Here is a 230,686-nt window from a genome sequence, read left to right on the forward strand (position 1 = left end):
TACGGTAGATTACAGCAGTATTGAGGCTGCGTATGAAGGAGGGATATTGATTTTAACTGTGGGCAAGAAAGAGGATGCAATTATCGCTAAGCGTTTAATTGAAGTGAAGTAATAGAGAAGAGTGAAACAGTATATCCGCTTTGAGATGATCAAAAGAACGATAGAAGAAGAATAAAGGAAAATAGTTTTTAGGTTTAGTTTATGTTTTCATCCCTTGGAACGTCAGTGGTGTTCCAAGGGATTTTTTTATAGCAGTATGCTGATATTTTGAATATAGGTTATTCTGTCTCTTCATATTTTTCAGCTCGAGGAATTCTGGCGAGAAAGGGCGCTAATTCTTCTGGTAATTTTGTTAATTTTCGTTTCTTAAGATCTAACCACGCTCCATCGACATGAACTGTGCAGCAGCGTGTTCCGTCAGAACGAAATACTTGATGCATAAATGAAAACCGGCTATTGTTTTTGTTGTATTTCGTCAATTCCACTTTGACTTGTACATATTCGTCCAGATGGATTTCCTTAAAATAAAGGAGTTCTTCTCTAAATAATATGGGGCCAATATGGTATTCCGCAAATTTATCGAGGGAAAACCCCACCTTGTGCAGCATATTACTTCGCGCCTGCGCGCAAATATCAGCGTAAGCAGAATGGCGCATATGTCTATTTGCATCGATCTGCGCCCAAATGATTTGGCCTTCATAAAATATATTTTCCATAATCTCTAGCGATAAGTCTCCTTTTTAATAACAATTTACATATTTTTAAATAAAGCTGTAACATTTTGCATGTTTGCTATACTTATTACCTAAACTAAATTTAATAAAAAAGTCGCCAGGTGAACCCATCGGAAATAGAATTTCTTAGACTGATTGATGAGAATAAAGGAATTCTCGTTAAGGTGAGCCGTATGTATATGGATGATCACGATGGGCGGCAGGACCTTTATCAGGAAATCGTATATCAATTGTGGAAATCCTACGGAACATTTAAGCGGCAGAGTAAATTTTCAACATGGATGTATCGTGTTGCCCTTAATACGGCCATGGTATTTTTAAAAAAGGAAAAGAAGCATCAGATTTACGATGCATTGGACGAACGGCATGACGCTGCCGATGAAGGTTATGACGCTGATAAAGACGAGCAATTAAAAGTTTTCTATCAGGCAGTCCAGGAACTCAATGCAATCGAAAAAGCGCTGATCTTTTTGTTTTTAGAGGGCCAAAGTCATCGGGAAATTGCCGAGAATTTGGGTATATCAGAGGTGAATGCCCGGGTGAAATTGAACCGTACAAAAGAACGAATTCAACAGATCATTAAAAAATATAACTATGAATTTTGATGAGTTAAAGAAGTCTTGGCAGGAACAGCCGACAGATGAAGATTTGCAGAATCCAAATCTGAAGTACTACAAGGAAGTAGGCAATATTATGGGCAAGCTGCGCAAGAACATCAAGCGCGAGTTTATTTCATGGTTGTGTTGTATGTGTTTTCTGTTTTTGGTGCCCATATTGCCCATTTATAAGATCGAAGGTTATGCAGCATTTGCCTATTACTTTTTTATTGTACAGATATCGTTATCGAGTCTTCTATATTACCGAAGGTTTTTTTACTTGGTAAAAAGTACCAAGCAGATCGAACTGTTAGCCTCTAAAGAACATTTGCTCAAAACGTATTACGACTTAAAGTATGCCGTTGAGACGTATCGTATTGCAGCCTATGTAATGATCCCACAGGCATTGTTTCTTTACCTGATCATGATCGCCCAGAACCGAACGAGTGTATGGTTTGATCGATTATATCACTTCAAGGAGACTTTTGCAACGGATCCTAATTTTATTGTTTGGATGATCCTGTCGGCAATTGTTTCTATTGTTTTGGTTGTTGGTGTGACGGAAATTATGATTCGCTGCTATTATAGTCGTTACCTCATTCAGATCAAAGAGAAGCTGGATCAATTGGAGACGGAATAAAGTTTTACTGCTGCCTGTGTTTTTTGGGCATGGATATTTCGTATATTGTTATCGAAAAATCCAAGATGCGTTATGTTTAATCCGACAAAGAAGTTACAGCGTAGTTCCCAGATCTTAAGTATATTGGCCAAATATGGTTTTAAAGACGCAATCGCTCGTTTGCCATGGAAAGGATCTAGAGCTTCGGTAGATCATTCCATTGACGTTGATACCGTTAGTGTATATGCCCGTATACGTATGGCGCTTGAAGAGTTAGGTCCGGCATTTATCAAGCTTGGACAATCTGCTTCGACTCGGGAGGGGCTGCTGCCGAAAGATTTGGTAGATGAACTTAAACGCCTGGAGGATAATGTCCCACCTTTTGAAGTAGACATTAAATCCTATCTCGCAGAAGAACTGGAGCTGGATATTGACGCGTATTTTCAGGAGATTGTGGCCGAACCGTTTGCTGCAGCTTCTATCGCTCAGGTGTACAGAGCAACCTTAATAGATGGAACCCAAACGGTGCTAAAGGTGCGACGCCCGGGTATCGATGAGATGATGCGCAGTGATCTGGCACTCATGCGTGATATTGCCAAAATCCTGACCATGTACAATGATGTACTGGAAAACCTTAATCTATCTTTGATTGTCGAATCTTTTTCCATGACTTTGCAGGAGGAAATGTCTTTGGTGATTGAACGACACAATATTGAGCGGTTCGCTAAAAATTTTAAGGGAAATAAAGGTATAAAGGTGCCGCGGGTTTACCCCGAACTATCGTCCGATCGTGTGCTTTGCATGGAGTATCTGGATGGTTTTAAAGTTACCGATGTGGCAGAGATCAAGCGGCGGGGAATGGACGTTCAATCGCTTGTTAAAAATGGGATCAATTTGTATCTCGAACAGGTTATCATCCATGGTTTCTTCCATGGCGATCCGCATCCAGGAAATATGATGGTAATGCCAGACGGGCGGATTGCCTTTTTGGATTTTGGAAACATGGGTAAATTATTGGGTATAGACCGTAGACTACTGGAAGAGTTTATTCAATCGGCAATATCAGAGGATGCTGTCCGGCTTGCTGACGTGATCGAAGATGTAGCTGTCGTTAGTCATATACCAGACCGGAATCAGTTTGAGCGTTCGCTTTATGAGATTTTCGATATGATCGATAATGTATCACTTGGTGATCTTAGCTTAGATTTATTGTTCAATAAACTATGGAAAATTATAGGCGACAATCGCCTGTATTTTCCGGAGTATATTTATCAGTTGATGCGGGGCATCTCCCTGATGGAGGGGATAGGCCGTCAATTATATCCTGATCTCAACATTATGGAAAGCATTAAGCCCTTTGCGCGGCGCATTATGATGGAAAGGCTCTCTCCGCAGGCCATGTTCAAAAAAGGAAAATATAAAGTGGAGTCCTTTGTTCGTGATGTGGAGAAACTACCAGAAGATATGCGTGCGCTCGTTCGCTTATTCCGGACCGGGAATTTTACCCTCAACCATCGTTTGATCAGCGCCCGATCTTTCAATACGATCCTAAGAAAAGGGGTCAATCGTATCGTCATTGGCATTATGTTTATGTCGCTCAATTTGCTGGGCGGAATGATCATCGTGGCGCGAGTTGAACCGAAATGGTGGGGAATCCCCGTTTTTGCCTGGATATGCTTAGGTTCGGCTTGGGTTTTTGCAGTTTATTTATTTATTGCCATGATTCGGGCAAAGGACAATGATTAGTCGTATCGAATATAGCGTTTTAGCGAAGAGGCATGGTGAGGAATATAGCTAAAGAATAAGATAGGAAATAACAAAATATGGAAATTAATCTAACAGGGAAAAAGGCTTTGATTGGAGCGAGTTCAACGGGTATAGGTGGTGGGATTGCCCGAGTGCTTGCCTCTTGTGGTGTATCGGTGACATTAGCCTCCCGAAATGAGCAAAAGCTACAGGATGCGTGTGAAAGTCTAGACAGGTCTAAAGGGCAGGTACATCAATATTTGCTGGTGAATTACAACGATCACGAAGCCTATAAAAAACAGATAGCACATTATTTTGAGTCGAATAAGGTCGATATTTTAATCAACAATTCGAATGGGCCCCAAGCAGGAACCATAGCACAAAAGCAGCTTTCAGATTATCAGGATGCTTTTGAGCTCTTGTTTCAAAATCACTGCTACACGACCGGATGTGCATTGCCTTATATGCAAGCTAACGGATATGGTCGTATTATTAATGTTTCTTCTTCTACAGTGAAGGAGCCGGTTTCTAACTTGGTATTATCCAATACCATCCGTACCGCATTGGTTAGTTGGAGTAAATCGTTGGCGGAGGATGTTGCCAAAGATGGTGTGACAGTAAACAGCATTTTGACAGGACTATTTGATACTGACCGCATACAGTCGCTAACCAATCTGGATGCACAACGTTTGGGCATATCCTACGATGATGCGCTGCAAATACGCTTAAAACAGGTTCCGGCACAACGCCTGGGTAAACCCGAGGAATATGGCTATCTCGTCGCTTTCCTTTGCTCAACCTACGCAAGCTATCTTACCGGTGCCAATATTCCGCTGGATGGCGGTCTGCTGAAAGGTCTGTAAAAAATGATGGCTATCTGATATCAAATCGGATAGCCACCAAGTTTGTGTGATTTATTATTTTCCAATTAATTTAACACCAATTCAGTGTTTACAATGATATCAACATCCGAAGCAACAGCTTCTACACCCGAAGGTAGTTTATCGTTGTATTTCAAGCCAAAGTCGTGGCGGTTAATTGTTGTTTTAGCAGTGAAGCCTGCACGTGTTTTGCCCCAAGGATCAGTAATGATTCCTCCATTTTGAGTAACCTCGAAAGTCACTTTTTTCGTTACATCACGGATTGTTAGATCCGCTACCATTACATATTTTCCTTTTACTTTTGCATTGTTAAAACTAACAGACTTCAAGGTCATTTTAGGGAATTTTTCCGCAGCAAAGAAATCGTCAGTTTTCAAGTGGTTGTCACGGGCAGCGACACGTGTATCGATACTGTTGACATCAATAGAAAAATTGATTTTGGCATTGTTAAAACTTGTACCTGTTGCAGTTTCAACTGTACCTTCTACTTTTGTAAATTCACCATCAACAAAGCTGATACCTAGGTGTTTTACGTCAAATCTTGCATTTGTGTGCGCTGGGTCTGCAGACCATTTTACTTGTGCTACAGCAACATTAATCATTAATACTGCTACTGCCAAAACTTGGAAAAATCTATTCATCTTGTTTTCTTTTTATTTATATAACTGAAATATGTTCAAATTGTTTGTTTGAACAAACTTCTGCAAAGTTGGTATAAACTTGGAAAGAAAAAATTGATGTAGGTCAAGAATTTCGATTAGGTTTTAAGAGCTGTCTTTTTAGGCGACTAAGAAACTCTTGTGTGACGCCCAGATAGGATGCTAATTGCATATTTGAAATCCTCGGGTAAATTTTGGGATACCTCTTGATAAAATCAAGATATCTCTCCTGAGCCGTAAATCCGATACTCGAAATGATGCGATGTTGGGATGCGACCTGTGCACGCTGTGCCATTATCCGAGAAAGTTTTTCAAAGATTGGATGGTCTTTGTACAGTTTGTCTTTATCTTTTTTTGAGAGGGTAAGTACGACAGCATTTTCTAGCGCCTGAATGTTTTGTAGTGCCGGCTCCTGATAGTTGAAGCTCGCAATATCTCCAATCCACCAATCTTCAATCGCAAATTGTAGTATATGTTCTATCCCGTCGGCAGTGATATAGAATGATTTAAATAGACCGCTCAGCACATATGCTTCATGATGGCAGATTTCACCGGCGCGTAGAAAGTACTCTTTTTTCTTTATTTTTTTGACTTGATAACGCGAAACAATGTCATTCAGCTCGTCCTCTGTGACATCAATGCGTTGTTTTACAAATTCCCTAAATTGTTCCATTTGGCTGTAAAATACAAAATTTTGTAAAGCTAATTTAAGATGCGGTGAGATTCCTATCAATACCTACTTTAGAATAGGAATAAGTTGCACTAGCTTAGCTTCATATTTGATTTAAATTTTTGTTAACATCTACATTTTTATGTAATATTTGTCTTGCGGGCCCCTTAATTTAGCTAATTTCATCATTAATTGGTATATTCTGTAGCAATTGAAATATTTTAATTACTAAACTAGCACTGTGTCGCATGAAGTTTGTCGCTCCCAACACGCTCGAAAATGATAATGTCTTATTGAGGATCATGAACCCATCGGACTTCGATGCGCTATACCAAGTTGCCAAGGATCCGCTGATCTGGGAACAGCATCCCAATAAAGACCGTTGGAAAGAAGATGTTTTCCGCCAATTTTTTGAGGCTGCTTTGGCAAGTAAATCAGCTTATTTAATCTATGACAAAAAGAATAATACATGCATTGGCAGTACACGGTATTATGGGCTTGACCAGGTTGGGAGATCAATTTTTGTTGGATTTACCTTTTATGCGCGCGCTTATTGGGGGGTGGGCATTAATCCTTTGGTAAAAGAGATGATGTTTGACTTTGCTTTCAATTTTGTAGACAGCATTTTAATGCATGTTGGTGCGGAGAATTATCGCTCGCAGAAGGCTGTGGAACGCTTGGGGGCAATCAAAGTCGCGGAGCGGATCGTGAGCTACGTAAATGAACCTGAAAGGAAGAACATTGAATATATGCTGCAGAAATCTTCTTGGCTGCGCGCCAAGAGATAAGGCAATTTTACCCCTTGACGCCGCTTAGTATGCTCCCTATAATGACAGCTAATACGATCAATGTAATGATGATATAAAGCTTGTCCTTTTCGATTACAAATCCAAATAGTGAACCAATTACCCGTACAATAGGGGTGAAAATCAATAAAAGGACACCAAGCTGTATGATTTGGGGAACGTTTCGGCTTAATGCGCCAGTAATGATCCCAGTAATTGTGGTGTTGGCGTTTCCCTCACCGACAAAATCGCTGTAATTCGGTACAGTTTCCTGTCCATGAACGATGAGGTAAAGGATGCCACCCAGGACGAGAATGGAAGAAGCGATGACAACTCCTGTTCGTAAAATTTGTCCGACGAGTAGTGAGATATCTTTGTCTCCCCAATAATGTTTGGAAAATACGTGTTTCATTTTGATGCTTTGTTTTCCTTCTTCCTATTGGTGAAGGATCTTACACTATTAATTATGCTAATTGCAACGTATATTTTTTAAAATTTTTGTTGGAATCCGTTGAAAATCATCTCTAAGGCCACGAAAGTTATGGCGACAGCGAAAATGATCCGTAAAGTCTTTGGATTCATACGTTTTAGGAGCTTAGATCCTGTAATGGCACCACCTAATACGCCTAAAATTACCGGAAATGCGATACCGGGATCCATATAACCTCTCTGCAGATACACGACTGCAGATGCTGCTGCGGTAACACCGATCATAAAGTTACTCGTTGTTGTACTGACTTTAAATGGAATTTTCATCATGCTATCCATTGCAAGTACTTTAAGGGATCCGGAACCGATCCCCAATAAACCGGAGATAACACCCGCCACACCCATTAATGAAAAGCCACCCACAATATTGGTTAGCTTGTAGGGGATTAATTTCCCCTCAACAGGATACGTACTGTTTAGCTTCAGTTTTTCAGCTAACGGGGAACCGCCAGCGTTTGCGTGCTCATTTTTTTTACGCACCGTCATGGCTGCCGAGAAGATCAGTACAAAACCAAAGATTATGGCGATGGTATTCGTCGGCATATAGATGGCGATAACAGCTCCAATGACTGCCCCAATGGTGGTAGCGATTTCTAAAAACATACCTAGCCGGATATTGGTAATGCCTTCCTTGACATAAGCTGTTGCAGCACCAGAAGAAGTGGCTATGGAAGCAAGCAATGCTGCTCCTATGGCATAACGAATATCAACATGAAAGAAGAGTGTTAATAAAGGTATCACAACGACCCCACCCCCTAAGCCTGTCAGCGATCCTAATAACCCTGCTACATAAGCCCCTAAGAGAAGGATGATTGTAAACGTGAGAATAGTCATAAATATATTATTTGTTTTGATCCTTAACACACAAATTGTTTTAAGGAAGGTAATTTGTTGCAAAATTAAGGGCTTTTTATCGCTTTTTAAATTTAAAAGCCGCAAGAGATACAATTGTTACATCGATACTGCCTATGCAATTGGTCTGTGTTGTGGCCTTATCGCTTAGTGCATTGTCGATGGCGCGCATTGATCTGAGTAAATGTATCTAAGCTATAGACAACACTATTCAGCTATTGTTTGCTGTATCTTTTCTTTTCTATTGAAGATATCATAGATGATCGGAAAAATTAGCAAGGTCAATATAGTTGCTGAGATTAATCCGCCGATGATCACGATCGCCAGCGGTTTTTGTGATTCCGAACCGATACCGGTAGATAGTGCAGCTGGTAGGAGTCCTATAGAAGCCATCAATGCTGTCATAACCACGGGTCTTGTTCGCGATTTTACACCTTTATAGATCGATTGGTCATTCGGTAGTCCATCTTTCTTATTTTGATGGAATTCTGAAATCAGGATAACTCCATTCTGGATACATATACCAAATAATGCAATCATACCTACACCTGCCGATATTCCAAAATTCATACCTGTAACGTGTAAAGCTATAATTCCGCCAATCAGTGCAAAAGGAACGTTGGCTAATACGAGCAACGAGTCTTTGATATTACCAAACAGAATGAATAGTAAGAAGAAGATAACGACCAGACTGATCGGAACCACCTGAGCTAAACGGTGTGTAGCACGTTGCTGATTTTCAAATTGCCCAGTCCAGCCAATGGAATACCCTTCAGGCAGCTTTATTTTACCGACTTTTTGTTGTGCTTCTGCAATGGTGCTTCCTAAATCACGGTCACGGATGGAAAATTTGATGCCGATATAGCGTTTGATGTTGTCACGATAGATAAAAGCAGCACCGTTATCTTTTTCAATGGTGGCAATACTTTTCAACGGAATTAATGTGCCATCACCGCAGGGAACCATCAGCTGTGCAATATCTTTTTCTGTTTTCCGGTATTCGGGAGCGTAGCGCAGACGAATGTTGAATTTCCGTTCGCCATCGTACAAGATCGAGGCTGTTTTTCCGCCGAAGGCCATTTCGAGTACCGCCTGTGCATCTGCCGGTAGCACGTTGAAAGCTGCCATGCGGGTCCGATCCAATACCACGCTCACTTCGGGCTGGCCAATATTGAGAATAATACCGGGATCTTTAATTCCCTGTATACCTTTTACTTGTGCATAAACTTCTTTTGCAAGCCGGTCTAAGGTCGTGAGGTCGTCGCCAAAAATCTTAATTCCGTTTTCAGCTTTGAAACCAGCAACTGCCTCAGCAACATTATCCGAAATAGGCTGTGAATAGTTGTAGGTAATGCCTTGATATTGTTTGAGTTTGTGGTCCATTTCATCAATCAGCTGATCCATAGTGATTTTGCGCGTCCATTCTTCTTTGGGTTTTAGCGCTACGGCAAACTGAACAAAACCAAACCCGTTAGGATCTGTACCATCGTTGCTCCGTCCAGTTTGGGAGAGCACACCAGTGACTTCAGGAAAGGTTTCCAACGTACTTTTTAATAGTTTAGTTGTTTTAACCGATTCACGTAAAGAAGTACTCATAGGCATCTCGGCAGTAACCCAAAGGGATCCTTCGTTTAAAGTTGGTAAAAATTCTGTTCCTAAAAATTTTGCTGAAAACAAGACTACCGCCAATAAAGTAATTGCGAGGATCATGCTCAGACGTTTGTTTCTAAACGTGAAACCAAATCCCTTAGCGACGACTCTATTCCAGAATTCCACAAAGGGATTGTGGCGCTCGCGCACATTTTTATTGAGCAGAATATGTGATAAAGCAGGAACGAGCGTTAAGGTGAAAAGCAGCGCTCCCAATAAGGCAAAACCTAGGGTAAAGGCTAGTGGCGCAAACATCTTTCCTTCTACCTTCTGGAAGGAGAAAATAGGAATCAATGAGGTAATGATAATCAGTTTGGAAAAAAAGATGGCTTTTCCCAATCCCGTTCCTGTCTGTTTGATCCAGCCTGCTTTGGCCATCTTGTTGAATTTTTCCATGCCAAGTTTGTGTGCCTTATGGTCCAGCATGACAAATATTCCCTCCACCATAACCACGGCTCCGTCGATAATAATACCGAAGTCTACCGCGCCCAAAGAAAGCAGATTGGCACTCATACCGGCCAATTTAAGGCATAGAAAAGCAAAAAGTAAAGCGAGTGGTATGATAATGGAAACGATAACTGTGGTGCGCCAGTCTGCCATAAAGAGCAGTACCATCAAGGTGACAAGCACAATACCTTCGATCAAGTTATGCATAACGGTATGTGTCGTAAAATCCATGAGGTTGTCACGGTCATAGAAAGTTTGCATCTTGACGTCTTTGGGGAGGATTTTGTTGTTAAGCTCATCTATTTTCGCTTTTACAGCAGTCAATACCTCTCTTGGATTTTCACCTTTTCGCATTACGATGGTTCCTGCTACCACATCATCATCCTTTCCAAAACCGGCTTGACCCACGCGAGGCATCGCGCTTTCTTTCACTTCAGCCACATTCTTGACGAATACAGGATTTCCCTTTTGATTGATTACGGTGATATTTTCGATATCATTGATTGAGTTGACTAGACCAATACCACGTACTACGTAGGATTGACCGCTTTTTTCGATGACATCTCCACCGACATTCAGGTTACTTTTGCTCACGGCGTCAAATACCTGCAAGGGTGTCAGATTAAATTTGTCGAGTTTTATAGGGTCCGTACTGATTTCGTAAACCAAATCTTGTCCGCCAAAAACATTGATATCGGCTACACCGGGGACACCCCGCAGCGCCCGATCAATGACCCATGTCTGTAAAGTAAGAAGGTCGCGTGAATTGCGTTGATCGCTGTGTAATGTATAGCGGAAAATTTCTCCAGTAGGACCGTAAGGGGGCTGTACATCCGGATCGACATCGTCTGGCAAGCTCACGGATCGCAGGAGGTTATTGACTTGGTTGCGGGCAAAAGTATCGTCGACACCATCATCAAAGATGATTTTGACAATGGAGAGGCCAAACATGGTCGTGCTACGTATACTCGTTTTCTTTTGTACCGGGCTCATGCCCAATTCAATCGGTGTAGTCACAAAACGTTCGACTTCCTCTGCACTCCGACCATTCCATTGGGTAATGATGGTTATCTGTGTATTGGTAACATCCGGAAATGCCTCAATGGGCATACTTTTAAAACTGATAAAACCAGAAATAGCCAAGATAGCCACCCAAATAAAGGTAAAAGCTTTATTTTTTATGGAAAAGGCAATGATATTCTTAATGAATTTGTTCATTCGTGTAAATGCTAAGGCAGATTAATTATTCAGTGCTCTATAGATCAAAAGTTTATTGTTTACAACAACTTTCTCTCCTTCCTGTAGTCCCGTAGACATATAGGTTGTTTCTTCGTTTTGCTTTATCGGCAGGATTTCACGAATCTTGATGTCATTTGGAGATTTGTAAACCAATACGAAATATTTGTTTTGATCGAAAATGACTGCGTCCGAAGGAACAGCTAGCGCCTGTGTGTTGGATCGATGTGCTACTTTAATGGTGGCCTTACTATCTGGAATAAGTAGTCCATCTTTATTGTCGAGTACCACACGGGCCTGCATAGAATTGGTCTGTGGGTCGATAATCTTAAAAATTTTGTCGATACTACCTTGAAATTTTTTGTCCGGGTAACTCAGCGTTGACACCACGGCAGGCATGCCCATACTAATCTTTTCAATATCTGTTTCGTTGACATTCAGGATGGCCCATACATCTTTTGTATTGGCCACATCGAAGATGTTGTCGCTTCGGTCACTCCGCAGTTGCATATCCTTGTTGATATTTTTTTGTACGATGTATCCATCGATTGGCGATACCACCGAATATATATTGCCGCGTCGAACATTATAGATCTGACTGACTGCTTCAGAGCGGCGGAGCTGCTCTTTGGCTTTCGTTAACTGTCCTTTTGCTTCCAGCATGTCCTTATCTGTACTCAGTTTACCTGTATACATGTCTTCCGCTACACGGTAGTTTTTTTCGGCAAGCAATACATCTGTTTTGGCATCCGAAAGATCTTTCTGTATGCCTGCAACTTCTGTACTTCTGATTGTGGCCAATACCTGACCTTTGTGTACATAATCGCCCAAGGACGCATTCACGGATACCACATTACCGCCAACGAGAGGGAAGATATCGATGTAATTGTTCTGATCAGCAGATATTTTACCAAAGAAATTGAGTTCTTCGCTCACATTTTCTTTTTTAACCGTTGCAAAACTGGTCGATTTTAGCATCGTCTCACTCATTTCGAAACCTTTGCCAACGGCTGTATTATCCGTTTCTTTATGATTTTTGCAAGAGTAGAGTAGCACTACAGCCACTGTGGCTATGAGAAGTTGTTTATTTGACATGAGTTGAGTTGAATATAGATGTTTGCGCCAGGTAGTTTAATTGTTCGGCATTGAGAATAATTTCCTTTTTCATATCATATAGCTTCAGCATGGATATGCGGTAGCTATCCATAAAATCAGTGAATTCCACGAGGGAGATGTTACCTTTTCTGAAATTGTTAAATACGCCATCATAGACCACTGCAATGTCGTGGAGGTCGTCAGGTGTAATGGTAAAATACTGATTGTATTGGTTTTCCCAGGACAGGTAATTGGAACGGATCTGTGATTCGAGCTGCTGCCGTTGGACTTCAATATTTTTCTTTGCTTCTTCTTCGGCGTATTTTGCTTTGATTACATTTCCTTTATTTTGTTTCCATAGCGGGAGTGGAATTGCTGCCGTTAAGTTAATTTCATTGCGAAAAGCACCTGAATTTTGACTATAGGCAAGCCCAAGATTGATGTCAGGCGTATTTAATGATTGTTGCCATGTTGTAAATAACTGTGCGCTTTCCGAGGTTTTTAATGCAAATTGATAATCAGCATTGTTTTCCAACGCCAATTGGAAGATTTTGTCCAAAGGCATTGTTGGTTTTATGGCAAGTTCCTGATCTGCTTCTTGATCGGTTAGGTTCGGTCGTACGTCTTCCTGACTGGAGATGAGTACACGTAATTGTTGTTGTAAGTTAATGCTATTGTTGATCGCAGTTGTTTTTTCATTATTGAGATCGATAGCCATTGTTTGAAGGCGAACTTGATCTTTTAATGAAATGTTTCCTTTCTTACCTTGTTCTTTGTATGCCGTTAGTAGACTATTTAGATAGTCAAGCTGAATTTTGATATCTGCCAATTTATGCTGTTCAAAGTAAAGGGAATAGAAAGTTGTACGGAGTTGTGCGCGAAGACTGGCCAGCAGTTGACTGAATTGTAGTTTGGCAAGTTCGACATTCGATTTGGCGAATTCTACTTGATTTTTCTTTTTTCCACCGAGATAGATCAATTGGGATATACTGGCTTCTTTAGAAGGACCGACGTGGAATACCTTTTTGTTCTGTGGATCATAGGCGTTAACATTCATTTCCAGCTGTGGCAGCTCCCATATTTTAGCTTGTATGACGTCTGCCTCGGCCTGACTGATGTCATATTGTTGGGCAAGTAGAGAAAGATTGCTCTGTACAAATGCTGCTTCGCATTCTCGAAGCGTCATTTGTTGTCCGGCGATATCGCCTTGCTTTTTTATAAGTGTACTTTCATCCATACGCACATAATCTGTTCGCGGCGGTCTCTGCTGGGCAAATGCTATACCATTGAAAAGCAATAAAAATAAGAGAGGTGTCTTTGTCATTTGTTTCAAAACTGATGAAACAAAATAACTGGTCGAAAATTAAAGACGCCTTAAGAAATGCTTAAAAAAAGCTTAAAAAGGAAGTTTCTATCGATACTGTTTTTACTCGGGAGCTTGTAATTTAAATAGTAACACGAAGGTATGCTTGCCATGCTTTTTATTGGCTTGGTATTCAATTGTCGCATGATGCGATTGCATGATGCGCTGAACAATGCGCAGCCCCAATCCGGATCCTGTTGTCTCAATAGCATTTTCTCCGCGGCTGAATGCATCAAAAATTCGCTTTTGGTCGCTGGTACTCAAGGCGGGCCCCGTATTACTAACAAGCACTTTTAGTTCTTGTGCTGATTCTATCAATGTGACTTTTACCTCCCTGTTGTCTGAATAGAGCGCAGCATTCTTAAATAAATTTACAAAAGCGATTTCAATCAATTGAGCGGAACAAAAAATGCTGAGTTTGGGGTCTTCAGTTCCGCTAATTGAAAAATCCAGTTGAAGGTCGGGGAATACTTTGGCTACTTTTTCATAGGCCATAAATATAATTTCATCGATTCGCTCTTCTTTATACGTCATTTTTAAACGTTCCGAATCAAATTTTGAAAGAAGCATCAGCGAATCTGTGACTTCTGAGAGGTGCAATGTTTCTTTGGATATGTTGCGTAATACCTGCCTCACCTCTTCACTTAACTGGTTCTGATGGTACAGGTTTTCAAGTTGAAAAGACATTCGTGCAAGTGGTGTTCGTAATTCGTGGGAAGCGCTGGAATTAAATTCTTTCTGCGATTCGAAAGCAGTAGAAAGTCGTAATAACATCGTGTTAAATGCTCGGGTTAGTACAGTAATTTCGTCGGTATTTCCTGTGTACTCAACAGGTTTAGTGAGTCTGCTGGCATTAATCTGCGTAATATTGTCTTTTAATTTATCCAGCGGGACCAACAGCCGTTGGATGAGATTATAGCTGAATACCCACACTAAAGCCGCACTCAGGATAAATAGTATCGTGAGGACAAGCGCTAGATGGTCCATTTTTTCATTTCCGGAATAATCCTGTGCTTTTACGATAATATAGTAGGGGGACCCATTAATGCGATAATATTTGGCAAATGTCTCATATTGGTCCTGGTTGTAGAAGATCTGCTTTTCATGATCGAGCCGATTAACAATTGACGCGCTCCAGGTAACGGTTTGGTCCTTGACAGTGCTAAAGACCAATTGTTTATTTTTGTCGAGAATGATAACATCTTCGTAGAATAAACCATCTTCATCGTCGTGAAAGTAATTTTTATAGGACTGTCTATTGAAATAGGGGTTGCTGGCGATGTAATGAGATATATTATCCAATTTATCGATCAGCCGCTGGCGGAATTGATCTTTACGAAAGTCGAAACTAGCATAATAGATAATTAACATTGCTACTCCAAAAAGGACGGAAAATGCGATGCTGAAACTAATGGCTATTTTCTTCTTCAAATTCATTTGTCTGCCGATAGAAAATAGCCAAATCCAGGTCGTGTATGGATAAGTTTATTCGGATGATTCTTATCAATTTTCTTGCGTAAAAAGTTGATGTATACTTCTATTGTATTCTGTGTTGTCTGAAATTGATTCTGCCACACTTCTTCGGAAATATGCTGCTTTGATAACGTTCGGCCCTTTGCCTGTGCTAAGATAAGTAACAGCTGAAATTCCTTTTGAGTGAGATTAATCTCTTCATTGGCACGTAGTACGCGAGCTTCATCTGGATAAATAACCAGATCATCTATGATTAAGGTTTTTGTATCACTGCTGTCACTGTGTTGTTGCCTGCGTAACAGGGAATAGATTCGCATTAAAAGTTCATCTAAAACGAATGGTTTGACCAGGTAATCGTCGGCTGCCCGAAGAAACGCTTCTTTCTTGTCGTCTATATCATCATAAGCTGAAAGGATAATAATTGGCGTAAAAGCATCATGGCGTCTTATTTTTTTACAGATTTCCAAGCCATTGATTTTTGGAACGTTAATATCCAATAGAAAAAAACCATATTTCTTTTGGTGCGTTTTGGCCAAAAATTCAATTCCATCAAAGGCTTGATCGCAGGAAAAGCCTTGGTTTAATAAAAACGATCGAATCTCCTTCGAGAGTACCTTATCGTCTTCGAGTAGCAAAATATCTACCATACGTCCATCTATTGTCTTTCGTAAAAATAAACAAATTTTTGCCATCCTATCAAAAAGATATTTCATGATACCTCCATTTAGTAACATAAGAATTACACGAAGAAATATGAAAGGAAAGGAAATCTAAGTAGATTCAATTCGAAATTATAAATAAGTATTATGGAAAGCAGAAGAGAGTTTCTGAGGAAAACTTTGCTATTTTCGGGAGCAGCAGGTATTGCCAGTTTTATGCCTGGTTCAATCCAAAGAGCCTTTGCGATAGATCCTGAGATGGGAAGTACTTTTTTGGATGCCGAGCATATCGTTATCCTTATGCAGGAAAATCGGTCTTTCGATCATACGCTTGGGACGCTTTCAGGAGTTCGTGGTTTCAATGATCCACGGTCAATCCGCTTACCGAACGGTTTGCCCGTATGGTATCAAACGGATAAGAATGGAAAGATCTATGCACCCTTTCGATTAAATCTAACAGAGAGTAAAGTAACTTGGATGGGTTCTCTTCCGCACAGTAGGGCGAGCCAAGTGGATGCCTTTAACCACGGACGCTACGATCAGTGGCTGTTGTCCAAGCAGTCGGGCAATAAGGAATATGCGACTATGCCGTTAACATTGGGGTATTTTACTCGTGAGGATCTACCTTTTCATTATGCTTTGGCGGATGCATTTACCGTGTGTGATCAGAATTTCTGTTCAGGCATGACAAGCACCACGCCGAACCGTTCCTTTTTTTGGACGGGGAAGATTACAGAAATGAAAGATGGCTTGCAAAAGGCAAATATTAGGAACGACGATTTTGCGTACGGTAAAATGACTTGGGAAACTTTCCCGGAATTGCTTGAGAAGGATGGAATTACCTGGCGTTTTTATCAAAATGAGACAAGTTGTGGCGGAGGATTTGCTGGGAAAGAAAGGGCATGGTTGTCAAATTTCGGATGTAATTTACTAGAGTTCTTTCAGGCTTATCACGTTAAATTTAAGGAAAACTATATCAGAAATCTGGAAAAACAGGTGCATGATTTACCCGTGCAGATTTCGAACTTGGAAGAAAAGTCTGCTGGCTCTGAGGAACAAGCCGAAAAAATCCGTGCTGATATCCGTAAAAAAAGCGAGGTATTGGAGCGAGCTGAGAAGGAACTCAAAGAATATAATCCGGACAATTATAAAGCGTTAGGTGATTTTGCTAAATCATTGAATGAAAGAGCTTTTACGGTAAACAAGGGCGACAATAATTACAGGTCGCTTGATACCTTGCATTTTAAGTGGAAAGGAAAAAAGGGTACGCTGGAAGTTCCGAAAGGGGACGTTCTTTATCAATTCAGGAAGGATGTTGACACCGGTAGATTGCCAGCCGTATCCTGGCTGGCTGGTCCGCAAAATTTTTCGGATCATCCGAGTGCTCCCTGGTACGGAGCTTGGTATGTGTCCGAAGTTTTGGAAATTTTAACGAAAAAACCTGAAATCTGGAAAAAAACAATTTTTATCATTACTTATGATGAAAACGATGGTTATTATGATCACGTAAAGCCATTTGTTGTTCCTGATTTAACTAAAAAAGACACCGGGGCATGCTCTGCTGGTATTGATACGGAGGTGGAAATGGTACGTTTAGAAAATGAGCTGAAGCAGGGGATTGCTAAAAAGCAAGCGCGTGAAGGAGCTGTGGGCTTAGGTTTTCGTGTGCCCATGTATATTGTTTCGCCCTGGTCGCGGGGAGGTAAGGTGTGTTCTCAGGTATTTGATCATACATCTACTTTGCAGTTTTTGGAATACTTCTTCAATAAAAAGCTGAACAAGAATATGCATTTGGAAAACATCAGTGCATGGCGTCGAACGATCTGTGGTAATTTGACTGCAGCCTTTACACCTTTTACACAGCAAAAAGAACAGATCACTTTCCTAGACCGCAATCAGCACATTGAAACGATATACAAGGCACAATTTAAGGATAATCCGCGAGCTTTTGTGGCAGTCAATGATCCTGAACTTGCGAAGAGAAAGGTCTGGATTCCAGAATTTGACCGTATACAGGAGCGTGGGATTCGTAAATCCTTAAATTTGCCTTATGCGCATGAAGCAGTTGGCTATGTGGAAGATGGACAGTTTTGTCTCGTGATGACTGTAGACAACAAGCTGTTTGGAAAAAGAACTGCAGGCACGGCTTTCAATGTGTATAGCCCGCTCGCTTATCGTGATGAACAAGGACAAAGCGAAACCTATCGTAATTGGAATTTTGCGGTGAAGGCCGGTGATCGTTTGACATATCAGTGGGATCTGGGACGATTTGAAGGAGATCGCTATGCTTTTGAATTGCATGGTCCGAATGGGTTTTACCGTAAATTTTCTGGACAGAAAGCAAAGTCACCGATACAGGCAGCGGTGTGTCCTGAATATAAATCTTTGACACAATCGGTTACTGGAAGATTGCAGCTGAAGGTGAAAAATAACGTTGACCACGTGGTAAGTGTAGTTATTGAAAGTCTCCATTATGAACACTATACGACGGTGAAAGAAATAGACGCACAAGAAGAAGTTTTAATAAATCTGAACGTGGAGAAACATGGATATTGGTATGATCTCGCGGTAAGGCTTGAGGGCGACACCAATTTTCTTATCCAGCTTGCTGGACGCCTGGAAACAGGCGCTGAAGGCACAACTGATCCATTATTAGCCTAAATTATTCTTTCTTCTGCTGCTTAGCGCTGTTGCGGACAACTGTATGTTCGGGTCTTGACCATTTGGGTCTTTCTCCAAGATCGTGATAAATTGCCATTTCTTTTGTGACGGTTTGGGGCTGACTTTTTTTCTCAAACGGCTGCTGTGTGACCAGACCTAATGTTTTAAATAGGTCAAGGTCTTCGTTGCTGTCGGGATTGGGCGTGGTGAGTAGTTTATCGCCAGAGAAAATCGAATTGGCTCCTGCGAAAAAGCATAAAGCTTGTCCCTCCTTACTCATATAGTTTCGTCCGGCCGATAGGCGGACCTGGGTTTTGGGCAATAAAATCCGCGCCGTAGCAACCATGCGTACCATCTCCCAGATGGATGCGGTGTCCATTGCCTCCATGGGTGTACCCATGACAGGCACCAACGCATTGATCGGCACCGATTCGGGCTGTGGGATAAGTGAAGCAAGCGTAATCAACATTTTGGCACGATCTGCAATCGTTTCGCCCATTCCAATGATGCCTCCACTACAGACTGTGATATTTGTTTTGCGTACATTTTCGATGGTCTGCAGGCGATCATCGTAACTTCTGGTGGAGATAATTTCCGGATAGTAATCGGCAGATGAATCGAGGTTGTGATTGTAGGCATACAATCCAGCCTCAGACAAACGTTGTGCCTGGTTTTCGGTCAACATTCCGAGTGTACAGCAGACTTCTATATCAAGTTTGTTTAAGGTACGAACCATATCAAGTACACGGTCAAACTCATGACCATCCTTCACATTGCGCCAGGCGGCTCCCATGCAGATCCGAGAACTACCACGAGCTTTGGCAGCCAAGGCTTGCTGTTTGACCTGTTCAACGCTCATCAAGCTTTCTGCCTTTACATGTGTATGATAACGTGCGGCTTGTGGACAGTAAGCGCAGTCTTCAGGACATCCACCTGTTTTTATTGAAATCAATGTGGATACCTGCACTTTATTTGGGTCATGGTATTTTCGATGTGTTGTTGCAGCTTCATATAGAAGCTCCATCAACGGTTTGTTGTATAGGGCGACAACTTCTTCCTGTGTCCATTTTTGTTTTGATTCCATGTTATCCATAAGTTTTGTTATAAAATCGGGTCTATCTCACTAACTAATGTTTCGACATCGTATTTAAAGATGTTTTTTTATCATGGTTACAAAGATTATAGATTAAATTTTAACTTTGATCGTCCGTAATAAACATAATGAGTAGTCCGGTTGGTATAGCTTTTCATTCCATTATTAAGATTGACCGTCGCAAGGATGACGCCGTCTATCTACAGATTGTGTATCAATTTATTAATGCCGTTAAGCGAAATTTCTTGGAGGATGGAGATTTGTTGCCTGGCAGCCGAAAGATTGCAGATGAATTGAAAGTGCACCGAAAGACTATCGTAGCCGCACTGGCTGAATTGCAGGAGCAGGGCTGGGTGAACATTGTACCCAATCGAGGTACTTTTGTGAAAAATCCCGAACGTATTGACGCTTCGACATCGACCATTGGTGCATTTAGGCAGCCACCTAAGTTTGCTCCTTATACTTTCCGAAAGGAGCTGATATTGGATATGCCTAAATTGGAAGCTTCAGCGAAGTACTATTTTACGGATGGCACACCAGATTACAGTATTATTAGTGCTGAGGAACTGGTACGTTTTTACGCATCAATGGTTAAACGCAGAAAAAAAAGTGATGACTTTCCGACCACTACGGAGGGGAATCTGTTTTTTAGGGATCAGTTAAGTTATTATTTGAACTTGACCAGGGGATTTCATCTTTCGCGCAACTTCGTCTTGCCAATTGCCAGCCGTGAGCAAATCTTTTCCATTTTATCCCGGTTATTAATTCGGCGTGACGATGTTGTGCTGGTGGAGAATTTAAGTTATTTTCTTCCCAATATGATACTTAGTCAAGCAGGAGCCAAACTAAAAACCGTTCCGGTGGATGCGGATGGTATGATTGTAGATAGGATCGGCGATCAATTTAAGCCCGGCGAGATCAGATGTGTTTATCTCAACTCCAGATGTCAGTATCCAACGACGGTTAACCTTTCCGAAAAGCGGAAAATTCAACTGTTACAACTGGCCGAGCAGTACGATTTTATCATTATTGAGGATGATGTAGATTTCGAATCGTCGTTTTTTAAAACAAAAGGGGAATCGCTTTTTCGGAAAAATGCAGGCAACCGGGTGATTTATACTGGTGCTTTCGGAAGTTTCTTTGCCCCCGGCTTCCAAATGAATTTTTTGATCGCACCTCAGGATCTGCTAGAGGAGGGTAAAAAATACCTGAACATCTTTGGGAAACCGAATTTTATGATTGAGAAAACATTGGGTGAAATTATTCATCAGGGTGATATCTTTCGTTATCAGCGCAAATTTCAGAAAACAATTGCAGAGCGCAAAGAGTTGTTTGGGGTGTTGTTGCGGCGTTATTTTGAAGATGAGGTTACTTTCACAGTTCCGAAGGCTGGACTGGCTTTTTGGGTACAGTTCAAACCTATTTTTTCATTGACTGTTTTGCAGGAAAAGGCACGAGACAAAGGGTTATTGATCCCGAGCAGTTGTCTATATCAAAATAGGATGGTTAGTGCGTTACGATTGGGTTTTGCTCATTTAGACGAGCAGCGTATGTCGGAAGCAATTTATTTGTTGAGGTCGGCCTATGGGGACTTGATGGACATTAACTCATGAAATTTACAAAACATGTGTGCAGCCAATGATTGCTTTTGTAACACGAAATTCGCGTTGGCTCATTCGGATAGTCATTTTTAGGATGCAAAGAAAAAGCCCAGCAAAGAATGTCTGGGCTTTGAGATTATATAAGGGGAATAATACTTGCTTAAAAAGTGAAGACCTAGTCTTCATCGGTGATAATATCATCACCATCCAATTCGAAACCTTCTCCGAGGAAGGTATGCTCTAGTTCGAATAAATCTGAATCTTTAATCATTTTATTTTTTTTTGATATTCAAATTTATCATTCTTATTTAAGCTTATCATCAATATAAAATGAAGTTTTTGTTAAGGGTTATTATATTTTTTTGAGTACGACATCCAATTTTTCTGCTTGGATAATTCTGCTGAAAAACTCTTTTAAATCAAAGTATTCTTCGGGCATAAACAAGGGTTTATTTAATTGGGTAGCAGATTCGATCACTAAAACATCGGCGGCCGTATTGTTGATTTTGAAGATATATCTTGCGGCGCGTTCTGGAAGAGCCATACTGATGTTTTTTAACTTATCTGCCATGGAGTAGGAATAGCCTTTTGGCAGTTTTATTTCCATATAACTCTCTTCTTGAATTAAGGAACCAAAGTCAATTGGGTAATTTCTCTCTGTTAGATTGAAAGGATTTTTAGACATTTTGGTATCAATATAAGGATTGAATAGAAGCTGATCATTTTGCAAGGTTGCAAAATTTTTAATCTCAATTTCAAACTCCTCAGTTAATGGTTTATCAAGTGATTCCCGGTTAGATACTTTAAAACTGTTGATTTTGATGCGATTATTTTCTTCGTCTATTTTTTCATAAAATTCTTCTTCCGAATTGCTTCCTTGAAGACGCTCTCGCATTTTGGACGCACCATAACCATTCCGTGATGTTATCCATTTTCCTTTTAATTCACCATTTTCAGATAGTTCGCCGTAGAAAAAGTTACTGTAAGTGGACGGAAGATTTGCATCGAGTTTTACCCAGGCGGATTCACCTTCAAGGGGAATCGATCTTCCCTGGTAGTTGACACATTTCATCGGAATATTTCCAAACATTTCATAGGGAGAGGTGGCGTCCAGCAGATAGTAACTTTCACCTATTTTTACTTGTGCAATCACATGGTTGAACTCGGATATTGCGGGTGCATAAAGTCCGGCATATCCATTGTCGCGCGTAGATAAGATCACAGGGGTGGCCTCTAGTTTCGCGTAGCGTAAAGCATTGACAAGTCCGAGGTTGATATCTGCACTATTGCCTGTTCTTTTTTCAATGGCTTCTTTAATGTTTTTTGCATAAATTGAATGTTGATTGTTCCATTTTATTTGTTTTTGAAAATAGGAATACAATCGCGCCGCTTTTTCGAGATCATCTTGTGCGTTTTGTACTATAGGGTCGATAAAATCTTTCAACGCACCTTTTCGCTTAATCTGCCCACCGAAGCTTTCACTTTGTACCAGTTTATCTCTGACATTTTCCCAAGTGAGCGAGAAGTCTTTTGTTGTTCCCATTGGAACACTGTATCGACCGAGTTCGAAGAAAATAATTGATCTAAAGTTTTTGGAAGAAGTCATATAATCTTCGGCATGGAAAGCTGGAATATTTTCCATGGTATAGATGGTTTTACTTCCTAAGATTTCTCCGACTTCAGAATATAGACCTGTATTGTAATTTTCTACTTTTCTGTTACTGACGGCCAGCCCTCCTTTTAGATTGGCTTTATAATGGCAAATTTCGGGAATGCGCGTAACGTATTGACTATAAAGTTTCGGAAGGTCTTCCTGAAATTCCCAAGAATTTAGGTTAAAGATAAATGGAGACTCCGTGCGATAGCGGTATTCAATAATTGTACCTTCTTGAACCTGTGGAATAGCTGCTTTCGTTACTGCATAGTTTTCTGAAGAGTTTTCGTAAAATATATTTGCTTTGGTCATCTCTGTTTCTACAATTTTGTCACCGACAAGATGATAGGATGCCCCCTTGATGTCCATAAGAACTTCCCGTTCATTTCCGCTTTTGTATAATGGAATGCTGAAGTTTGCATAATTGTAGGCTTCTTTATTTAAGATTTTAATGCGTACATGTTTGAAAAACTCCACAATTAGACCTTTATTCTTGTTGTAGTTGACTTCAGCTGAGCCATATTCACGTAAGACAAAGGCATTTGCAGCCGTGTCTATTTTGTCCATATTTATGGCAAAATCTTCCTTTTTTATTTTACCGAATGAAAAATCTTGCGCTTGTACGTATAAATAGCTAAGCACGAGCAGGCCAGTTAAAAAACTTTTCATAAAAAATGACTGTATGGTTAATAATTATAGCGCTAAAGTAGGAAATAATTTTAAATCAAAATCACTTTGTGTATTAATTTGGTGTAAAAATTAATGCTTTGAAAAGTTTAGTCTGCTTTTATGTTTAGGAAATATGCTGTACGTATCTACAGCGTGAATTCTAAGGTTAATGTAACATATCGATAATCTTCTCCTTTCCATTTGGGACCTGAAAGTATAATTTCCTTGGCTTTGGCATCCAGGTAATCGTTTACACTTTGTAGAATACTGATATTTGTTGGAGATCCGCCCTTATCAATATAGAAGCTTATGCGTACGGTGCCTTCATAACGGCTTTTGGCTGTTTTTTTCTTGATATAATTGTTGAATGATCTCCAGCCCCATACCGGTTCAGCACTTTTTGATTTGCGTGAAGACATCGTGGTGACGATAACTTCATCCAGTGAGTTGCTGGAGGGCTGCAATCTGATGGTTGTATTTTTACTGCGACGCATATTCACTGCGACGGTATTGTAACCTAGGGCCACGATGTCGACGAGTGAATCCACCGAGCTTGGTTGGATGGTCGCCTGTCCCTGCGCGTCAGTGTTGGTCGCCAATTTACTATTGGGTTGAATGATGGTAACTCCTGAAAGAGGTAAGCCCGTTTCTTTGTCGCGAACGGTAAGTTGAAGGGGTATACCTCCTTGTTGTACTGACGAAATCCCCGCAGCTTTGCCAGCAAGTGTATTATTGAAAGTCGAGCTTCCCCGCATCATCGTTTGAGAGGACTCTTTTTTCATTGCCATCGGTGTATAGCCAATCACGGTCGCACTGTCTTGTGGTCTTAGTCCAAATACAGGACGATCGCTATTAAGACGTCCTTCCATTTCTTCCAGTGATTTTACACGTAGGGAGGGTTCGCGCGATAAAATCGCGACCTCCTCTTGTGGATGTTGTTCACGAAAACGGGGACTTTTGTTATCTGCTAATTGTGGCGAGCGATCTTGCGGTTCGATATTTGACTTGATGTCATCCGTGCCCGTGGTAGTGTCTTCTTCTATAACCGCTGTTTTTGGCTTATCCTGGGTAACGTTTACGTCGGCAGTACGTTTTGACTCAGATCTATTTTTTTCCTGCTGCCAGAAAAGTACAAGACCTACTCCCAAAACAATTACTGTAGAGGCGGCGATGGCTAGCCTTTTCCAGTCGAATATTTTAATTTTAGCAGCCTTATCCCTTTTTGCACGTTGGCTAATCTGCTGATTGATTGCTGCAATTACGGTTTTATTTTGATCCATCTCTATACCCATCAGCATATCCGCCAACATGGGGTCACGCTGTGCCTCACGTTCAAGAGCGTACATCTCCGTTGGAGATAGTTCACCGTTGACGTATTTCTTTAAGTATGCTATGTCGTAATTACTGTTGCTCATTCCAAGCCTCCATGCAATTTTTTAAATTCCGTTTTCCATTTTGGATATAACTCTTTACTTCGTTCAAGCTATAACCGGTAGATTCACTGATCTCTTTGTAACATTTTTCCTCTAAAAAGAAAAGTCTGACCGACTGTTGCTGTTTTTCTGGCAATTTGCCCAGGCAGTCTTCCATGGCCGTTAACTGTTCTTCTTTTTCATCATATTGTTCATACTGATGCACGTCTCCCGGAAATTTCACAAATTCATCCAAAGAAATCTGAGATTTGTTTTTTTGAGACCTCAAATACATCAGACAATGATTTTTGCTTAATACATAGAGCCATCTTGGAAAATCTTTGATTTCTTGCTTGTTGACTTTATATATTAATTCCTCAAAGATATTCATGACCGCATCTTTGCTCAATTCGGAGTCTAGGAGATACCTTAAGCAAACATAATATACCATTTCGGTATGTCGCTGGTATAGATCGCCCAATACCTGGAGATCCATAGACTCCTGATAGCGCAACAAGAGCTCGTGGTCTTGTGGTGTATCTATTTTTGACGACTTGAATGCGGACATTATATAGTCTAAAAGTATTTTTTTTTTCTGGTTTATGGAAATTTAATATTTCGTGCATCCCTTGGCAAAAAAATAATGTTATGAGAACAATACTATTTGTGATAGGCTTGTTGCTATCCTTCGGTGGATACGCCAAGCAGGGATATGAAGTTAGCGGTAAGGTGGTCGATGCATATACGGGAATTGCTCTTGCCGGGGTGCAGGTAAGCAATGCCGTAACCAAAGAGCAGCGTCTGACTGATGATAAAGGAAATTATCGCATCCAGGTCCAAGATGGTAAAAATACCTTGATTTTTAGTTATATCGGATATGTCGGGCAACGGATCGCGGTCAACCATCGGTCAAAGGTTGATGTGGCTTTGGTGCAGCAGAACAATACACTGGACGAAGTTGTGGTGACCGGATATGAGCGCAAAGTGAAGCGCCAGACGGCACCGATGATGCATTTTAATTCAGCTTTTTCTGGACAAGTGTCAAGTTTGTATATCAGAGGCACGGCATACATGCCTAATCAAAACCAGGAATCTTATCGGAAGGTAAAGGAAAATAAGTTTATCAATCCGCTTAAAGAACCTTTATCAACGTTTGCGGCGGATGTTGATGTCGCCTCTTATAGTAATGTACGTCGTTTTATCAATTCGGGAAGTTTGCCTGATAAAGATGCGGTACGCGTTGAAGAGATGATCAATTATTTTCAGTATAAGGTGGCTGGACCTAACTCTGGTGAGCCTGTAAATATTGTCACTGAATTGACGAAGGCACCCTGGAATACTGCGCATCAACTTATGCGCGTAACGTTAAAAGCGAAAGATATGCCCACGGCAAAGCTTAAACCTTCTAATCTGGTGTTTTTGATTGATGTTTCTGGATCGATGATGGGGCCGGGGCGTCTGCCTTTAGTAAAAGCTTCGATGAAGATGTTGGTTGATCAGCTTCGTGACATAGACCATGTGGCTATTGTGACTTATGCCGGATCGGCAGGGGTAAAATTGGAAAGTACGCCTGGCGACGAAAAGATGAAAATAAAATCGGCTATTGAAGAGCTGGAAGCAGGCGGGAGTACCGCTGGTGCAGCGGGAATTAAGAAGGCTTACGAAATTGCCAAGCAACAATATATCAAAGGTGGAAACAACCGAATTATTTTGGCGAGTGACGGTGATTTCAATGTTGGAGAGCACAGTGACGAATCGATGGAGGAATTGATTGCGAAAGAAAGTAAATCAGCCATTTTCCTTACGGTACTCGGTTATGGCATGGGGAATCTTAAGGACAGTAAGATGGAAATCCTTGCGGACAAAGGTCATGGAAATTACGCTTATATCGATAATATTTCGGAAGCGCGAAAGGCGATGGTGACCGAATTTGGGGGAACGTTGTTTACTGTTGCTAAAGATGTAAAGATTCAGGTCGAATTTAATCCAAGTTATGTGCAAGCCTATCGTTTGGTAGGATACGAAAATCGTATGCTGGAGGCCGAGGATTTCAATAATGATCAAAAGATGGGCGGTGATATGGGCGTAGGCCATGTGGTGACAGCCTTGTATGAAATTGTACCTATCGGTGTTGAGTCGGGAATGGTTGGAACGGTAGATCCCTTAAAATATCAGCAGCATGCAAATCCGGCAACTGGACGGAGAAATGCTGAACTGGCAACAGTTAAATTTCGGTACAAGGAGCCTGAAGGGCAGAAAAGTAAGTTGCAGCAAAAGGTGGTAGGAACAGCCGTAACGGAGTTGAATAATGTGAGTGAAGATTTACGTTTTGCAACAGCGGTAGCGGAACTTGGTTTACTACTTCGTGATTCTGATTTTAAGCAAAAGGCCAATTTTGACCAGCTGATCGTGCGTGCAAAAGCTTCCAAAGGAAAAGACGAGGAAGGTTATCGTGCTGAATTTATCCGTATGGCTGAAAATGCGCGAGACTTATCGAGATCGAAGGAATAAATAGGAAGAGCATATATAAAACTATTTTTTAGCAGTGACAACCGAAAGGCTGCCGCTGAAAATAGTTTAGTTTTGAGGGTCATAGATAAAAAAGTAAATAAAATATATTTTTAAGCCATAAATAAAAGGAACGTATTTTGCTCCTGCGAGTGGTGCTACAGGCTATTCTGCTCAGGTGGTGAATGGGGTGGGTTGTTTTGGTAAATAGAGATCACTTGTAAAGGAATCGGCCTAGCTGTCAATGGTGAGGTAAATATGCGAGAATAAAAAATAATAGATAAATGAAAAATTTCTTCTTGTGCTTTCTTTTGGCAATTGGTATCGTTATACCTACGATAGCCCAAAATGCGGGTTTGAATAAACAGCAGACAATGGCCTATATTAACAAGCTGTATAAAGTTGCTTATCATTATAAGGACACAAAAGTCGATACGGTGACTGTAGACGGGAAAGTGCTGACAGTCTTTCTTTCCAGTGGCCAGCATTTTCGAAGTGATATTGCGAAATCAGATGTACTTGTCATTGCCAGGGTAAAATCAGGTTATCAAATCCGATTCAAGTCGTCGCCAAGCACGGATGAAATTTTATGGGCTATCCAAACTGAAGATGACGCCAAGCGTCTGAAAAATGCGCTGGAGCATCTGATTAAAATTGTAAAAACAGAGAAAAAGACAGATCCTTTCAGTAGTTAAGTACTTTAGAAGCGTTCTGGTCTGAAGAATACTAGAGTGTTCGGCAAGGTATGCGCTTGCCGTTACGGATATAGATTCGTATAAATGCGTGCTGTAGTTTATACTGCTCAGATTGCACAAAAAAGCAGACCCGATGAAAGATCTGCTTCAATTGATATGTATTAGCAGTTGGCTGCTACGTTAAACGAGTATTAAGATCAATAGTGGAATTAAGGCGACCATAGAAAACATCAATGTAGTACGCTTTTGTAGATATAAACTTATAGATAAGATCAATTCACTGTTTTCGCAGCTCTCTATTTTGCCGCCATTAGATAGCGAAGAGGACTTGATTTCTACAACTTCTCCTAGCTCATCTTCAATTTGCCATGCGGTCATCCACCTATTTTTAGGGCTCCATGTGTATTTTTTATTGATCAGGCTAATGGTAGCTTTACTCTTCCAGGAATTGTATTCAATATCACCTATCAGCTCGTTATTTTGATTTCGAATCTCTGTGAATGGATTGAAAAGCCCTTTATTTATGAAGCGATACTTGTCTTTATGGATAGAAACATGCGCATCTAAGTTCCAATCAATAGATTCGAGGCTACCGATCACAGCATCATTGCAATAGAGGATAGACTTTGTTCCGAATAAATTATTTTTCCAGTTATAAATTGATTTCTTTTCCATGATTGTGTATGTTTATATGTTGATTTTAATTTATTAGTAGCCTATCAGCTCATTTTGTTACAGCGTGTAGAAATATTTTTTGCGGAAGTTTTTTGTGGAAGCATTCATAAGGCTTAGTATAGGGGAAGTACACCGAAAAATCCCTATTTTTATCAAAAAAATCATATCGAATTGACACATCACGAAAAGTCGAGCCAGATCAGGAAAGAAATAAATCAGTCCTATCAGCAGCTTAAAGAAATATACCCCATATTAAAACGTCAGAACAGCATTGGGATGTGCATATTTGCAATCGCAATCCTAGCGGTTCTGTTTGTATCGATCGGTTGGTATCGCGCAGTTGTGCCGACATGGTTAATGATAATTAGCAACGCATTTTTTATGGGCGTGTTGCACGAAATTGAGCACGATCTAATTCATTGGCTCTATTTTAAAAAACAGAGAGGTATTCATCATTTTATGCTTTTTAGTGTATGGATTTTAAGGCCATTGACTGTCAATCCTTGGATTCGTAGAACCCTACATCATCATCACCATAAGTTTTCGGGTACGTTGCACGATGTTGAGGAGCGTAGTGTGACAAATGGAGAACGTTGGTCTCTAAAGCGTCTGTTGACAACTCCGGATATTGTATTAGGAGGGCTTTTTCGCCTTCACCGAATGTTTAGCGATATGGATAAGGAAGTCGTAAATGGAAATCTAAAATTAGAAACTTCTTCTAAACTAAAACGAATTATGTTTTTGAGCATTGTTCCGGTGACGATTTTTGCACATGTCGTATTATATTTCTATTTCGCAGACTTGCTAATGGATTGGCTTAATGCATCATTCGAGTTAGATTTGAGTTTTCCACAGTATGTTGATAACATGTTAATAAGTTTTGATGGGTTAATTTATGTTATTCTTTTACCAAACTTATTACGTCAATTTTGCTTACATTTTATTACATCAAATATGCATTACTTTGGTGATGTTGAAGCAGGAAATGTCTTGGAGCAGACACAGGTGCTGACAGTTTGGTGGACTTTTCCGATGCAATTGTTCTGTTTCTTTTTCGGCTGGACCCACAGCATTCATCATTTTGTGGTTAACGAAACCTTTTACGTACGGCATATTGGTCGTAAGGCAGCTCAGGATATCTTACGTCGGTATGGTGTTCGTTTTAATGATTTGGGAACATTTAGAAGGGCAAACCGTTTTCGTGAACTTTCCAAAAAAGAAGTTTAGCGCTTTTCTCTAATTTTTTTTACGGTAGGTTTTAAAATTTCCATGTTGTCGGTAAACAAGGGTTCCCTCTTCGCAATAGTTTGATAAGTAGACGGAAAACTTGTTACTCTCGCTCTTATCAACTCCCAACTGAATCAATACATCAGAAACACGTCTTTCGGTGTTAAAAAAATCGGAATGATAGACCAGATTATCTAATTTTTTGCTCAGTGTAATTCGCTCTCGCGCCTCTGGAGGTAGCGAATATGGCGATTTGAATACAATGTCATGCTGGAAAAAGAGTGCTGGCTGAATTTCGAGACTGCGGCATAGGGTTAAAAAATTTGTGAACGTGAGGTCTTTACCCTTTTCAATACCGTTAAGTGTTCCTGTGGAAATGCCTGTTATATGGGATAGATCGCGCAATGAGTAATATAAATCATTTCGTTTTGCTCTAAAGCTTAACCCAATTTTTTCAAGTAATTGTTTGTCTTCGTCCGTCATATAACGAATTGAATGACAATTTGCGCAAAATATGGTTTATTATTTTGATCAAAAATTTGTATTTGATTTATTTTAATCTTATGTTTGTTATAACGGCCTTTTATAGGAAAGAAGGGATTTAAACGCACCCTACATCACCAACCCTATGTTAGCTAGTGTGGTACATTGTTACCTTATCACTAGGGGATATGAAAAACTAATCCTATAAGTGAAATTATCAATTTACTGGCATCGTTTACTGTGTATACGTTGTGTAGAATTTATTTTATGATAGTTTTCTAGGATTTAATCATGATAGCAGCAGTTGGTCCAGCCAACTGGTTATCTACCGTGCCTGATAAAAAACAATTTCCCAGCTTCAGTTTCAAGGAATCCGTCAAATTCTGTCGAAGCTGTGGAAGTTGTCTATTAGTGGAAGTTGTTTATTATTTTCCACTCATGAAATAATATATGATATAAAATACGATCAATAGGCATACTGCGATAATAAGCGTGCGCTTGATGTTTCTGCCCGCTGGTAAATCATCCTTTTCTTCGACGGCCACTTCGGGTAGTTTCTCCTCCTGCTTGTGGTCGCTATGTTCGGGCGAATTATACTTATTTTCCATAATTAAAAATGTTAATTTACATAACTAGAACAGTGCTGATCGATAAATCGTTGGGGTTGGCTTATAATTTTAATTGAATAATAACTTCTTTATAAGAGGCTATTTTGCATTTAAAATAAATAAAGGCGTTAAAACATTGTGTTTTTTCCAGTATTTACATACATTGCAGGTACATTGAACGCAACACCCTAGTTAATCTCTGAGCACTGCGTTTACAGATGATTGTGTGTTTAATGTAGTCTATAAAAAAATAATTGAGCACTAAATGAAAAGAAGAACTCTTATCGGAACATTGGTAGCTGGATGTATGATGTTGGCGATTACTCCAACATTTGCGCAACAAAAAGCTGCAAAAAAGGAAATCGGTCTACAGCTATATTCTGTACGTGAAGAAATCGGGAAGAACCCAAATTTCGACCAGATTCTGCAAAAAATCGCTGCATTAGGCTATACAGGAGTGGAAGCTGCGGGATACAAGGATGGCAAATTATATAATTTGAGTCCACAGGAGTTCAAAGCAAAAGTGGAAAAGGCGGGAATGAAGGTAATTTCATCACATGCAACGAAGACTTTGTCAGAAAAGGAGCTATCCTCTGGAGACTTTACGGAATCTTTAAAATGGTGGGATGAGTGTATCGCTACGCACAAAGCTGCGGGAATGAAATACATTGTTACGCCTTGGATGGAGGTTCCTAAAACACTTAAAGATCTGGAAACACAGTGTCGTTATCTGGATGCGGTGGGCGCCAAATGCCGCCAGCAGGGAATCGTATACGGATATCACAACCACTCACATGAATTCAAAAAAGTGGAAGATAAAGTGATGTATGATTATATGATCGAGCACACAAATCCTGAGAATGTTTTTTTCGAAATGGACGTATATTGGGCAGTAATGGGACAGGCTAGTCCTGTGGATTATTTCAATAAATATGCGGGTAGATTTAAAGCATTACATATCAAAGATCACCGTGAAATTGGTCAGAGCGGTATGGTAGGGTTTGATGCGATTTTTAACAATTCAAAAGCGGCGGGATTACAATATATCTTTGTTGAGTTGGAAGAAACTCGTAATGATATTTACACTGGTCTACAGCAAAGTATTGATTATTTGAAAAAAGCCCCTTTTGTTAAAGCAAGCTATTTAAAATAAGGAGTGTCGGGAGAAAAGTGACGCTGTTTCGACAATGATCCGTTTGATAGATTTATTATTTTTCGGTAACTTGAGGATAATAAAAAAGGATTTTTTTTCATTTAAAATTGGATGATATGAAGCGGATTATTGTTGCTACAGATTATGCGGAGGAGGCAGAGCATGCCTTAAAATTTATTATGGAAGTATTTGCTGGAAAAGAGTATGAACTCGTTTTATTTTCCCTTCAAAATCCTTCAATTCATGCGATGAACGCTCGGCTTTCTCCCGATTCTATGTTTAAAATAGTTGAACATCAAAGCAAGATTCTACAACATAAGGCTGATGCTATTACTGCTGAGAGCGGTGTTGTGGCTATTCCATATCTAGCTGCAGGTCTATTTTACGATCAAATGACCAAATGTATCGAAGAGACAGGGGCCGATTTGTTAGTGATGGGTATGGCTAAACGTTCTTTTGATCAGGATATGCTTGGTAATACGACAACTGCAGCTATTAGTAAATTAAAAATACCGATCCTTTCTATTCCGCTTGGCGCAAAATTTACGGGTCTTCAGCATATTCTTTTTGCCTGTGATGTCGTTCGTGGTGTGCAAAAAGAAATTTTAGAAAAAGTGAAGGATTTTGCGAGTGATTTTGGGGCAGTATTGGAGGTACTCAATATTCGTAAGACCGTTGAGCGGCTAAATGAAGAAAAAGGAAGAGAAACACGGGAGGCCATCAACGATGTGATGGGAATTGTAAGTTATTACTACAAAAATGTAACCTCCAATGAGGTTGTAAAAGCCATTCGTGACGAAGTTAAAGAAAGCAATACAGATCTGCTGATTATGATTCCCTATAAGTATGGTTTTTGGAGTTCATTGACCCATCGAAGTAAGACTCGTATGATGGCATCGGGGTTGGATATTCCATTGCTGACGATTTCGATTTAATCTTTTAACACCATTGGCCCTGCAGAACTAGGTTCAGAGGGCCTAATTTTAGTTTGGTATATTATAGAATTGGTAATATTTTGTCCCATATCTGCTGGTAAAATCTATTATCTCGAATAATTCCCTTATCCAGATCATAATAATTTGGTGATTCATAACTACCTCCCCTACGACGTTCTATTAGAAATATATTGAGGACTATCTTTGAACTGCCCCCTTTTAACGGGGTTATCAAAAAATTTGTAATTATTTTTTCACCTTCTTTATTGCTAAGCAGCTTCTTGTTTTCAAAGTAAGCACTGGTCTGAACGAATCCAGAGGATCGATCCAATTGTGAAATAAAATACCCGCCATCTTGAAGTGCTTGTATGATTTTGGTATACGTCGAGTCGCTTGCGATTGTGACAGTTTTTGTCCGTTCAGGATTTTGGGCCAACAGAGAGCTGGAAAGGAAGAATAGTTGAGCGATCGCCAGCAGAGAGATTTGGATTAAGCGTTTCATATGACAGGATTATAAATCTTATGTTGTTTAAGCTTTAAGTTAACCATTTATTTTAAGTAATGGCTTGTAATTGTAGGACATTGTCTATTTAATCCTTATTCCCAGGATCTTTAGGCTTCGCTCTTCCTGATCGAGCGTTGCAATATTGGGTAAATTAGCCCATTCCTCGAATCCCATTTTCTCAAACAACGCTATGCTGGCAAGATTGTGCGCGAAGATAAATCCCAGCAAGGTGTGTACGCCGAAATCCGGTGCTTTGTCCATGCAATATTGTAGAATCTGTTTACCCAATCCTCGGCCTCGCTGTTGTTCATTCAAATAGATACTGATTTCTACTGTGGCATCATAAGCCGGACGACCATAGAACGATTGGAAACTGACCCAGCCAAGGAGTTGATTATTTTCATCTTCCACCATCCATAAAGGTCTTTTCAAAGCGCTGTGTTCGTCAAACCATTTTTGTCTACTCGCAACAGATACAGGTTCGGTATCTGCTGTGACCATACGAGAGGCAATTGTTGAATTGTATATCTCTACGATGTAAGGTAAATCTTGTTGTTCGGCGTTGCGAAATTTTAATTGATTCATGGATTTTATTGTTTAATTGCTGTTCGCTGTTGTTTTTTGCTCTAATGTCCAAGCTAGAAAGTCTGTCATGACGTCCTTCCAATGTGGTTTTTTGTAATCGGGCCTACCATCATTCTGAACTTCAAAATAATTATGCTCTAGATTGTAATATCTTTTTATCGTCAGGTTGTTTTTGTGATTTCTTATAAAATATAGTGGTGCTAGATCATTTAATTCAGCTACAATGTCTTCTGTGCCGGAGACCAGATAGATTGGGTAGTCAAATCCCAATAGCTCATCAATAGCAGGTTGTGAAAATGACTTCCAGGAGCGCAAATTGGGATTGTTTTTTAATTTCTCCGGGTTGTTGGCATCTTTATAAAACGCATAGGTTTGTTCAATTTTTTGAGAGGCTTGTTGCCAGGTAATTTTTCCTTTTTGGACATCGCGCTTTGCTTGCCGTATATCTTGGTCTATCCGCCCAAACAAATTTGTCCCTGATAAACCCAGTTTGCTGACTTTTTTATATTTATTGGCTAGTTTGGCGGCTACATGTCCTCCTTGGGAGTGTCCAAATACTGTTAATTGCGAATTATCTACCCAAGGTTGTTTGCTCAGGTAATCTAATACGGAAACTGCTCGATTCACATAATTATCTAGATAATCTGCTTCTTGATAAGCTCTACTAGGGATATTTTTATCTTTAGAGTCGCCATAATACCAATAGGAATCATTAAGCTGCGATTCGTCCACAATAACAGGGGTCTCTGGCATGGAAATAACGACGAGATGGTACGACTTAATTATATCCTGGTAGTTAAAGTTGGTTAGTCCACCCCCAAAAAGACTTAAACCTTCTTTTTTATAATTAAAGTATAGTGGTATGGGCAAGGAGCCCTGACAAAACAAAAATAGAGGCTTTTTGCTTTTTGGAGCTGGATCAATGACTAAAAAATCAATTTTACTGTTTGGAGTTTCAAGTGTAAAAACAGTTGACTCATTGTTGATAACGCTTGTTTTCTGTCCGAAGGCAGCCTGTGACATTAATAATGAACAGATAAAAAAAATGAATTTCATGAAGATCAGCTATCTAGTATACTTGTTATTGCCAAACTTATATAAATTGAATTTTATATCCAATAGCATAATATTCATTTAGGAGTGATTTGCATGTAAATAGAATCTCTCGGAAAGGGGCTGGAGAAGACGTCTTTGTTGTTATATGTGACCACTGGCTCTAATTTTATTTTTGCATGCGGTGATATTGTATCATCTCATTGAATTTTTGGTTTAGCTGTTATAATCTCTTTGATCTTATATCGGCCCTATTTCACTTATCATCGGTGGTAAAATCGGATTTGAATTATCCAATAGTTGGGTTATCTAGCTTATAATGCATTTTATCTAGGTCAAAATACAGTTCGTCGAGATTTTTTCTAAATACTCTCTGATATAAATACTTTTGGCCAATATTAACTTTTATCATTCTAAATGAAGAAGCTATTTATTTTATTTTTGGGCGGTCTTTTCCTAGTCTCATGTAAGAATCAAGGAATCGAAGCTGATGCATTAAACAGGGACGAGTATTACATACCATTGGGTAAAAGTATTAAAGTCGCAGATTCTCTGCATTATTTTATTTTAGGAGATGTTAATAAAAAGGCGTCTACTAAATCCAAGATTGGAAATACCAATGCCACTTTAAAAAAGGAAATTCTATCGGAAAATGGGACGCCATTAATGCGTGTTTTTAATTACGGGAAGGGGGGATTTATCATTTTGGCTGCAGATCGTCGGGCTAATCCGGTATTAGCATATTCCGATGAGACAAACTTTCCCTCCGATACTATACCAGCCGCAACGGAAGCATGGTTATATGAAAATAAACTTCAGATAGAAGAGTTAAAATCAGGCACAAGAGAAAATGTGAATGGAGAAAACCTTTTGAAAAAGGGGAATTATGTCAAGCTTTTAGGAGGGGAAGTTCCAACAGTTAATGTAAAAAGAGCATCTATTGAAAAAGTCGCTGGATTTTTCCCTCCGGCAGGAGGATGTGAACCAACGGGATTTGAAAAAGGTCCACTTTTGCAGACAACTTGGAATCAATCTGGCGGCTATAACAATTTAATGCCTGATATGTCTTGTACCCCTTACTCTTGTAATGGAAAAGCGTATACAGGCTGTGTAGCTACAGCAATGTCCCAGGTGATGAGATATCATCAATATCCTGCTTCATATAATTATAGTATTATGCCAAATGCAGTTTCAAGTTATTTAGATGTTTCATCAGGAGCTAATGAAATCTCTAAGTTAATGAGAGACGTAGCCAATTCTGTAGATTCACAACCGGATTGTGATGGCACAGGTGCTGCTTCTAATCTAAATGATATTCCATACGCCTTAGAAAATACTTTCGGCTATTCAGTCACAGTGACAGCAACTGACTTTAATTATAATACCGTAAAAAGTGAAATTCAAGCCAATCGTCCAGTAATCTTAAGTGGATATAAGGATAAAAGTGGATTTATTTTTCATACATTTAAAGGAGGCCATGTCTGGGTAGCAGATGGTGTTCGTGGTGGTACAAGCTGTGGTGAGCAAAATCCTGATGGTACATGGACAGGTGGTGCTTCCTTCCTGTACTTTCATATGAACTGGGGTTGGGGAGGTTCAAACAATGGATGGTTTGGGTTCGCTAGTGCTGATGCAGGCGGAGGTTATAATTTCCAATATAAAAGAGGTATGGTTTATTCAATTAAAAAATAACGACAATATGTACAAATTAGGATTACTATTGATACTATTTACTTTATTTTCTTGTGAAAAGAAGGAGGAAAAATGTTGTATGAATGTTGAGAGCCAAGTATTATTAAACTTGACTAACGAAGATAGTAACAATATTTTTGAGTTAAACGAAGGGGCAAAAGGGCTCAATGATCTGGATTTATATTATGTTGATAAATCAGGCAATCGGGAAATTCAAAACCATTCTAATCTTGATATCCCCAAAAATATGCAAATTATCGATTGGGAAGTGCCTAAGCAGAAAATATTAAAAGTCTTTGGAAATCTTACACCTCAAAGTGACGGTTATGCTGAAAGTATATTAGTGGTAAAGGGATACTTGGAAGTTTCAATAAAATTAAAAATAGAAAGCACTGATTCCTATAAAGGTTATTCACAATTATTGGTGAATGGAAAGGAGATTTCAAAAAGTCAACTTGGACGTCCTATTTCTGTTAAACTAACTCCGTTTTCGGAATAGGACTTCCCAAAATTAAATTTCATAGTTAGGGTTTTAGGTAAACCACCATTAGTTTATTTAATGGTGGTTTTTTATTTAATGTAGAATAATGCCATTTTATAACCTTAATTAATGAACATAAAATATAACATCGTGTAGATAGGGTATTTCGTATGGGTCAAAATTGAGTTGGTCGAGATTATTTATTTATTTGATAAATATGATATAGCTTTTCAGAAGTTTAGCCAAATACGAAACAACATGAAGAGAAATTTGATCAAAATCCTAGCTTTTTTGCTTGCGTTGATTTTCAACGTGCGTCCTATTTTCGCTCAAGGGGTTGAAGAAAATGCAGAGGTAAGAAATTACCTAAACAACATGTTCTCAACTTTAGATAAAGCTAAAGTTCCTAATGGTTTATTAAGAGACTTTGCCTTCGATCTTACTGATCTTGATAAATTTACTGGCTCTGATCTGAATGATAAGAATTACGTTGATAAGGAAATTTACAGTTATTTACTACGTACAATTAGATCAGCTGCGGTTGGAACAAAACCATTCGGAGATGTTAGTCAGATACTCGCCACTCAGTACAGCACTGGCTCAAATAGTATTGTTTCATTGGGCGGAATGGCGTTTCAATATTCCTTTATAAAGGAAAATGCTATCTCTGATCAACTAATAAATTATTCCAACGGAAAGGTCTCTGATAAAACTGTCAATGGAGTCTGGAGAAATCCGTATGGTACTAAATATGTTATTGGTTTCGCTCCTCAAGATAGTATTTTTAAAACAAGTTCTGTGACGTTCAAGCTTAACAGTACTACATGGTTTTCTAATCTTTCATATAATAAAATTGAAATAGATTATGGAACCGGCTATAAAGTAATAACCGTGGGAGGAACTGTTGCAGCTTCATTTACGTCAGGAGGTAGAAAGGAAATTAAAATGCGTCTAACCTTGACGAATGGTCAGCAACTCGTTTCGCACACTGCTATTCAGGTAAATTCCGCAATGGCTATGCGGACTTTTTCAGACCCAGATTTGACCACACCAAGACAGAGCTTTACAGGAGCAGCCTATAAAGGTGTAAGTACAACTGCTAGGGTTTTTGTGAAAACTAGAAATGGTGCAATAAGAGATCCTTTGATAATTGTAGAAGGGTTTGATCCCCTAATTGGAAACCCCTATGGATTTCAGACAGCGGAAAAAGTATACAACTCATTGTATAAGGATGATTTCGGCAAAAAGATATTACTTGATTATGATTTAATTTATGTTGACTGGGCAAATAGCGAACAATATATTCAGTCAAATGCTAATACGCTAAAGCAAGTCATTCAATGGGTCAATAGTCAAAAACAATTATCCGGTAGTACCTCTGGAAATGTGGTTATGGGGTCAAGTATGGGAGGGTTAGTAGCTCGGTATGCATTAAAAACGATGGAAAATCAGGCACAACCTCACCAGACTTCAATCTATGTAAGTCACGATTCCCCTCATTTAGGAGCTAATATACCAGTTGGCTCTCTCTACGCTTTGCATGGCATAGGCTCTTTTTTAGAAAATAAATTAAATCTAGGAAGTGTCTATTCGATGACTACAGGCACACCATTAGAGTATATGCTTAAGCAAATTCACTCACCTGCTGCAAGGCAAATGTTAGTCAATTATGTGGATTTTGGTGGAAATATTAATAATACTGATCATAATTTATGGCAGCAAGAATTGAACACGCTAGGTTTCCCCCAAGGTGATCCAAGTAAGCCTTTTCGAATGATTGCTTTAGCTAATGGAAGCTATGCTCCGGAAACAGTTCCATCTTCATATCTTACGGCAAATGCAACTGCTTCAACTGATTTACTGGATGTTGCAAATATACTGACAGGTGGAATTTCTGCTGTTTTAGTTGGTGCTTTTTTTAATGATTTTTGGGCTGGTGCTTTATCTTTAGTACCAGGGAAAAGTACAATAAAAGGTACTTTAGAAGTTTTTCCTGGCTCAGCAACTGGCGCGAAAGTAACCAATTTAAATTTCAAATTTATCAAGAAATTTCTTTGGACAGTACCTGTTACTCGAACAATTTTTTCATACGAAAAGTTTATGCCCGGTGGGCTGACTTATGATATCTTCCCAAGCTCTCAATATAAGACAAGCTTAGACATTGGGACTGAAGGGCCATTTGTGCCTAAAGTTCCAATTTTAGGGAGATATTCGTACGATGTAAGTACCTCCGAAAGTATACCATTTGTTCCTACTTCTAGTGCTTTAGCAGTAGGTGGAGGAACTGCACCATTGACAGCCGCACTTTTTACAACAAGACCTACTTCAGCAAATACACCATTTGGTGGAAATGTTTTGATAAGAGACGCTAAATCTGGGGACCATATCGATTTGGTACCAAAAGAGGCAGAATGGCTTTATGCTCAGCTAAAAATGGGAATTAGTGGCCCAAAATTAGGAAAAACCGGTTCCCAATATAGTATTATCAATCCAATAGGCGGAGCGGTCACTTGGAACACGTCAAATCCATCCATTGCGACAATCAGTTCGTCAGGTGCATTAACTGTTACTGGTAAGGGGGTTATTGACGTTACAGCTCAGATTGGTAATGCTACTATATCTTCTAGAGTAGCGGTAGGAGTTCCTCGGTTTGTACTTGCAAATGTGAAACGTGATCCGGGATTTTATACAATAAAAGCAAACTGTATTGATACAGAGGCAGGTTACGCTGATTTTATACTTAATAGTCGTGATATAATAATTTACCAATGGGGTGTTAAGACTGAAAATGAGAATATCCGATGGATGGATAGTGAATCGGCTGAAATTAAATTGAGTACTACAGAGGATAGTGAGAATACAACAATATATCTTAAAGTAAAAGATGTGCATGGGAATGTAAGTACACCAATATTCGTCCGAATAACAGGATATGATATTTATGACTTAGGATATAGGACATTTATTCTCAATAAAAATGGTAAGCTTTTCGACGATACCGGTTATGAACTGTATTATGAAAATACCGGAATGCCACTCATTTTTAGAAGTACCTCATATGACGATTTCAGTAATGCCGAGTGGAGCCCATTAGCTGGAACAATGATTAATGAGGAAAAAACTCAGTGGGTAGTACCATGGTATACAAACTTCTATATTAAAGACATTATAACTCCAGCTGAAATCGAACGGATAAAGACAAGTTTCGTAAATAACCAAATTGCCGTCTATTCATTCTTTTTACTGAATTATGATGGTCAAATCATTCAAAAAACACCTGTGTCGGTGATTTACAAAGAAAATTATCCAAATCCTTAAATATCTATATAATGATAAGATTCGTTAAGATCCAGATTGTATGTAGTCTAATCATATTTCTGATTGCTGGCTGTGACAAAAAAGGGAACCCGTTGCCTTCGAATATAATGTTCAGCGCACAATTGAACGGAATTAAGTATAAAGATGTAATGCCGATGGTGATTCCGCCGGGGGCTCAGAGAACTCCAGTTCTAGAAATTGTTTATGGTGATAAGAATTATTTTAACATTAACTCCTTTTTAGAGCCCGAAGACCAAGAGAATAAAAATGCTTTTTTTCTGAATATCAGAGTTCCTTTAAGCGAACAGATCATGCTGAATAAAATATATTCCTTTAGTCCAATCGATGGCAAAGAGAAAGTGACAGGTTTAGAAGACCTGATCTATCGGGAAGGCAATAAGCAATTCGTTTCAATTACTTCCAGATACAACCTGGATACTCATTATTATGGGAAAGGCACATTGATATTAACCGAATATGATCTTGTCAAAAATAAGGCAAAAGGTAAAGTGGAATTTATTTTTCCATATGACAAATGGGATTCAGGCACAAAAGAACTTAAGATGTCTGGGGAATTTCACTGCTGGATTCGAAACCCTAACTAATAAAGTAAAAGATATGAAAGCTATTCAATTATTGGCTATTGTTTCAATGGTTATGTCATTGACAATAATCTCCTGCAAAAAGGAAATTTTGCAGGAAAAGACTCTAATTAACAAGGAGGGACACGGAGCAAAAGTAGCAGTTCAAGATAGTTTGGAGACATTGTATATGATGCAATCCAATTTAGAATTGTTGCTGGCAGATCGGATCATATCCAAATCAAATGGATATGTCCTTGATATTTCAAAACAAGAGGCTACGGAACTTGATATTCCTGATGAGTTATACCAAAAATATAAAACCAAAGTCAACGAGCTTAACAAATTATTAATAACTAAATGAAACTAACATGAGAACAACAAAAGTTAAATTATTTCAATTGTTTGTATTGTCCTTGATCGTACTAAGCGGGTGTAAAAAAGATAACATTGCCGGAGGAGATGATCAACAAAATGCGGCGAAGCTGAATTACGAGTTAAAATACTCAGAACAGCAACTAAAAAATTGGAAGGAAACGGGGAGCCCATTTTTAGAAACTCAGCAGAAAAATGCCTTAAATACAAAAATAGAAGCGCATATTCCATCACAGGGCGGTGTTTTCGAACCAATTCCAGTGGGGACAAAAGCATATGGACCACATCCATATCAGAATAGATATTGGTCAATGGTGAGGTTAAAATTGGCAATTCCTAACATATCAACCCCTAATTCACAGCTTAGGTCTAGAGTCGTACAGGCCATTAACGAGATCCAAGCCAATACGAATGTTCGGTTCTATAATGCATTCAATGACCCTGTCACTGATCCAACTTGGGGATTTACATACCCTAACGTCCACATTCATGTTTCAACTGATGCAAAGAAAGGTTCTTCTTTTGTCGGACTCCAAGGAGGAGAGCAATATATCTATCTTCCACTGACAGCAACAAAAGAATTTATTATGAGAGCGTTGGTAAATGCCGCAGGGATGTACAATGAACAACAGCGTAATGATCGAGATACCTATGTAAATATCAACACTGCTAATGTCGATCCTGTTAATCGCTATCAATTTGATAAGATCACATCAAACTTTTATAGTATGGGTTCTTTTGATTTTAATTCAATTACTCTTGCTGGGTCTACAGAGTTATCTAATAACGGTCAGAGAAGTATTTGGAAGAAAGATAATACTGATATTGTAGCTAATACTACGTTATCTGACCTGGATAGAGGCTTTTTAAATTATTTTTACCTTCCATATATTGCCAGGACTGATACATATAGAGAGTTAGCCACGACAGTGTATGATGGTAATAACAACATTCTTACAGCGCAACAAAGGGCTGATCTCGAATACTATATAAATAATGGAGCTTCAAATCCAGGCACTTCAGGTAGAAGTCCAATAGTTCAATGGTAATCAGTTTAGATATTAAAAAGTTTAAGAGATCTTTATGAAATAGAACCATAATTAAATAATTTAAATGAAGGAGCCAAGTTTAAGTCGGCTCCTTTTTAATTCCTTTAATACATGAGATTTATACTTATTACTTTATTTGTGGTGCTTTTCATTTCTTGTAAAAAAGATGACCAGGCCGAAGCCCCTAAAATTAAATACGATCATACGATTATTGTAGTCATGGAAGCCAATAATAATTTGAGACAGTATGCTTTTAATAATATCAATGAAATGGAGCTAGCAAGTAATAATTTAAAAAACGCTGCCGTTTTAGTTTATCTCCATTCAAATAATGATAAAGCGATTCTTCTTCGAGTGAAATTTGATGAGAACTTAAAAGTAATAGCTAGCGATACGATAAAGAAGTATACCATTTCAAGTAGTAGTCCACAACAATTGAATATGGCAATCAATGATAGCAAGGAATTATTCCCTGCAGAAAGCTATGGATTAATTTTGTGGTCTCATGCGACCTCATGGGCACCACCTATTTCAAAACGGATAGAAACACGGTCCTTTGGGGAAGATCAAGGAAAACAGATGGATATTATTGATTTGAAAAATTCAATTCCATCAGGATTCGAATACATTATATTTGACGCGTGCAACATGGCAAGTATAGAAGTTCTTTGGGAATTTAAGGAAAAGGCGAAATATATTATTGCATCTCCAACAGAAGTATTAGCAAGTGGCTTTCCTTATAGAAAAGTATTACCTTATCTTGCCTCTAAGGAGCCTGATTTAATAAATGTTGCAAATCAGTATTTTGAACATTATAGTTCTTATACAGGTCAAATGCAATCTGCATCTGTTACATTGCTTAACACAGCAGAACTTTCTAAACTTTCAAGTTTATGTGCTGATCTATATTTAAAAAATAAGTCGGTTGGTATACCAATTAGGGTTAATGTCCAAAGATTAGATTACACAGCGGATTTTCCAGTGCTTGCATTTGATTTTGTAAATTATCTGGAGGTAAATTTTCCTCTTTCGGAGCTTGATCCTATTAAAAAGCAGATGGAGAAAACGATTATTTATAAGAACGCTACAGATCAATTTTTAGGAAAGCCAATTAAGGCTTTTTCTGGATTCACCTGTTTTATTCCAGAATCTGAGGATTTTTATTTAAACTATTATCGTACCCTTAATTGGTATAAAGATAGTGGTACTAATGTGTTATTTTAGTTCTTTAGATCTTCTCTTTGGTGGATGACCTTTTAAGAGAAGATCTAAATACAATTTATAACGTAAAAGTTCCTTTCAAAGATGTTCTACCTCCATTTTCATTTGGGATGGTGAATTCTATTATTCCAGAACCTTTAGCATTGCTTGGGTTGCCTCCATCATCAAAATGTGTGAACATGATGTAACCTGTCCCATAATAGTAGATTTTATCATTATCAGAGTATCGAATAAATGCATTGTCCCAATCATCAAAATATCTGTTTCCCTTTTCAATTTGGATTCTTTCTTTTCCAGCATTTGGCTTTATTTCATATTTCTTGTTTAAAACAACTCCTCCGTTTACGGGACAATAGATGGTAATGTCAAATCCTTTGGGATTTTCACCTTTTGTATATGGAGAGGCAGATAATGTGAAGTTTTCCTTATACTGCTGATACGAATCAGTTGGTGGGGGATTGTAAGTTAGAAATGGGCTATTAGGTGCTCCAGGTGTTAGAATTATATGTCTTGCATCTACATAAGTAATCCCATCTTTCTGTATTTCCAGTTTATTTGAACTAGGTAAGAGATTACCGTTTTTGTCGCAGGAATATAGTCCAATGGAAATGATTGTTAAAAATAATATTATCGTCCTCATAATTATAATGTTTTGATTGTCAGTTATACGGTTTGAACCTACATAATGCTACAGTTATTAATTATTTGATTATTTATTAGTTTTTATGAATGACTTTGTATGGCAAAAAGTATTTATTGTGGATTATTTTGTCGAGGATTTTCCTAACGTTATATGGGTCAAAATCAAGTTGGTCGAGAAAATTTTGTGGATCGTAAATGTTTCAATATTATTATTCTGTAAAAGTATTTTGATAATCGCTTATCAATTTGGAACTTCTAAGAAGTTTTCGATGAAATTCTGGGTGAAATATCTAGGTATTAAATGTCTGATTATTTTTTAACCTTAATAAACACTATTATGATCAGGAAAACACTTAATTTGAAAACTCTATCATTATTGATGATAGCTTTACTTTTATCTTGCAGTAAGGACAAGATAGCTGACCAACCGAAACATATTCAAGAAATAGCGAAAAGGGCTAAAGGTGAATTTATTACCCTAGAGTCTGGGGCAACGGTTGAGAAACGTGGTGAGAATTATTTTATAGAAGGTGACATCTTACTGACACCTAGTCAATTTGAATTGATAAAAACGAATAATTCTTTTGAAGCGGTTGCCAAAGAAGATTTGGATCAACCTTATCAAAACGCGTCACCGGCATCTTCGGGTAGATTATTTAGAACAAATCCCAATACCAAAAGTGTTGGTGTTCACCCAAACGAAAATAGAATGTGGGCTATGGTAAGATATACTGTAAATTCCAATGTCAGCGCTGGGGCAAGGTTAGCCATTAGTGCCGCCATTCAACACATTGAATCAACAACAAATATTAGGTTTTATAATGCAACAGGCCAGCCTACTTATGATTCTCAATGGGGATTTTATTATCCCTACATCGAATTCTTTCATGGTACTTCTACTAATCCTAGTGCTTGGAATGCAGAAGGAAATTGGTCAACTGTTGGGAGATGGGATGCCGTTAAGAATCCAGCGACACAGGGTCGGGGAGATGCTGGTCAATGGTTAAGCCTTCAGCAGGATGAATCAATGGGGCCTTTTTTGCCTCCTTTTTCAGTTCCTATGGGTGTTGTGGCGCACGAAATTATGCATGCCATTGGTTTATACCACGAGCATACTAGACCTGATCGCGACAATACCATTACTGTCCATCCTGATAGATGTAGGCTAACTGGTGATGATTATAAAGCGAATTTTGATAAGCGGACAGGGAATTATTTTATGTTTGGAAGTAGTGTTGATCTAAATTCAATTATGATGTATGGTATGACCGATTTCGCTAAAGATGCTAATTTTCCTGTGATTACATTAAATGCAGGGGGGACTTATCCTGTTAATAGAACTGCACTATCAGATTTGGATAGGTCGTATGCTAACTATTTCTATTTACCATATATAGCCAGATCAGACGTTTATAGAGAATTGGCTCCAACTGTTTATAAATCTGATAATACTGTAATGACTGCTCAAGAACGATCGAGTTTGCAAGCATATTTGAATAATGGTAATCCTAATCCTCCAAATTGTTGTAGGTTAACAAATAATCACACAAATTTATAATAAAAGAAACCCGTATTTTACATACGGGTTTCTTTTATCTTTTGTATTTGATACTTACCACAGGATCACTTTTTCCATTCCTAATAATCATTTCGGAGTTATTCAGAATTTCACAATTCAAGGAAACATAAGAGTTTTCCTGTCCTTTTTCATTTGGTATTTTTAAAAATAGTGAATCCTTCTTTTTAATAAATCCTTTGTATATTGATGGTGGAGTATTTATCCCAATATTTGCATTTATGCCATTATATTCATAAGCTCCAAACATAGTATCGGCATCCACTTTATAATCAGTATAAAGGCGAAGAACATTACCATTTGGAAGTTCTTTCCAATCTTCATTTCCCTTTTTTATAGCAGTTTCTTTCCAGGCATATTGGTTACTATACATGGGAGGATCTATAATAGGAGGCTCGATTTCATTTTCTTTACAAGATTCGTTAAAAATAAAAAATGCTGATAAAAGAAGTAATTTGAATGAATTTCTCATTTTTTTCTCGTTTGATTAGTAATTATTTAAACGATTATTGTCTAAATAATGCTACACCTAAAGGCATTCTCTGTGTTTGGTAAATCTTTGATCGAGTAAAAAACTACTTTGATATATTTCAACTCTGAGTTCGTCGAGAATATTTTCGATTGTTTTTAATAAAATATATACTTACTGTGATAACTGAACCTTTAAAAATCAAAATGAAACCAAATAGAATTGACCTCTTCCCAAAAAACTGGAGTATTTAAAAGTAGGGAATTCGGACTTGAATTACTAATTTTAAAAGGGAGGAAAAACGATGAAAAAATCAAAGTTTACCGAAGCACAGATCGCCTTTGCGATCAAACAGTCCGAGACAGGTATCCGTGTGGAAAAAGTCTGCAGAAAAATGGGTATCAGGGAAGCTACCTTCTACAACTGGAATAAGAAATACGGTGGCTGGGGGTATTGGAGCTGCGTAAGCTCCGGCAATTGGAAGAAGAAAATGCACAGCTGAAAAAGCTCGTGGCCGATCTTAGGACAAACGGATGCTCTAGGATGTATTAAAAAAAAGTTTTAAAGCCTTCGCAGCGTAGAAGCATGGTTACCGGATTTATTTCTGATTATCGAATTTCCCTACGCACAGCGTGCGAGATATCTCTGCCGAGCACCTCAGTTTGGTATTATAAACACCATAGATCAGATGACAGCCCATTACGCCTTCGCATAAAAAGCATTGCTGAATCACGTGTCCGTTACGGAATAGAGTGAATCGTCGTTCTTTTGAAACGTGAAGGCCGGCGGGATAATACAAAACGGATTTATCGAATTTATAAGGAAGAAGGCTTAGATCTACTGGTGAAAAGGCCTAGACGCTGCCGTGCCGCTGCTCATCGATCCGAGAGACCGGTTTTTTCCAATTTACATGACTGCTGGAGTATGGACTTTGTCGCTGATGCGCTGTTCGATGGCAGGAAAATCCGCTGCTTAACTATAGTGGATAACTATAGTGGATAACTATAGCCGTAAATGCATGGCTATTGAGGTTGGATAGAGGCTTAAAGGAAATGACGTTGTTTCTGTTTTGGAAGAGCTCCGACTATTCCAACAGGCAATACCCAGAAAAATCCAAGGGGATAACGGATCGGAATTGCGGAGCAATCATGAACACCAAATAAAAACAAACACAGGTGAATAATTTATTTCCAAGGAGGTCGATAGATGGGCATATGAGCATCAGGTGAAATTGGTTTTCTCCAGACCGGGAAAACCAACAGATAATCCGTATATTGAGTCATTCATTGGAAGTTTTCGGGACGAGTGCCTAAATGCGCATTGGTTCCTGTCATTGGAAGATGCGAAGGAAAAAATTGAAATCTGGATGGAAGAGTACAACACCTTCAGACTCCACAGCTTTTTAGGGGATTTGACTCCTGAAATGTTTATAAAAAAAAGAAAACAGCAGAATTTTCTACTTTAGAAGACGCCTAAATATCGGGAGAGGTCATTGATCAGGGAGGTATAGTACTGACTAAAATTTATAACCAATCAAAATATGTTTATTAAACCTTAGTATTAAATATTTTCGTCTAACAGCAATTTGACCTTGACAAACTTTTGAAATACCACAATATTTTAAAATGTAATGATTTGATATCTCTAAGCTTACCAAAAAAGCTGAATATTTTTTTTAATTCCTTTATTTAGAGGCTGTTATTTTTTACGAAAATTATTCTTGTGTCATGTTATGTAGCGATTATCTTTCTTTAAGATCTTTCTTTATTATATTTAGTAAATTTTTGACTACATATTGAATAAAAAGATATTAGTAAGTAAACCAATATTACATGAGAAGTGAAGTTATTTGGGGGAAATGGTATACGCCTTTCGTAAGGGTGATCGTGCATATAATTTTTTGGATGTTAGTCTTTTTTACGTATTATTTTACTTATAGAAGGCTAGGAGGGAACTATATCTGGATTTTAGTAGCAAAAGAACTTTTTGTCACTACATCCTTGTTCTATTCCGGTATTTGGCTTATTTCAAAATGGATAGAAAAAAGAAAAGTACTTCCCCTCATAATATTTATAATCCTATCATATATATGGTGGTTAAATATTACTTATTTTGCATGTGACTTTCTTACTGACTTTGAATTAAAGGAAGGTAGTGGCATTTATAAGTATGTGAAATTTTTTACCAGTGATGGATATTTCGGTATTTATCGACTTAAAAAATTTCCTGGTGCATTTCCTGATTATTTAACCCTTGTATCCCTACCATTAACACCAAAATTGGTTAAGCATCTTATTGTTCAAGGTAACAAGATGCTCTTATTAGAAAAGAACCAGGCAGAACTCGAACTTGAAAAAGCAAATTTAGAATTAAAGACTACTAATCTTGAATTAGATAAAGCAAATCTGGAACGAGATAACCTTAAGATGGAACTAGAAATTCTTAAATCTCAGATCTCTCCCCATTTTTTATTCAATACGTTAAATAGCATATATAGGCTGGCTGAAAAAGGAGAACCCAGTACTCCTAATACCATAATGAAACTGTCTAATATGTTACGGTATTTGCTTTATCAGACCAATGATGATAAAATATTCATCGCAAAAGAAATTCAGTTTTTAAATGATTATCTGGACCTTATCCAGATCAGATTTGGTAATGACATAAATCTGAATTTTAATATAGAAAAGATAAAGGAACCTTATCGAATAGTCCCATTAATGCTATTGCCTTTTATCGAAAATGCGATCAAACATGGACCAGAAAGAAGCAGAGCAGATGCATGGATTGATGTTTCATTAACAATTGATGCCGGGGTATTGAAATTCGTAGTTGCTAATGGAGTAAATAAAAGCAGTACTGAACCACCAAAAGGCGGCATTGGATTGAAAAATGTTAATAGGAGACTGGAACTTCGATATAAGGATAGATATAAATTAGACATATCTGATAATCTGAATAGTTACACTGTCGTACTTGAAATTGAATTGTAATAAATCTTGAAAAATGATTAAATGTATTGTAATTGATGATGAACAACTGGCACAGGAAATACTCGTGTCTCATTTAGAGAAAATTCCCGATATAGAAATTGTGGGAGTATTTAATAATGCATTTGATGCAATGAAAGTGTTAAGATCAAAAGAAATAAATCTGGTGTTCTGTGATATTCAAATGCCTGATTTGGATGGTGTTAATTTTCTTAAAAGCCTTAAAAATCCTCCTTTATTTGTATTTGTTACTGGTGATCCATCACATGCTATCGAAGGATATCAATTAAATGTCTTAGATTATATACTTAAGCCATTTGGCGTAGATCGTCTTTTGCAGACTATAGAAAAAGCCCAGGCGTACTTAAACCTGGAGAAGGGAACCAAACCGGAACTGAACTTTCTTATAATTAAAGATAGGTCAAATATTATCATTACACCTTACGATGAAGTATATTCAATCAAGGCAGATAAGGATTACGTATGGGTTGAAACATTGGAAAAAACGTACCATGTGTGGAAAAAACTAATGGAAATGGAAGAATCCTTGGTCAATGCAAAGCAGTTTATCCGAGTGCACAAATCTTACATCATTAATCTAGATTATGCCAAGCAAGTTGAAGGTAATATAATAAAAATGAGAGGCAGTTTGGACGATGTGCCAATTGGTGGTCAATATAAAGCAGAATTGTTTAAACGTTTGGGATTAACGGGAGGTTAATAGCTTTTTAACATTCAGTTCTCTTGAACTCACAATTTAAGATCTTAACAAGGAAATGGTAAATTACCATTTCCTGTTCTCTTTGTTTGGTGAAGAAAATTCTATTCAAAAGCATGTGTGTTAGAGAGCCAATTATTCTTAAGTTCATCATTTGAAAATCTTTATTCTTATTGCATTTCTCTGCGACTAAAGTCATTTGGGCCTTATATTCATTGAGTATCGAGCAATAATTAGTGTTTTCTATTTTCATAAATGAAGAGATTTCATCCTTCTTTTCCCGGAAATTTTTATCCAGTTTGTACTTTAATTTTGGTACAGTGTCAAATTCCTTAAGAAAACGGTCTCTCCATAAATTAAGCAATGATATTTGTTCAGCAATTGTATAATTGAATGCTGAAAGAAGATTCTTCGTCATTCCTAATGCCAGCTTCCATCTAAGGCTTTCACCTTCACGTTTAATATAGGGTAATAATTTGGAAATCGTTTCACTCTCTAAATGGAATATAGATTCGCAATTTTCAATGTTTGAGAAACCATAACGTTCAAGTTCCCGTTCATAAGTATCAATCATGAACTTTGAAATGCGGCGACTTTTAATTAATGGCTCCAAGATATTGTTGATACTTTTCGAGACTATTAAAAATGTACTTTCCAATTCTCCATTTAATTGAAATCGTACGCGCAGATGCGGTTCTGGATCGGCATATCTGATATAAAACCATTTTTGAATTTTATCATGTTGCTTTAGCCCTTGAACTATCCGTTGCAATTCTTCTTGAATGATCCTATCGCTTTCTCTTTCACCACAATAAATTTTGAGATATAGCCATTCGCTTCCCGGAACAAATGTTCGCTTAATATTACTTTCGGACTGAATAGGCAGGGAAGAGGAATCTCTAGTGGAATTTCCAATAATTGGAATAATCACTTCATTGGACAATACTTCGCCGTCAGAATTAATAACTGGGCTACTAAATTCATCATAAATATTTTCAATTAGCCTTAAATCATAATTATTCAATTCTTTTAAAAAGATCTGTTTCCCAATTTCGTTATCTAGATCAATTAAAACTTCATTGTCTCCATTGGCGATTAAAACTTTTGTAGGAAGCTGGTATTTTTTTACAAAATATTCGATTTTTTCATTAGCATCCCTAAGATTCAAATTCCTAAATTCTATATGTGGGATATGCCATTCGGCACGGGAAAGAATAAGATGCTTATAGCATATTCTGGGAAAGAAATTTTTTTTTGTGTTTGGGTGCCAATCCCAAGAAATTTTAATGGAATTTTCTTGTTGTTGAACATCACATAAAAATCTATAAATAGTCATTCCATAATGGAAGTTATGCGCGCTGCTGAGTCTAGGAAGTACACGTTTATTTAGATTTTGTGACCTTAAAATTACCTTTCCGTTTACTACTTTTAAATATATATCACTTAATGGTATTGTATGATCCTTATCAACGGCAGCTTGACCAATAATAGGAATTTCATATTCGTATAAACTTGGCCTTGCAAGAATGTTTCCGGCATTGGATTTAGGATAAAATACGATCTCAGCCAGAATAGTTTCATTTAATTGGTTTTGTTCTTCTCGTGCAAGCTTTAAAAGTTTGGTCTTTAGTGTCTCATCAAGATATGAAAAACGGGTGAGCAACGGTAAAGACGATGAGCCTCCACAACCTTTTAAATGAAATCTGAAATCCTTAATATCAGATTTTGTTTCTAATAGGTTACCGAATATATATAAGCCAAGGGGTAACTTGTTTTTTTCTGAATTATTCTTCATCCCAAATATCTCAAAGTCTTTTTCTTTCAGTTCTATTGAACGTTTACTATAATCTGGCTTTTCAGAATACTTTTCTACAATTGATTCAACAAATTCAGAATAATCGGGGATATTGTTTGTTTGACTGCCAGTTAGTCCATTTAGCAGTGGGAGTTCTCTTTCTAAAATTGAGGCTTGAGTACCATATCCAATGCCTTGTTCAAAATCTAAAGCCTCCATCAAGGGTATTTCCTGATCTCCATATCGTGAGTAAAATTTCTTTGTGAAAAGTTGTAGGTCGTCAGCTTTTTTATTATGATTTAAATGTATTAATTCGAATATCTCGCGTATTATAATTGAAATTTCAATATCATTTAGATTGCCTTCGGTCATTTTTCTCATTGAATCCACTTGGAACAAATTTTTGGGATCTTTATGAAATAAACTCGAAAAAGCTTCCTTGATAATACATTTCGATGAGCTGATTCCCTCTGACTCACTGTTAGCTAAAATTTCCGAAAGTTCAATAATACTATTATAAAAATTTGTTCCCTTAGATATATTAAGGGCTCTATTGAAAAAATTATCTAAGCTATCAACTGTAGTAATAGGATCAGTTTCTGGTATGAGAATTTTATGCTCAATTAGCTCAAATATAAATTTTCTAGCCTGAACTTCTGTTACCCCAAACTGTCCAATAGAATTTATTATTTGTTTGATTGTTTTCCCTTTGCTCGTATTGGCAATTACTGTATTGATTAAAATGTTTGAGTTAATCCTCGACCAGTTAAATTTTCTGTCAGAAAAATGCTCTGTATATTCGATGTATGAGAAGTTGTCACCATTATTGACGAGCGTTGAATTTGGATAAAAGATTATTTTCTCAATCGCAATTTCATCGTTTAATAACTGTTTATTTATAATTTCCTGGCTCGCATAATCCAAACGGTATTTAGAAAGAAACTTGTTGTTTAAAACAAGTTTGGTATTTACATTTGAAATATTCCCGATTGAAATAGATGAAAACTTTCCAAATGGAGTAGGGCGGTTAGACATTCTACTGATGTATTTATATATTGACGGCAATATATTCCTAGTTTCCTGTGTAAAGGGTTTATTTAATAATGTTTCTAATTGATTAAAAAGGTCTTGACTGGCTATAGCAATTGCATCAAGCAACTGTGGATCTTTGAAAAATTCAACGATAAAATCCCAAAATTCCAATTCAGTCTTGCAATTATTCACTCTATCGAAAAAGCTAATTGGCAATCTTGGGTTTCTAATTATAAAGAAATCTGCAGGTTTAACAAGCCTATACATTAGTTACCTTAATATTTCTTAAAATTTTGTCTATACATTTATTGAAATCTTCGAAGAGAAATCGGCTTCAATAGTTCATATATTTCCCCATTTGGAATTTCTCCATTATAGTGGCTTATTGGTGTAGCAGAAATTATAACAAAAATTGAGGACTCTGGAAATTTTGAATAATTGAAATCATTTTTATCTCCATAAGGTATAACTAAATCAAGGAAAATTATTGTAGGAGAACAAATCCTCAGTAGACTTTGGATTTCTGATCGCTCGATAGCAGTTCCCATAAGGATTAGATCATTCCTACGACTAATATAGTCTTGTAGCATCTCAATCGCTAACGCTTCATCTTCAATAAGTATACATGAAAAACCATTCTCCATCATGTTAAATTTTAATAAATAATCATTTATGAATAGGAAGTTGTCATTGTGACTGTACCAGTTTGTTCAGTCTCGTCAAAGATTCCTTTACCTGTACTATTTGAATAATCCGCACTTCCGATAATTTCCTTTTCGATTTTTAAAAATTGTTCAATTTCTGAATGTGATAGTTCCATAATTTTTATTGTTTAGTGACTAATATTTTTCACTAAAATCTGCCTACTATCCACTCAAAAAAAATATTCTCGTCCAACTCGAGTTTGACCAATATGAACTACCTATTTTACCCTATTTCTTTGTTTTACAGGATTTAAAGGCATTTTTTCTATGTTTTTCCAGTTTATCGAGTAATTCCATTGTTTTGGATAGGTGAAAATTGAGTTTGACGAGAAAAGTTGGTTCGTGACTCTTTATGTGTTATAATAATTGACAATGGAATGGAAGCGGATTTCTTCATCATATAGAATCTTATCCATGTCCCTTAAGATCATAGTGACCAAGAACTAGGTTATTCGAAGTAGTATGGCACGAATCAATAACGGTTTATATATTGGGAATATTAATGTCGATTTCTAAAAATATGAGATTGACATTTTTCTGTATTTATCGGCCAAGAAGTCTACTTTATTGATAATATTGACTTAAAAATGAGATCAGCCTTCAATTGTGGCAAATCTTAATCTAATTATAAAAAACTTCCTGAAAAGCTTTAACCCATCAGAATTTTGAGGGTTACGCTTCATCCAAATACTCAATTATATCAGACTAACAAATTCTAAACCTATGCAATTTGCTAAAGAAACTATATATTCCGATTGGTCCACAAGTAAATGGTTATTTAAAATTGAAGAAGTATTTTGTCCTCTCGAATATTCTGATCATAATAATATGATGATTAATCAAACTGAATTCTTGGAACTGCTTAAAATCAACATGATTAACTTCCTTTCTAGTTTTACTGAAATTATTGGAACTGCTACTAAAAAAGCAAAAACGGCAATGTCCCAGCTCATATTGACCAGCGACAAAATTTACACTTATTTAATCAACATATCTAAAATTAAATTTATCAGTGAGAAGAGTAATGATATTCGCAAATTGTATCTGCAAATATTATCAATCATTGAGTCTCTATTAGATGATTGTGAAAAATTAAATGAAAAGCTGTTACGAGAATTGCCATTGACAAAATATGCCTCATTTATTGGAATGGGGATATTTAAGAATAACGTTGAAATAGTCAAACTGAAACTAGTTAAGGCATCTTTAAGCTCTGACCTAATTCAAGTAATAATAAATGGAATGATCAGTGTAGTTCGACGAAGGAAGGTTAAAAGAGGCGAGTTAAGATATGCTTACATGATTTTGGGGAGGCTATTAAATATTGAGCACCCAACTTCTGAAAATGTAGAGGATCTTCTCATTGAATATGATTGGATATACTTGAACAAACTGACCCCTCAAAATTGAATTAGAATTAGGGATGCGTAGTGCGTTTAAAGCTGTTATTCAACTGCCATACTGGCTGATGTTGACCCCCTATTTCATTTTTCAGTTCATTGCGCTGGAGCATGCTGACCCCTTAGCAAGTAGTTTTTGTGTATCCGGCCTATGAACTACAGGTCTGCTGATTTTTTGAAGTTCTGAGGATATAGATCCTTTAAGTTTTTATGGTTTATTGACATGATGTTTTCCAAGGTATGCTTTAACCACTGGAAAGGGTTCACCTCATGCTTTTTACAGCTAGCAAAGAATGAGTAGATCATCGCCGCACGCTGTGCTGCTTCATGGCTTCCTGCGAAGAGGTAGTTTTTTCGTCCCAGTGCAACGGGGCGAATGGCATTCTCGATAAGATTATTGTCTATGTGCAGATTTCCATCATACAGGTATGCTGATAGCGCATCCCATCTAGCGTATGCATACGCCATAGCTTTACCGATCTGACTTTTAGGCAATGTGCTTTTTATCTCTTCAAAGATCCATTTGCCCAGCTCGTTAATAATAGGTAAGGATTCGGTCAATCGAAGTTCTTTGATCTGCTCTGCGCTTAGATTTTCGTGTTTGGCTTTCCGCTCAATGGCATAAAGCTTCTGGATCATTAGCAATGCCTTTTCAGCTCTTGCTTTATCATTATCCAATGCTTTTTCAAACTCACGGCGTGCGTGCGCCCAACAGGCCAAGTGCGTCACTTCCTTCTTTTTGCCATACTTTTCGTATACAGTATAGCCATCGGTCTGGAGATAACCCTTAAAGTTTCCAAGCATAGGCACAGCGGCAATGCCACCACGGGTAGGGCTATAATCAAACAGCACGGTTCCCTCCAATGGAGCGTGGTACACCCAATAATAGCCTTGATGGGCAGCGCCTTTTTTATCGCTGTCCAATACTTTTATTGGGGTTTCATCAACCTGTAAATAACCCTGTGATTTGGTCTGGAAGACGAGTTGTTCATAGAGTGGTTCCAGTTTCTCCAAGGCTTGTCTGGCCCATCCTTCGATTGTTGAGGAAGCTATCTGTATATTTTCTCTGGCAAAGATCTGTTTCTGTCGGTATAGCGGGAGATGATCTTGATATTTACCGGTAAGGATCATCGCAAGCAGGCTCGGCCCAGGGATTCCTTTGTCGATTACACGCTCGGGAAGCTCGGCAATGGCCACGGCAGATTTATCTTTGGCAGCATATTTATAACGGATGTAACGTTTGATATAGAACCTTGCAGGTTCGCATTCCAATTCTTCCGTAATTTCTTTACCGATATAAACCATTTGGGATAGATCACCTTCGGGATGGATTTCAACCTCTTCTACAGGGAGGTGGGCAGGTAATTTAGCACGTCCTTTATGATTAGGTCGTTTACGTACATACTCGATCTTTTCTTTGATTTCCTCCTGTTGCTGTATAACTTCGGCCGGCGCTGCTTCAAAGGGAAGCATGGTCTGATTTGGATCGCCTTCGAATCGCTCACGCTTCTGCCCGAACTGCATACGCTTGTACATAGCGAGTTGGGACTCTAGGTAATCTATCTTTTCATCTCTTTCAACAAGGGCTTGGTCACGACTGGAAATGACCTTGATAAGGTCTTCTTTTGAGAGATTTTCCAGTGCTGTTTCCATACCCTAAAGATACGGAATTACCCGCGCTCATGCAATTAAATGCCGCTTTTAAGGCAAAGTAAAACGTCTTTTTTGAATACTTTTTACGACCTGTATCCCCTCAATCATCAGCACCAGATCACTCCATGACAACTCTCCGTTTTTTATACTGGGCGGTACGAAAGTACCGCTCTCCAGCCGTTTGTAATACAGCACAAAGCCACCCTTCTCCCAATGTAACAGCTTCACGTGCGTACGGCTACGGTTTAGGAACACAAAAACCTCCCCACTGGTAGCTTGCCGCTGCATTCCTGAACTGATCAGTCCACAAAGTCCATCAAAAGACTTCCTCATATCGCAAAAACCATCATAAAGATAAAACCTATGCGATGAGCCTAGCGCAAACATCAGTACAGACGGATCAATTGAGAGAGAAGTCCAAGATCATTTTCTACCTTTATACGTACACCATTGGGATAAATTACCTCAACTTCACTTTTTCTGCAGGCCTTGTCGATGGATATAAAACTCCCCGCAGACGAAACGTTTTCTTTACTGCGCGAATACCAATAATAAAAGGTGGCCTCATTTATCCCTTTTTCTGCGCAGTATCGTTTCTTGCTTATACCGCTTTGTTGCCAGTCTGCTATCAGGGCAAACATCTGTATTCTTTTTTCTTCTTTGCTCATTTAGCAAAGCTCCGCATTATACATCGCTCAGAAAATATGTACTTGGTAGGGCGGATACGTTTTTGTTACTTAGTGATCAAACAATTCGGATCACTGATGGCTGGAAAACCAAAACGAATGAGTCAGATAAAGCAATTAATCAGATTGTACCAGAGCGGTAGCGGAATAAAAACAATCGCCCGCATCCTTGGTATGAGCAAGAATACGGTGAAGTCCTATCTTAAAAAGATGGCCGACGGCGGTTTCAATACGGAAGACCTTCTTAAACAGGAGGATCCCCTGTTGGAAAAGTCGTTCCACGCAGGGATGATAACATTGCATCTCAAAAAGCTTGTTCTAATAATAAAATGGTATTAATAGAAACCTCTGCAATTGATAATGATAGAAAAAGATGTACTATGGCTATTTCTTTTGACAATTAATGTTTATAAAATTAAAGCATGACCAAATCGGAGATTTAGTTTTAATTTTGTCGTTTTATATAGATGATATTGTAAATGAAAATCAATTATAAGCCTTCCTTATCGAGACGGAATACTACAACCATGTATGTAACCAATAATGGATTAAAGGTTTTTTGACCTGTCTTTGAAAAGGTTCCCTTATTTCTGAATAATCAAATTCAAAAATATCTTTTACTGGTAGAATTTGTTGGTTGCAATAATAATCATTCATAGATTCCCGCATCCTATATGCGCCTGAATAATAAGGCGTAAGGGGAAGCTGGCGGGAATTATAGACAGAAATGATATCATCCGTTAGTTTACTAAGGAAAGGTTCGTTCTTTTCGGCTGAAAAACATTCAGGCGCGAAAGTCCCGTTTCTTGGATCTTGCAATAAGTACCCTTTATCCAAATTTGAGATTTTGCGGTAATAATCCGATGAATCCACCAGTTCTATATCCCAATCTACATATATACCTGAATGATGTAGAACAATTAGATACCTTGCTATGTCTGATGCTTCGGCAAGATTTCTAGCATTTATAAAAGCCTGTAGAGCATTAGGATAATTAATGGAAATAAAGTCTGATATCTCCACATGATTCCAATATTTTATCTTGAACCCAAAATTTTTCATTTTTGTCCATGAAGTTAAGCATTTATATATAAGTGAATTGGGAATATCAGATAGTAAAATTTGATGAATAATTGGCTCAATCATATCTCTCGTTATAAATTATTAATATGCCCTTTGTTTTTCTTTATCACTGATAAAGTTTCTTTGTCTAGCACTGATGTTCATGCTGCCAAACCTAAAAGATATTGATAGTCTAATGCTTCGACTATCATAATAATTGTCATACGTTTGTTGTACACTGTTGACAATCGCTTTTAGTTTACCTTGTTGTGTTTTGAGAATATCATTAGCAAATAGTGCGAGGTCCCATTGTTCGTTTATTTTGTATCTAAAATTTAGGTTTACATTAAACCGTGGTGATCTTCGAAAAATACCTGTAATCTGAGGAGAATAATAAAAACTTGATAATTGGGTGGTAATCTTTTTACTAACTTTGAAATTGTTGTCTAAGCTTAAATAGATAACATTTACATTATAATCCGGAACGATTTTATTGTCATATTGTTTTATGTTCCTGTGGTATCCATTGAATACGAAGCTGCTTTCAAGCCAGTTACTTTTACGCAAAGTATAAATTGCTGTAAACCCAACTGTTGACATATCATAAAAATTTTGCATGGTGTCAACTACCATCTTTGAGTTTTCATATGGTATGGCAGTTTGAGCAATTTGTTCTTTTGCAAAATTGGTATAAAGTGAAAGATTTAAATTACTATTGTTGGAATAATTCATCTCTATATTATGAGAAAAAGATGGTAATAAATAAGGGTTTCCAACAGTATAGTAATATTTTGAAATATATCTAGCAAATGGATTCATTGCAAGAAAAGCAGGCCTCTCTATTCTTCTTCCATATCCAAGTGAAAAAGCGTTCTTTTCGTTAATTTTATATGAGGTGTAGAGTGTCGGAAAGAATTTCATGTATTTATTCTCATACTTCTTTACTAGGGTATTTGAAATACCTTCTGTAGTTGTATTTTCAATTCGAAGGCCCGCTTTAAGGTCTATTTTTTTACTAATTGCGGTATTAATAGAGAAAAATAGTGAGCCAATATTTTCTTTGAATTCAAACTCATCTGAATAATTGAAAATGGTATCTGTAATTCTAGAAGTTGCGACAGACTGTAAATTATTTCTATTACGAGAAGTTGAGAAGTTTATACCATAATTGATGTCAAACATTTTAATTTTTTGCTCAACATCTAAATTAAAGGAAGTATTTGTAAAAACATTCTGGCCATTATTTCCTGAATACCATTTATTGTTCTGGATAGGGGTGCCATTAGGTAGAAATGTTTCTGAATTAAAGCTTCGAAAATTATCAAAATTGCTTCTATAATGATCTAAGTCGAGAACTATTTCCTGTCCATCCTTTCCAAGGGAATATGTCGAATTGAAGTTTAAGCCTAAACTATTAGTCGTAGAATTTTGTGAACCATTTCCATTAATAATAGAATCCAGAAGCCCTGTTTTCTGCATAATATTTGTAATAGTATTATCGTTTGCATGTGGTCTATTATCATTGAGAAAAGCCTGAGCTCCAACACTCAATTTTTCACTCACTTTGTAATCAGCTTGTATCCTTCCATTATAATATTTGCTAAAGCTCCTCTTTTTACTTATGGTGTTCCAATCCTGTGTATTATAAGCTATATGGGGTTTTTCTGTGAATAAAACAGAACCCTCAGTCATATTTAAACTAGAATAAAGCGAGAGCCTGTCCTTTTTGTAATTGAAGCCGGCTCCTAAATTTATAGTTGGGTGAGTTGTCTGTGTAAATATGGAGCGGGCGGATGCGCTCCAAAAATCATTGACTATTTTTTTAAGCTTAATATTTAGAATACCAGCATTCCCTGCAGCGCTAAATTTAGATGGAGGAACGGTTATGACTTCGATACTTTCAATAGATTCAGATGGTATACTTCGTAAATAGGAAGTTAGATCATCGCCAGAAATGCGTAGGATTTTATCATTTACCATAATGGCTACACTACCTTTACCTATAATACTTAATGCATCGTTTTCCGCCATAACAAGCGGGGTGACTTTTAAAACGTCCATAGCATCACCACTTAAAGATACCATACTATTTTGAACATTAAATACAAGACGATCTACTTTCCGTTCAATAAGAGGTTTATTGCCATTGACAACTACCTCTTTTAGAGTATTGACTTTTTCAGTCATCCTAAAAGTCATTTTTTTTAAATGTCCTGAAATAAATGTGGTATCAATATCGATAAAACCTGTATGTTGAAGTTTTAGACGATATGTTGATTTTTCCTTCAAGTTATTGAAAGTAAAATTACCATTCTGATCAGAAGAAGAATATTGTAACACGGTGGTATCATGGATAAGTTTGATAGTTACAAATTCGAGATTTTTATTTTCCGCAGTAATAATTTTTCCTTCCACACTTTGTGCAAAAACGGGGCTCAAAAATTGTAATATCAAAAAAAAGCTTAATAAATACTTGGACATTTTCATTTAAGATTTATGGAAAACTTGCATTTTCCGTCAAAAATTGACTTTATTGAACGAAAGATTTAGTTAAATTCCTTTTTTATATCTTGCAAACTCTTTCTCTTGATGGGTTTTAATTACGCAATCCGAAGTTGCAAAGCCAGTACATGCTAAGAAATATCCTTCTTTTATGTCTTGGTCTTGTAATGTTGTTTGGGTAGTATGAATAATACTCCCCGAAATTAATTTACAAATACAACTATTACAATCACCAGTTCGACATAAATAAGGGAGGTTAATATTCTCTTGTTCTGCAAGAATTAAAATAGGTTTATCCTCATTTGTTACTATTTCCTTTTCAATTCCTCTTTTTTCATTAATAAATGTTAGTTTATTTGTTGTTGACATTATTTTATAAATTTATACAATTTTTAATAGCAAAACCATTCAATCCGGCTTGGAAATAAGGCATCCTTCCTTTTATTCTTTTATTATTTCCTCCATGTTTATTATGGAGTTCAAGAATCCATGAATCTGGAAGATCTTTACATTTGAAATTGATTTCAATTCTGCAATGTTTTTCATCAGAACTTTTATTTTTCCAAATTTCATCTATATTAAGGGCTTGTTGATGAACTTCATCATTGTTACTCATAAATCTTAAATGAGCAAATTCATATAAATACAATTCATTTTCATCAATAACAGAGTTTGGTATATGGATATAATTGTTTACATATGAATAAAAACTGTTTTTCCATTCCTCTTCATTATTATAAATGGTTGGATTTATCGGGGGAAGGTTCATTAAAGTATAATCTTGTATTTTGTTTTCATTGAGTAATATTCCCGAATATCTTTCATAATCTTTTAAATGCCTAACTTTTCCCAGTCCATAATCTCCCCAATTATAGTAGGTTCTTTTTTCTGATTGCTCAAATAGACGTTTTAATCGTCGCATTGCTTGATTCTCCAAAATTCCTGTATCAAAATGGTCATCCCAGTGCTTAGGTGTTTCTTTTCGGGTATAATAATGCCAAGTAATATTTATATGGGGATGATATAAATCATAGCCATGTGTATAAGCTCGAACGGCTAGATTAATCTCTTCACCGGAAAAATATAAGTGAGGGTCATCTAAGATTTCTTTACAAAAAGCTCCTATTGAAAAGCAGAATCCCCCAGCTAGAAATCTTGCTGGTATAGGTTCAGTAAGAACTTTCCAATTAGGAATTTCTGATGGCCATCCAATAGGATATATTCCATGTTTATCAAATTCACGGAAAATAATTTGATTTGGCGCAGTTTCTTCATGTTTAAAATTAAAAGGTTCGAAATGAGGAGGATAAGTTGTTAAGATTGGTTTTTTAATACCTTTTAGCCTTAAAGATTCAAGCATTTCTATCAAGATCCTATCCCATTCCCAAATAAATCTCATATGCGAGTCTATTTGTAACGTATATGCTTCATCTTTGTATTCACGTTGGATTAAATTTCTTGCCCAACACAGACCTTTTGATTCTTTATATGGAATTTCAATTATATTGATTTGAGGATGAGTTTTGAACTCTTTAAATTCAAGGTTATAGTTATCTTCAGGATTATATTGATGGCAAATAGTTATATTCAAGTTTTCCGGATTCGTTGCTTTCTCAAGCATATCCTTCAATGTTGAAACCAATAATGGGTCTCTATATGCTGCTATTTGGACAAAAATTGACATTTTTGATTCGGATTAAGTGAATAATAGGCTATTGATTAATAATAACTAACAATACATTCATTTAAAGATGACTTTTGGTTCAAATAACTGACTAACAAACGATCTTCAATATTATATTTAAAAGTGGGGCAACCGAGAGATTTACCCTCTTCTCTTTTTAATAGACAGCCACCTCCACATAACGGTAATAAATTGCAACTATAACAAATTGGTTTATTTTCCCGTAGTTCAAGCATCCAATTCCTAAATTTAGTCGAGTGTACATGAATCCTAACATCGTCGCTGACATTTCCAATTAGATTATTCTCGATTATATTTGGTGTTGATAAAGGAAGTGCATTACAGGAAAATAAATTTCCATTTTTATCAACAGATAATGAATTTTGGTCTGTTGCCGCACATGGTAAATTAACACGAGTTGGAAGTATACTCTGTATAAATCCCTTTTCTATTGCATAGAATAAACACTCAATCTCATTCTCAGCTAATTCATCTTTAGAAGTATCGTTGTTTTTTAGAAAATCAAATTTAAAGGTAATTCGATTTTGAGTCTCAGCATGTGAAAATTTATCAATAATGTTAAAAACATCATTAATTTTATCGCTTTTAATGGTGAGTTCAAATATAATTCCATCTTGGGGCCGGAAAGGAAAGTTATCTAATATTGATAATATATTTTTGATTGTTATTTCAGTGGATTCATAGTTTGAACATTTTAATGTTATGTGATATTTTTTTATCATGCACAAATTGAAAAGCATTGCAAAGACTTTCTCAGTTAGAAATTCGCCTTCACAAATTAGTGATGAAGCATAGTATATATCATTCATGTCTGTAATTCTCAAATTTGACTCTGATATTGAAATCATTGTTTCAATAAATTCAGTTGGATCATCTATTTTCCATGTCAAAAAGAATGTTTTTAGATTTTTTTTGATTAGCTCAATTTCTATGTAAGAATTGATAGAATTAACAAAATCATTTTTGGGTCTAGAAATTGTATTGTTCTTTGAGCATGAATTACACCCAGATCTACAACTCTCAATCAAGTTCACAAATAAGGAGATATTATCATTAGTTACTTTATCGTAATCATATAACTCAACAAACTCATCGTTGCCATTTTGTATTAATATTCTGCTATTTTGTAACTCCGTTATTAGTCTTTCATCCAAATTGTAGAAATCTTCATTCGTAATTTTTTGAAATACTTCGTCCCTTACTACGATAGTTTGGTTAGAAAGACATGAATAAATTATTGTCATCTTGGAAGTCACAGTTTCCTTAGCGTCTTCTATAGAAGTTGTTATGATATATTTGGATAGTTTCATCTCTTTATTAATTTTCTAATCATCGACTCTATAATATTTTCTTTACTGGTTGTGATCTTTAAACCAACATTCATTCCGTCAACTGGTTCGATAACTCGGCTATTGTCTAAGCGTAATTTTTTAGTTTGATAAAGTGTACTTTTCAAGGAGATGTAAGTATGTTGATCTTGACACCAAGATGAATCAATAGTTCCTAAAATTGATCCAAGATCTACAGATTTGTCGCCTAAAAATGTGATTTGAGTTTCTAATCCGTGATCATATTCTATCTTCGGGTCGTCCATATTTAATTTGATAACTAAGCAATTTTCATTAACAATCAACTGGTTTGAAGATATTGTTGCAAGAAATCGATCGTAGTTTTTAATTTGAATTTTATTGATTAACAACATGGCTAATAATATGGATAATGTTATTAGCAAATTGCCCCAGCTAATGAAAAAATGTGGAGGTTTGTTCATCACTTCCTGAACCTCAGGACTTCTCAGTTCATATTTTGATTTTAATTCTGCCATGTCGAATTTTAATTACCTAATTCCAGCTGGTTTTTTACCAATTCATAATATCTACCTCTATTTGAAATCAATGTCGAGTGGTTACCTATTTCCTCTATCTTGCCGTCATTTAATACAATAATTTGATCTGCTTTCTTTACAGTACTAAGTCTATGTGCAATGATTACTACAGTCTTATCTCTGAAAAATTCGTTAAGATAATCTATTATTACTTTTTCATTATTAGCATCCAAACTACTTGTTGCTTCGTCAAAAAATATATATTCAGGGTTTTTATAAACCGAGCGGGCAATTAAAATTCTTTGTCGTTGACCACCGCTAATGCCCATTCCTGATAAGCCAATTTTTGTGGTATAATTATTCGGAGTACTTTCAATAAAATCTTGTAAGTTTGCCACTCTAATTGCCATTTCCATCTTTTTTTCATCTATGTCGCCGCCATCCATCGCAATATTTTTGGCAATTGTATCATAGAAAATGTAGCCGTCTTGCATCACACTTCCACAGTGGCTCCTCCACAATTTGGGGGATATTTTATTTAAATCTGAGTTTCCAACTAATACTCTTCCTTGTGTTGGTTGATAGAAATTCAGCAATATTTTCATTAGGGTCGTTTTTCCACTACCACTTGTTCCAACAATAGCAGTTACTTTGCCTTTTGGGATTCTTAGGTTAATATTTTTTAAAACATACGGAGAATTTGGTCCTTCGTATTGAAAGGAAACATTCTCAATAAATAAATCCCCTAAAGTTATTTGCGGGTACAATATCTTATTTTTTACAATTGCCTCCTCATCTTGTTTATTATGGATCTCTTGTAACCTAGACATACTTAATTTGGCATCTTGTGCGGCCCTAATTAAATTGACTAATTGCTCGATGGGACCAGAAGTCTGGCCAATTATATAAGATATACTTAGAAGTTGACCAATTGTTAAATTCCCTTTAATAGCCTCAGTTGCGGCAATAAATGTGATAAGGATATTTTTGACATGAGTCACGAATATTAGGCCGGTTCGTTGATATTGTTCTAATGCAAGGCTTTTAATATTTAATTTGTAATCTTTTACTTGTAATTGTTCCCATTCCCATCTTTTTGGAGTCTCGCTTCCAAAAAGTTTTATTTCTTGCATACCTGTGATCAATTCATAAAGTTTATCCTGATTTTCTCTGCTTCGGGAAAACCTTTTGTAGTCCATCTCCTTTCTTTTTTTCTGGAAAAGCAGAATCCATATTATCCCAAAAAAGCTAAAGGCAACAAATAAACTGAGGATTTTTAGATTATAAACTGCTAGAACTATTGTGAATACAATGATATTTACAAAAGAAAAAAGTGATGTAAGTACAGAACCAGTGAGAAAATTTTCAATTCTATGATGGTCGTTAATCCTTTGAGCAATATCCCCAACTGCTTTTGAGTCAAAATATCTTATTGGAAGTTTTAATAATTTGGACAAAAAGTCAGAGATTATACTTAGGCTGATTCTGGAGTTGATATGTAAAAGTAACCAGGAGCGCACTAATTCGATACTCATGTTTCCAAAAATTAGAAAGAGTTGGGCTAGCAGGATTACGTGTACTACAGATAAACTTTTCTCCGAGACACCTTGGTCAAGTAATATTTGTGTTGTAAAGGGAAGTGTCAGAGAAATTAAACTTGCAGCCAACATACCAATAACTAGTTGGGCAATATGCCTCTTGAATGGTTGTAAATAATGAAATAAAAATTTCAAACCCTGTTGTTTTTCTTTTATTTCTTTTGCATTGTAAAATGTGGGGGTAGGTTCTAAAAGCAAAGCCACCCCTCGTTCATTGTACGTAGAAACCCAAGCTTTATAAAAGGTTTCTTCATCTAGTTTAACGATGCCATGTGCAGGATCGGCAACTACAAAGACTTTTGAATATGATTGCTTATGAAATATTCTTTTTATGAAATTTCCTTTTCTTTTAATTTTTAACAAAACAACAAAGTGTTCCTGATTCCAATGTAAAATACATGGTAATGGACAATCGTTGATAAGCTTTTGCATGTTCAATTTTACCATCAGCGATCTGAATCCAAGGGTTTCAGAAGCTTCACTAATGCTTAAAAGACTAACTCCATTTTTTCCTAAATGGCACAATTCACGGAGATACTCCATGGAGTAGCTTTTTCCATAAAATTCTGCTACCATTTTTAAACAAGTAGGGGCACAGTCCATTATATCATGTTGGATGGAAAACTTGAACATAAATATTAATTCATTGATGTTACAGTAAAATCATTGATCCGAAGTTTGGAGGTGCTTATATTTAATTCATTGAGCTGATAGGCGTAAATTGAGCTTTTTAGATCTGACGGTATCAATTGAAAAACATTTTGGAAATTCAGCATATTAGCTAATATGAAATGTTGTATGGAGGTAGGAACTTGCTTATTGAAAATATTAGATTTGATAGATTTTTCTATTCCATCCATTTGCTTACCATTCAGAATTAGCAAGAAAATATCGAGTGAATCCTTTAAGTATGGATTGATATTATCATTGTAAGGTATATTAAAATTATCAAAAATAGAAGAAAGATAATCGTTATGAAGTGGATCTAAAGTATCAATTTTTCCTATAGCTTTTGATAATATTCCGTTAATAAATGATTGTAAGATCGACTGATACTGCCCCTCGAAGGACAAAACGCTTGAAAAAGGGAACTGGAAAGATTCCTTTTCATTACTCATTAAATATCTTATCACCTCTCTAGCGAATAGTGCCGATTCGGAATATTTTCCAGCATTAAAATAAACTTTAGATATATTTAGGTATTGTTCTATTTTCATATACATTCCGTCCTCAAATCCATGGTCAATCAAAAAATCGATATTATCGAGTAATTCGACCATATATTTTTGCGCATTGTCGTAATCTTTATTAAGATAATAGTGGTAATAAGCCAACACCGGATTTAGTATTGATTTTACACTGTGATAATCTAAAAGATTATTTGGGTCTAGATTATTGTTCTGTTCTAAAATTTTGTCAACAAAATAGGATGATACATTGGGTTCCTTTTCTTTACAGACCCTAAAAAGTTTTTCGCTCAGGATATAGTTGTAAATAAGTTTTTCTCTAACTTCTTCTGTAGGTCGAACATATTTTAAAAGAGCATAAAAAATATGTCCACTGTCATAGTTTTTATGATTCGATTCTAATTCCTTAGATTCTTCTAGCTCTTTTTCACTCGTTGGAGTATACTTCTCGAACAAATGTAGATATTCAATAATTTGAGATTCATTCATAATTATTATCCTAAAGTTTGTAATTGGGATTTATCAATTAAATATTGTAAAACGAGCTTGTCCTCAATGTTCGCTTTCATTGTGGGGCATGTTATCTCACCATTATACCAATCTTTAGGGCAATTGCCATTGCAAACTGGAAATAGATTACATTTTGAACATTTCGGAGAAACATTACAAGTTGCAAGATCATCATACCATCCTCGAACCTGAGTGTTTTTGTTAAAGGTTGTTTTATCTTGCAGAAGATTTCCAATAATATGTTTTTCCTCCGTATATTTAGGCGTATAGGGGAATTCATAACAAGGCGTGATATTTCCCGTAGCATCATAAACCTCACTAGCTTCGTTGACTACCATACATACATCATAGTTTCTTGTTGGCAAAACGTACTTCACAGGAAATCCTTTTTCTAATAGATACATTAGCCATTCTATTTCAAGTTCAGCGAATTCTATAGTGGTTAAACCTTGTTCATCTCCAACAGTCTTGTCACCCCAATTTGTGATTGGGAAAAAGCCCATTTCAACTTTGTCTTGTAATCCTAAAGATGCCATATAATCAACCATTTCATTTGCTTGTCGATAATTGGTTTCATCAATATTCATCCGAATGAAAATCGGATGTGTTACGAATTGTTGGTAATGATCCAAAGAGCAGATATCAAGTATGTTTTTCATTATAATATCAAAAGTTGACTCTCCTTTTTTCGTTATCCGACGTTTATCGTGATGTTCCTTGGTAGTATCTAAAGTGATTTGAAATCGTTTAACCTTGTGATTTAGATAGAGCTCAGTGAATATATCTTTTTTTAAGCTAAGCCCATTTGTGATGATTGAAGCGCTATACCTAAGATTACGTTTATAAGCAATCTCCTGCATTTTATTGCTTAGATCAATTATGGCAGAATAACCCATTAAAGGTTCTCCCCCATACCAGGTTGTATGAACTAATTCAGTGTCAGGTTTCTTATCTAGTTGATAATATAGCCTTTCAATTATCTTATCTTGAATTTCTTGAGTCATAGTCAGCTTGGAATGAACTTGACCACAGTAGAAACATCCTAATTGACAATTTGCAGTAGGTTGAATGGTCATTGATACACATTTTGTATCTTTAACTCCTAATTTGTTCAATTTTAATATCTCTTGAAACTCATCCTCTAAGCTGTGGACTATAATTTCATACTCCATTAGCCTAGCTAATGCAGTAGTATCAATGGTAGAAAAATCCCCTTTTAATAGGCTTTGATATAGACCCTCCTCGATCAATGTAGATATACCACTTCGAGTAGAAAAGAGTATACGTTGATGAACATCGCTGTTTGGGTCTAAAACATCGGTGATCACTATATATTTTGAAAGTTTGAAATTCATATTTATAAGAGCTTATTTCAATATTATTACTTATTTTAAGTACAAAGCCTATTTCGAGATGACTGTAGGCTAATTATTTGATTACAGCATGCGAATTTTCATCCACATGCCGTAAATTCTTTTGTAATAATTACTATCCGTAATTACTACCATTGTTACAGGTACAATCAGGTTCTTTGGTCGTGTAGTTTGAACCGTTGTTACATGTACAAGCAGCTAAAATCCCACCACGGGTTGCTGATGCTTCATCAAGGTTCATTACTTCAAAACCGTCCGAAAGATTGCCTCCTTTTTGGCTTTCACTAAATTTTAGTAAAGCCATTTGCAAACGTTTTGATTTCATTTGACTTAATTTAAGTTTACAATTCTGCTAAAGTTTTACATTATTAAGCACTTGTTGAATGGCATATTTGACTCCTATGCTGAGTTTCAATTATAGTGGCCGGACTATAGAAGATTTTTGAATTTTGTGTTAATTTCTATATCGATTTCTAAAACTTTCTATTTAAAGGGGGGCGGCTTCTAATATCATAAAAAGCTTCTAGTTGTAGTTTTCTCCCTTCGTCTGTTGCATGGTCGTTATCCTTATGGAGCCTATAGCAATAAATTACGTTCTGAATAAATAGGCAGTTTTCAAATCCAGCAATTTCTAAAAGAGGTAACATTAACGCTTGGTCATACGTCGACATGTAAAATCGATTATCTCCATATCTGTCGTCGCTGTATCTAAAATTCTCAACATTTGGATCTTGGTCTAAAAAAGCTTTGAATAATTTGTATTTAAAAGTTTTAAGATGAGATGCTTTCCATGTTGTCTGCCTCAGCATATTGAATTCCTCTTCTGTATATGGCGAACTCGGATCATAAAAACCATAATTAGTAATATATGAACCATAAGTTAGCAGCGCATCGTCATGATATTTACTGTTTACTATTTGAAAAGCAAATTCTCCGAAAATATAATCATCACCATCTAAGATGATTATTATGTCCTCATCTAAGAAAGACTCTGTTACTAATGCTTGGTATATATTTTCCAATGCTCCGATACGAGAATTATTTATTCTTTTATAAAAATTTGGCAAATCATCATCTATTAACTCTATTGTACCATCATCTGATGCGTCATCCAATAGATACACTTCATAATTGTTGTATTCTTGTCCTAAAATTGAGCTTACACAATCAATAATATAATTTCCAACATTCCTGAATGGAACAAGTACTATTATCCTGTTCGATATTTGATTTTTACTTGTAAAAAGCATGGGCTTTGGTCTATAATCTTTCTTGCTGTTGAATTGATTCTGGTTTATTTTTAAAAACATCCTTAGGATTTCACTAAGGCTATCAAGTAATCTTATTGGTAATTCTATGATTAAAATAATGGATTAGCGTTTTTAACAAAAATAAACTCGACCAAATGCGATTTGACCAATACCAACACTTACTTAACCTAGATGAATTGATATTAAAAGTGTGGTTGATTCTTAATAGATTAAAAGTAGATTGGGAGGGGACGGAGCTTATATCTTTCGAAATTTATTAAAAAACCAATTTGGAAAAAAAACTAAAAAAATAATGTATAACAATTTGAATAAATAATGTCTTATGTCAAATAATTCAGTTTTAAAAAATAGCAGTAATCTTGGTAAAGTGAATAAAAAAGACAATACTATAGCAGACCAAAAAATAAAAAATGATGAAAAATTGGTAAATTTAATAGTTAAGATTTTGGTAAACAAAGCAATAAAGGAGGCTAATGAAAAAGGGTATACGTTATTTAAGGTTCAGCAGTGATGGTCAAAGTTTACATAGTATCGAACGTCAAGATTTAATTACACGCCAATGGATGAATAATAGTGGTGTGGAAATAGTGGATACATTTATCGACGAAGGACATACTGCACGAAACTTTGATAGGCCGGATATTAAGGTACTTTTTGACTTTATCAAAAAGAACCATGATCAAATAGATTACTTGGTTGTAGCTGAATTAACAAGATCCAGTAGAATAGCTGGTGACGCCATTAATATGGTTACAAAAATTCAAGCACTTTATGATGTGAGAATTGTAAGCGCTAGTAGAGGGTCAATTTATGATTGTATGGATCATAATTCCTTCTTTATAATGGGACTTGAATTTTTAATGGGCAATTCTGAAAATATAAAAAGGCAGAATTATATAGATGCAGGAATCTATACAGCAAAAGCCATAAAGGGACTATGAATACAATGAGGACCTGCACCTTTTGGTTATAAAAAAGAAGGAAAGAATGAGGAACGTCGTCTAGTAGTTAATGAAAGTGAAGCGATTGTCATTAGATATATTTATGATGCTTTTATATCAGGAGTTGCTTTATACAAAATTAAGGAAAAGGCTAAAGAAATGGGTTTAAAACGTACGGCAACTACAGCCGTGGAACGAATTCTAACAAATCCTTTGTATTATGGATTCCAACATGTCAAAGCGTGGAAACATAATCCAGGTGGTTTATACCCATTAAAAAATCATGAGCCTATTGTTGATCCAACGACTTGGAAATTAGTAAATGAAAAAATAAAAAGAGGTAGTAAAGAAAGGAAAATTTATGACGACAAGATTCCACTTCGTGGAGTTTTACGCTGCCACTGCGGAAAACTATTAACGGGTGCTGCTAGTAGAGGGAAAATGGGAAAATATTATTATTACTATAAATGTAGTATCGCTAGTGCCCATAATAATATAAATTCTGAAAAAGCTCACAAACAATTATCTGGTGCTTTAGAATTAATGAGTCTTCCTGAAGAATTAATATCCAGTATAAAGGAGAAGAGTGAGGTTGAGATGGAGATAACTTTAAAAGAACATAAGACATTATTAAAACAGCACCAAATCGAATACGAGCAAGCAGGCGAAAAACTTATGTCAATCGAAGAAAAATGGATTACAAATAGGATTCAACATGATACATATGAAAGATGGCATAATGAGTTGACTACTAAAAAAGAATCTCTTAAAGAACAAATTGAAAAGCTAAGACATAATGGAGATAGGACATTTTCATTGTTACGAGATCAATTATTTTATCTTTCAGACCTAAATTATGTCTATACAGAAGCTACCACAATAGAAAAGCAAGAACTCATTAAAATGGTGTTCGACGATTATTTATACTATGAAAATGGTATCTATCGAACTCCGTATATTATGGAACCATTTGTTCGTAATGAATTGAAGATAAGAGAAATGGGTTATTTAGATTATACAAAAAAACGGGATAATTTTTCAATTATCCCGTCAAGTGGAGCTGGAGAGATTCGAACTCTCGTCCAGTCATGGTACTGTATACGCTTTCTACATGTTTAGCTTCTCTTTAATTGTCGAGCGAGGGAAGGTGAGTCGCTTACCTATACCGTACGCCGTAGTTGCTGTTTCTCACAAGTGCTTAGCAACATCACACTTGCCAGTTCTATTGTTCGATGCCCCGAATGTTAAACCAAAGAACAGGATCTAACGGGACAAATAGCTATGTTAAGTCTAACTTAAGCAGCTAAGGCGTAGTTTTCTTCGCCAGTTATAATTCTGAAAGTTCAGATTAAAGTGCTCTACTAACAACGCACTACATGCTTACATAACCGTCTCCATCCTGTCAATTCCGGTCAACCCCAATTATGTCTTACAAAGGTACTATTTTTTTGCTTAATCGGCAAGGTATGCGCGATTCTTGTTTAATACCCTGGTTCTGAATGGAAAACAATTGATGCTTTTATAAAATTGTTTAAGAATCGAACCTTATTTGATTGGCAGAGTGATCGCTTATTTTTTGCAGGGACTTTGATAGGCGAGGAAGTTCTGGATTGACTTATGTTTTCAATTAAAAAGCTGAATATTATATCCAGCTTTTTAATGATTTTATCAATCCAATTATTTGATCAACCCAGCTCTTTTCAATAAAGGTTCTACCGAAGGTTCTTGTCCGCGGAACCGTTTGTAAAGAACCATTGGATGTTCTGTGCCGCCTTTTGAAAGTATATTATCCTTAAATTTGGTTGCGATTTCCTTATTGAAAATACCGTTTTGTTTAAAGTAGTCAAATGCATCTGCATCCAGTACTTCCGCCCATTTATAGCTGTAATAGCCCGAAGAATAACCACCATTGAAAATATGGGAGAATGCTGTACTCATGGCATTTTCCTTGACATCGGGATAGAGTTTTGTTGAGGCAAACTGTTCGTCTTCGAATGCTTTCAGATCCGAGATAGAAGTTGGATCCTGTCCATGCCAGCCCATATCCAATAGCCCAAAGCTCAGTTGGCGCATAGTCGCCATCCCCTCAAGAAAGGAAGCGCTTTCGCGGATCTTTTCGACTAGTTCCATCGGGATCACTTCGCCAGTTTCATAGTGTTTGGCAAATAGCTCAAGGGCTTCTTTTTCATAGCACCAGTTTTCCATCACCTGACTCGGTAACTCGACAAAATCCCAATACACAGATGTTCCAGATAGTGTAGGGTAAGTGCTGTCAGCGAGCATACCATGTAGGGCGTGTCCAAATTCGTGAAATAATGTTGTCACTTCCTGAAAGGTCAACAACGAAGGTTTTGAAGCTGTAGGACGCGTAAAATTGCAAACAATAGAGACATGAGGACGTTCTTGTTTACCATCTTGAATGTACTGTGGTTTGAAAGAGGTCATCCATGCCCCATTTCTCTTGCCCTTACGCGGGAAGAAATCGGCATAGAAGATAGCTACTAATTCACCATTGTCTTTACTGACTTCAAATGTTTGTACTTCTTCGTGGTAGGTATCTATTGTATCGACTTCTTTAAAGTTGATGCCAAACAAACGATGAGCCACTTCAAATGCACCATGTAATACATTTTCGAGTTTGAAATAGGGTTTGAGCTTTTCATCGTCTAAATTAAAGCGTTCCTGTTTCAGCTTTTCGGCATAATAAGCACCATCCCATTTTTCCAATTGGTCTATGCCATCCAAGTTTTTTGCAAATTGGGATAATTCTGCAAATTCTTTCACTGCTGCTGGTTTCGCTTTTCCAAGTAGGTCGTTTAGGAATTCGGTGACTTTGCTTGGATTTTGTGCCATACGTTCGGCAAGGACAAAGTCTGCATGGGTGGCGTAGCCTAATAATTTAGCCCGTTCGAAGCGAAGTTTTACAATTTTAAGGACATTTTCCACGTTGTTGTGCTCGTTGTCCTGAAAAGCTTTGCGGCCTGCGGCGAGGGTAATTTCTTTGCGAAGTTCTCGATTGTCGGCATAAGTGACAAAAGGAAGATAGCTCGGGAAATCCAGGGTAAAAAGCCAGCCTTCTTTTTCGTTGGCTTTAGCCAAAGCATGGGCAGCTTCTACAGCACCCTCCGGAAGTCCAGCAAGATCTTTTTCGTCTGTTACCAACAGCTGATAGGCATTGGTTTCGGCCAGGACATTCTCCCCGAATTTCAATTTTAAAAGTGATAGCTCGGCATCTATTTCGCGGAGTTTTTCTTTCTGTTCATCATTTAAAAGTGCGCCGTTGCGTACAAAATCCTTATAGGATTTTTCTAATAAGGTGGTTTGCTCTGCCGTCAATGTCAGTTGGTCCTTCTGATCGTATACAGCCTTAACCCTTTTGAAAAGATCGAAATTTAAGGTGATATCATTGCCTAAAGCAGATAGTTTTGGGGCAACATCCTGTGCGATCTTTTCGAGATCAGCATTGGTTTCAGCGGAATGGAGATTGAAAAAGATATTGGACAAACGATCTAGTGTCTGTCCAGAGTAGGACATAGCAGCGATTGTATTGTCGAAAGTTGCCGTTTCGGGATTGTTGACGATAGCATCGACTTCATCTTTTGTCTTCTGAATAGCTTCATCAAATGCGGGAATATAATCTTCGTTTTTTATCTGTGAAAACGGAGCCGTGTCGTGCTGCGTTTTAAATTTCTCTGTTAAAATACTCATAGGAGTAAATGTAATAAATATTTGGCTGAAGCGCCAAAATCATTGTGAATAATGTGCTATGGATGATATTTTCCAAAAAATGGGTATCTTCGAAGCATGAAATTGAAATCTATTTATCTCCGGATGTTAGCGATCGGACTAGTTCTGATCATGACCATGGAGCTACATGCGCAGCAGTACTGTGATTCCCTGAAAAAGGAGATCCCAGCGTTCTGTAAGCTTCTGGATGACGATTCAAGGGTGGAGTTCCCAAAAGATTATGCTAAAATCGCTGCTTGTATGGAGATTGATTCCGTCACGGAGATGCTGCTGGGCTATGATATGGTCAAGATGAAAGCCTTACAATTGCAAAAGGTAAAAAGTAGGCTTTTCACTTACGGTGACTGGATGGATATGGTGGTGGAACTGAAAACGAGCAAGGAATACCGCAATGCCGTGCAGATGATGGAGTTGGTTCAGAACAAGATCAATCGTGCGGACTGGGATCAATTGTTGAAGTTGATGAAAGAGAGTATGTTACCTAGTCATCTCGAGGCTCTTGAGCTGGACAGGGTAGAGAAAATGCTTTTTGACCCGAAGAATAAGGGTAAGAAATTCATCGACGTGATGGAGCATATCAAATAAAAAGGACGTATTTGAATATACCGTTGTGGAACATAAAGGGAGATTGATACAACTGGAATTGATAAAAAAATGGGCTATCCAATTTTCTTGGATAGCCCATTCAGTATACTGTGTATTGATTATGCTAATTTGCCTAATGCTTCTTTGATTCTTTTTAAAGCTTCGATCAAACTTTCATCTGAAGCTGCATAGGACAAACGGATGTAGTTGTCGTTACCAAATGAATCTCCACCTACAGTGGCTACGTGACCAACATTCAATAAGTACAAAGCCAAATCAGATGAGTTTTTAATGACATTACCATCTTGGTCTTTTTTACCAAAGAACGAAGAGATTTCTGGGAAGAAATAGAATGCACCTTCCGGAAGATTTGTTCTTACGCCAGGGATTTCAGTCAATAGATCGTATACCAATTGGCGACGACGAGCGAAAGCTTCTTTCATTTTGTTGACAGATTCTAATCCTTGTTCATAAGCGACGATACCCGCACGTTGAGAAATTGAACAGGTACCTGAGGTAGTCTGTCCTTGTAACTTATCATTTGCGGCAGCAATGGTTTTGTTTGCAGCGATATAACCTAAACGCCATCCCGTCATTGCAAATGCTTTTGAAAAACCATTGATGATGATCACTCTATCTTTGATGCTTTCAAACTGGGCGATGGATTCGTGTTTATCGACAAAATTGATATGTTCATAGATTTCATCAGATAGAATAAATACCTGCGGATGTTTTTCGAAAACTTCGGCTAATGCAGCCAATTCATCTTTGCTGTAAACTGTTCCTGTTGGGTTGTTTGGCGATGAGAACATAAACAATTTGGTTCTTGGTGTAATTGCCGCCTCCAATTGTGCTGGTGTTATCTTAAAGTTATTGTCGATTTCAGTATTGATAAATACCGATTTACCTTCTGCTAAAACGACCATTTCGGAGTATGATACCCAATAAGGTGTTGGGATAATTACCTCATCACCAGGGTTGATCAAAGTCAAAATCACATTAGACAGGGATTGTTTTGCACCTGTAGAAACAACAATTTGAGAAATATCATAATCTAAATTGTTTTCTGTCTTCAACTTGTTTACAATTGCCTGGCGCAATTCAGGATATCCTGGCACAGGCGAATAACGCGTCCAGTTTTCATCTAGGGCTTTCTTCGCTGCATCTTTTACATGCTCAGGCGTGTTGAAATCAGGTTCACCTACGCTAAGGCTAATTACATTAACGCCTTTTGCTGCTAATTCGCGGCCCAACTTGGTCATTTTAAGTGTAGCCGATTCGGACAAATTATTTATCCTGTCTGATAAGTATGATGGTGTGCTCATGGTAAGACAAAGATATTATATACGTTGCAAATAATCGTCTTTATTTTTGATAATTTACAAGAAAAATAGGTCTTTTATTGGGCTTTTTTAATAAAAGGGCTGTCGGAGCGATTTAGCGCAGTTATTTACTTGTTTCTTGACTTCATCTGTTTAAAACTAATCGATATGATCTGCCTTTATATATTTACCTTTGTTCTCACAAAATGTTAGCAGGGCATCAATTTCATGGTTTGCTTACATAAGTTTTTTATAAAGATTACAAGCATCATGTCAAGACAAAGAAGATTGATCTTATTATCGCTTTTCACCGGGATAGGTTTGATGGTCGTAAAGTTTTTTGCCTACTTCTTAACGGATTCCAGCGCAATCTTTACAGATGCGGCAGAAAGCATCGTCAATGTGATCGCTTCAGGTTTTGCATTTTATAGTATTTATCTCTCGGCGCAGCCCAAGGATGAGAATCATCCCTACGGGCACGGCAAAGTGGAGTTCTTTTCGGTATTTCTGGAAGGTGGACTTATTTTTATCGCAGGTGCAATAATCCTCGCCAAGGCTTGTTACAATCTATTCTTTCCCGCTGAATTGACACATCTTGAACAAGGAATTTATCTGATAGGTATTACGTCTGTGATCAATTTTGCTGTCGGATTCTATATTATGAAGCGTGGCCGTGCGCTAGGATCCATTACTTTGGTGGCAGATGGAAAACATCTACAGGTAGATGCCTATAGTACGGTCGGATTGATACTGGGGTTACTATTGATGAGACTGACAGGTTTCCAATGGATCGATGTGGTCATTTCCATGGTACTGGGGCTTTTTATCCTCTTCAATGGTTATAAGCTACTTCGCCAATCGATCGGTGGATTGATGGATGAATCGGATATAGCGCTCGTACAGGATGTAGTCGAAATTTTGGAACGTAATCGAAAGAATGAATGGATAGATGTCCATAATCTTCGTGTACAACGTTACGGAAATGAACTCCATGTGGATTGCCATCTTACACTTCCTAGTTATCTTGATCTCATTCAGGTACACGATGAAATCTCTGCTGTTGATAAAATTGTCAATAAAGAGATGTCGGTGCGGACTGAATTTTTCGTTCATGCCGATCCCTGTCTCCCGCAATGCTGCCAATATTGTCAGGTCGGCAATTGCCCAATTCGTTCGGAGCAATTTCGAGGACGAATTTCTTGGGACACAGACAATGTTACACGAAATCAGAAACATTTTTTATATGCTATTGCTGAATAACGGATGCAGTTTCTACCGTTCGTAATAGGAATAGCGCATAGTCTGATCCCCTCGCATATAGTAAACTAAAAAAAGCTAGTTTATATAAATATATATAAAAAAAGGTATCTTTGCCTTTTAGCAAAAGAGTTTAAAAATCCTATATGAAGCACATTCGTAATTTCTGTATTATTGCGCATATTGACCATGGCAAAAGTACTTTGGCGGACCGCCTTTTAGAGTATACCAATACCATCAGTCAGCGTGAGGCACAGGCACAATTACTTGATAATATGGATTTGGAACGTGAACGTGGTATTACGATCAAGAGTCACGCCATCCAAATGAATTATAAAAGAGATGGTCAGGAATATATCCTGAACCTGATTGATACCCCGGGACACGTGGATTTTTCTTATGAGGTGTCGCGTTCGATTGCTGCCTGCGAGGGCGCTTTATTGATCGTGGATGCATCTCAAGGTATTCAGGCGCAAACGATTTCAAATTTATATCTGGCGTTGGAACATGATTTGGAAATCATCCCAATTCTCAACAAAATGGACCTTCCTGGTGCTATGCCGGAAGAAGTCAAAGATCAGATTGTGGATTTGATCGGTGGTGACCGCGATGCGATTATTCCTGCATCTGGTAAAACAGGTCTTGGTGTTCCAGATATTTTGGAAGCTATTGTGGACCGTATTCCTCATCCAGTGGGTGATCCTGATGGACCTTTGCAAGCCTTGATTTTCGACTCTGTTTTCAACTCGTTCCGTGGTATCATGGCTTACTTTAAAGTTGAGAATGGTGAAATCCGCAAGGGCGACCGTGTGAAATTTGTTGCTACTGGGAAAGAATATTTTGCCGATGAAATTGGTACACTGAAGTTGAATCAAGTCCCCAAAGAAGTCATTAAGACCGGTGATGTAGGTTATATTATCTCTGGTATCAAGGAGGCACGTGAAGTGAAAGTAGGGGATACCATTACCCATAAAGATCGTCCTTGTTCTGAGGCTATCCAAGGATTTGAAGAGGTGAAGCCGATGGTCTTTGCGGGTATTTATCCCGTCGATACCGAAGATTACGAGGAGTTGCGTGAATCGATGCACCGTTTGCAGCTGAACGATGCTTCTTTGGTGTTTGAACCAGAGTCGTCAGCAGCCTTGGGTTTCGGCTTCCGTTGTGGTTTCTTGGGTATGCTTCACATGGAGATCATTCAGGAACGTCTGGAGCGTGAGTTTGATATGACCGTTATCACGACAGTTCCCAACGTATCGTATAAAGCTTATATGACCAAGGATCAAGAGGAAGTGATTGTACATAATCCATCTGATCTGCCTGATCCAAGTAAATTGGATTCAATTGAAGAACCCTATATCAAAGCTAATATTATTACGAAATCGGATTTCGTAGGACCAATCATGTCACTTTGTATCCAGAAACGTGGTACGATTATGAACCAGCATTATTTGACTTCAGATCGTGTTGAATTGGTTTTTGAGATGCCAATGGGAGAAATTGTATTTGACTTTTATGATAAGTTGAAAACAATATCGAAGGGTTATGCTTCATTCGACTACCACCAGATCGGTTACCGTAAGTCAGATCTGGTAAAATTAGATATCCGATTGAACGATGAACCTGTAGATGCCCTGTCGTCGTTAATTCACAGAAGTAACGCCTATGATTTTGGTAAAAAGATCTGTGAAAAACTGAAAGAACTGTTGCCACGTCAACAATTTGAAATTCGTATCCAAGCGTCAATCGGCGCAAAAATTATCGCACGGGAGACGATCTCCGCTTTACGTAAAGATGTTACGGCAAAATGTTATGGTGGTGACATTTCCCGGAAGCGTAAGCTTTTGGAGAAGCAAAAGAAAGGTAAGAAACGCATGCGTCAGGTTGGGAACGTAGAGATTCCGCAATCTGCATTTATGGCGGTATTGAAATTAGATTAATCAAAATAACACTATAATAAAGGAGCTCTTGGGCTCCTTTTAAATACAATAAAATCTCCTAAACATGAATCTATTAGATGGTAAACTAGTTTCCGAAAAAATTAAAGAACAAATTGCGTTAGATGCGGCTGAATTTACGACACAGACTGGCCGAAAACCTCATTTGGTTGCTATCCTTGTGGGTAATGATGGTGGTAGCGAAACCTATGTGGCTAGTAAAATGCGCAACTGTCAGTTGGTCGGATTTGAATCAACAAACATTCGTTATGATGAAAACATTACAGAGGATGAATTGATCGCTAAGGTCAAAGAAATCAATCAGGATGAGTCTATTGACGGTTTGATTGTTCAGCTGCCTTTACCAAAACATATTGATCCGGATAAAGTTACCGAAGCAATTGATTACCGCAAAGATGTGGATGGTTTCCACCCCATCAACCTCGGGCGCATGCAGCGTAATCTTCCTTGTTTTATTCCAGCTACGCCATATGGTATTATGTTGATGTTGGAGTATTATAAGATCGATACCGCAGGAAAGCACGCTGTAGTGGTTGGAAGAAGCAATATCGTGGGATCCCCGATGAGTATCTTACTGGCTCGTAATGCTAATCCAGGTAATTGTACAGTGACATTGACACATAGCCGCACAAAAGATCTTAAAGCGGAAGTTTTGCGCGGAGACATCGTTGTTGCAGCAATTGGTAAGAAAAATTTTGTTACGGCCGACATGGTTAAAGATGGTGCAGTAGTGATCGATGTGGGTATTAATAGAGAAACTTCTACAGCAACGAAATCCGGTTTTAAGTTATATGGGGATGTTGATTTTGAAAATGTTGCTCCTAAAGCATCGTGGATTACACCTGTACCTGGTGGAGTTGGGCTAATGACTATCGTGGGTTTACTGAAAAATACATTAGAAGCCGCGAAAGGAACAATCTATCCAAAGCAATAATTTTTCTATTTGGCATAGAAGTTGTAAATTCATATATATGTGCTCTGATGAGCATTTGAAAAACTACACTTATCAATCAATACATAATGAAAAAAATTGCACTTTTAGCAGTCGTGGCAGGAACATTGGTAATGTCTTCTTGCAACAATTCGGAGAAAAGAGATACTGTAGCTAACGATTCAGCTCAGACAGTTGGCGAGCACGTCGATGCAGCAATAGCAGATTTAAAAAATGCGGAGGAAAATGCTCGTTTAAAAGCCGAGCAGGCAAAAAAGGATTTGGATGAAGCTATCGCGAAAGGCGATAAAGCAGCTGAAGAAAAAGCTCGTGCAGCTTCGGAAGAGGCAAATACGGCATGGGAAAAAACTAAAACAGCCTTACGTAATGCTGGAGAGGATGTAAAAGAAGGATTAAAAGACGCGAAAGATGCAACAGTAGATGCAACGAACACAGCTGTTGATAAAACAAAAGATGCTGCAAAAGATGTCGCTCAAGGAACGAAGAACGTTGCAAATGATGTCGCGACCGGTACGAAAGATGCTGCTAACGATGTAAAAGATGCTTCCAAAAAAGTTGGCGACGATATTAGCCGAAAAGCCAAGAATGTAGGTGAAGCATTGAAGAACTAAATATTATATTGAACCTTATTGATATAATAAAGGGACACATTATACGGTGTCCCTTTATCATATAGTCTCATTTTATAGTATAGACTTGATTTTTATTGATAATAGTCCCATAGCAATTTGGAAAGTTTCCGAGTGAGGACTTCAGCTTCATTGGTGTTTCCCCAGCTTTTATCAGCATTATTCTTGGTGAATATACTGAAAACATAATCTCCCTTCGGTGCATTGACTAGAATAACTTCATTACGCACATCATCTAGAGATCCTGTTTTCGATGCGGTTTTCACAGTTGCTGGAATTTGTGAGAGACCTCGCCCATCATAGAACATATTTCCCATAAGGCGATACATCTGATCGGAAGATTTTGCAGACACAACTTTTCCTTCTCGGATCAATGTAACCAAATCAGCCATCTCTTTGGGGGTGGTCTGTCCCCAACCATATCTTTCCCAATCCGATTTTCGTCCCTCAGTCTGTGAGTTTTTTACGAGGGTGTGGACTAGTCGAAGGTCGGTCATTAATTTATTGATTGCGCCTCCCCCCCCTGCGAGTTTCTGATTCCAAATACTGGTTACATTATCGCTATATGACAGCATTAGACCAATTAAGGTTTTCAGGTCCACTTCTGTACTGTCCTGAAAAAATTGCATGAGTCCAGAGCCACCATATTTTTGATTACTACGGTATATCAATTGCTGATCAAGCTGTAACTCACCCCTTTCAATTTTATCAAATATGCCAACTAGAATAGGTATTTTGACAATACTGGCAGTAGGAAAAATGCTGTCAGCCTGAATATTGACCTCTTTATTTTTTTTGAGATGATGTACATAAATGCCAACATCGCCCCGAAAACCTTGAATCAGCTGTTTTATTTTCGATTCGAGTTTTTTATCGGTAGAGGGCCTTTGCCCAAACGACAATAGCGATAAAAAAACTAACGTGAATGATAGGAATATTTTGCGCATTGCGAACGTATAATACATGTTAAATGATGGATAATAGTTACTTTTATAATTTACTGGGCTTAAGTTATGAAATATCCATGATTCTTATGTATAAACACATATGAAAATAAACGGGATATTTTAACAGGGATATTGAAAAACTGATGAGTATATTATGAATTTATTTATGATTTTGATCGGCTGTAAACCGAAAAGTAGACGAACAGAGCAGCATGATATTTTCTTTGGAATCGGTGATGAGCTTAAAGATTTTGTCGATCCCATTAGAGATTTTTGGCCAGAGGCTGATGGTAAAATTCACATTGATGCTTACCGTATTGTCCGTAAGGTCGGAGAGTATGAAATCAACATAGTTGAGAGGAGCGATGAACAAACTAATGATTCCGAATTGAAGTTGTTTTTTGTCAATTTGGGTGGCTACAAACCGAATGAATTTGACGAGTTCCACTACAAAGAACTTATTGTGGCTTCCAGTTTGGCTAAGGCGACTGAAAAGGCGAAGCGTACTGCTTTTTGGAAGCACCACAGTTCGGCACATATCGATGATAAGTATGGCTTGGATGTGGATGATATATATGAGATAGAAGATTTGCTATTACCTCGTGATAAAGAGCAGTATAGTATTCAAATTAGACCAAATGTCCATCAGGGAGAGGATATTATATCTAACGGATATTTTAAACTAAGCGCGTTGTCATTTAGATAAGTTCGTGATCTTTTTAAATAAAATAGGCTTCTTTATAAGAAGCCTATTTTGTTTAAAACATATTTTGTTAGTTCTGATGTTGTTTTCTAATGACACTATGCTTTTTACCATATACAAAGTAGATCAGCAATCCAATAGCAAGCCAGATCGCTAAACGTTCCCAACTTTCTATTGGTAACGAAGCCATCATTAAAATACAAACTAAGATGCCCATGACAGGAACAAAAGGTACTAATGGTGTTTTAAATGGTCGCTCCAAATTAGGATCAGTTTTGCGGAGCACTAAAATACCTACGCAAACCAATGTGAAGGCAAACAGTGTACCAATACTTACCATATGTCCAAGGTCTGAAACCGGAACGAAACCTGCGAATATACTCACGAATACCATAAAAATAGCGTTGGTTTTCCAAGGTGTCTGTCTTTTGGATAGATCTGAAAATATCTTTGGCAGTAAACCATCTTTACTCATTGAATAGAATACACGGCTCTGGCCAAGTAACATCACGAGAATAACTGAAGTGTAACCCGCAATAATCGTAATAATCAATGCAGTGTTTAGAAAATGATATCCTGTTTTCGCAAAAGCGGTGGCAACAGGTTTTGCGTCGCCTTTAAACATGGCATAGTTTTCAATACCAGTCATCACGTAGGAGAATAAGACATACAGAAGTGTGCAGATTATTAAAGAGCCGATGATGCCTATTGGCATACCTTTTTTAGGATTCTTTGCTTCTTGAGCAGCGGTGCTTACCGCATCAAAGCCGATAAATGCAAAAAATACAACACCTGCTGCACGCAATACTCCACTAATACCAAAGTGACCAAAATCATCACTCTTTAAAAATGACCAAAAGCTTTGTTGTCCACTTTTCACAAGCTCTTCACCTGCATTTACAGGAATAAATGGATCGTGGTTTGCAGGATTGATGAAGCTCCATCCCAAGGCGATAAAAATCAATACGACGCCGACTTTTAGAATCACCAATATATTGTTTACACGGGATGATTCCTGGGTGCCGCGCATCAATAGGAGAGAGAGTAAACAGACAATAACGATGGCGGGCAAATTGACAACTCCGCCTTCCCAAGGACCTTTGAGCAGGGTGTCTGGGAGTTGAATATGAAATATCATTAGAAGCTGATTGAAATACTGGGACCAGCTGACGGCTACTGTAGCTCCCGCCAATGCATATTCAAGCACAAGATCCCATCCGATAATCCAAGCAACAAATTCTCCCATTGTAGCGTACGAATATGTATATGCACTCCCCGCCACAGGAATCATAGAAGCAAATTCCGCGTAACAAAGACCTGCGAAGCCACAGCCTACTGCAGCGATGATGAAAGATAGGATAACAGCTGGACCGGCATTTTCAGCGGCAGCAATTCCTGTTAAAGAGAAAAGGCCTGCTCCGATGATGGCCCCAACTCCGAGAGCGATTAGGCCCGAGCTCGACAGGGTCCTTTTTAGCGTGTGTTCACCATTTTCATTTGCCTCAGCAATCAGTTGAGGAATCGATTTTTTAAATAGCATAGGATTGATGATTTACGATTATTTAGCTTCTTAATTGTTTAATTAATGTCAAATATAAATGATATCAATGAAAAAAGGGAAGATTGCTCTTCCCTTTTGTAATAAATCTTAATCAAATGCTTGTTTGGGTACTAATACGCCGCTGTAAAGCGTCTATTGAGGAATTGTTTGTTCGCAATTTCGTCTACTATTGCGACAGCAAGATCCTCAACTGATAATTTGGAACGGCCTTCGTTATCAAACACTGGATTATCTAGCCCAGTGCGATACGAACCAGTGCGTACTCCGCCTGCATGAGAATTCATTTCTATCGCTGGACTGAACATGGTCCAGGTAAGTTCAGTTTCTTTCTTTATGATATCCAAATAGTCGGCCGCAGCTAAGGCTCCCGGTTTAATTTCTTTTGGAAAATCAGGTGAATCGACCAATCGATTTCCATCAATCAACAAACTCCCTGCACCTCCGATTACAATAAAGCGTTTGACATCGGCATCTTTGACAGCTTGTTGGATTGCCAATGCACCTTTCGTAAAATCCTCATAAAGATTAGGGTTTGTCCATCCGGCATTGAAAGCCGAAATGACAACATCGACATCTTTTAGCGCTGAAACCAATTGATGATTATCATTAATGTCTACTTGTAGTTTGTTTACTCTTTCACTCGATGGAGTGTTTTCCTGGTGGCGTGCTATAGCAACGACGTCGTAGTTACGGTTCGCCAATTCTTTTACAAGATGTGATCCTACATATCCTGTTGATCCAATTACTGCTACTTTCATGTCTTTTTATTTAAATGTTTTACTAAAATCAGCTAGGTATAACTTTCGCAAACGCTGTACAATATCAGTGTCGACTTCCTGATAAAGATCATGCAATCTGGAATTGATATTTTTACCAACAATACAGTCTGGGTTTGGGCTGTTAAACTTTCCTCCAAATTCTGCTTGTTTGGTGCTCAGATAAATATCTGCCAAATCAATCGCTGAATTATTCGGATTGATTCGAATACCGCCGCCTTTACCTTCTTTACTAATGAGTAAAGATGCTGTTTTGAGAGAGGCAATTTCTTTGCGAACCACACTGGCATTTATCTGGATACTCGAAGCAATGTACTCAGAAGAAAGCCATTGATTTGACTCTTCAAGCTGCGCGAGAACCATAATGTGTAATGCCGTTGCAAATCTCAAGTTGTGTAACATCCTCTGCTGATTTTTTTAATTACAACACAAAGTAACAGAAAAGGTTTTGAACTGTTTTAAAAAATATTACAGTTTAAAACTTTCTGACAATCACGTGATAAAAGTTTTTCTTAATTTTTCTCGTTAAATTTTTTATAGCTATCCATAATATACACCTTCAAAGATTCTTGGCTACTATTTTGGACGAATTTATAAGAAGGTCTAAATCGTTCCTTAAACAAAGCGAGGTCCGATCCACTGAGTGGAGTCAATTCTCTAATCAGATTCTCTGTAAATTTTCTGTCAATTGCTCTCTTCTCGAGTTCAGCTACCAGTAGTTTATAATTTGAACGCGCTTGTTTTCCCTCTTTACTAAATATTCGACTTGGAGAAATCCGTATGCCCCCGCGGTTCTGAGATGCGTCCGAATATTTTCCTGCCGTCTTTTCTCGTTGTATTTCAGTAGCAAGTCTACTATCGGTCATCCGTTCGACAACAACTTCATTCAGCTGAATTACATTATTCATTCTGTTCAAATAGATTCTCCGCAGGCTATTATCGTAAATAAAGACTGTGTCTTGTTCATAACCTACAGCTTTAATTAAAAGCAGGTCGTTAATCGCGGCATCAATAGCAAATGAGCCATCTCTATTAGTCTGTACTTCAGCCTTTGTTCTTAGATTTTGAATTTGTGCAGCTTCGATTTTCTCACCGCTGACAAGTTCCATAATAATTCCCTTTGTCTTTTCCTGTGCAATGAGATGTCCACTCATTAGCATAAGAAGTGAGCAGCTTAGAATCGCTTGTAATATTTTCATTTGAATAAGTATAGTTATGTATTTTCAATCTCTCTATATATACAGTGTATTTACTGTTTTGTTTATTACCCTATTATCATGATCGTTTTATCATGATCGATCTTTAGCTAAATGATCGTTCTTCAAAAGTAAAGAATACGATTTGAAATTGGCTAATTTGCTTTCCATGAGTTATTGTCAGGATTCTTATCCGGCATCACCATGTCTGGATCTATTTGTACGGATTGTAGTGATTCTGCGGTTGGTATTTTAAACTGCCATACAGTGTTCCTTTCCCATATTTCCACTGGCAGTTTTTTGCGAATCTTTTTTCCGGATACGGTTGTTGCTTCCACAGTCACGGGCATCGGCAATTTTTCCAAGTTCTCAATGGTAATAAGAGCACCAAATTTGGGATTGTTGTTGACATAGGAAACAGACTTTATACTTTGGTCCATTTGCCAATTATTGACAAACCAGCCGCGCCAGAACCAATTTAGATTTTCTCCAGTACCATTTTCAATGGCTTTGAAGAAATCCTCAGGAGTCGGGTGTTTGTATGCCCAATCTTGGATGTACTTTTTGAAGGCATAATCGAATCGCTCAGAGCCGATAATTTCGTCACGCAATAATTTAAGTCCATATGCCGGTTTGTAATAGACAAGAGCCCCAATATTACGTTCTTTCATATTTTGAGGCGTACTCATGATTGGTTCTAGATTACGGGCAGTAAAGATGTAAGATCTGCTTGCCTGACTGCGGTAATATTCGCCATTGTTAAATTCCTTCGTCGCAAGTTCATTTATAAATGTATTAAACCCTTCGTCCATCCATCCGTGCTCACGTTCATTGGATGCAACAATCATAGGAAACCAATTATGACCAAATTCGTGGTTAGTTACTCCCCATAGTGATCCCGCTTTGGCCTGATAGCCACAAAATGACAGGGCTGGATACTCCATACCACCAACATTGGAAGCGACATTGACAGCTACCGGATAGGGGTATTCAAACCAGCTTTTTGAATAGATTTCAATGGCCGCTTTCGTGTATTCTGTCGAGCGTTCCCAGGCATTGTTACTGTTACTTTCAATTGGATAGGCTGACAAAGCGAGGGATTTTTTTCCACTAGGCAGATTTATCTTCGCACCATCTAATATAAATGCTGTAGAGGACGCCCAGGCAATGTCTTGCGCATTATTAAGTTGATACTTCCATGTTAAGGTTTTTTTGTCGGGTCTGGAGTTTTTGGCGCTAACTTCTTCTGCAGAGCGGATGATGACGGTCTCGTCGCTGCGCTGTGCCTGTTGGTATCGCTTGAGTTGCTCAGCTGTAAATACTTCCTGTGGGTTTAACAATTCGCCACCCAATACAACTATGTGGTTTGCCGGGGTAGTGATCTCAACCTGGTAGTTTCCGAATTCACGATAGAACTCCCCTGGTCCTGTATAAGGAAGAGTGTTCCAACCTCTAATGTCGTCATAGACACAGAGTCTTGGGAACCATTGCGCAATGGCATAGATTTTTCCGTTTTTTGTGTCAAGTATACCTGTACGGTCCGCACCGTATTTAGGAACGGTGTATTGGTATTTAATCTTAAAAGTTATTTTTCCGCCTTTACTTTTTAACGAAGCAGGAAGTCGAAGTTGCATGCGAGTATCATCAATGATATGTTCGATCGTATTTCCGTTAACATCCGTAACAGATTGTATCTGATATCCGCCGTCAAAAGTCGAGTTGCCATCACCGTAACGGCTGTTGGTCAAGGGAGAGATCAATTGACCACGTCCATCTTGTGAAAACATATTTTGATCTAATTGCAACCAGAGATAATCCATATTGTCTGGGCTGTTGTTACTATAGGTAATCTCAACTGTTCCTGTAATTTGATCATTTTGATCGTTCAGTGAAGCCTTTATTTTGTAATCTGCTGCATTTTGCCAGTACGCCGGTCCCGGCTTTCCTGAAGCCGAGCGATAGTCATTGCCATTATTTTTAAAGAATAGGGGAGCAAAGGCTTCTGTATAGCTGTAGTTGGATGTTTTCTCCTGTGAAAAGGCAGGTAAAGCATGGCTCAATGCCAAAAGGCTTAATGAAGCCAGTGCAATTCTTTTCATCATACTTTTATTTAAATTATATTTATGTGCTCCAATATACAATGAAAAGTAGATTGAGCCAAAAAAACGCAATGTGCGTTTCAAATGTTAACGGATAAGAGGAGAACTCAAAGGCTTATTTTGGATAAGTGGAGGCTTTTCTAAGCCTCCGCCCATGAGAGTTGCCTTAAACTATTTTAAATTTCTTACGTACTCTGCTTCATTAAAACCGAGTAATATACCTTTGTTGTATTCAATAACAGGACGCTTAATCATACTTGTATTTTCTTGGAGTACTTTATTGGCGCTATCACTGTCGATTACTTGCTCTTGTGTTTCAGCAGATAGCTTTTTCCATGTAGTTCCCTTTTTATTCACTAAAGCCTGCCAGTCTACCAGTGTTTCCCATTCTTTTAATTTATCCCCACTGACGCCTTCTTTTTTGAAGTCATGAAATTGAAATGGAATATTGTTGTCTTCCAACCATGTAAGTGCTTTTTTTACTGTATTACAATTTTTGATACCGTATACGTGTAGCATAATAGTGACGATTTGGTGAATCCAAATTTAATCAATCCCGATAGAATTTTTAAAATAATATATATTTATGAATATTTGCAGAATGCCTTACGTGTAATTTAATGATAATTTTGGACAGCTTGTTGTCCATGCCAATAAAAAAAGGAGCAGCCGGAAAGTTCCAATTCAGTTGGACAGTCAGGGTTTTATGATTTGTCAAGATTCTATTTACTTTATGAGTGATAGTGTATTTAGTACACTATAAAAATTAGGAAGTAATAATAATTTTTAATAATTTAGTAGCTTCAAGTTTAATGAAAAATTAAAATAAATCAATAACAGAAATATGAGCCTAAAAGATTTTAAAGGTGTATTGACAGGTGATCAAGTACAAGAGTTGTTCGAGGTTGCGAAGAAACATAAGTTCGCTTTGCCTGCGGTAAATATTATCGGTACAAACTCTATCAATGCGGTTATGGAAACTGCAAAAGCAGTAAATTCGCCGGTAATTATTCAATTGTCAAATGGTGGTGCACAATTCTACGCTGGTAAAACTTTGAACAATGATAATTTACAAGCTTGTGTATTGGGAGCGGTGTCTGCAGCTCAGCATGTTCATTTATTAGCGGAGCATTATGGTGTAGCTGTTATTTTGCATACAGATCATGCCGCTAAGAAACTTTTACCTTGGATTGATGGCTTGTTGGATGCTGGTGAAAAATTCTATGCTCAACATGGTAAACCATTGTTCTCTTCGCATATGTTGGACCTTTCTGAAGAACCTATTGAGGAGAATATTGAAATTTCAGCAAAATACTTGGCTCGAATGAAACCACTAGGGATGACGGTAGAAATTGAGTTAGGCGTTACAGGTGGAGAAGAAGATGGTGTTGACAACTCAGACGTAGACAGTTCAAAATTGTATACTCAGCCAGAGGAAGTTGCGTATGCTTTTGAAGAGTTATCGAAAGTATCTGACAAATTTACAGTAGCTGCTGCATTTGGAAATGTTCACGGTGTTTACAAACCAGGTAATGTAAAGTTACAGCCAGTTATTCTGCATAACTCACAAGAGTATATTCGTGAAAAATATAATCTTAGTGCTGAAAAGCCAGTAAACTTTGTGTTCCATGGTGGCTCTGGTTCTTCGCCAGAAGAAATTGCAGAAGCGATTTCGTATGGTGCAATCAAGATGAATATTGATACAGATATGCAATGGGCGTTCTGGGACGGTGTTAGAGCATACGAAGCAAAAAATCACGACTATTTGCAAGGACAGATCGGTAATCCAGAAGGAACTGATTCTCCAAATAAAAAATATTACGATCCTCGTGTATGGTTGCGTAAAGGTGAGGAAGCATTTGTTGCCCGTTTGAAAGAAGCCTTCGCTGACTTGAATGCTGTAGATGTAAATAGTAAATTGTAATCCAAGAAAAGAATAGCATAGAAAAAACGCCCTCGGAGAGGGCGTTTTTTCTATGTCAAAATAGGTTAAATATATCGTTTTCGATAGTAATTGGCTTGTTTTTTGACAATTAATACCAAAAAGTCAAATAAATATGAAATTTTTAGGAGTTAGTGTAATACTTTTATTAATGGCCAAAGTTAGCTTTGGGCAGATAAAGCAAAATGTTGGCGATTTTTCTTCAGTATTAGCGACCGACAAGATTCAGGTTGAGCTGATTAAATCGAATGAGTCTTTGGTGACCTTCGAGGGGCAAAATCACGAGAATGTTAAGGTAGTAAACACCAACGGATCCTTGGTGTTGAAAATGAATACGTTGAATATGCTTCAAGGAGGCAATATCTCTGTTAAAGTATATTATAAAACTTTGAGCAATGTTGAAGCGAAAAAGGGTGCTAAGGTATTTGCGACAAAAGATAATACAATTTCGGCAGATCACTTAAAGGTATATGCTTCAGAGGGGGGGCTGGTAGATCTGTATGCTGAGGTAAAAACAGCGGAGATCAAAGTAACTTCAGGTGCGACAATAGCGTTGTATGGAAAGGCAAACAAACAAGAGATTATCTCGAATTTTGGAGGTAAATATGAGGGGAAAGATTTTAAGACTTCCACGACGATGGTTACTGTCAATGGTGGCGGTAAAGCAGATGTCTATGCCGCTGAATCCATCGAAACGAAAACGCGCGGCGGTGGTATCATTGATGTCTACGGAAAACCAGAACAACGTGTAGAAAAGAAAATGGCGGGGGGGACAGTCAACTTTAAATAAGTTATACTGTCTTGGATTTGTCAATTTTAACTTGTGTTGATTTTATTGACTTTTTTGCAATTGACCTGAAATCTGATGTAAGAGATCAAATAAAAAGGGTTTAGCTTAATACGTAATGTAATTATTTTTTAACCTTTTTATTAAAAAGGTCAATAGTTTTGTTTTTATAGTCAGAAACCTTCTTCATTTGTGCCTGAAATAGTTATTTTTGTGGGGGAATAATAAAAATATAGTATTATGGCGAAGCGTAATTATGTTTCAAATTCAACGGAGTCTACGCGCATGTTCAAAAATGACTTTTTGGAGTCATTGACGAAAGTGCATTGGAGTGTACCTTTGATTTTCTATGTACCTGTGGTGGCTTTCTTTTCGTATAAAGCTTTAGTTTGGGGAGATATTCCCTTCTTAACATACATTGGGTATTTTATTTTTGGCTTGGCTTTTTGGACTGCTTTTGAATACGCTCTACATCGATGGGTATTTCACTATCACCCCACGACGAAGTGGGGGAAAAGAGTGGCTTTTATTTTCCATGGTGTACATCATGATTACCCAAGAGACCGTATGCGTTTGGTGATGCCTTTGTCAGCGAGCATTCCGCTAGCTATATTGGTGTATCTTGGATTCACATTATTTTTTTCAAATGAGTTTATCTTAGCCAGCTTTTTTTCAGGTTTTATGGTGGGGTATTTGATCTATGACGAATGTCATTATGCGATGCATCATGCTAATTTTAAAAGTGGTATTTTTAAACGGATCAAGCAGCACCATATGTTGCACCATTATTCCGATCCAGAAAAAGGATTTGGTGTAAGCTCTTCCTTATGGGATGAAATCCTACGTTCGGGCTTTGAAGAAAATAAATCACAAAAAGAAACTTCTTCATTGAAAGAAGAAAAAGTATAAAGTTGGTTCTGTCCCTAAAAGGCCCTTGGATTATCCCCAAGGGCCTTTTATATTTTCCTAAAAATCCTTTTGTAATTATTCTTTATTGTAGCATTTATTTAATGTTTGCCCTTTAAAGCTTGTTTATATTAAAGGCTTCTTGTTGGGGTTAGCATTTAGATAGTCAAGTTTGAACTGGAACATCTGAGCCATTTTCTGTGCACGCCATTTTGCCTCTTCTGCTTTTTCACCAGCAAATAAGTCGTCCACCCTTGCTTCAAATAAGTTGAGCCATTGAGCGAAATGTTTTGCTTCTATGGGTAAATTCATATGCGGGGGAAAGGGGCTACCAAAGTAACTGTGTTCATCCAGTAGGATAGTCTGCCAGAAACTATACATCTTTTCAAGATGGGGTGCCCAATTATCTTGGATTCGTTCTTTAAAAATGGGTCCAAGTAAAGTATCGTTACGTATAGTCGTATAAAATTGATCTACTAATTCCTTAATGTCATCGAGTGTTTGGATATCCTGTTTCATTAACGTGCAATCTAGCTTGTGAATAAGATTTAAATGTTGGTGAAAAACTTATTCATGTTGTTTTTTTTGTATTCTAAATATAGTAACATTTATGGAGAGCGATATCACTTGGATGTAAAGAAGGCTGGCAAAAGTTTTGTATTTTTCTTTTATTGTCAGTAAATTGAATTCATACTAAGGGAAAAACATATGGGAAAATACGTTCTTTTAATTCTATTATCGATGGGATTTTATGCTGCTGAGGCGCAGGTTACAACAATTTCAATCAACAAGGAAAATTTTCAGTCTTCAGGTTTTCCATTTAAGGGGAAGCGGGTTTTACAAGTAGAACGCATTCAAACTCCAAAAGAAGATAATTATATTGTTTTTTCAAAAGAGGAGCGAGGGGCTGATCCCGACAAACTTTATGTACAGCAATTTCAGCAGATTGATGGAATGTGGAAGCTTGTTGCTAATGAATTGATCTCCGAAGAAGGGATGGTCACGTCGGTTTGGGAATCTCGGAAGGCATTTTTTGATGCGGATAGTGATGGTAAATTGGATGCATTATTTATTTATTCTAGGCATCCAATGGATGACCTACAAAAGCAGCTTAGTTGTATAGGACTAGTTCTTTATAAGAATAAATTTTACCGTCTCCGTGCGGAGGCAGCAGATGGTTATAGTCAAACAACGTTTTCAGACAATTATGCATCCCTACCGGTTGAAGTAAAAGAGAATGTGGAACGCTATTGGAATAATCTAGATAAAAGATAATTGACAAGTATGCAATTATGAATATAATGTCTTGGATTTGCCGAAAGATCATCATGCGATGATCTTTCGGTATGCCTGTTTCATCTTATAGTTCATTGGGAAACGGAGTTTACACACTTATTAACATCAATCGATTAATTTAAGAAGAATTGGTTTGATAGGTTACATTCTTAAGCTGATTGACTGAGGTAATTTGAATCTTAATTTTACTAGAGTGCAGCCAATAACTTTCTTTCTTCCTCAATTTGTGTTTTACTTATCACATAACGCGAAATGCGCTGTTTCTTTAATTGATCTATCGTATGAATAAGGTCTTTTGTACGTGCTTCTTTGCTAGGTTTAATCAATACGATCATATCCTTTGTATTCGGCATGGTACTTATCTTTGCTTTTAGTTGCGCAATAACTGCCGATAATTCTTTCTCGATATTTGCTGGTACTTTTGAAGAGCTGATAGGTTTTTTGAAATCCCCATGACACCACATAAACTTTCCTTCGCCTAGAATCAGTGTTGCCGTGCGGTTCTCATCAATCAGAATTGGACTTTCTACTTCTGATTTGGTTTTATCTGGCATAGCAATATCCATTGCTGACGGTTTATTTAGAGTTGTGGTCAGCATAAAAAATGTGATGAGGAGAAAGGCAAGGTCTACCATTGCAGTCAGATCCACTTTAGGAGCCATTTTTCTGCTTCTTATTTTTTTCTTTCCCGTCTCTGGTGTTTTTTGGTTTAATTCTGCCATGGTCGTCTTCTTTAAGTTAACACTTTTGTTGTCACTCAGAAGCATGATGTCGGAAATAGGATTATTCCATAGATTTTATTGTAACAGGCGATTCTTTTTGTACAAATTTTACGGTTTTCGAGTAATGATCTTCGCTGTCAGTAGTTTACATAGTCAATGATATTGTTCCAACTTTTGGTTACAACTTAAGCTCGAACCGCGTAATACGTAAAAAGCCTTTCATTTCTGAAAGGCTTTTTCTGCGGAGAGTGAGGGATTCGAACCCCCGAACCTGTGACAGTTAACGGTTTTCAAGACCGCCGCATTCGACCACTCTGCCAACTCTCCGCGACAAAAGTAGAAATTCTGAATAGATTTTCAAAACTTATTTTGCATTTTTCTTTAGCTAAATGGATGTGGGGATTTTTGAGCGGTAATCTTATTGATTATTAGCTGTTTATTTTTGATATTTTTTTTGCCAAATAAACTATAAGAGCGATCCAAAGGAGCTTTTGACCGTATATGCTTTGCTTCGGAGGTTTTTGATACTATTTGTTTGAACGAGACCATCACGAGTGTGATGATGAACGTTGTTTAATTGCCAAAGAATAGTCGGCGCATATTCCTCATAGATAATCTCAAATTCTCTTTGCTGGTCATTGGATTATTTTAAAACTATATCGAGTTCAGGGTTGAAATATGTTGGTTGGTCATACATATTAAAACATTTAATCTTGGCATTGTATAAAGTCAAATTTCAGCGAATCCAGGAAGAATAAGCACATGGCATTCAAACTGCCTTCTCCGAATCTTCGGCAAGGTCGCAAGGATTGTGACTTTGATAAGATTGAATAAATGACTAAGTAGATTTTCACTTATACGCATAAATATAATGTTCATAAAATTGATTTTAAAATTAGAAATCTTGATTGTCTGGAATATTATGTCTATTAGATGTGCTAGTATTCGAGTTATTACACAAAAAGCAAAATAAAAATAAAAGAATCAGCGAAGTGGAGTAGTATCGGAAGGTTTTATCTGAGATGAAATTATTTGAGCTATGGGCAACGCCTTTGGTCCGAACCATGTAAAATGCAAAAAGCCTTTCATTTCTGAAAGGCTTTTTCTGCGGAGAGTGAGGGATTCGAACCCCCGAACCTGTGACAGTTAACGGTTTTCAAGACCGCCGCATTCGACCACTCTGCCAACTCTCCGCGACAAAAGTAGAAATTCTGAATAGATTTACAAAACTTATTTCTCGGAGATAGGCTTAGCGTTTGAAAATGAGCTAGATTATTTTTCTGAAAGCTTATGCAGGTATAATTTCATGGCAATGCTTTCGGATATTGGCAGCAATTTTATCGATAGGTAAATCGTCTTGATCTATACCAAATGGTTCTTCAATGGATTCTCCAATCAATTCGAGAGACGCCAAAACATATAGGATAAAGGGGACAGCAATTACAACAAAATAACCAATCGAAAAAACATAACCTACGGGCAGGGTCATGGTATAGAAAATAATAAATTTCTTAATAAATGCACTATAGGCCAAAGGTATCGGCGTGTTTTTAATTCGTTCACAGGCACCACAGACATTTGTCATCGCAACTATTTCCTCATTGAGGATAATAAGTTGATCGCCACTTATGGTTCCGGCCTTATAAAGATCGTTTATTTTATGAAAGATCATATTGGACACTTGGTTTGGTCCATGCTTTTTATTGTCCAATGCCTTCAATTCGGGATGTTCATTTTCATCTAGCATAAACTTGGTGTAGTCCGATCTTAAAAAATCATAAAGGGTCTCAGCAAATAGTGGTACTGCTTTCCTAAAAAAACTTCGGTTAACCTTATCATCTGTTTCTAGCATTGCATCCAATTTGTAGGACAAGGCTCTACTGACATTGGTTAAAGTTCCCCATTGTTTTCGGGCTTCCCACCAACGGTCATAGGCCGAGTTTGTACGAAAAACAAGTAAGAGCGATATGACGAAACCAAGGAGATTGTGGACGATGGTAATATTCTTTACCCAACTCTTTTCATTTAATTTAAGGAATTCCAATTCTACAAAGGCTATCGCCCAGGAATAAAAAGCAATTAAAACAAGGAATGGTAGTAACTTTTTAAAGGTGTCTGATTTGTGTAATTTGAAAGTTGCTGAAAGCCAGTCTTTGGGGTTGTATACGATCATATACAAAAATATAAATTGTTGCGAAAATTTTGCGAGTTAATTGCTATTGCCGTAACTTCATCTTGCTATGGCGCAACAGCGATCAAAAACAAAAAGAACAGGTACAAAAGGAGGCCCGGGTCGAGAGACTAAGTGGATTTGGATGGTAGCAGGAATGTTTTTATTCTTTCTATGTCTTGTCTTGTGGCATTATCGAGCTGGAATTATCTATTATTTCCGTGTGGCTACTTCTAAGGATAAGTCGTTAACAAAGGAGGCTAAATACGATATCAGGAATATAGAGATTATGAGTAAGCATGACGATAAAGTGTTTGGTATTGACATTTCTACCTATCAAGAAGAAATAGATTGGCAAAATGTAAACACCATCAATGATCACTTTCCGATAGACTTTGTGTTTATCCGTGCGACGATGGGCGAGAGAGGAATCGACGATAAGTTTAGTAGAAACTGGAGTAAAATTGAAGGTAGAGCGGTTTTAAGAGGTGCTTATCATTATTTCAGACCCAACGAGAACTCAGTAAAGCAGGCTAAAAATTTTATTCGTAAGGTTAAACTTCAACCTGGAGACCTGCCGCCAGTTTTGGATATTGAGGAGCATCCCAAACAACAATCTATGGATAGTTTAAAAGTTGGGCTAAGACGTTGGCTTGATGAAGTAGAAACTCACTATAAGGTAAAACCAATTCTTTACTCCGGAGATAAGTTTTATAGTGATTTTCTGGAAAAGGAATTTGCAGCTTATACCTTGTGGATTGCAAATTACAATTTTTGGGTTGAGAACCCCAAAGAGCATTGGGCTTTCTGGCAATTTTCTGAAAAAGGTACCGTAAAAGGAATTCAGGGGAATGTTGACCTCAATATATATAATGGTAAAATTGAGGAATTGGAAAAGCTGCTTATTCCTTTTAAATAAAAGAATATATGTATAGATTTTTTATCTCATTATTCAGCGTTTGTTTTTTTTTGTGTAATCAAAAGCTGCTGCAGGCAAAACCAAAATGCCGTCCGGGTGTTAAACAACAAATCTCTATCCTGTCCGCCCCTATTAACATTGAATAAGTTTAAAAAGCTTTGTAATGTTGATGGCATTCAGGTGCTTGATACTCGATCGTGCGATGAGTTTTTGGAGGGATTTGTCCCAAATTCGATTAATATTAATTTTGAAGGCCCATTCGATCATTTTTTGACGCAAGTTTTCCCCGCCAAAGACCAAAAGTTTTTGCTAATTACTGATTCGGAAAATAATCAAGCCGTCATTGATTATTTGATAAAGTTAGAGTATACCCATATTGTTGGAGTTTTGGAAGGGGGGATTGAAACATGGAAGAGTAAAGAGATGGTAGCTTCCTTAAGTACTATTACTGCGAGGGAATTTAATAAAAAATCAGTTCAGGGTCATATTGTAGATGTAAGGACAGGGAAAGAATTTAAAAGTGGACATATTGACAATGCAATGAATATTCCCTTAACAGATTTAATTAATTTTGGTTCTATGCTTAGAAAAGATGATCAGCAGTTGTATATATATTGCCAATCGGGATACAGGAGTACAGTAGCTTTATCTATTTTGAGCGCAAAAGGATTTAAAAATATATGCAATATCCAAGGCGGGTATAAAGCATTGAAAATAGAAGAAAAGGAGAATCAATAATGGCTACTTTTGACCAAATTATTCAATCAAATTCGCTGGTTCTGGTGGATTTTTTTGCCACTTGGTGCGGTCCATGCCAGACTATGGCGCCGATTTTACAGGATCTTAAGGAATTTTATCAAGACGATTTGTCTATCATAAAGATCGACGTGGACAAGAATCCAAAAATCGCTTCGATTTATAAGGTGAGTGGCGTACCTACTTTCGTGCTGTTTAAAGATGGGCAGCAAGTTTGGCGACAGAGCGGAATGATTCGGAAATTGGAGTTACATAAATTGATCGATCAGGTAAAGTAAATAAAAGATAAGGGTTCCAATCAGATTGGAACCCTTATCTTTTAATGATACTCTGGTGTTTTTAATAGGTAGTGATATATTTCACTAAATATTAAAATTCATCTTCATCATCGAAGTCATCCAATCCTCCAATCGGGTCGATCTCAGGTAAATCGAAATCATCATCGAAATCATCATCATCGTCATCAGGACCGTTGAAGGATGCGAATTTTACTTCTTCAAAATCTTCGTTAGCTAAAGTTGCCGTGTTCATAAAATAATACTTTATTGTTCCTTATTCAATGCTGTAAAATTAGAGAAGAAAACCATTTTTTAAAACTTTTTTTTAAAAAAATACAGTCATTTATTTTTCTGTTAATCAGTGCGTTGAGTCGTTTTTTGAAAATAAAAATTTATTTCATTTTATTTATTCATTTGTTTCGCCGATAGCGTTGTCTTCTGTGACGATATCTTTCATTTGCGGAAGATCTCTGACACCATTGATTCCAAAGTGATCCATGAACTGCGAACTAGTTGCATAAAGTAATGGTTTTCCTAAACTATCTGCCTTTCCGGCGATTTTTATCAATTTCTTTTCAAGAAGTCTTTGAATAGAATAATCACAGCTGACACCTCTAATTTGTTCCACTTCCAGTTTTGTTATGGGCTGCCGGTAAGCAATGATCGCGAGTGTTTCCAGCGCCGATTGACTTAATTTTCTTTTATTGTTGTGGTTTTGAAGTTGCTGAATCGATTCGTGGTACAGCGCTTTTGTCAAAAACTGGTAGGAATTGTTAATGTAGCGTAACTCGAGGACAGCATCTTCATCCTGATACTTAGTTTCAATTTTTTTTATCAAGTCACGCAGTTCATCTCTAGATACTTCGATGGCTAAAGCTTCTTGCAAAATCTGTTTGATATCGGCAAGATCGATTCCTTCTGTAGAAGCAAATATAATTGCTTCAATATTTCTTATAACGTCTTTCAATGTTGCGTATTAATAGTTAATGACCTGTTCGACCATATGAGCTGGTAATTCGCGGAACTCATACTTTTGAGTTCGTAGTTGGGGACTGAATCCGGCTTCCAAAATTGCTTCCTGTATAGATTTTGATGTAAACCGATGTGGCGCACCAGCTGCTGAAACAACATTTTCCTCGATCATAATTGAGCCGAAGTCGTTCGCTCCGGCATGCAGACATAATTGTGCTGTACGTTTTCCGACTGTGAGCCAAGAAGCCTGTATATTTTTGATATTAGGAAGCATAATCCGGCTTAAAGCAATCATTCGTATATATTCTTCACTTGTTACGTTATTTGTAATGCCGCGGAGTCTCTTAAGCAAAGTGCCGTCATCTTGAAAAGGCCAAGGAATAAATGCTATAAATCCATGCGATTCTTTTGGCTTTTCATCCTGGACTTCACGTATCCATACCAAGTGTTCAAAACGTTCTTCTATTGTTTCAATGTGACCGAACATCATAGTAGCTGAAGTGGGCAGATTAATTTTATGTGCTGCCCGCATCACGTCCAACCATTCTTTACCCCCACATTTTCCTTTTGAGATTAAACGCCTAACACGGTCATTAAGGATTTCAGCTCCTGCTCCAGGCAGAGAATCCAAACCCGCTTCTTTCAATTGCGTCAATACTTCAAGATGGCTCATATTCTCTAATTTGGAAATATGCGCAATCTCAGGAGGTCCAAGAGAATGCAATTTTAGTGTAGGATAAAGCGCTTTTAATTGCCGGTAAAGATTCTTGTAAAACTCAATACCTAAATCGGGGTGATGCCCCCCTTGCAGTAGCAATTGGTCGCCACCGTATTTAAAAGTTTCTTCGATTTTCTGTTTGTAGCTTTCGATATCGGTGATGTAACTGTCTTCATGGCCGGGACGACGGAAAAAATTGCAGAATTTGCAATTTGCAATACACACATTTGTTGTATTAACATTTCTGTCGATTTGCCAGGTCACCTTACCATGGGGTACTTGTATTTTACGCAATTCATTGGCTACGAAAGTCAAATCAGCTGTAGGTGCATTTTGATATAAGAAAATGCCCTCTTCCTTGGATAGGAACTCAAATCGGAGCGCCCGTTCTAATAAATTACTTACATTCATCAATAACAAATATAAGGAGCTTTTAGCTTATTTATATCTTCTGTAGAATATTTGACAGGGAGATTGAATTTTACGGAAATTGGAGGATGTAAACAGAACTACGTACTTGTGTAACGAAAGTATTGCAATATTAGATAGTGTATAAACTACAATAACTTGATTTATAGTGTTTTGTAAATTATTTGGTGTTTTTCATTTTTTTTTACATTTATTATTCTTTACATTTATTTAACAGATTTTAACATTTTTATTTGGTAACCAAATTAGAAAAAATAAATAACCAAGGGATCTAAATTTGTTAGCAAGAACCTATTATCGCTGTTTTTGTGATTAAAAAAATAACCAAAAACTAAATATAAACCAATATCAATTTAAATAACTAAAGAATAAACATAAATTTTTTAAACCACCTATTTAGTAAAATTATGATGAAAAAAGCGGACAAAAATTGTTTTGATCTCATATTGCACCAAAAGTTCAATACGAGGTTTCTGCTTATGAGTTCTCTTCTCGTTGGGGGAGGAATGACCACTCATGGATTTGCCAGCGGATTAACCAACCATGGCAAAGTTGAAGTTGTTTCATTGATGAAAACCAAAAGCGTACAACAGACGCCTATTAAAGGGGTTGTGAAAGATGCTTCGACAGGTCAAGGTATCACAGGTGTTTCTGTTAAAGTTAAAGGGAGTAGCACTGGAACGTCGACTGACGAGAACGGTGCATTTACCATTCAGGGAAAAGTGGGCGACGTGCTTATTGTAAGTTACATCGGGTACAAAAGTACTGAAGTAACTGTTTCGTCGAAAGCTGATCTTGCCATTTCGTTAACTGCCTCCCAAGACGCATTAGAAGAAGTCGTCGTGACGGGCTATTCTACCCAACGTAAGAAGGATCTGACGGGATCTGTTGCTGTAGTCAATACCGACCAATTGAAAACTACTCCAGCCGCAAGTGCGGTAGAGTCTTTACAAGGTCGAGCGACAGGGGTTCAAGTTGTGACCGATGGTGCTCCAGGCTCTACTCCACAGATTAAAATCCGAGGTTATAGCACCATTAATAATAACGAACCGCTTTATGTAATTGACGGGGTTCCGTTTGAAGGAAAATTGAGCTGGTTGAATCAGAATGATATTGAAACAATGCAGGTATTGAAAGATGCGTCGGCAGCTTCAATTTACGGTTCACGTGCCAACAATGGTGTAGTCATCATTACTACAAAATCTGGCAAATCTGGCAAACCACAGATTAATTTTGATGCGTATTACGGTGTTCAGGTGCCTAATAGCGGCCGTTTCCCAAAAATGTTAAGCCCACAACAGATTTATAACTTAAATGATAATAAAGATCCGCTACCTGACTATTTGTTGGCTGGTGATGTCTCGGGGAACAAAGTAACGCCTGCAGATGCCGATATGTCCAAATATAATTATGCGGATAACAAAGAGGAATTTTATCAAATTACTAAAGCGAATAAGGCAGGAACAAACTGGTTCAAAGAATTGAGTCAGAACGCGCCGACACAATCTTATCAGTTAAATACAGTGGGTGGCGGCGAAAATGCCTCTTATGCCGTATCAGGAGGATATTTGGGACAAAAAGGAACAGTTATCCATACGGGATTCGAACGATTCAATGTACGTTCAAATACGAATTTTTCCGCTTTTAATAAAAAACTGCGTTTTGGTGAAAATATGCAGTATAGCATGACTAAAGGACACGGTGTTGGTGTAAATACAAATACAGCCGGCGATTATATCGGTGAGGGTAGTGCGATCGGATTTGCCTACCGTATTAAAAACATTAATTCCGGTATACGATGAAGGTGGAAACTTTGCAGGCTCTAGAGGCGGCTGGGGAAATGGTGAGAATCCTGTAGCAATTGCTTACCGCGCAAAAGATAATGTGAACAAAAGCAATTTCTTCTTTGGAAATGCTTTTGGAGAGTATGATATATTAAAAGGGTTAACATTTAGAACAAGCTTTGGTGTCAAATATGAAAATTATTACAATTTAAGTTATACCTATCCAAATCTGGAATTTACAGAGGGTAGCGCAAACAGTGCATCTTCAGAGACCTCAGGTTATAATACGGAATGGACTTGGACAAATACTTTGAACTATAAGGCTAACTTTAATGATGCCCATAGCTTAAATGTATTGTTGGGAACGGAGGCTATTGATAATACCTATCGCCAGGTTCAAGGAAACGGCAATGGATACTTTATAACAAACAGTACGGATTTCTTCTATGTGAGCCAGGCTTCCAAAAATTCGGCAGCAAGTGAAGGTGCTTTGGGATCTTTGTTTTCCATATTTGGAAAGGTAGATTATTCGTATAAGGATCGTTATATCTTAAGTGGAACAGTTAGAAGGGATGGCTCATCAAACTTCGGATCCAAGAACAAATATGGTACTTTTCCTGGGGTGAGTGGTGCTTGGCGGGTATCTCAAGAGGAATTTATGAAAAGTGCAGGCTGGTTAAATGATCTAAAATTAAGAGCAGGTTATGGTATTACAGGAAACCAACGAATTCCGTCATATCAATATTTAAAGCGTTATGCAACTTCTATTAACTCGGCTTCTTATCCAATAAATAATGAATTAGTAAGTGGTCTGTGGGTCAGTGACTATCAAAATGAGAATGTTAAATGGGAACAGGTTGCTTCATTAAATTTAGGATTGGACTTTTCAATTTTGGGAGGGAAGATTGATGGTGCTTTTGATTGGTACAATAAGAAAACTTCAGACATGTTATTTGCATTGCCATTGCCGGGAACCGCTGTTGGTCGGGCGGCTTCGCCTTATGTAAATATTGGCGATATGCAAAATAAAGGGGTGGAGTTCTCGTTGAATTATCATCATAAACAAACTGACCCGAACAAATTTAACTTTGATATTGGAGCAAACATATCCAGAAACAAAAATACAATTGTCGGTTTGGCACCAGGAATCAACGATGTGGTATATGGTGCTTTCCGAAGCATGGAAACCTCCATTTTAAGAACAGGTCAACCTTTTGGTGCATTCTATGGATTTAAGGTAGCGGGGATTTATCAAAACGAAGCGGAGCTGACACAATATCCTTCTTACGAGAAAGCGCGTGTTGGCGGGTTTAGATTTGAAGATGTGAATGGTGATGGTATTATTGACGCAAAAGATAATACCGTAATCGGAAGCCCTCACCCAGATTTTACGTATTCGCTTAATTTCAATGCCAATTACAAAAACTTTGATATCATGATGTACTTTTATGGTTCGAAGGGAAATGAGAATTATGAGGCAACACGTTACTTTACAGATTTTGGCGTGTTTGATGGTCAAAAGAGTGTGCGCGTATTGGATGCGTGGAGTCCAACCAATACATCAAGTATGATTCCATCGCAAACAAAAGAAGAAGTTTCGGCTAATGAGTATGCTTCTTCCAGCTATTTCGTGCAGGATGCAAGCTTCTTTAAGATGAAAAACTTACAGATTGGTTATAATTTCTCTACAGATAAACTCTTTGGTGCAAATACAGGCGTGAAAAGATTAAGAGCTTATGTCGGGGTAACAAATCTATTCACCATCACAAAATACGAAGGTCTTGATCCGGAAGTATCGGCAACACCATCGGATTATCCAGCACTGGGCGTTGATTTTGGGGTTTACCCACAATCTAGGCAATACATGTTGGGCGTAAGTTTAGGTTTTTAACGGAATTATAAAGCAATTAAAATGAAAAAGAGAACTATTCAATTATACAGTTTGTTAGGACTGACGACTTTAGGTATGCTTGGTTGTAGTAAAGGCTTTTTGGAAAAAAATCCTCAAGGGCAATTGATCGAAGAGCAGATTGAGGGAAAGAAGGGGGTAGAAGCTACCTTGATTGGTGCCTATGCAATTATGAACGGTAATATAAATGGCACTTGGGGGAACTATGGTTCGGCGCCAAGCCAATGGATTTTCGGAGAAATTACTTCCGATAATGCACACAAGGGATCAGTAATCACCGATCAGCCAAACATGAATATGATCGAGTCTTTTACTACGATTTCCTCTAACGACAACCTAAGCACCATGTGGCAGGTATATTATGAAGGCATACTTCGTGCAAATACTACGCTGCGTTTGTTGAGTCAAGATCAAAGCGGTAGCAAAACGATTAAAGCAGAGCGTGCTAAAGAAATTGAGGGTGAGGCGAAATTGTTACGTGCCCACTACTACTTTTTTCTGTGGCGTATCTTTAAAAATATTCCATATGTAGACGAAAATACAAGCATCGAAGAGGCAAAAGTTGTCAAAAATGATAAGGATGTACAACCTATGATCGAAAGTGATCTAAAGACTGCTATTGCGAATTTACCGGATAGCAAGATCAATGGTGAAGGTGGACGAATGGATCAACGTACTGCGAAAGCATATTTGGGTAAACTATACCTTTATCAAAAAAAATATACTGAGGCTCTGACTTTATTTAAGGATGTCATTGGAAGCCGTGATATCACAACAATGCCTTTCCAGGATAATTATGATGTCAATAAGGAAAATGGACCCGAAGCGCTGTTAGTGGCTAAGCATGCCATCAATCCTGATGGCGGTGGGGATAATGCGAATGTGGGTGATATGCTCAGTGGTCTTAATGGCACTAACCCTGTTGGCTGCTGTGGTTTCTACCAGCCTTCAATTGATCTCGTTAATGCATATAAGGTAGATGCAAATGGACTTCCGATGCTAGATGATTCCTATCGTACGAACCCATATACTTCTGATATCTTATTGACAGATAAAACCGCTATAGCAAATTATAAATTGGATTTGAACTTAAAATTTGATCCACGGCTTGATTACACCGTTGGTCGCCGCGGTGTCAATTTCTTGGATTATGGGGAGTTTCCTGGTGATGCATGGTTAAGGCCGGAAGAAGGAAGTCGTCCGCATGGTGGTCCATTTACGGGTATTAAAACGATGATTCCGAAAAGTCAACATGCTGCTCATACACAGGCCGGTGCTGCTTATGTAACCGATCTTGATGTGAATATTATTCGACTTGCTGACGTAATTTTAATGGCTGCGGAGTGTGAGGTTGAATTGGGTAATCTTCCAAATGCTTTAAAATACGTTAACTCTATTCGGCTTCGTGCGGCACAATTACCATCTAAGACTACCGGGGGCGGAGTCGCCGCTGCTAAATACGAGGTTAAACCATATCCAGCATTCACAAGTGCGGATCAGGCGCGTAAAGCTGTTCGATTTGAAAGAAGATTGGAACTTGCCATGGAAGGTCACCGTTTCTTTGACTTGGTGCGCTGGGGTATAGCAAAAGAGGTTATCGCAAATTATGCAAGGTTTGAAGGCGGTATACTCCCAGTATTTAAGAGCAAAGCATATGCCGATAAAAATGCTTATTTCCCAATTCCACAGGAAGAAATCAATAAAAGTAACGGTAGCCTTACTCAGAACCCAGGCTACTAATAGCTGAAATAAATAATGCAAAAGGAGGATTAATTTCCTCCTTTTGCTGTTTTATACGATTTATATCTGAATTTTGGCAGTAGGAGAAATGGAGTTATTGCTCTTTTTTGTATGTTTACACCAATGAAAAATTTTCTGCGTACGCTGTTACTGCTTTGGCTTGTCCCATTTTCTACCCTTATTGTTAAATCCCAGGATTTTGAAGACGTCTACCATATGCTTCAGGAATCCAAAATCTTAAATGATCATTTCTACGGATTTTCACTGTACGACTTAAATGCAGATAAGTTTGTCATGGATGTTAATGGCAGTAAGCATTTTACACCTGCTTCCAACACTAAAATATATACTACTTATGCTGCTTTGGCGCTGCTGGGTGATTCGATACCAGGGTTGGAGTATGTTGAACGCGGAGATTCGCTGTTAATATGGGGAACAGGAGATCCGACTTTTTTGCATAATCGTTTGGATACAAGGGTGGTGTATGATTTTTTGAAAAGAACAAATAAAACGATCTACTTCGTTGCCAGTCCTATGAGAAATAAATTCTACGCACATGGTTGGGCAATGGAGGATTTTGAAGCTTATTATCAGCCTGAAATAAGCACATTTCCCATCTATGGAAACGTGGTTACTTTCCGCCAAAGGGGATACAATCATTTAAATACCTCTCCCAAAATTTTTCAGAAAGACCTGGATTTTTTGCCTGAGCCTAAAAAGGGTGAGTTCGAGCTTTCGCGCTCGTTTCGAAGCAATAATTTCTGGATGTCAAAATGGCCAGTCCCAAATAATTATGTCAATGAAGTTCCTTTTATTTATTCGGATAGTTTGTTTGTAAAATTGTTGTCGGATACACTCGGAAAGAAGGTAAATCGCCTGATCTATACAAAACCAAACGATACAAAAATATTGTATTCAGGTGAAACAAAAAATCTACTACGTGAAATGATGTTGCCCAGTGATAACTTTATTGCTGAGCAGTTTTTAATGATGTGCTCGTGGAAGCAATTTGGCCAATTTGATACCTATTTGGTGCGGGATTGGATGAAGAATAACGTTTATAAATACTTTTCAGCCGAGGTTGCCCTATTTGATGGATCAGGTCTTTCTTCCTATAATAAGGTGACTCCACAAAATAATGTGGATTTGTTGGTGCTCCTGAAAAATAAGTTACCTGATGAGAAGGATCGCTTTCGCCTTTTTCCAGCTGGAGGTGTTGATGGTACGCTGAGAAGAACCTATAGCAAAGATCTTGGTCAACCCTTTGTTTTTGCTAAGACCGGAACTATTACCTCAGTCTATAATCAAAGCGGTTACCTCATTACACGGAAAGGAAGACGGATGGCCTTTTCTTTTATGAACAATAATTATATAGATGATCGGGCAAGTGCAATTCGTAAAGAAATGGCTAAAATTATTACTTATATTCGTCAAACTTATTAAGCCAATTTAAATGGAAGCAATTGTAAAAAACAACAAAAAATTGATTCGTTCTTGGGCCATGTTTGATTGGGCCAATTCTGCTTACAACCTTGTTATTACTTCCACAATATTTCCAGTTTATTATACAGCAATTACTACAACGAAAGAACATGGAGATGTTGTCAGTTTCTTTGGAATTGAAGTGGTTAATACCGCACTTTCCAATTTTTCTTTAGCTTTTGCGTATTTGCTGATGTCTTTTTCTTTGCCCTTTATTTCTTCGTACGCCGATGCAAATGGAAAGAAGAAGCAAATCATGAAATTCTTTACCTATATGGGCGCGATGGCATGTATGTGTCTATTCTTCTTTAAGCTTGATACTTTGGAAATCGGTATGATATGTTTTGTGCTTGCTGCAATGGGTTATATCGGTGGTGTTTTGTTTAATAACTCCTATTTACCACTTTTAGCTACTGTTGATCAACAGGATAAGGTGAGCGCGCAAGGTTTTGCTTATGGTTATATTGGATGCGTTACATTACAGATTCTCTGTTTTATAGTCGTTCTTAAACCAGAATGGTTTGGTATTACAGACGCCTCTTTACCGGCACGCATATCGTTCCTAATGGTTGGATTATGGTGGCTCGGGTTTTCTATGATTCCTTTTAAATATTTACCCAAAATTGAGGCTACTGGGAATACTACAGGCAAAAGCTTCATACAGAACGTACGGGATGAATTTGGACACGTGATTCAAAAGATCAAAGGTATTCCTGAAATCAAACAGTTTCTGCCGGCATTTTTCTTCTATGCGATTGGGGTGCAGACCTTAATGATTGTCGCTTCTTCCTTCGGTGAGAAAATTTTGCATTTAGGTGCGGAAAGATTGATTGCCACGATTCTTCTTATTCAGCTTGTAGCCATTTTAGGAGCATTCCTAATGTCTTATTTATCTACACTGTTTGGAAATATTAAAGTATTGATAGTGGTAGTAATGATCTGGATCGGAATCTGCATATCAGCTTTTTATTTATCCACTCCGCTTCAATTTTATATTATTGCCGCAATGGTGGGCCTAGTCATGGGGGGAATTCAGTCGCTTTCACGTTCAACCTATTCAAAACTAATTCCACCTAATATCAAAGATACCACCGCTTTCTTCTCTTTTTATGACGTTACAGAAAAGGTAGCCATTGTCATTGGGTTATTTTCATTTGGGCTTATCGAACAAATAACACACAATATACGTTACTCAGCATTGGTTCTTTCTTTATTTTTTGTAATTGGATTGTTACTTTTGGTGCGGATATTAGTATCCAATAAATCTTAATTTTATTGATCAAATTTAATATGAAAGTAGAACTTTTTGTTCCTTGTTTTATAGATCAGCTTTATCCGGAGACAGCGTTTAATACTGTTCGTTTACTGGAAAAAGTTGGCTGTGAGGTTGTATATAATCCCGAGCAGACATGCTGTGGCCAACCGGCATATAATGCTGGGTTTTGGGAAGATGCAAAGCAGGTTGGACGGAAATTTCTAGGAGATTTTTCAGGCGAGCATGTTATTATTTCTCCGTCCGCTTCTTGTACTGGTATGGTAAGGCACAGTTACAACGATCTATTCGCTAATTCTGCAGATTCCCATCAATGTCATAAAATACAACAACAGGTTATTGAAATATCTGATTTTTTGGTAAACATACTGAAAAAGGAATATTTTGGGGCTGAATTGGAGGGAGTTGCCGTATATCACGATTCATGCTCGGCATTACGGGAATGCAAGATTAAAGATGAACCCCGAATATTACTGAGTAAGGTTTTGGGCTTGGAGATGGTAGAGGTAAAAGATAGTGAGACATGCTGTGGATTTGGTGGTAGTTTTGCGGTAAAATTCGAAGGTATATCGGCTGCGATGGCTGAACAGAAAGTGCAGAATGCTTTGGATATGCATGCAGATTACATCATATCGACTGATTCATCTTGCTTACTGCAGTTGCAATCTTATATCGATAAACATAAATTACCTATTCAGACCATGCACCTGGTTGATGTATTGAGCACTGGCTGGGGAAATATTTAAATAACACATAAATCTAAACACATGAATTCAAGAAGAGATTTTCTTAAAAACCTTGCATTAGCATCTGCTGGGATTGCATTGGCTCCTTCGTTGGAGAGCTTTACAGCACCTAAGAAAGATTGGTTTGATATTTCCCTGGCGGAATGGTCTTTGCACAAATCTTTATTTAAAGGAGATTTGAATAATTTGGATTTTCCAGCCTTGGCTGCAAAAAAATATGGTATCTATGGTGTAGAATACGTGAACCAATTTTTTAAAGATAAGGCGAATGATAATAATTATCTTACCGAGCTGAATATGCGTGCTAAAGATAATGGTGTACGTAATGTACTTATTATGATTGATGGTGAGGGAAATCTAGGTGATGAAGACGAAACGAAGAGAAAACAAGCTGTGCAAAATCACTATAAATGGATTTCTGCAGCTAATTTTCTAGGTTGTCACGCCATACGCGTTAATGCTGCCGGTAAAGGATCGCCTGAAGAAGTGAGTAAACGTGTTGTTGAAAGCCTAACCGCATTGTCAGATATAGGCAAAAAAGCAGGAATCAGTATTATTGTAGAAAATCATGGTGGTATTTCTTCACATGGTGATTGGTTGGCCAAGACACTCAAAGCTGTAGGTAGTAAGTATTGTGGAAGTTTACCTGATCTTGGAAACTTCTATGAATATGATCGTTATCAGGGCGTCACAGATTTGATGCCCTATGCGCATGGTGTAAGTGCCAAAACACATGATTTTGATGCCAACGGCAACGAAACACAAATTGATTATGAGCGTATGTTAAAGATTATCAAGAAAGCAAAATTCAAAGGATACATTGGTATTGAATATGAAGGAAGTAAGTTGAGCGAGGAAGAGGGGATCTTTGCGACTAAAAGGTTGCTGGAGCGTTTACGTCCTTTAATTTAATCATGAATAAGTCAAGTTCTTTTCAATAGATGGAAAGAACTTGACTATTATAACGGATGTTTATTCATCTACCTCTTTGTGTTAAACTGGGCGTAAATTAGACATTGTCCTGTCTGATACCTATTTGATCTTAAGAAATTAAGGTAACAAAAAGAATCATCAAGTTTTCCATTTGCTGATGATGAAATAGTAAATGGAAACTGCACTACCACATTTTGAAAAACAACTATTAAAACACATGAATTTTGAAAAGAATGCTGTTCTAGAAACCCATTTGGAAAAAGTAGGGGCGGAGCATGTATTGGTACAAGGGCACCCCGCCGGATTATTCGTATTATTCTTCACGGAGATGTGGGAGCGTTTTAGCTATTATGGTATGCGGGCGCTTTTAGTGAATTTTTTGGTTTCTACTATCGCACAACATGGTTGGGGATGGACTAATTCAGAGGCGATGCAGCTCTATGGCCTTTATACCGGAATGGTGTTTTTGACTCCTCTATTTGGTGGAATTGTTGCTGATCGTTTCACAGGATATAAAAAATCCATTATGGTCGGTGCGATAATTATGACTTTAGGGCACGTTTCTATGGCTTTAGAAGGGATTAATAAAAGCTTTTTTTTAGCAGGTCTGGTACTTATTGTTCTAGGAAACGGTTTGTTTAAGCCGAACATTTCATCTATGGTTGGTAAGTTATATCCGGATAAAGGCGGTAAGAAGGATGCCGGCTATACCATATTTTATATGGGAATAAATGGAGGAGCCTTCTTAGGAATGATGCTTTGTGGTTACATAGGTGAAAAGGTTGGTTGGCATTATGGATTTGGTTTAGCAGGAGTATTTATGTTTTTGGGTATGTTACAGTTTTATTTTGCCCAACGAATTTTTGGAGAAATTGGAAATACCCCCGAAACAAAGGAAGGGCTTACCGACGACGCCGTAAATAAGGTAGAAAATCCAAAACATGTCGTTCGAGATCGTTTGCTGGTGATAGTTATTTTTATGATATCAAGCATTGTATTTCACTTGGCATTTGAGCAGGCGGGCGGGTCAATGACAATATTTGCTAAAAATTATACACAGCGGGTGCTGAGTGGGGATGCAGCGGTACTATTTAAATGGATTGATGCTGCGTTGACTGTGTTGCCTATTGTAGTTATCACTGGTGTCTTGTTCGTTTTGGCTAAAAAAATCATTCGTAAATATCCCTTGATTATACTTTTTTCCAGTATTTCTTTTGTGATCATTTGGTCCTTATGTTTATGGAAGGTCCATCGCGAATATTACGGTATTAATTCTGAAGTTACAGTATCATGGTTTCCGATGTTGAACTCTTTCTTTATCATTACACTGGCGACTTCATTTAGTAAGCTATGGGAAAAAGTGTGGAATCCTTCAGGGCCAATTAAATTCGCAATGGGTTTGACATTGGTCGGCGTCGGCTTTGCTGCTTTATCAATCGGTAGTTCGGAAATTCCTACTGGTGCAAAAGCGGCTTCAGTGAGTATGATTTGGCTGATCTTAGCATACTTTTTTCATACAATAGGCGAATTATGTATAGGTCCGGTTGGATTGTCTTATGTTAGTAAACTGTCGCCAAAGCGATTCCTTGGTTTACTGTTTGGTTTTTGGTTTTGCGCCAATGCTATTGCTAATTTTATAGGAGGTTTTATTGGGTCGTATATCGATAAGATTACCGAATCTCATTCCATGTCTTATTTCTTCGCAGTATTTACAGTGATACCGATGATAGCGGCAGTATTGCTTATTTTAGGCAATAAAAAAATAAAAAAGATGATGCATGGAATTGACTAATTCATAGAAAATTAGTGTATCTTCAAGCGATTTTTATCAAAATAAAAACGAAACCTGAGTTATAAAACAATTATTGAAATTATATGAATCAAGAAAAAGATCAAATTCTTGTAGCGCATCTGGCCAAGCAGGGTATAGATGACAAGATGGTGAGTGGGCATCCCGCCGGATTATTTGTACTATTTTTCACGGAGATGTGGGAGCGTTTTAGCTACTATGGTATGCGGGCTTTATTGACCTTATTTTTAATCAGTACGATTGCTGACGGTGGATGGGAATGGAGCAATGCGCAGGCGATGCAGTTGTATGGGACTTATACTGGTCTTGTTTATCTGACCCCATTGATCGGTGGTATGATTGCGGATAAATTGACTGGTTTTAAGAAGGCTATCTTGATTGGCGCATTGATTATGACATTAGGACACTTGTCTATGGCGTTTGAAGCTGTCCACTCAAACTTCTTCTATTTAGGGTTACTCTTAATGATTTTAGGGAATGGGATGTTTAAACCTAATATTTCTTCGATGGTAGGAAATTTATACCCAGACAAAAGTTCAAAGAAGGACGCAGGATATACAATTTTTTATATGGGTATTAACGCTGGTTCATTTTTAGGGATGCTCCTATGTGGTTATATCGGTGAAAAAATAGGTTGGCATTATGGGTTTGGACTGGCTGGAGTATTTATGTTCTTCGGTATGCTACAATTCTATTTTGCACAGCGCATATTTGGTATTATCGGTAACACGCCCAAAGCGTTACAGGCTCATCATGACGAAAAGGTCAAAAATCAGGAAGATATTGATGAAGTTATTCCCGGAAATGTTGTTAGAGACCGCCTTATCGTCGTCACAATATTTATGTTGGCCAGCGTGGTCTTCTTTCTTTCTTTCGAACAGGCCGGCGGTTCAATGTCAATATTTGCGAAGGATTACACGCAGCGTGTCTTGTCAGGAAGTTCTGCGATTACATTCAAATGGATTGATACAATTTTGACCATTGTACCCATCGTCATTGTAACGATTGTTTTGACAGCATTGGCTAGAAAAATATATAAACAATATCCGTTGACAATTTTGTTTACAGCAATTTCATTCGGTATTATCTGGGGTTTGGGCTTATGGAAAATATTTCGGGAGATCGGTATAACGGGCTCGGAAGTTGGAGCTTCGTGGTTTCAAATACTAAACGCATTTTTTATTATTTCTCTTGCATCTTCATTCAGTAAATTCTGGGAAAAGGTATGGAACCCTTCTGGGCCCGTAAAATTTGCACTGGGTTTGATATTAGTCGGTATTGGATTTGCTGCGCTAGCTTATGGCGCCAATGACATTCCGCAGGGTGCTAAAACAGCATCAGTCAGTATGATCTGGCTTGTTGTAGCCTACTTTTTCCATTCTGCAGGAGAACTTTGTCTATCACCTGTTGGGCTATCTTACGTAAGTAAACTCTCTCCGAAGAAATTTTTGGGCCTTTTGTTTGGATGTTGGTTTTGTGCTTCCGCAATCGCAAATTTCATTGGCGGATTTTTAGGCTCTTATATTGATAAAATCACAGAGGAACATTCCATGTCTTATTTCTTTATGATATTTGCTATAGTTCCCGGTGTTACCGCGCTTTTATTGATTGCGTTCAATCCGATATTGAAAAAAATGATGCATGGTATCAATTAATTCCCTGAGGGAATCCATCTAAAAGGAAGCGTGGGCTTATGATCATGATCATAAGCCCACGCTTCCTTTTACATAATAAGGATTTAGAATATTCAAATCTGGTCTGTCACTTTCATCAATAGTTTATCGATGCGGTTTCCATCCATATCAAGAACTTCAAAAATAAAGTTTTTAAATTGGATACGCTCCCCTTCTTCGGGTACATGATCTAACCTAAGGAACACTAAGCCACCTACGGTAGTGACATTACTAATCTCATCTTCATCTTCTTCAGAAAGTCCTATTTCAAATTCATCTAAAAGGGTTTCGATCTGATATTGTCCGTCGACAACATAGTCTCCATTTTCTAATTGTCGTATTGTTGGACGGGCACTGAGATCGCTTTCTGCAATGTTGCCTACCAAATCACCAACAATATCCCGTAACGTAATAATTCCTTGGGGTGACCCATATTCGTCTATGACGACCGCTTGATGAATACTAGATGTCCGCAAGGTATTCATGATACTGTAGGATGAACTAAATTCGTTCACAAATTTGATGGGCAGCATAAGTGTTCTGAGGTCAAAAGGCTCGTTTTGGAGGCATTGCCGAAGTAATGATTTTACATGGACAACTCCTTTAATGTTATCAAGTCCGCCTTCACAGACAGGGTAGATGGAGTAATCGTTGTCAAGTATAATCTTGCGGTTTTCTTCAAAGGATTCTGCGAGGTCCAAGAACACGATATTTTTGCGGTGAGTCATCAGATTAACCGCTTTTTTGTCCCCCAAACTTAACAGACGGTCCACGATATCATGTTCGATTCCTTCAATGACTCCACTATCCACACCTTCATCTACCAAGGCTTTTATTTCCTCTTCGGTGACGCTATTACCGCTGCTTTTAATATTAAGTATCTTGACGATAAATTCTGTTGACATGCTGAGTAGCCACACAAACGGGCGAACGATTTTGCTGAGCAGATTCATCGGATAAGAAATTAGCATGGCATATTTTTCTGGAATGGCCATACCTATGCGTTTGGGGACGAGTTCACCAAGGACCAAAGAAAAGTAGGTGATGATAAATACGACGATGATTACAGCGAGCTGCTCGCTGTATGGAGCGATAATACTCGATTTATTGAAGACTTCTACTAAGTACGATGATATACTGCCGCCAGAAAAAAATCCTGTTAATATCCCGATAAGGGTAATACCGATTTGTACAGTAGACAGAAAGCTGTTGGGCGATTCTTTGAGACTTAGCGCTATTTTGGCGGCTGCATTATTTTTATCGCTTTCAGCCTGTAGTCTCGCTTTTCTGCTGGATACGATGGATATCTCTGATGCCGAAAGTATTCCATTTAGAATAATCAGGGCTAAAATAATAATTGCTTCGGTAAGCATAATGAGTTGAAGTTTTTGCTACGGCTAATTTACGGAAAAGACTAGCTAAATAGTAGGATTATTATAATTATGTGGAACGTTCATAAAAAAAGCCGTATTGCTTTCAATACGGCTTTTATAATAGTGAGCGTGTCTTTTTAATTACATTCCACTATCATCTAACATAAAAGTGTTTTTCTTGGTTTTCCACTTTCCTTTAGTGAAATCAGGGAATTCCAAGGTACTATTTCCTTTCGCAATAGACTCGGTAGATAAAGGAAATACTGCACTCATGGTTACAGAATCGTATACATCAATTGGCGTCTGTACCTTTTGTTTCACGGATTGAATGAACGCATTGAATACAAACCAGTCCATACCGCCATGACCAGAACCATTTGCTAATTCTTCATATTTTTTCCAAATTGGGTGGTCATATTTCTTTACCCATTCGTCTGCAGGATCCCACGTGTGCGGTTTAGATTTACCTTCGATATGTATACCCTTGGCAACATCCATCCAAATTCCATCTGTTCCTTGTACGCGAAAACCGATAGAATAGGGTCTTGGTAAGTGTGTATCGTGCGTCAATAGCATGGTTTCTCCATTCGCACATTGTAACATCGTTTGAGTGATATCCCCATTTTTGTAATTGATTTTACCATTAGGGTGCCCTGGTGCAACTTTATTGACATATGCCGCCAATCCACGCGCTTTGCTTGAGTAAGAAGTAATATGCGTGAATCTGTTTCCTTTGTTTATGTCTACAAATTGCATGATCGGGCCTAAACCATGAGTAGGGTAAAGATCGCCGTCTTGGTCGATGTTGAATTGTGTGCGCCATTGCGCCTCTGAAATTGCTTTTGGACCATACTCGACTCCGTGACCGTAATAATTTTTTCCGTCGTTGAAAAGCACTTCACGTAAATCATGTTGATAGCCCCCTTCAAGATGTAATAATTCACCGAAAAGTCCCTGTCTATGCATGTTTAATACAGCAAGTACATCGCGCCGAAACGCTACATTTTCCAATGTCATGTAAGGTTTTCCGGTTTCTTCGGAAACTTTGACAACGTCCCAATGATCTTGCACAGTTAAACCGGCAATAACCTCACAGCCTACATATAATCCTGCCTTCATTGCGTCAATGGATTGGTCTTTGTGAAACTGCCAAGGAGTGGCAATAATAACGGCATCTAACTTTTCACTGCTTAACATCTTTTTGTAAGACTCTTTACCGCCAGTATATTCTTTTGGAAGTTTAGTTCCCTTTGCATTAAATTGTTTACGGCATTGGGCTAATGATTCTTCTTGAGTGTCACAGATCGCCACAATTTCTAGATCATCTCTATTTAGTGCAATTTGCACATGATTACGTCCTCGAAGACCTACGCCAATAAACCCAATTTTTATCTTACCATTTGTTTGTGCAAATAAGTCTGTACTTGAAAGGACACCGATTCCAGCTGTAGTGATGGCAGTCGACCTTATGAAATTTCTTCTATCCATTGTTTTGAGATATAGGGAGTTTGTATATTAGTTATTTACTTGTTAAAACAGTCTGTTGGACTGGCTATGCTAAACAAATATATTATTTCATTTGTGATAAATGAATGTGCAAACGTTTGCTTAATTTTAATAAATTTCATGCAAACGTTTGATTGAAATAAAAATTATCATTTATTAATTCAATTTGTGATATTGCAAGCACATTGATGATTTAAAAACATAGTTTAATGTCTGATTTTAACCAATTAGTAATAGAGCGCGCAGCAAAACAATTCACATTAGGAGGAGATATCATTTCGGTGCAACCATTTGGTTCTGGTCATATCAACGATACTTACCGAGTAATGACTACTGAATATACCCAGGTATCGTACTTATTGCAACGGATTAATCACCATGTTTTCCCTAATGTGGATGGATTAATGCATAATATAGCGCTAGTTACCAAACATCTTAGCGAAAAAGTTAAAGTCGCAAAGGGCAAAAGAGTCAGTGATCACGTATTAACCATTGTCCCTACAATAGACGGGAATCTGTATATCCAAGATGATCCTGGAAATTATTGGCGTATGTTTATCTTAATTGAAGATACGAAGAGTTATGATATTGTAGAAACTGAAATTCAAGCAGCGGAGGGCGGGCGTGCTTTTGGTCTTTTCCAAAAGCAGTTGTCGGATTTGGATGCGTCACTGATCATTGAAGTTCTTCCTAACTTTCATAATATAGATTTTAGACTTGAAAATCTTCGGAAAGCGATTGCTAAAGACACCTGTAAGCGCGTAGCATTGGTGAAGGACAGATTAGATTTTATTTTTAGCCGCGAAGATCGGATGCAAACCATTCTTCAACTTGGTAGCAAGGGTAAACTTCCCCTGCGCATAACCCATAATGATACCAAGTTTAATAATGTGCTCTTGGATCATCATGATAAAATGCAATGCGTGATAGATTTGGATACGGTAATGCCTGGATATGTTGCGTACGACTTCGGTGATGCTATTCGGACGATTATAAATCCTGTTGCGGAAGATGAAATCGATGTATCTAAAATTAGCCTTAATTTGGCTTTGTATAAAGCTTATGCAGAAGGTTATCTCGAAGAAGCTAATGACTTTTTGACTACTTTGGAAAAAGAAACATTGGTAGATGGGGCTTTTTTATTGCCTTTTATGCAAGGCGTACGTTTTTTAACGGACTATTTGGAAGGCGACCATTATTACAAAACAAAGTACGAGGATCACAATCTCGTGCGTACGAATACGCAACTGAAGCTGGTAGAAGAGATGGAAAGGAATGAAGCGTTTATGCGTAAGGTTGTTTTTGATTGCATTTAACAATTTTATACCTTTAATCATCTTGGAAGCTTCCATCAAGTCGATGAAGCTTCTTTTTTTCAAAAAACAAAGTTGAATGAAGAAATTGACTATTTTGCCTATTGCAGCTGATTTGACAAAAAATCTTGATTATAAGACCTTGTCAGAGCTCATGAGTGATCTCAAAACACAATCGCTGAGTTGTAACAACTGGAGCGAATCCTTTCCATACAGACCCGAAGTACAATTTAAAATTGGTTACACAGCGGAGTACCTAGTGTTGCAATACGAGGTCATCGAAGAACAGCTTCGCGGCAACTATTCTGAAGCCAATCAAAATGTATGGGAAGACAGCTGTGTGGAATTTTTTGTGTCATTTGATGGTTGTAAGCATTATTACAACATAGAATTTAATTTAATTGGAACTGGATTGATCGGTTATGGTACTGCCGAAAAAGCAGCAAGAAATAGGTTAGATACGAGTGAGATAGAAAAGGTTCGTACCTTTTCCTTAATAATGCGTAATGGTAGTGATAAGCGATGGACGATGATTGAGGTAATCCCGCTTTCTATATTTAAGTTTGACGAACTTGTAAACTTGAAAGGTAAAAAAATTCATGGTAATTTCTATAAATGTGGTGATCACCTCAAACAGCCACATTTTATCTCCTGGAATAAAATAGAAAATCCAACTCCTAATTTCCATCTGCCTCAATTCTTTGGCGAAATGGTTTTTGGTTAGGCGTGGAATCTAATTCCGGTCCATTTTTTTAGCGCCAGCTTTTTAACTAAGGATTTTGTTTGACACGGTTAGGCTATTTGACGTCTGATGTAGCAATTGTGTCGAAATCTGTAGTGTAAAACTTTTTTAGCGTCACAGTAGAAGCAATATTTTTTTTAATTTAATTTGGTGTTTCTTAAAATATTGTTTCTTAGTGTTTTGTGTAAGGTAAAGAAGTCGATGAACAAAATTATTCTTTCGTTATATCAAAGAATGTTACCTTTGTGACCTTGATGAGTGCAGTTAATGAAAATGTGAAAAAAATCAACTAATTATTCTTAGTAATTGTTGTAAGTTACATTTTTATAAGTTATCTTTGCACCTCAATAATTGAATATACGTAATCATAATAATAATGAAAAAAGATTTGCATCCTTCAAATTACAGATTAGTTGTATTTAAAGATATGTCAAATGACTATGCTTTTATTACAAAATCTTGTGTTGATACTAAAGAAACTATCACATGGGAAGATGGTAATGAGTATCCAGTTGTAAAACTAGAGATCTCTCACACATCACACCCTTTCTATACAGGTAAAATGAAATTGGTTGATACTGCCGGTCGTATCGATAAATTCCGTAGCCGTTACAACAAAAAATAATTGTAGCAGATCTGTATATTACAATATTAAAAACTCGATAAATATGATTTGTCGAGTTTTTTTTATTATTTTTAGGTTGTGAAAATCTCCTTTACCGATTGCTTTGATGCTATCCATATGTTGGACAGGCATATTTCCAATTTGACTACTTTCAACAAAAAGGCTCTTTATCCCCTCACTTTCATTAAATCTTGTTTAGATCTGCGGGTCGGTGTGCTCACTTTACGAGAAAAATGGAAAAAAATAGGTTCTACATATAGTGTTCAGTTCGTTGGCAACTGGGATCATGAGGAAGGGCTTATATTTGTATCCGAAAATCTTGTTCCTTCAACTGCATTAATGGAAGCGTTAAAAAAAATCGATATTGGTGAAGTACTGGTGCAGGATGGCTATGTGTTATGTTGTCGTTATACTTGTACTGGCTTTTACCGCGTAACGGAAATAGGATGTGATGTTAGTATTTTAAAAGGAGTCGAAGACCTGTTTTTATTGAATGGCCCGGAAATAACAAGGGATTTTGATTTGTTGATTGAAGATGTTAAGTTGCCATGCATATCTGAAACAAATCAAGTGCTGGGTAATCATATTTTTATTGCGCATAATGTTAGCATGGAATGTGCAACACTTAATTCACTTCACGGTCCAATATATATTGATGAAGGTGTTACAATCATGGAAGGAGCTCATTTACGTGGTCCTTTATACCTTGGGAGAGGATCGGTTGTAAAAATGGGAACTACCATTTATGGTAATGTTTCTGTGGGAGAACAGGCGGTGGTCGGTGGAGAGATCGGTAATTCGGTTATTGGTGACTTTTCGGCTAAGGGGCATCATGGTTATCTAGGCTGCTCAGTCATCGGGGATTGGTGTAATCTGGGGGCAGGAACATCCAATTCTAATCTAAAGAATAACTTGAAAACGGTCGCTATTTATGATTATGCGTTAAATCGCGACAGGGATACGGGGCTGTTAAAGTGTGGATCATTTATTGGTGATTATACGCGTATCGGCATTAATTCGGCTTTAAATACGGGTACTGTAATTGGTCTTGCAAGCATGCTGGCAGATACAAGTTTTTATGCTAAATTTGTACCGTCATTTGCCTGGGTGTTTGGAGGGCGTACAGAGACCTACGAATTTGATAAATTCATAGCATATTTGGAGGCTTTATATGCTTCGAAAGGGAAGGTGCTCACAGAGCAGATTAAAGATAAATTGATTCAACTTAACAAGAAATATAATTAAATCGTAAAATCATGCGTAAAAAAATCGTAGCTGGTAATTGGAAAATGAATTTGGACTATCAATCAGGATTAAGTTTATTTTCCGAAATTATCAATATGGCCAAAGATGAAGTGATTGGAAATCAAGAATTGGTTGTGTGCAGCCCATTTATCCATTTGTCAAGTCTCGGACAACTGTCTAAAAATGTGGCAAATGTAAATATCGGTGCACAGAATATTCATCAAGCTGAGTCTGGAGCCTATACAGGTGAAATTTCAGCGTCTCAGGTAAAATCAGTCGGTGCTTCACATGTTATTTTAGGCCATTCCGAAAGACGTGCTTATTTTGGTGAAACAGATGCATTATTGGCATCAAAAGTAGATATTGCTCTGAAACATAGCTTAGCTCCAATTTTTTGTATTGGAGAAACAAAGGAAGAACGTGAATCTGGTGCTTTCTTCGATGTTATTAAAACACAATTGACTGCGGGCTTATTCCACTTGTCGAAAGAAGAGTTTGGAGCAGTTGTGTTGGCGTATGAACCTGTATGGGCTATTGGTACGGGATTAACAGCGAGTCCTGAGCAAGCACAGGAGGTACATAATTTCATCCGTAAGGTTCTCGCTGATCACTATGGCCAGGAGGTTGCTGATGATACGAGTATTCTTTATGGAGGATCTTGTAATCCTGGCAATGCGAAAGAGCTATTTGCTCAGGCAGATATTGACGGTGGTTTGATTGGAGGGGCATCTTTAAAATCTAGAGATTTTATTGATATCGCTAAAGTATTTAACGGCTAATTTTTAGAAATGAAATACATAGAGGTTATCTTTCAAATGCGATCAGGTGAAGAGTGGCAAAAGGATTTGTTGATATCTGATTTAGCTGATATTGGCTTTGATACTTTTGAGGATACCGAATCTGGATTTGCAGCCTATATTCCGGCTGCAAATCTTGACTTGCAGGCGTTAGAAACGTTGATGATGCAGCCGTATGAAGGTTTAGAGGTCGATTATAAAGTGCAGGAAATAGAAAATCAGAATTGGAACAAACTCTGGGAAAGTAACTTTAACCCAATTGAGGTTGGTGGACAATGCTACGTGCGCGCCACTTTTCATGCGGCAAGAACGGAATTTCCATACGAAATTATTATAGACCCGAAGATGTCTTTCGGAACAGGTCACCATCAGACAACGTCGATGATGCTCCAGTATATTTTGGAGAATGATTTTAGTAGAAAGCAAGTTTTGGACATGGGCTGTGGTACAGGAATCCTGGCAATTCTGGCATCAAAGAAGGGAGCTGACGCTGTATTGGCGGTAGATTATGATGAAATTTGTGTGGAAAGTGTAATTGAAAATAGAGTGCTTAATCATGTTGAGGATATTAAGGCGCTCTGTGGGTCTTACGAGCTATTGGAAGGTCGGAGCTTTGATGTAATTTTGGCAAATATTAATCGTAATATATTGTTAGAGCAATTGCCGCAATATGGGCTGAGTATCCACACAGGAGGAGAGTTATACCTAAGTGGTTTCTATGAGCAAGAAGATTTACCAATCTTAATAGATGCAGCGACATTATTAGGTTTTGAGTTTATCTCCAATAAGGTTTTAAACAATTGGTGTGCAGCCAAATTTGTGAAACGGTAATTTACTATGCGGATTCATTTTATAGCGGTAGGTGGTAGTGTGATGCATAACCTTGCTATTTCATTGGCAAAACAAGGGCATCAAGTAACAGGTTCAGACGATCAGATCGTGGAGCCTTCTCGTTCTCATCTAATTGAAGCAGGATTACTTCCTGATCAACTCGGGTGGTTTGACGAAAGAGTGACTGAGGATATCGATGCTGTTATCTTAGGAGCACATGCACAAGCTGATAATCCTGAGCTAAAGCGGGCACAAGCATTGGGTCTCAAAATTTATTCTTTTCCAGAATTTATTCAAGAGCTTTCGCAAGATAAAATTAGAGTAGTTATTGCTGGGAGTTACGGTAAGACAACTATTACGAGCATGGTCATGCACGTGATGCGATTCTTAGGTAAAGAATTTGACTATTTAGTAGGAGCGCAGCTAAGAGGCTTTGATAAGTTGGTGGATATCACCAAACATAACAAGATTATTATTATCGAAGGAGATGAATATGTTTCATCTAAGATTGACCCTAAATCTAAATTCTTGTATTATAAACCCAACATAGCCCTGATTTCGGGTATTATGTGGAATGAGTTTAATTCGAAAATATCCCAAGAGGAATATATTAAACAATTTGAAGATTTTATTGATTCAATTCCGCCTAAAGGTACGCTAATATATAATAAAGAAGACCTCGTTTTACAGAAAGTACTGCAAGATACGAAAGATTGTAAGATCAATAGACATGGTTATAAAATTCCTGATTATACGATTAATAAAGGTGTAACGTATATCAATACGCCAGATGGTGATGTTCCATTGCAGGTATTCGGTAAGCACAACCTATCTAATATTGCAGGAGCATATACGATTTGCGAATGGTTGGGAATTAAAAAGAAAGAATTCTTTGAAGCGATCAAAAGCTTTAATACTTCGATTCGCTATTTGGAGTTTGTTGCAAGTTCTGAAGGATCTGTGGTGTATCAGGATTATGCTTGTAATGCGGATAAAGTCAAGTCAAGTATTCATGCCGTAAAAGAACAGTTTCCTAATCAGAAATTGGTCACAATTATTGAATTAAACTCGTATGATAGTTTAGATTCATCGTTTTTGTTACAATATGCGAACTCTATGAGAGAGTCGGATGTATCTGTAGTTTACGTGAATATAAATTCCTGTAAAGAACTTAATAAAGATATAGAAAGTGTCCCTATTAATATCAAGGATAGTTTTAATAGCCCTGATTTAGAGGTTGTTGTAAGCTTAGATGGACTCTATTCTTTTTTGGACGGTGTCAAGTCAAAGGGATACAATTTACTTCTTATGAGTTTAAATAATTATAATGGGGTTAATCTATCAGTGCTGGCTGATCGATTTTTTAGGGATTTTTAGAGAAAAAAATATAATTTAATGTAAATTAAGTTGTAATTTATTATTTTTGTTTAAAATATCTACCAGATGAATGCATTAGGAAAAAAAATCAGATTACTTAGACACCAAAAAGGGTGGAGTCAAGAGGATGTTGCAAAGCGATTGGATATCTCAATCCCAGCATTTTCTAAAATTGAAACAGGGATTACAGATGTGAATTTGTCTCGCCTGAATCAAATCTCAAAATTATTCAATTTGACAGTTGTTCAACTGTTATCTACTTCAGATTCTGAAGAAGATAAGGAATATGTAAATGAGGTAAATGCTTTGACGCAAAAATTACAACAACGCGATAGCGAAGTGATTGAATTGCAGAAGAAAGTTATTGACCTTTATGAGCAATTGCACAAGAGATAGGACATATTAAAATTGTTACTGAAAAGGCAATCCGTAGGGTTGCCTTTTTTTGTTTATGCAACTTTATTTTGGTCAAAAGTGATTTTGTTTTTGTTTCTTTGTAAATATTTTATCAAAAAATAAAGGTTGATTATTTATGGGGAGATTAAACGGGGATATTGCTAATAGCCCGTCGACTGATTTTTTTAAATCAAATGTGTTAGGACAGCGTTCGGGACTCTTTGTCCTATTCTTTACTGAGATGTGGGAGCGTTTTTCGTTCTACGGAATGCGCGTACTCTTAATGCAGTTTCTAACTGCAGCTGTCATTCAAGGTAGTCCATTCTCGGGATGGTCCTGGACAGCTCAACAAGCAGGTGCCCTTTATGGTACATATGCTATGATGCTCTACTTAACGCCTATTCTAGGAGGTATTATTGCAGATAAATATATCGGATCACGTAAAGCAGTTATCATTGGTTCAGCTATTATGACGCTTGGACATGCTGCGATGGCTTTTGATACCTCTATCATGTTTTTCTTTGGGTTATTTTGTCTAGTTATCGGAACAGGCTTTTTTAAACCCAACATGCCCTCTATTCTTGGAGAAATGTATAAAGATCTGCCCGAGAAAAAAGATGGTGCTTATACTATTTTCTACATGGGAGTGAATGCTGGTGCTTTCTTTGGCATGATGTTATGTGGATATATTGCTGAAACCTATGGTTGGCACTGGGGATTTGGATTGGCTGGTATCTTTATGCTTTTGGGAACATTGCAGTTCGTTTTCGCAAAACCGCTAATGGGCAATCTGGGTGTTTTGAATAAGTCTGTGGCTGAAGGGCAGAAAGTTGTTACGGAGGATACCGATACCAGAAATCCATTTACCCTGCGTGATTATGTATTGATAGCTGTAGTCTCTATTATTGGTTTTGTATACGCTTTTAACGATCCCTTGTCTAAGAATGGTATTGTGGACGTATTTTCTCGTTTGGATACTCCTTTTTTAAGAGGTCAGTATATCATGGTAATCGTAGCGTTGATTCTTTTTGTATATCTGATTGTTACTCGAATATTGCGTTACGATAAAGTGGTTAGAGACCGTATGTTTGCCGTAGTACTACTAGCCTTTTTCCTGGTGTTCTTTTTTATGAGTTTTGAACAAGGAGCAACGTCATTGGTTATTGTGGCAAGAGATAATATTGATCGAGTCCTTAGCGGGGCTGCATTGACAACTTTTAATGTGGTGAATGGCTTGTTAACCATCGTCCCTCTTTCAATTATTACTTGGGTTCTGATCAAATTGGCAAAAGTAACCTGGAATAAAATCGCGATCTCCAATATCGTCTTGTTCATTTGTTTTGGCTTGATTTGGGGGGCTGCTATTTGGATGTTATACAAAGAATTTAACAAGGAGGCGTCAGAAATTAAAGTCTCTTGGTTTTCAATCCTAAACTCATTTTTTATTATTGCACTTGCTTCTTCCGTATCCAAAATTTGGGAGTCCAAATACAATCCATCTGCGGCTTTTAAATATGGCTTTGGTCTGATCTTGGTTGCGATTGGGTTTTTGATTATTGGATTAGGATCGATGGGAATAAGTCAAGGTACTAAAATCTCGATGGTATTTTTGGTGCTAACGTATTTGTTCCATACATTGGGTGAATTATTTATTTCGCCTGTAGGTCTATCTTATGTATCGAAATTAGTGCCCGCACGTATGCTTGCTTTTATGTTTGGAATCTGGTATTTGGCAATCGCCATTGCGCAGAAGGTTGCGGCCGTATTAGGAGGACAGGTAGAGACCATTCAAGAGGAACATTCATTGAGCTACTTTTTCTTCTTGTTTACTGCAATTCCAGCTTTAGCAGGCTTGCTAGTAATGCTGTTTAATCCTTTGATTAAGCGATTGATGCACGGAATTAAATAATAAATATGTAAGCTTCTTCCACGAAAGAAGCTTTTTTGATTAATATAAATTAGTATGGAGGTTAGTACAAGGGAGTCGCTAGAAGAGATTCAAAATTTTGAAGGAAAGTATCCTAAGCAATTGTGGTATTTATTTACCATCGAGATGTGGGAGCGATTTTGTTTTTACGGCATGCGAGGTGTTTTGGTCATTTTTATGACAGATCAACTTGGGTTGTTTGAGAAGGATGCCAATCTTAAATATGGTGCCATACAGGCTTTTATATACGCCTTTACGTTTATTGGCGGTATCTTTGCTGATAAGATTTTAGGGTTTAAAAAATCCCTCATCTTTGGCGGATTGATTATGGCAATCGGCAATCTTATCATAGCTTATAATCCACACGACCTTTTTTATTTTGGTATTACTTGTTCTATTATTGGTACGGGCTTCTTTAAGCCTAATATTTCCTCAATGGTTGGTGAGCTTTACAAAGAAGGTGATGTTCGTCGTGACGCTGGATATGGGATGTTTTACGCGGGAATTAATATTGGTGGATTGTTAGGTGGAGCACTGTGTATTTATTTAGGGAAAAATTATTCCTGGAACCTATGCTTTTTAGCCGCTGCCATTGTGATGATCATCGGATTAGTGACTTATTTTTTAATTCGGAGATCAATTGCGCCGATAGGGAATTCTCCATTAGCACATCATTCAAGATCTTCTCGTACAATCAAGGAAAGTTTAGTCATTGCTGGGGCTATCGTCATGTTGCCGATTATTTATGTACTAATTCACAATAGTAATTTTACGGACTATTTTATGTATGGAATCGGTTTTGCTGCAATCGCGTACTTAGGCTTTGAGTTGACGAAATTGAATAATAGTTACCGTAAGAAAGTGATTGCAGCATTGATCTTCATTATTATGTATTTAATTTTTAATACAATTTATGAGCAAAGCGGCGGATCCCTTTCATTGTTTGCAAAGGATAATTTGGTGGACAACCTACTGTTTTTTAAAATAGACCCTAATATTATTAATAATAGTTCAAATTCCTTTTTCATTATTATATTTAGCCCTTTGGTTGGTTTATTGTGGGTATGGCTTGCTAAAAAGAAACTAGAGCCGAATACCATCATTAAATTTGGAATTGGATTTTTATTTCTGGCGTTAGGCTTTTTTCTTTTTTACTCTTTGAGATTTTTTGCAGATGCAGATGGTAAGTCGTCTTTAAATCTATTCACTTTTACCTGGTTGATTATCACCTTTGGTGAACTTTGTTTGGGGCCTATTGGAATGTCCATTATCACGAAGTTGTCACCACAACGTCTGTTTGGTATGATGATGGGCATGTGGTTTTTAGCGAGTGCCTATGGACAGTTCTTTGCGGGTAAAATCGGCGCAGAAATGTCGGAAGCAAATACGGGAGGGACATTGTCGTCTAAACTATTAGCTTACACAGATGGCTATAAAACGTTAGGAATATCTGCATTGATTGCTGGAGTGATATTAATTATCTTCTCTTCATTGGTGAAAAAGTTAATGCAGGAAGTACACTAATCCATAAAATTAGACATAAAAAAAGCTTGATTCAATAATCAAGCTTTTTTTATGTTATCCGTAAATCCATTTAAATTTATAATCTTTTTCCGGAACCTTCATACGGTCTGCAAGTCTAACCAAACGATCGGGTAGCTTAAGCAGATAATCTCTCGCTTTTTCTCCTTTATCATTCAGTCCTGTAATCTGATCGATTTTCCATTCACTATTCAGTTCTTTTAAGATATCAACGTAGTCCAAAGCTGTATATACGCCCAGCCGCTGTGCGGCGTCAGAGAAATGCGCAAATGCCTCTCCTTGAGGCTCGCCTGCTTCTCTTAAAAATTGGGCAGGCATAACTATTTTTTTACGCATCATGTCTTCAAATGCGATCATGACCTCACTTGGATCAACAGTAATTGCTTTTGAAATAAAAGACATATAGGCTTTGGCGTGACGTGCTTCATCAGAAGCGATGACACCACACATTTTTGCCAAAAGTTTATCGCCGCCTTTTTTGGAAAGGCCGGATACACGACGGTGGGAAACATTGGTTGCCAATTCCTGGAATGAAGTATAAATAAAATTCCGGTATGGGTCAGCACCAGTACCGATATCAAAACCATCTTGAATAAGGTATTGTGTAGACATTTCAAATTGGCGCATGTCTATTCTACCCGACAAATAAAGGTATTTGTTCAAAAGATCACCATGACGGTTTTCTTCAGCTGTCCAAGCGCGTACCCATTTCATCCATCCTCCCTGCTCGTTTTTGTCGACATCTTCTACCATAGTCAACCAGGATTCATAAGTCGGAAGAGCCTCCTCGGTGATGGTGTCTCCGACTAATACAGCGACCAAATCATAAGAGAGCTCCTTTGCACTTTCCTGCAACTCTCTTACTTCCTCAAAAAAAGTATCCCTAGAAGAATCGGGAAGAAAATCGGCAGGTTGCCACATTTCTTCAACAGGCTTCAGGTATTCGCTCATCTCATTGAGCATGAACGGTTCCAAATAGGCCATCACTTCTTTACGTGAGCCTTCTGGTAAATTTAGAGGTAATTCTTGCATATTATTACAAAGGTACTAAATAGCATCTATAATTTATAAAAGCTAACTATAATTGTTAAAACGGCAAATTTGCTTTTTTATTGGATAGCGTACCTGGAATGCTATCGATAATGACATAAAAAACAGATTGACCGTCCTGTATTCTATAAAATACTATTAACTTTGTATAAATTATTTAGATAAAGTTGGAAAGATTTAATATAGATAAAATACGTGCTGATTTTCCCATTCTCAAAAGAGAGGTAAACGGTAGGCCATTGGTTTATTTGGATAATGGTGCAACAACCCAGAAACCAAGCGCTGTTATCGATTCGATTGTTCGCTATTATACGGATATGAACAGTAATGTGCACCGTGGTGTGCATTATCTTAGTCAGATATCAACGGACGCTTTTGAAGTAACTCGGAAAAAAGTTCAAGCTTTTATTCATGCAGCAGAGGACAAGGAGATTATTATCACTAAAGGGACCACAGATGGTATTAATCTAATTGCTACTTGTTATGGCAGAGCTTTTATCCAAGCTGGTGATGAGATTATTATTTCAGCAATGGAGCACCACTCTAATATTGTGCCTTGGCAGATGCTTTGCGACGAAAAGGGCTGTAAGATCCGGGTCATTCCAATGAATGACAAGGGTGAGCTCGATATGGTTGCATACGAGAACTTGTTAAATGAGAAAACCAAACTAGTTGCAGTGACCTATGTTTCAAATGCGCTAGGGACAATCAATCCAGTAGGTCAGATTATTTCAATGGCCCATCAGTACGGAGCTGTCGTGTTGGTTGATGCTGCTCAAGCCGTCCAACATATAAAAATTGATGTTCAGAATCTTGATGTTGATTTTTTGGTGTTTTCGGGCCATAAAATGTATGGACCTACAGGAGTGGGGGTGTTATACGGTAAAGAAGATTTATTAAACGCAATGCCGCCTTATCAAGGTGGCGGAGATATGATTAAAGAGGTAACCTTTGAAAAAACGACGTATAATGAATTGCCTTTTAAATTTGAGGCCGGTACACCTAACATTGAGGCTGGTATCTGTTTAAATGAGGCGATCGATTATATCAATTCAATTGGTCTAGATAGTATTGAAGCCTATGAATTTGAATTATTGCAATACGCCACAGAGAAGCTATCTGAAGTTTCGGGGATACGGTTTATAGGTACAGCCGAGCATAAGTGTTCTGTGATATCCTTTGTAATAGAAGGTACACATCCCTATGATGTCGGAGTTATCTTAGATAAGCTCGGAATTGCTGTCCGTACGGGGCACCACTGTGCGCAACCTGTCATGGATCGATTTGGAATACCTGGGACTATCCGTGCTTCTTTAGCCGTGTATAATACAAAGGAGGAAATAGATGTTTTGGTTGCGGGAATTCAGCGCGCGGTCAATATGTTGATTTAATATAAAAATAGGTATGACCATTAATGAAATACAGGATGAATTAATTGAGGATTTTGCTTTTTTCACAGATTGGATGGAAAAATACGAGTATATCATCCAGCTCGGAAAAGAGGTGCCTCTAATTGATGAACGATACAAAACGGATGAATATATTATCAAAGGATGTCAATCCAAAGTTTGGCTTTTTCCAGAGATAAAAGATGGAAAGGTATATTTTAAAGCGGATAGCGATGCTATTATCACCAAAGGCCTGGTGAGTTTAATGGTCAAAGTGCTATCTGGACACACTGCGAAAGAAATTGTTGATACTGATTTATATTTTGTTGACCAAATAGGATTGAAAGAACATTTGTCACCTACAAGAGCAAACGGCTTGTTATCTATGATTAAGCAAATGAAATTATACGCATTGGCTTTGCAGGCAAAAACATAGAAAGGGGAGTGTAATCCCCTTTTTTATTGTTTAAAAACTCGTATTATTGTACCCGGCCAATTGTTGTATCCTATTAAATGTTCCCAGTAACAGACTACTATACTTGCTGATAATCATTTGAACTTGCAATCTTACCATAGCGCAGTATAAAGAAAATGCGTTCCACACGCGAAGAAATTGAAGCTGATAGCTTAACGTTTTTGTATTGAAAAATTCTACTGAATCATGAGCACCGCCGACGATTCCAGTGTTCTGATGCTATAGCCCACTGACGTAAATTTAAGCTCATCTAACAATATGGAGCTGACTGTTGATCTTGATCCTTCTTATTTATGAAATATGTTAATATGACTTCTTAAATCGATATGGAGCGCGAGTCGTGAGCGGAATCATAATCCTTAAAAATTCTATTTGATCCAATGGAATGATTATAAGAAGATAAATAAATAATAAAATCTATGTATTCTAATACTAACTTTTACCTAACCACAATTTTAAATTAATTTTTAGACAGTGCTTGCCCATTGATTGCTCGGTATCAACTGAGGTATCAGTGAGTAAGCACTGGACGAGCACTGAACAAGCAATGTCGAAAGCTAAAAATTGTTCCCTATTTGGTTATGGTTTTCTAGGACTAAGAATTTAAAAAGAAAAACGAAGGATCTACACTTACGTAACAAAAAGATCGATGTTTTCGCTAGTAGGCCGTTGAGATAAGGATCGAATAGCAGGGAGTATCTTCTAATACAAAAAAAGCTAATCATTCGATTAGCTTTTTTAGTGATCCCGCTGGGATTCGAACCCAGGACCCATACATTAAAAGTGTATTGCTCTACCAGCTGAGCTACGGAATCCTTTCTGTTTTTGAAAGTGATGCAAAGGTAGGGAAATAAAGTTCTTATACCAATTTTTTTTACCTTTTTTTTTGGAATTATGATAACTGTTTAAAAATTAAAGAATTAATTTTTATACATTACGTCAGTTTGAAAATTGGCTGAAAAGATTGATGAATGTGAAAGCCTATTCTATATTTGAAATACTCATTTCATGTGAAGAATAATCAAAAAAAGTCAGTGGTTAGCTGACTTTATATGATTAGAAGCATGTTGACAGATATTATTCAGTCACAACGCCCATTTTACTAAACTTTTCGATTCTTTCCGAAACTAATGTATCGCTATTTTTAGCCTTCAATTCGGTAAGATCTTTTAACAACTGATTTTTTAGGTTAGCAGCAGCTGCAGCTGGATCTTGGTGAGCACCACCCAGAGGCTCAGGAATGATACCATCAATCAATCCATTGCCAAGCATATCTCCAGATGTCAATTTTAAAGCCTCAGCAGCTTTTTCTTTATGATCCCAGCTTCTCCAGAGTATAGAAGAACAGGACTCTGGGGAAATAACCGAATACCACGTGTGTTCCATCATGTAAACTCTGTTTCCAACACCAATGCCCAAAGCTCCACCTGAAGCTCCTTCGCCAATAACAACACATATGATTGGCACTTTCAATACAGCCATTTCCATCAGGTTACGTGCGATCGCTTCTCCTTGTCCACGTTCTTCAGCTTCCAATCCTGGATATGCTCCCATCGTATCAATTAATGTGATAACAGGTTTATTGAACTTTTCAGCCATTTTCATCAAACGCAATGCCTTTCGGTAGCCTTCCGGATTGGCCATTCCAAAATTGTGGTATTGACGCTCTTTTGTATTCTTGCCTTTTTGATGACCAATGATCATAACCGCATTACCATCTATTGACGCCATCCCCCCGACAATCGCCTTATCATCTTTAACATTCCTGTCACCATGCAATTCAATGAATTCATCACAAATCGCTTCTATGTAATCATAAGTCTGCGGGCGATCAGGGTGGCGTGACATCTGCACATTTTGCCATCCAGTTAAATTGCCGTATATTTCTTTCTCTGTCGAAGCAAGCTTTTCCTCCAGTTCACGAACGGTTGCGCTCATGTCAACTTGAGTCTTTTCGGCAACTTGAGTTACCTTCTCAATTTGCAATTGCAAGTCCGCAATTGGCTTTTCAAAATCAAACGTGGTTTTCATATATCTATTTTATGAAAATATTCAGGGGGCTAATTTAGCGCATTTTTTCTGAAATTAAAATTAGGTAGGATAATATCATTGGAATTCCTTTGTTACATTTGCGTTATAAACGTAGCGGTGGCTTAGTTTTTGATTGTAGCCCTGTGAAAAATGTTGACTTATGCTGAAAAAATATTTTTACTTTATTTTGTTACTGATCTTGCCTTCTTTGGTCAGATCCGAGAGTTATCCTGAAGTTTTATTTGACAATAGCGTTATCAACGGAAGTTATGCTAAAAGTATTGCACATTATACCGGTGAGTCCTGGATACAGAATGTAAGCTATAGCTTACCTGTTTCGGACAGTCTATTTTTTACACCGGGTAATTCACTATCACTGCGGTATGTTTCTTCTCCCAATGGGAAATGGGAAGCAAGTATTTTAAACGATAAGCAGAAATTTCCTTACTTAATTACTAAGGATGACCATCTGACATTCAAACTATTTATTCAAAGCAATACTGAGAAGGGACAACTTCCTAAAGTTACATTGCAACAAAATGATACACGGACAAATGCTGTGGATATTGCCAGTTATATCGACGGTTTTGCTTATGATACCTGGCTTAACGTATCTATTCCGGTGGCTAAATTTGCTGGAATTTCAATTGGCAAATCTGTATCGGCCTTAATCCTCGAACAAAATGGAAGTTCTTTGCGGACCAATCAATTATTTATAGATCAAATTGAATTTTTGCCCAAGAACTTTCCGAAAGTAAAACTATCCTCCGCTGCCATTTTGTCTAAAATAGGTTCGGTAGATAAGCAAGTTGAGCTGGTATGGCAATTGCCTCTGACACCAAGTATTCGGTACGTGAAAATTTATCGCTCAGAAGACAAGCTTAATTATCAACCAATAGCAATTTTGCCCATCTATGTACAAAAATCGCTGGATCGGGTGGACGAATATAACAAACCATATTATTACAAAATAGCATGGGTAGACTATAATTATGTTGAATCGCCTTTCTCTGAAGTTAGAGAGGTACAGACAAAAAAGGGAACGGATGCGGAGATGTTAAATTTTATCCGGAATGCCCATGTCAATTATTTTATAGACAACTATGATGTAAACAGTGGTATGTTTTTGTCTGATCGAGGAAATCGGCAAGCAATTGTATCCACCAATGAAACGGGCTATGCCATACTGGGATTGCTTGTTGCAGGAGAGAACAACTTAATATCGAGGCAGGCTCTTTTGGGCAGATTGACGCGGATTGTAAAATTTCTGAGTGGTGCTCAACAACACCAAGGTGTTTTTACCGCGCTTTACGACGGTCGGTCAGGGGTGCCTTACTATCGCGATTCAATTCCAAATTATGACTTACGCGGTACTTCTCATATCATTGAGTCGCTCTTAATCGCTCGACAATATTTTGCTAACGATAATCCTGAGGAGCAGAGCTTAAGAACAAATATCACAAAACTTTGGGAGCGTATAAATTGGGGCTACTTTACTGATGCAAAGAATGCCGATGTACTTTGGGATAAGTGGTCTCCGGTGGATAGTACTGCGCGATCGAGGCCGATGGGTGGATTTAATGAGAGTTTGGGCACCTACTTGCTTGCGATGTCTTCACCGACTCATCCTTTATCGATTTCAGCATATATCAATGGATTTGCAACCAAACATACAGGAAATGAACTGTATTTTAGGGATGAGTCAAGTGATTTAGCCCCAGAGCTCAAAATGAAGTTAAATGATTCATTAGCACACTCAATAAGCGCCAATCCGTTAATGAGTGATGTAGGAAATACAGGGGCTTCGATCTATTCCGATGATAAAGTTATTTTTGCCAAGAATATAGCTGGCGGGAGTTTAAATGAATCATTAATGGCTGTTTATCGCCCCTTCTTGATTATGGATCCAAGAGGTAAAGTTGATGATTTTGTAGATTATAAAAAGTATTTATCAGATTATATCCTCGCTTATAAACGCAGAGACAATGAAATGAGTATAGGAACGCGATTTACAGATATTTGGGGGGTGGAAAAAGTTGAAGATTCATATCAAGGTTATTTGGTGAATCCCGCGATATCAATTGCAGCTTATCCATTTGAAAAAGAGATTGGTCTAAAAGCATTGCGTAAATTTTATGAAGAATATGCCGATGTGTTATTTACACAGTATGGCTTCAGAAGCTGGATTGATATTAAAAATAACGATGTTTCTGAAAGCTATCGTGCAAGAAATCAAGCTACAATCGCGGTGATGATTGAGAATGCAAATTCAGGTATGATCTGGAAATTGTATGAGAATATCCCTGAGGTCAAAAAGACCTTAGAAAAAGTATATGCCAAGAAATAGATTTGTTACGTTAGAATTGGAATAATCGGGTAGTGTTATTGACTTTTTTCGCTATATTTACTTGCTTAAATGGATATTAAATACGTAAGAAACGACATGCTTAGAAAAATCAACTTGGGAATTTTAACCTTATGCGCAAGTTTATCGTTATTTTCTTGTAAACAACAAGCTATTGTAGTCAATCCAGGTGCAGTTATAACAAAAGATGGCACTGATGATGGTTTGAAAAATGTGAAAAAGGATTTTAATGATGCAAAAAGAACGGATGAAGGAATTAAATTCAGTATATCTTCCGATCTCTTATTCCCAACAAACTCTTCTTATTTATCTGAAAAGGCAAAAACTGAAGTAAGCAAGTTGGCTTTGATTTTGAAAGAAAGCAATAATAAGATCAAAGTTGATGGATATACGGATGCCACAGGCACTGTGGAGTATAATCAGTGGCTTTCTGATAAAAGAGCTGCGTCAGTAAAAAAATTCTTGGTAGATTCAGGTGTTGCGGAGTCTCGTATCACTGCAAAAGGTTTCGGTCAGTCAAATCCAGTTGGAGATAACAAAACTCCTGATGGACGTCAAAAAAATAGAAGGGTAGAAGTTACTATTTTGGATAAGAAGTAGTAGTTAAAGCCTTTTCAGTGTATTTAAAAGCGGAATATCCTACATATTTCGCTTTTTTTGTGCCGATACATTTTAAATATTCCTAGATCATTTCCGTGAACAAAATATGTTAAGCAATAGGGATCGGAATATTTTTTTGGAATAAATTTCTAGTTATAGGCGAAATCTCCTAACAGCGCTACGTTTATAACAAGAAAAGCCCACCGTTAGATGAGCTTTCTTGTACCTAGGGCGGGAATCGAACCCGCACTCCCTTAACGGGAACAGGATTTTAAGTCCTGCGTGTCTACCAGTTCCACCACCTAGGCAGGTGAGCGAAAAACGAGATTCGAACTCGCGACCCCAACCTTGGCAAGGTTGTGCTCTACCAGCTGAGCTATTTTCGCATTGGAATTTTATTTCAATTTTTAAAGGATCATTGCGTTCCTTTTTGGTGATGCAAATATAGAGCGAAAAATCAATATTGCAAAATATTTATGTGCTTTCTTGTAGTGTTTTTTATAACTCCTTTGAATTCAGTACAGAAAAAATTAAATCACTTTCAAAACCACGAGATAATGCAAATTGATAAAGCTTATTTTTTACAGTATAAAAATCTTTGCTACCTATTTCACGCCGTTTCTTATCGATGAGGTCGCTTAATATTTGCTCATATTCATCTAGGTCGATCTGTTTAAATGCAATTTTTATTAATGGTTCGGATACTCTCTTTAATTTCAGCGCCTGTTTGATCTTTATTTTACCCCAACCTTTCATGCGTAGTTTTCCGTTGCAATACGCAATGGCGAATCGTTCCTCGTTGAGGAAATTTTCAGCGATTAAATCGGATAGCACATTCTCAACTTCTTCTTCGCTCAGTCCCCAACTATAGAGTTTATCGCGAACTTCCTGTTGGGCACGTTCCTGATAGGCACAATAGCTCTCCGCCTTTAACTGCGCCTGGCGCTGTGTCAATATCTTTTTCTTTCTATTCTCTTCGTCAAACATAATGTCAAAATTTCAAAAATAATATGAAATAACTAAAAAAATGTTCAGTTTTGACACAATTAAAGAAATATCAAAAGAATGTACAAAATATCCGAAATCGTTCAGGTTTTTCATCCTAATCGCACATTTATAACGGATCCCAATTCTTTTGTCCAACATTTATTTTACGATAGCCGTAAGATCGTCCAGGCCGATAATGGGATTTTCTTTGCATTGCAGAAAAATAGAGACGGTCATCATTATTTGAAGGAGGCCTATGCCAAAGGTGTTCGGAATTTCGTATTGCAAGTCGACGAACAGCAGGAGATAGAGTTGTCTGGAGCAAACATCGTTTGGGTTGAGGATAGTTTGGTCGCAATGCAAGCATTAGTGGCGTTTCATCGACAAAAATTTGATTATCCCATCATAGGCATAACAGGTAGCAATGGTAAAACAATTGTCAAGGAATGGCTTTTCCAGTTGATGTCGCCAGAATATAAAATCTATCGAAGCCCCAAGAGCTATAATTCGCAACTTGGCGTGGCTTTGTCACTTTGGGGATTATCTGATGAATATAATCTCGCTATTATCGAAGCTGGAATTTCAGAAAAAGGTGAGATGACACGTCTTGAACAGATGATCAAACCTACCATTGGTGTATTGACCAATATAGGTGTGGCCCATAAGACAGGTTTCGAATCGAAGGCGGAGAAGATTGATGAAAAGCTTCAGCTATTTACACATGTGGAAACCATCATCTTTCCATACAGTTATCTCGAAAATGTTCAGTTGCCTTATCGACCGCGTAAGTTTTCTTGGGGACTTGAGGAAGGACTTTCATTAGAGGTTTATTCTATCAAGCAGATCAATGATCGATTTACACTGATTACCTTCTATTATGCGGGTCGTACCTTCGCTGTTGAAGTGCCATTTGTGGACAAAGGAAATGTAGAAAATGCAATTAACTGTGTCGCGGTGATGTTGCGGTTTGGATACGAGGGTGCGGTAATTGCTGCTCGAATTAAGAACCTGCAACCCGTGGCTATGCGTCTCGAGTTAAAAAAGGGGAAAAATAATAGTTCAATTATCGATGACTCCTATAGTAATGACTTGGATGCACTGCAGATCGCGCTCGAGTTTTTGAATCAGCAGGGCCAAAATCCTTTCAAGATGTTGATTTTATCAGATATCTCAGGTGTCAGTATAGATGATGTCAAAAGTTTGGCCAAGCTTAAACGTTTGCTTAGCGAGTACCACTTGGATCAATTGATATTGATTGGTGAAGTTTTGCCGAAAGTGGCGTCGCAGTTCGATGTACCTTCTATTTCTTATGTGGACACAACTGCTTTTTTAGCTGATATGAGATCCGTTTCTTTTGAGAATGCAACCGTATTGTTGAAAGGAGGTCGGGAATTTCATTTTGAGCGTATCAGTCGGCAATTAGTGTCCAAATCACATGATACCGTACTTGAAATTAATCTGAATGCACTGGAAAATAATTTGAATGTATACAGACAATTACTGCCCAAGCATGTGAAGCTTATGACCATGGTAAAAGCTTTTTCTTATGGAAGTGGCAGTTTTGAAATTGCCAATCTTTTGCAATTTAACCGTGTGGATTATCTTACCGTAGCTTTTGCCGATGAAGGAGTTGATTTGCGGGGCGCTGGCATCACACTACCGATTGTTGTGATGAGTCCCGACGAAAGCTCTTTCGAGTCCATCGTGCAATATAATCTTGAACCGGAGATCTATAGTTTTAGGATCTTGTTCTCCTTTTTGAATTTTTTGAAGGGTAAAGAGGTAATCTCCTTCCCAATTCATGTTAAGATTGATACAGGGATGCACCGCCTCGGATTTATGCCTGATGAGGTTGACCAATTGATAACTTTTCTCAATAAGGCATCCATTTTAAAGGTAAAATCGGCATTTTCCCATTTGGCGTCTGCAGGAAATGAAAAGGATAACGAATTTACTCAGCGGCAAATTGATCTACTGAATGAGTGCACAAGACGTCTGCAGGATGGTATAGGATATTCTTTTCTCCGTCATATTGCTGCCACTTCAGGTATCGAATTGTGGCCAAATGCTTATTTTGATATGGTCAGGTTGGGGATCGGTCTCTATGGAGTTGATATTGAAGGTCATGATTTGCCAATCCGTGAGGCAAGCATACTAAAGACCAATGTAACACAAATAAAATATCTTGCAGCTAGTGAGACCGTTGGGTATAATCGTCATGGCGTCCTGCACAGAGATAGTAAGATTGCCACGATAAAAATTGGTTATGCAGACGGGTACGACAGGCGTTTTGGGAATGGCGTAGGTCAAATGATGGTCAACGGTGTTTTGGTTCCTACGATAGGAGATATCTGTATGGATATGTGTATGCTTGATGTAACGGATGTCGAGGTAGGTGAGGAAGACGAAGTTATCGTATATCCTGATATAAAGTCGTCGGCTAAGGCAATCGGGACGATTCCCTATGAATTGCTCACGAGTATTTCTCAGCGGGTAAAAAGAGTATATTTTTATGAATAGTAAAGGATATTCTGCATTTTTGGATAGTATTTTATTTTGAGATCATGTTTAGTAAATTAATTAGGGGATTCATTAATTATTTGATTCGCGGGATTTTGGTTGTTGTCCCATTGGCGGGTGCGATCTTTCTAATTGTTTGGATTGTGGCATCAATTGATTCTTCGTTAAATCTGACCGAGCATTTTTTGGAGGATGAAAAGGGGCATCCGCTCTATATCCCGGGTATAGGTATTTTGACGGTCATTTTGGTACTGGTTTTGGCCGGTGTTATATTTACAAATTTTGTGACTGATCCAATTAAAGTTTGGATTAACCACCAAATCAAACGGATACCACTTTTAAATACGTTGTACACCTCCATAAAAGATTTTACTGAAGCATTTGTTGGCGACGCAAAGAAATTTAATGAGCCTGTATTGGTGACTGTCAATGAATTTGGTCTGAAGAAGATTGGATTTTTGACGCAACATGATTTGAAAAGTATAGGTCTTGAAGACGAAGTAATGGTCTATTTTCCCTACTCGTATTCTTTTGCAGGCCAGGTTGTCATTATCAGTGCGGATAAGGTGAAAAAATTAGAGATGTCTCCCACAGATGCTATGAAGTTGGTCGTTTCTGGCGGTGTGAGTGGGATCGACCATTAGTTGTCTCTTCAGTTTATATCGGGATGCACACCAGAAAAGGCTTGAAGTGATTTAATGTTTTTAAGCCTTTTCTGGTAAATACTTGTTGTGTCAGCATGTTAAACTGCTCTCCTTAAATTTAAAGATATTTTGATTTTCAGTATGATTTTACTGATCCTTTTTTGTGCCCAAGGTTGGATTTGCTGGTGGAATGGGAATATAACCATTATCGCCCGGAACCTTTGGAAATTCATGGTTTTCCCATTTAGCTCTTGCCTCTCGCAGCGTTTCTATATCCGAGGCGACAAAGTTCCAGTCAATATAACGTTGCTCAGGAAATGGGGTTCCGCCAAAAATATATACCGAAGTACCTGCTTTCATTTTGAATTCGCATAGTTTTGCATCTTTGGCGACCAAAATTTGTTTTGGTCCGAATTCCTGACCTTCAGCTTCTACAGTTCCATCCAAGATGTATAAGCCACTTTCGCCGTAGAGATTATCCCCCAGTTTAACCATCGCGTCTTCTTCCGCTTTCATTTCGATCAGATACAACGGACTGTAAACGGGGACTTCGGAGCGATGCTCCTTAATTTCTCCGGCAATTAACCGATAGGACACACCATCCTCAGTCCAGTGGGGAAGCTGGGGTTCTTCGATGTGTACAAAATTAGGCTCCATTTTTTCGAGCTCTTTAGGTAGAGCAACCCAAATTTGCAGTCCATGCAAATTATGGGATGTGGATCGCAATTGTTGCGGCGTTCTTTCGGAGTGTGTAACACCTTTTCCTGCTGTCATCCAGTTTACTGCGCCAGGTTTGATTTCCACGGCATTTCCCAAGCTGTCACGATGCATAATATTGCCTTCGAACAGATAAGTCAGCGTTGATAAGCCGATATGTGGATGTGGGGCAATGTCCATGAAGTGCGGCTCGGTAATCGTATCGGGTCCCATATGGTCGATAAAGATAAAAGGGCCTACCATGCGTTTTTGCCGGAATGGAAGAAGGCGTCCAACCAAGAAATTGCCTATATCAGCAGCTCTTTCTTCAATAACTATTGCAATATTTGACATAATGTTTTTCTATTTTTGTATTTGGAATCTTCAGCAATTTAACAAATGTCAGGTATAATAAATCGTTTTTTTAGTAAAAAGGTCTTAATAAATGAGGAACTTTTGGCACTTGCGGATCGCTTGTCTTTTAGAAACAGTCAGCTCGATAGTTTTTTGATGAAGCATTTTTTAAAAGGTGATAAAACAGGTTTGGATGAATATTTTGCTTTTCAAAAGCAGTTGCTTGAGCTGCAGGCCGACCGGTTTGAATCGATCCAGATCGAGCTTGACTTGTTGAAGCAGTATTTGAAGCTAATAGAACATGTTGTCGCAGACGGTTTTTCCGTAAAATGGGAAAATAAACTTCCATGCCACGAGGAGATTATGCTGCCACCACTCATTTTTTTTCCTATGATACAGCATGCCGTTAAAAATGGTTATAATAGGCTGTCCTCCCATCCTGTCCGGATTCGGCTATCGGGTTCATCAAAGGTGCTCATATTGGAAGTTAGCTATCGCGTAAACCATTATTTGGAAGATCAGTTTAGTGACACATTATTAGGTGATTTCCAAAAGCGACTAGCCCATCTCTTCCCACAAAAGCATAATTTATTGTTAAATAGTAACAGCAATACCGCTCGAATAACATTGTCGGTCCAGCTGTTTTAGATGATGTTGAAGTGTTTTAGTGCATTCCAGATACCATTATCATCGACGCTGTCTGTTATATAATCTGCAATTTCCTTGACCTCGGGATTTGCATTGCCCATAGCCACTCCAATATGTGTGTGTGCCAGCATGGTGATATCATTTCCTCCATCGCCAAATGACATGGTTTCTTCCGGGGTAAAGTTGAAATGATCTAAAAAAACATCTATTCCTATTTTTTTGCTCTGCCCCATCGGGTTAACGTCGGCGAAAATTGGTGTCCATCTTGATGCGACTGAGTTTGGCATCACGTTTCTCATGAATTCGGCTTCTTCTTCCGGACTGATGAAAACATTAATCTGCATCACTGCGTCCAGATCAAAATCCCGTTCGTAATCGCGAATAGGCGGAGTAGGGACATTAACCTGCTGGTACATCGCTAATACCTCAGGTGTGGCCCGATTTAACGAAATTTCTTTTTCTGACATAAATGAAAAAGTCAAGTCTTTACGTTTTTTGGCATAGTGCAATAAGGAGCGGATGTCTTTTTCCAGAATATTATTTTTATAGATAACTTCCTGTTCCTTTGTGACGCAATATCCGCCATTGAAGGTAATGTATCCATCAAAATTAAGATAATGAATATGCTCCAGCTGATTGTATGATCTTCCTGTTGAAACAAATACCTTGATATTTTTTTCTTTTAATAATTGAAATGCACGTTGAGTAGATTCGGGAACTTGATGTGTTTTGAAACTTAGCAAAGTTCCATCGATGTCAAAAAAGATAGCTTTAATCATGAACTTTTGGGTCAAAGTCAAATATACTAAATACCGAGGATAGTGTAACTATTACAGTATTGAATTTGATGTATTTATCCCTATAGGACGATTGTTTTTTAGACGATTTGAGCAAGGATATGTTTGCATCCCTCCTTAGCGAAAAATTTATGACGACAGACTGTTGATGTACGATAAGTAGGTTTCAAATCAGCTTTATGTTAGCGTTTAGTTTAAGAGGTATTTTTCTGTAATGCGCTATCTTGATAGTTTATTTTCGCAAAAATCTGACACAATCTTCTCTAATAATTTCGTAAATTTCAAATCCAAAAAAATACAAATTGTATTGTGTTTAATGTGTTGGATTAAAAGGGGTTAGAATTTTATGTATATTATTTTCGATACGGAGACGACGGGTTTACCTAAGCGTTGGGACGCGCCAATTACGGATACGGACAATTGGCCTCGTTGTATTCAATTAGCTTGGCAGATTCATGATGAGATGGGGAATCTGGTCGAACATCAAGATTTCTTAATTAAGCCAGATGGATTTGATATACCCTATGACTCTGAAAAAATACACGGTATATCCACTGCATTGGCGGAGGAGCAAGGGTTGCCAATTCAAAAGGTGCTAGAGAAATTCAATATCGCATTAAATAAAGCTAAGTTTGTCGTTGGGCAGAATATTGGTTTTGATTTGAATATCATGGGCTGCGAATTTTATCGCTATGGTGTCACATCCGATATGGCGAATATGCCTGTATTAGATACCTGTACGGAAGTAACCGCTGAACTACTGAAAATTCCTGGTGGTCGTGGCGGGCGGTTTAAGTTGCCCAATTTGACCGAGCTACATTCCTATTTATTTGGAGTGCCATTTGCCGAAGCACATAATGCCACTGCCGACGTAGAGGCGACAGCACGTTGTTTTCTGGAGCTGGTGAGAAGAGAAGTGTTTACGGCCGAAGAACTTCAGGTGGATACCGGTTACTTCGTTGATTTTAAAATCAATAATCCGGGTCCGATACCTACTGTAGGGCTGAAGCATGTAAACTTAAAAGCTGCCTCTGATGAAATTAGACGGCAATCCGAGCCTGAAGAGGCTAGGGTTGTTGTGGATGCTGAAGCACTGGCCGCCTTAAAGGATGCTAAATTTGCCCATTTACATAACCATTCTCAGTTTTCGATCCTTCAGTCCACGATGTCGTACGATAGGTTGGTTTCGGCAGCGATTAAGGATAATATGCCGGCTGTTGCATTAACGGATCATGGCAATATGATGGGGGCTTTTGAGTTTGTTTCTCGCATTATAGGTCATAACAAGGAAATTGAAGCTCAAAATGCGGAAGCGATTGAGAATGGACAAGAGCCTACTGGTCAGCTCTTAAAACCCATTGTGGGGTGTGAATTTTTTGTCTGTGAAAACCATAAAGATAAGTCCAGAAAAGATAATGGTTACCAGATTGTGTTGTTGGCGAAAAATAAGCGCGGTTATCATAATCTGGCAAAGCTAGCTTCTTTCGCCTACACAGCAGGATTTTATTATGTGCCCCGGATTGATAAAGATCTTATTCTTCAGTATAAGGAGGATGTTATCGCTTTGTCGGGAAACCTGCAAGGAGAAGTTTCTAATAAAATACTGAATATAGGGGAGAGCCAGGCCGAGGAAGCATTGCTATGGTGGAAGGAGCACTTTGGGGATGATTTCTATCTCGAGTTGATGCGTCATGGCCAGGAAGATGAGGATCGTGTGAATCAAACATTGCTCAAATTTTCCCGCAAATATCAGGTTAAAATTGTTGCGACCAACAATACATATTACGAGAAGAAGGGTGATGCCCACGCGCACGATATTTTATTATGTGTGAAAGATGGGGAGAAGCTTTCGACTCCAAAAGGTAGGGGCCGGGGATTCCGTTTTGGTTTGCCGAATCAGGAATATTATTTCAAGTCTTCTGACGAAATGAAGGCGCTGTTTAAGGATCTTCCCGAAGCAATTTTGAATATTCAGGAGATAGTCGACAAAGTTGAGATTTTTAAACTAAATCGCGATGTTCTCCTGCCTAAATTTGATATACCCGAAGAGTTTCAGGTTAAAGCGGATCTTGAAGATGGCGGAAAACGAGGGGAGAATAAATACCTCGCGCACCTCTGTTATGAAGGTGCTAAAAAACGTTACGAAGAAATCACGGATGATATTCGTGAGCGGCTAGACTTTGAGCTGGCTACTATCGAAAAAACCGGCTATCCTGGTTACTTTTTGATTGTGCAGGATTTTATTGCAGCCGCACGAGCGATGGGAGTATCCGTGGGTCCTGGACGGGGATCTGCCGCAGGTTCAGCTGTGGCCTATTGTCTTGGGATTACCAATATCGATCCGATTAAGTACGATTTGCTGTTTGAGCGTTTCTTAAATCCAGACCGTGTATCGATGCCCGATATTGATATCGATTTTGATGATGAGGGGCGTGGACGCGTCATGCAATATGTGATTAATAAATATGGTGCTAGTCAAGTTGCTCAGATTATTACCTACGGTACAATGGCAGCTAAATCATCCATTAAAGATACAGCCCGTGTACTTGATTTACCTTTAGGTGATGCTAATGAGATTGCTAAGCTGATTCCAAATCTTAAATTATCGAAAATTTTTACGCTAGATGACGCTGGTTTAAAGGAGAAGCTAAGAACAGAGGAAATTGAAGCCGTTAATAGATTGAAATCTATTGCCGATGGTGCTGGGCTGGAAGCCGAAACAATCCGGCAAGCCCGGGTATTGGAAGGTTCTGTACGAAATACAGGTATTCATGCCTGCGGCGTTATTATCACACCCGATGATATTACTAACTTTGTTCCTGTTTCTTTAGCAAAAGACTCTGACCTTTATGTAACGCAGTTTGATAACCACGTGGTGGAAAGTGCTGGCTTGCTAAAAATGGACTTCTTGGGTTTAAAGACGCTGACGTTGATTAAAGATACCGTCGAGAATGTCAAATTAAGCCATGGTATTGTACTGGATCCAGATCAGTTTCCAATTGATGATGAACTTACGTATGAGCTTTTTCAACGTGGTGAAACGATTGGTGTATTCCAGTATGAATCTCCAGGAATGCAGAAGTACATGCGTGACCTCAAGCCTACGGTATTCGCAGATTTGATTGCGATGAATGCGCTCTATCGTCCGGGGCCAATTGAATATATCCCCAGTTTTATTAAGCGTAAGCATGGTATAGATCCGATTGTTTACGATTTGGATGCCTGTGAGGAGTATTTAAAGGAAACCTATGGTATTACAGTATATCAAGAGCAGGTAATGCTTTTGTCCCAAAAGTTAGCTGGATTTTCAAAAGGTGATGCCGATGTACTGCGGAAGGCCATGGGTAAGAAGCAAAAGGCTGTACTTGATAAGATGAAGCCTAAGTTTATTTCGCAGGCGGAGGAGAAGGGGCATAATGCTAAGGTCTTGGAAAAGATATGGACGGATTGGGAAGCTTTTGCGAGTTATGCATTTAACAAATCCCATTCCACATGTTATGCATGGGTGGCCTATCAAACAGCTTATTTGAAAGCACATTTTCCTGCTGAATATATGGCGGCTGTACTTTCTAACAATATGAATGATATTAAGCAAGTAACATTCTTTATGGAGGAATGTAAACGAATGGGCTTGCAGGTATTGGGGCCAGATGTGAATGAATCCTATTATAAGTTTACGGTAAATGAATCTGGAGCTATTCGTTTTGGAATAGGTGCGGTGAAAGGTGTTGGGGCAGGAGCGGTAGACGCTATCGTGCAAACACGGCAATCTGGATTGTATAAATCTGTTTTCGATATGGCTAAGCGTATTGATTTACGTGCTGTCAATAAAAAGGCATTTGAGAGCTTAGCTTATGCGGGGGGATTTGATAGTTTCGAAAATACACATCGTGCACAGTATTTCCACTCCGATGAAAATTCAACCGGCATGGAAAAGGCGATACGTTTTGGACAGCGTTATAAGGAAAATGAAAGTTCAGCCCAGGCAAGTCTTTTTGGTGTTGATGGTGGAGCTGAGTTACCGGAGCCCGTGTTGGCGCCATGTCCGCAATGGGGGTTAATTGAGAAGCTTAAATATGAAAAAGAGGTCATCGGTATATATCTAACCAGTCATCCATTGGATACCTATCGTTTTGAAATTGAGCATTTTTGTCAAAATTCGGTTTCAGACTTAGCATTGATTAATAAGGTTAAGGCGGCAGAGGTTGATGAAGAGACTTTACTTGAGTTCAATCGAATCAAAAACAAGGAATTGGTAATAGGGGGTATTATAGCTTCTGCAAACCATCGATTGACAAAGAATGGTAAGCCCTTTGCTTCTTTTATCATTGAAGATTATAGTGACTCCTATGATATGGCGGTATTTGGCGAAGAATATGTGAAATTAAAAGGATATTTGCAGGAAGGATACTTTGTTCAGTTAAGAGGCTTGGTACAGGAGCGTTTTAGACAAGTCGGAAATTGGGGCTTTGAGCTACGCAGTGTACAATTGCTTTCTGATCTTCGTGAAAAGATGGCTAAAAGTTTTACGATCAATATTCCTTTGCCTAAATTGAACGAAGCTTTTTTAGATGGAATTAAGGATATACTTGCGCAAAACGAGATCGAAGGTGTTGTGCCAAGTTGTCAATTGAAGTTTAAAATTTGGGATCCGCAGGATGAGATATCTGTCGAAATGCCAGCTAAAAGTCTGAAAATAAACCTTACAAATGAATTTTTGGATTGCATCGATAAGTTTGAAGGTATAAATTATCGACTGAACTAGTTTGGATTGGAATTTGTGTAATTAAGATTACAAATACATTAATAGTTGTTATTATCTTTGTTTATAGATTTTAGCAATTAAAAAAATATACACATAACTTCGGTTTATAAAAATTAAAAGATTATGGCATTAGAAATTACAGATAGCAACTTTGAAGAAGTTGTTTTAAAAGCAGACAAACCAGTATTAATCGATTTTTGGGCAGAGTGGTGTGGACCATGTCGTATGGTAGGTCCTGTAGTAGAGGAATTGGCGAAGGATTACGAGGGAAAAGCAGTTATAGGGAAAGTAAACGTGGATGAGAATCCAGAGATTTCAGTACGTTATGGAATTCGTAATATCCCTGCTTTGTTATTTTTCAAAAATGGTGAAATTGTTGATAAGCAAATCGGTGCTGTTCCAAAATCAGTATTGAACGAGAAATTAGAAAAACAATTAGCATAACTTAGTTAAAAACAAAAAAAAGCCTGAAATATTCTATTTCAGGCTTTTTTTTGTTTTTAAAATTCAGTTTTTTTGATTTTATCTCGATTTTTAATTGTTTTGCGTGTATATTTTGTTTGTTTTGGTTTATTTTATGTATTTTTTTTGTTTTTTACCGGGTGGAATGTGGTGTTTTTTAGTGTTTTGTATTTTTAGTATGATTTTATTGTTCATTTTAGCTTTTTTGTGTTTATTTTTTGATAAAAAATCAATTTTATTTGCATAAATCAATATTTTTTACTTCCTTTGAGTATTGAAATTGGTTTTCGAAAATAGTTTGTTTCGATTTTTTGATTTTGATGTTATTTTTTTTTGACTCGATGATTTAGGAGTTGTTTTTTTGAAAAAAAAAGAAATTGACAAAGATTTTCCCTTTCAAATACCCTAGATTATGCCTCGCGTTGCTCTCCGTAACGCGAGTTTTTTTTGAGGCTAAAGTATGGGTGAAAACAAAAGCGGCTATCCGAAAGGATAGCCGCTTTTTATTATTGACTAAATAAACTGAATTATTCAGCAATTACTTCGAAAGGAACTTGAACTTTCACTTCTTTGTGTAAGTTTAAGTTTGCGATGTATTCACCTACTTCTTTAGGTTCTACTTCGAAAGTGATACGACGACGATCTACATCAAAACCTTTTGCTTTCAATGCATCAGCAATCTGAATACTATTTACTTTACCAAAGATTTTACCAGATTCACCTGCTTTAGCACCAATTGAAAGTTTGATAGCTTCTAATTTACCAGCTAATTCAGTTGCGTCTTTTTTGATTTTGTCTTGTTTGAACTGAGCTTGTTTAATGTTCTCAGCTAAAACTTTCTTTGCAGATTCAGTCGCTTGGATTGCAAATCCTTGAGGGATTAAGTAGTTACGACCGAAACCTGGTTTTACATTAACGATATCGTTTTGCTCACCTAAGCCTTTGATATCCTGTTTTAAAATTACTTCCATTTTCTATCGTCCTCCTTATTTAATTGCATCAGCTAAGTAAGGTAACAAGCCGATGTGACGAGCACGTTTAACAGCTTGAGCTACTTTACGTTGAAATTTCAAAGATGTACCAGTTAAACGACGAGGTAAGATTTTACCTTGATCATTTACAAATTTCATCAAGAAGTTAGCATCTTTATAATCGATATATTTGATACCATTCTTTTTGAAACGACAGTATTTTTTACGGTTGTCCTCTACTTTAGGAGCAGTTACGTATTGGATATTTTCGTTAGCCATTAGTTTGCGCCCTCCTCAGTTTTAGTTTCAGCTTTTTTGTTGAATGCACCGCTACGTTTTTTCTCGTTGTAAGCTTTAGCATGTTTGTCTAAACTTACAGTCAAGAAACGCATAATGCGCTCATCACGTTTGTATTCAACCTCTAATTTATTGATTAATTCACCTGGAGCCTTGAATTCAGTTAAGTGATAAAATCCAGTAGTTTTTTTCTGGATTGGATACGCTAATTTTTTCAAACCCCAATTGTCTTCAGCGACAATCTCGGCTCCGCCTTCTGTTAAGATGTTTTTGAATTTTGCGATTACTTCTTTCGCAGCATCATCAGAAAGCAACGGGGTAAGAACGATTACAGATTCGTACTGTTGCATTGTGTTAATTAATTTTGTTGTTTAAAAACCCACTTTTGTGGAAGTGCAAATGTAGGTATTATATTGTTATGTTGCAAAGCATTAAAACAAAAAAGTTTAGATCCTCAAAAGGATCTAAACTTTTCCAAAGTGTACGCTACGATATCTACTTTATTTTTTTTAATTCTTCTTTTATCGTAACCTTTGTTTTTGTGCTTATGCTGACTAAGGGGAGGCGTAATGTATCTTTTCCAATACCCAATTCCTGAAGTATATATTTTACGCCAGCGGGATTTCCTTCAATAAAACATAGTTCGGTAATATCCAATAGCTCTTGATGTATCGATCTTGCGTCAATATAATTCCCTTCGGCACATAGTGTTGTTAAGGTTGCTACTTTTTTCGGTAAAGCATTTCCGATGACTGAAATGATGCCGGCAGCACCAAGAGCCATCATTGGCAACGTAACAGGATCATCACCAGAAATTAGTAGGAAATCTTTTGGTTTATCCCGTAAGATTTCACTGAGCTGAGCAAAGTTACCCGAAGCTTCTTTGATAGCGACGATATTTAAAAAATCATTCGCTAATCGTAATGTTGTCTGTGCAGAAATATTGCTTCCTGTACGTCCAGGTACATTGTATAAAATAATAGGCAGGGGAGATGCCGATGCAACAGCTTTATAGTGTTGATAAATTCCCTCTTGAGTTGGTTTGTTGTAATATGGAGAAACCGATAGAATCGCACAAAATCCAGTGGAATCAAAATTTTTGATTTGCTCCACAATTTCGGCCGTATTATTTCCACCAATTCCAGCAACCAAGGGTAGTCTACCGTTCACGCGCTTGACAGTAAAATCCCAGATGCGCTTTCGTTCATCATTGGTTAAAGTGGCAACTTCTCCAGTTGTACCTAAAGAAACCAAATAATCCATACCTTCGTTGATTTGCAAGTCAATTAGCTGACCTAATGCTTCGAAATCAACAGATCCATCTGAGTTAAAAGGAGTGACTAATGCTACTCCTGCGCCGTGAAGCTCGTTCATCTTGTTTTTGTATTTATATAAATTTAATTAAAAAAACTTACTCGGGATTAATGAGTTCAAATAGTTCTTTATCATTAATCATCGGGATACCCAATTTTTCTGCTTTCGCTAGTTTGGACGGTCCCATTTTATCTCCCGCTATGAGATAGCTTAATTTGGCAGAAATGGAAGATAACATCTTTCCGCCATGACTCTCAATCAATGCCGCCAATTCTTCCCGCGAATGGTTTGCAAAGACACCGGATATTAAAAAAGTCTTTCCTTCCAGTGCGTTGCTGGTCAAAACGATTTCTTTTTCCTTAATTTCAAAATTTAAGCCGTAATTTCTTAAAGCCCTAATCTGTTCTTGATGAATTGGATTGTCTAAATATTCTTTAACACTCTCCGCAATGCGACGTCCAATATCTTGTACTCCTTCGATTTCCTCTGTTGAAGCTTGCGCTAGTGCATCAATATTTTTGAAATGCAGTGCTAGTTTTTTTGCGATCGTTTCACCAACGTGACGTATACCCAAAGAGAATAGTACCTTTTCAAACGGTTTTTCTTTGGATTTTTCAATGCCTTTCAGCATATTTTCTATGGATTTCCGACCGAAACGTTCCAGCTGCTGTAAGTCTTCCTGATGGTCTTTTAGTCCATAAATATCAACGATATTATGTAATAAACCTTTTTTGAAGAAGTTGTCAACTGTTTCGTCGCCCATACCTTCGATGTCCATCATTTTGCGTCCGATAAAATGCTGCATTTTACCAACAATTTGTGGGGGACACCCTGTTTCATTAGGGCAGTAGTGTACCGCTTCGCCATCTTGGCGTATGAGTTCTGAGCCACATTCGGGACATGATGTTGGGTAGACAAAGCTTGTTGATCCATGCAATCTCTTGGTATGATTAACGCCAATAATTTTGGGTATGATTTCGCCCCCCTTTTCCACAAATACTGTATCATGTTCGTGCAGATCCAGGCGAGCAATTTCATTTGCATTGTGTAAGGATGCACGTTTGACGGTAGTCCCTGCCAATAGTACAGGTTGCAGATTGGCAACAGGTGTGACAGCGCCGGTACGTCCAACTTGATAACTAATCGAGTTTAGAGTGGTTTCTACACACTCTGCTTTGAATTTATAGGATATTGCCCACCGTGGATTTTTGGCCGTAAAGCCAAGTTCTTCCTGTTGCGCATAATCATTTACTTTAATCACAATTCCATCAATTTCATAACCAAGATTATGGCGTTCGACCTCCCAATAATCGATAAATGCAAAAACCTCGGTTAATGTACTGCATTTTCTGCTGTGCTCACTGATGTGGAATCCCCAGTCCTTGACATGGTTTAAGCTATTCCAGTGATCGTGAAATAGATTTGTTCTATTGTCGCAGTATAAAAAGTAAAGGAAACAGTCTAATGGCCGCTTCGCAACCTCTGCAGAGTCTTGCAGTTTGATCGTTCCGGAGGCGAAATTTCTCGGATTGGCATACATTGGCTCCGCGTTATCTTCGCGCTCTTTGTTCAAACGCAGAAAAGCTGATTTATGCATAAATATTTCTCCGCGTATTTCGAATTGCGCAGGATAAGCTCCTTCTTTCAGTTTGATGGGAATTGATCGGATTGTCTTAACATTGTTGGTAACCACATCGCCCTGCGTGCCATCGCCACGAGTAACCGCCTTACTTAGCTTGCCATTTTCATAAGTCAAGCTGATGGATAAACCATCGAATTTTAATTCACAGACGTACTCAAACTGATCGCCGATGATTTTGCGGATACGCTGGTCGAAATCAAGCAATTCCTCCTGACTGTATGTATTGCCTAAAGAGAGCATGGGCCAGCGATGTCTTTCCGTTTGAAATCGGGAAGTTATATCTCCGCCAACACGCTGTGTAGGAGAATTGGGATCGGCAAACGCTGGATATTGAGCTTCCAGGGCTTCGAGCTCCTTTAGTTTAAGGTCGAAGTCATAGTCAGAAATAACACTGCTCGCCAATACATAGTATTGGTAGTTATACTGATTGAGTTCTGCGGTTAAGTCTTTTATCTTTTTTTCAATATCCATCGCCAACATTTTGCAAAATTACAAATAAAAAGTACGTTTAAATAAAATAAATAAAGAATCTTGCTATAATGACTGCTTTATTTTTAAAATGCGTTTTTCTGCATTTTATATTTTGGGGAAATGAGAAGCTATTTAAAATCACTTGGATTCAGCTGAGAAAATTTATGTTTCCTATTCATGTAAAAATCCACAATGATGGACTTATTGTACTGCCCCTTTGTATTTCCCCTGTGGTTGTATTTTTTACGTTTTTTAGCATTTTTAAAAATATTTAAGAAGAAATACTGATGCGCGCGGCTGATTGCCCAGGCATCTTTGGGTTTGCGATCGATAAGGAATTTGCCAAGCGCAGCAAAATCAAACCATAGTCGGATGAAAATAATAAATATCGCTTTACCTAAGGGCAAGTTCTTTTGCAGCATAACCATATTATTCCTAAAATTAAGATAGGTTTTTTTTGGATTGCTAGCGTTGAGCGTTCCGCCCCCAACGTGGTAAACAATAGATTTAGGGCAATAGCCAATGCCATAGCCCATCTTTTTCAATCGCCAGCACAAGTCAATTTCTTCCATATGCGCAAAGAAATCTTCATCTAGCCCCTCCGCCGCCTCCCAAGCTTCCGAACGGATAAAAAGTGCAGCTCCAGAGGCCCAGAAGATCTCTGATTCCTCCTCGTACTGTCCTTCGTCGTCTTCCACTTCATGTAGGATTCTACCTCTGCAGAAAGGAAATCCAAAGTAATCCAAATATCCCCCAGCTGCTCCAGCATGTTCAAACTTCTGCTTATCATGGAATGAACGTATTTTGGGCTGTGCTGCTGCCAGGGAAGGGTTTCTTTCCAAGTATTCAATCACGGGTTCAATCCAGTTTTGGCTCACTTCGACATCCGAATTCAGGAGTACATAGTAATCAGCATCTACACGCTGCAGTATTTTGTTATAACCTCCTGCGAAGCCATAGTTTTTATCATTTTCAAGTATAGTAATCGTCGGATAGTACTGTTTCACAAATGAAATTGAATCATCATCGGAGGCATTGTCTCCAATGACAAATTCGACATTCGGATACGAACTATTATATACGGATGGCAAAAATTTTTCCAGGAAAAATCGACCATTCCAATTGAGGATAACGACAGCTACTTTGGGTAATTTACTCATTTTCTACGTTTTCTTTTCCAGCGATTATGTGACCATAACCAATATTCTGGGTTTTCACGAATAAGCTGTTCAGCAAATTGATTGTGTATATCGGTAATTTCATGCTCGCCAAAGCCACTTGGATCTTCGATTAAAGTAACGAATTTACAGAAATACTGCCCTCTTTTGGGCTTTCTTCCGATATAACAATAGACCACAGGTGCTTTACTTATTCTAGAAAGTCTTTCGGCTCCTGTATAGACCAATGTTTCCTGATTTAGCCAATTAATAAAATAATCGGAATCCGAATACAGCGGTGTTTGATCCGCAACGAGTATACTGATATTGGGCTGGCCCTTCAACTTGACGATATGACGGAGTATTTGTTTCATTGGTACCATTTCGGCACCAAACCGGCCCCGCATGCCATTGTAAACCTTGTCAATATCTTTGTTATTGAGTGGTTTGTATACAATCAACGTTGGAAAGTTTGTGATTAAACTCAAACGGTGAATACCAAGCTCCCAGTTGGCATAATGCGACGTTACCCCAATGACATTCTTGCCGGCCTCAAGATGTCTTGTCAATTCCTCCTCATTTTCCAACATCATTCTTTGCTTCACTTCCTCAGCAGTAATTGTTTTTAATTTAATCGACTCGACAAGGAGGTCCGGAAAAAAACGGTAAAACTTTTTAGCAATTAGAAGTCGCTCTTTATCCGTTTTTTCAGGAAAAGCATTTTTTAAATTCTGAAATACAATATTCTTCCTATAGCCAATCATATAGTAGAGTATGTAATAAAGCCCATCGGAGATCAAATACAGAAACCAATAGGGGAGAAGAGATATAATATAGATTAATGCGTTTAACGCTTTTTGTTTCATGCTATAGCTAAAATTCCCAGTTGTTCTTTACAAATATCCTTAATTTAAGTTATTTTTGCGTCACTTATAACAAAAATCATCAGTTTTTATGGAATCGCAGTTATTACTTCCCGCATGTTATCTTCCACCGATATCTTACTTTCATACGATACAAGAGCATAATCTTAATTTAGTCATCGAGAAATATGAGCATTTTCAAAAGCAAAGTTATCGTACAAGAGCACGTATTGCTTCTGCGAATGGTGTGCAGGATTTGATTGTACCGATTCAACATGGCAATAAAGATCGTGTTCCGATGAAAGATATTCGTATAAGTTATGAGTTTGACTGGCAGCGTCTACACTGGCTAAGTATTCAGACTGCTTATCGTAGTTCTGCTTATTTTGAGTACTATGAAGATGATTTTATACATTTTTACGAAGCGAAATTCGACTATCTTTTAGATTTTAATGTGGCTCAGTTGGAACTGCTTCTTAAATCTATCAAGCTTAAGCGCGCTGTGAATTTTACCCAAGAGTACGTGGCAGCTCCAGCGGATACGATCGATTATCGTAATGCTATACATCCCAAAAAGAAAAGTATATTGGCTAATCCAAAAGAGTATTATCAAGTTTTTTCAGATAAGAATGGATTCTACCCCGATCTAAGTATAATCGATTTGCTCTTCAATCAAGGGCCACAATCAAAAAGTTATCTATAATCGCCCATATTCTTTGAACAAAATACGTTTTATATTGTTGTTATTCAGTATAAAACGTATTTAAATGAAACGAATCCTATTAAGTTTTATTTTGCTCGGTGCTATTTGTGCCAGTGCTTTCGCTCAAGGGGGCGTTGACACGATACATTATAGAAAAGTATACTATTGGGGAACGACAGGTATGGGTTTTCCTATTGGAAAAACAAAAGAGATACTTTCGCCAAAATTTTCTGGAAGTATTGGCTTGGATATTTCCCTGAAAGATCCAAAGTTTTTTGTGTCTCCCACACTGTACACCCTTTCGTTTAAGTACAGACAACCCTTGATTGATCCGGATTTCGAATATCGGTTAGAAGATGCCAATACGAATTTCTATACGTTATCATTTTCTGGAGGTATTAGAAAGCAGATGCGCCGACTAAATATGTATGGTTTTGTAGGGCCTGGTGTTGGTCTGACAAGTGAGCCGAGAGCACGTGTGCTTGCTGATCAGAAGCTTGTTAAGATGGAGAGTAAAAATCACCTGAATTTCTCCAGTAAAATAGGCGCTGGCGCTGACTACAAGTTTAATGGATTCTTTTTAGGTTTGGAGCTCGGCTATCTTCATAATTTTAGAAAAATACAGAATATCCCTGTCAATATCTTCACCGTCATGGTGGGATTAAAATCCGATATTACGCAGATTGGAGACAAAGTCATTGATGTCATCGGTATAGATGGTTCCATCAGCGGAAAAAAAGACAAAAAGTAAATTATTGTTTTAAGATCTGAATGGTATCTCCGACGTGTGCTTCAGCATCGCTTCCAATTTTTTTAACTTTTTCTGTTTGTTCAACCGCTACTGCGAATGCGGAAGGTACAATGCCTGAGCCAAATTTAATGGCATAAAATTTAGTGAATTCTGCGCCAAAGTACAATATAGCAGCTGAATAGTAGATCCATAATAGCATAACGATGATGGATCCTGCAGCTCCATAAAAACTAGCCGTGGATGAAACGTTGAGATAGATTGAAATACCATATCTACCTAGCATAAAAAGTAGTCCTGTAAAGATGGCTCCACCGAGCATATCTCTGAATTTTACCTTAGCATCGGGAAGGAAGGAGAAGATATATCCGAATAAGATGACAATGACTGAAAAGGTGATGCCTGTATTTACCCAAGAAATAAGGGAAATTGGAATAAAGGGAAAATACGTCATCACTAAATTGGTCACTGCGACAATAAGTCCATTGATCATCAGTGAGGCAATAAGTAAAAATCCCAAGGCAATCACGATAGAAAAAGAGATCAATCTGTTGATGATCAGTTTGAGCCATCCTTTTTTCGGCTTGGGTTTTACTTTCCAGATATTATTAATCGAATCCTGTATATCAACGAATAAGGTCGTGGAAGATAGGATCAATGTAACAATACCTATCGTGATTCCCATATTGGATTTATTTTCGAATGTGATCTTCTGCAGATAAGACTGAATTTGGGTAGTTACGTCCTGTCCAAAAAGTACCATGACCTCTTCCAACACCTGATCTTGGGCCGAAGATCCGCTTTGAAGATGTTCTCCGTAAAAAAATCCTATACACCAGATCACGATCATAAGAAGTGGTCCGATGGAGAAAACTGTGTAATAAGCAAGTGAAGCACTCTTCTTCATGCATTTGTCATCATTAAACCCATTAAATGCATCCACTAAAACATGCCAAATGTCTCTCCAATAAACGAGTGTAAATAAATTTCTAAGTGTAATGTGCTTCATAATACGATGATCAGTCCCAATAATCGTGCAAATTGTTATTCTTGGTTCTGTTCCTGATACAATTTGTCGATCGCCGTTTCGTTCTCTTTTAAAATAATCTTTCGTTTTAAACTCAATTTTGGGGTTAATTGACCGTCATTAATGGTCCATTCCTTCGGAAGTATAATGAATTTCTTAACAATTTCCCAATGTCCAAAATTAGTGGATAACCGGTTAATTTCATCCTGATATTTTTGGATTACCTCCGAATTTTTAATGAGTTCTTCATTTGATGATAGGTTGATCCCTTTTTGACTTGCCCATTTGGACAGCACATCAAATGCCGGAACGATTAAAGCTCCGGGAAATTTTCTGTTTTCGCCAAAAACCATCACTTGTCCTATTAAAGTGGATTCCATGAGCTTATTTTCAATGGATTGTGGAGCGATATATTTGCCGCCGGCAGTTTTGAACATTTCCTTCTTGCGGTCGGTGATTTTAAGAAAACCATCGGCTGTGATTTCTCCAATATCACCTGTTTTGAAAAATCCTTGATCGTCAAAAGCTTCTTTGGTAGCATCTTCATTTTTGTAATAGCCTATGGTAATACTCGGGCCTTTCACTAGGATTTCTCCGTCTTCAGCGATCTTTACCTCTAAATTTTTAAGGGGTTTACCCACAGTTCCAAATTTTAATCCATTTTGTAAGTAAGAATTGACGGCGATTACGGGAGAAGTTTCAGTCAGCCCATATCCTTCAAGTACTTTAAGTCCAGCCGCCCAAAATACACGCGCTAACCGTTCTTGAAGGGCAGCGCCGCCGGACACGATAATCTTAATATTTCCTCCAAGCGCTTCTTGCCATTTTGAGAATATCAGTTTTCTTGCAATCGCAAGTTTAAGATTATAAAGCGCTCCATTATGTTCAGGTTCTTGGAATTTCAAACCTAAATTAACAGCCCAGAAGAAGATTTTCTTTTTTACACCAGTTAGCGCTTTCCCCTTTTCAATGATCTTGTCATATACTTTTTCCAGTACTCGAGGTACGGTGGTGAATAAATCTGGTTTAACATCGTTGATGTCCGCAACAACGTTGTCTAGGTTTTCCGAAAAATAAATCTGAATACCTTTGGAATAGTACATGTAGACTACCATGCGTTCAAAAATATGGCATAAAGGCAGGAAGCTTAATGCCGTTTTGAAGTCGGCCCGGATCAGGTGGTTGCAAGCCAAGACATTACTGTACACATTTTTGTGTGAGAGATAGACTCCCTTGGGACGCCCAGTGGTTCCTGAAGTATAGATCAAAGTTAACAGATCATCTTCCGTTACAGCATCGCGAAATGGCGTTAAATCGGTGATGTCATCTTTGGTAGTTTCGATGAATGCTCTTAGGTGCGTATAATTTTCGATAGCATCAAATGTATACAATTGTGGGTGAATTCCATGCTCGTTGATCGCTTGTTCAATACGGTCTGTTAACTCCCTGTTGCTAACAAATAGGACGTTTACATCTGAATCATTTACAATAAATGAAAGGTCCTGCGCAGATAGGGTAGGATACAGGGGCACGGTTGCAAGGCCTATTTGGTTGCAGGCAAAATCAACTAAATTCCATTCAGGTCTGTTGCCGGACATAATTCCTACCCGGTCACCTTTCTTGAGCCCGAGCTTCAGTAGTGCCCTGCTTAAGGAGTCAATAGCATCTGTGTATTCTTTGGTAGAATACGTTTTCCATTGGCCATTTCCATCGCGACCCGCTACCATAATGTCCTTTGCGTAATTTTCTTTATATAATGTTATAAAGTCAAAAATTCTGCCCATATCACTTGAGTTTATTGGTTATTACTACATGCTGTATTGTCTTAAATATAAAAAAAATATCAGAAATAAAGTTGGAGAATTTGGGATTAATAGCATAACAATTCAAACATTATGTCGTTATAGCTGTGATGTAATATTTATTTTACTTAAAATGTCTTTCTAATAGAAGGTTTGTTAAATAGTCTTCAGGATATGCAATTGTATTGCATATAAAAAGCATTTTATCTATGTTTGGAAAAAAGGTAAAGCAAAAAAGCGTACGATTTTTATGAAGAAAATATTTTTAGCCGTTAGTGGAATGCTGATGTTTGGTGCATTATCCAATAGAGCGTTAGCTCAATTGGACAATAGAGGCGCTATTGGTGGACGATTTGGGTCCGCTCAGGGAATTACTTATCGTCATACGCTTAATTCGGATCATGCATTGGAAGGTATCATGAGTATTCAGAGCAATTCTGACTTCCGCCGTTTCCGTGTCGTAGGCTTATATGAAATATATAAACCGCTGGCTGCCGGATTCAATTGGTATTATGGTTTTGGCGGTAGCGTCGGTTCTTTTAAAGAGAAAGATAAAATTTTCGATGGTAAACGTCAGTCATTTGATTCACAGCTCGACCTGAGTATTGATGGTATTGTTGGAATTGAATTTAACGTTCCACAATCACCATTTCAGATCTCATTGGATGTAAAACCTTACTTTGATTTTCTAAATGAATCGAGCATCAAATTATTTGACCCGGTCGGTTTTTCAGTAAGGTATAAATTTTAATAAAAAAATAATAGCGGAAAACTCCGCTATTATTTTTTACAGCAATATTTCAGTTTTAAGCCATCCAGATTTTACCCAATAATTCCTGCAGGAAGGTTTGATCTTTGAGCGGACGGATCTCATAAATCTTTTTAGTATTCTTTCTGATATGGACCGGTATCTCGCGCACCAAACCATCCCGGGCCACCAAAAAGTTTAATAGTTCTCCCTCTTTGGCATGCTGAACAATGAAATCAATTTCTTTATCTTTAACATCGAGTCTGATGTTGTTGATTGCAATGAGTTCATCTCTGACATTCAATCCGGCCTCGTATGCACCAGAATCTTTTTCCACGGTTGCTACTGAGATTAACCCGTCTACTTTATTTGTGGTAATCCCTAATGTTAAGGTGCTGTTATTAACATTTGTGTCAATAATTTCATAACCAACTAGATTGAAATAATCGTTATAGTCCAGTTCGCCATCCTGATGCGCCGCGTCGAAAATATCATCTAACGAAGTGCCAGCGATGCGCTCCGCGAGACTTTTAAATTCATTTTCTTCAAATCCGCGATCGAGTTTCAGGAAAAACTCTTCATAAGCTTCACGAATAACATCATCCAATTTTAATTTACCTTCCGTAGCTGCGATAATTTTAATATCCAGCAATGCTGTCAGCATCGCACCTTTATTATAGTAAGATATACCTGAATTTATTGAATTTTCATCCGGTCTATAATGTTTAATCCAGGTATCGAAACTTGAGGCAGCTGCAGACTGTATTGCATGCCCGGGACGATTCAATACAATATTAAAATCGTTAGCTAACAAAGAGAGGTATTCTTTTTCGCTATAGAATCCACATCGTTTAATAATGAGGTTATCATAATACGAAGTGAATCCTTCCATAATCCATAGTCCCGTGGTATAGTTTTCGGCATCGTAATTGAACGGTCCTAAAGCTTTTGGACGTAAGCGTTTCACATTCCAAAGATGAAAATACTCATGCGCCACAAGGCTCAGGTAATTTTTGTAACTGGTCTCGTTAAGATAGGCATTTCTTGACGCCCCCAAAACTGTGGAATTGAGATGTTCTAACCCACCACCTCCAGACTGATAATTATGTGTAATAATAACATAACGCTTATTTGGGTTAGAACCCCAAATACGGGTTTCTTCTTCAACAATACGGGTGATATCTTTTGTCAATCGTGCTTTATCATAACTTCCCCCTCCGACCATGGCACACTCATGTTCTACACCTGCAGCATGGAATTTCCAGATATCCTGATTACCGGCTTCGATGGGACTATCGTACAAGATATCAAAATTTGGCGCATAAAATTTATGCTCCTCAATTTGCTCAAGCCCGGTTGATATGCTCGTCCAAGTATCTTTTAAATCTATGCTGACTGTAGTCGGATGATCTATCCGGTTATCAATATAGAAGAACGTCGCTGTGGGTACAATAAAAGCATGGTCGCTATCAAAAAAATTAGTACGTACTGAAGCTTCAAACCCATAGACGGCATAGACTACTTCAATTTGATCCAACGATTCTGTAGGTATTCGCCAGGTATTTTTAGAAATTTTTTGATAGTTGATTGTATTTCCCGTTTTGTCAAGCGGTCGGAATCGTTCTACATTTTTAGCGTATTCGCGAATCAAATAGGATCCAGGAGACCATACCGGCATTTTTAGATCGACATAAGGCTGGTTGAGATTTGTTATGCTCATTTTCACCTCAATATAATGAGCTTGCACTTCTGAAAATGATACTTCAAAATGTATTTCGGGTATGTTTAAATGGTCACTATCCATGAAAAATAAATTTAGTATGAGCTCACAAAGCTAGAAAGTATCGTATGATTAATCAAACAAAAAAATATATTAATGGTTCTTTAATAACTGCAATAGGTATGAAATAGTAGGTCATAGGAAGATATTAAAATTCTCTCCAATATACTATTTTTCAGTAAAAGATATAGTATAATTTGAACAATTATTCGTGTTGCTTTCGAAGGAAACCCTATTTATGAGGTTTGTTGAAAGACGCAAAAAATCTGTTTTTTATCAGAATTTTTGCTAAGTTTGATACAATAGTTTATTGGGGAAAATAATCAAGAATTTGTATGATCTTAGTTGTTGATAGCGGCTCTTCAAAGTCGGATTGGAAATTGGAATTGCCAGATAGTGCGCCTATCTCATTCAGTACAAATGGACTTAATCCTTTTTTTGTAAATGAAAAGGAAATTACACGTGTTATCAAGGAAATACCCGAAATTATTCCATATGCTGATGAGGTTACAGAATTGTATTTCTTTGGTGCGGGGTGCATTACCCCTGATCGTAGGGAAATGGTATCGAATGCATTGACCCCCTTATTTGAAAATGCCTATATTTCTGTTGAAAATGATCTTTTTGGAAGTGCTTTAGCGACATGCGGTAATAAAAAAGGTTATGTAGCAACCTTGGGAACTGGGTCGGATCTCAGTTTCTTTGATGGAGAAGAGTTGATGCCTTCACACAATGGAAATGGCTATGTATTGGGTGATGAAGGTTCTGGAGCTTACTTCGGTAAAAATTTAGTTAGACTTTTTCTGTATGGACGTATGCCCAAGGATCTAAATGAGAAATTTGCGAATAAGTATAGAATCAATAAAGAGATTGTTATCAAAAATGTGTATCAAAAGGAGCGTCCAAATGCATTCTTAGCATCTTTTGCACCCTTCATGTCAGATAATATTACGCATCCATTTATTATTGATTTGGTTAAGAGCGGATTTGAGGAATTTGTTCAGGCATCAATTTTGACCTATCCAGATTATAATAAATATGACTGTCACTTTGTGGGTTCTATTGCATATAGTTTTGATCTAATTTTACGCGAAGTCTGTGATACACATCAGATCAAGGTAGGTACCATTTTAAAATCTCCTATTAACGAGCTGTTCAACGCAGTATTGGAAAGAGAGAGTAATTCATTATTAAGTCTTTAAACTAATTAAATATGATTATCGCTACTATTATGGTGTATATGTCAATGTTATTTGGCAATCCCAATTTTTATGATTTTAAGTTTACATCGCTTGAAGGTAAGGAAGTCAAAATGTCTGATTTCAAAGGTAAAAAAGTATTGATTGTGAATACTGCATCTAAATGTGGTTTTACAAAACAATATAAAGACCTCCAAGAATTACACAAAACTTTTGGAGATAAGCTGGTCATTATAGGATTTCCAGCAAATAATTTCGGACAACAAGAGCCAGGTTCAAATGCGCAAATTCAAGAGTTTTGTGAACAAAATTATGGTGTTGATTTTCTAATGGCAGAGAAAGTGGATGTGAAGGGTGATCAAATTGCTCCATTATTTAAGTATCTAACTGCACAGGAAAATCCCGATTTTAAGGGGGAGATTAAGTGGAATTTTGAAAAATTCCTGATCGATGAGCATGGTAAGCTTGTACACCGTTTCCGTTCAGCGACCAATCCACTCGATCCAGCAATTGTAAATTGGGTTAAAAACTAAAAGTCATTAAAATATCTAATAAAAAGAGCTGCGATTTCGCAGCTCTTTTTATTAGATATTTTAAGTGATATGTTTATTTTTCTTTTATACAGGCATTATAAAGCACATTTATACAATCTTTTCGTAAGGGATTGAATTCTTCACTTTCCGGAATATTGCAGCGATTTGTGATAACTATAAACGACGACGCTGAGACCAATCGCTTTATACCGACGCATCACTTCTTTAAGACCAAGATTGACCGATGCGGACTGTGCAGATAAAAATGTTGGAAGCAATTGAGTAATTAAGAAACGGAGTAAGAGAAGATGCTTTCTCATGAATTGATTTGTGAGATCTTAGTAATCGTATGCATGTAAGGAAATTCTATCTAAAAAACTGCAATAATCATAGATTCCATGCGGTGCAAACCTGATCCGTAGATCGCTCTGATAAACAACAGGGCGATTGATTCAACTGATCATTCAGCAGAGATAGGGATGTAAATAATCAATCCAACAATCTTTAGGAGGCGTTAAATTTGCGGTATTCTTTTTGGATACAATCCATAAATTCGCCTAATGCGCTGTTTTTACTTTTTTTATTGGAGACAAGTATGATTTCTGTTTTGCTATCTATGTCTTCAATTGCCATAGTTTTTAGTTTCAAATGTGGATACTGTTTGATAGTGGAAGCGGGGACTACTGCTAATCCCAGACCTTGTGAAACCAATTCGAGAATAGAAGACATCGAGTTGCTCTGATGCACAATCTTAGGTTCGAACCCCATGCGGTTACACGTATTAATAACATGGCGATGATATTCAGACGCATATTTTTGATTGAAAGAGATAAAACTTTCATTAAAGAAGTTAATATCACTAAACGCTATCTGTGTCGGGCCTACAATGACCATGGGATCTTCGAAAAGAGGAGTGGTCAATAATTCACTCGAATAAATCGGAGAACGCATTATACCTAGATCGAGTTTACCATTTTCTAGCGCCAATTTCTGTTTGTGTGTCGACGTTTCAAAAAGACTCACTCTTAAGTACGGAAATTTCTGTTGAATGTGTTTCAATACTGTTGCGAGCATTCTCTTAGGCGTTGAACTAATGTACCCCAATTTGAATTCTCCAGAAATATTGTTGTGGATCTGCTTCGTGATTGTTTTGCTGTGCTCTATATTTTGAAGAATTTCCACGACCTCCTCCAAAAAGTATTTACCGGCTTCTGTTAGTTCGACGCGTTTGTTGGTCCTGAAAAAAAGGATGACCCCCAACTCGTCTTCAAGGTCTTTAATCTGCCGGCTTAACGGCGGTTGGGACATAAATAGACGTTCTGCTGCTCGGCCAAAATGAAGCTCCTCGGCTACTGTTTTGAAATAAATAAGATGTCGTATTTCCATCGATACTTTTTTGGTATGAATTCTTGACAAAATAAATATTTTTAATGAAATCCAGTTAGTCTTACCTTTAAATTATTAAAAAATAATGGGTGGGCTACAATACAATCAGTCTGCATATGGTCGTGCCGTATGCGGCTCGTCCGAATTTCAAAAAATAAATAATTTACAGATGAATAAAGCAACTTTACAGGAAATTGAAACACGGTTTGACAATGATGTAGAACGTTTTTCAAATTTAGAAACAGGCCAGGCGACCACACTGGATGCGGTTTGGAACATGGAGCTCATTACAGATGCCATTGCAAGTGTTTATCCAAATGCAAAAAATATATTGGATATTGGATGTGGCGCTGGAAATTACGATGTTAAGTTATTGCAAAAACTGAAATCTAATCCAAATTTTAGTCTTGTAGACTTAAGTCAACCCATGTTAAATAGAGCACAAGAGCGTGTAAGTGCGCTGACAAAAGGAGAAATTCAGTTGATAAAGGGAGACTTTAGGGAAGTTTCCTTGGAAGAGGAAAAATTCGATGTCATTATTGCTACTTCGGTTTTACATCACTTACGGGATGACGAGGATTGGTTAAGCACTTTTAAAAAGTTATTCCGTCTGCTACAATCAGGTGGAAGTGTATGGATTTTTGATTTGATAGAACAGAATAACGTTCATCTCCAAAAGCTAATTTATAAGGAGAAATATGGCGAATATTTAACTAAATTGAAGGATGAGGAGTATCGCGATCATGTTTTTGACTATATTGAACATGAGGATACGCCGAGATCTCTGGTTTACCAGCTCAATTTATTGACCGATGTTGGTTTTAACAATGTGGATGTTTTGCACAAGAATTTATGTTTCGCTTCTTATGTAGCCTTTAAATAACGGGCTGCAGAAATAGGACTTAAATAAATAAGGCGATACGGGGAGTATCGCCATAAAATCACACTAACTATTAAAAAACCTATAGGACTAGGATTTTACATATTCAATAAACCAATTTCCGTCTTATCCCACGCTCTTCCAACATTATTCCCAGTCACATGTGAGATGTTAAATAAATAATAAAATGTAATTATTGAGGTCAATACTTTAAAAAAAACAAGCATTTCCATTGGTTTACGTAAAGATATATCTTTATTTTTTAAATACAAATAAAAATCATGAAAATTGAAAAATTATTATTATCTAATCGTTTTCAAGAACTCCTTCCAAGCGATTTGATCTGTTTTGAAGGTTAGATCATCAATGAGAACCGATTCAATTGGTACCCATCGAAACGATTGAAGTTTATTGTCTTCCGGTTTTTGATCTGGATCAAAATCGAAAGCTCTGTTCGTAGTTCTGATTTGAATTGGTGAAGTGTTCTTAACCTGATAGTAAATGGATATTATCTGACTATCATTAAAGCTTGATTTCTCATAAAAGTCAGTGGTATAAATGTGCTTAACGACAGCAACTTCAAAATTACACTCTTCCTGATACTCCCGGATCAAGGCATCCAATAAACCTTCTCCATATTCTAAGCCCCCGCCGGGGAATTTGGTAAATGAAACATTTTCCGTCCTTTCGTCACTGATCAACACTTCCTGTTTTTCATTGATCAATATTCCGTACACTCTTACGTTAAATGGAAACATGAGTTAATTATGTTTGTATATATTTAGGTCTTTTTTATTTATAGTGGCATAAAGCCGTTGTCAATAGCAAGTTCGTCCAATCCAATATAAGAATAATGTCTAGGAAGGAACCAGCCTATCGCTTCCATAATGTTCGTAAACTCTTTTTCTGTGCTGAATTGGTTGGCAACGATATTGAATGCTAAATCTTGTGTAGCATTATCTTCATCTTTATAATTGCGTGCAAGAAGCATAATTTTAGCATTCTTTACCCCATAGTAATCCAAAAATTCACGCAGTTGTGTACGTACTGTTTGCGGAAGAATAGTTTCAGCTGGCTGCCCAACTAGTATTTCTTCATCTTCGCCAATAATTGTTGGTGTATTTTTCTTCGAAAAAATGCTCTCATCCGTGTAAAATTCCTCGTTCAGAAAGAAGTTGACCAAATCGCCATAGGTGAACACCCAATCTGGATTTTCATGCTGTGTATTAATTGCAATACCAAATCCCCTTGGTAACACAAAATCTTTCAGTCGATTTTTGATGACGAACGCTTGAAAGTTCTGATCTTTTGGAGCGCTTTCAAGTTGGAAATAAGGAAATCCGTCCGGACCAACGACCACTTCTGTCTCGGCTAATTTTAAGGTACATTCAGCAATATTGGTTAAAAATGCATCCCGCCATTCCTCATCCCGATCTTCAAAAGGAATCTCCATCAGACTATTCACGATGATTGTTTTTTCCAGGTCTCCTAAACGGTTATCATCCCCGTTGTTACTATCATCAAATAAATGTATTGTATTCATCTCGAATTGTGATTTTATGATTTGCAGGTAAAAGTAAAAGAATATTTATTAATTAACGACGTTTTCTCGATTTTGAAGAACCTTTCCGCGGATTGGTTTGACTACTAGAAAGCATTTTCTCCCAGCTTAGCAAGTAAGGGTGCTGATCGTCAATTCTAATTTGCCGTTTTAAGGATAGTTGCAATTTGATCCATTTTTCGTTGTCTTCGGCGTCGCAAAACGTAAAGGCTTTTCCATCAGCCTCAGAACGACCAGTCCGGCCGATCCGATGGGTATATAGCTCTGGCGAATCTGGAACTTCGTAGTTGATGATCGCCTCCAGATCCGGAAAATCTACTCCACGTGCCAATAGGTCTGTTGCAATCAAAACACGTACTTCTTTTCGTCTAAACTGAGCAATGATCTCTTCTCGTTTTTGCTGCGACTTATCGCCATACAAAGCCAAACAAGAAACACCACTTCGGTTTAATGCTGTTTCAATCCGTTCGACTCCTTGCACTGTTCGCGTGAAAACGATGGCCTGCCGTGAAATCCTGTTTTCAAGCAGATGACCCAATAGGCTCTTTTTATCATTCTTGTCGACATACATTACAGATTCCTCTATCTGGCCCTTTTTTAAAGCTGTATCAATAATGATCTCGACAGGGTTGTTTAACTTTTTTCGAACAATTTTTTCGATTTCGGCGGTTTTTGTGGCCGAACTAAAAATAGTTTGTCTTTCAGCAGGCAATTTATTGATGATTTTGTTGATATCCAACGCAAAGCCGAGATCAAGCAGTTGATCGAATTCATCAACCACTAAGGTATCTATCGTCTTCAAATCAATGTTCCCCTGATCCAGAAAATCCAGCAAACGCCCCGGAGTGGCAAGGATCATATGCGCTTGAGGATAAAGTTCCAATTGACTTTCATAAGTTCCACCGCCGTAAAAGCTGGCGATGATCAAATCCATACCTTCGATAAGATTCGATATGCGTTGTTGGGTTTGAATACAGAGTTCCCTGGTCGGGAGCAGTACAAGTACCGATAGACGGTCAGCGGTAACTTTAGTTCGTAAACGCTGAATAATTGGGATCGCGTAAGCCTCAGTTTTCCCCGTTCCAGTCGGTGCAATCGCTAAACAATCCCTGCCCTCCAAAATGGCAGGGATAGCTCTTTCTTGAACTGATGTAAGCGAAGAAAGCTTTTGTTTTTCAAGATTAGCGCTAAGGAATTTATCGAGTTTTAGTGTTGAAAAATTCAAAATAATGAATGTAAAATCCAAAAATAGAAATTAAAAAGGATAAAGCTGGTTTTACGTCGTTACAGGTATTAAAAAAATATGTAAATTAGGATTTTTTATCAAAAAGTACTAATTTGATAAATTAGAATATTCTATTTCAAATGAGGGCTGTCGTTTGTCAATTTATTTGACAAACACGAATTATATAGAATAATATTTTTGTTAAATTTGTTGAAACAAAAAAGAATATGTTTGATACTGCATTTGACCAAAACAATGAATCTATTTCCACTTTGAGCTTTGATGAGTTCAAAAAGATTATTGTGAATGACTATCGAACTGCCTTGGAAAGTCGTTACGTAAGTTTATTAGGACGTAAAGAAGTGCTTACCGGTAAGGCTAAGTTTGGTATTTTTGGCGATGGAAAAGAATTGGCACAAATCGCGATGGCTAAAGTTTTCAGAAACGGAGATTGGCGATCGGGATATTACCGTGACCAAACATTTATATTTGCTTCAGGCATCAGTGATGTCTACCATTTTTTTTCTCAACTGTATGCCCACCCCGATGTAGAGGCAGATCCTTCTTCTGCAGGAAGACAAATGAATTGCCATTTTTCGACACGTGTTGTGGATGATCAGGGAAATTGGTTGAACCAAATGGCTCAAAAAAACTCGTTTTCAGATATTTCAACAACAGGCGGGCAGATGGCAAGGCTATTAGGGTTGGGGTTGGCTTCTAAATTGTATAAGCAAAATAGAAATTTAGATTACCTATCTTATTTTTCGAATAAAGGAAACGAAGTTGCCTTTTGCTCTATCGGCAATGCTGCCACTTCTGAAGGTGTATTTTTTGAAGTCATTAACGCAGTAGGGGTTCACCAGATCCCGACCGTGATTTCCATTTGGGATGACGGATATGGCATATCTGTACCCAATGAAATTCAAACAACGAAAGGAGATATTTCAGAAGTGCTTCGAGGATTTCAGAAGGAAGAATTGACCAACGGGATTGAAATATTCAAAGTAAGAGGATGGGATTATGCAGGATTATGTGAAACTTATGAAAAGGCTGCCCATATTGCCCGTGAGAAACATATTCCTTGTTTGATCCACGTGACCGAATTGACACAGCCCCAAGGCCATTCTTCTTCAGGTTCACATGAGCGTTATAAATCTAAGGAAAGATTACAATGGGAGGCTGACTTCGATTGCATTGCAAAAATGAAAGACTGGATAATAAGTTCGGGAATCGCCACCTTAGAAGAGCTGGAGCAACTGGATCAACAGGCTAAAGACCATGTTCGTCAAGAACAAAAGCGAGCTTGGACCGATTATATCAAAACGTTGAGTGTGGAGGCAAAGGAAGCCATAGATTTACTTCAGGGTATACCGAACGAACGCGCTGATTTTGCTTCCAAAAAATTGCAATCGATGGTTGAACCTTCTTTAAAAGAGGTGTATGGTCAGGTGCGCAAGGTGCTGCATGAACTGAAAGGACAGCATAGTGAGGAACGTCAGCAATTATTAAGTTGGTACAAAGAAAAGCAGGCGGTCAACGAGAAACGTTATAACTCGAAGTTGTTTACAGCTGGTGTCGATTCTCCTGCTCATGTAAAGATTGTTCCTGCTTTGTACAGTGAAGAGGCTAAAGTTGTTGACGGCCGTGAAGTCCTGAATTTGTGCTTTGAGGAGAACTTTAGACGTGACGAAAGGCTGTTGGCTTTCGGAGAGGATGTGGGTAAAATTGGCGATGTAAATCAGGGTTTTGCAGGATTACAGGAGAAACTTGGTGTACATCGTGTATTTGATACTGGTATTCGGGAGAATTCGATTATAGGCAAAGGGCTTGGTTTGGCAATCCGCGGGTTCCGTCCGATAGCCGAAATCCAATATTTAGATTACCTAATTTACGGCATTACAGTAGCAAGTGACGATTTGTCAACTTTAAGTTACCGTACTTTTGCTGGACAGAAAGCGCCAGTGATTATTCGTACACGCGGCCATCGATTAGAAGGTATATGGCACTCCGGGTCACCGATGTCGGTCATTTTAGGCGCTCTGAGAGGTTTACATGTGTGCGTGCCGCGTAATATGACCCAGGCAGCGGGGATGTATAATACCCTGTTCCGCTCTGATGAACCGGCTATTGTTGTCGAATGTCTCAATGGGTATCGTCTAAAAGAGCGTCTACCAGAAAACGTTGGTGAATTTACGGTACCAATCGGTTATGCCGAATGTGTTAAAGAGGGAAGCGATATTACTGTAGTATCCTATGGTTCCACTTTGCGTGTTGTTGAAGAAGCCGCCATGGAATTGGAACGCTTGGGGATATTTATCGAAATTATTGATGCACAGACATTGCAGCCTTTTGACAAAGGAAAACTTTGCGCCGAATCACTGAAGAAAACAAATAAGCTACTTATTGTAGATGAGGATGTGCCAGGCGGGGCTTCAGCCTTTATCTTACAAGAGGTGTTAGAGAAGCAAAATGGCTACTATCTATTGGATAGTCAGCCGCGGACGCTGACTGCAAAAGCACATCGCCCGCCATATGGCTCCGATGGGGATTATTTCTCGAAGCCATCTTCTGATGATGTTGTCGAGACAGTATATGCAATTATGCATGAAGCTAATCCAGAAAAATATCCATCTATGTTTTAATAGATGGATATCTTTTTGCTTTACTAAGCTATATATTCCAAGGGTTGGGATGATATGTTTTCTTAATTGAATATACTCGCCGCGCCAATCATAGCTGCTTTTTCACCAAGTATTGCTGTATAAATTTGAAATCTCTCAAATTCTTTTCGGTCACTAATGAAAATAGGTAGCGCTTTGGCGATATTGCCACCGACTATAAATATTTCAGCAGCATGTTTCTCTGCGAAGAACTGCATAAAATCAAAGAGATGTTTAGCATATTCATCTTTGATGATTTGAAATTCATCAGTTTCCCGATGATGATCTAAAATATCTTTAAGTCCCGTAACATCTTTTCCTGATACTTCTTTGAAACGTTTGATGAACCACCGTGTGACAAGAAATTCTTCGAAAATACAATCTCCATAAGGACTATTCCATAGTGCCGCATCGAAAGCTTTCTCACCTTGATTCCAAACTGCAGATCCAAGTCCAGTGCCCAACGTAATTCCTAGTATACGCTTATTCGTTTGCAGTTGTTGTACGAATATTTCACCTTGTAAGAAAGCCGCTGCGTCATTGATAAAGTGAATAGACATAGGGGACAGTCCCAGTTCTTTAGCTAGCAGAGATTTGATATCTTGGTTGTAAAGATGGTCGTATTTGCTTTGTCCTTGTATCTTTGATATTCCATTTTCGTAGTCAAACGGGCCAGGCATGGCAATTCCGATGAATTGAATAGGAGCAGGAGAGGTGGCTACAATATCACTAATAGCTGATGACCAGGTTTGTAAAATCGTTTTAGCATCTCCTTGAGAAAAAACGTGGCTTCTGGCCACGTTTTCTAGGTATATATTCCATTGTTTTGTGTCAATGATACAGGCAGAAATATGTGTGCCTCCAATATCAACACCTACGACATAATTATCTTGCAGCATGTTTGTAACTTTGATTTTTAAGTAGATGATCCGCGATTACAAGTGCCGCCATAGCTTCCACAATAATTACTGCTCTTGAAACAACACAAGGGTCATGTCTTCCCTTGCCACTAGCAATAGCAGGGTTGCCATGGACATCCACCGTTTCTTGATCTCTCATGATAGTGGCAACAGGCTTAAATGCTACTTTGAACGTAATATCCATACCATTTGAAATCCCGCCCTGAATACCTCCAGAGAAGTTGGTATGCGTGTGCACTCGAGTTAAATCATGGTCATCTGCTACAAATATATCATTATGTTCGGAACCTCGCAACTCTGATCCAGCAAAACCTGAACCATATTCAAAACCATGTACGGCATTGATGCTCATCATTGCCTTGGCAAGATCCGCATGTAGTTTATCAAAGACGGGTTCGCCTAAGCCCACGGGGACATGTCTGATGACAGCCGATATACGTCCACCAACAGTATCACCAGCTTTTCTGATAGAATCGATAAATTCAACCATTTCATTCGCTGTTGCTGGATCCGCGCAACGTGCGATGTTGGATTCTCGTAAATCAAGAAGGCTCTTAAGATCTTTTGTATCCACATTTGGTGCTTCAATAGTACCAACTCCAGAAACGTGGGCAAAGATTTCTATACCAAATTGGTTTAGAAAGCTCTTCGCTACAGCGCCAGCAGCAACACGGGCTGCAGTCTCCCTTGCAGAAGAACGTCCTCCACCGCGATAATCACGGATGCCATATTTCATCTGATAGGTGAAATCAGCATGAGAAGGTCTGAAAATATCTTTGATATGTGTGTAATCTTTTGAGCGCTGATCTTCATTTGGAATGACAATTGCAATAGGTGTACCTGTTGATTTTCCTTCGAATACACCGGATAATATTTGTGCTGTATCACTCTCTTTCCTTTGCGTCGTTATTTTGGATTGACCTGGTTTTCGTTTGTCGAGCTCAGACTGGATAAAATCCTCGTCTATTATTATATTTGAAGGGCAACCATCAATAATTACACCGATAGCTTTGCCATGTGATTCGCCAAAAGTGCTGATTCTGAATAAGTCGCCAAATGAATTTCCTGCCATAAAAATTAAATTTCAATAAACTTAGATAAATTTGCATTTAAATGCAATTGTAAAGCTAGAGAAGGAATACAAATTTATGGATTTGCCACCTGTCTTAAGCCTTAAGGATTGTATTGCATGATTTTGTCCCAGGTGAAAAGCCTGTTGGGGTACAATAGGTGGAAACAGGGATTAATGTTTATTTAATCCCTGTTTTAATCTACTAGTCAATGACAAAAGCTTGCGCTTGTAAATGATTCCAAAAATCAGGATATGATTTTTCTACAACTTGAGGTTCAGCGATCTTAATCTGGTCAAAAACTAATGCCAGTGGTGCGAACGCCATCGCCATGCGGTGATCTTCGTAAGTATCGAAGGTGACCTCTTCAGGCTGATATACCCGTGCTGTTTTCAGGTGGTAGGTATCGCCATCTTCAATCAGCTCGGCTCCAAATTTCGCAATTTCGTTCTGTAGTGCCGCAATACGGTCAGTCTCTTTGATTTTTAAAGTTTCCAAGCCCGTAAACGATACATCGCGTTTTAACGCAGCCGCGACAACAACCACAGTTTGTGCGAGATCGGGACATTCTTTAAAGTTGAATAAGCTTAGGTCCGAATCGATTACCTTTTTATTTAAATGTAATCCGTCCGATTCAAAGCTCGATTGTACACCAAAATGCTCCATAATGCCTATAATCGCAATATCACCCTGTAAGCTATTTTTTCTTAATCCGGGTAATACAATCGATGCGTTCGCATCTGCCAGTGCGACGATAGCGTACCAATAGGAAGCAGCGCTCCAATCTGGTTCGACATATATTGTTTGTTTATCAAATGTCTGCGGCGCAATTTTAATCGCGTTGCTCGTCCATTCATGTTCAATCCCTACACTTTTTAGCATATCCAACGTCATGGATACGTAAGGTCTGGAGGTCAATTCACCCTCAATCTCTAAAGTGAGCCCTTTTTTTAATGCCGGTGCAATTAATAATAGCGCTGATATATATTGGCTGCTGATATCTCCCTTAATCTTAACGCGGTCTTTTCCTTGAAACAGCCCGCCCTCAATCTTCAAAGGAGGGTATCCGACTTTCTTTTCATAGTGGATGTCAGCGCCAATTTCTTTCATGGCATCAACCAATATACCTATAGGACGCTGTTGCATGCGCTCAGTCCCTGTCAGAATAAAATTGCCTTTAACAAGGTTAAGGTAAGCCGTTAAGAATCGCATGGCCGTTCCTGCGGGACCGATGTCAATCGTGTTGAATCCGGGTTTCGGATCTGAAGCAATTTGTAGCACACGGTTTAAAGTTACCGTATCTGCAGCTTCAGAAAGGTTGGCTATTTCAACTTGTCCTTTGCTTAATGATTGGATGATAAGAGCACGGTTGCTCTCAGATTTTGAACCTGTGAGTTGAACCGTACCCTGTATTTTTTTTGAAGGATGCGTCAGCGTGATGACTTGTTGATTCATTATGCTTCTGCTGTTGGTTGTTCCTGAGTGTTCATGACCACATTTTGTTTGCGGATAGATTCGTTGTGAATTAATTCGAGGAATTTTGTCGAAAATTCACTTCCCAAAGAAAGCGCCTCTGCTAATTTGGTGCGTTTTTGAACAATCTCGTCCCAGCGGTTAACTTGTAAGATAGTGACATTGTTGTCCCTTTTGTATTCTCCAATTTTCTCGGCAATTTTCATACGTTCCCCAATTTTTTGGATAATCAAATCATCTAATTTGTCGATGTTGCTACGCAACTCAGCTAATTTGTCTTCGAATGAAGGATTGTCGGACGCCGCCTTACGTAAAGTTAAGTGATCGATCAAATCAGCTAATGCAGCAGGAGTAACCTGTTGTTTAGCATCAGTCCATGCAACAGATGGGTCTATATGCGATTCGATAATTAATCCTTGCATATCCATATCCATTGCCTTTTGTGCGATATACGGTAGCAATTCGCGGTTTCCACAGATGTGACTTGGATCGTTGATGATTGGTAAAGTAGGGCAGGCAGTTTTTAATTGGATTGCTAAATCCCACATCGGTTCATTACGAAATGCGGTTTTTTCGTACGAAGAGAATCCTCTATGGATAGCACCCAATTTTTTAATACCAGCACGATTGATACGTTCCAGTGCACCAATCCATAAAGATAAATCTGGATTTACCGGATTTTTAACGAATACTGGAATATCTACACCTTGTAACGCGTCAGCAATTTCCTGGACGGTAAATGGATTCGCTGTTGAACGTGCACCTACCCATAACACATCCACACCGGCAGCTAACGCTTCTTCCACGTGTTTCGCTGTAGCAACTTCAGTCGCTGTTAATAGACCAGTCTCTTCTTTTGCTCTTTTTAGCCATTCTAAGCCAATTGAACCAATACCTTCAAATTCTCCAGGACGAGTGCGTGGTTTCCAGATGCCGGCGCGTAAAATATTTACTTTTCCTGTATTTGCCAACAAATGTGCTGTTGATACCAATTGCTCTTCTGTTTCAGCACTACACGGGCCTGCAATGATTAAAGGTTTGTCTCCTGTGTCCAACCAAGATTTTAAAGGAGTGATGTCTAATGTATTTTTCATGTTAAGTTTGATTATCTATGTTATCTAAGCTATTGTTAATTATAGTTTTTCGTTTTTGACATATTCGCCCATAATATTGAAATTGATACTATGTTTGAGAACTTTTCGGATAGCTGCTTCGTAGTCCGTCTGCTTTTTCCATTCCACGTCGACGAAAAAGTCATACTCATTGCGCTTCCCAATGACGGGCATCGACTGAATTTTGCTCAAATTGATATTTTGGTCTGCAAAACATTGTAAAATGGTTGCTAGAGATCCAACCGTATTACCTGTTTGGAAAGATAATGATGCTTTGTTTGCATTTTTATGTTCTATTACCTCATTGGATAATACCAAAAAGCGTGTAGCATTCTTTTTATTGGTTTCGATTCTCTTTTCTAGAATTTCAAGACCGTAAACCTCGGCGGCCAGTGTGCCTGCTATGGCAGCCGTGTCAGTTAGTTTACGCTCAGCAATCATTTTTGCAGTTGCCGCAGTGTCAGAACCCTCCGTTATACGTACTCCTTCCAGCTCTGAAAGAAATTCTTCACATTGGCGAATAGCAATCGGATGGGATTCGATATGTTTAATATCTCTTAATTTCACTCCAGGCAATACCATGAGATTCTGTTGAATGTTAAGGTAAACTTCACCAGTAATATGAAACTTGTAATCTCTTAGCAAATTATAATTTGGTAAGAGGCTTCCGGCAATGGAATTTTCGATCGCCATAACGATATAGTCAACTTTTCTCTGCTTCAGCAATTCACAAGTTTTCTTAAACGAATCACATTCGACAATTTCAACTTCTCTTCCGAAAAATTTAAATGCAGCTTCTTCATGAAATGATGCCTTTGCGCCTTGTATTGCAATTTTTAAACTCATTATTTTTTTGTTTGCTGTTTTGTCTCCAAACAAAAAGAGTCCCGATTATTCGAACCGGGACTCTTTTGTTTGTGTTCTTATGACTTATACACAATCTAATCCCGGCTCTTATGGTTAAAATAAAAGAAGCTAAAATAGAAATATGTATATGTTTTGTTCATCCTGATATTGTTTGATATTTCAAATGTACGAATGTTTTTTATATATCAAAAGAAAAAATAAATTTTATTCCATTTTTACCTCTATATTATTGTGTTTTTTTAAGCCTTTTAAAGTCTTGTTTTTAATCATTTTTATGACATTATTTGTTGATTGTAATTTTACTATATTATTGATTTTTAATATTTTATTCGTTTTTTTTAGTTTTTTTTAAGCTTTTTTTATTGATTTTATCGTTTAATATTTGATATAAATTATATGTTTTTTATTATGTTTTTTTTGTTTAAAAAAATGTGTTTTTAGCGCTAATATTTACAATTTTTTATTCTTTTTTTGCGAAGAAGCAGCTCATATCCATTGGTTAATTTCTCGGTTGTATATCAAGCGAATTTATTTTTATGGAATAAATAGGTATTGAAGGTATGGGTACGCCAATATTTCAATTTGATTAAGGGTGAATATATTGCGATATTGATATTTAAGCTAAGAGAGCACGATCGGTATGGAAGATTTATTCCTTATGTGTATCTTGGGGGAAAATTTAACAATCGGGATTAGTCGGACAGGGCTATCTAGTATCTTACACATTAACACAGCATATGCTGTGTGCATATTTATTTTTGAAATTGGAATATCAGCTCGTTCGGGCGAAAACATGGACGCTGGAAATAAATAGATTTTGAATAATGATTTTTGTCTTATTAAGTGTTATTTGTAGTGTAACTGTAGCGGTTTTATTGAAATTGGGACGACAAAATGGAGCCGAAACCAAACAAGTTATTGTTTGGAATTACCCTATGGCCGTTGCACTGACCTATTACGTGCTGAAACCTGACTTAAAATCGCTAGCGCGGGACTATATGCCGGTTACTTTGTATACATCCCTTGCGGTACTCCTCCCGGGAATGTTTGTTTTCATTGCGTTATCCATTCGGCACAGTGGTTTGGTCAAGACAGAAGTCGCACAGCGTTTGTCGTTATTTATACCACTTTTGGCTTCTTTTTTCTTGTTTCATGAAAAAATGCAAAGCCTTAAAATGCTTGGAATAGTGGTTGGTTTATTGGCAATTTTATGTTCGATTGGTTGGCAGAGAAATAAGAATAGTAGATTAGCAACAGATAGCCGTCATAAAGCATTTTATCCCTTGCTGGTATTCATTGGTATGGGTATCATTGATATTCTTTTTAAGCAAGTCGCGCTACATGTCAGTATACCGTATATCAGCTCCATGTTTATTATCTTTGTAATGGCGATGTTTATTGCAACGTTATTGTTGCTCTATTTTCTTTTCGTGGAAAAGCAAAATTTTTCGAAAAAAGCGGTGGGATATGGACTGGTTTTGGGAGTATTCAATTTTTGTAATATTCTATTTTATATGAAAGCACATCGGGCTTTGCCGGAAAACCCATCTGTTGTATTTACGGGTATGAACATCGGTGTGATTTCCTTGGGCGCTTTAATTGGCGTCTTATTTTTTAAAGAAAGGCTATCGCTATTAAATTATCTTGGTATAGCGCTTTCTATTGTTTCAGTTTTAATCATAGCATATCTATGAGTTTATTTGAAGATACTTATCGGACTATTGATGCAAAATATGAAGGGATTTTTAGGGATAAGGGCAGTAAGTTTATTGCCTACACCTTTCCTTTTAAATCCGAAGACCAATTAAAAGAGTTGCTCTTGGAAGTGAAAGCAATTCATCCCAAAGCGAGACATCATTGTTGGGCTTATCGTCTAACACCAGACCGAGCTGTCTTTCGAGTGAATGATGATGGCGAACCTTCGGGAACTGCAGGACGCCCTATTTTAAATGTGCTATTGTCTATGGATGTCACCAACATTATCGTAATTGTTGTACGGTATTTTGGAGGTACATTGTTGGGGGTGCCAGGTTTGATTAATGCCTACAAGTCGGCCACCCAAGACGCTTTGAACCAAGCAGAAATCATCGAGCGTACTGTGAATGACCATTATGGTATTTCCTTCGATTACCTCCATATGAATGATATTATGCGGATAATTAAGGAAGAGTGCGTCGAAGTTGAAAAACAGGAATTTGATAATCAGTGTTATTTGGAGTTTGAAGTTCGAAAAATGCAGGTCAATCGAATTGTTGATCGCTTCGCTAAAATTGAGGGCTGTCAGTTAACTTATTTATACACGCTATGATTAACGAATCGGAATTAGTTTTGAACGCAGATGGCAGTGTTTACCATCTGAATTTGTTGCCAGAAGACCTGGCCAATACCGTAATTACCGTAGGCGATCCAGACCGCGTGGCGAAAGTTTCGGCACACTTTGATCGCATTGAACTTAAAAAAGGAAAGCGCGAATTTATTACACATACCGGATATTTGGGGAATAAACGGCTAACCGTAATATCCACTGGTATAGGTACGGATAATATAGACATCGTATTGAATGAACTGGATGCGCTTGCAAATATTGATTTTGCTAGTAGAACCGTGAAGTCCGTGTTGACCTCGCTGGATATAATACGCATTGGAACTTCAGGGGCTGTACAACAAGATGTTGAAATGGGAACTATTTTGGCCTCTTCTTACGGTATAGGTCTTGATGCCTTGATGAACTATTATAAGGCTGCTTATGACGATGAAGAGAAAGGGATTCAGGCGGAATTAGGTAGGCATTTTTCAGCGTTGAACTTGCAACCTTATGTTGCCAAAGGCAGTAAGAGCCTTCAGGAGCAGATCGCTTTTGACCTACCCAAGGGGATCACATTAACTGCACCGGGTTTTTACGCACCCCAGGGGCGACATTTGAGGGCAAATAATAGCATTCCTAATTTTGTGAGTTTAGTCAATTCTTTTCAATATAAAGCGCTACGCTTAACTAACCTGGAGATGGAAACTGCTGGTATTTACGCATTGGCCAAAATGTTTGGACATCAAGCTTTATCCATCAATGCTATTTTGGCAAATAGGGTAGATGGTCATTTTTCTTCCACGCCCGAACAAGTTGTCGACAAGGCTATACAGCTCGTTTTAGCGCGCATTTAATTTTTTTGGAGAACAACTTGTGTAATAGCCGCTTCGCGGCTGCTGCAATAAAAGAGTGGATGTCGTCTACGACATCCAAATAGAAAAGGAATTGTCTTAAACAATTCCTTTTCTATTTGAATCAAATTTAAGCATGATGAAAAGCAAAATCGTGAAACTCCACAAAGAAGAGCCCCCGTAGCTGATAAAAGGTAGTGGTATCCCGATAACGGGTACAATACCTATTGTCATGCCGATATTAATAAACAAGTGAAAAAATAGAATGGAGGCTACACCATATGCATAGATCCTGGCGAAGGCCGAGCGCTGTCGTTCGGCAATGTGAATAATGCGTAACAGTAGCGTGAGATAGATCAGTAATAAGGTAACCGATCCGACAAAGCCCCATTCCTCTCCAACCGTGCAGAAAATAAAATCTGTACTTTGCTCAGGTACGAAATTATATTTTGTCTGGGTTCCCTGTAAATAACCTTTTCCCAAAAGCTGTCCCGATCCAATTGCAATTTTAGACTGATTCAAATTATAGCCCTTTCCCTTAGGATCTTCCATTTTCCCTAAAATGATGTCAATACGATCACGTTGATGCGATTGTAAGACATGGTCATACACGAGGTCTACACAGAGAATAAATACTGCACATGCCGCAAAAAGTATACTGAGATTAATAATGTATTTTCTTCTCTTGCGGTAGTTCCACATCACAAGGCCAATGAGTAGTGCCAAAACCAAAATAAGTATCCATGGATTGACCAATAGAGCAAGGACGAAAAGCAAAATGCAGAGACCTCCAAATATCAGAAGCTCATTATTCACATAGCCCTCCCGGTAGAATACAAAAATCAACGAAAAGAATGCGAGGGCAGATCCAGTATCGGGTTGTAACATCACCAAAAATACAGGGAATAAAACAATACCGGCTCCCATAGCCAAAGTCTGCATCGTTGGAGCCTTATTGCTTTGAGAACTTAAAAAGTTAGCCAGCAACAGGCAGGTCGAAAGTTTCGCAAACTCCGACGGCTGTAAGCGGAAAAAACCGAGGTCGATCCAGGCCTGATTTCCACCAACATTTCGTCCGACGACCAACACGATCACAAGCAGTACAGCAGTTATACCGTAAAATATTGGTGATGCCGAGCTGAAAAATTTAGCATCTATGATCAAAATGGATACCCCCAAGATAATAGCGGAAACAAGATATAAAGACTGTTTTCCATAATTCGTACCCAACGTAAAGAAATTGGGCAGTTCGGGGTTAAAAACAGCAGCACGGATATTGAATAAGCCAATTAAGCATAGCGCAAGCCAAAGGGTTATTGTCAGCCAGTCTATCTTCCCAAAGAAACTAGTTTTTTGATTATTCATATCTTCTCTTTATCTCGCTATGGTGAACAATTGTTTCTTTTGGTTTCGTCACAGCGGCCAGTTGCCGTTTAGATTTTAACGTGTCCGTTTTGGATTTGACTGAGTCTGTTTTTTTTACATCCTTAGTAGCCTTTGGATCCACCACTTTTTTAGGCGCAGGAAGAAAATTTGCATTATAGATGCGATCCTGGATATACTTAGGAGCAGTGATGGTGTCTTTGAGGTATTTCTCGACCATCATACTGGCAATAGGTCCTGCCCATGTTCCACCGTAACCTGCATTTTCAACAAAGACAGCAATAGCGATTTTAGGATTATCCCGCGGCGCAAAAGCAAAGAAAACAGCGTGGTTTTCCCCATGCGGGTTCTGAGCCGTACCTGTTTTACCACACATTTCGATACCCGGAATACGATTGGACCAAGCTGTTCCCTCAGGTGTATTGACAGCATCGCTCATGCCCTGAATAACTACAGGATAGTATTTTTCATCAACACCGGCACTGATTTTTTCCGTAAATTCCTTCTTGGCAATTTTCTTTTCTCCAATTCCTTTAATCAAATGCGGTCTGTAGTAAAACCCTTTATTAGCAACGATAGCCATGATATTGGCCATTTGCAATGGCGTTATTCCCATTTCCCCTTGCCCGATGGATAAGGAAATGTTAAAACTTGAACGCCATTTATCGTTACCGTATCGTTTGGTATAAAAATCTGATGTCGGCAATAAACCTGGTTTCTCCCCGGGTAGATCAATGCCCAGTTTATGGCCTATCCCAAACTGGGTTACTGCGTTGCGCCATAAATCATAAGCTTTAGGTCCCGAAAGGCCACGTCCATCAATCATTTTGGCATATGTAAAACCATAATAAGTATTGCATGATACGGCTACCGATCGCTGTAAAGTAGTCGATCCATGATAGTGCGTACAGCCCATCCATCCACGTCCACCGCCATAACTGTACCCATGCGGGCAGAAGAATACCGTATTACGATCAATCACACCCGCCTGTTGCGCTGTCAATGCAGATACCACCTTAAATACAGATCCTGGCGGGTAAGAAGCTTGAATAGGACGGTTAAACAGCGGTTTCGTTTCATCCTTCAATAATTTCATATAATTATTGCCCGATTGTCGTCCCACCATCATGTTTGGATTATAGCTTGGACTACTTACATAGGCCAAGATTTCACCTGTTGCTGGCTCGATAGCAACAATGGATCCCAATTTATTTTTCATCAGGTTTTCCCCTAGAATTTGAAGGTCTTTATCCAAAGAAGAAACCAGTCCTTCCCCTGCAACAGCTAGTGTGTCGTATTTGCCTTCCATAAATACACCCTTGGGGCGGTTTAGTGCATCGACCATCAAATTATTAACACCGCGTTTCCCACGAATGAGGTCTTCATAGGAGCGCTCTATACCGCTGCGGCCAATATAGTCACCACTTCGGTAAAATCCATTGGAGCGTTCAATATCCTTGTCGTTTACCTCACTGACATAACCCAAAAACTGAGCCGCTATGCTATCGGGATAACTTCTGATTGTTCTCTTCTGCACATAGAAACCCCGAAATTGATATTGATACTCCTGATATTGGGCCCATGTCCGTACAGAAAGCTGTTTTTCAAAAATAGATGCACGATAAGGTGAGTGTATTCTAGCCTTTTCCATCCGTTTGATAAAACCTTCTTTATCAATATCTATCAATTTACAAAACAGTGCCGTATCAATTTCTTTCACTTCACGAGGGGTGACCATAAGGTCATATACTGGTTCGTTCTGAACCAGCACCTTTCCTTTTCGATCCAGTATAACCCCTCTCGCAGGGTAGACAATGACCTTGCGCATCACATTACTGTTGGCAGAATGTATGTACGAATCGTCTATGATCTGCAAATAAAATAAGCGGGCCATCAGTGTCAGTGTGATGGCGATAAAGATTCCGGAAACGACGTACTTGCGCGCAAAAAAACTGTTCATAGAAATGAATTTCTATCCATCGATCTACTATAACCGATCTTTCTTTTTGTAGAATAATATGCTAAATAATAGCATGATAATTACTGTAAATATACAACTTAAAACGATACTCAATAAGGTGTATTGGATGTGTTGGAAGGAAAAAGATTCCAATAAATACAAAAATGTATGATGAATCAATGTTCCGAAGAAGATATAAGAAAAGAACCAACGGATGTTCATGAATCCCAACATGGGGGTGAAAAAAGATTCGCGTTCTTCCACTTCGAGGGTAATTTTCATGAAGAAAATACGGAAAGCAGCTAATGCAACACAGGCCGCAGTATTGACCCCTAAAGTATCATAAAAAGAATCTACGGTGAGCCCAGTTAGAAATGCGATCAAATAGACCAGAAAATTAGGCGTTCCCGTTGGAAGCAAAAAAACAAATAAAATATAAGGAAATGCTGCGACAAGATTGTAGTAACCAATGTTTTGAAATAGGAAAACTTGCATGCCTATCAACACGATAAATCGAATAATATTAAATATTAAAATCCTAGCCATTGTCCTTTGTCGATTCTTCTAGTGTTTTTAATTCGTTATTTAACAGGTCTTTTACAACATACACATGCTGTAAGTTGGAAAAGTTGGTACTTAACAATATCCTAAGATCTAAAAAGGCATCTCCGGAGGAGATACCCGTCTGAATAACAGTTCCAACAAAAATCCCTTTTGGAAAGTGGCCCGAATATCCCGAGGTATATACTTTGTCTCCCTTGTTGACTTTAATGTGATTTGGGATTTCCTTGACCATTGCCGCGCGATAGTCCATGCTATTTCCCCATATCAACGAACCAAACACTTCAGTATGACCGAGCGTAACCGATATTCTCGTGTCAGGATGCAACAAGGATTGAACCGTCGAGAAATGAGGTGATACATTTAAGACAATACCTACTACGCCATTGGGGGCGATCACACCCATTCCGCGCTCGATACCATCCTTACTCCCTTTATCAAGTGTAATTGTATTTGCTTTTTGGTGAATGCTGTTGTTGATGACATTCGCAATAATAAATTCATAACGCCCAAATTCGCTGCTATCAATAGCCGGTACAGCACCAATGTTGATGCTGTCCGTCGACCGATAGGCCTGTAAGTCCTTTCTCAATTGCGCGTTTTCTCTTGCGAGCGCATCGTTAGTTTCATCGAGGTGAAGATAGCTTTTCCAGGAATTGACTTTTGCATAAAGGCCTCCGATGATACTATTCGAAGAATTTAAGACCGAATTACGTTGGAAAGAATTATTGGTGATGACCAAAAATAAAGAGAATCCAAAAAAGAGGATAAACCAAAAGAATGCATTATATCGTCTTAGGAATAACCAAAGGTTTCTCATTTTTTAATGTGGGTATTTAATAAGCAAGCGATATAATAGTTTTGCATATTATATCGCTCTTTAATAAAATATTGTTATTAATTATCGAACGGTTAGGATTGCATCAAAAATTTAAATCGTCCGATATTTTTAAGTGCGATACCAGTTCCTCTTACGACAGCGCGTAATGGATCTTCAGCAATGTGCACTGGAAGTTTAGTCTTAGCTTGTATACGACGATCCAGACCGCGTAATAAAGCACCACCGCCAGTCAGGTAAATACCTGTTTGATAAATATCTGCTGATAATTCTGGGGGGGTAATTTCTAAAGCTTTTAAGATCGCCTCTTCAATTTTTGAGATGGATTTATCCAGACAATGGGCTATTTCGGTATAAGAAACAGTGATTTGTTTAGGAACACCAGTCATCAAATCACGCCCTTGAACAGCAAAATCTGCGGGTGGTTCCTGCAATTCCGGAAGAGCAGCACCCACTTCAATTTTTATTTTTTCAGCCGTACGTTCACCGATCATGATGTTATGTTGTCGTCTGATGTATTGAACGATATCGGAGTCAAAGTTATCACCCGCAACGCGAATAGACTGGTCACATACGATACCCGACAAAGCAATGACTGCTATTTCGGTAGTACCACCACCGATATCGATAATCATATTACCCATCGGTTCTTCCACATCAATCCCTATACCTACAGCAGCGGCCATGGGCTCGTGAATCAAATAGACTTCCTTAGCACCAGCAATTTCAGCGGAGTCGCGTACTGCTCTTTTTTCCACCTCTGTAATACCAGAAGGAATACAAACAACCATACGAAGCGAAGGGAAAAACCAACTTTTGCCATTGTTTACTAATTTTACCATTCCTCTGATCAAATGCTCAGCAGCCGTAAAATCAGCAATTACGCCATCACGTAAAGGACGTACTGTCTTTATATTGTCGTGTGTTTTACCCTCCATTTGCATGGCTTGGCGGCCAATGGCGATCACTTTATTTGTGGTGCGGTCAAATGCAACAATAGAAGGTTCATCCACTACTACTTTGTCATTATGAATTATTAGGGTATTTGCAGTACCCAAGTCAATCGCAACTTCTTGCGTAAACCAATTAAATAAGCCCATCTGCTAATCCTTAAGCTATTTTAAAATAATATGCAAACCTACCAAAAAAAATTAATCTTTTTGAGGTTATACATTAAAAAAAAAGATATTATGAAAGTAAATTCTATCAGGAAAAAACTGTCCTTAAATTTAACGCATATAATCTGTAAATGTTACGTGCTAAGCGAAGTTATTTTAAATTGGATACCCCTGAAAGAAGCATAAAATACGTTTTTTGAAATCATTGGCTGTTAAAACAAAGGGTTCAATAACGAAAGGTTGGTTTTGAAAAGTTAGTGGAAGTCTAATGTTGTGATGTGATTAGAGACTCAACTAGTGCAACATTATCGCCAGTGGTAAGCCGATTAGAGGGGGGATAAAAAAGACAGCGCCATGATCTTAGTATCATGGCGCTGTCGTGGATATTGATTTATTTCAGATGGGAAATACTGTCAAAAGGCTATTGCACTGTTTCTGCCTGATTTTTTTCCGGAACTGGTTCATCGTACTTGTGGAATATTAAACGTACACCGCTGTTTTTTGTGAAAAATTTAATTGACCAGTTTACAAAAGTAATGAGTTTATTTCTGAATCCATAAATGGACATCAAGTGGACGAACATCCACGTCATCCAGCCAAAGAATCCATTAAAATGAATTTTTCCCATATCAACGACCGCTTTATTACGGCCTATAGTAGCCATCGAGCCTTTGTCGAAATAATTGAATTTCTCAGTTGGCTGGTTGGAAATTGTTTGAAGGATGTGTTTAGCAACATAGGCTCCCTGTTGTTGAGCTACCGGTGCAACACCTGGTAAGCCACGAGGAAGATCATCTGTAATAAACGCCGAAACATCACCAATGGCATAAACACCTGGCATATCGATAACGCGACATTGATCGTCCGTCTGTATACGGTTTCCGCGCTGGATAATTTCTTTTTTAAATCCATCAGGATATTGCCCAGCTACGCCGGCACCCCAAATCACGGTTTTTGTCTCAATGCTTCTGCCGTCGGCGAAAGTAATCGAATTACCATCATAACCTGTTACCTGAACATTCAATAACACTTCTACACCTAGATCTTTCAGGTATCTTTCCGAATCTTTCGAAGATTTTTCGGACAGATTGGCCAATACTTTTGGAAGTCCTTCGACCAAGTAAACCGACATCTCAGATTTTTTTAATTCTGGATAGTCTTTTTCAAGAACGTTGTTTTTGATTTCTGCGATTGCACCCGAAAGTTCTACACCTGTCGGACCACCTCCAACAATAACGAAGTTCAGATTGGCTTTACGATCAGCTGGATTTTCTATCCGTACCGCCTCTTCCAGGTTTTGTAAAACATAGCTACGAATATTTAGTGCTTCTTGTATGTTTTTCATTGGCAAAGCATATTTCGTGATTTGTTGATTGCCGAAGAAGTTCGTCGTGGCACCTGTAGCGACGATCAAATAATCATAGTCAAAATCACCAACGTCTGTCCTTACAATTTTGGCCACGTTATCTACACTCTTTACGTCAGCAAGTCTAAAGTGGAAGTTGTCTTGGCCTTTGAACATTTTGCGAACAGGGAAAGAGATAGAATCCGCCGAAAGAGTACCCGTGGCTACCTGATACATCAAAGGTTGAAAAGTATGAAAGTTATTTCTGTCCAGCAACAGAACTTCAACTTCCTTATTTTTAAGCTTTTTAGCAACTTCAATTCCTCCAAATCCAGCACCAATAATGATTACTCTTGGGAATTTTCTATTTGAACTATTGCTTGGCATATTTTTAATAGTTTGTTGTAAAAATTCGGTACAATCGAATTAAGCTGCAAATATCTTAAATTTTGGTTCAAAAAACTAAAAAATATTTATTTATTGCGCCGATATGTTGTGAATTTTATTGTGAAAAGGCTAAATCTTTCAATCATATGTTTTGTAGATGTTTGATTTTTAGTCTTTTATGTTGATCTGTTACTATCTTAAAAAAAAGAGGTTGGTCGTGATCTCATGGTGTATTTCATACACCATGAGATCACGACTGCAGTGCACCTTTTATCTTGATCTTCATACCATTGTTGCAATTCTGCAGATAAAGCTGACAGGCGAGCCGACTTTGATCATCGGCATCCGGGAGCGTATCTAACATATCGAGCTCCTGATCGCTCGCTGAAGCCAGCAAGTCTAGACCTTCAATAACCTCAACATGGCAGGTAGCGCACAGCGCCATACCACCACAGGTTGCCAATATTTCATATTCAGATGCCTTTAATATCTCCATCAGTGAAAGATTGATATCGGTTGGAACTTCGAGGATATTTTCGGTCCCATCCCGATCAATAACAGTAACGTTAATTAAATTATCGTCCATGGCTAGAAAGTATTTATACCGTTTACAGTGGTGTATTTGAATGTCAATTTTTGATCAGGGTAGACAAATTTAAAAGCGCTTTGACACATCAGGGCTGCTTCATGATATCCACAAAGAATGAGTTTCAGTTTGCCTGGATAGGTGTTGATGTCCCCAATAGCATAGATCCGCTCGATATTGGTCGAGTAATCGAAAGTATCGACAGCTATCGCATTTTTATCGATATTTAATCCCCAATCTGCGATCGGACCAAGCTTCGGCGTAAGGCCATATAAAGGAATAAAATAGTCTGCATCTGTCGCGATGACTTCTTTTTCTTTATTAGTTGTTTCAACATGAGACAAGTAACCATTGCCATGAATATTGGTCAGATTGTGGGACAATAATAAGTTAATCTTACCCTGTTGGGCCAATTTGAACACTTTCTCCGCCGAGTCCGGAGCGCCTCTGAAGGAGTCACTTCGGTGGATTAAAGTGACCTGTTGCGCAATATCTACGAGGTGAAAAGCCCAATCGAGCGCGGAGTCGCCACCACCGGCAATAACGATTTTTTTATCCCGATACTTGGCGGGATCTTTTACCATATAGTCTACCCCTTTTCCTTCAAAGAGATGAAGATTCGGAATCTCCGGTTTGCGCGGCTCAAAACAGCCCAAGCCTCCGGCGATAACAATAACCTGTGTGTGAACAATTGTATGTTCATTAGTTGTCACGATAAAAGAGCCATCGTCCTGCCTGGTTATTTGTTCTACACGCTCACCTAAGGTGAAAGTAGGGTCGAAAGGTTTAATTTGTTCAAGCTGCTTATCGATCAGCTCCTGTGCGGTTATACTTGGATAACCAGGTATATCATAGATAGGTTTGTGCGGGTAAATCTCCGAAAGCTGTCCGCCTACCTGAGGTAACACATCAATCAAATGGCAGCGCATTTTTAAAAGCCCAGCTTCGAAAACAGCGAATAGGCCAACAGGTCCTGCTCCAATGATACAGATATCCGTATTTATCATAGCTATTCTATATTTAAGTTGTTATATATAGTGTTCAAAATCCTTGTAAAAGCGTCAAAATCTTCCGCTGTCAAATTTTCCCAGGCCTTCATACGAATCTCCGCAACAATTGGTGAAAGCGATGCTACTTTTAATTTTCCTTCTTCCGTCAAGTGCAAATAAAGGCTCCGACGGTCTGTTTCGTCAATGACCCGTTCAGCCAGATTTTTTTTAAGAAGGATATCAACGATCCGTGTCAATGTGGGCTGGTCTTTTCCGCAGCGTTTCGCCAGTTCTTTTTGCGAAAGCTGATCCGTTTCATACAAAGCCTTTAAAATGGTCCACTGATCCACAGTGATATCAAATCCTTTTTCTGCAAAAGAGGATTGGGCAAATTGCTTTACCTTCTTGGCAGTTTGGTCGAGAATAAAAGAATAGCGGTCGAATTTTTCGTTTAGCATACAAATATTTAGTACAACAAATATATTTAAATATTTAGTGTGACAAGTAATTTGAATGCAATAAAAAATGCCCCCAGAAAGTACTCAACTTTTTGGGGGCATTTGAATTTTAAACTCCTGCTTTGCTGTAAAGAGCTTTATTAGGGTCTTACAACCTCAGCTTTTTTAGCTGTATTACCTTCTGCTAAATGCTTTCCTTTACGTAAGTCATATACCGAAGGTGCCGCTAAGATAATCGATGAATATGTACCTACGATAACACCGATTAAGATTGCGAATGAAAATCCACGGATAACTTCACCACCAAATATAAACAATACAGCAAGAACAAACACGATTGTCAATGATGTGATAATTGTTCTACTTAAAGTAGAGTTGATCGCATGGTTTACGACATCTCCAAGATCTTCATTATGTGCATTTGGTTTCGATACGAATTCACGTAAACGGTCAAATACAACCACTGTATCATTCACCGAATAGGCAATTACAGTTAATATCGCCGCCACAAAGTGTTGGTCAATATCTAATGAGAATGGTACGATACCATCCAAAATAGAGAATAATCCCAATAAAATAATCGCATCGTGTATTGTTGCAATAGCTGCCCCAACTGAATATTCCCATTTATGGAAACGGATCAAGATGTAAGCTGCAACAATGATGATAGAGAATATTGCCGAACTGGTCGCTCTGGACTTGATATCAGTAGCAATACTTGGTCCAACTTTTTGAGACGAAAGGATCTCATGTTTATTGGAAGCATCTACTTTCGATAGACCTTGGTTTAATTTGTCCAATACTTCTTTATCAGCAGTGTCCGAAGTTTCTTCGATATGATAAGTTGTTGTAATACGCAATTGATTGGATGCACCGAATACTTTTACTTCTGTAGTTTTCTTGAAGATATCATCCAAGTTTGTACGTACAGCTTCTAAGTCCACAGGTTTATCATAACGGACAGTATACGTACGACCACCTTGGAAATCCACACCTAAACTGAATCCTTTTGTGAAAATAGACGCTGCAGAAATTAACACGGCAACGATTGAAATCGCATAAAAGATTTTACGTTTCTGAACGAATTTAAAGTTTGCATTATGCAAGGTATTTGCAGACCAAGGGAAAGAGACTTTGATTTTGAAATCTTTCGCCAACATCCATTCAAAGATAACACGAGTAACAAGGATCGCAGTAAACAATGAAGTAATGATACCCACCATTAATGTTGTCGCGAAACCTAAGATCGGGCCACTACCAAATAAGAATAAGATAATACCGATCAAAAACGTTGTGATCTGCGAATCCAGGATGGAAGGTAAAGCGTGTTTGTAACCATCTGCAACTGCCTGACGGATCGATTTACCTAAGCCCAGTTCTTCACGGATACGCTCATAAATCAAGACGTTCGCATCGACCGCAGTACCCATTGTTAATACGATACCCGCGATACCCGGTAAAGTGAGTACAGCATTTAAGGATGCCAATACCCCCATAATGATAAATACGTTTAACAATACCGCAATGTTTGCCACGATACCTGCAGTATTGTAGTAAGCGATCATAAAGATCATTACTACGATAATACCGATAACAGCCGAGTTAACACCGGCGTCGATGGCTGCTTGACCCAAAGTAGGACCCACGATGGCTTCTTCAACGATTTTAGCAGTTGTTGGAAGACGACCGGCCTTCAATACGTTTGCCAAATCTTTCGTGTCTTCTACCGTAAAAGAACCTGAGATTGAAGAACTACCATTCGGAATTTCGCCATTTACAGAAGGAGCAGAATACACCACATTATCAAGGACGATCGCGATGGCGTCTCTGTTTTGAGCCGCTTTTGCGGTAATTTTCTTCCATTCACGTGCACCTTCGCTGTTCATTTGCATACCAACCACGGGTTGATTTTTCTCATCAAAGTTTGCTGTTGCATCCGTAATGACATCTCCTGTCAATACAGCACCATTATCTTGTCCAGCCCCTTTAATTGCATATAATGATAGTTGCTCAGGTGTCTTTTGTTCAGGTTTAACAGCCCATAAAAGTTTTAAGTTTCCCGGGAGAATTGATTTTACCTCCGGACGTTGCAAGTATGCATTTACTTTTGCTGTATCTTTTAATGAAGCAATACCCACCATTGAACCTGGCATAAGCGCCATCTGTTGGTTTTCACCCATATAAACCGCGGGGCGCAACACTTCAAACAGTGGATTTTTCTGACCTAGATTTACAGCAGCACTGTCTTTCTTAGCATCTTTTTTACCACCGGTTAGGTTGGATAACAAATCATCTGATTTTTTGCTTGTGTCTGCTGCGGCAGTAGCCGTTGTAGCAGGTGCTGCTTTTAACGTAGATGCTAAAGTTTTGTCGATATTTTCCAGTAATGGATAAACTTCTTGGTTGGTATAGGTCTCATAAAACTCCAGTTTGGCGGAGCCTTGGAGCAGGTTACGCACACGGCTTTCGTCTTTGACACCAGGTAACTCGATCAAAATACGGTTTGTACCTTGTTGAATTTGAATATTTGGCGATGCAACACCAAACTTATCGATACGTGTACGAAGTACTTTGTAGGAATTTTGGATGGCATTGTCTGCTTCTTTTTGAAGGAACGATTCAACTTTGGAGTCTGAATCACCAGGTTTAATTAGAGCAGCGTTATCTTTTGTTGAAAAGAATGTCGATAGTGGAGTTGTAGCACCGATGGATTTGTACTCTTCCATAAATAAAGCAACGACTGTTTTTGCACTCGTTTTGCTTTTTGCTACTGCTTGCTCCAGCGCTTTGTTGAATTTCTCATCTTTTGGGTTGTTTGCCAAATTGCGGATCAATTCGTCCAATGAGATTTCCATGGTTACGTTCATACCACCTTTCAAATCCAATCCCAAAGCGAGTTCATTTGCTTTGGCTTCCCGATAGGTGTATTTTGCAAACCCTAAATTGTACACTACTTCACCTGCCATTGAGTCTAGATAGCTCTTCTCTTTTGCCAAATCTCCCTTGGCAAAATTCTCAGCATCGCGCTCCACATTGCGGGTCACCCAAGTAAATGATAGGGAGTATAGACACGCTAATGACACCACTATCACTAAAAGTTTAATCAGCCCTTTACCTTGCATCGTCTGTTATTAATTGTATTAATTATAATGTTAAATACTGTTTATGTAATTGATAATTAGTTCTTGTTTAATCACATTTTACCAAGAATGGCAAAGGTATAAAATTTTTGTAGAATGAAAAGTTTTATTTATGCCAATTAGGTCAACGGCATAAAAATAGGAGAATTGAAGAAAAAAAGAAATACTTATGCATTTTATTTCATAAAAAAAGGTCCTCCTCATGATGAGAAGAACCTTTTTTTTAAGCTATTTGAACTGCTTCTATTATCTTAATGTATATTTGATACCAAATGAAAATGTTGAAGCGTCAAAATCAGAACCATGGTTTAAAGTCCAATTTGGTTTCCAGTCAGCGTGAAGACCGATAGGAGCCGATGGAATTTTAAATTCTAGACCCAATTGCGGTCTTAATCCCACATAAGTGATGTTATCGCCAGCGTCTACAAATGTTAATTGTGCACCGACACCTGCGTACCAGCCTAAACCTGGAGCGCCACGGAAAGGTCTTGCATGTTGCCAATCAGCACCAACTGCTACCACATGGTCATCAAACATTACCTGCGCTTGACCATTGTTTGCGCCACCCATTGATTGTTTGTATTGAACCCCCCATAGATCACCGATCGATCCGTCGAAAACCACACCGATAGCAGCGCGTTGAGGAGATTGAGCTTTTACTTCTTGTGTACCAAATGCTAATGCTGCGACAGCAGCCAATGAAAGTAGTGTCTTTTTCATAATTATCTTATCTTTATATTTTCATTAATTAAAATAACTTTTCGTGTTACCGAAAGCAAATAGCTTGCCAAAAAATAATCTCGTCTGAAATAAAGGAAATGGATTATTTTATTCATAATGGTTCTAATTTGTCTTTCGATTGTAATTTCTATATTTTATTTTTTAATATTACTTATTTTTCTTAAATTTGCCTGGCAAATAGAAAACCCAATACATATTTGCCATGCAATTAGATCCACAAAAATTCGTAGCAGAAGGTCTCACTTACGATGACGTCTTATTAATTCCAGCTTATTCTGAAATTTTACCCCGTGACGTTGATACGAGTACTTCGCTAACAAAAAAAATCAAATTAAATATCCCATTGGTTTCTGCAGCAATGGATACGGTAACTGGTGCTGATTTAGCCATAGCAATTGCACAAGCTGGCGGTATTGGTATGTTGCATAAGAACATGACGATTGCAGAACAGGCTGCTGAAGTACGCAAAGTTAAACGTTCGGAGAGCGGGATGATTCAGGATCCTGTTACTTTATTGGCTACAGCAACAGTAGGAGACGCCTTTAATATCATGAAGGAGCACAAGATCGGTGGCATTCCCGTTGTGAATGAAAAGGGTCAGCTAGTCGGTATTGTAACCAATCGCGACCTTCGTTTTCAAAAAGATATGCTTCGACCAATCAATGAATTGATGACGAAAGAAAATCTTGTCGTGGCACCCGAAGGGACAGATTTGGTGAAAGCTGAAGAAATTCTTCAAAACGAAAAGATCGAAAAACTTCCAGTGGTCAATAGTGAAGGGATTTTAAAAGGCTTGATTACATTTAAAGATATTCAAAAATATAAGCATTACCCTAATGCTGCTAAGGATAGCCATGGACGTTTATTGGTGGGCGCTGCAGTAGGCGTTACGCCAGATACGTTGGACCGCGTTGAAGCTTTGGTGAAGGCGGGAGTAGACGTGGTTACCATTGATACGGCACATGGGCATTCAAAAGGGGTGATCGATAAACTGAAATTAGTAAAAGCCCAATTTCCTGAACTTCAGGTAATCGTTGGAAATATTGCTACAGGTGCAGCCGCCACCGCTTTGGCCGAAGCAGGTGCAGATGCGGTAAAAGTTGGAATCGGACCCGGATCAATCTGTACAACACGTATTATCGCTGGTGTCGGTGTTCCTCAACTTTATGCGATATATGAAGTGGCGAAAGCACTAAAGGGAACTGGCGTACCATTAATTGCAGATGGTGGCATCAAGCAGACAGGAGATATTGCAAAAGCAATTGCCGCTGGAGCAAGCACGATTATGGCTGGTTCATTATTTGCAGGAGTGGAAGAAGCCCCAGGTGAAACCATTATCTACGAAGGACGTAAGTTTAAGTCTTACCGCGGTATGGGTTCAATTGAAGCGATGGAAAAAGGGTCTAAAGACCGTTACTTCCAAGACGTGGAAGATGATATTAAAAAACTGGTTCCTGAAGGTATTGTTGGTCGTGTTCCTTATAAAGGTACACTGGCTGAAGTCGTTTATCAATATGTCGGTGGACTGCGCGCTTCCATGGGTTACTGTGGTGCTGCCACCATTGAGAAGTTGCAGGAAGCTCAGTTTGTCCGTATTACAGGAGCAGGCTTGAGAGAGTCTCACCCACATAATATTTCCATTACGAAGGAAGCCCCAAATTATAATAGCAGAGGCTAAATACTGCTTATTTTACATAAAAGCCGATAATCTTTATTATCGGTTTTTTTTATGTAAAAATATTAATAGGATAGCCCGAGGGATCGACAGGAAATTTGTACTTTTATACCCTATTCTCAGGTTTTAAAATTTAAGGAGTTAATTTGGATTATTTAGCGGGTTTAAACCCTTCACAACGAGGAGCCGTAGAGCAAACAGAAGGTCCTGTGATGATTGTTGCAGGAGCTGGTTCAGGAAAAACACGGGTGATTACCTATCGTGTAGCACACCTGATTCGAAAAGGTGTTGATCCATTCAATATCTTGGTCTTGACATTTACCAACAAGGCAGCCAAAGAGATGCGGGCGCGTATTGTTTCTGTCGTTGGGAGCGAAGCGAAAAATATTTGGATGGGAACATTCCACTCCGTATTCGCAAAAATACTCCGGGTAGAAGCTGAATTGATCGGGTATCCCAGAAACTTTACCATCTACGATACGGACGATACCAAAAGTTTGTTGCGTGCCATTTTAAAGGAAATGAATCTCGATGATAAGCTGTATAATGTCAATCATGTATACGGGCGTATCTCGCAGGCAAAAAACAACCTGATATCGCCGCAGGAATATAATAAGAATGAAGCCATCTTGGCCGAAGATATTTCAAATGGTCGTGGGCAATTGGGACAAATTTATATGACCTATGCCCAACGTTGCTACCGTGCAGGGGCCATGGATTTTGACGATTTGCTGTTCAAGACAAATGTATTGTTAAATAAACATCCGGAGGTACTGCATAAATATCAGCACCAGTTTCGTTATCTGATGGTCGATGAGTATCAGGATACGAACTTTTCACAGTACCTTATTGTCAAGCGTCTGGCTGCAGTCAACGAAAATATCTGTGTCGTAGGAGATGATGCGCAGTCCATCTACGCGTTCCGTGGCGCAAATATTCAGAACATCCTGAATTTCCAAAAGGATTATCCAGATGTAAAGATCTTTAAACTAGAACAGAATTATCGATCCACTAAAATGATCGTAAATGCAGCTAATTCGGTGATCGCCAACAATCAGAATCAATTGGAGAAAAATGTTTTTTCAGATAATGAAGAGGGCGAAAAAATCAGGGTTTCACGTGCGTTCTCTGACAATGAGGAAGGCAAGATCGTGGCCGATCTGATCATTGAAGAGAAATCGATAAAGGGTCTTAATTATAAAGATTTTGCTATTCTTTACCGTACCAATGCCCAATCCAGGGCAATGGAGGAGGCTTTGCGCAAAATTAATATTCCCTATAAAATATATGGCGGTACTTCTTTCTATCAACGGAAAGAAATTAAAGATCTGATCGCGTATTTTAGACTCACTTTCAATCCAAATGATGAGGAAGCGTTAAAGCGCGTTATCAATTACCCGCGTAGAGGGATAGGGGATACAACAATCGAGAAGATTATGATCGCTGCGGATCAGAATCAATACCGTATTTGGGATGTTGTTGCCAATGCAGCTCAGTTTCTTGATGGACGTAGTGCAACCTCTGTTGGTGGTTTTGCACAGATGATACAGAGTTTTCAGGCCTTGGCCAAAAACAATAACGCCTTTGATACGGCCATGCACATTGCTCAGCACTGTGGTATTCTAAAAGAATTGTATGAAGATAAGTCCGTAGAAGGATTGGCACGCTACGAAAATATCCAGGAACTCCTCAATGGTATTAAGGAATTTTCGGAGCGAGAGGATATTGAAGAGCGCGGACTGGACGTTTACATGCAGGATATCGCTTTGTTGACAAACGACGATAATGATAAAGATCCAAATGCGGATACCGTATCATTGATGACCATCCACTCTTCCAAAGGATTGGAATTTCCGATCGTTTTCATTGTAGGCTTAGAAGAAAACTTGTTTCCTTCCCAGTTGTCGTTGAATTCCAGGTCCGAATTGGAAGAGGAACGAAGACTTTTTTATGTCGCTGTTACGAGAGCTGAAAAAAAATTACTACTTTCGTATGCTACTTCGCGATATCGTTGGGGAACGCTAAATAACTGCGAACCCAGTCGCTTCTTGGATGAATTGAATCCGGCATGTCTTGCATTGGATTTTAAACCACGACAAACTTCTGCCTCAGCCGGAAGTTTTCAAGGCGAACGAATTGCTTGGCAGCAAAAGGACAGTGATGATACGTTTTCTAAACCTAAGCCTAAGCCCATGGTTAAAACGACATCTATACTGCCGAAAGCCCACAAACCTACTGCGGGTTTTGCTCCTTCAGATACATCAAATCTTCAAGTCGGCATGGAAGTTGAACATGAACGCTTTGGATTTGGCAAAGTTGTGAATCTCGAAGGAAACAAAGGAGATATAAAAGCAACTATTTTCTTTAAAGAGTTGGGACAGAAACAATTGTTGCTTAAATTTGCAAAACTTAGAATAATTCAATAATAAAATACCAAAACGGCATCTTGATCGTTTTATTAGGTACTTATATTAGCTATATGAACTTTGACTACAACAGCACTAGACCAAAATTGATCCTTGCAGAATATGGTCGCAATGTGCAAAATATGGTAGACTACATCTGTACTTTACCCACAAAGGAAGAAAGAAATAAACATGCACAGATTGTAATCGACATGATGGGGGTATTGAACCCGCATTTGAGAGACGTGTCTGATTTTAAACATAAACTGTGGGATCACCTGCAGATTATCTCTGATTTTAAATTGGATATCGACTCGCCTTATCCAATTGCCACAGCGAAAAGTGTGAAACACGAAGTTGAGCATTTAGGCTATCCGCAGCATTCCATTAGATTCAAGCACTATGGTTTTACCGTAGAGAAAATGATTGAAAAGGCGTTATTGGCCAATGACGAAGCCAAAAGAGAGCAGATGGTCATCGGTATCGCTAATTTTATGAAAATGGCTTACCTGACCTGGAATAAGGATTCTGTTTCAGACGAGTTGATCATCCAGGATCTAAAAGAATTATCAGGTTATCAATTGAGCTTACCTGAAGGTACCGTATTGACTAAACTTGACTTTAAAACTCCGCCTCCGGGAAATCGCGTTAAAGGTCCAGCAAATAGTAATTCTGGCGGAAATAATAACAATAGCAATAACAATAATTCCGGTCACCAGTCGAAAGGTGGAGGCAAGCCTCGTATGACAAGTAACAATAATACGAAGCGCAATAACTACGGAAGCAATAACAACAGCTATAGTAGAGACAACAATAATAACAGCTACGGCAGGGACAACAACAACAATAACAGAAACAGAAAGCCGCAGGGTAACTATAATAACAAACGGGGCTAGTTCTTAAAAATTTGTTTAAAGAAGCAGGCAATTGCGAAGTGATTAACAGATTTCTTTACAATTGCCTTCTTTTTTTTAGAACTGTACTACTTTAATCGGTAGCATGGTTCTTTGAGCCTTCCATCTTTGTGTAGTAGACGGAAGGCTAAATATCCCGAGGCAAATACAAGAACAGGGGTATGACACTAAGAGATATCACGTATATATAAATGAACGCATTTGAAATAATCGGTGGAAAACCGTTAAAGGGAGAGATTATTCCTCAAGGAGCAAAAAATGAGGCCTTACAGATTCTTTCTGCAGTTTTGCTGACAGAAGAACCCATGACCATCAGTAATATCCCAGATATTAAAGATGTCAATAAGTTGATCGATCTGTTAGGAGCGCTAGGTGTTAAAATCAATCGCATTGATAAGGATACCTATGTTTTTTGAAGCTAAAGATATAAATATAGACTATTTTCAATCACCCGAATTTAAAGAAAAGGGAGGGGGGTTACGGGGCTCAATTATGATTGTTGGCCCTTTGTTGGCTCGATTCGGCAAGGCAGCTATCCCAAAACCGGGGGGCGATAAAATTGGCCGTAGACGATTGGATACACATTTTTTGGGCTTCGAAAAACTGGGGGCCAAATTTATTTACGATCCTACCAATCATTTTTTTAATGTTGATGCAACAGCGCTAAAAGGAAGCTATATCCTATTGGACGAGGCTTCAGTGACCGGTACTGCCAATATTGTAATGGCTGCTGTATTGGCGAAAGGCACGACAACCATATACAATGCAGCCTGTGAGCCTTATTTACAGCAATTATGTAAGATGCTAAACCGCATGGGAGCAAAAATATCCGGTATTGGATCTAATTTGTTGACCATTGAAGGTGTAGAACGTCTCGGCGGTACTTCACACCGTATGCTGCCCGATATGATCGAAATTGGTTCTTTCATCGGATTGGCAGCAATGACAGGTTCTGAAATCACCATTAAAGACGTCTGTTTTGAAGAACTTGGCGTTATCCCATCTGTATTTTCGCGCTTGGGTATCAAGTTTGAACTGCGTGGTGACGATATTTTTATTCCTTCACAAGACTCTTATGAAATTGATACTTTTATAGATGGATCTATTCTGACCATTTCGGATGCACCTTGGCCAGGCTTTACGCCAGATTTATTGAGTATAGTGCTCGTGGTGGCAACGCAGGCTAAAGGTAATGTATTGATTCACCAAAAAATGTTCGAGAGCCGTTTGTTCTTCGTCGACAAATTGATTGATATGGGGGCTCAGATTATCTTGTGCGATCCGCACCGCGCTACTGTTATTGGATTGAACAAATCACACCACCTGAGAGGTATTGAAATGACTTCCCCTGATATCCGTGCCGGAGTATCCTTACTTATTGCAGCCTTATCGGCAAAAGGAAAGTCGGTGATACATAACATCGAACAAATTGAACGTGGCTATCAAGATATCGAAGAGCGCTTACGGAAATTAGGTGCAGATATTAAACGTATCGATGCCGAACCAAAGGGACATTAAATAATCTTATCAGCCCGAATGACAAATCGAAGAAAAAGAGCTCCAGATATTAATTCTGGAGCTTTTTTGTGATATATGCCCCAAATAAGGTAAATTTGTACAAAATACATTTAAACAAAAATAGATATGAAAAAATATCTAATAAAGTCTGGCCTATTTCTCCCTTTATTTGGCCTATCACTACTTTTTTATAATTGTCAATCTTCTACCCCCAAAGAAGTTAAATTTCACGAAGAATCAAATACAACAACTGACATCCGTTCTTCAAAACGTATCAATGCTGCGGTCATCGAACAAAAAGTTACCTTTCCGAATATGCCTTTTGCTGAACTCCTCAGGTTGATGAATCTGAATAAAGAGAGCTCACCTGCCGTTCTGTGGAAAACGATATCCACACTGCCCGAATCTCAAAGAAAGGAGGCCGATAGCTTTGATATAGGAAATCCCCTCCAACGCATGGAACTTATGCTTGTTCCCTTACGCAAGATGGAAATTAGATTTGATCAACAACAAGCAAAATCCATTGCTGAAGGTTTAACCTATCAGTTGCAAAATTATGTGAATTACAGTAAAGGTACAGGAGAAGGCTTTTTAGCAAATCGAGAAAATGAGGATATTAATATTTCCCTTAACTTTCCAGAGGGAATTTCCCATGAATTCGCCAAAGTGCAAATACGAATAAATCCCAAAGACTATATGATCGACAAAACGGGGAAGACAAAAGTAATTGCCGGCATTACCTGCCAACAGGCCATTTACAATAAAATTGATCCAAAGGATAAAGCACTTCCTAAATTTGTCATTTGGAAAAGTCCACGGATTCCAAAAGGAATTAATAGGCTGCATCCCTATGTGTTTGATGAAAACGAAGGCATTCTCGAAATTGATGCCTATCTTAAGGATGACGAAAATTCACTACTGCGTTTTACAACCACAGCTGTCATTGAAAAGCAATTTGGACCCAAAGAATTTGAAGTGACAAAAACGCGTACCAGGGTTGATGGTTCCGGTGATCAAAATAGCCTCGAACAAAGGGTGCTTGATGTCGTGTTTCATTAGTATGACTAGTCCTGAAAAATCGATACAGGTTTTCAGTGATTAAAAATAAATAATTTAAACAGTAGTAGCCGATAGGTTGCTACTGTTTTTTGTTTTATAAGTTCTGAAGTTCATGTTTGATTTCATGTGCATCTGATTTGGAGTTAGCATATGATTAGACCAATGTGGTCTGTCATTATTATAGATATCGATTGCTTCAGCTACGATCTGCTTCATCAAATGTAGATCTAAATGATAGGTATCAATCATGAACTCTTGTTTGAGTATACCATTGATTCGTTCAGCGATGGCATTTTCATAAGGATCAGAGTTTTCTGTCATACTGCACCTGAGCTGATACTTGTTTAGGTAATATTGGTATTCTTCTGCACAATATTGTACTCCTCTATCGGAATGATGGATTAACGGCTCGTTTGTTTTTCTTTGTTTTTGTGCCATTTTTAGTGCTTTTACAACATGCGGTGTGCACATGGTCCGCGAGACCTCAAAGCCAACAATTTTTTTCGAATAGGCATCTGTAACCAAACTCAGGTAACAGGGGCTTTCTCGCTTCCCTATGTAAGTGATATCACTTACCCAAACCTGATTGGGACGGCAAACAGTCACTTCTTTAATAATATTCGGATATTTTCTAAATCTATGATGTGACATAGTGGTCGTATGATAGCTTCTTTTAGGTGTAATTAACAAATGGTTGGCGCGTAAAATATCAAAGAATTTGTCTCTGCCCACTTTTAATGCCTGTAGCTCCCTTGCCAATATATGGTAAAGTTTCCGTGTGCCTATTCTTGGCTGGGTAGTGCGTATTTCATGAACTAAGTCCACAATTTTCCCGGGCTATACCCTGGCTCCTCACTATACGTTTGATCCTTCGATAATACACCTGCCTGTCTAACCCGAACAATCCACAAGTAAAACTTAGGCTTTCTTGTTTTTCTTGCCGGAAACGATTGATTGCGCGGGTTTCAAGTTTTTTCTTACGTCGATTTTATATTCTTTTTCTGCAATATCGATCATCATGTCAAAGATGATCGCTTTGGAATCAGCGATGTGATTCTGATGCTCAAGTTTAGCCTTTTGCTTCTCCAGCAGTCTGACTTTGGCTTCCAGTTCTAAAATGCGCTGTTCTGGTGACTTTGCCATATTGGATGGTATTTGGTTCTCCCAATCAAAGTTACCATATTTTTTTAACCAATTGCGAATAGTGCTATCTCCCTGGATGCCATACTGTTTTTGTGCTTGGGAGAGTGTCAATTTCCCCGATTCAATCTCTTTAACGACATTCAGCTTCAATGTTAAAGTGTAATCACGCTGAGTCCGCTTTACATAATTTGTTCCTTCTTCCATAACGATTCTTTTTGTGTATCGATATTTCAGGACGAGACAGTACGTCAAATAAAAAACGGAGTTGATCAATAATCAACTCCGTTTTTTATTTTGACGTAGGTAAAATCTACATTAAAGGAGCAGGAGCTTCTTCTTCAAATAAAGGAAATTCTTTGATAATATTATACCAAGTAATCACCTTTTTAATATCCGATGAATAGACACGAGATTCATCATGGCCGGGAGCTACTTCACGGAAGAAATTTCTCAACGTTTCGCCATCTGATTTCGTATCCGGTAAAGCAATTCCTTTCTCTTTGATCGTTTCAAAAATATTCAATAACCGAATTTCTTCTTCTTCACCATAAATTGTGATGTCTTCCAAAGTAGCCATTTTTGTCGAAGATAAACTGACTACGGTTTTAATTTTTGCCTGATCAAGGGTTTCTAAAATAAAACCTCCTTTATTTTGTCCAACCAATTTGAACAATCCTGGTTTACCAGTTACGGATACTAATGCTCTTAAATTCATTTTAACTATATTTAAATCTCCAAGAATTAATCTTCAATAACTTCAATTGATAAGATGCGGTCACCCTGTCTGATATCGTCAACGATATCCACATTCTCAGTTACCTTTCCAAAACAGGTATGGTTACGATCCAGGTGAGCAGTGTTATTGCGGCTATGGCAGATGAAAAACTGAGAACCTCCTGTGTTACGGCCAGCGTGTGCCATGGACAATACACCTCTATCGTGATATTGGTTTTCGCCAGTAAGTTCACAGTCAATTTTATAACCAGGACCACCTGTTCCCGGTATGCCTGCGGCACCTTCTCGTGAATTTGGACAACCACCCTGGACCACAAAATCAGGAATCACTCGGTGAAATGCTAATCCATCATAATATCCTGATTTAGCAAGTTTGATAAAGTTAGCTACTGTATTTGGAGCATCAGCTGTGTAGAACTCCACAGTCATGTCGCCTTTTTCTGTTTTAATGATCGCTTTACTCATATTCAAAAAATTTTTATGAAGTACAAAGATAACGTTTCAGAGTGAAATGTGAAGTAAATCCCCATTGCCATTTTTTTTTAATTGATAGATTGTTTATTTCTCAGGATATTAAGTAGCTTTTTTTGTATATTTATGTACGCTAGCCTTTTATAACTTAACTGCAAATGTCAAACTCGTACAAACTAGTCATTCGGGATTGGGCTGAGGCCGATCGCCCGAGGGAGAAACTTTTGAAGCAAGGTCGTAGGGCACTTACAGATGCCGAATTATTAGCGATCTTGATTGGCTCTGGATCCAAAAATGAAAGTGCCGTAGAATTGTGTCGGCGTATATTAGCTGATGCCAATAACAGCCTGCAGACACTTTCCACAATGGATGTCGCAGAACTGAGCAGGTATAGAGGCATAGGAGAAGCAAAAGCCATTTCCATTCTTGCCGCCTTGGAGCTCGCTCGTCGCAAAAACGAACTGCCCGCCGAAGAGCGTAAACAGGTGACCAGCAGTCGCTATGTATATACCCTTATGAAACCGATATTACAGGACCTTCCGCATGAGGAATTTTGGACAATGTATTTGAATACTGCATACAAAATATTGGACAAGCAGCTCATTGGCCGTGGCGGTAATGATTTTACGCCAGTTGATGTCCGGATAATCTTACGAACGGCAATCAGCCTCAAAGCACACGCCATTATACTTATTCACAACCATCCTTCAGGTACTCTGTATCCGAGCAATGCTGACAAAATCCTGACGCAAAAAATTGTCGAAGCCTCTAAAATTATGGATATTAGAGTTGCCGATCATTTAATCTTTACCGATAACGGCTATTACAGTTTTAAAGATGAGGGTATCATCGACTAGTTATAGTATGCTTAGTATGGACAAAAATAGTATTGATAGATTCACAGACAGGGTTGTCGATTATGAAAAATTTAGACCCAATTACCCCAAGGAGATTATTCAGGTGCTAAAAGAACAGATCGGGTTACATAAGCAATGGTTGGTCGCCGATATTGGCAGCGGCACCGGTCTCTCTACTCAACTCTTTCTCGAAAATGGAAATAACGTTTTTGCCGTAGAACCCAATCGTGAAATGCGTGAATCTTTATTGCATCATTTTAAAACCTATAGGAATCTAATTGCAGTGAATGCCACTGCCGAAGACACAACCATTGAGTCCGGATGTGTTGATCTTATTTTTGCCGGACAATCGTTCCATTGGTTCGACCGGCAGGCATGTCGAAAAGAGTTTGACCGTATTCTTTCTGAAAATGGACATATGGTAATCGTCTGGAACCAGCGCGATCCCTCGGATGCCTTTCAGCAAGAGTATGAACACTTTTTACGCAGTCATATCCCCAGTTATCAACCGGTCAGCCACAAAAATATTAGTGATGACGATCTTAAACACTTTTTTGGAACCCGGGCAATGAAAAAGATAACTTTGCCAAATCAACAGATCTTAGACCTCCGATCTTTTTTGGGAAGAGTGCGTTCATCGTCCTATTTCCCAAAAGAACAAGACAAAAATAAAACGTTGTATGATGATCTCCGTATTCTCTTTGATAAGTATGCAATATCCGATCGTATCGTATTTAGGTATATAACTGAAATATATATCAGTTAACTCAGACACCAGAATCTGTAAGGCCTTTTTAATTACATAGGAACTGAAAAGTGAAATTATCTTTAGTTAAAGATGTGTTAAACATGAGGCGCTAATGAGGGGATGGCATTTTATTTGGACGTAATTCAACGAAACAAAAAAGAGATATGTTAGGAGTTGAATTAAAAATCTTTAGACGTTGCTTGCTTTTGGTGCTGATCGTAGTAGGCGGGATCCATAGTGTAATAGCGCAACAGATGCATGCTTTTTATAACTCAGTACCTGAATTTCATGGCGTATATCGTTGGTTAGATCCATCCTTCCCTTTAAACCCACTGGTCGATAGGGGGAATCTTAATATAATTCACGAGGATTATACTGAAAATCAAAATAAAACGATAAGTGCAACCGACAAAAAGCATTTTAAAGGGAGGGTGAGTGACCAGGTATATGAAGGTTCGGAAGTGATCAGTAGCCCCGCAAAATCAGCTGGAAATATCACCTATAGTTCCTCCAGCTCAACCACTCGGTATCGCGTCGCTATCGATCGACGCATAGACGAGCAATACCGCGGCAAACCTGTATTTGTAGATGCCAAAGGAGTAAAATATATAATCGATTCGAAGTACAGAAAACAGATCGTAGAATGATGGCTAAGGGACGGTAATAGCTAGTTCGTCGCTGTGCGATATACGATAAAGAAGGCGGATAAATTAACAAAAGGCGGATAAATTAACAAAGCGTTTAAGATAACACATGAAAGCCAAAGTTATCCCAGCAACTCCATTAAATAGCTTTTATCCAGATAAAAGGTATCCAAGCTGCCGCCTTCATCCAGAATGCTTTTGCTGATTTCCTTTTTATGCTGCTGTAAGGTCTGAATTTTATCTTCAACGGTATTCGGGCTGATTAACCGAACTGCAGTTACCGTTTTTTGCTGGCCCATGCGATAAATCCTGTCAATGGCCTGTTGTTCGACTGCAGGATTCCACCAAGGGTCCACCAGATACACCACATCGGCAGCGACAAGATTGAGTCCAGTGCCCCCTGCTTTCAGGCTCACCAGAAAAACAGGTATATCCTTATCGTTTTGGAAATCGCTAACCAGCTGACCTCGATTTTTGGATTTCCCCGTGAGCATCAATGAACGAATACCCTGTTTATCCAAAGCCTCTTTAATCAGATTGAGCATCGTTACGAATTGTGAAAATACGATTATTTTATGCCGCTCTTTTTTATGCACAATCTGCTCCATAAGCATTTCAATTTTGGCAGAGTCCTCCGTGGACGTCAGCTCTTCATTTTGTAGCAGTTTGCTTGAGTTACATATCTGACGCAATTTGGTTAAGCCTTTTAATACATGCATAGGGCTTTTTCTAATTTCATCCCCATCTTTGGCCGAGATAAATTCGCGGAACTCCTTTTCATAAAGATCATAAATTCGCCGTTGAGCACTTTTCATTTCGCAGTAAAGAACCAGTTCATTCTTCGCTGGAAGATCACGTAATACATCCTGCTTTGTTCGACGCAGAATAAAAGGCTTTACTTTTTCTTTGAGCATTTCTTTTCTCTTGCGGTCGTGGAAGGCGTCTATAGGGGTGGTGTACACATCTTTGAAGTACTTTTTACTTCCTAGTAAACCGGGCACAATAAAGGAAATCTGCGCATAGAGATCCATTGTGTTATTTTCGATAGGGGTTCCTGTCAAAATAATACGATTTCTTGATTGTAGTAAGTTTACTGTTTTATAACGCTGAGAATCTGGATTTTTTATTTGCTGCGATTCATCCAATATCACATAATTGAACTTTATTTTTTTCAGCATATTGATCGCTGTCAACAGGTTGTGATAAGAAATTAAAATCAGGTCATAGGATTCAGGCTGCCGCGCTTTTTGTAGGCTATTTGGACCATCTACAACGAGCGTTTCAAAAGACGGAAGAAATTGCTGAATTTCGTGCTGCCAGTTGAAGATTAAGGTCGTGGGAAGTACCAGTAAAGTTGCTGCAGTTTCTCCCTGTCCTTTTTGAGTAGCCAAGAAAGCTAAAATTTGGATGGTTTTGCCGAGCCCCATATCGTCGGCAAGACAACCTCCAAAGTTAAGCCCATCCAAAAAATGTAACCATTGTACCCCATCTTGCTGATAGGGGCGTAGATTTCCAACAAAGGATGAAGGAATCTGAAGTTTGGAGAACGAAGAAAAATTAGTGAGTCGACTTCTCAGCATTCTAAGCTCTGCCACTACGGTAGGATCTATCTCAGACTGCTCAAAAAGATGGTCAATCTCATTAAATTTATATTTTGGAATTTCAATGAAATCATCCGTGATCGTTTCGGCAGCATTAAAATAAGCTTCAAATTTATCGAGCCACTCCTGCGGTAAAATTCCCTGGGTGCCATCATCCAAAATGATGAACTGCGAACGGTTCCGTACAGCCTTTTCAAGTTTTTTAAGGGAAACACTTTTAGGCCCGAATTTAACTTGTATATGAGCATTGAACCAATTTTGACCACTCAGTACCTCGATATGTATTTTGCCTTTGAAACGACTTAATTGATTGCCCCTAAGGGTATTAAATCCAATGATCTGTATGCCATGATGCTGCCACGCATCAAAAGCATCTAAAAACCAGTCTTTATCTAGAAAATAACGGCGATGGAGATAAAAATGCTGGAAGCTTCCATCGTCCATCTGTTCCTCGAAATACGGATGTTGCTTCAGTAAAAGTGAAATTATATTAGTTTCTGCTTCATGCTTCCGATCGACCAAAAACTGGTTGCCCTTACTATCCGTTCCAAATATGTTTCGTTTGCTTAAAATAGGAATTTCGACCTCTCCATAACGCATGACAGGAATAAGGTTGACAAAATCTTCCGATTCCTCCAGAAACAAAAGTGGCTGCATGTCCTCATAATAAAGATTTTCCTTCAACTGCGGCTTGTTCGCTTTAGGAATATCCCGGAAATGCAAATCCACCGAGTGTGCGAGCGGTTCCAAAAATAAGCTGTTGAATTCTTTGAATTTCCGCTGATGAATCAACAACTGCTCACCCTTGTTGGTGAACAAACGTATCAACTTCAGGTGAAGCTTATTTTCGATAAGACAAAGCTGATTTCGGATGAAGATAAAATGATCCATAACAACCATCAAATCCTGTAATTTGTAGGTGATGGTATGCACAGTGATTTCTCCTTTAATAGTATAAAATGAGCCTTTTTTTGTAATAAAGAGCTTAATATCACCTTTCTTCAGACTAAGCTGAACTGCTGATAGGGAGGAGGCTGTTATATTTTCATATTGTTCATAATCATGTAGGTAAAAATCCATCCGTAGCGGGTTTTTTGCAATTGCCTTCAGGCTGGAAATAATTTCCAGATCTTGTTGCACTACCTGGGAAAGCTGAAGCACAGCCGTGTAAAATTGCATTTCTTCTATTGAGCGGCTCCGCCAGAGAAATGTTTGGATATCACCATTAGAAATCGGGTTTTTGAGCATACCGGATTTTGTTAATGAAGCCCGGCAGAGGAGAACCTGCAGATTTTTGTAATACTTATTGCGTGTTAATACAACAAAATGATGCTGCTGTTCGATCGGAGTTTTGCTTTTGGAGGCAATAGATTCCTCCATCAGGTCAAAGTCATCGATGGAAGTTAACTGTTTGTCTTTCAAAACAAAATCCAGTTTGCCCGCTTTGATATGCGCAGAAAAATAATTTTCAAGAGCCGGTTCATCTTCCAGTCCATATTGCGCCGCAATTTTTTTCAGTAGATCGTTGTACCGATTGGCGTCAAAGAATGCCAGCCAATTTTCCTGCGTGAATAATTTACTTAAAGCCGCCTTTTGATGACGACAAAATCCTGTATGAAGACAATTGCAGCATACGGATGTTGCCGGAGCGGTATGGTTAATCATCACCTCAAAGTCGTTATAATTTTCCTGTACACGAAACGTTGCCTGATTGATCTCCATCTCCAGTGCATTCACGTGGAAATGAGAGAGTGTCAAGTCCATCCAAGGGAAATAAGAATGCCGGCTTACTTTGTTGAAATCAATATCGGTCAATACATGCTGATGATACTCCATACGACTTGATTAAAAGTTAAAACTCATACCCCCATAATAATTACGCAAGGGGGCAGGATTAAAATAGCGGCCCCCAAAGGCATTGATATCGTTTCCAAGACTATATTTTTCATTCAGGAGATTGTCTGCACCTACGAAAAGTCTGATTTGATACCGGGATCCGACAGATTTTGTCCAAGATAATTTGCCCTGCAAAAGATGATACCGTTTGGCATAAACAGAATTTGCATCATCCAATGGTATTGCTGCGGTTAGATTAGATAGAAGGTCGAATCGAAATTGATTCGGAAAAAGTATATTCAATGAATTCACCCATACTGTTTTCGGAACCGCAGGAAGCTTATTGCCCTGGTAATTTTTGTCGCCCACCTGATAGATTCTAAAACTGTAATCATTGAAGGAAAAATTACTGGCGAACTGTAGGCTACGGACAACACCGGACACTTGCGGTGTGATCAAATAAAGCAGTATTGATACTTCTAAACCCTTTTGATTTATTTTACCCGCATTTTGAAAATATTCAGCACCATTTTCCCTTAACTGTCTGATAATGGCATTGTTCATTTGATACGTGTAAGCCGCTGCATCTAGAACGACCCGGCGATTCCACAAATGCAAGCGCAATCCCAGTTCATGATTCGTACCCGTTTCTGGCTTGAGTAACGTATTAATTGAATTATCCGATGAACGGACCTCCGCAACAGTTGGTGTAGAGAACCCCTTGGAGATTGACGCCCTAAGTGCAAACATGGGGGTAATTAAATAGGATAAAGCTGCTCTAGGCATCCATGTACTCCCAAAATCAATGTTTGCTTTGTCTTCCTGTTCAACAGGAAAATATTGTCGGTAGCCAATTTTACTCTCATTTAATCCGAGCGAAAGCTCTAATTGAAGACGCTCCAGCCACTCCAGCTGAGTGCGTGCAAAAAATGATTGCTGACTGTTTTCCAATTTGTCCTTGGCCTGCGGATCGGTAGCGACACCTTGGGCGTTGTCATAATTGTCGATCGCATACCAACCCTTTTGTGCTTCCAATCCCAGTTGGACTTCATATTTTAAATTTTGGCTCAACAGATCGGCATACGATAAATACAGGCGCGTTCCTATGTTCTTTTCATCTCTTTTCTCGTAATTGGTGATGAAGGGATTTTTGATCTGATTCGATGAACCAAATACACTCGCGAATAAGGTCATCTTAGAACTGAGATGCGTTTGGTTGCTCAGTCCACCAAAGAATGTTTTATCGTAGATTGCTGCTTTTTGTTCAGCAGCACCAGGGTTTGGTCCGCCCTTTGGCCTAGCCTGCCTACGGTCAGTTTCCATTTGTACGGCGGTGAGCCCCCCAGGAGTCTGATAGCCAAGATCCGAATAAAACCCGGTGAATTTTAATTCGGAAGTTTTGGCGTAGTGCCAATTGTAATTGAGCTGAATATTCTTTTTGTTTAAAGCCGAATTTTGTCTATATCCATCACTTCGGGTCCAACTCTGATTGATGGCTAACTGCTGTGTCTGGCTAAAGGGTAATATGGTGTTAAGCTGTTCTTGAAAGAGACCATAAGAGCCGCCCGTCAGTTGCAGGTTGACTTCCGGTTTGGAAGACCGGTCAAATCCCTTACTGTATAAGGAGACTACACCACCCGAATTAGCACCGTAGATCGATCCATCTGGACCTTTTAAGATATTGATCTGGCCCAATGCATACGGATCGATCAAATTAAGATAGGTATTTCCACCAGCATCAGTAAGAGGAAAGTCGTCCAAGTAGATTTTGACATTACGAACACCAAAAGGCGAGCGGATCATACTCCCACGGAGTGCAAGCCGGTAACTTCCAGGAGAACGTTCTTCCATCCGTAAACCCGGTACCCTGTTCATTGCCGAAACAAGAGAGGGCGACTGCTGGGATTGGATCGCTTGGCTGCTTAACACAGCCGCAGAAGATGTCAATCGCAAGAAAGGTTGTTTATTGAAGTAGGCCTTCACTTCGACTTGTTCTAGCCGATTAGTCGTAGTATCCACTTCTTGCGCATATAATTTGCTACATAAACCAAGGGTAGCAAGTAGGTAATATCTTTTCATCGTTCGGGTTAGTTCGGCTTAGTCTGCAAATTCTTGACTGAAATAAATTTCAAAAACCTGCTTTTTCTTATTGTATTTTAAGCATTGAAAATTCGCATATACGGAGCTCGTCGGTACACAAAGACTGTTGGCCATGGCATCTTTTGAGATGGTTTTGTTCAGACATCCCTGCTGCAAATCAAAGTTTCTGTTCGTAGAAATATCGGTCACATTAAAGGAATTGTCGTCAATCAGGTAATTTGAATTGTTTAAACGAATATAATCCTCTTGATAAATCAGTTCGGAAGCCACTTGATAATCGAGCGTTCCAAAGCCGGATGAACAATCCAGATTGTGAAGGGTATTGACAACTTTTAATTCTTTATACAGTGTGTTGAATGTATTGTTATTACGATCGGATAGGATGATTTCGATGTGATGATTATCTTTATTGTACACAATATACCCAAGGTCATCGGCACCATTTTCAAAGATATTCCCTTTAGTGATCGCTAAAACAGCTAAGTTGGGATGCCCAAGAAAATAATCCTTCTGGTCCGCAGGTAGTGTTGTCGTTAACTTCTGATGAAGTTTATCGAAGAGGCCGGCATCATTCATTTTCATTAACTGCTGCGCTTGTTCTTTTACCCTGCCTTCAAAACGTGGGCTATCGTAGCTCGACGTATCCGATGGGAGCGACGCGGAGGCTGGAAGGGCTACTTGTTCTTTCTTGTGGTCTTCACTTTTCGTTGATGTTGGTGTTGGCGCCTTTGCTTGATGACAGGAAACAAGACCTAAACATAATGGAATGTATAGAAAAAAGGTTTTTAAATTCATGATGAAGTATCGTCAATGCCTATGCAGTCACTCTTCATGCAGAGAAAGAGCAACAACATCGGCTAATTTAGTTATTTTATGGCAAAGAAAGCTGCCGTAGCCTGGAATTAGAACGCTTCATTCAGCCCCAAAAAGAAACCACGGGAACCATATTTTCCAAAGGCATAGTCCAAACATAGATTTGTGCGTGTTGCTTTGTTAAATAGAACCCGTAATCCGGCACCACCCCCAGGCTGCCACCGTTCAAAAAGTTTGGTGCCCAGTTCATCGCTGGCTGTCTGTAGGTTAAAAAATGCAGCTCCGCTTAGAAAGCGATTCTTGAGAATTGGAAAGCGGTATTCTGTTTCAGCATAACCGAAAGAAATTCCTTTAAAATAACCAATGGTATAACCACGGCCGCTTCTAACAGCAACGTCCCTTCCTGTTCCTGGCAGGTCAAAGTAGGGAAGTGTGCCACCAAGTCTGTACGAACCCCAATACCAAAAAGCCAGGACATGGGCAGGGTCGGACTGAGATAAGCTAAAATACTTCCTGAAGTCGGTAGTAAGCTGCACAGCATTTTTGCTACTGCCCAGCAGCGTTGTATTCCATCGAACTCCAATATCCGAATAGATTCCTTTATAAGGCCTATTGGGGTTGTCCCTTGTCATATATTGCATATTGAGCAGTAGTCCATTGGAATTGTAACTGTCGGGTTCGAAGCCGTGCTTTTCTGTATAGATTGTATTGGGTGTAACGTTGCCATTAGGACCGCTACTGGTTATTTTACGGCGTAGGTCAAAAGCCAGTCCTGCCCCGACAAAGAGATTGTCGGCAATGCGCTTATAGACTTTTTCATTAAATGTAAAGGCATTATATTTTGCTCCATACTTCTTATGCTCGGGGTTGGCAAGGATCTCCTCATCTGCATTGTTCCATTTGCCGTGAGGGGTCATACCCAATCCAGCGTCTAAAGCGACCATTTTAACAAGCGCAAACGCACCCTGGAAATTTAACTTATTGTTCGGTGTAAATACGTTGTGACTAATATAGAACACCATAATGTTTTTTGTGGTGATTGAGGCCGATGTCGCAGCAATTGACATCGTCGTTGTTTTTGGATCTCCGAGAATCTTTCCGGCGACAGCCTTGACGCCAATCTGACCACCAATGGTCGGATTGTATGCAATATTGGGCATTAAGGTAATAGGCGAACGTTTGCTGGCATGGGTCTTCTTTCGTTTGGGATGGATAATTCTTCCGATTAGATCAGAAATATCATATTGACGCGCCAAAGCTGAGTCGCGCTGATGTTTATACTGCGCAATAGAATCTGTATTTGTATCGGTTTGAGCACGAAGCAGTGTCGGGATTAAGATTAAAAGCATACCTAAAAAAGCGTGTCGGAGGAAGTCGTTATAATGTAGGAGATGATGCATACCTTTGAATTTATCTTAAAAATAAACGTTAAAAAAAATAAAAAGTTTTCTAGGGGCCGAAAGCTGTTTTCTTTTTGCCATGTGAACGATGGTCAATAGGGATGTTTTTGTTGTCAAGCTGGAATATTAAACTTGCAAATCACAACAAATTTATCTTAGTTTGATTATTTAAATTAGGATATGATAGGACGCACGATATTTAATTATGGATTGTCCCTGCTTTTATTGACAGGGGCGGCTCATGCCCAAGAGTTGTATACACCAAGAAATATTCAGCAAGCGATTGAAAAAGGAACCCGAACCACGACGGGGCTACCCGGCAAAAATTATTGGCAAAATTTTGGAAAATATGACGTGCGGGTAAAATTGGATCCGGCTACAAAGATAGTAAGTGGAACAGAGACCATCTTGTACTATAATAATAGTCCTGATACATTGAATCGCTTGGCTATTCGATTTGTCAATAATGTTCATAAACCCAATGCGGTACGTGCGGCGTACGCTTCGGACGATTACCTGACTTCGGGGCTGAAGATTAAGTCATTTAAATTGAATGGTCAAGTTTATGAAGTGAACAGCAAAGATTGGGGAACCGTAAAATTAGCCGATTTTGGACAAAAAATCTTTCCGGGAACCACTGCAACGTTGGATATTAGCTGGGAATATCCGCTTTCTATAGCGAGTGACCGGGAGGGGTTGCTGAATGCCTCTACTTTCTATTGCGCTTATTCCTATCCACGTGTGTCTGTATATGACGATTACAATGGTTGGGATCTCCTGGAACACAATGGGCGGCAGGAATTCTATAATGGGTTCAACGATTACCAATTTGAGATATCCGTTCCGAAGAACTTTGTTGTGTGGGCGACAGGTGAATTGACCAATGCCGCTGATGTACTGCAGAAACCTATTCTGGACCGTTTCGAAAAATCAAAAGTTAGCGATACCCCAATACATATCGCGACTGATGCTGAAATGAAATCGGGGAAGGTGACAGCGCAAGAAGCCTGGAATAAGTGGAAATTCAAAGCAAGCTATGTACCTGATTTTTGTTTCAGTGTGAGTGACAATTATATCTGGGATGGCGGGAGTGTAGATTTGGGAAGCAAGCGCGTGAGTGTGCAATCTAGCTATGTCGCCGGAACGCCAGATTTTGAACAATATATTGGCTGGCAACAATACTGCATTAGCTGGTTTTCTAAAAATTGGCCTGGTGTCACCTATCCATACCCAACAATGACCGCCGTTCAGGGATTTGCCGATATGGAATATCCGATGATGATCAACGATTCGAGTGTACCTGATAATCTTGTGGATGCACGACAAACGGCGGACCACGAAATTGCCCATACTTATTTTCCTTTTTACATGGGTATCAATGAGACGCGGTATGGTTATATGGACGAAGGCTGGGCTACGGCATTGGAATTCTGGATCGGAAATGCAGAGATCGGTGCCGAAAAAAACAAAGAGCTTTTTAAGGATGCTCGCGTAAAGCGCTATATTTTTGACCCTTCTACAGAAGAAGACCAACCCTTAATTACCATGACCTCTCAGTTAAGTGGTTTAGGGTATGGTAATAATGCTTACATCAAGGCCGCGTTGTCTTATATTGCATTGCGGGATTATCTGGGCGATGAACTGTTTAAAAAAGCATTACATCATTATATGGAGTTATGGCATGGAAAGCATCCTACGCCTTGGGACTTCTTTTACAGCATCAACGCCGGAGCTGGGCAAAATTTAAATTGGTATTGGAAAAATTGGTATTTTACCAATAATTACATCGACCTTAAAGTGGATAGCTTTAAGCAACTCGGCGGTAAAAATACACTTACAATTACCAATGTAGGAGGATTTGCAATTCCGTTTGATGTGTTGATTACCTATGCAGATGGATCGGTGGAGACAAAACATCAAACTCCAGCAATTTGGCAACACAATGAAAAACAGGCAAGCATGACTTGGAGTTCGACCAAAAAGGTGAAAAATATTACCTTGGACGGTGGTATTTTTATGGATTACACAGCTAAAGACAACAGCTGGAACGTTATAAAGTAACCCGATTGATCGTGTCAGCCTTTATGTTATGAAAAGGTTGACATGATTGAGGCTTTATTCCCAATAGTAGAATCTGATTTTGCGCCCTATGTCCGATGTAACCGATAGGGAGGCGTGCTCACGTGTAACTGGTATGTACGGTTACTAACGACCAGGGTTAGGGTGATCGATGGTTCTAAATGTTAGATTAATCCGTGCGCCGAACGCCTTTTTTGTAGGTGGAAGTCGATGCAGCCAATAGGTTTGCGTCAGATCTTTCATAACCAAAAGACTGCCATGTCCTAGAATGATATCTATTTTTTCCTTACTGGTCTTATGCTTAAAAGCAAATTTGCGTTCAGCACCAAAGCTTAGCGAAGCAATTGCCCCATTTTTTTTAAGATCTTTCTCCGCGTCACTGTGCCAGGCCATACCTTCATCGCCATTGTGATAAAGATTCAACAGACATGAATTATATGTCTCCAGTGTCTGTTTTTCCGCTATTTTTTTCAGCTCAAGAAGTTCCTTTGTCCACGGAAGCGCCTTTTTGGTGGTATTAGAATAACTATATTCGAACGCATCATCCCCATACCAGGCCACTTTTCGTTTGGTGATTATTTCATTTCCAAAAATAATGGCCCGATCGTTTACCCATTCAATTGACTCCATGAGTCTATCAAAATAGCGGTTTGCCTCCAGCACAGATAATATTTTGCCATAATAATTGACAGTACCGTCGTAAGGGAGTAAATTTCTATTGCCATCAAAGAGATTGTCGAAAAGTTCCATATGAGTATATTTTATTAAACAGCTGTATGAAAGCTCTCCCATCCGATCATCGCTGTCTTTCGCATCGGATCCCATCGGTAGCCACCAAACATACCGCTGTTTTGTATCACACGGTGGCAGGGGATAAGGTAAGCAATAGGATTACTTCCAATAGCAGTACCAACGGCTCGGGAGGCTTTTGGGTTACCTATTTGAGAAGCAATGGCGCCATAAGTGCTCAAGTTACCCATCGGAATTTTTAACAAGGCTTCCCAAACTTTCAATTGAAAGGCAGTTCCTTTTAAATGTAATTTTACCTCGCGGATATCTTTATGTTGAGGGTTTAATGCCTGAAGGGCACTGTCGTGCATCCCATTCCCCTGTTGAAAATAGGTTGCTTTTGGGAATCGTTGCTGGAGCGATACAAGGGCTTGAGCCTGGTTGTCTGCATAGGCAATATGGCAAACACCTTTTGTTGTGGACGCAATGAGCATGGTACCAAATAAGCTTTCATAATAATCGTACAATATAATTAGATTGGCGCCCTCATTTTTATATTCGGCTGGAGTCATTCCCTCGATATTGATAAATAGTTCATGAAGTCTGCTGCTACTGGACAGACCAAGCTGGAATGTTGTTTCGGCAATAGTACTTTCCTGTAGCAATGATTTCGCGTGAGTTATGCTTACGTATTGCAAGAATTTTTTCGGGCTCGTTCCTGCCCAAGCGGTAAACATACGTTGAAAATGAGCTTCACTCATATAAACATGTGAAGCAATCTGACCCAATGTAGGCTGTATCTTAAAGTTTTCCTGTAAGAAATGTATCGCCTTGGCGATACGTTGAAAATCCACTTCTTGTTGAATAGTCATGATTGTTCATTTAATTTATACAAAGTTGCTAAAAAGAAGAAGCCTATAAAATCCGATTTATGCTAAATTACAGGTGGGATGATGTCGATTTGTCTGAATGACCTAGGGACTTGTCCGGTGCGACAATGTCGCGAATCAATTGTTTGAGCTCTTTTATTTCGGGGAAACGACCGGCTCTTTTTCGATCAAAGATCTCATTGTCCGCCACGCGTACGGTATAACGTCCCGCAATTTCGCTGGGAACGAGCATTACCCCGTGGATATCTTCCGTAAACGAACTCAGCAACTCCTGCGCCATATAGGCGGCGCGAAGCATCCAATTGCATTTTGGACAATATTCAATTTCGATAACAGGTTTTGTTGCCATGCGTTAAGTTGAGGTACAATGTTTTGTTTCAAACAAATTTATTGATCCTACTGTTGGAATCAAAGCTATTTTTGTCATAGAAATTTCGAGATTGTCGTAATTCCAGCTTTTTAATATACCTACAGGCCATTCCATTATCCAGACAAAGCGCTCAACAGAAGGACCTGTAGGTATATGGAATAGCCTGTATTTGTTTGGTATTGTTACGCTGTCATTTGGTAGTTTAGCCAATTTTCAGTGACGTCATCGTTAGCGATCCTGCCACAGAATTGTCGTTGAAAAGAAAGAGTTCTTCATTTTTATCCTGTAAGCCCAACGTATAGATTAATGGCAGGTAATGTTCAGGCGTTGGAATTGCCAAGTCAAACTCTTTACCCTGTTTTCTAAAATCAATTAAAGCCTGGTGGTTGCCATCCTGTATAAATTTTTTCATTTTTTCATTGGCTATTGTAGCCCACTCAAAGGCATAACCAGTTGTATTCAGCTTGTCCCAGGCCACCATCCGCAGATTGTGTACCATATTTCCGCTGCCGATAATCAGAACACCTTTTCTCCTTAGCTCGGTTAATTGCTGTGCAATCTCATAATGGTATGCAGCCGGCTTCGTATAATCGATGCTCATTTGAATAATGGGTACATCTGCATTGGGATAAAGATGTTTAACAACCGACCAGGAGCCGTGGTCCAGTCCCCATTTATCGTCTAGGTGGATATCCGCTTTGCTGACAATACGCTGCGTTTCTACAGCGAGTGCCGGACTTCCGGGGGCTGGATATTGCACATCAAATAAAGCTTGAGGAAAGCCGCCAAAATCATGTATGGTGGCCGGTTGTTCCATCGCTGTGACAAATGTTCCACGTGTTTCCCAGTGTGCAGAGACCACGAGAATTGCCTTAGGCTTCTCGAAAGTCTGGCCTATTTTTTTGAATCCTTGCACAAATTCGTTGTCTTCGATAGCATTCATCGGACTTCCATGGCCTAGAAATAGAACAGGATATTTGTCCGTTGCTTCGAGTTCGCCAGAAAATTTATATAAAGAACTCACATGGTGTGCTGCACCAACTAAAGGTAATGTTGCCATAATTTTAATAAAATCCTTTCTACGCATTTGATAGATATAATAGCGTCAATTTACTTTACAAAGGTAAAAGCTGCGGTGAGGCAGGGGTATAATAATCTGGTCAAACTGTTGTACTATTCGGAAATAAGCTTTTGAATTTCATTTCTGAATTCAGAAGGCGTCAAGCCTGCTTTCTTTTTGAAGACATTGGTAAAGTAAGCTTTTTCTTGATAGCCCAGTTCAAAGCCAATTTCCGAGATCGTTTTATTCGTTGTCAACAGTAGATTTTTTGCTTCAATCAGTTTCCTAGTTTCAATAATCTCAGAAACGCTTTGTTGTAAGATGCTCTGACAAATTAAATTTAGGTTTCGGGCAGACATAAAAAGCTTCTCCGCATAAAAATTAACGCCTTCCGGTCGTCGATAATTCTCTTCTAAGATCGATAGAAAATTCTTGAAAGTTGTTCCCTGATTTTTTAATTGTTGCTGTGCATCTGGAAATTGCCTTTTACGTTCGGATTCAATCATCGTAAAAATTGTACTCAGCAGTTGCTTAATGACACCATATTCGATAGCAGGCTGCAGTGTTTCCTGCTGCATGAGCTGACACAAGGTCGTTAACCTGTCGAAGCAATAGCGGCTAGCGAAGCCTAATGTTGCGTTTTCATGAAAATGAGCATAGAGTTGGAAGGTGGTTTCGGGGATAAATTCGCTCTTGAAACGAATTACCCAAAATTCAATACGATTATTAATCAAAAGAGGTTTGACGCGGTGGTTTTTGCCCTGCGTAACAAAACTTATAAAAGGGGCGGTATACGTTTTCGTTTTAAAGTCAATAAAATGTTCGAGCCTTCCGGCTACGCCAATAATGAGTTCCTCGAAATCATGCTGGTGTACTTCGTTTTTGGATTGCTGAATACGTTGTGCCTCATCGGCGTCGATTTTATAGATTTGGAAAAGTTCGTTCAAAATGAGTAAGAAGATTAATTATCACTATACGAATATACGGTTTCGCTGGCTGATTTTTTACTTTCGTCCGTGCAATCGAGTCGCTTGCGATGACCAATTATTCAAACTTCGATTATATGGCATAGTCGCTTCTTTTTCTGTTTCGGATAATGTCCTTTCGGTTTTGCTTTCATCGCTAGGCCATTGCGCTCCAAGTACGATTGGTTTGCCTTACTACTTCTTTATCCCTTAGTGTAGTTTTTGTTTACCTATAGCTTAGCCTTAGTTTAGGTTTAGTATAGCTTTTACCTATACTAAACCTAAACTAACCCTAACTAAACCCTAAGTAAACCCTAAACTAACCTATAACATGATAGCGTCTTTGATGCCTTCGATCGTCCGTCCTATACTACGCATTCGGCAGGCCATTTAGTCCGGCGGTGCCGGCCGCCCCGTTTTCCCGCCCGGAGCTCCGTTTATCTGCCATCCGTCCCTGAAATATCGCTCCGGGAGTGGCCTGTCCAAAAATAATCTCCCATCTTTCCAGGTAGTTATGCCCAAAATGAAATAAATAAGAACAAAATGCTTGGAAGTTTGTTTGTAAACTTCCTATCTTTGCACCACTCCGCAAGGGAGGGACGGTTACCACGAAAGAGGGAGCCAATGAAAAAAGAAGGGTTTAATGTGAGTTAAACGCGGAAATCGAAAAAAGAGAAAAGAAAAAAAACTTGAAAAAGTTTTTGGAAGTTCAGAAAAGATTTCTACCTTTGCAGTCCCAACGGAAACGAAGGGAAAAACAAAAAAGATAAAGACGGCGCAATGCCATCGGAATATAGCGGATACGGAAGTTGAAGCGACAAAGTTCTTTAAGAAAACACAATCATGTAAGCGTGACGAGTAGACAAACGAAAGTCATGAACAAATTCAAGTAATTGTTCCATTCGATCCAAGATCAGAGATATAAAAAAAGAATTCTGATTATTTATAAATAGTTGGAATCAAAAACTTCATTTTACAATGGAGAGTTTGATCCTGGCTCAGGATGAACGCTAGCGGCAGGCCTAATACATGCAAGTCGGACGGGATCCATCGGAGAGCTTGCTCGAAGATGGTGAGAGTGGCGCACGGGTGCGTAACGCGTGAGCAACCTACCTCTATCAGGGGGATAGCCTCTCGAAAGAGAGATTAACACCGCATAATATAATTTCCCGGCATCGAGGAATTATTAAATATTTATAGGATAGAGATGGGCTCGCGTGACATTAGCTAGTTGGTAGGGTAACGGCTTACCAAGGCGACGATGTCTAGGGGCTCTGAGAGGAGAATCCCCCACACTGGTACTGAGACACGGACCAGACTCCTACGGGAGGCAGCAGTAAGGAATATTGGTCAATGGGCGGAAGCCTGAACCAGCCATGCCGCGTGCAGGATGACTGCCCTATGGGTTGTAAACTGCTTTTGTCCAGGAATAACCCCAGATACGAGTATCTGGCTGAATGTACTGGAAGAATAAGGATCGGCTAACTCCGTGCCAGCAGCCGCGGTAATACGGAGGATCCGAGCGTTATCCGGATTTATTGGGTTTAAAGGGTGCGTAGGCGGCCTGTTAAGTCAGGGGTGAAATACGGTGGCTCAACCATCGCAGTGCCTTTGATACTGACGGGCTTGAATCCATTTGAAGTGGGCGGAATAAGACAAGTAGCGGTGAAATGCATAGATATGTCTTAGAACTCCGATTGCGAAGGCAGCTCACTAAGCTGGTATTGACGCTGATGCACGAAAGCGTGGGGATCGAACAGGATTAGATACCCTGGTAGTCCACGCCCTAAACGATGATAACTCGATGTTGGCGATAGACAGCCAGCGTCCCAGCGAAAGCGTTAAGTTATCCACCTGGGGAGTACGCCCGCAAGGGTGAAACTCAAAGGAATTGACGGGGGCCCGCACAAGCGGAGGAGCATGTGGTTTAATTCGATGATACGCGAGGAACCTTACCCGGGCTTGAAAGTTAGTGAAGGATGCAGAGACGCATCCGTCCTTCGGGACACGAAACTAGGTGCTGCATGGCTGTCGTCAGCTCGTGCCGTGAGGTGTTGGGTTAAGTCCCGCAACGAGCGCAACCCCTATGTTTAGTTGCCAGCATTTAAGGTGGGGACTCTAAACAGACTGCCTGTGCAAACAGAGAGGAAGGTGGGGACGACGTCAAGTCATCATGGCCCTTACGTCCGGGGCTACACACGTGCTACAATGGATGGTACAGCGGGCAGCTACATAGCAATATGATGCTAATCTCTAAAAGCCATTCACAGTTCGGATTGGGGTCTGCAACTCGACCCCATGAAGTTGGATTCGCTAGTAATCGCGTATCAGCAATGACGCGGTGAATACGTTCCCGGGCCTTGTACACACCGCCCGTCAAGCCATGAAAGTTGGGGGTACCTAAAGCATGTTACCGCAAGGAGCGTGTTAGGGTAAAACCGATAATTGGGGCTAAGTCGTAACAAGGTAGCCGTACCGGAAGGTGCGGCTGGAATACCTCCTTTCTAGAGTATCGCGGATCGGTACTCGTCACGTTACATATGATTGCAAAAGAAGAAAAAAACATCAGAAGAAAGTGCCCGCCCCTAAGGGAGCAGGACCGAGAGAGATAGATGAACAGGAAATAGCTAGTCCCGTAGCTCAGTTGGTTAGAGCACTACACTGATAATGTAGGGGTCAGCAGTTCAAATCTGCTCGGGACTACGAAAACGTTTGGGGAATTAGCTCAGCTGGCTAGAGCACCTGCCTTGCACGCAGGGGGTCAACGGTTCGAATCCGTTATTCTCCACATCTCCGGTAGGACCATCGACAGATGCTCCGAAGAAACAAACCGGAAAAAGAGTTCTTTGACATATTGAAAGAGAAAAAAAATTACAAGAGAAGACAACAGTATAGAGACAATACGTGTATGTGTTTGAAGTAAGGGAGAGACCCTCGGTCAAGGCCGAACGATCCCGAACCTAGCATACGGGTATATATATCAAAAGCAGCCGCATAGTAGCAAAAGGCTATGCCGGTGAAGAAAGTAAATAAGGGCACACGGGGGATGCCTAGGCTCTCAGAGGCGAAGAAGGACGTGATAAGCTGCGATAAGCTTTGGGGATTGGCAAATGCGACTTGATCCAGAGATTTCCGAATGGGGCAACCTGGCTATTTGAAGAATAGCCGTATAAAACGCGAACGCGCTGAACTGAAACATCTAAGTAGGCGTAGGAGAAGAAAATAACAATGATTTCCCAAGTAGTGGCGAGCGAACGGGAAAGAGCCCAAACCGTTTATGTTACGGCATAGACGGGGTTGTAGGACCACGACATTGTACAATGCTATGAACTGGAAGCAGGTGGGAAACTGCGCGACAAGGGTGAGAGCCCCGTACAGGTAAAGAATATTGGCATAGTGGTATCCTGAGTACCGCGGGACCGGAGAAATCCTGTGGGAATCCACCAGCACCATCTGGTAAGGCTAAATACTCCTGAGAGACCGATAGTGAACCAGTACCGTGAGGGAAAGGTGAAAAGAACCCCGAACAGGGGAGTGAAAAGAACCTGAAACCGTGTGCTTACAAGCGGTTGGAGCAGGCAGGTCCTGTGACAGCGTGCCTTTTGCATAATGAGCCTACGAGTTACTCTTGTCTGGCAAGGTTAAGTCCTTCAGGGACGCAGCCGAAGCGAAAGCGAGTCTTAATAGGGCGGATAGTCAGATGAGGTAGACGCGAAACCTTGTGATCTACCCTTGGGCAGGTTGAAGTTGCAGTAACATGTAATGGAGGACCGAACCGATAAACGTTGAAAAGTTTCCGGATGACCTGAGGGTAGGGGTGAAAGGCCAATCAAACTGGGAAATAGCTCGTACTCCCCGAAATGTTTTTAGGAACAGCGTCGGCGTGGAGTTTGATAGAGGTAGAGCTACCGATTGGGTGCGGGGGAGTCAAATCCTACCAAATCCAGACGAACTCCGAATGCTATCAAATATAGCCGGCAGTGAGGCTTTGGGTGCTAAGGTCCAAGGCCGAGAGGGAAAGAACCCAGACCATCAGCTAAGGTCCCCAAATTCGTTCTAAGTTGAACTAACGAGGTCCGGTTGCCCAGACAGCTAGGATGTTGGCTTGGAAGCAGCCATTCATTTAAAGAGTGCGTAACAGCTCACTAGTCGAGCGGCCGGGCGTGGATAATAAACGGGCATCAAGAACGGTACCGAAGCTATGGATTTGCACTGAAAGATGTGCATCTGGTAGGGGAGCATTCCATCGCCGGAGAAGCAGTTTGGCAATGAACTGTGGAGGTTATGGAAAAGCAAATGTAGGCATAAGTAACGATAAGGCGGGTGAGAAACCCGCCCACCGAAAGACCAAGGTTTCCTGATCAACGTTAATCGGATCAGGGTCAGTCGGGACCTAAGGCGCACCCGAAGGGGGCAAGCCGATGGACAACTGGTTAATATTCCAGTACTCTTCATAACTGCGATGTGGTGACGGAGTAGTGACACTGCCGCGAACTGACGGAATAGTTCGTTGAAAGGCGTAGGTATTGGAGTTGTAGGCAAATCCGCAACTCTAGCTGAAACCCAATAGTACAGCAAAGCTCCGGTGGCGCTGATAGAGCAGGTAAACAGACTTCCAAGAAAACCCGCTAAGCTTCAGGTTATGAAGACCCGTACCGCAAACCGACACAGGTGGTCGAGGAGAGAATCCTAAGGTGCTCGAGTGAGTCATGGCTAAGGAACTCGGCAAAATGGCCCTGTAACTTCGGGAGAAGGGGCGCTGTCTCGAAAGAGCAGCCGCAGTGAAAAGGCCCAGGCGACTGTTTAACAAAAACATATGGCTTTGCAAAATCGCAAGATGAAGTATAAGGCCTGACACCTGCCCGGTGCTGGAAGGTTAAGAGGGGATGTCATCGCAAGAGAAGCATTGAATCGAAGCCCCAGTAAACGGCGGCCGTAACTATAACGGTCCTAAGGTAGCGAAATTCCTTGTCGGGTAAGTTCCGACCTGCACGAATGGTGTAACGATCTGGGCGCTGTCTCAGCCATGAGCTCGGTGAAATTGTGGTATCGGTGAAGACGCCGATTACCCGCAACGGGACGGAAAGACCCCATGCACCTTCACTATAGCTTAACATTGAGATTGGGTACAGGATGTGTAGGATAGGCGGGAGATGTTGAAGTGGCTTCGCCAGGAGTCATGGAATCAACCTTGAAATACCGCCCTTTCTGTATCCGGTTTCTAACTCCATCATGTGGAGGACATTGTTTGGTGGGTAGTTTGACTGGGGTGGTCGCCTCCAAAAAGGTAACGGAGGCTTTCAAAGGTAAGCTCAGTACGCTTGGTAACCGTACGTGGAGTGCAATGGCATAAGCTTGCTTGACTGTGAGACCGACAAGTCGAACAGGGTCGAAAGACGGACATAGTGATCCGGTGGTTCTGTATGGAAGGGCCATCGCTCAAAGGATAAAAGGTACGCTGGGGATAACAGGCTGATCTCCCCCAAGAGCTCATATCGACGGGGAGGTTTGGCACCTCGATGTCGGCTCGTCACATCCTGGGGCTGGAGAAGGTCCCAAGGGTTGGGCTGTTCGCCCATTAAAGTGGCACGCGAGCTGGGTTCAGAACGTCGCGAGACAGTTCGGTCCCTATCTGTTGTGGGCGTTGGAAGTTTGAGTGGATCTGACCTTAGTACGAGAGGACCGGGTTGGACAGACCTCTGGTGAACCTGTTATGCCGCCAGGTGTACGGCAGGGTAGCTACGTCTGGAATAGATAAGCGCTGAAAGCATCTAAGTGCGAAACTAGCCACGAGATGAGACTTCCTTATAGGGTCGTAGAAGATGACTACGTTGATAGGCCATAGGTGTAAAGGTTGAGAGACCAAAGCCAAGTGGTACTAATAGCCCGAAGCTTTCTCAAGCAGACAGACACTGTTGTCTTCCTCTTTAATTTTTGAAACAGACAGAAACGTAACTCTTTCAGTATATATGTCATTTGGCATGGATCACATGATATGGATATCATATATCAGCCAATAAAGATTTTTAGGTGCCTATATCGGCGGTGTCTACCTCTTCCCATTCCGAACAGAGCAGTCAAGCCCGCCAGAGCCGATGGTATTGCCGTAACAGGTGGGAGAGTAGGTCGGTGCCTTTTTTTACACGGAAGCCCTTGCTGGAAACAGTCAAGGGCTTCTTTCGTTTGGATACATATTTCCGTATTCTCATGTACAGGCTATTGGGTATCCTTCGCCTATCGGTTATCGCAGCACAGGACCGTGGGTGAGCCCTGTCCAGCGGCAGCTGCTCCGAAGCCGCCGCTATCTTGCAACATTACTATTGGACAATCGTTTGCATTTCATAATCGCTTTTTTACTTCGATTTACTATTGTATTATTGTTAAGTTAATTTAATGCATTATAAATCATACGCATGAAGATATCTTTTTGGTGCGCAAAAGCACAGGTCAGTTTGCTAATAGGATTGGCTTCACTTTTTATTTTTCAATCCAATAGGCTTGAAGCCCGAACGAATACAATTCATTATTTGAGTACACATCCCGCTGATCATACAGCTAAGATTAGCACCGTTCAAAAAATTAACCCAACGACAGTAGAGATTGTATACGATAATAATCAACGGTTGACTTTAGATTTCTATGGTGATCATATTTTTAGAATGTTCCAAGATATTCATGGGGGTATTATCCGTGATCCTGAAGCAAAACCCGCCGCAAAAATTCTAGTAGAGCAGCCCCGCAAAACTGTCACTGGACTGGAGGTCAAGGATGAAGGAAAAAAGGTAAGCATCTCCACCAAAGATATCCTTTTTTCAATGGATAAACAGACTTCACAGTTTAGTATCCTTAATCGTAAAACCAATAAGATTGTAGTTGAAAGCTTAAAGCCGGTCGTTTTTGCGGACAAACAAGTAAGCCTTGAATTAAAGGAAAATGTGGATGAGTACTTCTTTGGTGGTGGCGTTCAAAATGGACGTTTTTCACATAAGGGAAAAGTAATTGCTATCGAAAATCAGAACAGCTGGACCGATGGCGGCGTTGCCTCTCCAACCCCTTATTACTGGTCAACCAAAGGGTATGGTTTTATGTGGCATACTTTTAAGAAGGGAAGTTACGCCTTTGGAGCCAAAACCGCTGGCACAGTTAAATTGGCCCACGATACGGATTATCTGGATGTCTTTTTTATGGTTGGTGACGGTATTGTGCCTTTGCTCAACGACTTCTATCAATTGACGGGTAAGCCAATTCTTCTACCAAAATTTGGTTTGTACGAAGGACATCTTAATGCTTATAACCGCGATTTTTGGAAAGAAGATGAAAAGGGAGTTCTTTTTGAAGATGGCAAACGCTATAAAGAAAGCCAAAAGGACAATGGCGGAATCAAAGAATCGCTGAATGGCGAGAAAAACAATTATCAATTTTCGGCTCGCGCAGTCATAGACCGTTATAAAGCCCATGACATGCCTTTGGGTTGGATTCTTCCCAATGATGGTTACGGTGCTGGATATGGTCAAACGGCATCTTTAGATGGAAATATCCAAAACCTGAAAGAGTTTGGCGATTATGCGCGTAAGAATGGTGTGGAAATCGGTTTATGGACACAGTCTGATCTCCATCCCAAAGACAGTATCAGTGCATTACTGCAACGTGATATAGTAAAAGAGGTACGGGATGCAGGTGTGAGAGTCCTAAAGACGGATGTGGCCTGGGTGGGCCCAGGATACTCCTTTGGTCTCAACGGGGTAGCTGATGTAGGGCATACCATGCCTTACTATGGCAACGACGCTCGTCCATTTATTATTTCATTGGATGGTTGGGCAGGTACGCAGCGCTATGCGAGTATCTGGTCGGGTGACCAAACTGGAGGTGTATGGGAGTATATTCGATTCCACATACCAACATATATAGGCTCGGGACTTTCGGGCCAGCCCAATATTACCTCTGATATGGACGGGATCTTTGGTGGTAAAAACTTCAAGGTCAATATCCGTGATTTTCAATGGAAGACTTGGACACCCATGGAACTCAATATGGATGGCTGGGGCTCGAACGAGAAATACCCTCATGCTTTGGGCGAGCCAGCTACTTCGATCAATCGTCTGTATCTGAAATTGAAATCTCAATTGGTTCCCTACAGCTATAGTGTGGCAAAACAAGCGGTAGATGGTCTGCCCATCATTCGCGCGATGTTTTTAGAGCAAGCAAATGCTTATACACTTGGAAAGGCAACGCAATACCAGTACCTCTATGGTCCAAATTTCCTGGTGGCACCGATTTATCAGGAAACACGAGTGGATGAGAAGGGAAATGATATACGCAATGGTATATACCTGCCGGATGGTGAATGGATTGATTATTTTACGGGTGAAAAATACCAGGGTGGCCGTATCATCAATAACTTTAATGTGCCTATTTGGAAGCTGCCTGTTTTTGTGAAAAATGGAGCTATTATTCCGGTAACCAACCCGAATAATAATGTATTGGAAATCAAAAAGGATCAACGTATTTATGAGGTGTATCCTTATGGGAGTTCCAATTTCGTGGAATATGATGATGATGGAAAAACCGAGGCTTATCGGTATGGTAAGGGAGCAACTACATCCCTAACTTCGCAGTTAAACAATAATAAAGTTGTTTTTGCGATTGCTCCAACACAGGGCGAATTTGACGGATTTGAAAAAATGAAGTCTACCGAAATTCGTTTCAACGTCAGTAAAGCACCGAAGGCATTGAAAGTAAAGATCAATGGAAAAAATAATAAACTTAAAGAAGTGAACAGCTTAGAAGCGTTCAATACTTCTGAAAACGTATATTTCTACGACGCACAACCAAACCTGAATCAGTTTGCAACCAAGGGATCTGAATTTGAAAAAGTACCTTTGGTGAAAAATCCGATGTTGCTGGTACGACTAGCCAAACAGGATGTCTCATCGACTGCAATAGAAGTACAATTGGAGGGCTTCGAGTATGCTCCAGCTGATAACTATCTGGTTCAGACCGGTGCTTTGACTTCGCCCAAAGCTGTTATCACAGATCAAAATACACAAGCCTATACCTTAACCCCAACCTGGGAAAAGGTTGCAAATGCTGATTATTATGAAATTGAGTTCAATAATCTCATTTATTCGACCATCAAAGACAGTCAATTGCTATTCGAAGGATTGGCCGCGGAAACGGACTACCAGTTTAAAATTAGGGCTGTCAATAAATCTGGTGTTTCAGATTGGAATACATTTGCCGCAAAGACAAAGGCAAATCCATTGGAATTTGCCTTCGAAGGAATCAAAGCAGAGACTTCTGTGGATAACCAAGGCGGAAATAGTATCAATAAATTGTTCAATTACGATGAAGGGGATATGTGGCATACAAAATGGGGACAGACAGCTGTTCCGTTTGATATGACCTTAGATCTAAAATCTGTTAATCAATTGGATAAGTTTGAGTATCTTCCAAGAACCGATGGCGGAAATGGTATCCTTTTAAAAGGAAAGGTCTTTTATAGCAATGATAAGGATACTTGGACGGAAGCTGGTAGTTTTGATTGGAAACGTGATGGCGAAATGAAACGTTTTGATTTTGGTACTCATCCGGTGGCCCGATTTATCAAAATTTCAGTTTCTGAAGCTGTGGGAGGTTTTGGCTCCGGAAGAGAATTATATGTGTTTAAGGTGCCAGGATCGTCAAGCTACCTACCAGGCGATATTAATAATGACCGATTGATCGATCATAATGATTTGACATCTTATATTAACTATACGGGATTGCGATTGGGTGATGGAGATTTTGAAGGTTATGTCAGCAATGGTGATGTCAATAAGAACAATTTGATTGACGCTTATGATATTTCCAATGTCGCTGTTGTTATCGAAGGTGGTGCAAAACCAGCAAAGGAAGAAAAAGTAGCTGGTAAACTAAAATTGGTTCCCTCAAAAACAAGCTTGAAGTCGGGAGAAACCGTAGAGATCAGTATTAGCGGAGAGAATATTAAAGCTGTCAATGCGCTTAGTTTTGCTCTTCCGTATAATCAGGGCGATTTTGAATATGTCGGTATCGAACCTGTGCATCTGAAAGAGATGAACAATTATACCAACGATCGTCTCCATACCAATGGAAGTAAAGCGTTGTATGCTACTTTTGTTAATCTTGGCAATAAGGAGACCTTGAATGGATCTGAAGTTTTATTTAAGATTAAATTGAAAGCAAAACGCAATGTCAACTTCAATCTGAAAGCGATAGATGGTATTTTGGTTGATAAAAAGCTGAATTCTGTTACTTTCTAAAAATAATAAATAGCCTTAACAAAAAGGGGAGTCTCATAGGCTCACCTTTTTGTTAATTGACGTCTAAGTGTATAAAATTAGTCCAATACCATACTGATATCCATCAACAGGATTTCAGTATCTGCTGAGGTGACTTTCAGGTTAATTTCAGCGACATCCCAAATTCCCAAACCATCTTTGGTTTCTAACGGCTGCCCTTCAGCGATAACGCTGCCTTTTATTACAAAAATATAGACACCATTTCCGGCCTTTTTGATCTGGTATTTTGTTTGGACGTCCTTGTCAAAATGACCCATAGAAAACCAGGCATCCTGATGGATCCATACCCCCTCGTCTTCTGGATTGGGCGAAATAATTTGTTGGAATTTATTCTGTCTCTGTGCGATATCTAATGTAATTTGATCGTACCGCGGGCTTACATTCCGTTGATTAGGGTACACCCAAATCTGAAGAAATTTAACTAGCTGATCGGTGTTTTTATTATATTCACTGTGTATGATGCCTGTTCCGGCACTCATAATCTGAATATCTCCCTTTCGGATAATCGCTTTATTGCCCATGCTGTCTTCATGTTCCAAATCGCCTTCCAATGGGATGCTGATAATTTCCATATTATCGTGGGGATGCTTACCGAAACCTCTTCCCGCAGCGACTGTATCATCATTTAGTACCCGCAATACACCAAAATGCATGCGTTCAGGATTGTGATAATTGGCGAAACTAAACGTATGATTGCTTTGTAACCAGCCATGATCCGCATGCCCGCGAGTATTTGCTTTATGGAGGACACTGTGGTTTTCTAATTTGTCTGATAGATAGCTGGTATCTTCCACATTCAAGGTTTCAAGGGGGCCTATCTCGTCGATATCATTTTTCAAGATATCAGCTGAAGATTCTTTAGATGTAAATATTCCGGAACCTAAAAGTCCCTTTTTTATAAAGTTCTGTTTGTTCATGATCATTTTATTTAGTATCCAAAATTAGCCTTTTAGTAGCCGATCGCCATTGATCTAGTTCAATAAAGAAACATTTTAGCAGTTTCCAGTTGTGTCGTTCGGATAATGCG

Annotated in this window: 194 protein-coding genes, 7 tRNA genes, 3 rRNA genes, 1 other RNA gene and 3 pseudogenes (1 of these 208 only partly in view); 95 read left to right on the forward strand and 113 right to left on the reverse strand. The window is 38.6% G+C overall.

All coding sequences use genetic code 11. The features are described from left to right. A protein-coding gene (locus QE382_RS05940) for an Hsp20/alpha crystallin family protein (RefSeq protein ID WP_209578952.1) crosses the window boundary here: on the forward strand, nucleotides 1-112 show its end. The gene continues 332 nt to the left of window position 1, outside the view; only the last 112 of its 444 coding nucleotides appear in the window; its start codon lies off the left edge, out of view; the stop codon is at nucleotides 110-112. Nucleotides 113-278: 166 nt separating this feature from the next. Here QE382_RS05940 and QE382_RS05945 read toward each other — a convergent pair whose 3' ends face one another. Further along, complete coding sequence (locus tag QE382_RS05945) at nucleotides 279-716, reverse strand: acyl-CoA thioesterase (protein WP_307185082.1); 438 nt, start codon at nucleotides 714-716, stop codon at nucleotides 279-281. Nucleotides 717-835: 119 nt separating this feature from the next. Between QE382_RS05945 and QE382_RS05950 the strand changes: the two genes are divergently transcribed. The 4 genes from QE382_RS05950 to QE382_RS05965 all read left to right on the forward strand — a co-directional run bounded on the left by QE382_RS05950 (nucleotide 836) and on the right by QE382_RS05965 (nucleotide 4,558). Continuing rightward, entirely contained in the window at nucleotides 836-1,339 is a 504-nt protein-coding gene (locus QE382_RS05950) for an RNA polymerase sigma factor (RefSeq protein WP_293956555.1), read from the forward strand. Continuing rightward, complete coding sequence (locus QE382_RS05955) at nucleotides 1,329-1,970, forward strand: hypothetical protein (protein ID WP_307185083.1); 642 nt, start codon at nucleotides 1,329-1,331, stop codon at nucleotides 1,968-1,970. The genes QE382_RS05950 and QE382_RS05955 overlap by 11 nt, the downstream gene beginning before the upstream one ends. A 72-nt stretch (nucleotides 1,971-2,042) precedes the next feature. After that, nucleotides 2,043-3,695 carry an ABC1 kinase family protein gene (locus QE382_RS05960; RefSeq protein WP_307185084.1) on the forward strand — a complete coding sequence of 551 codons (1,653 nt, stop codon included), beginning with the start codon at nucleotides 2,043-2,045 and terminating at the stop codon, nucleotides 3,693-3,695. 77 nt (nucleotides 3,696-3,772) lie between these two features. Then, nucleotides 3,773-4,558: an SDR family oxidoreductase gene (locus QE382_RS05965; RefSeq protein WP_307185085.1), complete on the forward strand. Its 786-nt coding sequence runs from the start codon at nucleotides 3,773-3,775 to the stop codon at nucleotides 4,556-4,558. A gap of 65 nt (nucleotides 4,559-4,623) precedes the next feature. Here the strand turns inward: QE382_RS05965 and QE382_RS05970 are convergent, their stop codons facing one another. Both QE382_RS05970 and QE382_RS05975 read right to left on the reverse strand, forming a co-directional pair. After that, nucleotides 4,624-5,217 carry a YceI family protein gene (locus QE382_RS05970; RefSeq protein WP_307185086.1) on the reverse strand — a complete coding sequence of 198 codons (594 nt, stop codon included), beginning with the start codon at nucleotides 5,215-5,217 and terminating at the stop codon, nucleotides 4,624-4,626. 103 nt (nucleotides 5,218-5,320) lie between these two features. Further along, entirely contained in the window at nucleotides 5,321-5,908 is a 588-nt protein-coding gene (locus tag QE382_RS05975) for a Crp/Fnr family transcriptional regulator (RefSeq protein ID WP_307185087.1), read from the reverse strand. A gap of 245 nt (nucleotides 5,909-6,153) precedes the next feature. Between QE382_RS05975 and QE382_RS05980 the strand changes: the two genes are divergently transcribed. After that, on the forward strand, nucleotides 6,154-6,693 hold the full coding sequence (locus QE382_RS05980; protein ID WP_307185088.1) for a GNAT family N-acetyltransferase: 540 nt from the start codon (nucleotides 6,154-6,156) through the stop codon (nucleotides 6,691-6,693). A 7-nt stretch (nucleotides 6,694-6,700) separates the two neighbouring features. Here QE382_RS05980 and QE382_RS05985 read toward each other — a convergent pair whose 3' ends face one another. The 7 genes from QE382_RS05985 to QE382_RS06015 form a co-directional block, all read right to left on the reverse strand. Further along, on the reverse strand, nucleotides 6,701-7,102 hold the full coding sequence (locus tag QE382_RS05985; RefSeq protein WP_307185089.1) for a DUF1634 domain-containing protein: 402 nt from the start codon (nucleotides 7,100-7,102) through the stop codon (nucleotides 6,701-6,703). Nucleotides 7,103-7,179: 77 nt separating this feature from the next. Further along, a complete protein-coding gene (locus QE382_RS05990; RefSeq protein WP_307185090.1) occupies nucleotides 7,180-8,013 on the reverse strand; it encodes a sulfite exporter TauE/SafE family protein in 834 nt (277 codons plus the stop codon). Nucleotides 8,014-8,238: 225 nt separating this feature from the next. Beyond that, a complete protein-coding gene (locus QE382_RS05995; RefSeq protein ID WP_307185091.1) occupies nucleotides 8,239-11,346 on the reverse strand; it encodes an efflux RND transporter permease subunit in 3,108 nt (1,035 codons plus the stop codon). A gap of 21 nt (nucleotides 11,347-11,367) precedes the next feature. After that, nucleotides 11,368-12,459 carry an efflux RND transporter periplasmic adaptor subunit gene (locus tag QE382_RS06000; RefSeq protein WP_307185092.1) on the reverse strand — a complete coding sequence of 364 codons (1,092 nt, stop codon included), beginning with the start codon at nucleotides 12,457-12,459 and terminating at the stop codon, nucleotides 11,368-11,370. Beyond that, nucleotides 12,449-13,783 (reverse strand): TolC family protein, encoded by a 1,335-nt coding sequence (locus QE382_RS06005; protein WP_307185093.1) that lies wholly within the window; start codon nucleotides 13,781-13,783, stop codon nucleotides 12,449-12,451. The genes QE382_RS06000 and QE382_RS06005 overlap by 11 nt, the downstream gene beginning before the upstream one ends. 102 nt (nucleotides 13,784-13,885) lie before the next feature. Beyond that, the gene (locus QE382_RS06010; RefSeq protein WP_307185094.1) at nucleotides 13,886-15,259 is read right to left on the reverse strand and encodes a HAMP domain-containing sensor histidine kinase; all 1,374 of its coding nucleotides are present in this window, start codon (nucleotides 15,257-15,259) and stop codon (nucleotides 13,886-13,888) included. Next, complete coding sequence (locus QE382_RS06015; protein ID WP_293882291.1) at nucleotides 15,256-15,987, reverse strand: response regulator transcription factor; 732 nt, start codon at nucleotides 15,985-15,987, stop codon at nucleotides 15,256-15,258. Before QE382_RS06015 ends, QE382_RS06010 begins: the two co-directional genes overlap by 4 nt. Nucleotides 15,988-16,101: 114 nt before the next feature. Here QE382_RS06015 and QE382_RS06020 point away from each other — a divergent pair, with 114 nt between their 5' ends. Beyond that, a complete protein-coding gene (locus QE382_RS06020) occupies nucleotides 16,102-18,615 on the forward strand; it encodes a phosphocholine-specific phospholipase C (RefSeq protein WP_307185095.1) in 2,514 nt (837 codons plus the stop codon). Nucleotide 18,616: 1 nt separating this feature from the next. Here the strand turns inward: QE382_RS06020 and bioB are convergent, their stop codons facing one another. Continuing rightward, nucleotides 18,617-19,708 (reverse strand): biotin synthase BioB, encoded by a 1,092-nt coding sequence (bioB, locus tag QE382_RS06025; protein ID WP_307185096.1) that lies wholly within the window; start codon nucleotides 19,706-19,708, stop codon nucleotides 18,617-18,619. A 128-nt stretch (nucleotides 19,709-19,836) separates the two neighbouring features. Between bioB and QE382_RS06030 the strand changes: the two genes are divergently transcribed. Beyond that, complete coding sequence (locus tag QE382_RS06030; protein WP_307185097.1) at nucleotides 19,837-21,321, forward strand: aminotransferase-like domain-containing protein; 1,485 nt, start codon at nucleotides 19,837-19,839, stop codon at nucleotides 21,319-21,321. 340 nt (nucleotides 21,322-21,661) lie between these two features. Here QE382_RS06030 and QE382_RS06035 read toward each other — a convergent pair whose 3' ends face one another. The 3 genes from QE382_RS06035 to QE382_RS06045 form a co-directional block, all read right to left on the reverse strand. Continuing rightward, a complete protein-coding gene (locus tag QE382_RS06035; protein WP_307185098.1) occupies nucleotides 21,662-23,632 on the reverse strand; it encodes a transglutaminase family protein in 1,971 nt (656 codons plus the stop codon). 146 nt (nucleotides 23,633-23,778) lie between these two features. Continuing rightward, entirely contained in the window at nucleotides 23,779-25,047 is a 1,269-nt protein-coding gene (locus QE382_RS06040; protein WP_307185099.1) for a TonB family protein, read from the reverse strand. Beyond that, nucleotides 25,034-25,612: an RNA polymerase sigma factor gene (locus QE382_RS06045; protein WP_307185100.1), complete on the reverse strand. Its 579-nt coding sequence runs from the start codon at nucleotides 25,610-25,612 to the stop codon at nucleotides 25,034-25,036. Before QE382_RS06045 ends, QE382_RS06040 begins: the two co-directional genes overlap by 14 nt. Nucleotides 25,613-25,692: 80 nt before the next feature. Here QE382_RS06045 and QE382_RS06050 point away from each other — a divergent pair, with 80 nt between their 5' ends. Together QE382_RS06050 and QE382_RS06055 are read left to right on the forward strand one after the other, a co-directional pair. Continuing rightward, nucleotides 25,693-27,555: a vWA domain-containing protein gene (locus tag QE382_RS06050; RefSeq protein WP_307185101.1), complete on the forward strand. Its 1,863-nt coding sequence runs from the start codon at nucleotides 25,693-25,695 to the stop codon at nucleotides 27,553-27,555. Nucleotides 27,556-27,836: 281 nt separating this feature from the next. Beyond that, nucleotides 27,837-28,247: a hypothetical protein gene (locus QE382_RS06055; RefSeq protein WP_307185102.1), complete on the forward strand. Its 411-nt coding sequence runs from the start codon at nucleotides 27,837-27,839 to the stop codon at nucleotides 28,245-28,247. Between the two features lie 180 nt (nucleotides 28,248-28,427). Here QE382_RS06055 and QE382_RS06060 read toward each other — a convergent pair whose 3' ends face one another. After that, nucleotides 28,428-28,922 (reverse strand): hypothetical protein, encoded by a 495-nt coding sequence (locus QE382_RS06060; RefSeq protein ID WP_307185103.1) that lies wholly within the window; start codon nucleotides 28,920-28,922, stop codon nucleotides 28,428-28,430. 171 nt (nucleotides 28,923-29,093) lie between these two features. Here QE382_RS06060 and QE382_RS06065 point away from each other — a divergent pair, with 171 nt between their 5' ends. Then, nucleotides 29,094-30,149, forward strand: coding sequence for a fatty acid desaturase (locus QE382_RS06065; protein WP_307185104.1), 1,056 nt, complete (start codon nucleotides 29,094-29,096; stop codon nucleotides 30,147-30,149). Nucleotides 30,150-30,158: 9 nt separating this feature from the next. On the opposite strand, the gene QE382_RS06070 is transcribed toward QE382_RS06065, so the two are convergent. Both QE382_RS06070 and QE382_RS06075 read right to left on the reverse strand, forming a co-directional pair. Continuing rightward, nucleotides 30,159-30,632 (reverse strand): helix-turn-helix domain-containing protein, encoded by a 474-nt coding sequence (locus QE382_RS06070; protein ID WP_307185105.1) that lies wholly within the window; start codon nucleotides 30,630-30,632, stop codon nucleotides 30,159-30,161. Nucleotides 30,633-31,057: 425 nt separating this feature from the next. Continuing rightward, nucleotides 31,058-31,240 carry a hypothetical protein gene (locus QE382_RS06075; protein WP_307185106.1) on the reverse strand — a complete coding sequence of 61 codons (183 nt, stop codon included), beginning with the start codon at nucleotides 31,238-31,240 and terminating at the stop codon, nucleotides 31,058-31,060. Nucleotides 31,241-31,505: 265 nt separating this feature from the next. On the opposite strand from QE382_RS06075, the gene QE382_RS06080 reads away from it, so the two are divergent. After that, the gene (locus QE382_RS06080) at nucleotides 31,506-32,393 is read left to right on the forward strand and encodes a sugar phosphate isomerase/epimerase family protein (RefSeq protein ID WP_293888937.1); all 888 of its coding nucleotides are present in this window, start codon (nucleotides 31,506-31,508) and stop codon (nucleotides 32,391-32,393) included. A gap of 116 nt (nucleotides 32,394-32,509) precedes the next feature. After that, the gene (locus tag QE382_RS06085) at nucleotides 32,510-33,328 is read left to right on the forward strand and encodes a universal stress protein (RefSeq protein ID WP_307185107.1); all 819 of its coding nucleotides are present in this window, start codon (nucleotides 32,510-32,512) and stop codon (nucleotides 33,326-33,328) included. A gap of 61 nt (nucleotides 33,329-33,389) precedes the next feature. Here the strand turns inward: QE382_RS06085 and QE382_RS06090 are convergent, their stop codons facing one another. The 3 genes from QE382_RS06090 to QE382_RS06100 form a co-directional block, all read right to left on the reverse strand. Beyond that, complete coding sequence (locus tag QE382_RS06090) at nucleotides 33,390-33,830, reverse strand: hypothetical protein (protein ID WP_307185108.1); 441 nt, start codon at nucleotides 33,828-33,830, stop codon at nucleotides 33,390-33,392. 84 nt (nucleotides 33,831-33,914) lie between these two features. After that, a complete protein-coding gene (locus tag QE382_RS06095; protein WP_307185109.1) occupies nucleotides 33,915-34,418 on the reverse strand; it encodes a GNAT family N-acetyltransferase in 504 nt (167 codons plus the stop codon). Nucleotides 34,419-34,430: 12 nt separating this feature from the next. Further along, a complete protein-coding gene (locus tag QE382_RS06100; protein ID WP_307185110.1) occupies nucleotides 34,431-35,474 on the reverse strand; it encodes a prolyl oligopeptidase family serine peptidase in 1,044 nt (347 codons plus the stop codon). A gap of 414 nt (nucleotides 35,475-35,888) precedes the next feature. Between QE382_RS06100 and QE382_RS06105 the strand changes: the two genes are divergently transcribed. From QE382_RS06105 to QE382_RS06135, 7 genes are all read left to right on the forward strand, one after another. Beyond that, nucleotides 35,889-37,163, forward strand: coding sequence for a C10 family peptidase (locus tag QE382_RS06105; protein ID WP_307185111.1), 1,275 nt, complete (start codon nucleotides 35,889-35,891; stop codon nucleotides 37,161-37,163). Between the two features lie 7 nt (nucleotides 37,164-37,170). Further along, nucleotides 37,171-37,662 (forward strand): hypothetical protein, encoded by a 492-nt coding sequence (locus tag QE382_RS06110; protein ID WP_307185112.1) that lies wholly within the window; start codon nucleotides 37,171-37,173, stop codon nucleotides 37,660-37,662. A gap of 240 nt (nucleotides 37,663-37,902) precedes the next feature. After that, nucleotides 37,903-40,962: an Ig-like domain-containing protein gene (locus QE382_RS06115; RefSeq protein ID WP_307185113.1), complete on the forward strand. Its 3,060-nt coding sequence runs from the start codon at nucleotides 37,903-37,905 to the stop codon at nucleotides 40,960-40,962. Between the two features lie 11 nt (nucleotides 40,963-40,973). After that, complete coding sequence (locus QE382_RS06120; protein WP_307185114.1) at nucleotides 40,974-41,567, forward strand: hypothetical protein; 594 nt, start codon at nucleotides 40,974-40,976, stop codon at nucleotides 41,565-41,567. A gap of 13 nt (nucleotides 41,568-41,580) precedes the next feature. Beyond that, nucleotides 41,581-41,907 carry a hypothetical protein gene (locus QE382_RS06125; RefSeq protein WP_307185115.1) on the forward strand — a complete coding sequence of 109 codons (327 nt, stop codon included), beginning with the start codon at nucleotides 41,581-41,583 and terminating at the stop codon, nucleotides 41,905-41,907. Nucleotides 41,908-41,914: 7 nt separating this feature from the next. Then, nucleotides 41,915-42,967 carry a M12 family metallopeptidase gene (locus QE382_RS06130; RefSeq protein ID WP_307185116.1) on the forward strand — a complete coding sequence of 351 codons (1,053 nt, stop codon included), beginning with the start codon at nucleotides 41,915-41,917 and terminating at the stop codon, nucleotides 42,965-42,967. A 111-nt stretch (nucleotides 42,968-43,078) separates the two neighbouring features. Further along, nucleotides 43,079-44,191 carry a clostripain-related cysteine peptidase gene (locus QE382_RS06135; RefSeq protein ID WP_307185117.1) on the forward strand — a complete coding sequence of 371 codons (1,113 nt, stop codon included), beginning with the start codon at nucleotides 43,079-43,081 and terminating at the stop codon, nucleotides 44,189-44,191. 55 nt (nucleotides 44,192-44,246) lie between these two features. Here the strand turns inward: QE382_RS06135 and QE382_RS06140 are convergent, their stop codons facing one another. Continuing rightward, nucleotides 44,247-44,828, reverse strand: coding sequence for a hypothetical protein (locus QE382_RS06140; protein WP_293956534.1), 582 nt, complete (start codon nucleotides 44,826-44,828; stop codon nucleotides 44,247-44,249). A 339-nt stretch (nucleotides 44,829-45,167) separates the two neighbouring features. Here QE382_RS06140 and QE382_RS06145 point away from each other — a divergent pair, with 339 nt between their 5' ends. Beyond that, a complete protein-coding gene (locus QE382_RS06145; RefSeq protein WP_307185118.1) occupies nucleotides 45,168-46,388 on the forward strand; it encodes a M12 family metallopeptidase in 1,221 nt (406 codons plus the stop codon). Between the two features lie 34 nt (nucleotides 46,389-46,422). Here the strand turns inward: QE382_RS06145 and QE382_RS06150 are convergent, their stop codons facing one another. Continuing rightward, complete coding sequence (locus QE382_RS06150; protein WP_307185119.1) at nucleotides 46,423-46,878, reverse strand: hypothetical protein; 456 nt, start codon at nucleotides 46,876-46,878, stop codon at nucleotides 46,423-46,425. Nucleotides 46,879-47,179: 301 nt separating this feature from the next. Here QE382_RS06150 and QE382_RS06155 point away from each other — a divergent pair. The 3 genes and pseudogenes from QE382_RS06155 (at nucleotide 47,180) to QE382_RS06165 (ending at nucleotide 50,586) form a co-directional block, all read left to right on the forward strand. Then, nucleotides 47,180-48,340, forward strand: a pseudogene (locus QE382_RS06155) (IS3 family transposase). Between the two features lie 367 nt (nucleotides 48,341-48,707). Then, nucleotides 48,708-49,868 (forward strand): sensor histidine kinase, encoded by a 1,161-nt coding sequence (locus QE382_RS06160; protein ID WP_307185120.1) that lies wholly within the window; start codon nucleotides 48,708-48,710, stop codon nucleotides 49,866-49,868. 13 nt (nucleotides 49,869-49,881) lie between these two features. Further along, nucleotides 49,882-50,586, forward strand: a complete 705-nt coding sequence (locus QE382_RS06165; protein ID WP_307185121.1) for a LytR/AlgR family response regulator transcription factor — start codon at nucleotides 49,882-49,884, stop codon at nucleotides 50,584-50,586. Between the two features lie 7 nt (nucleotides 50,587-50,593). Here the strand turns inward: QE382_RS06165 and QE382_RS06170 are convergent, their stop codons facing one another. Genes QE382_RS06170 through QE382_RS06180 form a run of 3 tightly spaced genes read right to left on the reverse strand, consistent with a single transcriptional unit; the run spans nucleotide 50,594 to nucleotide 54,230 of the window. After that, the gene (locus tag QE382_RS06170) at nucleotides 50,594-53,677 is read right to left on the reverse strand and encodes a lantibiotic dehydratase (protein WP_307185122.1); all 3,084 of its coding nucleotides are present in this window, start codon (nucleotides 53,675-53,677) and stop codon (nucleotides 50,594-50,596) included. A gap of 38 nt (nucleotides 53,678-53,715) precedes the next feature. Further along, nucleotides 53,716-54,057: a response regulator gene (locus tag QE382_RS06175; protein ID WP_307185123.1), complete on the reverse strand. Its 342-nt coding sequence runs from the start codon at nucleotides 54,055-54,057 to the stop codon at nucleotides 53,716-53,718. A 23-nt stretch (nucleotides 54,058-54,080) separates the two neighbouring features. Further along, nucleotides 54,081-54,230 carry a hypothetical protein gene (locus tag QE382_RS06180; protein ID WP_307185124.1) on the reverse strand — a complete coding sequence of 50 codons (150 nt, stop codon included), beginning with the start codon at nucleotides 54,228-54,230 and terminating at the stop codon, nucleotides 54,081-54,083. A 607-nt stretch (nucleotides 54,231-54,837) separates the two neighbouring features. Between QE382_RS06180 and QE382_RS06185 the strand changes: the two genes are divergently transcribed. Continuing rightward, on the forward strand, nucleotides 54,838-55,524 hold the full coding sequence (locus tag QE382_RS06185; RefSeq protein ID WP_307185125.1) for a hypothetical protein: 687 nt from the start codon (nucleotides 54,838-54,840) through the stop codon (nucleotides 55,522-55,524). Nucleotides 55,525-55,670: 146 nt separating this feature from the next. Here QE382_RS06185 and tnpC read toward each other — a convergent pair whose 3' ends face one another. Genes tnpC through tnpA form a run of 3 tightly spaced genes read right to left on the reverse strand, consistent with a single transcriptional unit; the run spans nucleotide 55,671 to nucleotide 57,835 of the window. Then, nucleotides 55,671-57,167 (reverse strand): IS66 family transposase, encoded by a 1,497-nt coding sequence (gene tnpC, locus QE382_RS06190; RefSeq protein WP_307185126.1) that lies wholly within the window; start codon nucleotides 57,165-57,167, stop codon nucleotides 55,671-55,673. 48 nt (nucleotides 57,168-57,215) lie between these two features. Then, the gene (tnpB, locus tag QE382_RS06195; protein ID WP_307185127.1) at nucleotides 57,216-57,554 is read right to left on the reverse strand and encodes an IS66 family insertion sequence element accessory protein TnpB; all 339 of its coding nucleotides are present in this window, start codon (nucleotides 57,552-57,554) and stop codon (nucleotides 57,216-57,218) included. Next, on the reverse strand, nucleotides 57,554-57,835 hold the full coding sequence (gene tnpA / locus QE382_RS06200) for an IS66 family insertion sequence element accessory protein TnpA (protein ID WP_307185128.1): 282 nt from the start codon (nucleotides 57,833-57,835) through the stop codon (nucleotides 57,554-57,556). The genes tnpB and tnpA overlap by 1 nt, the downstream gene beginning before the upstream one ends. 117 nt (nucleotides 57,836-57,952) lie before the next feature. On the opposite strand from tnpA, the gene QE382_RS06205 reads away from it, so the two are divergent. Further along, nucleotides 57,953-58,192: a helix-turn-helix domain-containing protein gene (locus tag QE382_RS06205; RefSeq protein WP_307185129.1), complete on the forward strand. Its 240-nt coding sequence runs from the start codon at nucleotides 57,953-57,955 to the stop codon at nucleotides 58,190-58,192. Nucleotides 58,193-58,372: 180 nt separating this feature from the next. Here the strand turns inward: QE382_RS06205 and QE382_RS06210 are convergent, their stop codons facing one another. The 11 genes from QE382_RS06210 to QE382_RS06260 all read right to left on the reverse strand — a co-directional run bounded on the left by QE382_RS06210 (nucleotide 58,373) and on the right by QE382_RS06260 (nucleotide 70,925). Next, a complete protein-coding gene (locus tag QE382_RS06210) occupies nucleotides 58,373-58,999 on the reverse strand; it encodes a glycosyltransferase family 32 protein (protein WP_293940117.1) in 627 nt (208 codons plus the stop codon). An 18-nt stretch (nucleotides 59,000-59,017) separates the two neighbouring features. Next, nucleotides 59,018-61,396, reverse strand: a complete 2,379-nt coding sequence (locus tag QE382_RS06215) for an outer membrane beta-barrel family protein (protein ID WP_307185130.1) — start codon at nucleotides 61,394-61,396, stop codon at nucleotides 59,018-59,020. Nucleotides 61,397-61,465: 69 nt separating this feature from the next. Beyond that, nucleotides 61,466-61,786 (reverse strand): 2Fe-2S iron-sulfur cluster-binding protein, encoded by a 321-nt coding sequence (locus QE382_RS06220; protein WP_209578895.1) that lies wholly within the window; start codon nucleotides 61,784-61,786, stop codon nucleotides 61,466-61,468. A gap of 4 nt (nucleotides 61,787-61,790) precedes the next feature. Continuing rightward, nucleotides 61,791-63,101: a GlcNAc-transferase family protein gene (locus tag QE382_RS06225; RefSeq protein WP_307185131.1), complete on the reverse strand. Its 1,311-nt coding sequence runs from the start codon at nucleotides 63,099-63,101 to the stop codon at nucleotides 61,791-61,793. A gap of 35 nt (nucleotides 63,102-63,136) precedes the next feature. Beyond that, nucleotides 63,137-64,432: an SPASM domain-containing protein gene (locus tag QE382_RS06230; protein WP_307185132.1), complete on the reverse strand. Its 1,296-nt coding sequence runs from the start codon at nucleotides 64,430-64,432 to the stop codon at nucleotides 63,137-63,139. Continuing rightward, a complete protein-coding gene (locus QE382_RS06235; RefSeq protein ID WP_307185133.1) occupies nucleotides 64,429-64,947 on the reverse strand; it encodes a hypothetical protein in 519 nt (172 codons plus the stop codon). Before QE382_RS06235 ends, QE382_RS06230 begins: the two co-directional genes overlap by 4 nt. Before the next feature lie 8 nt (nucleotides 64,948-64,955). Beyond that, entirely contained in the window at nucleotides 64,956-67,178 is a 2,223-nt protein-coding gene (locus QE382_RS06240; protein WP_307185134.1) for a peptidase domain-containing ABC transporter, read from the reverse strand. 5 nt (nucleotides 67,179-67,183) lie between these two features. After that, nucleotides 67,184-68,221 (reverse strand): hypothetical protein, encoded by a 1,038-nt coding sequence (locus QE382_RS06245; protein WP_307185135.1) that lies wholly within the window; start codon nucleotides 68,219-68,221, stop codon nucleotides 67,184-67,186. Nucleotides 68,222-68,226: 5 nt separating this feature from the next. Then, nucleotides 68,227-69,597 (reverse strand): radical SAM/SPASM domain-containing protein, encoded by a 1,371-nt coding sequence (locus tag QE382_RS06250; RefSeq protein WP_307185136.1) that lies wholly within the window; start codon nucleotides 69,595-69,597, stop codon nucleotides 68,227-68,229. Between the two features lie 133 nt (nucleotides 69,598-69,730). Beyond that, nucleotides 69,731-69,940, reverse strand: coding sequence for a hypothetical protein (locus tag QE382_RS06255; RefSeq protein WP_293940135.1), 210 nt, complete (start codon nucleotides 69,938-69,940; stop codon nucleotides 69,731-69,733). 148 nt (nucleotides 69,941-70,088) lie between these two features. Beyond that, nucleotides 70,089-70,925, reverse strand: a complete 837-nt coding sequence (locus QE382_RS06260; RefSeq protein ID WP_307185137.1) for a glycosyltransferase family A protein — start codon at nucleotides 70,923-70,925, stop codon at nucleotides 70,089-70,091. A 283-nt stretch (nucleotides 70,926-71,208) separates the two neighbouring features. Between QE382_RS06260 and QE382_RS06265 the strand changes: the two genes are divergently transcribed. The 3 genes and pseudogenes from QE382_RS06265 to QE382_RS23525 all read left to right on the forward strand — a co-directional run. Continuing rightward, the gene (locus tag QE382_RS06265) at nucleotides 71,209-71,397 is read left to right on the forward strand and encodes a hypothetical protein (RefSeq protein WP_293940139.1); all 189 of its coding nucleotides are present in this window, start codon (nucleotides 71,209-71,211) and stop codon (nucleotides 71,395-71,397) included. Beyond that, the gene (locus QE382_RS06270) at nucleotides 71,360-71,827 is read left to right on the forward strand and encodes a recombinase family protein (RefSeq protein ID WP_307185138.1); all 468 of its coding nucleotides are present in this window, start codon (nucleotides 71,360-71,362) and stop codon (nucleotides 71,825-71,827) included. The genes QE382_RS06265 and QE382_RS06270 overlap by 38 nt, the downstream gene beginning before the upstream one ends. Nucleotides 71,828-71,911: 84 nt before the next feature. Then, a pseudogene (locus tag QE382_RS23525) lies at nucleotides 71,912-72,154 on the forward strand (recombinase family protein); the annotation flags it as partial. A gap of 725 nt (nucleotides 72,155-72,879) precedes the next feature. Here the strand turns inward: QE382_RS23525 and ssrA are convergent. Together ssrA and QE382_RS06280 are read right to left on the reverse strand one after the other, a co-directional pair. Beyond that, nucleotides 72,880-73,247, reverse strand: a transfer-messenger RNA (tmRNA) gene (gene ssrA / locus QE382_RS06275). A gap of 257 nt (nucleotides 73,248-73,504) precedes the next feature. Continuing rightward, nucleotides 73,505-75,535 carry a M3 family metallopeptidase gene (locus QE382_RS06280; RefSeq protein ID WP_307185139.1) on the reverse strand — a complete coding sequence of 677 codons (2,031 nt, stop codon included), beginning with the start codon at nucleotides 75,533-75,535 and terminating at the stop codon, nucleotides 73,505-73,507. Nucleotides 75,536-75,631: 96 nt separating this feature from the next. Between QE382_RS06280 and QE382_RS06285 the strand changes: the two genes are divergently transcribed. Continuing rightward, nucleotides 75,632-76,159 carry a hypothetical protein gene (locus tag QE382_RS06285; protein WP_307185140.1) on the forward strand — a complete coding sequence of 176 codons (528 nt, stop codon included), beginning with the start codon at nucleotides 75,632-75,634 and terminating at the stop codon, nucleotides 76,157-76,159. 119 nt (nucleotides 76,160-76,278) lie between these two features. On the opposite strand, the gene QE382_RS06290 is transcribed toward QE382_RS06285, so the two are convergent. Beyond that, nucleotides 76,279-77,484 carry a pyridoxal phosphate-dependent aminotransferase gene (locus QE382_RS06290; protein ID WP_307185141.1) on the reverse strand — a complete coding sequence of 402 codons (1,206 nt, stop codon included), beginning with the start codon at nucleotides 77,482-77,484 and terminating at the stop codon, nucleotides 76,279-76,281. Nucleotides 77,485-77,751: 267 nt separating this feature from the next. Between QE382_RS06290 and QE382_RS06295 the strand changes: the two genes are divergently transcribed. The 4 genes from QE382_RS06295 (at nucleotide 77,752) to QE382_RS06310 (ending at nucleotide 82,256) form a co-directional block, all read left to right on the forward strand. After that, complete coding sequence (locus tag QE382_RS06295) at nucleotides 77,752-78,741, forward strand: cation diffusion facilitator family transporter (RefSeq protein ID WP_307185142.1); 990 nt, start codon at nucleotides 77,752-77,754, stop codon at nucleotides 78,739-78,741. 143 nt (nucleotides 78,742-78,884) lie between these two features. Beyond that, the gene (gene lepA, locus QE382_RS06300) at nucleotides 78,885-80,675 is read left to right on the forward strand and encodes a translation elongation factor 4 (protein WP_307185143.1); all 1,791 of its coding nucleotides are present in this window, start codon (nucleotides 78,885-78,887) and stop codon (nucleotides 80,673-80,675) included. A 64-nt stretch (nucleotides 80,676-80,739) separates the two neighbouring features. Then, nucleotides 80,740-81,627, forward strand: a complete 888-nt coding sequence (locus tag QE382_RS06305; RefSeq protein ID WP_307185144.1) for a bifunctional 5,10-methylenetetrahydrofolate dehydrogenase/5,10-methenyltetrahydrofolate cyclohydrolase — start codon at nucleotides 80,740-80,742, stop codon at nucleotides 81,625-81,627. Between the two features lie 86 nt (nucleotides 81,628-81,713). Beyond that, on the forward strand, nucleotides 81,714-82,256 hold the full coding sequence (locus tag QE382_RS06310; RefSeq protein WP_307185145.1) for a hypothetical protein: 543 nt from the start codon (nucleotides 81,714-81,716) through the stop codon (nucleotides 82,254-82,256). A gap of 92 nt (nucleotides 82,257-82,348) precedes the next feature. Here QE382_RS06310 and QE382_RS06315 read toward each other — a convergent pair whose 3' ends face one another. Next, nucleotides 82,349-83,221, reverse strand: a complete 873-nt coding sequence (locus QE382_RS06315) for a serine hydrolase (RefSeq protein WP_307185146.1) — start codon at nucleotides 83,219-83,221, stop codon at nucleotides 82,349-82,351. Nucleotides 83,222-83,375: 154 nt separating this feature from the next. Here QE382_RS06315 and QE382_RS06320 point away from each other — a divergent pair, with 154 nt between their 5' ends. Further along, a complete protein-coding gene (locus QE382_RS06320; RefSeq protein WP_307185147.1) occupies nucleotides 83,376-83,927 on the forward strand; it encodes a DUF1543 domain-containing protein in 552 nt (183 codons plus the stop codon). Between the two features lie 67 nt (nucleotides 83,928-83,994). Here the strand turns inward: QE382_RS06320 and QE382_RS06325 are convergent, their stop codons facing one another. The 6 genes from QE382_RS06325 to QE382_RS06350 form a co-directional block, all read right to left on the reverse strand. Next, nucleotides 83,995-85,464, reverse strand: a complete 1,470-nt coding sequence (locus QE382_RS06325) for an amino acid permease (protein WP_307185148.1) — start codon at nucleotides 85,462-85,464, stop codon at nucleotides 83,995-83,997. A gap of 131 nt (nucleotides 85,465-85,595) precedes the next feature. Then, entirely contained in the window at nucleotides 85,596-86,243 is a 648-nt protein-coding gene (locus tag QE382_RS06330; RefSeq protein WP_307185149.1) for an NAD(P)-dependent oxidoreductase, read from the reverse strand. A 6-nt stretch (nucleotides 86,244-86,249) separates the two neighbouring features. After that, a complete protein-coding gene (locus tag QE382_RS06335; RefSeq protein WP_307185150.1) occupies nucleotides 86,250-86,663 on the reverse strand; it encodes an Rrf2 family transcriptional regulator in 414 nt (137 codons plus the stop codon). A gap of 110 nt (nucleotides 86,664-86,773) precedes the next feature. Next, entirely contained in the window at nucleotides 86,774-87,460 is a 687-nt protein-coding gene (locus QE382_RS06340; protein ID WP_307185151.1) for a carboxypeptidase-like regulatory domain-containing protein, read from the reverse strand. A gap of 152 nt (nucleotides 87,461-87,612) precedes the next feature. After that, nucleotides 87,613-89,559 (reverse strand): M1 family metallopeptidase, encoded by a 1,947-nt coding sequence (locus QE382_RS06345; protein WP_307185152.1) that lies wholly within the window; start codon nucleotides 89,557-89,559, stop codon nucleotides 87,613-87,615. Between the two features lie 168 nt (nucleotides 89,560-89,727). Next, nucleotides 89,728-90,075, reverse strand: coding sequence for an ArsC family reductase (locus tag QE382_RS06350; protein ID WP_307185153.1), 348 nt, complete (start codon nucleotides 90,073-90,075; stop codon nucleotides 89,728-89,730). 325 nt (nucleotides 90,076-90,400) lie between these two features. On the opposite strand from QE382_RS06350, the gene fbaA reads away from it, so the two are divergent. From fbaA to QE382_RS06365, 3 genes are all read left to right on the forward strand, one after another. Beyond that, nucleotides 90,401-91,480: a class II fructose-bisphosphate aldolase gene (gene fbaA, locus QE382_RS06355; RefSeq protein ID WP_307185154.1), complete on the forward strand. Its 1,080-nt coding sequence runs from the start codon at nucleotides 90,401-90,403 to the stop codon at nucleotides 91,478-91,480. A 133-nt stretch (nucleotides 91,481-91,613) separates the two neighbouring features. After that, nucleotides 91,614-92,288 (forward strand): head GIN domain-containing protein, encoded by a 675-nt coding sequence (locus QE382_RS06360; RefSeq protein WP_307185155.1) that lies wholly within the window; start codon nucleotides 91,614-91,616, stop codon nucleotides 92,286-92,288. 237 nt (nucleotides 92,289-92,525) lie between these two features. Continuing rightward, nucleotides 92,526-93,194, forward strand: coding sequence for a sterol desaturase family protein (locus QE382_RS06365; protein ID WP_307185156.1), 669 nt, complete (start codon nucleotides 92,526-92,528; stop codon nucleotides 93,192-93,194). A gap of 123 nt (nucleotides 93,195-93,317) precedes the next feature. Here QE382_RS06365 and QE382_RS06370 read toward each other — a convergent pair whose 3' ends face one another. Next, complete coding sequence (locus QE382_RS06370) at nucleotides 93,318-93,710, reverse strand: group III truncated hemoglobin (protein ID WP_307185157.1); 393 nt, start codon at nucleotides 93,708-93,710, stop codon at nucleotides 93,318-93,320. A gap of 189 nt (nucleotides 93,711-93,899) precedes the next feature. Here QE382_RS06370 and QE382_RS06375 point away from each other — a divergent pair, with 189 nt between their 5' ends. After that, complete coding sequence (locus tag QE382_RS06375; protein WP_307185158.1) at nucleotides 93,900-94,466, forward strand: hypothetical protein; 567 nt, start codon at nucleotides 93,900-93,902, stop codon at nucleotides 94,464-94,466. Nucleotides 94,467-94,675: 209 nt separating this feature from the next. Here QE382_RS06375 and QE382_RS06380 read toward each other — a convergent pair whose 3' ends face one another. The 4 genes from QE382_RS06380 to QE382_RS06395 form a co-directional block, all read right to left on the reverse strand. Further along, entirely contained in the window at nucleotides 94,676-95,209 is a 534-nt protein-coding gene (locus QE382_RS06380) for an ExbD/TolR family protein (RefSeq protein WP_307185159.1), read from the reverse strand. A gap of 242 nt (nucleotides 95,210-95,451) precedes the next feature. Continuing rightward, nucleotides 95,452-95,536 (reverse strand) — tRNA-Ser (locus QE382_RS06385). Between the two features lie 781 nt (nucleotides 95,537-96,317). Further along, a tRNA-Ser gene (locus QE382_RS06390) sits at nucleotides 96,318-96,402 on the reverse strand. Nucleotides 96,403-96,497: 95 nt separating this feature from the next. Next, the gene (locus tag QE382_RS06395; protein ID WP_307185160.1) at nucleotides 96,498-97,382 is read right to left on the reverse strand and encodes a bestrophin family protein; all 885 of its coding nucleotides are present in this window, start codon (nucleotides 97,380-97,382) and stop codon (nucleotides 96,498-96,500) included. Between the two features lie 67 nt (nucleotides 97,383-97,449). On the opposite strand from QE382_RS06395, the gene QE382_RS06400 reads away from it, so the two are divergent. The 3 genes from QE382_RS06400 to trxA (QE382_RS06410) all read left to right on the forward strand — a co-directional run bounded on the left by QE382_RS06400 (nucleotide 97,450) and on the right by trxA (QE382_RS06410) (nucleotide 99,332). After that, nucleotides 97,450-98,298 (forward strand): glycoside hydrolase family 25 protein, encoded by an 849-nt coding sequence (locus QE382_RS06400; protein WP_307185161.1) that lies wholly within the window; start codon nucleotides 97,450-97,452, stop codon nucleotides 98,296-98,298. Between the two features lie 138 nt (nucleotides 98,299-98,436). Next, the gene (locus QE382_RS06405; RefSeq protein ID WP_307185162.1) at nucleotides 98,437-99,036 is read left to right on the forward strand and encodes a rhodanese-like domain-containing protein; all 600 of its coding nucleotides are present in this window, start codon (nucleotides 98,437-98,439) and stop codon (nucleotides 99,034-99,036) included. Beyond that, nucleotides 99,036-99,332, forward strand: a complete 297-nt coding sequence (trxA, locus tag QE382_RS06410; RefSeq protein WP_307185163.1) for a thioredoxin — start codon at nucleotides 99,036-99,038, stop codon at nucleotides 99,330-99,332. Before QE382_RS06405 ends, trxA (QE382_RS06410) begins: the two co-directional genes overlap by 1 nt. Before the next feature lie 91 nt (nucleotides 99,333-99,423). Here the strand turns inward: trxA (QE382_RS06410) and QE382_RS06415 are convergent, their stop codons facing one another. From QE382_RS06415 to mqnC, 3 genes are all read right to left on the reverse strand, one after another. Continuing rightward, a complete protein-coding gene (locus QE382_RS06415) occupies nucleotides 99,424-99,585 on the reverse strand; it encodes a hypothetical protein (RefSeq protein ID WP_209578860.1) in 162 nt (53 codons plus the stop codon). Nucleotides 99,586-99,738: 153 nt separating this feature from the next. Then, a complete protein-coding gene (gene scpB / locus QE382_RS06420; protein ID WP_307185164.1) occupies nucleotides 99,739-100,299 on the reverse strand; it encodes an SMC-Scp complex subunit ScpB in 561 nt (186 codons plus the stop codon). Nucleotides 100,300-100,308: 9 nt separating this feature from the next. Further along, nucleotides 100,309-101,433 (reverse strand): cyclic dehypoxanthinyl futalosine synthase, encoded by a 1,125-nt coding sequence (gene mqnC / locus QE382_RS06425; RefSeq protein WP_307185166.1) that lies wholly within the window; start codon nucleotides 101,431-101,433, stop codon nucleotides 100,309-100,311. 425 nt (nucleotides 101,434-101,858) lie between these two features. On the opposite strand from mqnC, the gene QE382_RS06430 reads away from it, so the two are divergent. The 9 genes from QE382_RS06430 to QE382_RS06470 all read left to right on the forward strand — a co-directional run bounded on the left by QE382_RS06430 (nucleotide 101,859) and on the right by QE382_RS06470 (nucleotide 114,783). Then, nucleotides 101,859-103,253 (forward strand): SusC/RagA family TonB-linked outer membrane protein, encoded by a 1,395-nt coding sequence (locus QE382_RS06430; RefSeq protein ID WP_307185167.1) that lies wholly within the window; start codon nucleotides 101,859-101,861, stop codon nucleotides 103,251-103,253. Continuing rightward, complete coding sequence (locus QE382_RS06435) at nucleotides 103,201-105,126, forward strand: SusC/RagA family TonB-linked outer membrane protein (RefSeq protein ID WP_307185168.1); 1,926 nt, start codon at nucleotides 103,201-103,203, stop codon at nucleotides 105,124-105,126. The genes QE382_RS06430 and QE382_RS06435 overlap by 53 nt, the downstream gene beginning before the upstream one ends. 21 nt (nucleotides 105,127-105,147) lie before the next feature. Next, nucleotides 105,148-106,884, forward strand: a complete 1,737-nt coding sequence (locus QE382_RS06440; protein ID WP_307185169.1) for a RagB/SusD family nutrient uptake outer membrane protein — start codon at nucleotides 105,148-105,150, stop codon at nucleotides 106,882-106,884. Nucleotides 106,885-107,007: 123 nt separating this feature from the next. Further along, the gene (locus QE382_RS06445) at nucleotides 107,008-108,327 is read left to right on the forward strand and encodes a D-alanyl-D-alanine carboxypeptidase (RefSeq protein WP_307185170.1); all 1,320 of its coding nucleotides are present in this window, start codon (nucleotides 107,008-107,010) and stop codon (nucleotides 108,325-108,327) included. 10 nt (nucleotides 108,328-108,337) lie between these two features. Further along, nucleotides 108,338-109,636 carry an MFS transporter gene (locus QE382_RS06450; RefSeq protein WP_307185171.1) on the forward strand — a complete coding sequence of 433 codons (1,299 nt, stop codon included), beginning with the start codon at nucleotides 108,338-108,340 and terminating at the stop codon, nucleotides 109,634-109,636. Between the two features lie 20 nt (nucleotides 109,637-109,656). After that, nucleotides 109,657-110,385, forward strand: a complete 729-nt coding sequence (locus QE382_RS06455) for a (Fe-S)-binding protein (protein WP_307185172.1) — start codon at nucleotides 109,657-109,659, stop codon at nucleotides 110,383-110,385. A gap of 21 nt (nucleotides 110,386-110,406) precedes the next feature. Next, the gene (locus QE382_RS06460) at nucleotides 110,407-111,297 is read left to right on the forward strand and encodes a sugar phosphate isomerase/epimerase family protein (protein ID WP_307185173.1); all 891 of its coding nucleotides are present in this window, start codon (nucleotides 110,407-110,409) and stop codon (nucleotides 111,295-111,297) included. A 238-nt stretch (nucleotides 111,298-111,535) separates the two neighbouring features. Beyond that, nucleotides 111,536-113,110: a peptide MFS transporter gene (locus QE382_RS06465; protein WP_307185174.1), complete on the forward strand. Its 1,575-nt coding sequence runs from the start codon at nucleotides 111,536-111,538 to the stop codon at nucleotides 113,108-113,110. 83 nt (nucleotides 113,111-113,193) lie between these two features. Then, nucleotides 113,194-114,783, forward strand: coding sequence for a peptide MFS transporter (locus tag QE382_RS06470; RefSeq protein WP_307185175.1), 1,590 nt, complete (start codon nucleotides 113,194-113,196; stop codon nucleotides 114,781-114,783). Between the two features lie 92 nt (nucleotides 114,784-114,875). On the opposite strand, the gene QE382_RS06475 is transcribed toward QE382_RS06470, so the two are convergent. After that, the gene (locus tag QE382_RS06475; RefSeq protein WP_307185176.1) at nucleotides 114,876-116,174 is read right to left on the reverse strand and encodes a hemolysin family protein; all 1,299 of its coding nucleotides are present in this window, start codon (nucleotides 116,172-116,174) and stop codon (nucleotides 114,876-114,878) included. Nucleotides 116,175-116,315: 141 nt separating this feature from the next. Further along, nucleotides 116,316-117,662, reverse strand: a complete 1,347-nt coding sequence (locus QE382_RS06480; protein ID WP_307185177.1) for a Gfo/Idh/MocA family protein — start codon at nucleotides 117,660-117,662, stop codon at nucleotides 116,316-116,318. 227 nt (nucleotides 117,663-117,889) lie between these two features. Between QE382_RS06480 and QE382_RS06485 the strand changes: the two genes are divergently transcribed. The 10 genes from QE382_RS06485 to QE382_RS06530 all read left to right on the forward strand — a co-directional run bounded on the left by QE382_RS06485 (nucleotide 117,890) and on the right by QE382_RS06530 (nucleotide 128,457). Further along, complete coding sequence (locus QE382_RS06485; protein WP_307185178.1) at nucleotides 117,890-118,996, forward strand: phosphotransferase enzyme family protein; 1,107 nt, start codon at nucleotides 117,890-117,892, stop codon at nucleotides 118,994-118,996. Between the two features lie 76 nt (nucleotides 118,997-119,072). Continuing rightward, nucleotides 119,073-119,717, forward strand: coding sequence for a carbohydrate-binding family 9-like protein (locus QE382_RS06490; protein WP_307185179.1), 645 nt, complete (start codon nucleotides 119,073-119,075; stop codon nucleotides 119,715-119,717). A gap of 394 nt (nucleotides 119,718-120,111) precedes the next feature. Further along, complete coding sequence (locus tag QE382_RS06495) at nucleotides 120,112-120,360, forward strand: type B 50S ribosomal protein L31 (protein WP_209578846.1); 249 nt, start codon at nucleotides 120,112-120,114, stop codon at nucleotides 120,358-120,360. A 78-nt stretch (nucleotides 120,361-120,438) separates the two neighbouring features. Beyond that, complete coding sequence (locus QE382_RS06500) at nucleotides 120,439-121,605, forward strand: putative sugar nucleotidyl transferase (RefSeq protein WP_307185180.1); 1,167 nt, start codon at nucleotides 120,439-120,441, stop codon at nucleotides 121,603-121,605. A gap of 11 nt (nucleotides 121,606-121,616) precedes the next feature. Then, nucleotides 121,617-122,384 (forward strand): triose-phosphate isomerase, encoded by a 768-nt coding sequence (gene tpiA / locus QE382_RS06505; protein ID WP_307185181.1) that lies wholly within the window; start codon nucleotides 121,617-121,619, stop codon nucleotides 122,382-122,384. A gap of 9 nt (nucleotides 122,385-122,393) precedes the next feature. Then, the gene (prmA, locus tag QE382_RS06510; protein ID WP_307185182.1) at nucleotides 122,394-123,233 is read left to right on the forward strand and encodes a 50S ribosomal protein L11 methyltransferase; all 840 of its coding nucleotides are present in this window, start codon (nucleotides 122,394-122,396) and stop codon (nucleotides 123,231-123,233) included. Nucleotides 123,234-123,239: 6 nt separating this feature from the next. Continuing rightward, nucleotides 123,240-124,610, forward strand: a complete 1,371-nt coding sequence (locus QE382_RS06515) for a Mur ligase domain-containing protein (protein ID WP_307185183.1) — start codon at nucleotides 123,240-123,242, stop codon at nucleotides 124,608-124,610. 66 nt (nucleotides 124,611-124,676) lie between these two features. Continuing rightward, on the forward strand, nucleotides 124,677-125,006 hold the full coding sequence (locus tag QE382_RS06520; protein ID WP_046671770.1) for a helix-turn-helix domain-containing protein: 330 nt from the start codon (nucleotides 124,677-124,679) through the stop codon (nucleotides 125,004-125,006). 136 nt (nucleotides 125,007-125,142) lie between these two features. Continuing rightward, the gene (locus tag QE382_RS06525) at nucleotides 125,143-126,915 is read left to right on the forward strand and encodes a peptide MFS transporter (protein WP_307185184.1); all 1,773 of its coding nucleotides are present in this window, start codon (nucleotides 125,143-125,145) and stop codon (nucleotides 126,913-126,915) included. Nucleotides 126,916-126,969: 54 nt separating this feature from the next. Beyond that, nucleotides 126,970-128,457, forward strand: coding sequence for a peptide MFS transporter (locus tag QE382_RS06530; protein ID WP_307185185.1), 1,488 nt, complete (start codon nucleotides 126,970-126,972; stop codon nucleotides 128,455-128,457). Nucleotides 128,458-128,511: 54 nt separating this feature from the next. On the opposite strand, the gene QE382_RS06535 is transcribed toward QE382_RS06530, so the two are convergent. Then, on the reverse strand, nucleotides 128,512-129,507 hold the full coding sequence (locus QE382_RS06535) for an acyl-ACP desaturase (RefSeq protein ID WP_307185186.1): 996 nt from the start codon (nucleotides 129,505-129,507) through the stop codon (nucleotides 128,512-128,514). Nucleotides 129,508-129,692: 185 nt separating this feature from the next. On the opposite strand from QE382_RS06535, the gene QE382_RS06540 reads away from it, so the two are divergent. Both QE382_RS06540 and QE382_RS06545 read left to right on the forward strand, forming a co-directional pair. Then, nucleotides 129,693-130,916 (forward strand): cysteine desulfurase, encoded by a 1,224-nt coding sequence (locus QE382_RS06540; RefSeq protein ID WP_307185187.1) that lies wholly within the window; start codon nucleotides 129,693-129,695, stop codon nucleotides 130,914-130,916. A gap of 13 nt (nucleotides 130,917-130,929) precedes the next feature. Beyond that, nucleotides 130,930-131,349, forward strand: a complete 420-nt coding sequence (locus QE382_RS06545) for a SufE family protein (protein ID WP_307185188.1) — start codon at nucleotides 130,930-130,932, stop codon at nucleotides 131,347-131,349. 781 nt (nucleotides 131,350-132,130) lie between these two features. Here the strand turns inward: QE382_RS06545 and QE382_RS06550 are convergent. Next, nucleotides 132,131-132,203 (reverse strand) — tRNA-Lys (locus QE382_RS06550). Between the two features lie 262 nt (nucleotides 132,204-132,465). Next, nucleotides 132,466-133,419 carry an acetyl-CoA carboxylase carboxyltransferase subunit alpha gene (locus tag QE382_RS06555; protein ID WP_307185189.1) on the reverse strand — a complete coding sequence of 318 codons (954 nt, stop codon included), beginning with the start codon at nucleotides 133,417-133,419 and terminating at the stop codon, nucleotides 132,466-132,468. A gap of 160 nt (nucleotides 133,420-133,579) precedes the next feature. Between QE382_RS06555 and QE382_RS06560 the strand changes: the two genes are divergently transcribed. Both QE382_RS06560 and QE382_RS06565 read left to right on the forward strand, forming a co-directional pair. Then, nucleotides 133,580-135,766, forward strand: coding sequence for a glucoamylase family protein (locus QE382_RS06560; protein WP_307185190.1), 2,187 nt, complete (start codon nucleotides 133,580-133,582; stop codon nucleotides 135,764-135,766). Between the two features lie 96 nt (nucleotides 135,767-135,862). Next, nucleotides 135,863-136,384 (forward strand): OmpA family protein, encoded by a 522-nt coding sequence (locus tag QE382_RS06565; protein ID WP_209578834.1) that lies wholly within the window; start codon nucleotides 135,863-135,865, stop codon nucleotides 136,382-136,384. 223 nt (nucleotides 136,385-136,607) lie between these two features. On the opposite strand, the gene QE382_RS06570 is transcribed toward QE382_RS06565, so the two are convergent. The 3 genes from QE382_RS06570 to QE382_RS06580 all read right to left on the reverse strand — a co-directional run bounded on the left by QE382_RS06570 (nucleotide 136,608) and on the right by QE382_RS06580 (nucleotide 137,371). After that, nucleotides 136,608-136,692: transfer RNA gene (locus QE382_RS06570), tRNA-Leu, on the reverse strand. Between the two features lie 5 nt (nucleotides 136,693-136,697). Then, nucleotides 136,698-136,770: transfer RNA gene (locus QE382_RS06575), tRNA-Gly, on the reverse strand. A 112-nt stretch (nucleotides 136,771-136,882) separates the two neighbouring features. Continuing rightward, nucleotides 136,883-137,371, reverse strand: a complete 489-nt coding sequence (locus QE382_RS06580) for a regulatory protein RecX (RefSeq protein WP_307185191.1) — start codon at nucleotides 137,369-137,371, stop codon at nucleotides 136,883-136,885. 78 nt (nucleotides 137,372-137,449) lie between these two features. Between QE382_RS06580 and QE382_RS06585 the strand changes: the two genes are divergently transcribed. Both QE382_RS06585 and QE382_RS06590 read left to right on the forward strand, forming a co-directional pair. Next, the gene (locus QE382_RS06585; protein WP_307185192.1) at nucleotides 137,450-139,891 is read left to right on the forward strand and encodes a bifunctional UDP-N-acetylmuramoyl-tripeptide:D-alanyl-D-alanine ligase/alanine racemase; all 2,442 of its coding nucleotides are present in this window, start codon (nucleotides 137,450-137,452) and stop codon (nucleotides 139,889-139,891) included. Between the two features lie 44 nt (nucleotides 139,892-139,935). Next, entirely contained in the window at nucleotides 139,936-140,535 is a 600-nt protein-coding gene (locus QE382_RS06590) for a DUF502 domain-containing protein (RefSeq protein ID WP_307185193.1), read from the forward strand. Nucleotides 140,536-140,682: 147 nt separating this feature from the next. Here the strand turns inward: QE382_RS06590 and QE382_RS06595 are convergent, their stop codons facing one another. After that, nucleotides 140,683-141,585: a pirin family protein gene (locus QE382_RS06595; RefSeq protein ID WP_307185194.1), complete on the reverse strand. Its 903-nt coding sequence runs from the start codon at nucleotides 141,583-141,585 to the stop codon at nucleotides 140,683-140,685. Between the two features lie 45 nt (nucleotides 141,586-141,630). On the opposite strand from QE382_RS06595, the gene QE382_RS06600 reads away from it, so the two are divergent. Then, the gene (locus QE382_RS06600) at nucleotides 141,631-142,233 is read left to right on the forward strand and encodes a LytS family sensor histidine kinase (protein WP_307185195.1); all 603 of its coding nucleotides are present in this window, start codon (nucleotides 141,631-141,633) and stop codon (nucleotides 142,231-142,233) included. Here the strand turns inward: QE382_RS06600 and QE382_RS06605 are convergent. Further along, nucleotides 142,230-143,012: a Cof-type HAD-IIB family hydrolase gene (locus tag QE382_RS06605; RefSeq protein ID WP_307185196.1), complete on the reverse strand. Its 783-nt coding sequence runs from the start codon at nucleotides 143,010-143,012 to the stop codon at nucleotides 142,230-142,232. The two genes, QE382_RS06600 and QE382_RS06605, sit on opposite strands and share 4 nt — an antisense overlap. 364 nt (nucleotides 143,013-143,376) lie before the next feature. Between QE382_RS06605 and dnaE the strand changes: the two genes are divergently transcribed. Together dnaE and trxA (QE382_RS06615) are read left to right on the forward strand one after the other, a co-directional pair. Then, complete coding sequence (dnaE, locus tag QE382_RS06610; protein WP_307185197.1) at nucleotides 143,377-147,795, forward strand: DNA polymerase III subunit alpha; 4,419 nt, start codon at nucleotides 143,377-143,379, stop codon at nucleotides 147,793-147,795. Nucleotides 147,796-147,918: 123 nt separating this feature from the next. Next, nucleotides 147,919-148,239: a thioredoxin gene (trxA, locus tag QE382_RS06615; RefSeq protein WP_104385830.1), complete on the forward strand. Its 321-nt coding sequence runs from the start codon at nucleotides 147,919-147,921 to the stop codon at nucleotides 148,237-148,239. A 545-nt stretch (nucleotides 148,240-148,784) separates the two neighbouring features. Here trxA (QE382_RS06615) and rplI read toward each other — a convergent pair. From rplI to QE382_RS06650, 7 genes are all read right to left on the reverse strand, one after another. Next, a complete protein-coding gene (rplI, locus tag QE382_RS06620; RefSeq protein ID WP_209578825.1) occupies nucleotides 148,785-149,228 on the reverse strand; it encodes a 50S ribosomal protein L9 in 444 nt (147 codons plus the stop codon). Between the two features lie 15 nt (nucleotides 149,229-149,243). Further along, nucleotides 149,244-149,507: a 30S ribosomal protein S18 gene (rpsR, locus tag QE382_RS06625; RefSeq protein ID WP_028071347.1), complete on the reverse strand. Its 264-nt coding sequence runs from the start codon at nucleotides 149,505-149,507 to the stop codon at nucleotides 149,244-149,246. Then, on the reverse strand, nucleotides 149,507-149,875 hold the full coding sequence (rpsF, locus tag QE382_RS06630) for a 30S ribosomal protein S6 (protein WP_046671750.1): 369 nt from the start codon (nucleotides 149,873-149,875) through the stop codon (nucleotides 149,507-149,509). Before rpsF ends, rpsR begins: the two co-directional genes overlap by 1 nt. A gap of 145 nt (nucleotides 149,876-150,020) precedes the next feature. After that, nucleotides 150,021-150,899 carry a 4-hydroxy-tetrahydrodipicolinate synthase gene (gene dapA, locus QE382_RS06635; protein WP_307185198.1) on the reverse strand — a complete coding sequence of 293 codons (879 nt, stop codon included), beginning with the start codon at nucleotides 150,897-150,899 and terminating at the stop codon, nucleotides 150,021-150,023. Nucleotides 150,900-150,936: 37 nt separating this feature from the next. Then, complete coding sequence (ligA, locus tag QE382_RS06640) at nucleotides 150,937-152,961, reverse strand: NAD-dependent DNA ligase LigA (protein ID WP_307185199.1); 2,025 nt, start codon at nucleotides 152,959-152,961, stop codon at nucleotides 150,937-150,939. Nucleotides 152,962-153,080: 119 nt separating this feature from the next. After that, nucleotides 153,081-154,112 (reverse strand): glycosyltransferase family 2 protein, encoded by a 1,032-nt coding sequence (locus tag QE382_RS06645; RefSeq protein WP_307185200.1) that lies wholly within the window; start codon nucleotides 154,110-154,112, stop codon nucleotides 153,081-153,083. Continuing rightward, nucleotides 154,109-154,975, reverse strand: coding sequence for a lysophospholipid acyltransferase family protein (locus QE382_RS06650; RefSeq protein WP_307185201.1), 867 nt, complete (start codon nucleotides 154,973-154,975; stop codon nucleotides 154,109-154,111). The genes QE382_RS06645 and QE382_RS06650 overlap by 4 nt, the downstream gene beginning before the upstream one ends. An 88-nt stretch (nucleotides 154,976-155,063) precedes the next feature. Between QE382_RS06650 and QE382_RS06655 the strand changes: the two genes are divergently transcribed. Both QE382_RS06655 and QE382_RS06660 read left to right on the forward strand, forming a co-directional pair. Continuing rightward, nucleotides 155,064-155,675 (forward strand): WbqC family protein, encoded by a 612-nt coding sequence (locus QE382_RS06655; RefSeq protein WP_307185202.1) that lies wholly within the window; start codon nucleotides 155,064-155,066, stop codon nucleotides 155,673-155,675. Nucleotides 155,676-155,739: 64 nt separating this feature from the next. Beyond that, on the forward strand, nucleotides 155,740-156,426 hold the full coding sequence (locus QE382_RS06660) for an outer membrane beta-barrel protein (protein ID WP_307185203.1): 687 nt from the start codon (nucleotides 155,740-155,742) through the stop codon (nucleotides 156,424-156,426). Nucleotide 156,427: 1 nt separating this feature from the next. Here QE382_RS06660 and QE382_RS06665 read toward each other — a convergent pair whose 3' ends face one another. Both QE382_RS06665 and QE382_RS06670 read right to left on the reverse strand, forming a co-directional pair. Beyond that, nucleotides 156,428-157,432 carry a YihY/virulence factor BrkB family protein gene (locus QE382_RS06665; protein ID WP_307185204.1) on the reverse strand — a complete coding sequence of 335 codons (1,005 nt, stop codon included), beginning with the start codon at nucleotides 157,430-157,432 and terminating at the stop codon, nucleotides 156,428-156,430. 35 nt (nucleotides 157,433-157,467) lie between these two features. Continuing rightward, entirely contained in the window at nucleotides 157,468-159,234 is a 1,767-nt protein-coding gene (locus QE382_RS06670; RefSeq protein WP_307185205.1) for an AMP-dependent synthetase/ligase, read from the reverse strand. A 268-nt stretch (nucleotides 159,235-159,502) separates the two neighbouring features. Between QE382_RS06670 and QE382_RS06675 the strand changes: the two genes are divergently transcribed. Next, the gene (locus QE382_RS06675) at nucleotides 159,503-160,003 is read left to right on the forward strand and encodes a hypothetical protein (RefSeq protein ID WP_307185206.1); all 501 of its coding nucleotides are present in this window, start codon (nucleotides 159,503-159,505) and stop codon (nucleotides 160,001-160,003) included. A gap of 55 nt (nucleotides 160,004-160,058) precedes the next feature. On the opposite strand, the gene QE382_RS06680 is transcribed toward QE382_RS06675, so the two are convergent. Next, the gene (locus QE382_RS06680; RefSeq protein ID WP_307185207.1) at nucleotides 160,059-161,804 is read right to left on the reverse strand and encodes a M61 family metallopeptidase; all 1,746 of its coding nucleotides are present in this window, start codon (nucleotides 161,802-161,804) and stop codon (nucleotides 160,059-160,061) included. Nucleotides 161,805-162,115: 311 nt separating this feature from the next. On the opposite strand from QE382_RS06680, the gene QE382_RS06685 reads away from it, so the two are divergent. Beyond that, nucleotides 162,116-162,982, forward strand: a complete 867-nt coding sequence (locus tag QE382_RS06685) for an N-acetylglucosamine kinase (protein ID WP_307185208.1) — start codon at nucleotides 162,116-162,118, stop codon at nucleotides 162,980-162,982. An 11-nt stretch (nucleotides 162,983-162,993) separates the two neighbouring features. Next, entirely contained in the window at nucleotides 162,994-163,512 is a 519-nt protein-coding gene (locus QE382_RS06690) for a glutathione peroxidase (RefSeq protein WP_307185209.1), read from the forward strand. Nucleotides 163,513-163,652: 140 nt separating this feature from the next. On the opposite strand, the gene QE382_RS06695 is transcribed toward QE382_RS06690, so the two are convergent. Together QE382_RS06695 and QE382_RS06700 are read right to left on the reverse strand one after the other, a co-directional pair. Further along, nucleotides 163,653-163,832, reverse strand: coding sequence for a hypothetical protein (locus QE382_RS06695; RefSeq protein WP_307185210.1), 180 nt, complete (start codon nucleotides 163,830-163,832; stop codon nucleotides 163,653-163,655). A 184-nt stretch (nucleotides 163,833-164,016) separates the two neighbouring features. Next, nucleotides 164,017-164,928: a LysR family transcriptional regulator gene (locus QE382_RS06700; protein WP_307185211.1), complete on the reverse strand. Its 912-nt coding sequence runs from the start codon at nucleotides 164,926-164,928 to the stop codon at nucleotides 164,017-164,019. Between the two features lie 139 nt (nucleotides 164,929-165,067). On the opposite strand from QE382_RS06700, the gene QE382_RS06705 reads away from it, so the two are divergent. Further along, nucleotides 165,068-165,781, forward strand: coding sequence for a class I SAM-dependent methyltransferase (locus QE382_RS06705; RefSeq protein ID WP_307185212.1), 714 nt, complete (start codon nucleotides 165,068-165,070; stop codon nucleotides 165,779-165,781). 299 nt (nucleotides 165,782-166,080) lie between these two features. Here QE382_RS06705 and QE382_RS06710 read toward each other — a convergent pair whose 3' ends face one another. The 3 genes from QE382_RS06710 to QE382_RS06720 are packed head-to-tail and all read right to left on the reverse strand — an operon-like array spanning nucleotide 166,081 to nucleotide 168,585. Continuing rightward, nucleotides 166,081-166,536, reverse strand: coding sequence for an NUDIX domain-containing protein (locus QE382_RS06710; protein WP_307185213.1), 456 nt, complete (start codon nucleotides 166,534-166,536; stop codon nucleotides 166,081-166,083). Between the two features lie 38 nt (nucleotides 166,537-166,574). After that, complete coding sequence (locus tag QE382_RS06715; protein ID WP_307185214.1) at nucleotides 166,575-167,321, reverse strand: hypothetical protein; 747 nt, start codon at nucleotides 167,319-167,321, stop codon at nucleotides 166,575-166,577. A 52-nt stretch (nucleotides 167,322-167,373) separates the two neighbouring features. After that, nucleotides 167,374-168,585: a DEAD/DEAH box helicase gene (locus QE382_RS06720; protein WP_307185215.1), complete on the reverse strand. Its 1,212-nt coding sequence runs from the start codon at nucleotides 168,583-168,585 to the stop codon at nucleotides 167,374-167,376. Nucleotides 168,586-168,791: 206 nt separating this feature from the next. On the opposite strand from QE382_RS06720, the gene QE382_RS06725 reads away from it, so the two are divergent. After that, nucleotides 168,792-171,206, forward strand: a complete 2,415-nt coding sequence (locus tag QE382_RS06725) for an alpha-ketoacid dehydrogenase subunit alpha/beta (RefSeq protein ID WP_307185216.1) — start codon at nucleotides 168,792-168,794, stop codon at nucleotides 171,204-171,206. 62 nt (nucleotides 171,207-171,268) lie between these two features. Here the strand turns inward: QE382_RS06725 and QE382_RS06730 are convergent, their stop codons facing one another. From QE382_RS06730 to QE382_RS06750, 5 genes are all read right to left on the reverse strand, one after another. Continuing rightward, entirely contained in the window at nucleotides 171,269-172,123 is an 855-nt protein-coding gene (locus QE382_RS06730; protein WP_307185217.1) for an ROK family protein, read from the reverse strand. Beyond that, entirely contained in the window at nucleotides 172,110-173,216 is a 1,107-nt protein-coding gene (gene aroC, locus QE382_RS06735; protein WP_307185218.1) for a chorismate synthase, read from the reverse strand. Before aroC ends, QE382_RS06730 begins: the two co-directional genes overlap by 14 nt. A 202-nt stretch (nucleotides 173,217-173,418) precedes the next feature. Beyond that, nucleotides 173,419-174,669 carry a 3-phosphoshikimate 1-carboxyvinyltransferase gene (aroA, locus tag QE382_RS06740; protein WP_307185219.1) on the reverse strand — a complete coding sequence of 417 codons (1,251 nt, stop codon included), beginning with the start codon at nucleotides 174,667-174,669 and terminating at the stop codon, nucleotides 173,419-173,421. Next, nucleotides 174,669-175,781 carry a chorismate mutase gene (locus QE382_RS06745; protein ID WP_307185220.1) on the reverse strand — a complete coding sequence of 371 codons (1,113 nt, stop codon included), beginning with the start codon at nucleotides 175,779-175,781 and terminating at the stop codon, nucleotides 174,669-174,671. The genes aroA and QE382_RS06745 overlap by 1 nt, the downstream gene beginning before the upstream one ends. A gap of 39 nt (nucleotides 175,782-175,820) precedes the next feature. After that, nucleotides 175,821-176,645, reverse strand: a complete 825-nt coding sequence (locus tag QE382_RS06750; protein WP_307185221.1) for a prephenate dehydratase — start codon at nucleotides 176,643-176,645, stop codon at nucleotides 175,821-175,823. A gap of 845 nt (nucleotides 176,646-177,490) precedes the next feature. On the opposite strand from QE382_RS06750, the gene QE382_RS06755 reads away from it, so the two are divergent. Genes QE382_RS06755 through QE382_RS06765 form a run of 3 tightly spaced genes read left to right on the forward strand, consistent with a single transcriptional unit; the run spans nucleotide 177,491 to nucleotide 179,825 of the window. Beyond that, nucleotides 177,491-178,360 (forward strand): EamA family transporter, encoded by an 870-nt coding sequence (locus tag QE382_RS06755; RefSeq protein WP_307185222.1) that lies wholly within the window; start codon nucleotides 177,491-177,493, stop codon nucleotides 178,358-178,360. After that, on the forward strand, nucleotides 178,357-178,974 hold the full coding sequence (locus QE382_RS06760; protein WP_307185223.1) for an IMPACT family protein: 618 nt from the start codon (nucleotides 178,357-178,359) through the stop codon (nucleotides 178,972-178,974). The genes QE382_RS06755 and QE382_RS06760 overlap by 4 nt, the downstream gene beginning before the upstream one ends. After that, the gene (locus QE382_RS06765) at nucleotides 178,971-179,825 is read left to right on the forward strand and encodes a nucleoside phosphorylase (protein WP_307185224.1); all 855 of its coding nucleotides are present in this window, start codon (nucleotides 178,971-178,973) and stop codon (nucleotides 179,823-179,825) included. Before QE382_RS06760 ends, QE382_RS06765 begins: the two co-directional genes overlap by 4 nt. 96 nt (nucleotides 179,826-179,921) lie before the next feature. On the opposite strand, the gene rodA is transcribed toward QE382_RS06765, so the two are convergent. The 11 genes from rodA to QE382_RS06820 form a co-directional block, all read right to left on the reverse strand. Further along, the gene (rodA, locus tag QE382_RS06770; RefSeq protein ID WP_209578797.1) at nucleotides 179,922-181,187 is read right to left on the reverse strand and encodes a rod shape-determining protein RodA; all 1,266 of its coding nucleotides are present in this window, start codon (nucleotides 181,185-181,187) and stop codon (nucleotides 179,922-179,924) included. Next, entirely contained in the window at nucleotides 181,180-183,165 is a 1,986-nt protein-coding gene (gene mrdA, locus QE382_RS06775; protein ID WP_307185225.1) for a penicillin-binding protein 2, read from the reverse strand. The genes rodA and mrdA overlap by 8 nt, the downstream gene beginning before the upstream one ends. A gap of 27 nt (nucleotides 183,166-183,192) precedes the next feature. Beyond that, nucleotides 183,193-183,711, reverse strand: coding sequence for a rod shape-determining protein MreD (locus QE382_RS06780; protein WP_209578795.1), 519 nt, complete (start codon nucleotides 183,709-183,711; stop codon nucleotides 183,193-183,195). Next, nucleotides 183,704-184,546, reverse strand: coding sequence for a rod shape-determining protein MreC (gene mreC / locus QE382_RS06785; RefSeq protein ID WP_307185226.1), 843 nt, complete (start codon nucleotides 184,544-184,546; stop codon nucleotides 183,704-183,706). Before mreC ends, QE382_RS06780 begins: the two co-directional genes overlap by 8 nt. A 92-nt stretch (nucleotides 184,547-184,638) precedes the next feature. Next, nucleotides 184,639-185,664, reverse strand: coding sequence for a rod shape-determining protein (locus QE382_RS06790; protein ID WP_046671815.1), 1,026 nt, complete (start codon nucleotides 185,662-185,664; stop codon nucleotides 184,639-184,641). 439 nt (nucleotides 185,665-186,103) lie between these two features. Beyond that, on the reverse strand, nucleotides 186,104-187,414 hold the full coding sequence (locus QE382_RS06795; protein ID WP_307185227.1) for an NAD(P)/FAD-dependent oxidoreductase: 1,311 nt from the start codon (nucleotides 187,412-187,414) through the stop codon (nucleotides 186,104-186,106). A gap of 250 nt (nucleotides 187,415-187,664) precedes the next feature. Further along, nucleotides 187,665-188,000, reverse strand: a complete 336-nt coding sequence (locus QE382_RS06800; protein ID WP_307185228.1) for a 2Fe-2S iron-sulfur cluster-binding protein — start codon at nucleotides 187,998-188,000, stop codon at nucleotides 187,665-187,667. A 2-nt stretch (nucleotides 188,001-188,002) separates the two neighbouring features. Then, on the reverse strand, nucleotides 188,003-189,007 hold the full coding sequence (locus QE382_RS06805; protein WP_307185229.1) for an NAD(P)/FAD-dependent oxidoreductase: 1,005 nt from the start codon (nucleotides 189,005-189,007) through the stop codon (nucleotides 188,003-188,005). 2 nt (nucleotides 189,008-189,009) lie between these two features. Then, complete coding sequence (locus tag QE382_RS06810; protein ID WP_294186187.1) at nucleotides 189,010-189,447, reverse strand: MarR family winged helix-turn-helix transcriptional regulator; 438 nt, start codon at nucleotides 189,445-189,447, stop codon at nucleotides 189,010-189,012. Between the two features lie 140 nt (nucleotides 189,448-189,587). Beyond that, nucleotides 189,588-192,569 carry a protein translocase subunit SecDF gene (secDF, locus tag QE382_RS06815; protein WP_307185230.1) on the reverse strand — a complete coding sequence of 994 codons (2,982 nt, stop codon included), beginning with the start codon at nucleotides 192,567-192,569 and terminating at the stop codon, nucleotides 189,588-189,590. Between the two features lie 264 nt (nucleotides 192,570-192,833). Then, nucleotides 192,834-193,307, reverse strand: a complete 474-nt coding sequence (locus QE382_RS06820) for a hypothetical protein (RefSeq protein WP_293886918.1) — start codon at nucleotides 193,305-193,307, stop codon at nucleotides 192,834-192,836. Between the two features lie 223 nt (nucleotides 193,308-193,530). On the opposite strand from QE382_RS06820, the gene guaB reads away from it, so the two are divergent. The 5 genes and pseudogenes from guaB to QE382_RS06845 all read left to right on the forward strand — a co-directional run bounded on the left by guaB (nucleotide 193,531) and on the right by QE382_RS06845 (nucleotide 200,899). Next, nucleotides 193,531-195,006 (forward strand): IMP dehydrogenase, encoded by a 1,476-nt coding sequence (gene guaB, locus QE382_RS06825; RefSeq protein ID WP_307185231.1) that lies wholly within the window; start codon nucleotides 193,531-193,533, stop codon nucleotides 195,004-195,006. Between the two features lie 143 nt (nucleotides 195,007-195,149). Next, complete coding sequence (locus QE382_RS06830; protein ID WP_307185232.1) at nucleotides 195,150-197,429, forward strand: ATP-dependent helicase; 2,280 nt, start codon at nucleotides 195,150-195,152, stop codon at nucleotides 197,427-197,429. 53 nt (nucleotides 197,430-197,482) lie between these two features. After that, a complete protein-coding gene (locus QE382_RS06835; RefSeq protein ID WP_307185233.1) occupies nucleotides 197,483-198,304 on the forward strand; it encodes a DUF4290 domain-containing protein in 822 nt (273 codons plus the stop codon). Between the two features lie 209 nt (nucleotides 198,305-198,513). After that, nucleotides 198,514-199,840, forward strand: a pseudogene (gene murA, locus QE382_RS06840) (UDP-N-acetylglucosamine 1-carboxyvinyltransferase). Nucleotides 199,841-199,966: 126 nt separating this feature from the next. After that, nucleotides 199,967-200,899: a hypothetical protein gene (locus QE382_RS06845; protein WP_307185234.1), complete on the forward strand. Its 933-nt coding sequence runs from the start codon at nucleotides 199,967-199,969 to the stop codon at nucleotides 200,897-200,899. Nucleotides 200,900-200,953: 54 nt separating this feature from the next. Here QE382_RS06845 and QE382_RS06850 read toward each other — a convergent pair whose 3' ends face one another. The 4 genes from QE382_RS06850 to QE382_RS06865 all read right to left on the reverse strand — a co-directional run bounded on the left by QE382_RS06850 (nucleotide 200,954) and on the right by QE382_RS06865 (nucleotide 203,242). Continuing rightward, nucleotides 200,954-201,724 (reverse strand): IS3 family transposase, encoded by a 771-nt coding sequence (locus QE382_RS06850; RefSeq protein ID WP_307185235.1) that lies wholly within the window; start codon nucleotides 201,722-201,724, stop codon nucleotides 200,954-200,956. 93 nt (nucleotides 201,725-201,817) lie between these two features. Further along, entirely contained in the window at nucleotides 201,818-202,246 is a 429-nt protein-coding gene (locus tag QE382_RS06855) for a helix-turn-helix domain-containing protein (protein ID WP_307185236.1), read from the reverse strand. Nucleotides 202,247-202,352: 106 nt separating this feature from the next. Next, a complete protein-coding gene (locus tag QE382_RS06860) occupies nucleotides 202,353-202,757 on the reverse strand; it encodes a DUF5606 family protein (RefSeq protein WP_209578782.1) in 405 nt (134 codons plus the stop codon). A gap of 26 nt (nucleotides 202,758-202,783) precedes the next feature. Further along, complete coding sequence (locus QE382_RS06865; protein WP_307185237.1) at nucleotides 202,784-203,242, reverse strand: peptidylprolyl isomerase; 459 nt, start codon at nucleotides 203,240-203,242, stop codon at nucleotides 202,784-202,786. A 164-nt stretch (nucleotides 203,243-203,406) separates the two neighbouring features. Between QE382_RS06865 and radC the strand changes: the two genes are divergently transcribed. The 3 genes from radC (at nucleotide 203,407) to QE382_RS06880 (ending at nucleotide 205,500) form a co-directional block, all read left to right on the forward strand. Then, nucleotides 203,407-204,105 (forward strand): RadC family protein, encoded by a 699-nt coding sequence (gene radC, locus QE382_RS06870; RefSeq protein ID WP_293885676.1) that lies wholly within the window; start codon nucleotides 203,407-203,409, stop codon nucleotides 204,103-204,105. Nucleotides 204,106-204,121: 16 nt separating this feature from the next. Further along, nucleotides 204,122-204,871: a class I SAM-dependent methyltransferase gene (locus tag QE382_RS06875; protein WP_307185238.1), complete on the forward strand. Its 750-nt coding sequence runs from the start codon at nucleotides 204,122-204,124 to the stop codon at nucleotides 204,869-204,871. A 146-nt stretch (nucleotides 204,872-205,017) separates the two neighbouring features. After that, on the forward strand, nucleotides 205,018-205,500 hold the full coding sequence (locus QE382_RS06880; RefSeq protein ID WP_307185239.1) for a hypothetical protein: 483 nt from the start codon (nucleotides 205,018-205,020) through the stop codon (nucleotides 205,498-205,500). Nucleotides 205,501-205,619: 119 nt separating this feature from the next. On the opposite strand, the gene QE382_RS06885 is transcribed toward QE382_RS06880, so the two are convergent. From QE382_RS06885 to QE382_RS06900, 4 genes are all read right to left on the reverse strand, one after another. Then, on the reverse strand, nucleotides 205,620-208,934 hold the full coding sequence (locus QE382_RS06885) for a DEAD/DEAH box helicase (RefSeq protein ID WP_307185240.1): 3,315 nt from the start codon (nucleotides 208,932-208,934) through the stop codon (nucleotides 205,620-205,622). A 9-nt stretch (nucleotides 208,935-208,943) separates the two neighbouring features. Continuing rightward, nucleotides 208,944-211,013 (reverse strand): TonB-dependent receptor, encoded by a 2,070-nt coding sequence (locus tag QE382_RS06890; protein WP_307185241.1) that lies wholly within the window; start codon nucleotides 211,011-211,013, stop codon nucleotides 208,944-208,946. A gap of 18 nt (nucleotides 211,014-211,031) precedes the next feature. Further along, nucleotides 211,032-211,829 (reverse strand): hypothetical protein, encoded by a 798-nt coding sequence (locus tag QE382_RS06895; protein ID WP_307185242.1) that lies wholly within the window; start codon nucleotides 211,827-211,829, stop codon nucleotides 211,032-211,034. A 107-nt stretch (nucleotides 211,830-211,936) separates the two neighbouring features. Then, nucleotides 211,937-213,247, reverse strand: a complete 1,311-nt coding sequence (locus tag QE382_RS06900; protein WP_307185243.1) for a BamA/TamA family outer membrane protein — start codon at nucleotides 213,245-213,247, stop codon at nucleotides 211,937-211,939. Between the two features lie 180 nt (nucleotides 213,248-213,427). On the opposite strand from QE382_RS06900, the gene QE382_RS06905 reads away from it, so the two are divergent. Further along, nucleotides 213,428-215,308 (forward strand): M1 family metallopeptidase, encoded by a 1,881-nt coding sequence (locus QE382_RS06905; protein ID WP_307185244.1) that lies wholly within the window; start codon nucleotides 213,428-213,430, stop codon nucleotides 215,306-215,308. 144 nt (nucleotides 215,309-215,452) lie between these two features. Here the strand turns inward: QE382_RS06905 and QE382_RS06910 are convergent, their stop codons facing one another. The 6 genes from QE382_RS06910 to QE382_RS06935 form a co-directional block, all read right to left on the reverse strand. Then, nucleotides 215,453-216,076 (reverse strand): alpha-ketoglutarate-dependent dioxygenase AlkB family protein, encoded by a 624-nt coding sequence (locus QE382_RS06910; protein WP_307185245.1) that lies wholly within the window; start codon nucleotides 216,074-216,076, stop codon nucleotides 215,453-215,455. 14 nt (nucleotides 216,077-216,090) lie between these two features. Beyond that, nucleotides 216,091-216,927, reverse strand: a complete 837-nt coding sequence (locus QE382_RS06915) for a methylated-DNA--[protein]-cysteine S-methyltransferase (protein ID WP_307185246.1) — start codon at nucleotides 216,925-216,927, stop codon at nucleotides 216,091-216,093. A gap of 67 nt (nucleotides 216,928-216,994) precedes the next feature. After that, complete coding sequence (locus tag QE382_RS06920) at nucleotides 216,995-217,294, reverse strand: Rdx family protein (protein ID WP_293885696.1); 300 nt, start codon at nucleotides 217,292-217,294, stop codon at nucleotides 216,995-216,997. Nucleotides 217,295-217,517: 223 nt separating this feature from the next. After that, nucleotides 217,518-218,375 (reverse strand): 4,5-DOPA-extradiol-dioxygenase, encoded by an 858-nt coding sequence (gene ygiD / locus QE382_RS06925; RefSeq protein ID WP_307185247.1) that lies wholly within the window; start codon nucleotides 218,373-218,375, stop codon nucleotides 217,518-217,520. A 113-nt stretch (nucleotides 218,376-218,488) separates the two neighbouring features. Further along, nucleotides 218,489-219,322, reverse strand: coding sequence for a helix-turn-helix transcriptional regulator (locus QE382_RS06930; protein WP_307185248.1), 834 nt, complete (start codon nucleotides 219,320-219,322; stop codon nucleotides 218,489-218,491). A gap of 388 nt (nucleotides 219,323-219,710) precedes the next feature. After that, nucleotides 219,711-219,965 (reverse strand): hypothetical protein, encoded by a 255-nt coding sequence (locus QE382_RS06935; RefSeq protein ID WP_307185249.1) that lies wholly within the window; start codon nucleotides 219,963-219,965, stop codon nucleotides 219,711-219,713. 350 nt (nucleotides 219,966-220,315) lie between these two features. Between QE382_RS06935 and QE382_RS06940 the strand changes: the two genes are divergently transcribed. The 6 genes from QE382_RS06940 to QE382_RS06965 all read left to right on the forward strand — a co-directional run bounded on the left by QE382_RS06940 (nucleotide 220,316) and on the right by QE382_RS06965 (nucleotide 229,620). After that, nucleotides 220,316-221,844, forward strand: a 16S ribosomal RNA gene (locus QE382_RS06940). Nucleotides 221,845-221,969: 125 nt separating this feature from the next. Then, nucleotides 221,970-222,043 (forward strand) — tRNA-Ile (locus tag QE382_RS06945). 11 nt (nucleotides 222,044-222,054) lie between these two features. Continuing rightward, nucleotides 222,055-222,128: transfer RNA gene (locus QE382_RS06950), tRNA-Ala, on the forward strand. Between the two features lie 231 nt (nucleotides 222,129-222,359). Further along, a 23S ribosomal RNA gene (locus QE382_RS06955) occupies nucleotides 222,360-225,241 on the forward strand. Nucleotides 225,242-225,366: 125 nt separating this feature from the next. Further along, nucleotides 225,367-225,478 (forward strand): 5S ribosomal RNA (rrf, locus tag QE382_RS06960). The 16S, 23S and 5S rRNA genes sit together here with 2 tRNA genes alongside, the layout of an rRNA operon. 275 nt (nucleotides 225,479-225,753) lie before the next feature. Further along, on the forward strand, nucleotides 225,754-229,620 hold the full coding sequence (locus tag QE382_RS06965) for a TIM-barrel domain-containing protein (protein WP_307185250.1): 3,867 nt from the start codon (nucleotides 225,754-225,756) through the stop codon (nucleotides 229,618-229,620). 77 nt (nucleotides 229,621-229,697) lie between these two features. Here the strand turns inward: QE382_RS06965 and QE382_RS06970 are convergent, their stop codons facing one another. Beyond that, nucleotides 229,698-230,576: a pirin family protein gene (locus QE382_RS06970; RefSeq protein WP_307185251.1), complete on the reverse strand. Its 879-nt coding sequence runs from the start codon at nucleotides 230,574-230,576 to the stop codon at nucleotides 229,698-229,700. Between the last annotated feature and the right edge of the window lie 110 nt (nucleotides 230,577-230,686).

This window comes from Sphingobacterium zeae (genome assembly GCF_030818895.1).
In the GTDB taxonomy this organism is placed as follows: domain Bacteria; phylum Bacteroidota; class Bacteroidia; order Sphingobacteriales; family Sphingobacteriaceae; genus Sphingobacterium; species Sphingobacterium zeae.

What these genes read in the sequence shown, in the direction of transcription:
- QE382_RS05945 (WP_307185082.1), bottom strand. Translation starts at nt 716, where the DNA reads ATGGAAAATATATTTTATGAAGGCCAAATCATTTGGGCGCAGATCGAT.
- QE382_RS05955 (WP_307185083.1), top strand. Translation starts at nt 1,329, where the DNA reads ATGAATTTTGATGAGTTAAAGAAGTCTTGGCAGGAACAGCCGACAGAT.
- QE382_RS05960 (WP_307185084.1), top strand. Translation starts at nt 2,043, where the DNA reads ATGTTTAATCCGACAAAGAAGTTACAGCGTAGTTCCCAGATCTTAAGT.
- QE382_RS05965 (WP_307185085.1), top strand. Translation starts at nt 3,773, where the DNA reads ATGGAAATTAATCTAACAGGGAAAAAGGCTTTGATTGGAGCGAGTTCA.
- QE382_RS05970 (WP_307185086.1), bottom strand. Translation starts at nt 5,217, where the DNA reads ATGAATAGATTTTTCCAAGTTTTGGCAGTAGCAGTATTAATGATTAAT.
- QE382_RS05975 (WP_307185087.1), bottom strand. Translation starts at nt 5,908, where the DNA reads ATGGAACAATTTAGGGAATTTGTAAAACAACGCATTGATGTCACAGAG.
- QE382_RS05980 (WP_307185088.1), top strand. Translation starts at nt 6,154, where the DNA reads ATGAAGTTTGTCGCTCCCAACACGCTCGAAAATGATAATGTCTTATTG.
- QE382_RS05985 (WP_307185089.1), bottom strand. Translation starts at nt 7,102, where the DNA reads ATGAAACACGTATTTTCCAAACATTATTGGGGAGACAAAGATATCTCA.
- QE382_RS05990 (WP_307185090.1), bottom strand. Translation starts at nt 8,013, where the DNA reads ATGACTATTCTCACGTTTACAATCATCCTTCTCTTAGGGGCTTATGTA.
- QE382_RS05995 (WP_307185091.1), bottom strand. Translation starts at nt 11,346, where the DNA reads ATGAACAAATTCATTAAGAATATCATTGCCTTTTCCATAAAAAATAAA.
- QE382_RS06000 (WP_307185092.1), bottom strand. Translation starts at nt 12,459, where the DNA reads ATGTCAAATAAACAACTTCTCATAGCCACAGTGGCTGTAGTGCTACTC.
- QE382_RS06005 (WP_307185093.1), bottom strand. Translation starts at nt 13,783, where the DNA reads ATGACAAAGACACCTCTCTTATTTTTATTGCTTTTCAATGGTATAGCA.
- QE382_RS06010 (WP_307185094.1), bottom strand. Translation starts at nt 15,259, where the DNA reads ATGAATTTGAAGAAGAAAATAGCCATTAGTTTCAGCATCGCATTTTCC.
- QE382_RS06015 (WP_293882291.1), bottom strand. Translation starts at nt 15,987, where the DNA reads ATGGCAAAAATTTGTTTATTTTTACGAAAGACAATAGATGGACGTATG.
- QE382_RS06020 (WP_307185095.1), top strand. Translation starts at nt 16,102, where the DNA reads ATGGAAAGCAGAAGAGAGTTTCTGAGGAAAACTTTGCTATTTTCGGGA.
- bioB (WP_307185096.1), bottom strand. Translation starts at nt 19,708, where the DNA reads ATGGATAACATGGAATCAAAACAAAAATGGACACAGGAAGAAGTTGTC.
- QE382_RS06030 (WP_307185097.1), top strand. Translation starts at nt 19,837, where the DNA reads ATGAGTAGTCCGGTTGGTATAGCTTTTCATTCCATTATTAAGATTGAC.
- QE382_RS06035 (WP_307185098.1), bottom strand. Translation starts at nt 23,632, where the DNA reads ATGAAAAGTTTTTTAACTGGCCTGCTCGTGCTTAGCTATTTATACGTA.
- QE382_RS06040 (WP_307185099.1), bottom strand. Translation starts at nt 25,047, where the DNA reads ATGAGCAACAGTAATTACGACATAGCATACTTAAAGAAATACGTCAAC.
- QE382_RS06045 (WP_307185100.1), bottom strand. Translation starts at nt 25,612, where the DNA reads ATGTCCGCATTCAAGTCGTCAAAAATAGATACACCACAAGACCACGAG.
- QE382_RS06050 (WP_307185101.1), top strand. Translation starts at nt 25,693, where the DNA reads ATGAGAACAATACTATTTGTGATAGGCTTGTTGCTATCCTTCGGTGGA.
- QE382_RS06055 (WP_307185102.1), top strand. Translation starts at nt 27,837, where the DNA reads ATGAAAAATTTCTTCTTGTGCTTTCTTTTGGCAATTGGTATCGTTATA.
- QE382_RS06060 (WP_307185103.1), bottom strand. Translation starts at nt 28,922, where the DNA reads ATGGAAAAGAAATCAATTTATAACTGGAAAAATAATTTATTCGGAACA.
- QE382_RS06070 (WP_307185105.1), bottom strand. Translation starts at nt 30,632, where the DNA reads ATGACGGACGAAGACAAACAATTACTTGAAAAAATTGGGTTAAGCTTT.
- QE382_RS06075 (WP_307185106.1), bottom strand. Translation starts at nt 31,240, where the DNA reads ATGGAAAATAAGTATAATTCGCCCGAACATAGCGACCACAAGCAGGAG.
- QE382_RS06080 (WP_293888937.1), top strand. Translation starts at nt 31,506, where the DNA reads ATGAAAAGAAGAACTCTTATCGGAACATTGGTAGCTGGATGTATGATG.
- QE382_RS06085 (WP_307185107.1), top strand. Translation starts at nt 32,510, where the DNA reads ATGAAGCGGATTATTGTTGCTACAGATTATGCGGAGGAGGCAGAGCAT.
- QE382_RS06090 (WP_307185108.1), bottom strand. Translation starts at nt 33,830, where the DNA reads ATGAAACGCTTAATCCAAATCTCTCTGCTGGCGATCGCTCAACTATTC.
- QE382_RS06095 (WP_307185109.1), bottom strand. Translation starts at nt 34,418, where the DNA reads ATGAATCAATTAAAATTTCGCAACGCCGAACAACAAGATTTACCTTAC.
- QE382_RS06100 (WP_307185110.1), bottom strand. Translation starts at nt 35,474, where the DNA reads ATGAAATTCATTTTTTTTATCTGTTCATTATTAATGTCACAGGCTGCC.
- QE382_RS06105 (WP_307185111.1), top strand. Translation starts at nt 35,889, where the DNA reads ATGAAGAAGCTATTTATTTTATTTTTGGGCGGTCTTTTCCTAGTCTCA.
- QE382_RS06110 (WP_307185112.1), top strand. Translation starts at nt 37,171, where the DNA reads ATGTACAAATTAGGATTACTATTGATACTATTTACTTTATTTTCTTGT.
- QE382_RS06115 (WP_307185113.1), top strand. Translation starts at nt 37,903, where the DNA reads ATGAAGAGAAATTTGATCAAAATCCTAGCTTTTTTGCTTGCGTTGATT.
- QE382_RS06120 (WP_307185114.1), top strand. Translation starts at nt 40,974, where the DNA reads ATGATAAGATTCGTTAAGATCCAGATTGTATGTAGTCTAATCATATTT.
- QE382_RS06125 (WP_307185115.1), top strand. Translation starts at nt 41,581, where the DNA reads ATGAAAGCTATTCAATTATTGGCTATTGTTTCAATGGTTATGTCATTG.
- QE382_RS06130 (WP_307185116.1), top strand. Translation starts at nt 41,915, where the DNA reads ATGAGAACAACAAAAGTTAAATTATTTCAATTGTTTGTATTGTCCTTG.
- QE382_RS06135 (WP_307185117.1), top strand. Translation starts at nt 43,079, where the DNA reads ATGAGATTTATACTTATTACTTTATTTGTGGTGCTTTTCATTTCTTGT.
- QE382_RS06140 (WP_293956534.1), bottom strand. Translation starts at nt 44,828, where the DNA reads ATGAGGACGATAATATTATTTTTAACAATCATTTCCATTGGACTATAT.
- QE382_RS06145 (WP_307185118.1), top strand. Translation starts at nt 45,168, where the DNA reads ATGATCAGGAAAACACTTAATTTGAAAACTCTATCATTATTGATGATA.
- QE382_RS06150 (WP_307185119.1), bottom strand. Translation starts at nt 46,878, where the DNA reads ATGAGAAATTCATTCAAATTACTTCTTTTATCAGCATTTTTTATTTTT.
- QE382_RS06160 (WP_307185120.1), top strand. Translation starts at nt 48,708, where the DNA reads ATGAGAAGTGAAGTTATTTGGGGGAAATGGTATACGCCTTTCGTAAGG.
- QE382_RS06165 (WP_307185121.1), top strand. Translation starts at nt 49,882, where the DNA reads ATGATTAAATGTATTGTAATTGATGATGAACAACTGGCACAGGAAATA.
- QE382_RS06170 (WP_307185122.1), bottom strand. Translation starts at nt 53,677, where the DNA reads ATGTATAGGCTTGTTAAACCTGCAGATTTCTTTATAATTAGAAACCCA.
- QE382_RS06175 (WP_307185123.1), bottom strand. Translation starts at nt 54,057, where the DNA reads ATGATGGAGAATGGTTTTTCATGTATACTTATTGAAGATGAAGCGTTA.
- QE382_RS06180 (WP_307185124.1), bottom strand. Translation starts at nt 54,230, where the DNA reads ATGGAACTATCACATTCAGAAATTGAACAATTTTTAAAAATCGAAAAG.
- QE382_RS06185 (WP_307185125.1), top strand. Translation starts at nt 54,838, where the DNA reads ATGCAATTTGCTAAAGAAACTATATATTCCGATTGGTCCACAAGTAAA.
- tnpC (WP_307185126.1), bottom strand. Translation starts at nt 57,167, where the DNA reads ATGGAAACAGCACTGGAAAATCTCTCAAAAGAAGACCTTATCAAGGTC.
- tnpB (WP_307185127.1), bottom strand. Translation starts at nt 57,554, where the DNA reads ATGTTTGCGCTAGGCTCATCGCATAGGTTTTATCTTTATGATGGTTTT.
- tnpA (WP_307185128.1), bottom strand. Translation starts at nt 57,835, where the DNA reads ATGAGCAAAGAAGAAAAAAGAATACAGATGTTTGCCCTGATAGCAGAC.
- QE382_RS06205 (WP_307185129.1), top strand. Translation starts at nt 57,953, where the DNA reads ATGAGTCAGATAAAGCAATTAATCAGATTGTACCAGAGCGGTAGCGGA.
- QE382_RS06210 (WP_293940117.1), bottom strand. Translation starts at nt 58,999, where the DNA reads ATGATTGAGCCAATTATTCATCAAATTTTACTATCTGATATTCCCAAT.
- QE382_RS06215 (WP_307185130.1), bottom strand. Translation starts at nt 61,396, where the DNA reads ATGTCCAAGTATTTATTAAGCTTTTTTTTGATATTACAATTTTTGAGC.
- QE382_RS06220 (WP_209578895.1), bottom strand. Translation starts at nt 61,786, where the DNA reads ATGTCAACAACAAATAAACTAACATTTATTAATGAAAAAAGAGGAATT.
- QE382_RS06225 (WP_307185131.1), bottom strand. Translation starts at nt 63,101, where the DNA reads ATGTCAATTTTTGTCCAAATAGCAGCATATAGAGACCCATTATTGGTT.
- QE382_RS06230 (WP_307185132.1), bottom strand. Translation starts at nt 64,432, where the DNA reads ATGAAACTATCCAAATATATCATAACAACTTCTATAGAAGACGCTAAG.
- QE382_RS06235 (WP_307185133.1), bottom strand. Translation starts at nt 64,947, where the DNA reads ATGGCAGAATTAAAATCAAAATATGAACTGAGAAGTCCTGAGGTTCAG.
- QE382_RS06240 (WP_307185134.1), bottom strand. Translation starts at nt 67,178, where the DNA reads ATGTTCAAGTTTTCCATCCAACATGATATAATGGACTGTGCCCCTACT.
- QE382_RS06245 (WP_307185135.1), bottom strand. Translation starts at nt 68,221, where the DNA reads ATGAATGAATCTCAAATTATTGAATATCTACATTTGTTCGAGAAGTAT.
- QE382_RS06250 (WP_307185136.1), bottom strand. Translation starts at nt 69,597, where the DNA reads ATGAATTTCAAACTTTCAAAATATATAGTGATCACCGATGTTTTAGAC.
- QE382_RS06255 (WP_293940135.1), bottom strand. Translation starts at nt 69,940, where the DNA reads ATGAAATCAAAACGTTTGCAAATGGCTTTACTAAAATTTAGTGAAAGC.
- QE382_RS06260 (WP_307185137.1), bottom strand. Translation starts at nt 70,925, where the DNA reads ATGTTTTTAAAAATAAACCAGAATCAATTCAACAGCAAGAAAGATTAT.
- QE382_RS06265 (WP_293940139.1), top strand. Translation starts at nt 71,209, where the DNA reads ATGTCAAATAATTCAGTTTTAAAAAATAGCAGTAATCTTGGTAAAGTG.
- QE382_RS06270 (WP_307185138.1), top strand. Translation starts at nt 71,360, where the DNA reads ATGAAAAAGGGTATACGTTATTTAAGGTTCAGCAGTGATGGTCAAAGT.
- QE382_RS06280 (WP_307185139.1), bottom strand. Translation starts at nt 75,535, where the DNA reads ATGAGTATTTTAACAGAGAAATTTAAAACGCAGCACGACACGGCTCCG.
- QE382_RS06285 (WP_307185140.1), top strand. Translation starts at nt 75,632, where the DNA reads ATGAAATTGAAATCTATTTATCTCCGGATGTTAGCGATCGGACTAGTT.
- QE382_RS06290 (WP_307185141.1), bottom strand. Translation starts at nt 77,484, where the DNA reads ATGAGCACACCATCATACTTATCAGACAGGATAAATAATTTGTCCGAA.
- QE382_RS06295 (WP_307185142.1), top strand. Translation starts at nt 77,752, where the DNA reads ATGTCAAGACAAAGAAGATTGATCTTATTATCGCTTTTCACCGGGATA.
- lepA (WP_307185143.1), top strand. Translation starts at nt 78,885, where the DNA reads ATGAAGCACATTCGTAATTTCTGTATTATTGCGCATATTGACCATGGC.
- QE382_RS06305 (WP_307185144.1), top strand. Translation starts at nt 80,740, where the DNA reads ATGAATCTATTAGATGGTAAACTAGTTTCCGAAAAAATTAAAGAACAA.
- QE382_RS06310 (WP_307185145.1), top strand. Translation starts at nt 81,714, where the DNA reads ATGAAAAAAATTGCACTTTTAGCAGTCGTGGCAGGAACATTGGTAATG.
- QE382_RS06315 (WP_307185146.1), bottom strand. Translation starts at nt 83,221, where the DNA reads ATGCGCAAAATATTCCTATCATTCACGTTAGTTTTTTTATCGCTATTG.
- QE382_RS06320 (WP_307185147.1), top strand. Translation starts at nt 83,376, where the DNA reads ATGAATTTATTTATGATTTTGATCGGCTGTAAACCGAAAAGTAGACGA.
- QE382_RS06325 (WP_307185148.1), bottom strand. Translation starts at nt 85,464, where the DNA reads ATGCTATTTAAAAAATCGATTCCTCAACTGATTGCTGAGGCAAATGAA.
- QE382_RS06330 (WP_307185149.1), bottom strand. Translation starts at nt 86,243, where the DNA reads ATGAAAGTAGCAGTAATTGGATCAACAGGATATGTAGGATCACATCTT.
- QE382_RS06335 (WP_307185150.1), bottom strand. Translation starts at nt 86,663, where the DNA reads ATGTTACACAACTTGAGATTTGCAACGGCATTACACATTATGGTTCTC.
- QE382_RS06340 (WP_307185151.1), bottom strand. Translation starts at nt 87,460, where the DNA reads ATGAAAATATTACAAGCGATTCTAAGCTGCTCACTTCTTATGCTAATG.
- QE382_RS06345 (WP_307185152.1), bottom strand. Translation starts at nt 89,559, where the DNA reads ATGATGAAAAGAATTGCACTGGCTTCATTAAGCCTTTTGGCATTGAGC.
- QE382_RS06350 (WP_307185153.1), bottom strand. Translation starts at nt 90,075, where the DNA reads ATGCTACACGTATACGGTATCAAAAATTGTAATACAGTAAAAAAAGCA.
- fbaA (WP_307185154.1), top strand. Translation starts at nt 90,401, where the DNA reads ATGAGCCTAAAAGATTTTAAAGGTGTATTGACAGGTGATCAAGTACAA.
- QE382_RS06360 (WP_307185155.1), top strand. Translation starts at nt 91,614, where the DNA reads ATGAAATTTTTAGGAGTTAGTGTAATACTTTTATTAATGGCCAAAGTT.
- QE382_RS06365 (WP_307185156.1), top strand. Translation starts at nt 92,526, where the DNA reads ATGGCGAAGCGTAATTATGTTTCAAATTCAACGGAGTCTACGCGCATG.
- QE382_RS06370 (WP_307185157.1), bottom strand. Translation starts at nt 93,710, where the DNA reads ATGAAACAGGATATCCAAACACTCGATGACATTAAGGAATTAGTAGAT.
- QE382_RS06375 (WP_307185158.1), top strand. Translation starts at nt 93,900, where the DNA reads ATGGGAAAATACGTTCTTTTAATTCTATTATCGATGGGATTTTATGCT.
- QE382_RS06380 (WP_307185159.1), bottom strand. Translation starts at nt 95,209, where the DNA reads ATGGCAGAATTAAACCAAAAAACACCAGAGACGGGAAAGAAAAAAATA.
- QE382_RS06395 (WP_307185160.1), bottom strand. Translation starts at nt 97,382, where the DNA reads ATGATCGTATACAACCCCAAAGACTGGCTTTCAGCAACTTTCAAATTA.
- QE382_RS06400 (WP_307185161.1), top strand. Translation starts at nt 97,450, where the DNA reads ATGGCGCAACAGCGATCAAAAACAAAAAGAACAGGTACAAAAGGAGGC.
- trxA (WP_307185163.1), top strand. Translation starts at nt 99,036, where the DNA reads ATGGCTACTTTTGACCAAATTATTCAATCAAATTCGCTGGTTCTGGTG.
- QE382_RS06415 (WP_209578860.1), bottom strand. Translation starts at nt 99,585, where the DNA reads ATGAACACGGCAACTTTAGCTAACGAAGATTTTGAAGAAGTAAAATTC.
- mqnC (WP_307185166.1), bottom strand. Translation starts at nt 101,433, where the DNA reads ATGAATGTAAGTAATTTATTAGAACGGGCGCTCCGATTTGAGTTCCTA.
- QE382_RS06430 (WP_307185167.1), top strand. Translation starts at nt 101,859, where the DNA reads ATGATGAAAAAAGCGGACAAAAATTGTTTTGATCTCATATTGCACCAA.
- QE382_RS06440 (WP_307185169.1), top strand. Translation starts at nt 105,148, where the DNA reads ATGAAAAAGAGAACTATTCAATTATACAGTTTGTTAGGACTGACGACT.
- QE382_RS06445 (WP_307185170.1), top strand. Translation starts at nt 107,008, where the DNA reads ATGAAAAATTTTCTGCGTACGCTGTTACTGCTTTGGCTTGTCCCATTT.
- QE382_RS06450 (WP_307185171.1), top strand. Translation starts at nt 108,338, where the DNA reads ATGGAAGCAATTGTAAAAAACAACAAAAAATTGATTCGTTCTTGGGCC.
- QE382_RS06455 (WP_307185172.1), top strand. Translation starts at nt 109,657, where the DNA reads ATGAAAGTAGAACTTTTTGTTCCTTGTTTTATAGATCAGCTTTATCCG.
- QE382_RS06460 (WP_307185173.1), top strand. Translation starts at nt 110,407, where the DNA reads ATGAATTCAAGAAGAGATTTTCTTAAAAACCTTGCATTAGCATCTGCT.
- QE382_RS06465 (WP_307185174.1), top strand. Translation starts at nt 111,536, where the DNA reads ATGAATTTTGAAAAGAATGCTGTTCTAGAAACCCATTTGGAAAAAGTA.
- QE382_RS06470 (WP_307185175.1), top strand. Translation starts at nt 113,194, where the DNA reads ATGAATCAAGAAAAAGATCAAATTCTTGTAGCGCATCTGGCCAAGCAG.
- QE382_RS06475 (WP_307185176.1), bottom strand. Translation starts at nt 116,174, where the DNA reads ATGCTTACCGAAGCAATTATTATTTTAGCCCTGATTATTCTAAATGGA.
- QE382_RS06480 (WP_307185177.1), bottom strand. Translation starts at nt 117,662, where the DNA reads ATGGATAGAAGAAATTTCATAAGGTCGACTGCCATCACTACAGCTGGA.
- QE382_RS06485 (WP_307185178.1), top strand. Translation starts at nt 117,890, where the DNA reads ATGTCTGATTTTAACCAATTAGTAATAGAGCGCGCAGCAAAACAATTC.
- QE382_RS06490 (WP_307185179.1), top strand. Translation starts at nt 119,073, where the DNA reads ATGAAGAAATTGACTATTTTGCCTATTGCAGCTGATTTGACAAAAAAT.
- QE382_RS06495 (WP_209578846.1), top strand. Translation starts at nt 120,112, where the DNA reads ATGAAAAAAGATTTGCATCCTTCAAATTACAGATTAGTTGTATTTAAA.
- tpiA (WP_307185181.1), top strand. Translation starts at nt 121,617, where the DNA reads ATGCGTAAAAAAATCGTAGCTGGTAATTGGAAAATGAATTTGGACTAT.
- prmA (WP_307185182.1), top strand. Translation starts at nt 122,394, where the DNA reads ATGAAATACATAGAGGTTATCTTTCAAATGCGATCAGGTGAAGAGTGG.
- QE382_RS06515 (WP_307185183.1), top strand. Translation starts at nt 123,240, where the DNA reads ATGCGGATTCATTTTATAGCGGTAGGTGGTAGTGTGATGCATAACCTT.
- QE382_RS06520 (WP_046671770.1), top strand. Translation starts at nt 124,677, where the DNA reads ATGAATGCATTAGGAAAAAAAATCAGATTACTTAGACACCAAAAAGGG.
- QE382_RS06525 (WP_307185184.1), top strand. Translation starts at nt 125,143, where the DNA reads ATGGGGAGATTAAACGGGGATATTGCTAATAGCCCGTCGACTGATTTT.
- QE382_RS06530 (WP_307185185.1), top strand. Translation starts at nt 126,970, where the DNA reads ATGGAGGTTAGTACAAGGGAGTCGCTAGAAGAGATTCAAAATTTTGAA.
- QE382_RS06535 (WP_307185186.1), bottom strand. Translation starts at nt 129,507, where the DNA reads ATGCAAGAATTACCTCTAAATTTACCAGAAGGCTCACGTAAAGAAGTG.
- QE382_RS06545 (WP_307185188.1), top strand. Translation starts at nt 130,930, where the DNA reads ATGACCATTAATGAAATACAGGATGAATTAATTGAGGATTTTGCTTTT.
- QE382_RS06555 (WP_307185189.1), bottom strand. Translation starts at nt 133,419, where the DNA reads ATGAAAACCACGTTTGATTTTGAAAAGCCAATTGCGGACTTGCAATTG.
- QE382_RS06560 (WP_307185190.1), top strand. Translation starts at nt 133,580, where the DNA reads ATGCTGAAAAAATATTTTTACTTTATTTTGTTACTGATCTTGCCTTCT.
- QE382_RS06565 (WP_209578834.1), top strand. Translation starts at nt 135,863, where the DNA reads ATGCTTAGAAAAATCAACTTGGGAATTTTAACCTTATGCGCAAGTTTA.
- QE382_RS06580 (WP_307185191.1), bottom strand. Translation starts at nt 137,371, where the DNA reads ATGTTTGACGAAGAGAATAGAAAGAAAAAGATATTGACACAGCGCCAG.
- QE382_RS06585 (WP_307185192.1), top strand. Translation starts at nt 137,450, where the DNA reads ATGTACAAAATATCCGAAATCGTTCAGGTTTTTCATCCTAATCGCACA.
- QE382_RS06590 (WP_307185193.1), top strand. Translation starts at nt 139,936, where the DNA reads ATGTTTAGTAAATTAATTAGGGGATTCATTAATTATTTGATTCGCGGG.
- QE382_RS06595 (WP_307185194.1), bottom strand. Translation starts at nt 141,585, where the DNA reads ATGTCAAATATTGCAATAGTTATTGAAGAAAGAGCTGCTGATATAGGC.
- QE382_RS06600 (WP_307185195.1), top strand. Translation starts at nt 141,631, where the DNA reads ATGTCAGGTATAATAAATCGTTTTTTTAGTAAAAAGGTCTTAATAAAT.
- QE382_RS06605 (WP_307185196.1), bottom strand. Translation starts at nt 143,012, where the DNA reads ATGATTAAAGCTATCTTTTTTGACATCGATGGAACTTTGCTAAGTTTC.
- dnaE (WP_307185197.1), top strand. Translation starts at nt 143,377, where the DNA reads ATGTATATTATTTTCGATACGGAGACGACGGGTTTACCTAAGCGTTGG.
- trxA (WP_104385830.1), top strand. Translation starts at nt 147,919, where the DNA reads ATGGCATTAGAAATTACAGATAGCAACTTTGAAGAAGTTGTTTTAAAA.
- rplI (WP_209578825.1), bottom strand. Translation starts at nt 149,228, where the DNA reads ATGGAAGTAATTTTAAAACAGGATATCAAAGGCTTAGGTGAGCAAAAC.
- rpsR (WP_028071347.1), bottom strand. Translation starts at nt 149,507, where the DNA reads ATGGCTAACGAAAATATCCAATACGTAACTGCTCCTAAAGTAGAGGAC.
- rpsF (WP_046671750.1), bottom strand. Translation starts at nt 149,875, where the DNA reads ATGCAACAGTACGAATCTGTAATCGTTCTTACCCCGTTGCTTTCTGAT.
- dapA (WP_307185198.1), bottom strand. Translation starts at nt 150,899, where the DNA reads ATGAACGAGCTTCACGGCGCAGGAGTAGCATTAGTCACTCCTTTTAAC.
- ligA (WP_307185199.1), bottom strand. Translation starts at nt 152,961, where the DNA reads ATGTTGGCGATGGATATTGAAAAAAAGATAAAAGACTTAACCGCAGAA.
- QE382_RS06645 (WP_307185200.1), bottom strand. Translation starts at nt 154,112, where the DNA reads ATGAGTAAATTACCCAAAGTAGCTGTCGTTATCCTCAATTGGAATGGT.
- QE382_RS06650 (WP_307185201.1), bottom strand. Translation starts at nt 154,975, where the DNA reads ATGAAACAAAAAGCGTTAAACGCATTAATCTATATTATATCTCTTCTC.
- QE382_RS06655 (WP_307185202.1), top strand. Translation starts at nt 155,064, where the DNA reads ATGGAATCGCAGTTATTACTTCCCGCATGTTATCTTCCACCGATATCT.
- QE382_RS06660 (WP_307185203.1), top strand. Translation starts at nt 155,740, where the DNA reads ATGAAACGAATCCTATTAAGTTTTATTTTGCTCGGTGCTATTTGTGCC.
- QE382_RS06665 (WP_307185204.1), bottom strand. Translation starts at nt 157,432, where the DNA reads ATGAAGCACATTACACTTAGAAATTTATTTACACTCGTTTATTGGAGA.
- QE382_RS06670 (WP_307185205.1), bottom strand. Translation starts at nt 159,234, where the DNA reads ATGGGCAGAATTTTTGACTTTATAACATTATATAAAGAAAATTACGCA.
- QE382_RS06675 (WP_307185206.1), top strand. Translation starts at nt 159,503, where the DNA reads ATGAAGAAAATATTTTTAGCCGTTAGTGGAATGCTGATGTTTGGTGCA.
- QE382_RS06680 (WP_307185207.1), bottom strand. Translation starts at nt 161,804, where the DNA reads ATGGATAGTGACCATTTAAACATACCCGAAATACATTTTGAAGTATCA.
- QE382_RS06685 (WP_307185208.1), top strand. Translation starts at nt 162,116, where the DNA reads ATGATCTTAGTTGTTGATAGCGGCTCTTCAAAGTCGGATTGGAAATTG.
- QE382_RS06690 (WP_307185209.1), top strand. Translation starts at nt 162,994, where the DNA reads ATGATTATCGCTACTATTATGGTGTATATGTCAATGTTATTTGGCAAT.
- QE382_RS06695 (WP_307185210.1), bottom strand. Translation starts at nt 163,832, where the DNA reads ATGAGAAAGCATCTTCTCTTACTCCGTTTCTTAATTACTCAATTGCTT.
- QE382_RS06705 (WP_307185212.1), top strand. Translation starts at nt 165,068, where the DNA reads ATGAATAAAGCAACTTTACAGGAAATTGAAACACGGTTTGACAATGAT.
- QE382_RS06710 (WP_307185213.1), bottom strand. Translation starts at nt 166,536, where the DNA reads ATGTTTCCATTTAACGTAAGAGTGTACGGAATATTGATCAATGAAAAA.
- QE382_RS06715 (WP_307185214.1), bottom strand. Translation starts at nt 167,321, where the DNA reads ATGAATACAATACATTTATTTGATGATAGTAACAACGGGGATGATAAC.
- QE382_RS06725 (WP_307185216.1), top strand. Translation starts at nt 168,792, where the DNA reads ATGTTTGATACTGCATTTGACCAAAACAATGAATCTATTTCCACTTTG.
- QE382_RS06730 (WP_307185217.1), bottom strand. Translation starts at nt 172,123, where the DNA reads ATGCTGCAAGATAATTATGTCGTAGGTGTTGATATTGGAGGCACACAT.
- aroC (WP_307185218.1), bottom strand. Translation starts at nt 173,216, where the DNA reads ATGGCAGGAAATTCATTTGGCGACTTATTCAGAATCAGCACTTTTGGC.
- aroA (WP_307185219.1), bottom strand. Translation starts at nt 174,669, where the DNA reads ATGAATCAACAAGTCATCACGCTGACGCATCCTTCAAAAAAAATACAG.
- QE382_RS06745 (WP_307185220.1), bottom strand. Translation starts at nt 175,781, where the DNA reads ATGAAAAATACATTAGACATCACTCCTTTAAAATCTTGGTTGGACACA.
- QE382_RS06750 (WP_307185221.1), bottom strand. Translation starts at nt 176,645, where the DNA reads ATGAGTTTAAAAATTGCAATACAAGGCGCAAAGGCATCATTTCATGAA.
- QE382_RS06755 (WP_307185222.1), top strand. Translation starts at nt 177,491, where the DNA reads ATGATTTTTGTCTTATTAAGTGTTATTTGTAGTGTAACTGTAGCGGTT.
- QE382_RS06760 (WP_307185223.1), top strand. Translation starts at nt 178,357, where the DNA reads ATGAGTTTATTTGAAGATACTTATCGGACTATTGATGCAAAATATGAA.
- QE382_RS06765 (WP_307185224.1), top strand. Translation starts at nt 178,971, where the DNA reads ATGATTAACGAATCGGAATTAGTTTTGAACGCAGATGGCAGTGTTTAC.
- rodA (WP_209578797.1), bottom strand. Translation starts at nt 181,187, where the DNA reads ATGAATAATCAAAAAACTAGTTTCTTTGGGAAGATAGACTGGCTGACA.
- mrdA (WP_307185225.1), bottom strand. Translation starts at nt 183,165, where the DNA reads ATGAACAGTTTTTTTGCGCGCAAGTACGTCGTTTCCGGAATCTTTATC.
- QE382_RS06780 (WP_209578795.1), bottom strand. Translation starts at nt 183,711, where the DNA reads ATGGCTAGGATTTTAATATTTAATATTATTCGATTTATCGTGTTGATA.
- mreC (WP_307185226.1), bottom strand. Translation starts at nt 184,546, where the DNA reads ATGAGAAACCTTTGGTTATTCCTAAGACGATATAATGCATTCTTTTGG.
- QE382_RS06790 (WP_046671815.1), bottom strand. Translation starts at nt 185,664, where the DNA reads ATGGGCTTATTTAATTGGTTTACGCAAGAAGTTGCGATTGACTTGGGT.
- QE382_RS06795 (WP_307185227.1), bottom strand. Translation starts at nt 187,414, where the DNA reads ATGCCAAGCAATAGTTCAAATAGAAAATTCCCAAGAGTAATCATTATT.
- QE382_RS06800 (WP_307185228.1), bottom strand. Translation starts at nt 188,000, where the DNA reads ATGGACGATAATTTAATTAACGTTACTGTTATTGATCGGGATGGGACC.
- QE382_RS06805 (WP_307185229.1), bottom strand. Translation starts at nt 189,007, where the DNA reads ATGATAAATACGGATATCTGTATCATTGGAGCAGGACCTGTTGGCCTA.
- QE382_RS06810 (WP_294186187.1), bottom strand. Translation starts at nt 189,447, where the DNA reads ATGCTAAACGAAAAATTCGACCGCTATTCTTTTATTCTCGACCAAACT.
- secDF (WP_307185230.1), bottom strand. Translation starts at nt 192,569, where the DNA reads ATGCAAGGTAAAGGGCTGATTAAACTTTTAGTGATAGTGGTGTCATTA.
- QE382_RS06820 (WP_293886918.1), bottom strand. Translation starts at nt 193,307, where the DNA reads ATGAAAAAGACACTACTTTCATTGGCTGCTGTCGCAGCATTAGCATTT.
- guaB (WP_307185231.1), top strand. Translation starts at nt 193,531, where the DNA reads ATGCAATTAGATCCACAAAAATTCGTAGCAGAAGGTCTCACTTACGAT.
- QE382_RS06835 (WP_307185233.1), top strand. Translation starts at nt 197,483, where the DNA reads ATGAACTTTGACTACAACAGCACTAGACCAAAATTGATCCTTGCAGAA.
- QE382_RS06845 (WP_307185234.1), top strand. Translation starts at nt 199,967, where the DNA reads ATGAAAAAATATCTAATAAAGTCTGGCCTATTTCTCCCTTTATTTGGC.
- QE382_RS06855 (WP_307185236.1), bottom strand. Translation starts at nt 202,246, where the DNA reads ATGGAAGAAGGAACAAATTATGTAAAGCGGACTCAGCGTGATTACACT.
- QE382_RS06860 (WP_209578782.1), bottom strand. Translation starts at nt 202,757, where the DNA reads ATGAATTTAAGAGCATTAGTATCCGTAACTGGTAAACCAGGATTGTTC.
- QE382_RS06865 (WP_307185237.1), bottom strand. Translation starts at nt 203,242, where the DNA reads ATGAGTAAAGCGATCATTAAAACAGAAAAAGGCGACATGACTGTGGAG.
- radC (WP_293885676.1), top strand. Translation starts at nt 203,407, where the DNA reads ATGTCAAACTCGTACAAACTAGTCATTCGGGATTGGGCTGAGGCCGAT.
- QE382_RS06875 (WP_307185238.1), top strand. Translation starts at nt 204,122, where the DNA reads ATGGACAAAAATAGTATTGATAGATTCACAGACAGGGTTGTCGATTAT.
- QE382_RS06880 (WP_307185239.1), top strand. Translation starts at nt 205,018, where the DNA reads ATGTTAGGAGTTGAATTAAAAATCTTTAGACGTTGCTTGCTTTTGGTG.
- QE382_RS06885 (WP_307185240.1), bottom strand. Translation starts at nt 208,934, where the DNA reads ATGGAGTATCATCAGCATGTATTGACCGATATTGATTTCAACAAAGTA.
- QE382_RS06890 (WP_307185241.1), bottom strand. Translation starts at nt 211,013, where the DNA reads ATGAAAAGATATTACCTACTTGCTACCCTTGGTTTATGTAGCAAATTA.
- QE382_RS06895 (WP_307185242.1), bottom strand. Translation starts at nt 211,829, where the DNA reads ATGAATTTAAAAACCTTTTTTCTATACATTCCATTATGTTTAGGTCTT.
- QE382_RS06900 (WP_307185243.1), bottom strand. Translation starts at nt 213,247, where the DNA reads ATGCATCATCTCCTACATTATAACGACTTCCTCCGACACGCTTTTTTA.
- QE382_RS06905 (WP_307185244.1), top strand. Translation starts at nt 213,428, where the DNA reads ATGATAGGACGCACGATATTTAATTATGGATTGTCCCTGCTTTTATTG.
- QE382_RS06910 (WP_307185245.1), bottom strand. Translation starts at nt 216,076, where the DNA reads ATGGAACTTTTCGACAATCTCTTTGATGGCAATAGAAATTTACTCCCT.
- QE382_RS06915 (WP_307185246.1), bottom strand. Translation starts at nt 216,927, where the DNA reads ATGACTATTCAACAAGAAGTGGATTTTCAACGTATCGCCAAGGCGATA.
- QE382_RS06920 (WP_293885696.1), bottom strand. Translation starts at nt 217,294, where the DNA reads ATGGCAACAAAACCTGTTATCGAAATTGAATATTGTCCAAAATGCAAT.
- ygiD (WP_307185247.1), bottom strand. Translation starts at nt 218,375, where the DNA reads ATGGCAACATTACCTTTAGTTGGTGCAGCACACCATGTGAGTTCTTTA.
- QE382_RS06965 (WP_307185250.1), top strand. Translation starts at nt 225,754, where the DNA reads ATGAAGATATCTTTTTGGTGCGCAAAAGCACAGGTCAGTTTGCTAATA.
- QE382_RS06970 (WP_307185251.1), bottom strand. Translation starts at nt 230,576, where the DNA reads ATGAACAAACAGAACTTTATAAAAAAGGGACTTTTAGGTTCCGGAATA.